Below are 224,007 nucleotides of genomic sequence, written 5' to 3' on the forward strand. Positions count from 1 at the left end.
ACGCCGAGCACCGGGGCGAGTGGACCTACGACCTCACCTGGAAGCCGGTCGACGGTTTCCCGATCCGGGTCGGCTGGCTCGCCGCGATCCGGCGGGCGCAGCGGCAACTGCGGGCCGGGCTGGAGATCCCGGTACCGGTCCTGGTGAGCATCTCGGACCGCAGTTTCCGGGGGCGGACCTGGCACGAGTCCGCCGCGCTGTCGGACGCCGTACTCGACGTCGAGCACATCGCCCGCTGGGCGCCGAAGCTGGGTCGGCACGTGACGCTCATCCGCTTCGACGGCGCTCTGCACGACCTCACCCTGTCCGGGCCGGCCGTACGTCAGCAGGTGTTCACCGAGTTGGCCCGCTGGGCCTCGGCTTACGTCGCTTCGAGCCCCGCACCGGCGGCCGCTCCGGCCAGTCCGTCGTCCCTCCGTCACCCGATCGCTGCCGAGGCAGACGGTACGGGCCGGGCTCCGAGCCCGACGCGCCCCGCCACCGGCCCGGTTCGGGTTCCGAGTCCAGCTCCGGCTCCGGACGAGGGCCGCCATGCCACCGGGCCCGGCCGGCCCCTGATCCCGGCCGGGGATCGTCCCGCCGGCGGTCCGGCTCGGGTGCGGACTCCGGTTCCGGCCGAGAGTCACCTCGCCACCGCCCGGGAATCTGGCCCGGCTCCTCCGCTCGGCGAGCGCTCCGCCACCGGTCCGGCTCAGGTTCCGGTCCCGGGGCCGCGCCCCGCCAGCTCCCCGGCTCCCGGAACGGCTCCGGCTCCCGGAACCGCTCCGGACCCTCGCGCGCAGTCTCCCGGAACCGCTCCGGACCCGCCCGGAGGCCACGGTCCCGCTCCGGACTCTCCCGGCGATCCGGCTCCTCCCACTGATCCGGCTGTGGCTCGGCCTCCGGCGTCGTCCGGTATGCCGACCAGCCGCCCTGCCGCCACACCAGCAGCTCGCGACTGAGCAGATTCTGGTCGCCCGCGAAGAAGATCCGGTCCACCGCCCGCCGCACCTTCTCCATGCCGGGCCGGGACGCCGTACCAGTGACGATCACCACGTCCCGGGCCGGTACGCCGACGACCAGCTCGCCCGGCACGGACCGCTCCAAGTCCTCCCAGACCTCGGCGGCGAGCAGCACGGTGGATTCCAGCCCGCCGAACGAGAGCATCGGCGCGGGCGGCTGTCCGTCGATCCGCAACCGCGGCAACAGCCGGTAGAGATTGTCGACGGCCACCTGCCGCAGCTCAGCCTGGCTGACCTCAAGCTCGTCCAGGTCATCCCAGGTGACAAGGCGATTACCGTACGGTGGTCCGAACGAGTAGCCGACGTCGAGGTCCTCGGTGAAGTCTTCGAGCAGGTGGTTCTCGCCGTACCTGGTGTCTTCGGTCGACACCAGCAGCGGCAGAAACATTGTGCTCGTCAACTGCACGCTTTGAAACCTAGTATGTGCAGGCCAGATCGTCACGTCCTCGCCGACCGTTGTCCCGGCAGCGGTAGCCTGCTGGGGCACACGACCACGCCCGCGCCCGTAGCTCAGCGGATAGAGCAGCTGCCTTCTAAGCAGTTGGTCGCAGGTTCGAATCCTGCCGGGCGCACCAGCGCGAGGCCCTGACCAGCGACGCGAGGCCCTGACCAGCGAAACGCCGGCCAGGACCTCAAGGTCTGCCCATGCGAACTTGGATCGTCCCCCGAAACCCCTCGGTAACGCCTGTCGGCGATCAGGTCGTGGCGCGCCCGCGTTGCGGGGTGCAACTGTCCGAATGCCCTGCGGCCCTGCCTCGGTTGGGTCAGCCGTGTTGGGTGATCAGTTCGCGGGGTTTGGCGGCGGTCAGGGTCGCGATCCGGGCGGTCACCGTGCGGGTGAGCAGCCCACGCGTTCCAGCTTGCGCAAAATCTGGGTGAGCATCTGCTGGCTGACACCGGCGATGCGACGGGTGAGTTCGCTATGCCGCTGAGGGCCGTCGGTAGCGTTGTCCCCATGTCGAAGATTCTGGTAACCGGCATGTCGGGAACGGGCAAGTCGTCGGCGCTCGCCGAACTTGGCCGACGCGGTTATCGCGCCGTAGACACCGATGATCCGGGCTGGCGCGAGTATCGCGAGTATGTTGAGTTCTCTGACGAGGTGCACCGCGGGGAGTGGCTCTGGGTCGAGGAGAGGATCACCGCGCTGCTGGACTCCGATGATGGTCGCTCACTCTTCGTTCAAGGGTGCGTGAGGAACCAGTCGAAGTTCTACGACCGTTTCAACGCGGTCGTCCTGCTCAGCGCCCCTGCTGACGTGATCCTCGACCGGGTCGCGCGCAGAACGACGAACGAGTACGGGAAGACTCCGGTGGAACGAGCGATGATCTTGGATGACCTCGCCAGGGTCGAGCCGGTGCTCAGAGCGAGCTGCACGCATGAGCTGGATGCCAGCCGACCGCTCGATGAAGTCGTCGCCGACTTGATCGCGATCGCATCGCATCCGACGATGGCCTCGCGATCACTCCAGCCGGGGTTCGTCATGTAGGTGCTGGTCGATCAGCGGGTTGTCGCGGCGTCGATAGTGGCTGGTTTTGGCGCGGGCTTGGTGAGGCGGCGCCAGCGGTACCAGGCCAGCCAGTGGGTGATGGTGCGTGGTGGCGGCGGCGAGTTGGGCGGACATGCGGCGGCTGCGCTGCTGCTTCGTGTCGAACCGGACCGCCCTGATCCGAAGTGCCTGATCTATGCGAGCAGAGGCTCCAGGGTGCGGGCGTCCGTCGCCTCGGTATTGCTGAGGACCACGATGCGGCGACCCAGTTCCGGAATGTTGCCGGCGAACGCCTTGTAGCCCGCGTTGTGGCCGCTGTGCTGCCACCACCGCCGGCCTTTGAGCTCACCAACGAAGACGCCGTAGCCGTAGCCGCTCTCATCCGGGCCCTTGCCGGTCCGCGCCCGCTCGGTCAACATCAGCGTGCGGTACGGTTCGCTCAGCAGCCGGCCGCCCTGGAGGGAATCGAGCCAGGTCAACACATCCTTGGCCGTCGACCACACGTCTCCGGCCCCCATGCCCACCACGTCCAGTTCCCAGGTCGGCAACGGCTGGCCCTCAGCGTCGTGGCCGAGCGCCAGGTTCGGCCGCGCGCCGGGCGCTCCCACGAACGTCCTGGTCAAACCAAGGTGATCAAAGATGCGGTCTGCCAGAAAGACTCGGTAGGGCGTATCGGCGGCCCGTTCGACGACGTGCGCCACCAGCACGTACGCGGGACTGCTGTAGCTCCAGCCCTCGCCCGGCGGGTATTGGAGTGGTACGCGATGGAAGATCTTCAGTAGTTCGCCGGGCTCAACCCGCTGAGCTAGGTCGATCATGGGATAGTCGTCCCAGTGACCGAGGCCGGAGGTGTGGGTGAGCAGGTGGTGCACCGTGATGTCTCGCCACTCCTCCGGGCAGCCGTCGATCCAACGGTCCACGGGATCGTCGAGGGCCAACTTGCCGTCCTCGACGAGCAGGAGCGCAGCAGCCGCGGTGAACTGCTTGCTCACCGAGGCCAGCTGATACCGCGTCTCCGTGGTGTCGTCCACGACGAAGTCCTCACCCTGCCGCACCAGGAACTCCGCTCGCATCACGGCGCCAACCCTAGACGCTCTCGCGCCCGTCGGGCGTGGACGCTGGAGTCGTCACCGGTCCCGTGCAACCAAGGTCAGGTGCACGTTCGCCGCGATGAGCGGTCGCCGTGTGAGGTCGTGATGGGCTCGTATGGTGTTATCGCCTCGTGGGGTGGAACGAGGCGGCGTATGAAATTCTTGGCGGTTCCGACGAGCCAGCGGAAGCACGTGACGAGCTTGCCCTACTTGACGGATGGATCGGAGGAGTACTCCCGGGGTCCGTCCGCGAGTGGTACCTGCTCGACGCCACGCCGGGAGCCTGACCTTGAGCTTCGGATGCCTTCGACCCGTCAGTCTGGCGGTCGACGCGCCGGAATAGGCGCGCGACAAGTTCGAGCCGCTCGCCCTCCGGCGTGAAGAACGTGCGGATGGGGATGAACTCAGTGGGTGTGTACGACCGGCCCGGCGGGTAGGGCGGCCCGGCGAGCGCGTAGTTCTTCGGGATCGCCGCGAGTCGATGCCGAAGTTGCAACTTCTACCGAAATTTCGTCGCTGTACGCGAGCCGGCCGCTACGGGATACTGGGATCCCGCCGTTGTTCGGAGGCGCTCGTGTTGATCTCTGCCAGGTCGGAGCTGAACGGGTTGAGGCGGGACGAGGTCAGTCTCGGCGTACTACTGGCGCAGGAGTACGACCGACTCAAGGAGGAGCAGAACCACCGGATCGGCACCCGCGACAATCTCATGTACGCGACTCTTGTCTCGATCGCGGGCGTGGTCGTCGGGACGTACCAGGCCGAAAGTGTGGACCTCCTCCTGCTACTGCCTCCGGTCTGCGTGGTGCTGGGTTGGACGTACCTGGTCAATGACGAGAAGGTCTCGGCGATCGGGCGGTACATCCGCACCGATCTCGGGCCACGCCTGGGAGCCCTGGTCGGTGCCGGCCAACCGATCTTCCAGTGGGAGGGCAGCCACCGCTCCGATCGGCGTCGTCGCAGTCGGAAGATATTCCAACTAGCCACCGACCTGACGACGTTCTGTCTACCCGGAATGATCGCCATCATCATTCGCTGCATTGCCGGCGACCTTTCGATCTTATCCGCGGCCGTAGCGACCGTGGAGATTATCATGGTGCTTTTTCTGGCCCAGCAGATCATGGTTTACGCCGACCTGACCCGCGACAGATCACGGAACACCGCCGATGCCCGATCAGCATCTTGACAAATCGGCGACGGCTGCGGCTCTCATGCGCAATGTCCGCCGCCGGGCTGGACCAGGAGAGAGTGGACCGAGCAGAGTGGCGCCCGCCCGGCCACCTCGACACGGGACGGCAGCGAATTCCGCCGACGGCTGAAGCCGTGCGCTGACAGCGTAAGCCGTCGACTCTTCCTGGTGGCCGTCACTAGGTTGCTGGCATGACTGACCTGCACACCCCTCAGGCTCGCGGCGGAGAACAGCCACACGGCACCCTCGACGACTCGGTCTACAGCCGACTGTTGAAGGAGCGCATCATCTTCCTCGGCAGTGAGGTCACCGACGAGGTGGCCAACCGGATCTGCGCGCAACTGCTGCTGCTCGCGGCCGAGGACGCAGAGCGGGACATCAACCTCTGGATCAACTCGCCGGGTGGCTCGGTCTACGCCGGAATGGCGATATACGACACCATGCAGTTCATCGACAACGACGTCTCGACCGTGGCGATGGGCATGGCCGGGTCGATGGGGCAGTTCCTGCTCTGCGCGGGTACGCCCGGCAAGCGGTACGCGCTGCCGCACGCGCGGATCATCATGCACCAGCCGTCCGGCGGCATGGGCGGTACGGCGGCCGACATCGCGATCCAGGCCGAGCAGATGCTGCACACCAAGCGGATGCTGCTGGAGATGATCGCCCAGCACACCGGGCAGACGTACGACCAGATCGTCCGGGACGCCGACCGGGACCGCTGGTTCACCGCGACCGAGGCCAGGGAGTACGGCTTCATCGACCGGGTGGTCAGCGGCACCGGCCGGGTCTCCGAGTCCGCCGGTACGCCCGGTTGACCCAGGCGGGCCGGCGGGATCCCGGCCAGCCGGGCCGCACCGACCAGGTTCGTATCTCGGTTGTCCGCCCCGGACCGCCCGGTTAGCGTCGCGGCGTGCAGATCCGCGAGTTCACCGATTCCGACTGGCCCCGGGTGTGGCCGATCGTCCGAGAGGTCGTACGGGCCGAGGAGACGTTCACCTACGACCCCCGGATGACCGCGGAGCAGGCGTACCACATCTGGGTCGAGTCGGCGCCCGGGCTGACCGTGGTGGCCGTCGAGGACGACCGGCTGCTCGGTACGGCGAAGATGGGCCCGAACCGGCCCGGTCCGGGCGGCCACGTCTCGACCGCCAGCTTCATGGTCGACGCCGACGCCCGGGGCCGGGGCGTGGGTACGGCGCTGTGCCGGTACGCCCTGGACTGGGCGAAGCGGCGCGGGTACGCCGGCATGCAGTTCAACGCCGTCGCCGAGTCCAACGAGCGGGCCGTCGCGCTGTACCGGCGGCACGGGTTCGCCGTGGTGGGTACGGTGCCGGGCGCCTTCGCCCATCCGACCCTGGGCCGGGTCGGCCTGCACGTCATGTACCACGAGTTCTCCAGACCCGCCGCGGTGCGGATGGTCAGGCTGTCGGGGCCGTCCGGAGCGGCCTCCGGCTAGTGGGAAGGATGCGGGTCGGTCCCGCTGTCCGCGCCCTCGGCGTACCGGGCGGGTGGTGTTCCGACGGCGGCCGTGAACTCCCGGATCAGGTGGGCCTGGTCGTAGTAGCCGAGATCGGCGGCGAGACCCGCCCAGTCGACCGGGCCGCCGTCGGTGGCCCGCAGCGCCGCCTCCTGGAGGCGGCAGCGCCGGATGACCCAGCCGGGGCTGACTCCGACCTGGTCGGCGAAGAGGCGCTGCAAAGTGCGGACCCGCAGGCCGAGGCGCTCGGCCAGGTCGGTCACCCGGAGGATGGACCGGTCCTCCCCGGCGAGCCGGACCGCCTGTTCCACGGTCAACACCGCCGGGTCCGGCCGGTCCGGCATGATCGCCGTCAGCGCCCGGTCCAGCAGCGGGCCGGCCGCGTCGAGGTCTACGGCGGCGGTGACGGCGGCGGCCAGACGTGCGGCGTCGAGACCCGGAAGCAGCGAAGCCGGAACCGGCCCCTCGGCAGCCGGGCGGCCCAGGAACGCGGCGAGACCACCGGCGGTGAAGCGGACGCCGACCACCCGCCCCTGCCCGGCGAGGACCCGATCGAACCGGCGGCGGGGCGGCCCGTACAGCCAGGCCCGGCCCTCCTCGACGGTCAGGTGTGCCGAGGGGTGCGGCAGGGTCGACTGCCGGTGGGCGGGCCGGCCGCGCAGATCCCAGCAGACCGACCAGTACCAGGCGACGTACGGGAGCAGTTCCGGGGCGGGCGCACGCCGTCGCAGCGGCTCGACACCGGCCGGCGCGGTACGCAGCACTCCCCGCCGGTCGTCGAGATCGCGCTCCACCCGACCCAGGGTACGACCGCCCGGGCGCCGGCACGGTCGCCGAGGTCGGCCCGGAGTCGCCGCGGGCCCGGAAGCCGTGACGCGAATATCCAATCCGCTGTCCGGGGCCCCGACCTACGATTCCGGCATGATGCGACAGACGGACACCGCCCTCGCCCCCGGCACCGAGTTCACCGCCGAGTTCGAGGTGACCGGATGGGACGAGCAGCCCTACGACGAGCCCGCCGAGGGCGGCACCCTGGCCCGGGTGACCGTGCGGAAGACCTTCCGGGGCGTGATCGAGGGGACCAGCGTCGCCGAGTTGCTGACCGCCGCGAACCGGGGATACGTGGCGTCGGAGCGCTTCACCGGCAGCATCGGCGGGCGGAACGGGACGGTGGTCTTCCAGCACGGCGGGCTGGACGCCGAGACTCCGCGTACCTTCGGACACATCGTGCCGGGGACCGGGACCGGCGAGCTGACCGGCCTGCTCGGGACGATCACCTACCGGCGCGACGAGTCCGGACACAGCGTCCGGCTGGTGCTCGGCTGACAGCGGGTGCCGTCCGCGCCCCACGCCACGACCATCCTGTCCGGCTCGCGCGCGGCGCCCGGCCCGGCGGAGTTGACCGTACGGCGGCACCCCGGGAGAGTGGTTCGATGACGGGCAGAGCCGACGAGGTACGGGACGGGGTCTCCCTGACCAACCTCGACCAGCCCCTGTTCGACGGGGCGGACGCGACCAAGCGGGACCTGGTGGACTACCTCGACGAGGTCCGCGACCCGCTGATCCGCCAGTTGCGGGACCGGCCGCTCTCGGTGATCCGGGTGCTCCGGGGCCAGCCGCCGTTCATGCAGAAGAACGTGCCGCGCTACACCCCGTCGTGGATCTCGACGGTGACGCTGTGGGCGGAGGCGTCCCGCCGCGAGGTGTCGTACGCCCTCTGCAACGACCGGCGCACCCTGCTGTGGTTCGGCAACCAGCGGGCCGTCGAATACCACCCCACCCTGGTCACGGCGCAGCGGCGGGACCGCCCCACCCATCTGGTGCTGGACCTCGATCCACCGGCCCCGGACACCTTTCCGCTGGTCGTGGGCGCCGCCCAGCTGGTCCGGCAGGTACTGGCCGAGGCGGGGTTGTCCGGGGTGGTGAAGACCAGCGGGGCGAAGGGGGTGCACATCTTCGTACCGGTCGACCCGGAAGCGCCGATCGAGGACGTGGCCGCCGCGACCCGGGCACTGGCGGCCCGGGCGGAACGGCTGGATCCCGCGCTGGCGACCACCGCCTTCATTCGGGAGGACCGGGGCGGCCGGGTCTTCGTCGACTCGACCCGGTCCGGCGGCGCGACGGTGGTCTCGGCGTACAGTCCTCGGCTCCGGCCGGGGGTGCCGGTGTCGTTTCCGGTGCCGTGGGAGGAACTGGACCGGGTCACCCCGGCCGACTTCACCCTGCGTACGGTGCCGCGCCTGCTCGATGGGCACGACCCGTGGACCGAGCGGATGCCGGAACCGCAGCGGCTCCCCGCCGACCTGGTCGCCGAGGGGCACACCATCCCGATCGCCCGGGTGCAGGCGATGCACGAGGGCAAGCGCCGGGCCCGCGCCCGCCGCGCCGCCGAGGGCGACTGAGCAGGGCCCGCGCCCCCGAGGCCGGCCGAGCAGGGCCCGCGCCCCCGAGGCCGGCCGAGCAGGGCCCGCGCCCCCGAGGCGGGCCGAGCAGGGCCCGCGCCGTCGAGGCGGGCCGAGCACGCCCCGCGCCGATCGATCAGGCCGGCGCGTAGTAGGAGACGACGGCGGGCTGGCCGGTGTAGTTGGGGCCGGCACGGTCGTCGGCACCGAGATAGCGGTACGGCAACGAGAGCGCCACCGGCCCGGTCCGACTGATCCGCCGCCGTCTCGGGTCGACGGTGAACCCGGCCGACCGCAGCAGGCTGCTCAGCCGGCGACCGGCGGCCCTCCCGTCGGCCAGCCGCACGCTGCTCAGGTCGAGGTCGGCGACGAACCGGCCGTCGTCGACGAGCCAGCCGGCGATCCGGGTCAGCATGCCAAGCTTGTCGCCGACGTAGTGCAGCCCGTGCACGCAGGTGATCAGGTCGTAGCGGCGCGGCGGCGTCCAGGTGCCGATCGGGGCGCAGACCAGGTGGGGTGCGCCGACGCCGACTGGACTCCGGTCGTCCCGCCCGGGACCGGGGTCCGGGGCGGCGGCGTCGAAGAAGTCGACCAGGTCGACCCCGGTGATCGCCACCCGGTCGGCCAGGCCGGCCCGGTGCAGCCGCCGCGCGGCCTGGCCGAGTGCCCGGCCGCTGCCGCAGCACAGGTCGAGCCAGCCCACCGGCGGGCCGCCCGGCTCGGCCGGGTCACCGGGGTGGACCCGGGCGACGAGCCAGTCCAGCGGGTGGAATCCGAGTTCCCGGGTGTAGCTGTTGACGCCGTCGAGTTGGCGCTCCCGGTTCATCGCCGAGTTCGCCACCACGGCCGACGATGCCAGCGTCTCGTCGTCGAGTAGTCCGCCCATGGCGCGACACTCTGGCAGAGCGTGTCACCGGGCGACATCCGGGGCGGGACGGTGAACCCGGCGATCGACGCTCGCCGTCCACGCGGCGCGTCGATCGCCGTCCGGGTGGCGGTGCGGCGGGCTCCGGTGCGGCGCCAGGCTGGCTGCCGGCGCCCGGCGCCCCGACGACACCGGCCTGACCGGACCGGAGAAGACGGGCCGGCGGGTTGCCGGCGGGGGATCCTCCGCCGGCAACCCGCCTCTCCCTCGCGCGGCCCGTCGCGCTTCGATAACGACCAGGGGTCGATCGGGTACGGAACCGGGTCAGCTCAGTGTGCAGGCCGTCCCGTTGAGACTGACCGACGCCGGCCTACCGGTGTTGCCGGTGTGGCTGGCCTGGAAGCCGATTCCGACCGACGCGTTCGGCGCGATGGTGCCGTTGTAGCTGGCGTTGCGGGCGGTCACCGCACCGCTGGCCGGACTGTAGGACGCGTTCCACCCCGAGGTGATGGTCTGCCCGGCCGGCAGGGTGAAGGAGAGCGTCCAGCCGTTGATGGCCGAGGTGCCCCGGTTGGTGATGCTGATCGCGGCGGTCAGCCCGGCGTTCCAGGCGTTCACCGTGTAGCTGACCGCGCAGCCACCGGCCGGCGGCTCGGTAGGCGGTTGGGTCGGCGGCGGCGTGGTGGTCGGTACGGCCGTCGGGGTCCCGGTGGGCGGAGTGGTGGTGCTGTCCAGCCCGAAGAACCGGATCGCCTCGGCCGCGTTCACCGGCAGGTTGTGCGGTACCCCCTGCATGCTGATCGCCTCGACCGGCGCCATCGGGCCGCTGCCGCCGTAGCGGGTGCGGGTGTGGCCGGACTGCGGCGTGTCGGTGAAGGTCGGCGTCTGGCTCAGCCCGTGCACGTTGGTCCACTGCTTGATCTCTTCACCGAAGTTCGGATAGCGCAGCGTCTCGTCGTTGGTGCCGTGCCACAACTGCATCCGGGGCCGGGCGCCGGTGTAGCCGGGGTACGCGGCCCGGACCAGGTCGCCCCACTGCTGGGCGGTGCGGATGACCTGACCGTTGGCGCACTCGCTGTTCCAGGTGGAGCCGCCGGTGGTGGCGAAGCAGCTGTGCGGCACACCGGCGAACGCGGCCCCGGCGGTGAAGACGTCCGGATAGTTGCCGAGCAGCACGTTGGTCATCATGGCGCCGGAGGAGACCCCGGTGGCGAAAACCTGTCCGGTGCTGTAGCGCTGTTGGACGTATCGCACCATCGACATGATCGAGACGGGATCGCTGCCGCCGTCGCGACGCAGCGCCTGCGGGGAGTAGACGTCGAAGCACTGGCCGCTGCGGGTCGCCGAGGGGTAGATGACGATGTAGCCGTACCGGTCCGCCAGCGAGGCGAACTGGGTGCCGGAGTAGAACGCGGGGCCGGTACCGGTGCAGTAGTGCACCGCGACCAGGATCGCGGGACGCGTCGCCAACCGGTCCGGAACGTAGAGGTGCATCCGCAGGTTGCTGGGGTTGGTGCCGAAGTTGGTCACCTCGGTCAGCGACGCCGCCGAGGCCGGCGTGGCCACCGTCAGGCTCACCAGGCCGGCGGCCAGCACCACCGCACTGCCCGCGACGGCGAGTGCGCGTACGAGTCGTCCCATCCTGATCCTCTCTCGACCCGGCGAGGCGCGATCACGGACGGCGATCCGGGGCGTCCTGCCAGTTGAAACATCCCAAAGTATCGATGGGAATGTTTCACCGCACAAGACATAGACTGACATGAGTTCATGACGACGGTGTGGGGCCGGCGAAACCGAACCCCGGAGTGGAGCCGCGGGTTCAGCCGCGTGCCGGCGGGGCGGTGCTCTCCCGTACGACGAGTTCGGTGGCCAGCTCGACCCGGTGCTGGTCCAGGGACTGACCCGCCGCGAGGTCGATGATCATGCGGGCGGCGGTCACCCCCATCTGCTCCAGCGGCTGGCGGATCGTCGTCATCGGCGGCCCGGACCAGCGGGTGAACGAGAGGTCGTCGAAGCCGACCACACTCAGCTCGTCCGGGATGCGTACCCCGGCCCGGCGGGCCGCCTCGTAGACCCCGAGTGCCTGGAGGTCGTTGGCGGTAAAGATCGCGGTGGGCGGATCGGGCAGCGCCAGCAACTCCCGGCCGTCGGCCAGGCCGCCCTCGACGTACAGGGTGCTGATCCGCACCAGGTCGGGATCGACCGGTACGCCCGCCGCGTCCATCGCCGCCCGGTAACCGTCGAGCCGGGCCCGGCAGCACGGCCACTCCGGCGGCCCGCTCAACATGGCGATCCGCCGGTGCCCGAGATCCAGCAGGTGCCGGGTGGCGGCCAGCCCGCCGTTCCAGTTCGTCGCACCGACCGACGGGGTCTGGTGCAGCGGCTCCCCCGTCGGATCCAGCACGACGAGCGGGATCGACCGGGTGGCGAGCTGTGACTGCTGCGCGACGGTCAGCTCGGAGAAGACCGCGATCACCCCGATCGGCCGCCGGGTCAGCACCTGCTCGGTCCAGGCCCGCCCCGGGGTCAGCCGGCCCTGCATCTCGGTGAGTACGACGGCCAGGTCGTGCTCCCGGGCCACCTTCTCGACCCCCCGGATGATCTCCAGCGCCCAGAGGCTCTCCAGTGCGTGGAAGACCAGCTCCACGATGGCCACCGAGGTCGACCCACCCGGCCGGCGGTAGCCGTGCTCCCGCAGGATCGCCTCGACCCGCTTCCTGGTCTCCAGCGCCACCCCGGTCTGCCCGTTGATGACCCGGGACACCGTCGGCGCGGAGACCCCGGCCAACCGGGCGATCTTGGCAACGGTGAGCACCCTGCCACGCCCGCTCCGGGCCGCCTGCGGATTGGTGCCGGTCATCGCCGCAGCCTACGCGAACATCGACCGGTGGCACCGTCCCGGCATCGGGCCGGTTCGGCCTCGTCGTCCGGCCAGAGTGGAGTGACCCGGGCGGCCGCCGGTTCACCCACCGGGCGGCGGGACCAGCCGGTCGAACCAGTCCCGCGCCGCCGCCACCCCACCGCCGTCGCCGAGGGCCACCATCAGCGCGACCCGCGCCTTGCCGGCGGGCAGGCCCCGGGCCCCGATCGCGCCGACCCGGGCGGCCAACCCGACGGGTGGCGGCAACTCCGCCAGGCCGACCGTCCGGGTACGGCACCGGGAGGCGACCACCACCGGGACGTCCCACTCGGTCAACTCGGCGATCGCGGCGAACAGGCCGGCCGGGACGTTGCCCAGCCCGGTCCCCTCCAGTACGACACCCCGGGCGCCCGCGTCCACCACCGCGGTGAGCAGCCCAGAGTCCATTCCCGGGTACGTCTTCAGCAGCGCCACGTCCGACTCCGGCTCACCGTACGCCTCAGCGGGCCGGGGCGGTGCCGGGCCGATCGCCTCGACCCGCTCCCCGACGACCCGGCCGAGCGGCGCGAACGGGGTCGAGGAGAACGCCCGGACCGTGGTGGCGTCGACCATGCTCACCCAGCGGGCCGCGTGCAGTTCGTCGTCCACGCAGACCACCGCGCCCGCCCCGCGCAGCAGCGGATCGGCCGCGGCGGCGATGGACGACGCCAGGTTGCGCGGGCCGTCGGCGGAGAGCTCGTCGAGCTGCCGCTGCGCGCCGGTGAACACGATCGCGCCACGCTGGGCGGCCGCGCCGGCCAGTAGGTCGGCGAGGTAGGCGGTCTCCTCCAGGGTGTCCGTGCCGTGGCTGACCACCACACCGTCGAATCCGTCCGCCAGGATGGCGGACCGGGCCCGGCGGGCCAGCCCGAGCATGGTGCCCGGGCTGGTGTCCCAGCTCGGCTCGGCGAGCATGTCCTCGACCACCACGTCAGCGGCGAGCCGGTCCGGCGGGATCGCGTCGAGCAGTTCCGCCCCGGACGCGACACGCTCCTGTCCCGGGCTGGTCGAGTAGGCGATGGTGTCCTTGGTCGCGAGCAGCAGCACCCGCCTGGTCATCTCCGATCCCTCCGGTCCGGGCCCGCGCTAGGGCAGGTCAGTCAGCAACGGCAACGCGAGCACCAGCAGGAACGTCAGCATCGCGACGACCGCCGGCACGATCCTGCGCATCTCGGCGGCCGGTCAGTCGGCGTCGGTCCCGCCGGCCCGCTCCTCCAGCCGTTCGAGCCGGGCGACGATCGGCTGGAGTTCCCGGCGTACCGCGGCGGCCAGCAGCGCGGCGACCTCGGGTGACGGTCCGGCGGCGCCGGCCGGGTCCGCCTGCGGCGGGGTCTGGGCCCGCAGGTGGACGTAGCCGGCCAGGGCCGCCACCACGGCCCGGCGGGTCAGCCGCAGCTCGGCGCCGAGCGACCGGAGCAGTTGCCCGCCGACGCCGTCGGGCTCGGCGATCAGCCCGAGCAGCAGGTGCTCGCAGCCGACGTAGTTGTGGCCGAACGCGGTCGCCTCGGTCACGGCCAGCTCCAGGGCGTTCGCCGCCGGCCCGCTGAAGTGCAGCGCGTCGTCGGGGTCACCGCCCGGCTCGGCGACGGGCCGGCCGGTGAGCTCCTGGAGTAGCCGGTCCGGCTCGATCTCCTCGGCCCGCAGCACGTGCAGGGCCAGGTTGGTCCCCTCGGCCAGCATCCCGCCGAGCAGATGCGCGGTGCCGACCGCCGCCGACCCGTCCCCCCGGGACCGGTCGACCGCGAGCAGCACCGCCGCGCGGGCCCGGGGGGTGAAGTTCGGCAGCCGGGCGGCCAGGTCGGCGTCGTCGAGATCGCCGAGGGCGGTCTCCCGGATCGCGGTCACCCGGCGTACGGCCTGTTCGAGGGCGCGCTGGCAGACCGCCGAGACGGGAATCCCGGCGACCCGCACCGCCTCGGCCAGCTCGTCGGGGAGATAGACGTTGATCTTCGGCATCGCCGGGCTCCTCTTCGTCGGCACCGTGGGCTGACCCCACTATAACCCCTATGGGGTTATGAGGTGCCCCCGCCGGTACCCCGCAGATCTGCCTCGTCGTCGGCGACCGGCCCGCCAAGCTCGCCGGTCCCGTACGGGTCCAGGACCTCCAGTACCCGCCGCCCCCAGCGCTCGTGCGCCGCCTGCCGGGTGACCCCCGCCGCCCGGGCGATCAATTCCCAGGTCACTCCCCACCGACGCAGGCCGACGACGCTGGCGAACGGGTCGACGCCCGAGGCCAGGACGATCCGGAAATGCAGCAGTTGGGACGCAACCTCGCGCTGCCGCCCGGCCGGCCCCTCCTGCTCCGCCGCCCACTCCGGACTGCCGGGTGCCGGACGGCCACCGATCAACAGGTCGGCCTGCCGGCTCGCCTCGTTGACGGCGGCGTTGGCGGCCGCAACGGCGGCGGGGGCGACATCGACGGCGAGCGCGGTCTCCACGAATCTGTCCATGCTGTCAAGCTATCCTTGACAGAGTCATATCGTCAAGCCAGCCTTGACGAGGGACAGATCCATCGGGGCGTGCTGGTGCTACCGGCGGGCGTGCCGGAGGGCGCCGACCAGGAAGGCGAGGCCGAGCAGCGCGAGCGCGCAGCCGCCCACCAGCAGCGGGCTCGGGCCGGCCGGACGACCGTCGACCCGTACCGCGCCCATGACGTCGAGCGCGGCGACGCCGTTCAGCGCCGCGTACCAGAGGGCGAGGTAGCCGGCCTGGAAGAGGCGATGCGTCCGGCTCAGTACCCCGGCCGCGAGCGCGAACGACGGGACGAAGAGGGCACCGGCGGTCCAGGCGGCCAGCCCCGGCGTGTCCTGGGCCAGCAGCATCCGGAGCATCGGCACCAGTCCGGTCAGCCCGGCCAGGGCCACCCCGGCGAGCCACTCGGCCAGCATCCGGCGACGGAGCCCCGGATAGGCGCCGAGCAGCCCCGTCAGGCCGTACTCGTGGCTCTGCGTGCCCAGCCGGGCCCAGAGCAGCACCGGCCAGATCCAGGCCAGCGGCAGGACCGCCGACGGTACGGCCGACAGCGGCGCCACCGCACCGGCCACCGCAAGCAGCCCCACCCCGAGCCACCACCAGCGCGATGCGGAACGAGCCAGTACCCGCAGCTCGCCACCGAGCAGCCGGCCGAGGCCGTCGACCGCGCGGAGCCCGGCGGGACGTACCGGCAGGCTTCCGGACCGGTCGGCGGACCGCAACCAGGAGGGCGCGGCGTCGACGAACCTCGGCCGGGCCGGCGTCGACGGGCCCGCCCCCACCACCGACGGAACCGGCATGCCCGCGACCGGCGGCCACGACCCGACCGGAAGCGGCGCCGGGCCGGCGGGAAACGGCGCCGGGCCGGGCGGAACGGGTTGCCGGCGGCGCCCGGCGCGGGCCGGATCGAACCGGCCGAACCAGAGCGCCGGCAGCACCGCGATCCCGACCGCGAGCAGGGTCAGCAGCAGCCGCTGGCCGACGAACCCGGCGGCCGGGGCGAGCCCGGACCACTCGAACGTCCGAAGTGGAGCGTCAAGGTACATCAGGCCCAGGCTGAACTCGCCGTCCGGTCGCAGTCCCGCGTCGCCCAGCCCGGCCCGCACCGACCGGGCCACCTGGGACACCCCGAGCCCACCCAGCGGAGCGTCCGGCCCCTGCCCGACGATCGTCCCGACCATCGCCAGGAAGAACCAGACGATGTTGCCGAACCCGGCCCGCAGCGGCCGGACGGTCTCGAAGAGCACCGCCACCGCGGCGGTCACCGCCAGCACCGGCAGGGCGAGCAGACCGAACGGCAGCAGCAGCGCCAGCGGGTCCACCGCCCGGTCCTCGCCCCGGGCGAGCTGCATCAGCACGGCGGTACCGGCCAGGACGCCGAGCATCGAACCCAACACCAGCAGGTTGCTCAGGAACTTTCCGGTCAGATAGCCCGACCGGGACAGCGGGGTGGCGGCGAGCAACTCCCCGACCCCGGTGCGCTCGTCCCGGACGACGGCGCCACGGATCACGTAGAAGCCGGCGACGGACAACCAGAGCGCTCCGGCGAGCGCGGTCACGGTGCCGACGTAGGCACTGTTGTAGACGCCCCGGTACATCCCGGCGTTGACGACCACCCAGCGGTCATCCAGGTCCGGCAGCGCCAGGTAGCCCAGGCCGACCGCGGCGGCCAGCACCACCGCGTACGCCGGGCGGCGTACCCGTTCCCGGAAGTCGGCGACGGCGATCGCGGTGGGGACGCGAAGCGCGGTCGCGCCGGGAGCGGTCATCGGGACACCGGCCAGGATCCGGGCCGGTTCGGCCGGGGTGACTGGGGTGACCGGGACGACTCGGTCGGCTGGTGGATCGCGTCCAGGTAGGCGTCCTCCAGGTCCGGTGGGACCGGGCTGGCGGCCGGGCCGGGCTGCCGCGCCGACAGCAGCCGGACCCGTACCCCGGCCGGGGTGCGGACGAGCCGGCTGACCAGGTATCCGGCCTGGAACCCGGGTACCTCGGCCGGATCGGCCAGCAGCTCCCACACCCGGCCGTCGGCCGCCCGGAGCAACTCCTCCGGGGTACCTCGGCGGCGGATCCGCCCCTGCGCGACCACGGCGATCTCCCCGGCCACCGACTCGACGTCCGAGACGATGTGGGTGGAGAGCACCACCACCCGGTCGGTGGCCAGTTCGCCGAGCAGGTTGCGGAACCGGACCCGCTCCTCCGGGTCCAGCCCGGCGGTCGGCTCGTCCACCACCAGTACCCGGGGATCCGCCAGCAGGGTCTGCGCGATGCCGACCCGGCGCAGCATTCCGCCGGAGAACCCGCCGAGCGGGCGCTTGCCGGCTCCGGTCAGGTTGACCAGTTCCAGCAGTTCGTCGATCCGGGCCCGGGCCGTCCGGGCCGGCAGCCCCTTGGCCGCGGCGAGGCAGCCCAGGAACTCCCGGGCGGTCAGGTGCGGATAGACCCCGAAGTCCTGCGGAAGATAGCCGAGCACCCGGCGCAGCAGGTCCGGCCGGGCCAGCACGTCGGCACCGTCGAAGCGGACCTGCCCGCTGGTCGGCCGGGTGACCGTGGCGGCGATCCGGATCAGCGAGGACTTGCCGGCCCCGTTCGGCCCGAGCAGGCCCAGCACCCCGGCGCCGAGTCGCAGCGTCACGCCGTCGACCGCCCGGTGCCCGCCCCGGTAGACCTTCACGATGTCGCGCAGTTCAAACACGTCCGGCCCCTACTTCCCGGTCCGGACCCGGGCCCGGCCGTTGTCGGCGACGGCTTCCACGACGCGCTCGCTGGCCGGGTCGCTGGTCAGTTCGGAGCCGGCCACCCGGTCCCGGCCCTCGGCTCTGATCCGGTAGGTTTCCGGCCCCGCCGGCAACGCCACGTCCACCGACCCGCCTTCGGCGGTGGCGCTCACCCGGCGGGGTGCGACCGCGAAGGAGAGCCGTACGTCCCGGCCGGAGGAGCTGGCCGTGACGTCGGTGGAACGCGCCTCGCTGACCTCCACGGCGAGTTCCGCCGTCAGCCGGAGTACCCCGGCCGGCCGTTCGACCCGCAGCCAGCCGTGCCGGACCCGGGCCGTCAGGTCGCCGGTCAGCCCGACGGCCCGGACCGCACCGTCCTGGCTCTCCACCCGGACGCTCGTGCCGGCCGGTACCCCGACGACGTGGCTGCCGCCGCAGTCCGGCACGAATCCGCTGCACGTGACGGCCAGCCGCAGGGTGTCGCCGGTCAGTTCCCAGTCGGCGTTTCCCGGCAGGGTCGCCTTGCCGGTCAGCGACCGCCGCACCTCGACCCCGGGACCGGTGCCGACCACCAGCCGCAGGTCGGTGCCGCGACCGTCGATGCTGAGGGCCGAGCCGTCGAGCGGAAAGGTCCGCTGGTCGGTCCGGGCCGAGTCGACCGCCCGCAGGTCGGCGCAGCCGGCGACGCCGGCCAGGACGGCGGCACCGAGCAGCGCGGCGAGGCCCGGACTGTGCCGGGCCGGCCGCCGGATGCCGGGTGGTGAGGTCGGATGGGCGTGCACAGGGGGCCTCCGAAGGGTCGGGTTCGGGCGCCGGCGGGTACGCGGCGCCGACCCGTCGAGCAGATCACCGGGGCGGGGTCGCCGGCACGGGCAGCAGGCACCGGATCCGAGGTAGGGCTGGGTATACCCGGGGACTATCGCCAGCGGCATCGGCGGACCCCGGCCGGCGCACTAGCGTGGTGACGTGTCCCCGCCGAGCCCTCGTACGCTGCTGGAATCGGTGACCCGGCGCCGGTTTCCGCTGACCGGCTGGCCGTGGCGGGCGCTGGCGTACCTGGTCAGCACCCCGCCGGTGGCGCTCGCCGCCGGGGTGGCGCTCGGGCTGCTCGGCCTGCCCTGGTTCTATCTGCTGGCCCGGGGCACCCGGCTCACCGAACTGCCACTCGGCACGCTGGCGTTGCTGCTGCCGCTCGGGGCGGTGCTGATCGCCGGGCTCGGGCCGCTGGCCGCGCTGCCGCTGGCCGAGGTCGAGCGATTCCGGCTGCGCCTGGTCGACCCCCGGCCGGTCCGCTCCGGGCACCGCCCTCCCCCGGCGCCCGACCCGTGGTCCTGGCTGCGGACCCGGTACGCCGAGCCGGCCACCTGGCTGGCGCTGCTGCACGCCGGCCTGCTCGGCACGGTCGGGCTGCTGCTCTCCGCCGCCGCCCTGGCGCTGCTGCTCCTGGTCGTGGTGCTGATCGCCAGCCCACTGCTGGTGCAGACCGGCGACGGCCCGATCTCGATCGGCTGGGCCAAGGTCGAGACCGTCCCGCAGGCGGTACCGCACGCGCTGCTCGGGCTGGTGCTGCTGGCCGTCTCGCCGTACCCGCTGGCGTTGCTGGCCGCCGGGCAGGGCGCGCTGACCCGGACACTGCTCGGCGCGGGCACGCAGGAGCGGCTGCGTACCGAACTGGTCGAGGTGGCCCGGTCCCGCGCCCGGCTGGTGGATGCCTTCGAGGCCGAGCGGCGCCGGATCGAACGCGACCTGCACGACGGGGCCCAGCAGCGGCTGGTCAGCCTGACCCTGCAACTCGGGCTGGCCCGGCTGGAGATCCCGCCCGGCACTCCGGGGGCGGAGGCGGTGGCGGACGCGCACGAGCAGGCCAAGCTCTTCATGACCGAGCTGCGGGAACTGATCCGCAACATCCACCCCAAGGTGCTCACCGATCGTGGCCTGCCGGCCGCGGTACGCGACCTGGCCGACCAGTCGGCGGTCCCGGTGACCGTCGAGGTGGCGCTGCCGGGTCGGCTGCCGAATCCGGTGGAGGGGACGGCGTACTTCGTCGTCGCCGAGGCGCTGACCAACGTCGCCAAGCACAGCGGGGCGACGGCGGCGACCGTCTCGCTGCGGATGCGGGACGACTCTCCGGCGACGGCCCGGGCGGCCACCAGCCGGCGGTTGACGATCGAGGTCCGGGACGACGGCCGGGGTGGCGCCGATCCGGAACTGGGCAGCGGGCTGACCGGGTTGGCCGACCGGGTGGCGGGAGTCGACGGAAGAATGCTGCTGTCCAGCCCGCCCGGCGGGCCGACCCTGTTACGTGTGGAGTTGCCGTGCGACCCGAACCAGACCTGATCCGGGTGGTCCTCGCCGAGGACGGCGTACTGCTCCGGGAGGGGCTGGCCGGACTGCTCGACCGGTTCGGCTTCGAGGTGGTCGCCGCCGTCGGTGACGCGGAGGCGCTCGGCGCGGCGGTCGAGACGTACGCCCCGGGGCTGGTGCTGACCGACATCCGGATGCCGCCGGACTTCACCGACGAGGGGCTGCGGGCGGCGGTACGGCTGCGCCGCGCCCGCCCGGGACTGGCCGTGGTGGCGCTGAGTCAGTACGTCGAGCAGAGCTACGCCGCCGACCTGCTCGACTCCGACGGCGGCCGTGGGGTCGGCTACCTGCTCAAGGACCGGGTGGTCGACGTGGCGGAGTTCGTCGGCGCGCTCCGCCAGGTGGTGGCCGGCGGCACGGTCGTCGACCCCGAGGTGGTACGCCAACTCCTGCGCCGGCGGCGCGACCCGCTGGCCCGGCTCTCCGCCCGGGAGCGGGAGGTGCTGGCGCTGGTCGCCGAGGGGCGTTCCAACGCCGCGATCGCCCGGGTACTGGTGGTTTCCGAGGCGGCCGTCGGCAAGCACGTCGGCAACATCCTGGCCAAGCTCGACCTGCCGCCGACCGAGGACACCAACCGCCGGGTGCTCGCGGTGCTGGCCTATCTCACCGGCCGGAGCTGACCGCCGGACGCCTGGTCGGCCCTGGCCAGGCGGCTCACACCTGGCCCGGATAGAAGCCGTGCCGGGCGAGCGGGCCGATCAACTGCGACTCCTCGTACGCGAAGTGCGACAGCAGGGTGTCGGTGAGCAGGTCGATCGCCTCGGTGATCGGGCCGTAGTCGGTGGGGTTGCGGGCCAGGTGCACCAGCGCCGCGTCGACCCCCTCCAGCACCTCGTGGATCGCCAGGTGCTCCTCGTGCAACCGGTCGAGTACGGCCGCCAGGTCCGGCTGGCTGCGCCGCAGGTGCGGGAAGATGCCCTGGCTCTCCATGGTGTGGTGGGTCGCCACCGCACGGCACTGCGCCTGGCAGACCCCGCCCAGGGTCCAGTCGTTGGCCCGGATCGTCATCACGTTGAGCTGGTCCCGGGCGTCGCCGATCTGGGAGGTGCCCTCCCTGACCTGCCGGAGGATGTCGCGTACCTGGCGCAGTTCCGCCCGGTAGTGGTCGTGCACGTCGACCAGGTGCCGGCCGGCGTACCGGCCCTGATGGGTGAAGGTGACCTCGGGTGGCGGCTCGGGTGCGGTCGGCCGGGTCGTCTCGTCCAGCACGCTTTTCGGGCTGAGCCGCTCGGTCGGCGGGGCGGTCGGCAGCACACCGGTCCGCCGGGTCAGCCAGTCGTTCTCGGTGGTCATGATCTGCCTTTACGATCTTCCGGGAGTTCCGATTATCCGCCACGCCGATCCGGGTGATCATCCCCAGGGTCCTCGCCGTGATCGACACGACCGCCCGCGAGACGGTCGGCGGCGGGCCGGGCCGTGAACGGTCGGCGGCGGATCGGCCGGTCGGCGGTAGGTTGGAGGCCGTGGCCGAGGCGTACCTCGGTCGGACCTCCGGCCCGGGCGGAGAACGGGCCGGCCCGGACCCCGGAGGATCACGTGGCGCGCTGGCGGGAGATCGAACAGGACGCACCGGACTTCGCGGCACGGGTCCGGGAACGCTTCTCGGCCGGCACCAACAAGACCATTGCCACGCTTCGCCGGGACGGCTCGCCCCGGATCAGCGCCTCCGAACTCGAGTTCGGCGACGGCGAGGCCACGCTCGGCATGATGGGCGGCTCGATGAAGCTGCTCGACGTGCGGCGGGATCCGCGGATCGCCGTACACAGCCCGACCATCGAGCCGCCCGCGGACGCTCCGGAGAGCTGGCCGGGCGACGCCAAGCTGGCCGGCCGGGTCGTCGCGATCCCGCCACCGGTCAACACCCCGCACGCCGGCGCCGGATTCTTCCGGATCGACATCACCGAACTGGTGCTGACGTACGTCGGCACGCCCGCCGACCATCTCGTGATCGAGTCGTGGCACCCCGGCACCGGCTGGCGGCGACGGACCCGGGACTGAGCCGCCGGGTCCGCGCCGCGCCAGGTCCGGATCGGGTACCGCCGGCCGTGCCCGCTCCGCCGGCCGTGCTCAGTCCGGTTGGCGGGACGCCACCGCCCGGACCGCCTCGACCAGGCTGGCCGTCCGGGGGTCCGGGGTCATCGTGACGCGCAGGCCGTTCGTCACGTACCCGAAGGCGATGCCACTGGCCGGGTCGGCGTAGCCGAGCGAGCCACCGTGACCGGGAAAGCCGAAGGCGGTGGGCGACCACCAGGACTGGTCCGGCAGGGGCAGGCCGAAGCCGAGCGCGGGTCGGGTCGGCACCATCAGCACCCGGTCGACGCCGCTGGCCTGCTCGGCGGTGGCGGCGGCCAGGGTGGCCGCGTCGAGGATCCGGATCCCGTCGACCTCGCCGATCAGACCGGCGTAGAACCGGGCCAGTGACGACGCGGTGCAGATGCCGTTGACGGCCGGTATCTCGGCCGCCCAGGTCGCCGGGTCGGCGAGGTCGAGCGGCGGGTCGGTCACCGACACCGACCGGACCAGCAGCGAGGCCGGATCGGTGTACGTGGCGAGGACCTCGCGCATCTGCTCGGGCACCGTCTCGGGGGCCGGAGCGGTGGCCGGCTGCTCGACCAGCCGGCTGACCCGGTGTGTCTCCGAGGTGGGCAGACCGATCCAGAAGTCCAGGCCGAGCGGCTTGCCGATCTCGTCGGCGAAGTACGTGCCCAGGCTCCGGCCGGAGACCCGGCGCACCACCTCACCGACCAGCCAGCCGTAGGTCAGCGAGTGGTAGCCGTGCGCCGTGCCCGGCTCCCAGGCCGGCGCCTGGGCGGCCAGCGCCTCGACGACCGGTTGCCAGGCCAGCGCCTCCGCCCGGGGGACCGGACGGTCGAGCACGGGCAGCCCTGCCTGGTGGGAGAGCAGCCAGCGGACCGGGATGCCGCCCTTGCCGGCCGCCGCGAACTCCGGCCAGTATTCGGCGACCGGGGCGGCGAGGTCGAGCTGTCCCCGTTGGACCAGCAGGTGCGCGCAGGCCGCCGGCACGCTCTTGGTGGTGGAGTAGACCACCTGGAGAGTCTCCGCCCGCCAGGGTCGGCCGGTGGTCGGATCGGCGGTCCCACCCCAGAGCCGGACCACCTCCCGGCCGTGCCGGTAGACGCTGACGGCCGCGCCGATCTCCGACCGGGTCTCGAAGTTCGCCAGGAACGCCTCCCGGACCGGCTCGTAACCCGCTGCCACGGTGCCGCTGACCACGGACATCGCACTCTTCCCTTCAGGGGTCGAGCCCGGACGGCGACCCGCCCGGGCAATTGTGTCAGGGTATCCTGACATCCTCAGTCAGGGAACCCTGACAGACATATGCTTACGGGATGGCGGAGGAAATGGTCCCGGGGCACGCGAACCTGGTCGGGTTCCGGTTGCCGGACGGGACGGTGAGTACCGCCGCCACCGAGCCCGCCGGCACGGTCGGTTACCGGGCCCGCTGCTCCTGCGGCTGGGTCGGCACCGGCGACTATCCGGCCGCCGACGAGGGACGCTGGATGGCGACCTCCGAGTGGAGCGGACACGTCAGGCCGATCCTGGCCGCCACCCCGCCCGACTGGCTGCTGAACCGCTCCGACACCCTCCGGGACAACGTCGCCGAGTTGGCCACCACCTGGCCGTTGCAGGCGCTGGGCATCCTCGCCGAGGTGGAACGCTGGCAACGGCCGCTGATCGAACGGGCCGTGGCGGCGGCCCGGGAGGCCGGGCTCTCCTGGGCCGAGATCGGCAACGCGCTCGGCATCAGCCGGCAGTCGGCGCACGAACGGTTCCGCAACGTCGCGCCGACCAAGCCGTCCACCTGACGGCCGACTCCCCGTGGCCACCTGTGGGGGGCCTCGTGGCCCGTGACGGAGTCTCAGGTCCGATGTCGGATCGGTGTCCGGTCCGACATCGACCAGAGATCAGTTCGCCGAGCGTCCCGGCAAGCTGAAGACACCCGGCGCTCTGGGGTTCAGGGCACGATCGCGTACAGCCTGTCGGTCGGGTCGACCACGGCGTTGAGTCGCGCCCCGACCTTCAGGTCCGGGTGGTCCTTGCACGACGAGACGGATTCGAACGGTACGAACCCGAACCCACTGATCAGCAGGCTCAGCTCGATCCCGCTCTCCTCGCCCAGCGAGGTGGGCCGCACCGCTGTGATCTCGGCGGTCGCGGGGACGCCGACCGCCTCCAGCCGGCGCTGATCCCGGCGGGCCCGGTCATCCAGCCGCGCCCCATGCAGGGCCAGCTTGACACACGACACGGTGACCGCGACTCCGGCGACGGCCATGATCCACCGGTTGCCGGTGGGCTCGCCAGTGGCAAGGAACGCAGCGGCGTACACCAGGAACGGGCCGATCAGCAGTAGCGGCGCCGCCAGAACGCGCAGTACCAGCCGGCCGAATCTGTTGGAGGACAGGTTCGGCTGGCGCCACCCGTGATCGGTGCCTGCCCAGATGAGCGCGCTCCGGCCGGGCACATATCCCCGCGGCACCAACGGCATACCGTCACCCTAACCGGGGTGATCAAAGCCCGGCCATGACGACGGCCGATGGTTTCTACGGGCAACCTTGCAGCCGGCGAGTGCGGCGGCCGGTGCGGTGGAACGATGCCGTACCCGACCGCCCCGAAGCACGGCGGGCGACCGTCCGATCCCGACGGCGACGGGCTCCAATGTGGTCATCGGGGGCTCCTTCGACGTCAGTCCGGGCCTGATCCCGGGCCGACCCTCCGGCCGCCCACCGGAGGTCAGCCGGCCCGGGCCGCGCGCCACCGCCGGGCCGTACCCTGCTGCCGGGCCTGCTCGCTCGCCGACCCGCGCGGCTGCCCGGCCGGCGACGGCAACCAGCGCCGGAGCTGAGCCGCACGGCTGGCGGCGGCGAACGCCTCCTCGCGGAGGCTGCGGGCCGCCGCGGCGGCGACCTCGGCGTCCCGCCAGGCGGCCCGTTCCCGTTCCTCCGCCGCCCGGTGCGCGGCGAGCAGGCTGTCCCGGGCCGCCCGCCGGAGCACGATCTCCTGCTCAACCGGATGCCGGCGCGGGTCCCAGCCGTTCCGGTTGGCCAGCGCGTCGCTCAGCTGCAGTACCGTCAGCTCCTGCCGGGTGCAGGCCGCCATCGCGGCACGGTGCAGGAAGCGCTCCCGGTCGGCGTACTCGGCCGGGGTGCGCGGGGTGCGCGGCTCGGGCAGTACGGCGGCGGCCGTGACCCGGCGGGCTGCGGCGTCCGCCGCCTCGTACGCCTGCCAGGCCGCCTCGACCGCCTCCTGCGCCGCCAGCCACTCGTCCCGGCGCCGCTGGGCGGTCACGGCCGACCGCTCGGCGGCGACCGCCACCTCCTCGGCGTACCGGTGCAGCTCCGTCGCCCGGGCCACCAACCGTTGCCGGCGTCCCTCGGCGTCCCGGACCGCCACGTCGTAGCCGGATTCGTCCCGACGGTCGGTCGTGGCCGCCTGCGGACGCACGACCAGCCAGATGCCAGCGGCGAGCGCGAGCCCGAGCAGGACGAGCCAGAGGGTGGTGGACCGGGTCACCTCGATCAGGAAGTCGAACAGCAAATTTTCCATTACGGCACCTCACGGGGTGGACGATGCGGACGAGGAGTCGACGGGACCGGACCGGAAGCGGTCGGGCGCGACCGGTCCTCAGTCGAGCGGCGGTGCGCGCGGCCCGACCACCCGGGCGTACGCGTTGCCGGCCGGCCACACCCCGGCCGCCGGACCGACCACCGGCCGGTCGGGCTGCCCACCGAGCACGTCGGCCCGGACCAGTACCGTCGACACCACCGAGCCGGTCGCGACGGACCGCTCGTCGGCCGCCACGGCACCCTTGAGCGTCTCCGAGGGCTGCTCGGCCACCACGACGGGCGGCTCGTCGGCGGCACCGGACGCCCCGTCGGCCTCGGCACGTTGCCCGCCGTCGGCCTCGGCACGTTGCCCGCCGTCGGCCTCGGCACGTTGCCCGCCGTCGGCCTCGGCACGTTGCCCGCCGTCGGCCTCGGCACGTTGCCCGCCGTCGGCCTCGGCACGTTGCCCGATCCACACGGCCGGGGCGGTCACCGGTGCCTCGGCCCCGGCGGCCCGGACATCCTCCACAGTCGACTCTGCGGCGGGTCGTGCCCCGCCCGCCGAGAAGGCGGGGTCGGAAAGCCCGGTCCGGGTGCCACCGGCACCCAGCAACAGGCCCATCAACACCAGGGCGGTCACGAACCGCACCGACCGGCACGCAATCCACCACACGGGGCGGACCAGCGCGACGGATAGCACGAACCCCAAACTACCTCGGGTCGCCCGGAACCGCTCGCCGAGCCGGAGCGGCCCTGGTCACGCCGGCTTCCCGCTGTCCAGGCCGGTGGCGGCCGGGGACTGGGGGCCGACGGCGTTACGCCGTCAGCGGAGTCGGCATCTTCGGCTGGCCCGACCGGGGCGTCGGCGACCATGCTTGGCCGATGACGGAGCGGGGCGTCGTGTTGTGGCTGCCGGGCGGCGGCTGGCGCGGCTGGTCGGACGAGGACGGCGCGGCGCTGGCCGGGCACGGGCTGACGGTGGTGCAGGGCCGCTACCGGTTGAGTTCCGAGGCCAGGTGGCCGGCCCAGCTCGCCGACGTACGGGCGGCGGCGCGGGAGCCGCTGGCCCGGGCCCGGGCGGCCGGGCTGCCGTTCCTGGTGGCCGGCGACTCGGCCGGTGGCCACCTCGCACTGCACCTCGGGTTGCGGGGCGTGGCCGAGCCGGAGGACGTCGACGGCGTACTCGCCTTCTGGGCACCGATCGATCCGCTGGACGAGGAGTTCCTCCAGGCACGTCGCGGGGACAACCCGTGGGAGGCGCTGCTGGGCCACCAGCCCACGGCCGGCGACCCGGCGACCGTGGACGCGATTCCGCGCAGCCACGTCGGCAACCGGGTACCGGTGCTGCTGGCGCACGGTGTCGCGGACGCCTCCGTACCGGTCGGCCAGGCGGTCGCGCTGACCTCGGCACTGCTCCAGGCCGGCCACCCGGTGCACTCGCTGGTCACGCACGGCGGACACGCGCTGCCGCTCGACCGGCCCGACATCCGCGCCGTGATCGCGGCCTTCCTCGACGCCAACCTGCCCGGCTGACCGTCCGACCGGGCAACGGGCGCGGCGCTGCCGGGCCGGGCCGGGCCGGCGCTCAGCCGAGCAGGGCTTCGAGCCGGGGTACCAGTTCCGCCGGTGCCGGCATCGCGGCCATCTCCCGGCGTACCTCGTCGGCGGCCGAGCCGAGCCGCGGGTCGCCGACCAGTCGGGCCAGCTCGGCTCCGGTGATCGCCCGTTCGGGTACGGCCAGTCCGGCACCCCGGGCCGCCACCAGCTCGGCGTTGTGCCGGCGGTCGCCCGGACCGGGCACCACGAGCTGCGGTACGCCCGCGGCGAACGCGCCGAGCACCGAACCCGCCCCGCCGTGGTGCACCGCCCCGGCACAGTGCGGCAGCGCCGCGTTGATCGGGATCCAGTCGACGGTACGGACGTTGTCCGGCAGTGGCCCGTGCCGCAGCACCCGCCGGTCCGGGCGGACCAGCACGAACTCCGCGTCCACCCCGGCAGCGGCCCGGACCACGGCGGTCATCAGCGCTCCCCCACCCGGGCCGGCCACCGTGCTGCGGCTGACCAGGATCCTCGGCCGCCCGCCCGGCTCCCGGAGCCACTCCGGCAGCTCGCCGACCCCGGTGGCGGGTACGCCGCGCAGCGCCCAGCCGGCCCGTTCGCCGACCACGCTGGGCGGGGCGATGGTCAGGGTGGCGGCGCTCGGACGCAGGCTGCCGATGCCGCTGCGCTGCTGTGCCCGGACCAGCCGGGCGGCGGTCACCCGGACCAGCTCGGCGCCGTCGAAGAGCGAGTTCTCGTGCAGTACCGCCGGCACCGCCCGGCGGGCGGCGGCGAGCGCCCCGGCCACGGCCAGCGGTTCGTGCACGACGAGATCCGGCTGCCAGCAATCGGCCAGGGTGACCAGGCCGTCGACCATCTGCTCGTTGGCCGCGCCGAAGAGCAGCCCCACACCCCGGGTGCCGGCCCGGCCGGCCAGCTCGGCCCGGGCGACCAACGGGTGGCGCAGCATGGTGCTTCGGGCGATCCGGTCGAACCGAAACCTGGGGGCGATGTCCTCGACCGGCAGCCCGGTCCGGCGTACGGCGAGCCCGTCACCACCGGTGGCGAGCAGCACCTCGTGCCCGGCGTCCCGGAACGCCTCGGCGAGCGGGACCATCGGGAACACATGTCCGAGCAACGGCGCCGACGCGAAGAGCACCCGCATGCGGTCAGCCTAGTGAACCGTCCTCACCCTCCCCACCCGGTCCGCCGTCACCAGGTGGAACCGGAGCGCCGCCGCGCCGTCCAGGTGGAGAGTTGACAATCGTCAGCGAGCGCCGCGCCGTCCAGGTGAAGAGTTGACAATCGTCAGCGAGCGCCGCGCCGCCGTTCCGCACCGGCCACCGTGACGAAGCCGGCGACGCCGAGCAGCGAGGCGAGCGCCTGCGCCGGCAGAGCACTGGCCGGATCGCCGGTGCCGAGGGCCAGCAGCACGGGCAGGGTGCACAGCAGCCCGAGGTCGACCCCGGTGACCAGCCGGTGCAGCGGGCCGGTCGGCACCATGCCCATCGGGGTGACCAGTGGCGGCAGGTCGTGCCGGACCGCGCCACGGCGGGCGGCCCGGAGCGCGCCGACGGCGAGCCCGGGACCGGCCACCGCACCGAGCAGCAGCCAGGCCGGACCGGCACCGGGCAGGTCCCCGGCGAGCAGCGCCAGCGACCCGGCGGCCCAGCCCGCGCCGACGGCGACCGGCAGCACCAGCCGGCCGGTCAGCAGCGCCCGGCCGGAGAGGCCGAGCAGCCGGCCCAGGGCGGGCAGGTCCCGGTCGCGGCGGGCGTTGCCGGTCACCGCGCCGAGCGCGACGAACCCGCAGAGCAGCCAGGTGCCGGCGAGTACCGGACCGGGGCCGGCGATCCCGGCGAGCAGCGCCGGCGGCAGCAGCGCGGCGGCGGCCACCGCCAGCCGCCCCGGCGACCGGCGCAGTGCCGTGACGTCGTGCGCGAGTACGGCGAACCGGCCCGGCAACCGGGGCAGGCCGGTACGCCGGGGCGACCGGCCCGCCCATCGGCGCTCCTCGACGGCCCGGGCGGCGGTGCCGAGGTCGAGCGTGACGACACCGGTGGAGACGGTCTGCGCGAGGGTGCCACCGGCGGCGAGACTGGCCAGGCGTACCCGATCGAGGCGGAGCAGCGCGAGGGCGGCGACGCCGACGGCCGCGACGCCGACGGCGGCCAGCGCGCCGGGTGACATGCCGTCGGCCGCCGCCTGCGGCCAGGCCCACGGGCCGAGGGCCGCGGCGGCGGTGAACCGCCCCGACGGGGCGAGCACGGTCAGCGCGGCCGCGACGGCGCCGAGCACCAGTGCGGAGCGTTCCAGCAGCACGGACGCCCCGTCGGTGAAGGTCTGGGCGAGGATGGCGAGCCCGCCGAGGGCCAGGCCGGCGATCCCGCCGGCCAGCAGCACCGGCAACTCCGTCGGGGTCACCGACGCCCAGGCCACGAACCCGCCGTGCAGCAGCCCGGCGACGGTGGCCAGGGCGAGCACCGCGAACGCGGTCGGCCGGAGCAGGCCGCGCCGGCTGGTCGGGCTGGGCAGCAGCCAGCCGAGTCGGGCCGGTGCGGCGGCCAGCGGTCCGAGCCGGGCCGCCCCGAGCAGGACGGCGGCGTACCAGAGCAGGCCGACGGCGAGCAGGATGCCCGGCGCCGGGGTGACCGGCCGGCCCTGGGTGAGCAGGGTGACGAGCCGGGGTGCGTTGCCGGCCAGTACGGCGCCGCCGATCAGCACGGCGAGCAGCCAGAGGTACGCCCGCTCGGCGTACCCGCCGGGACGCGTCCCGGCCCGGGCCCGGGCGCGCAGCCAGGCCCGGACCGGGGCGGCGGGGAGCGCGGTCACCGGGTCAGGCATGCCGGGCCGGTACGGTCAGCGGCTCGGCTCCGGCCGCCGCGATCAGCACCGGGTCGTGGCTGGCCAGCACGACGGCTCCGGCCCGGCGGGCGTACTCCCGCAGCAGGCCGCCGAGGGCCGTCCGGCCCGCCTCGTCGAGGTGCCGTTCGGGCTCGTCGAGCAGGAGCAGTCGGCTGGGTCGGGCCAGCACCAGGGCGAGGGCCAGCCGTTGGCGCTGGCCGGTGGAGAGCCGTCCCGGCAGCACCGAGGCGAAGCGGGTGACGCCGAGCCGGGCGGCGAGTTCGTCGGCCGGAAACCAGCCGGGCGGTACCGGCCGGTTGGCGAGCCGGACCAGTTCGAGGTGCTCGCCGGCGGTCAGGTTCGGATACCAGGCGGCGTTCTCCAGCAGGCTCGCCACGGTACGCCGGAACGCCGGGGAACGTTCATCGGCCGGTGCGCCCTCGACCAGCACCCGACCGGCGAGCGGGCGGAGCAGCCCGGCGAGGCAGCGCAGCAGGGTGGACTTGCCGGCGCCGTTCGGTCCGGTGACCGCGAGCACGTCTCCGGCGTCGACGCCGAGCCGCAGTCCCCGGAGCAGCACCCGGTCGCGGTACCCGACGTCCAGTTCCTCGGTCCGCAGGATCATCTTTTCCCCCCGTTTCCCGCACCCGTGAACCTCGGGCAGCGTACCGTCGGGCACTAGGTTGCTGTGCCAGCTAGCTGACTGTGCTACCTTCTTCGCCGTGGATCAGGAGCGCCGTGGCCAGTGGCTGCGCGGGGTGCTCGACCTGTGTGTTCTCGCCCTGCTGCACCGTCGGGAGTCCTACGGATACGAGTTGGCCCAGTCGCTGGACGCGAGCGGCATCGGCCCGATCCAGGGCGGCACCCTCTATCCGGTGCTGCTCCGGCTGCAACGGACCGGCCTGGTGAGCGCGCAGTGGCGGGAGGGCGCCGCCGGCCCGGCCCGCAAGTACTACCGGATCACTCCGGCCGGCGCCGACACGCTACGCCGGACCGCCGTCGACTGGGACGCCTTCGCCCGCGGGGTGGGGACGGTCCTGCGGGAGGTGCAGACACGGTGAACTCCGACGGATGGCTTCAGGCGCTCGCCGGTGAGCTGCATCGGCACGGCCTCGACCCGGACCTCGCCCGGCACGTCGTCGCCGAGGCCGCCACGCACCTGCGGGACAGCGGCGAGCCGCCGTTGCAGGTCTTCGGCCCGCCCGCGACGTACGCGACGGCCGTCGCGGAGAGCGTCGGCGCACCGCGGCCCACCGGCGGCGTCGGGGTGGCCCGGGTGGGCATGCCGGGCCGGCCGCCGCAGGCTCCCGGACCGGTCCGGTTGGAGGTACGCGGCATCACCAAGCGCTACCGCCGGCGCCCGGTGCTGACCGGCGTGGACCTGACCGTACGGGCCGGCGAGATCGCCGCCGTGGTGGGGGCGAACGGCGCCGGCAAGAGCACCTTCCTGCGGATCTGCGCCGGCCTGCTCAGCCCCGACTCCGGCCAGGTCCGGGTGCACGGCACCCTCGGCTTCTGCCCGCAGTCCGGCGGTACCGCCGACTTCCTCCATCCGGAGGAGCACTTCGTGCTGGTCGGTGCCGGGCGCGGGCTGCGCCGGGCCGAGGCGCGGGCGGCCGGTCGGGCGCACGCCGCCGCGCTGGACTGGGAGCCGGCCGGCCGGACCCAGGCCCGGCACCTCTCCGGCGGTACCCGGCAGAAGCTCAACCTGGTGATGGCCGCGCTCGGCGAGCCGGACGTGCTGCTGCTCGACGAGCCCTACCAGGGCTTCGACCGGGGCACCTATCTGGACTTCTGGCAGCAGCTCTGGCGCTGGCGCGCGGACGGCCGGGCCATCGTCGTGGTGACCCACCTGCTCAACCAACTCGACCGGGTCGACACCGTGCTCGACCTGACCCCGGCGCGGGAGATGTCGAAATGACCAAGATCTGGACGGTGGCGGAGCTGGCCCTGCGCGAGGTGGTCCGCCGCCGGGGCGTACTGCTGATCCTGCTGGTGTTTCCGCTGGCCTTCTACGCCAGCCGCCGGGACGACCACGCCGGCCAGTCGATCCGGTTCGTCTGCCTCGGGCTGAGCTGGGCGCTGAGCACCGCCGCGCTCTTCGCCGGCAGCGCGGCCCGGGGCATCGAGCCCCGGCTGCGACTCTCCGGCTATCGGGCGCACCACCTGCATCTGGGCCGGCTGCTGGCGCTCTGGACGGTCGGCGCCGTGCTGTCGGTGCCGTACTTCCTGCTGGTCCGCTTCGACCAGGACGACGTCCGGTACGGCGCCATCGCGCTGATCATGGCGTTGACGGTGGCCACCGCCGTCCCCTTCGGGCTGGCGCTGAGCGCGGTCCTCCCCCGCGAGCTGGAGGGCACCCTGGTACTGCTGATCGTGGTCGGGCTCCAGATGGTGATGGACCCGGCCGACACCGCCGCCCGGGCGCTGCCGTTCTGGTTCAGCCGCGAGATCGGCACGTACGCGATCGACCACACCGACAGCGGCTACCTGGCCCGCGGCCTGGTGCACGGCGTGGCCCTGACCCTGGCGCTCACCGCCGTGGTGGCGACCGCCTCCGGAATCCGGCTGCGCCAGCGCCGGCACCTGAGGTTCGAATGAGCCCGCTGGCGCCGTAGAGTTGTCCGGGTGATCCCGCTGGAGGCGGCCGCTGCCGCGTACGCGACCTGGATCACTCCTGACCTGCCGCTCTACGGCAACGACCACGAGCGCGCCGACTTCGCTCCCTGACCGGCCGGTTCCGCCCCGTCCACCGGCCCGTCACCTCCACCCCCTCCGGGAGCGATCCATCGTGTCCTCGACCGTCGACACCTCCGCACTCACCGTCCTGAGAACCCCGCAGACCGCCCGGGTACTCGCGGCCAGCCTGCTCGGCCGGATCCCGCTCGGCGCGGCACCGCTGGCCCTGCTGGTCTTCGCCCGGGAGACGATGACGCTGACCCTGGCCGGGTTGCTGGTCGGGGCGTACACCGCCGGGATGGCGGTCGGGCAGCCGATGCTGGCCCGGCTCGCCGACCGCTGGCGGCAGCCGCCGGTGCTATGGCTGGCGGTCGCCGTCTCCACCGCCGGCTTCGCGCTGGTCGTGGCGCCGCTGGCCGGTCCGCTCACGGTCGGCGCCGCCGTGCTGGCCGGGCTCGGGGCGCCGCCGTTCGAGGCGTGCCTGCGGGTGCTGTGGCGGGATCTGCTGCCGCAGGAGCGGATCCACACCGCGTACACCCTGGACACCGCGACCCAGGAGCTGATCTTCGTGGTCGGGCCGGTGCTCACCCTCGGCGCGGTCGCCGCGTTCGGCCCGGCCGGCGGGTTGGCCACCGCCGCGCTCTGCCAGGCCGCCGGCACCGTCTGGTTCGGCACCGCCCCGGCGGTCCGCCGCTGGCGGGGGGTACCGGCGGTACGGCACTGGGCCGGCCCGCTCCGCTCCGGCCCGCTGCGGGTGATCCTCGGCGCGCTGGTGCTGATCGGTGCCGGCGTCGGCAGTGTGGCGGTGGCGGCGACCGGTTACGCCGAGGCGTCCGGGGGACGGTCCTGGGCCGGCTGGCTGCTCGCCGCCCAGGCGCTCGGGGCGCTGACCGGCGGTCTGCTCTACGTCCGGTCCGGCACCGCCCGCCGGTACGGCACGCTGCCCCGCGCGGCGGCGGCGCTGGCGCTCGGCTACCTGCCGCTACTGCTCACCCCCGACCCGCCGGTCATGCTGGCGCTGATGGCGGTCAGCGGGCTGGCCCTGCCGCCGCTGCTCACCATCACCTTCGTCGGGATCGACGGCATCGCGCCGGCCGGCACCGCCGCCGAGGCGTTCGCCTGGGCCGCCACCGCCTTCTCGGTGGGCAGCGCGCTCGGCGCGGCGGTGACCGGTCCGCTGCTGGACGGCACCGGCAGTGCCACCGCCGGATTCGCCATCGCCCCGCTGACGATCGGACTCGCCTGGCTGGTCCTCGCCCTGACCGCCCGACGACCGGCGGCCACTCCGGCCGGGGCGTGAGCCGGGCCGCCCGGCGCTGGAACGTGAGCGGGGCGCCGTTCCGAACCCCTGAGGCGCGGCGCCGACCGCTCAGTCCTCGGAGCGCGGGGCGGGCGGGTCGAGGAACAGGGCCAGCCGGTCGACGCTGATCGCGCTGATCAGCAGCCGCTCCTTGTGGTTGCCGAGCAACCGGCGGGTCCAGTCGACGAAACCGCCGTCGCCGAGTTCGACCCGCTCACCGTCGAGCACCGCTCCGATCTTGAAGCACCAACCGCTGTAGTAGCGCCGGCCGCTGGAGCGGTCCGGGTCGTCGCGTACCAGGATCGTGGGGTGGTCGGCCAGGGCGGCCCGGGCCGCCTCCACGATCGGCGCCGCCGCCGGGTCGAGCACGGTGAGGGCGATCTCGATCGTCTCCACCCCGGCCGCCTCCAGCGCCGCGCAGAGGATCCGCAACTGCTCACCGCAGCTACGCCGCTCGAACGCCAGGCTGCCGGTGTCCCGACCGGCGGTGACCAGGGCGAGGAGGCTGAAGTGGGCAAACCGGCCGGCCCCGGCGAAACGCTGGGCCCGGATCACCCGTTGCAGGGTCGCCAGCCGCACCGCCGGGGCCGACCGGCCGTCCCGGGCGAGCAGTTCCCGGCGCCGGACCGCCGCCTCCAGCGCCAGCCCGTTGGTCGGGTCGGCCGCCACCTCACTGCCCCGGACCGTGGCGAGCACGTTGTTCTGGTTGACCCCGGCGACCACGGAATGGGTGCCCAGCGGTGCCACCGGGGCGAGGGTGAGCAGCTCGTACCGGTCCGGGACGGCGGAGAGCAGCAGGTCCTCGGCTTGGCGCAGCCTGCGGAACCCGGCCTGCGCCGGTGCGACGAAGCGGTCCTCGGTGTACCGGCGCAGTACGTCGGCCGGGGTCAGGAAGCCTGCCCGGGTCCGGAACGCGGCCAGCAGCAGGGTGACCAGATCCGAGCCGGACAGCCGTACGCCCAGGGTGTTCAGGATCTCGGCGCCGCCGGCCTGGCGCAGCACCCGGGCCAGCGCGGCCCCCTCCACCGTGTCAGGATCCGCCATCGCATATCGCTATCACGGCGGATCGCCTTCCACCACCCGCATGCCCATTCCGCCGGTCGCCAGCCACTGAACCTTTTTCAACCTGGACCGCGCGGCGCTTACGCACCGCGTCCGACCTTGCGGTCCGTCGGACCGCAAGGGGAGGTTGAAAATGTTCACTCGGGTGCCAACCGCACCCGGCCCCGGCCGAACGCGTCGGTCCGGCCCCACCGCCCCGGAATGCCGATCAGCTCGATCCGGCCGAGCCGCTCCGGAATCGCCGGGTCGATCGTCAGGTGGTCCTGGTGCGGCCGCAGGCCGAGCAGGGTACGCAACAGCACAAGTATCGTGCCCGCCGACGAACTGTGCGGGCTGCACGCCCGGGGGTACTGCACCGGATACCTGGTGAGCCGGCGGTCGTAACCGGCGAACGCCTCCGGCATCCGGCCGCCGAAATACCGGGACGCCTCGACCATCGTCACCGCCAGCCGGGCCGCCTGGTTGGTGAAGCCGTACCGGCGCAGCCCCAGTGCGATCAGCGAGTTGTCCGACGGCCAGACCGCGCCGGTGTGGTAGCCGACCGGGTTGTACCCGGCCTGGTCGTAGGCGAGCGTCCGGACCCCCCAGCCGGAGAAGAGCGGCCGGCTGAGCAGTTGCTCGGCCACCTGCTCGGCCCGGGAGTCGTCCACGATGCCGCTCCAGAGCAGGTGGCCCATGTTCGAGGCGAGGGCGTCGACCTGGCCGCCCTCGGCGTCGAGGGCGAGCGCGTAGTAGCCCCGGTCGGCGATCCAGAAGTCCCGGTTGAACCGGCTGCGCAGGTCGGCCGCCTCCCGCTCCAGCCGGTCCGCGTACGCCGGGTCGTTCCAGAAGGTGCGGGCCAGCCGGGCGCCCCGGACCTTGGCGTCGTACGCGTAGCCCTGTAGCTCGCAGGTCGCCCGGGGGCTGCCGGGCAGCCGGCCGTCGGCGTACATGATGGAGTTCCGGGAGTCCTTCCAGCTCTGGTTCTCCAGCCCGCCGGGACTGCGGCACTCGTACCAGACGTAGCCGTCCTCCATCAGGTCGCCGTACGTGTCGATCCAGGCGAGCGCCGAGCGGGCCTCGTACTCCAGCAGCCGCACCGTCTCGGCATCCCCGGTCCACCGCTCGTACTCGTCCAGCAGGACCACGAACAGCGGCGTGCAGTCCGCCGAGCCGTAGTAGGTGGTGTACGGGCTGTCCTCGAAGCCGCCCGGCTCGCCGTACCGGATCTCGTGCATGATCTTGCCCGGTTCCTCGTCCCGGAAGTCGTCCACCCGGCCGCCCTGGAGCAGGCCGAGCACCCACAGCGCGCTGCGGGCGATCTGCGGTTTGAACGGCAGCGTCTGGAAGCCGGTGATCAGGCTGTGCCGGCCGAACAGCGACATGTACCAGGGCAGCCCGGTCGCCATCAGTTTCATCTGGCCGGTGAGCCCGGTGTACTGCAACGCGGCAAGGTCGATCAGGCTCCGCTGGTACGCGTCCTCCAGCGTCTCGGAGTCACAGGTGAGCTTCGGCGCCTGGTCCAGCCACTCCCGCAGCTCGCGCCGCTTCTCCGGCCGGACCTGCTGGTAACCGCGCAGGTTCTCCCGGACGTCCCGGCCGCCCGCACCCCGGATGGTGCCGATCGCCCGAATGGTCGTGGACCACTGCCCGTGCGCGTCGAGTTCGATCCGGAAGGTCAGGCCCTCGGTGTCGATCTCGGCCGGCTCGCTGCTGGTGACGATCGTCTCGGCGACGTGCCGGTCCCGCTGGTGGTGCAGCCGTAACCGGTCCTGCTCGACCACCTTCGCCGACCGGCCCAGCAGGGACCGGGCCTCCCGGGCGTCGAAGACGTCGGCGAAGTCGGAGTCGATCTCCATTCGCAGCGTCAGCACCACCGCCTCGTCCCGGTGGTTGAGCACGGTCAACTGTTCCTCGAACGCCCCGCCGAGCGACCGCTGCCGGATCACCGAGGTCTTCGCGTCCACGTAGTGGGTCGGCTCGCCCGGCACCAGAAAGAACCGGCACTCGAAGTACTGGAGGTCGTCGATGGAGAGTTCGTGCAGCCGCTCGCCGTCGAGGGTGAGCACCCACTTGGAGAGGAAGCGGGTGTCCCAGGCGAAGAGCCCGGACGGAACATCCGGGGACGGGTCGACGTCGCCCCGGGAGTCGCTGAGCATGAACGTGTTGCCGTCCAGGATGCTGACCAGGTCCTTCACGGTCGGCGCTCCCGGTGGCCGGCGCCGGCGCGGCCGGCGAACCGCTCCCGGATCCGCTCCCGGGGGTCCCGGGTGCCCGGCGGCGAGGGAAAGGCACGGCGGAAGACCAGCAGCAGCGGCAGGCTACCCCGCACGGTCAGGTCGTTCCGGTTGTACGCGGCGAGCACCTGCACCTCACCGGTGGCGAGCTTGTCGAACAACGCCTTGTCGGTGGCGACCACACAGTCCGCCTCCCGCTCCTCGTGCGACACCAGCACGTTGCCCCGGTTGATCGCGACGAACCAGTGACCGACCTGGCCGTCCCGGTCGAGGTCGAACCGGAGCGTTCCCCTGGCCTTGGCCGGCAGCAGGTCCGGCCCGCGCTCCTCGATCCGGCTGAAGAACTCGGCGGTCGGATCCGCCATCGGATGACGCCTCCCTCCCGGACTCGTCCGGCATCCCACACTGCCGTGGGCATCCCGGTCACTCCATCAGCCCCGGTGGTGTCCGGCTGTGCTCCGCCCGGCCCCGGCCGAAAGCGTCGATCAGGCCCCATCGGCCCGGAATGTCCAGCAGCTCCATCCGGCCCATCCCCGCCGGCAGGGCCGGGTCGACGACCAGGTGCTCGCCGTGCGGATCCAGGCCCAGCAGGGTCCGGATCAGCAGCATCGGCGTACCGGTCGACCAGGCCTGCGGGCTACACGCCGTCGGGTACTGCACCGGATACTTCGTCAGTGCCCGGTCGTAGCCGGCGAACGCCTCCGGGAGGCGGCCGTCGAAGTACCGCCCCGCGTCGATCATCGCCTCGGCGATCTGGCCCGCCTCGTGCCGAAAGCCGTACCTGCGCAGACCCCAGGCGATCAGCGAGTTGTCGAACGGCCAGACCGTGCCGACGTGGTAGCCGATCGGGTTGTACCGGCCCTCCCCCTCGGCCAGGGTCCGCACCCCCCACCCGGAGAAGAGCCGGGGCCCGAGCAGATGCTCGGCCACCTTTGCGGCCCGGTCGTCGTCGACGATCCCGCTCCACAGCAGATGCCCCATGTTCGACGAGAGCGCGTCCACCTGGCCGCCCTCGGTGTCCAGGGCCAACGCGTAGTACTCGCCGTCGGAGACCCAGAAGTCCCGGTTGAACCGCTGCTTCAGCTCCGCCGCCTCCCGCTCCAACTGGTCGGCGTAGACCGGGTCGCGCCAGCAGAGCCGGGCGAGCCGGGCGCCGCGCATCTTGGCGTCGTACGCGTAGCCCTGTAGCTCGCAGGTGGCCCGCGGATACGCCGGCAGCCGCCCGTCGGAGTACGAGATGGCGTCCCAGGAGTCCTTCCAGCACTGGTTCTCCAGCCCGTTGCGCAGGTTGCGCCGCTCGAACCAGATGTAGCCGTTGCCCATCAGGTCGCCGTACCGGTCGATCCAGTTCAGCGCCGCCCGGGCCTCGTGCTCCAGCGTCTCGACCAGCTCGGTGTCCCCGGTCCACCGCTCGTACTCGTCCAGCAGGATCACGAAGAGCGGGGTCGAGTCGGCCGAGCCGTAGTAGGGCGAGTGCGGCTGCTCCTCGAACGCCGTCGACTCGCCGTACCGGATCTCGTGCAGCATCTTCCCGGGCTCGCGCTCCCGGAAGTCGTCCAGGCTGACCCCCTGGGACAGTGCGAGGTAGCGCAGCGTCGGTGCGGTGAGTTCCGGGGTGAACGGCAGGGACTGGAGGCAGGTGATCAGACTGTCCCGGCCGAACATGGTCATGAACCAGGGCAGGCCGGCGGCCGGCAACGGCGGCCCGGCGACCAGTGGCGTGTACCGCAGCGCGGCCAGGTCGACCAGGCTGCGCCGGTACGTCTCGGTCAGCGCCTCGCTGTCGCTGGTGAGCTTCGGCGCCCGGTCCAACCAGGCGTCCAGGTCCTGGCGCAGCTCCTGCGGGGAGCGGCTGTGGTGCCGCTGGATGCTGAGCCGGATGTCCCGGCCGCCGGCCCCCTCCACCAGGGTCTCCACCCGCAACCGGGTCTGCCACTGCTGGTGCGCCCCGATCCGCAGCGCGAAGGTCAGCCCGTCGTGGTCGAACTCGGCCGGCGCGGTCGAGGTGATGACCGCCTCGCGCCGGAAGGTCTCCCGCTGGTAGCAGAGTCGCAGCCGGTCCTGCTCCACCAGCACGGTGGTGCCGCCGACCTTCTCCCTGACGTCCTTGATCTCGAACAGGTCGGCGAAGTCGCTCGCCACGTTGATCCGGACCGTCAGTTCGACCGCCTGGTCCTCGTGGTTGAGCACGGTCAGCTCCTCGACGAAGCTGCCGCCGATCGTCCGGTGCCGAATGATCGACAAATTGGCGTCCACGTAGTGCGTCGGCTCGCCCGGGACCAGGAAGAACTGCGACTCGAAGTACTGGAGGTCGTCGACGGAGAGCACGTTGAGCCGGTTTCCGTCGACGGTCAACTCCCACTTCGACAGGAACCGGGTGTCGAACGAGAACAGTCCGGTGGGGAAGCTCGGCGACGGGTCGATGTCACCCCGGTTGTCGCTGACCACGAAGGTGTTCCCGTCGAGGATGCTGACCAGTGGTTTCATCGCCGCTGCCCCCGCTGCCGTACCCATTCCTGAGGTTCGTGCGCGCCCGGCGGCCCGGGCACCAGGTGGTTCAGGTAGCCGTACAGGGCCAGCTTCCCTTCCACGGTGACCCGGTTACGCAGCAGCGCGGCGAGCGGGTTCGCCTCGCCGGCGGCGATCCGGTTGAAGAACTCCCGGTCGGTCCGGACCGTGCAGTCCGCCGTACGGTCCGTCTGGGTGGCACTCACGCTGCCGGCGCTGAGCACCAGCAGCCAGGTGTCGACCTCCGCGCTCGACTCGAGCTCGAAGCGGACGGTTCCCCGGATCCGGCCCAACAACGGGTCCGGGGGCCGGTGGTTGAGCCCTTCGAAGAACTCCGTGGTCGGATCCATCGCCCTGCCCTTCCTCGCCTGCCCGTCCGACGCCTTCCGGTGGCCCGATCGGCTGCCGTAGCCGGCGCCGTCACCCGGGCCCGGCGCCGTCCGGGTACGGTTCGACAGCGCGGCGTAGCCCGACGAGCCCGGGGACGCCGTTGTCGCCCGGGCCCGTCGGGCCAGTCTCAGTTGTTCGGTTCATCGGCGCTGATGTCGGCGAGCACGGACTGCGGCTCCCGCTCGACCGCGAGGTCGCCGAGGGAGACCAAGCCGATCAGTCGGCCGTCCTCGACCACCGGCAATCGCCGTACGCCGTACGTCCGCATCAGGTCGGCGGCGGCGACCGCGTCGTCGTACTGCGTCACGGTCACCACGTCCTGGGTAAGGATCTGGCTCAGCGTGGCGCTCGACGGGTTCAACTGTTCGGCCACCCCACGCACCGTGATGTCGCGGTCGGTGACGATACCTATCACGTTGTCCCCGTTGGTCACGATCACGTCGCCGATGGCGCTGTCCCGCATCTCCTGAGCGGCAGCGGTGAGCGTGTCGCCGCCGTCCATGGTCACCAAGCGGGTCGTCATGAACTCTCCGACGGTCGTCATCCTGCTCCCCTCTCAATGTCGGCCGCCCCGGTCTACCCGGGCAGACCTCGACGTAACACCGCAGAGGGAGACCTGGCAGGTATCTCCGACACCGATCGGTACGGCGGATGACCCTGATACGCGTCTAGGCGATTTGTCCGTACCGAGGCAATGCCGGTCAGGCTCGGTCGGCTCCGGTGACGTGGTCGCGCCACGAGTACCGCGGTGCGAAGCCGAGCAGGTCCCGGGCCCCGTCGATGGCGAGCAGGGTTTCGAACTCGCCGACCTCCCGGCTCAGCCGCACCTCCGGGAAGACTTCGGCGAGCAGCTCGACCGAGGGCCGGTCCATGATGGTGTCGGCCGCTGCGATGATCACGTTCCGGGCCCCGGCGACCGGCGCTTCGAGGCCGAGCCGGCACGCCTCGGCTACGTCGCGTACGTCGATGTAGCCCCAGAGGTTCCACTTCCGGCTGTGCGGGTCGGCCCAGAACGACGGCACCCGCCGGTAGTCCTCCGGCAGGAAGATGTTGGAGAGCCGCAGCCCGACGAACGGGATGCCGGACCAGGCGGCGATGTGCTCGGCCAGGCTCTCGCTGACCACTTTGGAGAGCGCGTACGTCGTGGTCGGCACCGGGAAGTGCGCCTCGTCCACCGGCGCGTACCGGGGCGGGGTGTCGAACGGCAGCCCGAGCGTGGTCTCGCTGGACGCCCAGACCACCCGGGTGAGGCCGAGCTGGGCCGCGCCGAGAAAGACGTTTGAGTTCATCGTGGTGTTGGCGCTCAGCGTCAGCGCCGGAGTCCGCAGCCCCGGGGCGGGGATGTTCGCCAGGTGCACCACCGCCTCGGTGCCGTGCAGCACCTCGACCGCCTGCCCGTAGTCGGTCAGGTCGGCCCGAAGCAGCGGCACCCCGAGGTCGGCCGGCGCCGGCTCGACGTCGGTGGCGACCACCTGGTGGCCGTACGCCAGCAGGTGTGCCACGGTGGCCCGACCGGCCTTGCCACTGGCTCCGGTGACGCAGACTCTCATCGAACTTCCCCTCGACGTGCCGGGCCCGGACCTCAGCGTGCGATCGACGACAGCGCCGACCCCGGGCGCCGGTGCCGTGCCGGGGCCGGTGCCGGACAGGCTCGGCTAGCCGCGCGGCGGTGCGCCGTACACGCGCTCGACCGGGAGTCGCAACACCAGTCGGCGGTCCGCGACCATCGCCCGGCGGTAGTCGTCCCAGTCCGGGTGCTCGCCCTGGACCGCCCGGTAGACGTCGACGAGTTCCTCTACCGTCGGGTCGGTTGGCTCGGCCGCCACCGGGGTCAGCTCGGCGGTGCCCTCGGCGACCGCGTACGCCCAGCCGTCCGGGGTGCTGACCTGGAAGCTCGCCCGGGGATCACGCCGCAGGTTGGCGGTCTTGGCCCGGTCGTCGGTGACGGAGACCCGGATCAGCCGGCGTTCCGGGTCGAAGGTGTAGTTGACGTTGGACAGTTGCGGCCGGCCGTCCCGCTTGAGCGTCGCCAGCACGCCGAGCGACCCGTCCCGGATGATGCCGAGCAGCGCCTGTTCCGTCCGGCCGTCCATCACGCCCACCTCCCGAGCAAGATCGCTCCAACCCTACTCGGCCGGCGGAGCCGGACGTCACCGTGACTCGCCGGCCACCAGTTCGGCGATCTGTACGGCGTTCAGCGCCGCGCCCTTGCGCAGGTTGTCGTTGGAGCAGAAGAACGACAGCCCGTGCTCGACAGTCTCGTCGACCCGGAACCGGCCGACGTACGTCGGGTCCTGCCCGGCCGCCAGCAGCGGAGTGGGTACGTCCGCCAGCGCCACCCCGGGCGCCCCGGCCAGCAGCTCGCGGGCCCGCTCCGGGCGGAGCGGCCGGGCGAACCTGGCGTTGACCTGCAACGAGTGCCCGGTGAAGACCGGCACCCGGACGCAGGTGCCGGAGACCTTCAGCTCGGGGATTTCCAGGATCTTGCGGCTCTCGTTGCGGAGCTTCTGCTCCTCGTCGGTCTCCGCCGACCCGTCGTCGACGATCGAGCCGGCCAGCGGCAGCACGTTGAAGGCGATCGGCTGGGCGTACTGCCGGGGGGCCGGGAACTCGACGGCCCGGCCGTCGAAGGCGAGCGCGGCGGCGCCGTCGGCGACCTTGCGGACCTGCTCGTCCAGCTCGGCGACCCCGGCCAGCCCGGAGCCGGAGACCGCCTGGTAGGTCGCCACCACCAGGCTGAGCAGTCCGGCCTCGGCGTGCAGGGGGCGCAGCACCGGCATCGCCGCCATGGTGGTGCAGTTGGGGTTGGCGATGATGCCCCGGGGGCGTACGGCGACGGCGTGCGGGTTGACCTCGGCGACCACCAGCGGCACCTCGGGATCCATCCGCCAGGCCGACGAGTTGTCGATCACCACCGCGCCGGCCTCGGCGACCCGGGGGGCGAGCGCCTTGCTCGTACCCTTTCCGGCCGAAAAGAGCGCGATGTCCAGCCCCGCATAGTCAGCGGTCTCCGCGTCCTCGACGGTGACCTCACCGTCCCGCCAGGGCAGGCTGCGCCCCGCCGACCGGGCCGAGGCGAACAGCCGCAGCTCGTCCACCGGAAACTGGCGGTCGGCGAGTATCCGCCGCATCACGCCACCGACCTGCCCGGTGGCCCCCACAATGCCGATCCTCATACCGCGAGGCTACCCAGCAGCTCGGGTGGCCCGGCAAGCCGATTACCGCACCGCCCAGCATCCGGGCGGCCGGTCGCCGAGCCGGCCGGCGTCCCGCCGCCCGGGTGGTGCCCGGGGGGCGGCCCGGTCAGCCGGCGGCGTCGACCACCTCGCCGAGCCCGCTGGCGACCAGCTCGTCCCGGATCAGCGCCGCGTCACCCTCGATCACCAGGGTCAGCCCCTGCGGGTGCAGGTGCGTCGCGGCCGCCGCCGACACCGCCGGCTCGGCGGTCGACAGCAACTGCTCGCGCAGCGTCGCGTGGTAGTCGTCCGGCAGGCCGTGCACGACCAGGGTGGCGAGCGCGCTGGCGATGGCCCGGGGAGTCTGCAACTCCACCGAGAGCTGTCCGGCCCGCCAGGCCCGGGCGACCGCCAGCTCCGGCTCGGTCACCCCGGAGTCCCGGGTACGGGTGATCTCGCCCACCGCGTCCACCAGGGCCGGACCGGTCACCGCGGTCTGCACCCCGGAGCTGACCACGAACCGCCCGAACCGCCGCGAGTGGCCGAACTCGGCCCGGATCCCGTACGTGTAGCCGCGTACCTCCCGGATCAGGTGGTTCAGCCGGGAGGTGAACGCACCGCCGAGCACCGTGGCGGCCAGCGTCATCGGCACGTAGTCCGGGTGTGCCCGGTGCGGTGCGGGGTGCCCGAGCCGCAGCGTGGACTGGACCGAGCCGGGCCGGTCGACCAGGATGATCCGCCGCTCGTCGCGTACCGGCACCTCCAGCGGCGGGCCGGCCGGCTGCACCGCACCGTCCGCACCGGCGAACGCGGTGGTGCCGAGCACGTCGAGGTCGATCCGGTCGAGGTCGCCGACGACCAGCAGGGTGCCGAACCGGGTCAGCCAGGCGGCGTGGAACGACGTGACGTCGTCGACGGTGACCGCGGCGACCGAGTCGGGGTCACCGTCCATCGGGCGGCCGGGCCGCTGGTCGGCCCCGAACAGGTCGGCGCGGAGCGCGGCGTCGGCCCGTGGCCCCGGGTTCGCCCAGTACATCCGCAGCGCGGTGACCTCGTCGTCGCGTACCCGGGTGATGTCCGCCGGGTCGAGCCGCGGCGTCCGGACGGCCTCGGCCAGCAGCTCCACCGCGGCCGGCAGCCGCTCGACCGGGACCTGCACGCTGACCTGGAACGCGTCCCAGTCGGTGCTGATCGTCAGCTCGGTGCCGAGCCCCTCCAGCGCGAGCGCGTACGCCGTGGAGTCGCGCCGGGTGGTCCCCTCCTCCAGCGCCTTCGCGAGTACTCCGGAGAGCCCCTCCCGGCCGAGCGGCTCGCGCCCGGCGCCGCCGTCGAGCAGCAGCACCGCGACGGCGAGGTGGTGCCCCGGCAGGTGGGCGGCGACGACCTTGCCGCCAGCCACCGCCTTGCGGACCACCCGGGGAAAGGCGTACGGCCGGGCGGCGCCGGTCGGCGGCCGTTCGGTGATCAGGATCGGTCCCGGCTCGGTCATCACGCCTCTTCCTGGGTCTCCGGCAGGTAGGTCAGGGTCGCCCGGTCCTCGGGCCGGAGCAGCTCGGCGGCGAGCCCGCTCACCTGCTCCGCGGTGACCGAGAGCCAGCCCGGCAGCCGGTCGGCCGCCCGGGCCGGGTCGCCGAGCTGGGTGGCATGCCGGCCGAGGATGTCGGCCCGGCCGTCCACGCTGGCGAGCTGCCGCCACCAGCCGGTGGTGAGCAGCGCCTTGGCCCGGTCGAGTTCGGCCCCGGTCACCCCGTCGGCCAGCCCGTCCAGCACCTCGACGAGCCCGGCCTCCAACTCCTCGGCGGTCACCCCGTCCCGGGCGGTGGCGGTGACGAGCAGCGGAGCCGGTGCGTACGCCAGGTCGACGCCGAACGCGCCGACGCTGTCCGGCTGGGCGAGCCGGGCCCCGTCGGCGAGCCGCTGGTAGAGCCGGCTGCCCCGGCCGCTGCCGAGCAGCGTGGCCAGCACGGTCACCGTGTCGTAGCCGGGGCCGCCGAACGGGTGGGTCCGGTGCGCCAGATAGACCCGCGGCGCGGGCACGTCCGCGGTGACGGTCTCCCGGGCCGGGACTCCGGTGGTCGGCACCACGCTGCCGTCCGGGGCCGGCGGGATGTCCGACTGCGGCACCAGCTTGCCGAAGTAGCGCTCGGCCAGCGCGAAGACCTCCGCGGCCGAGGCGTCCCCGGCCACCGTGAGCACCGCGTTGTTCGGCGTGTAGTAGGTGGTGTGGAACGCCTGGAAGGTGGCCAGGTCGGCGGCGTTCAGGTCGGCCATCGAGCCGATGGTGGCGTGGTGGTACGGGTGGCCGGGCGGATAGAGCAGCGGCAGCAGGCGCAGCCAGGCGTCGCCGTACGGGACGTTCTCGTAGCGCTGCCGCCGCTCGTTCTTCACCACCTCACGCTGGTTGTCCAGGGTCTCCTGGGTCAACGCCGGCACCAGGCCGCCCATCCGGTCCGCCTCCAGCCAGAGCGCGAGTTCCAGGTGCTCGGAGGGGAGCGTCTCGAAATAGTTGGTCCGGTCCGGGTTGGTGGTCGCGTTCAGCGAGCCGCCGGAGCCCTGCACCAACTGCATGTGCTCGGTCTTGGCCACGTTGACCGAGCCCTCGAACATCAGGTGTTCGAACAGGTGAGCGAAGCCGGTCTGGCCGTCGGGCTCGTGCCGTGAGCCGACGTCGTACCAGAGGTTGACCGCGACGACGGGCGCGCTGCGATCCTCGCTGACCACCACGCGCAGGCCGTTGTCCAGCCGGGTGGTCTCGATCGGCCAGGGATAACCGGTCTCGGGCATGGCACGACGCTATCCGATCGACCCGCCCCGGCGCGGACAACCCCGCCGGAGGCTGTTCACCGCCGGTCCGGGCGCCTATCGTGCGATCACCCCCACAACTGGTCGATGGACCTGGCCGGGTGGCAGGAACGCCCGCGCGACCGACCGGCGCCCGGAGTAGTCCCAAGGAGACAGAGTTGACGACCTCCTCGTTACCCACCGCCACCCGCGGCCAGGCGGCACCCCGTCGACGCCTGGCCACCCTCACGGTGGCCGCCCTCGCCGCCGGGGTACTGCCGATGCTGGCCACCCCCTCCCCGGCCAGCTCCGCGCCGGACCAGCCGGCCAACCCGTGGACCCGGCTCGCCGACGGCTCCAGCACCGCCCGGGCCGCCGGGCCCACCGACATCCGGGCCAGCCGGTTCACCGGGTACGCCCTGGACCGGGCGAGCCTCGCGGCCACACTGGACCGGGCGCCCGAGGAGCGCGGCGGCACCGCCCCGGCCCAGTCCCTGGTGGTGACGCTGCCCGCGCCGGACGGCACGTTCCAGCGGTTCGCGCTGGTCGACTCACCGGTGATGGCGCCCGGCCTGGCCGCCCGGCACCCGGAGATCCGCACGTACGCCGGCAGAGGGCTGGACGATCCGACCGCGACCGTCCGGGCCGACCTCACCCCGCTGGGCTTCCACGCCTCCGTCCGGTCCGAGCGCGGCGTCTGGTACGTCGACCCGTACAGCCGGCAGGACCAGGGCCGGTACGCCAGCTACTACGTGCAGGACGCCACGAACCCCGACGGGCCGTTCGTCGAGCGGGAGGACGTGGCGCACGCCGCCGAGGCGCTCGCCGACGACGTCGGGGCGGCCCCGGGCGCGGCCGGCGGCGACGTGACACTGCGGACGTACCGGCTGGCCCTGGTCACCGACCCGTCCTACGCCAGCTATTTCGGGGCGCCGAACGTCACCGCCGCCAAGGTGACGCTGGTGAACCGGGTGACCCAGATCTACTCCGACGAGACCGCGATCCGGCTGGTGCTGGTCGACGAGACCGACAAGACCAACCTGAACACACCGGCCGAGGCCACCGGGCCGAACGGGCCGTGCGGGGCGGCGCCCTGTTACACGGCGGCACAGCTCTCCTCCTGCGGCAGTGGCACGCTGAGCCGCAACACCGTCGTGCTCGGCCAGCTCGTCGGTGCGTCCAACTACGACGTGGGGCACATCGGGCTGGGCGTGAACGGCGGCGGCGTCGCCGGGCTGGGCGTGGTCGGCGGGGCGAACAAGGCGCGCGGCTGCACCGGCCTGCCGACCCCGGTCGGCGACTACTTCGCGGTCGACTACGTCGCGCACGAGATCGGCCACCAGTTCGCCGGCAACCACACCTTCAACGGCACCCAGTGGAACTGCTCCGGCGGCAACCGCAGCGCCGCCAACTCGTACGAGCCGGGCAGCGGTTCGTCGATCATGGCGTACGCCGGCATCTGCCAGCAGGACAACCTGCAACCGCACAGCGACCCGTACTGGTCGCAGCGCAGCTACACCGAGATCACCACGTACGTCAGCTCGGCCCGCCCGGCCGTCAACGAGGTGCAGAACGTCTCGCTGCGCGAGTTCGACACCGACGGCGACTCGTTCACGCTGCGCTACGGCGGTGCCGAGTCGGCGCCGATCGTCCGGGGCGGCAACTACAGCGCGGCCGGGATCAAGGCGGCGATCGAGGCGATCCCCGGCTGGCCGGCCGGCGCGATCGTCGCCGTCGCCCCGTTCGGCGGCACCGGCCTGCTGGACGACAGCGGGTTCCAGGTCACCTTCGCCGGTGGCCCGGTGGCGGCCGTCAACGTCGGTGCGCTCGCCGTCACCAACGCCACCGGCACGGACGGGTTCGTCGGCGAGACGGTCAAGGGTGGCCCGATCGACAACGGCGGCTGGCAGGTGGAGCAGACCGGCAACTCCGCCCCGGTGGTCACCGCGCCGGCCCCGTACACGATTCCGGTCCGTACCCCGTTCGCGCTGACCGGCAGCGCCACCGACGCGGACGGCGACACGGTGACGTACCTCTGGGAGCAGAACGACCGGGGCGGCGTCAGCGGCGGCAGCACCGCCGGGACCGCGCTGGTCAGCAACACCAAGACCAACGGTCCGCTGTTCCGGCAGTTCGGCACGGCGGCGATCGTCAGCCCGACCGACACCCTGGAATACCACTCCCCCGGGCTGAACGCCGTCACCACCGACCCGACCCGGGTCTTCCCGGACCTGGCGCAGATCGCCGCGAACAACACCAACGCCAGGACCGGCACCTGCCCGGCCGCGCCGCCGCCACCGGTCAGCGGCGGGGCGAGCAACGTGCCGCCGGAGATCGTCGACTGCTACTCGGAGTTCCTGCCCACCGCCGACTGGGTCGGCTTCACCGGTGACCGCACCCTGCACTTCCGGCTCACCGCCCGGGACGGGCACCCGGGGGCGGGCGGGATCGGCAGCGCCGACACCGCGCTGACCCTGGCGCCGGCCGCCGGGCCGTTCCTGGTCACCTCGCAGGCCACCGCCGACACCCTGGCCGGCGGCACGGCCCTGCCGGTGAGTTGGGACGTGGCCGGCACCGACGCCGCGCCGATCGGGGTCAGCGAGGTGAAGATCTCGCTCTCCGTCGACGGCGGCAGGACCTTCGGGTACGTCCTCGCGGAGCGGACCGCCAACGATGGTGCCGAGACGGTGACCCTGCCGAACGTCGGCGCCAAGGCGGCCCGGATCAGGATCGAGGCGGTCGGCAACGTCTTCTTCGACCTGAACGACGCCGACTTCGCGCTCCGGGCCACCCCGAAGGTGACCCTCAGCGGGCCGGGTGAGGTGGTGACGGTCCAGTACAGCGACCCGATCCTGCCGGAGGTGCGGGTCACCGCCACCGACCCGGACGGCGGTCCGGGGCAGCTCACCGCGACCGCCACCGGGCTCCCCGCCGGCCTGCTGCTCGGCGCCAAGACGCCGGAGGAACCGGACGGCAACGGCGAGCCCGCCGTCTGGGGCGTCGTCGGCAACAACCGGGCGGCCCCGGGCGACTACCCGGTGACGGTGACCGTCACCGACCAGCACGGGCTGACCGGGACCGTCTCGTTCCTGATCCGGGTACTGCCGGAGTCGGCGGAGCTGGCGTACACCGGGGACACCCTGGTCTCGGTGTCCGGCTCGGGTCCGAACGCGGAGGTGCTGCTCCAGGCCACCCTGCGGGAGATCTCGCCGTACCCCGGGGCCGAGCCGTGGCCGGGTGACGTCTCGACCGCCACGGTGACCTTCGCCGCCGGTGGCCGGACGCTCTGCGCGGACGTACCGGCACCGCTCGGCACCGACGGCTTCGGCTCGGTGGCGAGTTGCCGGGCGAGCCTGCCGACCGGCGGTCACGAGGTGACCGTCACGCTCGGCGGCAACTACGCGGGCAGCACGAAGGCGCGGGTCGAGGTGGCCCGCTCCGACACCCGGGTGGTGCTCGGCGGCGGCTCGGTGACCCCGTCCAGGTCGGCCGGGGCGTACCCGGTGGATCCGAAGTCCCGGGTCGACCTCACCGTCCTGGTCGCGCAGACCCGGCTCGGCGGCACCGTTACGACCATCGTCTCCTTCCACTCCGAGGGTCGGAAGTACGAGATCCGGGGCGTCGGGCTCGACTCGTTCGGCGTACGGTCCAGCGGCGGTACCGACCGCCTCGACCTGCGCACCCAAGCCGGCCTGTACGACGTCACCGACTCCCGCCGCCCGGTCACGGTGGCCACCGGACTCACCCTCCGGCTCACCGGCACCGACCGTGGCCCGCTCGGCGGTAGGGACAGCGTCGCGGTCACCCTGACCGAGGGCGACCGGCTGCTCCTCTCCTCCGACTGGACCGGCCTGGCCACCCAGGAGATCAACCTGACCAGCGGGGCGCTGCTGGTCCTCTGACGAGGTGTGCGGGGCCCTTCCTATCGGATCTTCTGGATAGGAAGGGCCCCGCACACACCCGTGCCTCGTCCGCGGCGCGGCAAACCCTGTCCGTCGATGACAGCGTCGGTTCAGACGTACGATCGAGGTCAGGAGGTGGAGGAATGGCCCGAGGTGATGGTGCGCCGCCGGGGTCGCGGTACGTGGACCAGCGGCACTTCGTCGTCGCCACGAACCTCACCGACCTGCGCGGTCCCGTCGGCTCGGTGGTGACCCTCGACCGGTCGCTCGACTGGTCTGGCGACCGCACGTACGACCTGGACGACCCCGGCGACCTCCAACTGATGTACCAGACGGTGCTGAACCAGGCCAATTCCGTCACGGACCTGTGCCGGTGGCTGGACGGTCCGACGTTGCGGCGGCTGTGGCCGAGCCTCTGGCTCCCCGCTCGACTGCGAGCGCTGTGGCAGGCACGCTTTCCCGAACTGACCACGCCGCCCCAGTCGATGGCCGGGTAGGGGTGGACCCGGCACAACTCCGACTGGCGGAGATCGGGCTGCGGGTCGCTGCCCGTTACGGATTTGCGTTGGCCGGCGGATTCGCCGTACAAGCCCACGGCATCCTGGACCGCCCCAGCGAAGACATCGACCTGTTCACGGCGTGGGAGCGACGGGATGAATTCGCCGCTGCCGTGGACGCCGTCATCGACGGTTATCGCGACGGCGGGTATTCAGTCGAGGTGACGCAGCGGTTCGACACGTTCGCCCGGCTCGCAGTAACGCATCCCGCTCACCCGGAGCAGCCGTACAAGGTCGAACTGGCGGCCAACTGGCGTGCGTTGCCGCCGGTGATGATGGACGTGGGTCCGGTCCTGCACGCCGACGATGTCGTCGCGGGCAAGATGTCCGCCCTGTACACACGGGCCGAACCTCGGGACTTTCTGGACATCGACGCGGCCGTCACCACCGGTCGCTACAGCCGGATGCGGCTGTGCGAGTTGGCCGAACAGTCCGACGCAGGGTTCGACCGACGCGTCCTGGCCGACCTGTTCGCCAGGTTGCAGCGCTACCCGGACCGGCGGTTCGCCGCCTACGGCGCCGACTCCGCTCACATCCGAGAAATGCGCGAACGCTTTGCGCAGTGGCGTGAGGAACTCATCGCCCACCTGCCGTAGCCCGCTGTGGCCGAGCGACGTTCACACGACCACCGGGGCGACACGGGGTTCGTCGTGATACCACTGTGGCATCAATATGACTTGGTGGTATATCGCCCAACGGAGATATGCCAGCGGTCGGGGGGCAAGAGGAACCTGCCCCGAGCTGCCATGACATGGAAGTCGGCAGTTCGGGGCGGGCTGGCCCGGTCATGGGGTACATCGGTCAGCGGCGGCGCGGCACCCAGTGGAGGAACCGGCTCGCGAGCAGCGCGGGGTGTACGTCGGGCAGGTCCTGCAAGGCGCGGGCAAGGTGGCTACCGAGGTACACCATCAGACTCAACCGGTTGCCCCGGAAGCCGGTCAGCAACGCCAGCCGCGCGTCCCGGCACGGCCAGTCGAGGCCGCAGGCCCGGCACCGGTACGAGGGGTGCACCGGCACGTGCCGCCGCCAACGCTCCTCGCGGCCGATCATGGCCGCGCCGGTCGCACTTCCTCGGCTCGGCGTGCCCGCCCGGCCTGGCCGGGCGTCACCGCACCAACCCGGCCGATCTGGTGTCGCCCGGACGGCGAGCTCCAGTGTGAATCGCGGACATTCCGGGCCCGAGGCCGAGCGGACGTCGGCCGGCTGTCCGCCGCGACGGCCATGGGTGCCGCCGCCCGGACGGCCGCCCGGTACGGGGCCGGAGTGAGCGGCGGCACCGTCGGCGCGTACGGCATCGGAACCAGTTCGACCGAGTCCGGGCACCGCCACCGGAAGCCACACCGGCAGTAGCGCCAGAGGCGACGCCAGTCCCGCCGATGCCGCAACCGAGGGCCGACCAGGACGTCGGTCAGCAACCGGTGGAGTCTCCTCATCACGTACCTCCTCGGGGAGTTGGCGGGAGCCGATCTCAGTGGGGGGAGCTGAGACCGGCTCCCGGTGCGAGTTCCACCCGGGCGCTTTGCGGTCACCGAGCGGTCCTGCTGCTGCCACTCTCGGTGCCCCCACAAGGGACATGCAACGGTCTAAGCTGACGCATCGCTCGCTAGTCGTTCCTTCTTCACAATCCACCGGAAACAGTCCCAGAATCGATCGACTGATTGCTCCAATCTGAGACAGGGGGTCCGGCGATGACGGACGTGGGATCGTCCATACCGCGCAGGCAACTGGGCCGGTTCCTGAGGCAGGCTCGTGAACAGGCCGGGCTGTCCCTGGAGGCCGCCGGCGCCGACCTCGAATGGTCGCGCTCCACGATGTACCGGATCGAGGGCGGCCAGGCCGCCGTCAAGGCTCGCGATGTCGAAGCGATGTGCCGGCTCTACGGCATCTCCGGCGAGATGACCGAGGCGCTGAAGAAGCTCGCCGCCCAGACCAAGGCGAAGGGATGGTGGCACGCCTATGGCGACACCCTGCCGGCCTGGTTCGAACTGTACGTCGGCCTGGAAGCCGCAGCCTCCCGCCTCCGGCACTGGGAACCCGCCGTACTGCCCGGCCTGCTCCAGACCCGTGAGTACGCCGAACACCTGCTGCGGTCGCATCCGGACCTTCCACCGCGCGATGTCGGGCGGCTGGTCGAGGTGAGGATGGAGCGCCAGAAGATCCTGACCCGGAAGAAGCCGGAGCCACCACGCCTGGAGGTCATCGTGGACGAGGGGGTGCTACGCCGAGAGGCTCCAGGCATGGGTCGGCAGCTCGCTCACCTCCACCACCAGGTGACGAACGGAGTGGCGAGCATTCAGGTCGTGCCGCGAACCGCAGCACCGACCTTTGCCCTGACCGGCGGGCAGTTCATCATCCTGGAATTTCCCCCGCTCGGGATCAGGACTCCCGAGCCCACCACGGTCTACAGCGAGCTACTGACCGGCGCCCTCTACCTCGACAAGCCGACAGAGGTTGCGGCGTACGCTAAGGTATGGAGGTCGCTCGAAGAGGTGGCACTCGATCTGTCCCGGTCGACCGACCTGATAGCGATGATCGCCAAGGAGATGCGCGATGAGTGACCAGACCGCTGCCGAATGGCGCAAGTCCAGCCGCAGCAACGGGTCGGGTGGCGCGTGCGTGGAGGTCGCCGACAACCTGTCCGGCGTAGTCCTCGTCCGTGACACCAAGGACCGCGAAGGCGGCACGCTGACGTTCGCTCCCGCCCCCTGGCGAGCCTTCGTCGACTTCGCGAAGCAGGCACCGACCGCCTGACTCCGGCAGGCCCTCACTGACCGTCTTGCCCCTGCCTGTCCGCTTCAGCACGCCACCCGGTAATTCCGCGCGTACCAGGAGTTGGACACCCGGTCCGGCGCGGACCGTCGTCGGGTATGGTTCTCTCCGTGGCGCGTTCCTATCGATGGTTTAGTCAGCCGGCTCCGGAGCCGGTGACTCAGCCATGACCTGACGTCACCATCCAGCAAGAGCCGGCTGAAGCAGGGACATCGTCCCTGCTTTTTTCGTGGAAACAGCCGGCTCGGCTCCCGGGCGCCGGCCCCGGGGTGGCGGTCGGCAGAGAGGGAGCCTCGACGATGACCACCACTGGGATGGGTCGGGTCAGCGACCAGCGCATCGACCGGATCGTGCCGCTGACCACCCCGGCGCTGCTGCACCACGAACTGCCCCTGGACGAGCCGTTGGCCAGCGCCGTACTCGACGGCCGACGATCGGTCGCCCGGGTGCTCGACCGGGAGGACGATCGGCTACTGGTCGTCGTCGGCCCGTGCTCGGTGCACGATCCCGCGGCGGCCCTGGACTACGCGCAACGGCTACGGGTGGCGGCGGCCGAGCACGCCGACGACCTGCTGGTGGTGATGCGGGTCTACTTCGAGAAACCCCGCTCCACCGTCGGCTGGAAGGGCCTGATCAACGACCCCGGGCTGGACGGTTCCGGCGACGTGAACGCCGGGCTGCGGGCCGCCCGCGCGCTGCTGCTGGACGTACTCCGGCTGGGGCTGCCGGTCGGCTGCGAGTTCCTGGACCCGATCACTCCGCAGTACATCGCCGACACGGTGGCCTGGGGCGCCATCGGAGCCCGTACGGTCGAGAGCCAGGTGCACCGCCAGCTCTCGTCCGGCCTCTCCATGCCGATCGGGATGAAGAACCGCCCGGACGGCAGCGTCGGTACGGCGGTCGACGCGATCCGGGCCGCCGGGGTGCCGCACGTCTTCCCCGGCATCGACGTCTCCGGGGCCCCGGCGATCATGCACACCCGGGGGAACGCGGACTGCCACCTGGTGCTGCGCGGCGGCCGGGGCGAGCCCAACTACGACGCCGAGTCGGTGGCGGCGTCGCTCTCGCTGCTCCGGGCGGCCGGGCTGCCCGAGCGGCTGGTGATCGACGCGAGCCACGACAACAGCGGCAAGGACCACCGCCGGCAGCCGGTGGTCGCCGCCGACGTGGCCCGGCAGATGGCCGACGGCGAGCGCGGCATCGTCGGGGTGATGCTGGAGTCGTTCCTGGTACCCGGCCGGCAGGACCTGGACCCGACCCGGCCACTGGAGTACGGGCAGTCGATCACCGACGCCTGCCTCGGCTGGCCGGAGACCGAGGAGGTGCTGGCGGAGCTGGCGGCGGCGGTCCGGGCCCGGCGGGTGGCGGCACCGGCGGGTACCACGCTGGGCTGACCTGTCCGGATCGGCGGCGGCCGGTCGGGGCCGCCGCCGAGACTGGCGGGTGTGACGTAGCAGTCAGTTGGGAGATCCACCGCGACGCAACCGTGCGGTTCGGTGCGGCGTCTGGATCAATAGGGCGAAAAGCGCGCGTACGGTTGTGCTCGCGCCGGCCGCCCGCCCGCGACCTGCCCGCCAGACCCAGAGGTTCACGCGATCATGCCGAAACTCCGCCGACGTAGCCTGACGAAGGCTGCCACGCTGCTCATCTGTGCCCTGCTCGCCGGGGTGGTGGTCGCCGGTGCGGCGTTCCCGGCGGTGGCCATGTCCGGGCTCGCGGCGAAGGCCGGCGCCGACTCGTTCCAGGACCTGCCCACCGAGCTGACCGTGCCGCAGGTGCCGGAGGCGAGCCAGGTCTTCGCCGCCGACAACAAGACGCTGATGGCGACCTTCTACGACGAGAACCGCCAGGACGTCCCGTTGGCCGAGATCTCCCCGGCGATGCGGGACGCGATGATCGCCGCCGAGGACCACGCGTTCTACCGGCACAACGGGGTCGACGTGAAGGGCTTCATGCGGGCCCTGATCTCGAACTTCACCGGCAACTCCCGGCAGGGCGCCTCGACGCTGACCATGCAGCTCGTCCGGATGTCGATCACCTACGGTGCGACCGACCCGAACGACGTGGTGGCGGCCAGCGAGGACACCAACGTCCGGAAGGTACGCGAGATGCGCCAGGCGGCGGCGCTGGAGAACAAGCTGACCAAGGACCAGATCCTGGAGCGCTACCTGAACATGGCGCCGTTCGGCCACGGGACGTACGGGGTGGCGGCGGCGAGCCGGTTCTACTTCGGCAAGGAGCCGAAGAACCTGACCGTGCCGGAGGCGGCGATGATCGCCGGCCTGGTCAAGTCGCCGAGCTACTACGACGCGCTGGACAGCGCGGGGCCCGGCCACGACCGGACGGTGGACCGCCGCGACTGGGTGATCGGGCAGATGAAGGAGATCGGCGCGATCACCGAGCAGGAGAAGGCGGCGGCGCTGGCCACCCCGCTCAAGGTCAAGGGGCAGCGGCCGGCCAACGGCTGCACCAGCTCGGTACACAACGACTGGGGCTTCTTCTGCGACTCTTTCTACCGGTGGTGGATGGATCAGGAGGCGTTCGGCCGCACCTCGTACGACCGGGAGCGGCGGCTCAAGGGCGGCGGTTACCGGATCGTCACCACCCTCGACCCGGCCGTGCAGAAGGCCGCCTACGCCAACGTGCAGCAGTACCTGCCCACGGGACGGAAGGACGCCCTGATGGTGGCGGCCGTCGAGCCGGGCACCGGCCGGGTGCGCGCGCTGGCCACCAACCGGACGTTCGGGCTGGACGACCCGGCGAAGCCGAAGAACCCGGTCTCCAGCAACCCGAAGCAGGCGGACGCCGGGATGCGGGCCACCTATCCGCGTACCACCAACCCGCTGCTGACCGGTGGCGGTGACGTCGCCGGGTACCAGGCCGGATCGACGTTCAAGATGTTCACCATGGTGGCCGCGCTGGAGCAGGGCTACCCGCTCAGCCACACCTACAACGCGCCGCAGCGCTACCCGTCGAAGTACTCCGCGGAGCGCGGCACCGACTCGGCCTGCGCCGGCACCGAGCGGTGGTGCCCGGGCAACGACAACGAGAGCATGGCCGGCATGCACGACATGTGGAGCGCGTTCGGCCGCTCCGTCAACACCTACTTCGTACCGCTGGAGGAGCGGGTCGGGGCGGCCAAGGTCGTCGACGCGGCGCAGCGGATGGGGATCCGGTTCCGGCAGCCGGGCGAGGCGGCGGTGGCCAACGACCCGGCCCAGGCCGACGGCTGGGGATCGTTCACCCTCGGTGTCTCGGCGACCACCCCGCTGGACCTGGCCAACTCGTACGCCACGCTGGCCGCCGACGGCAAGCACTGTGAGCCGATCCCGGTGCAGGAGGTCAAGGACCGCGCCGGCAAGGCGCTCGACATCGCCTCGCCGCGCTGTGACCAGGCGGTGGACCCCGGGGTGGCCCGGGCGGCCATCGACGCGGCGCGGTGCCCGGTCGGCGACCAGTCCGCGTACGGCAGGTGCCGTGGCGCGACGGAGGCGGACGCGTACCGGGTGGTGGACCACCCGGTGGCGGGCAAGACCGGTACCACGGACAGCGAGCGGACCGCGTCGCTGGTGACCATGACCACGACGCTCTCGGTAGCCGGCATCATGGCCAACCCGGACTGGCCGGAGACCACCACCAACATGGACCACGACATCGTGAACCCGGCCGTCTACGAGACGCTGGCCGACGCGATGAAGGGGAAGCCGAAGAAGGACTTCCCCAAGCCGGACGAGAAGCTGGTGTACGGAGACCAGAAGTCGGTGCCGTCGGTCACCTGCCGCTCGGTCGACGACGCCACCGCCGCGCTGCGCGACGCCGGCTTCACGGTGGAGGTCGACCCGAACCGGGTGGCCTCGAACTGCCCGGACGGTACGGTCGCCGGCACCGATCCGGACGGCCGGACCGTCTCCGGCGGTGTGGTGGTGCTCCGGGTCAGCAACGGCCAGTCCTCGGCGAACGGTCCCGGCCGGGGCGGTCCCGGCGGTGGTCAGACCTCGACCGAGAGCGGTCCCTCCGGGGGCGTCCCGGGCGGCCGGCGCGGCTGACATCGGCGGCGGGCGAAATGGATACGCCGCCCATGGCGAGGCCATGGGCGGCGCGGGTGTCGGTGTGCAGGTCGCCTCTCGGCGAGTGGCACGACGCGGCTCCAGCCGGACGGTATTCCGCGAAGGCAATTAGGTGAGGCCCGGGGACACTGGACACACCGACAGTCGTAGTCAACCTCGGATCCGGGTCCGGTGTTCCGTCCTTTGCCGTGACGCACATCACCCGGCTGTCCCGAGCACGGGTCACCGCCCCGCAGCGGTCGGGGGCGTGCGGCGAATCGGACGGCCGGCCGCCATCCGGGCGGGTTTGGCCGATTCGGCACCGGGTAGCTGATCTCCGTGACCGACCAACCGACCCGGGACGACTCGGCCAGTCCGGAACTCGACGCACTGCTCGACGACCTGTACGCCGGTCAGGAGCGGCTCACCCAGTCGGAGATCCAGCGACGGGCGGTCGCCGCCGAGGTGTCTGCCGAACTGCTGACCAGAATCACCGCGCTCCCCCAGGGCGAGTACGCGGTCGACGAGGTCGCCGACCTGCTCGGCGGTACGGCCGGCTGATCCCCGGACGGCTGATCCCCGGACGGCGAGGAGAGAAAATCATGACCGAAGATGACCGGCCGCGGCGGGCCCGCCTGGCTCCGCTCGGCCAGGCACCCGGCGACACCGAGCCGCGGGACGACCCCGACTTCACCGCCGAGCATGACAAGACGGCGGTGGACGAGGAGATCATCACCGGTACCGACACCGAACGGGAGCCGGAGTCGCCCCGGGGCTGGTCCGGCATGCAGCGCTGAGCCTGGGTGGAGGCGCACGCAGCTTACGGCCGGGAGGCAACGCGCTGCGCGACGGCGTAGCCCATCTGGAGGAAGTCGGAGGCGGCGACGGCGGTGAGGGCCGTCGCCACCAGTCGGGTCAGCCGGGGTGCGAGCACCAGGCCGCCGGTCAGCCCGGTGGCGACCCAGACAGCCAGGCAGAACGGGCAACTGAGCAGTTCGCCGACGGCGTGCTTGGTCGAACTGCCCTGGTCGCGTACCTGCTCCATCACTTCGCCGCTGCCGATCGGCCGGTCGTACCGGGTGAACGGCGCGCGCAGCGGGCTGGTCACGGCGTCCTTGGAGAGCAGCCGGCTGAGCTTGTGGGTGGCCACCGACAGCAGTACGACGTCGAAGGTGCTCGGCCGGTCCGGAGCCCGCCGCCCGGTCGTCTTCGCCGCGGCGGCCAGCGCCAGCGCCGCCCCGGCGTAGGTACCCATCGCCGCCAGGTAGCCGCCGAGCGGCCGGTGCTCGTCGGGCGCGTACGCCTGCCGGAGTCGGGCCACCCTGTTCCGTACGTTCATCCCGCCTCGTTCCGCATTCCGCATGCCGTCCGCTGCCGCCGCCGCATGCCGTCCGCTGCCGCCGCCGCATGCCGTCCGTCCCGGGGCACCGGCACGCTCACCCCGGGGTGAGGTTGTCGTCGACCTCCCGGGCCAGGCTGGCCAGTGACTGGTCTGCGATCTCGTGCAGCCGCCGCTCCGGCGGATCGGCCTCCAGTTCGAGTCGTACGGTGGCTCCACCGGCGTCGACCGGTGACACCTGCAACTGGGCCGACCAGTCGGGGGGCCCGGCGCTGCGCCACCGGGCCCGCAGGTCGGCGGCGGTCAGTTCCGCTCCCGGCACGCCGCCGGCGCGCAGCGGGGCGGGCAGCCAGGCCGCGACCCGGTCCGGGTCGGTGGCGGTGCTGAACACCACCTCCGGTGGGGCGGAGATGCCCCGCTCGGCACGGGCCGTCACCACGCGCCGTCCCGTAGGCGGCTCGGGTCGACCTCCCGGCCCGGATGCCGGGTCAGGTACTCGGTCTCCAGTTCGGCGGTCCGCCGCAGGTGGTTGCCGAGCGCGGTGTCGGCGGCGTGCCGGAGCGTGTCCAGCCTGGTCCGGTGCAGGCTGTGCATCTCCCGGAACAGGTCCTCGTCGCTCAGCTCGACCGGGTCGATGCCGAGGACCTCCTCCTCGGCGGCCACGAAGTCGCTGGCCGTGCCGCCGCGCCGGACCGGGTCACCGTCCCACTGGCCGACCCGCTGTTCGGGGCTGGCGTCGATCGGCGACCCGACGTCGGCCGGGGAGAACTCGTCGTGGCGTACTGATTCGGACATCGTCGCCCCCGATAACTCGTTTGGGTGGACGACTAGACGGTTGCCCAAACCGGGTAGTGCCAAACCCCGACCGGGCGGACGACACTACGACGCCGCGTCGGAGACGGGACCGACCCGCCCGGTACGCTCGTGGGCATGAAACGGCTGTGCACACCGGCGTGGATCGTGCGTCACGTGCTCACCGTCGCGCTGGTCGTCGGCTTCCTGGCCCTCGGCTGGTGGCAGATCAGCCGGGCCCTGGGGGGCAACACCCTGAGCTGGGCGTACGCCTTCGAGTGGCCGATCTTCGCCGGGTTCGTCGTCTTCCTCTGGGTGCGTGAGGCGCGCTACACGCTGCGCGGTGGCCGGCCACCGGCCGCCGAGCCAGCCGCTCCGCCGGCCCGGGCGACCACTTCGGGGGTACGCCGACCGGTGCGCACGACCCGGCCACGGCTGGCCGCCGAGGGCCCGGAGGACCCGGCTCTGACCGAATACAACCACTACCTCGGGTGGCTGAACGCCAATCCGGGCGCTCGCCCCGCCGACTATCCCGGCCTGGGCCGGCAGCAGGAAGGATGAACCGTGGGCGCAGCCCTGACCCGCTACCGTGTGGTCGCTTACGTGGTCGGCGTCGTGTTGATCGCGCTCGTCGTGGTGGGCATGCCGCTCAAGTACATCTGGGGCGACCCCGTGGTCGTCGAGACGGTCGGCCCGGCGCACGGCTTCCTCTACATGGTGTACCTGCTGGCCACCTTCGACCTGGGGCGCCGGGCGCGCTGGCCACTGACCCGGATGGTGCTGGTCATGCTCGCCGGGACGATCCCGTTCGTCTCGTTCTTCGCCGAGCGGGCGGTCACCCGGCAGGTGCGCCAGCCGGAGCCGGTGGCCGGCTGAACCGCCGCGCCGGGGCGGCCGCCGACCGCGAGCCGCCCCGTTCCACCAAAGAGGTCATTCATTTGAATGTCTCGCGATACGCGAGGTCACGCACCATGCTCAGTGGCGCCCGATAGGCCGGAACGTGAATGAATCACGCCGCCGGGGTCGGATTTCACGCGTTGCGGAGCCCGTCCACGAATGCCCGCCAGGCACCCGCACCGAACAGCAGCGACTGCTCCGGATCGACCGAGTCGCGGACGGCGGCACCGCCCCCGACCTGAGCCACCTCGACACAATGCTGCGATTCGCATCGGGTGCTCTTCCGCCAGTCGAGCTCGGCGGAACCAGTCTGTGACATGCGCCCTCCCCGGCACCTAATAGCGTTGCGGCAGGTGCCGCGACAGGGAGAGAGGCTACCCTCACGACCGCATTCCGCACAGCCCGCAATATCCCGATTATGATGTACCCGTAGACAATGGACACAACCGGTGATGGCGTCGTCGCGGCAAGCAGGGATGCTGGTGGAACGCAGCGGGCCCGTGTAGCCTGCACAAAAGTCTGGCGATCTGGCAGGTAGCCGGTAGCCAGGTGGCAGGTTGCCGGGATCAGAATGAGCCGAATTGACCCTCGCTCGGCCGCCGGGGCGCCGTTTGAAGGGAGCGTTCCCGATGACTACGGCGTACGGCCCGACCGTGGGTCGCCGCAAGCTCCGCTCGGCGATCCGGCGGGCCCGCGAGGCCGCCGGGTTCACCCAGGAGCAGGCGGCCGTCGCGATGGACTGGTCGCTCTCCAAGCTGATCCGAATAGAGGCGGGATACGTCTCGATTTCCACCAACGACGTCAAGGCGTTACTCAATTACTATCAGGTGCGCGATCCGGAACAGGTCGCCGAACTGGTGCAACTGGCCCGGGTGTCCCGGCAGCGCACCTGGTGGTCGCAATATCGTGACGCACTGCGTCCGGCCTATTATTCGTATATCGGGCTGGAGGCGGAGTCCTCGGAACTCTATTTCTACCAGTCCGTCGGCATGCCCGGACTACTCCAGACAGAGGCGTACGCGCAGGCGGTTCTGAAGACGGCAATTCCCAAACTGGACGATCCCGAGGAGGCACAGGCTTCCATCACGTTGCGGTTGCGCCGCCAGCAGGAAATGCTCGGCCGGGCCGATCCGCCGAACATTGTCGTGGTATTCGACGAGGCGGCACTGCACCGGCAGACCGGCGGTCCGGCCGTCATCCGGGAGCAGCTCCTGCATCTGGTCGGCCTCGCCGACTCCGGCCGGATCACCGTCCAGGTGCTGCCGTTCACCTCCACCGTCTACACCCCGCTCGGGCAGTTCGTGATCATACGCTTCGCCGCCGGGGAGGACGCCGACGTCGTCTATCTGGAGAGCACCGGCCTGGAGGACGTACTCGACGACCCCGAGGCGGTGACCGCGCACCTGCGGACCTTCACCGGACTCCGCGAAGCGGCCCTGACCCCGGCCGACTCGCTGCGCCGGATCTCGGAGATCGCCGCCGGCCTGACCGGCTGACGTGTGGCCCTCCGCCGTGCGCACCGGTCCGGATCGGCCGGTCGTCGCCCAGCCCCGGGCGGCACCGCCGGACCGGCGAAGGTCCGGCGGGCACGCCACGGACGCACTCCCTAGGGCATCGGCTCGTACGGGGTGTCCGAGGCTGGCGGGAATGCCAGCCCGCCCAGCCGGGCGGCTTCCCGGGCCCGGATCAGCGCCCGGGTCACCTGACCGAACTGCCGCTCGTGGTCGGAGCTGAACAGCAGCACCGTCTCCCCCTTGTACCGCCCCCACAGCTCGTACGCCGGCGGCCGCCACCGGTGGCCCACCAGGGCGAGCCCGACCGGCACGAAGGCCGCGAGCCCGAGCCCGGCGTACGTGGTGGCGGGGAGGCGGTAGAGGTCACCGGTGTAGCCCAGCGCGACTCCGATGCCGACGAGTACCGCGGCAGTGACCATCACCGCTCGCAGCGTCAGCCGGTCGTGCGGCCCACGGGCGGTCTGCAGGTGGGTGAGTTCGGAGATCGAGAACTTGCGGCCGGCGACGATGAATGCCTCGTTGGTGATCCGCACGCCGGGTGCCCGGTAGAGGTCGACCGGACGGGGGCGGGCCAGTCCAGATACCTCGAATGACGCGTCTGGCAGGTGGACGGGAGGGCGAGTAGGCTCCATTCTTGCCTCCAACGGCTCCTGAGGCGGGCTGGTGTGGACGGTTCGTAGAGATCGGCATCTGGTGGCAGCCGGATGCCGATCGTCTTGCAAGCGATCTGGGGCGCACGCGAGGCCCGGGAACTATGGCTGGTTCATTGCACGCGACCTCGCCCCCCTGCTGGCGACTACGCCGGGTACTGCTGCGCCGGGCCCCCGGGGAGCCTGTCGGCTCCCTGCATTCATTGTGCGAAGGGCACACCAGCAAGTGGAAGGGACGCAGACAGCCACCTGGCTGATTTCCAGGCGGCAGCCGGGCCACTCGTCGCGCTCTGCCCGATTGCATGGTGGTTTGCCCATACTCAGCCAGAGCCGCTATCCGCCAAGACCGACCTATCGGGCGAAGGATCAGGGAGTGGCTGGGCAACACCTCCGCGGCCAGCCAATATCACTACCGGAACGCAGGCCAGTACGATTCGTGATCACGACATTCGGGTTATCGCTCGCCACTGCCGCATCTCACCCGCCGGCCACTGTCGGTAATCCCGGGCCCGGGCTACGTTGAACCGGCTGGCCCGGTCGTCAGTCATCCTCCGGGTGGCGCCGGTCCGGTGCCGCCGCAGGCAGCACTCGCGGTGGCGCAAGGAAGAAGGGTTCTGCACACGTTGTCTTCGGTGCGGATCCTGCTGCGTACCCTCGTCGCGGCCGGCCTCTCGGCGGCGCTTCTCGCCCCGATGTCGGCGGCCCGGGCCGAACCCTCGGCCAGCGAGCTCACGCAGCGGATCAACAAGGCCTCCGCCGAACTGGAGAAGGTCGTCGAGTCGTACAACAAGCTCAACGAGGAGATCAAGGAGAGCAAGGCCGCCGCGGCCACGCTCAGCGCCCGGATCGGACCGCTGCAACAGCAGGCGGACCAGAGCCGGGCCGAGGTGGCCGAGCTCGCCACCCGGGCGTACAAGCTCGGCGGCTTGAGCACGGCGAGCGCGCTGCTGAACCGGGGCGACGCCAGCACCCTGGTGGGCCGGCTCGGTGCGCTGGAGCAGTTGGCCCGGGACCGGGACCGGCAGATCGCCGGGTTCGACGCGACCCAGCGCCAGTACGCCGAGGAGAAGGCCCGGCTCGACGCCACGCTGGCCCGGCAGACCGCGCAGGCGAAGCAGCTGGCCGCCGGCAAGAAGCGGATCGAGGGCGAGCTGGCCAAGCTCTACGAGATGCGCCGCGAGGCGTACGGGTCGGCGACCTCGTCCGGCAGCAAGTACACCGGCAGCGTCCCGGCGGTCTCCGGCAAGGCGGGTGTCGCCGTCCGGTACGCCTACGACGCGATCGGCACGCCGTACGTCTGGGCGGCCGAGGGCCCGAACGGCTACGACTGCTCCGGGCTGACCCTGGCCGCCTGGCGGGCCGCCGGCAAGTCACTGCCGCACAACGCCGCGATGCAGTGGGACAAGGTGGCACACATCAGCCGTGGTGAGCTGAAACCCGGTGATCTCGTCTTCTACAGTGGACTCGGCCATGTGGCGCTCTTCGTGGGCAGCGGCAAGGTGATCCACGCACCGCAGGCGGGCGAGACCGTCAAGCTCGCCAGCGTCGACATGATGAGCCCGTACGGCTACGGACGCGTCCGCTAGTCAGACCGGGTCGCTCGCGCGCCGGACCGGTCGGTCCGGCGCGCGAGCGCGTTCTGGACCAGCACGTCCAGCAGCTCCGGATAGTCCAGCCCGGCAACCTGCCAGATCCGGGGATACTGCGAGACCGGGGTGAAGCCGGGGAACGTGTTGACCTCGTTCAGCACCGGTGCCACCCCGGCGCGGAGGAAGAAGTCGATCCGGGCCAGCCCGGCGCAGCCGAGCGCCCGGAACGCGCGTACCGCGAGGTCGGAGAGTTCGGCCGTGACCGCGGCGTCCAGCCGGGCCGGAATCTCGAAGACCGTCCCCGGGTCGTCGTACTTGGCGTCGTAGTCGAAGAACGACCGGTCGCCGGCGACCCGGATCTCCAGCGGCGGACCGACCTCGAGCCGGCCGTCGGGACGTTCGAGTACCGCCAGGTCGATCTCGCGCCCGGGGACCGCCGCCTCGATCAGCACCTTCGGGTCGCTGGACCGGGCCCACTCCAGGGCCGCCGGCAGCTCCGCCCAGTCGGTCACCCGGGTCACGCCGAGGCTGGAGCCGGCCCGGGCGGGCTTGACGAAGACCGGCAGGCCGAGCCGGCGCAGTTCCGCCGCCGGCGGCACCCCGTCCGGGTCGGTCGGCCGGGACACCACCGCGTCGGCGACCGGGATCCCCTCGGCGGCGAGCAGCTTCTTGGTGAACTCCTTGTCCATCCCGGCGGCGCTGGCCAGTACGCCGTTGCCGACGTACGGCACGCCGGTCAGCTCCAGCACCGACTGGAGGGTGCCGTCCTCGCCGTACGGGCCGTGCAGGGCCGGGAAGATCACGTCGACCGTACGCAGCCGGTCGACCGCCTCGAAGACGCTGACCGGCGCTCCGGTGCCGAAGACCCACTGCCCGGTCCGGGTGATCAACACCGGTTCCGGCCGGTAGCGCGCCGGGTCCAGGTTCTCCAGTACGCTCGCCGCCGACTGGCGGGAGACCCGGTGTTCCCCGCTGCGCCCGCCGTAGAGCACCGCGATCCTGATCGTCGACTCAGACATTGACCCGCTCCCGTCCGCTGTGCCGCTCGGCCCGCACCGGCAGGTAGCGCCGGCCGACCCGGGACCCGATGCCGGTGAAGATCTCGTGCGGGTTGGTACCGGCCCAACCGGCCCACTCGACGACGGTCGGCTCGCCCTGCTCACCGGGCCCGAAGATCAGCACCTCGTCGCCGGTACGCACCGGCAGGTCCCCGACGTCGACGACGATCTGGTCCATGGTCACCCGACCGGCGACCCGACACCGCCGGCCCGCTATCCAGACCTGGGCCGCTCCGGCGGCGGCCCGGGGAATCCCGTCCGCGTAGCCGACCGGCACCAGCGCCAGGGTCGTCGGGGCGGCCGTGACGTAGTCGTGCCCGTAGGAGATGCCGGTGCCCGCCGCGACCCGCCTGGTCAGGATGACCCGGGACCGCAGGGTCATCGCCGGGCGCAGTCCGACGGGCAGCCCCGGCAGCGGCTCCACGCCGTAGACCGCGATGCCGGCCCGGACCAGGTCGAAGTGCGTCTCCGGCTGGCCGACCAGGGCGGCCGAGTTCGCCAGGTGCACCAGCTCGGGTGCGAGCCCGGCGCCCCGGGCCAGTGCCAGGGCGCGGCCGAACCGCCGTAGCTGCGCGGTGTCCCTGGGGTCGGCCGGAAACTCCCCGCCGGCCAGATGGGACCAGAGCCCACGAACCCGGATCCGCCCGACGCTCTCGAAGCCGCGCGCCAGGCGTACCAGCTCGGGCCATTCCTCGTCGCTCGCACCGTTGCGGGAGAGCCCGGTGTCGACCTTGAGGTGCACCTCGGCCCGTACGCCGGTCTGGCCCGCCCCGGCGGCGATCCCGCGCAGGTGTGCCACCGAGGGCACCGACAGGTCGATCCGGGCCGCGACGACCGGGGCGAAGTCCTCGTCCTCGGCGTGCAGCCAGCACAGCACCGGCGCGTCGACGCGGCCGGCCCGCAGGGTCAGCGCCTCGGCCCGGGAGGTCACGCCCAGCCACCGCGCGCCGGCCGCCAGCACCGTCCGGGCCACCGGCAGGGCGCCATGCCCGAACCCGTCCGCCTTGACCACCGCGAGCAGCTCCGCGCCGGTCCGTCCGGCCAGGGTACGGACGTTGTGCGCGATCGCGTCGAGGTCGACCACCGCCTCCGCGAGTGGGGCCAGGCCACCCGCTCCGCCGAGTTTGATCACGTTGTGTGAGACTAGAAGGAGGCTGTGCGGTTCTTGTGAAGGCGGAGTGCGGGAACGGTTCGGCCTCCCGGGAGCGGTGCCCGAACCGGCACCGCACCCGGTCAGGCGCTAACCTGCCGGGATGACCCCGTCGGAGGCCAGCACACTCGCCGCTGCGGTGCTCGACCGCCTCGCCCCGCACCTGCCCGAGGTCGCCGCGGCCGGTGACCCGGGCCCGGCGGGACCGGGCCGTCGACTCTACGACCTGGTGGCGGAGCGGCTGCGTACCCTCGACGAGGTGGAGGCGCTGGCCGACCTGGTCCGGGAACCCCGGAACAACTCACTGGTCAAGCGCCTGCTGAGCACCGCCGCCGCCGAGGATCCCGGGTACGCCGCCGAGCTGGCCGCCGCCGTCGAGGCCCTGCCGGCCGAGGCCGGTACGCCGGTCCCGGCGAATCGGACGGCCGCCGGCGCGGCGACGCGGCCGGAGACCGGGGCGCCGGTCGGGGCGGCGGCTGACGCCGTACCCGGATCGGCCGGTGGTCGACGGCCGCGCCGCTACGGTCCGTGGATCGCCCTCGGCGCGGTCGTGCTGTTGCTGGTGGTCGGCGGCCTGGTCGTCCGCGCGGTGCTCGACGGGCTCACCGACGCCGGTGGGCTGACCGCCGACTCGACCTGCCGGGAATACCAGCAGGCGCCACCCGAGGAGCGGGTCGCCGCGATCCGCCAGATCGGGCTGGCCAAGGGCATTTCCGGAGTGGACAGTCCGCTGGTGATGACGGCGGTGGACCAGCTCTGCGACGCCTCACCGTCGGCACGGATCGGCGACCTGGTCGCCCGCTTCGACGGCTGAGTCCCTCGCCGGCCGTTGGCCCGGCTCAGGTGACGTCCCGCCGCAGGGGTACGGCGACGGCGAGCACCGCGGCCACCGCCGCGTAGCCGGCGAGCAGCAGCCCGCCGCCCAGCGGTGACATGAGCTGGACCGGTGCGAGGCCGAGCCCTTCGGCCGCTGCGTCGACGACGTGGCTGAACCCGGTGAGCGAGGCGGTCGCCCCGGCCGGCAGGTACGGGTACAGTCGGCTCACCCCGGGGACGATCACGAGCAGGGGTTCGAGCAGGTAGAAGTAGCCGACGACCACGGCGAGGGCCGCTACCTGGTTGCCCACCAGCGCGCCGATCCCGACTCCCAGCAGCGTGTACACCGCCATCGAGACGGCCAGCCGGGCGAACAGCTCCAGGATCGACCCGGTGGAGAGTCCTGGTGTGACGCCCTGGGCCGCCGCAGCGGCGAAGAACACCGCCGCGCCGGAGCCGGTGAGCACCAGCCCGTACGCCAGCCCGGCGACGCCGTACGCGACCAGCTTCGCCATCAGCACCTGCCAGCGCCGGGGCGCGAACAGAAAGGTGAAGTCAACGGTCCGGTGCCGGTACTCCGCGCTGACCGCCCACGTGCCCAGTACCGCCGGAACGAACATGGTGTAGCCGACCATGCCGAGGACGGTCCGTACCCCGGTGTCGGTGTCGAGCCCCGGCATCGGCGGGTCGAAGTTCTCCGGCCCGAGCAGGGTCAGCAGGCCGATCAGACCGGCGCCGCAGAGCAGGGCGATCAGCAGCGCCACCAGCCAGAGCCGGGTGGCCAGCAGGCGGCGGAACTCGGCCCGGACCAGGCGGTTCATCGGACCCCCTCCACATCCTCGGCACGGTCACCGGTCCTGGCGCCGTCGGCGTCCGGCGCGGTCGAGGTGAGCCGGAGGAAGAGTTGTTCGAGGCTTCCCGACGCGCCGACGAGGTCGACGAGCGGGCCGGCCGCCACCTGCCGTCCGCCACGGATCACCACGACCTCGTCCACCATCTGCTGGACCTCGCTCAGTACGTGGCTGGAGATCAGCACGGTCCGGCCCTGCCGGGCCAGCTCGCGCAGGAAGTCCCGCAGCCAGGCGATGCCCTCCGGGTCGAGCCCGTTGCCCGGCTCGTCGAGCAGCAGCACCGGCGGATCGCCGAGCAGTGCGGTGGCGAGGTTCAGCCGCTGCCGCATGCCGGTCGAGAAGGTCCGGGTCCGCCGGTGGGCCGCCTCGGCCAGCCCGAGCAGCCGCAATAGTTCCTCGACCCGACCGTCCGGGTACCCGCCCATCGCGGCGTACGTCCGCAGGTGGTCCCGGGCGGTGTGTCCGGGGTGGAAGGCCGAGGCGTCGAAGACCGCGCCGACCGTACCGGAGGGCCGCTCCAACTCCCGGTAGCGCCGGCCGCCGATCGTCGCCGTACCGGAGGTCGGCCTGACCAGGCCGAGGATCATCCGCATCGTCGTCGTCTTGCCCGCGCCGTTCGGCCCGAGAAAGCCGGTGATCGCCCCGGGCCGGATGCTGAAACTCAGCTCGCGTACGGCGGTGACCCGGCCGAACCGCTTGGTCAGCCGGGACACCTCGACCGGGACGGCCGCCCGGCTCATGCCCGGTCCAGGGTGCGGGTGATGTGCCGCTGCACGGCGGCGGCGAGCCGGGCCGCGTCCGGGGTGGCGAAGACCACCTCGTCGAGGGCTCCGTCCACCGTGCTCCGATCGAGCCGCAGGTGCAGGCCGGGCATGCCACGGCGGGCGTACACCAACTGGCGCGGGCCGCCGAACAGGCCCCAGACCCCGATCTTGGCAATGCCGGTGACCACCAGCCCTCGGCGGGCGCCGGCGGCCAGCCGGAGCGACCGCTCGACGTACGCCACCCGCCGTACGGACCGCAGTGGCACGGTCCGGGCCCGTCGACCGAGCCAGAGTCGGTCCAGGCCGGTGAACTCGAAGGCCACCGCGTCACCGGAGATCCTCATCGTCGCCATCTGCTCCACCCGCGTTTCCTCGTCGTGGTCGGTCACTTCCGACCGGAGCCCGTCTCCCTCCGCCAGCCGCTGCCGCCGTCGGCGCCGCTTCTGGCCAGGACGACTATCTGTTCTATATGTTGTATAGCAGATCCTCGGGCCGAGGGCGAGTGGCAGCCGAGCGCGACGGCGGGGAGGCCGGGGGGCGGGGGCGGGCGCCGCCGAAGCGCGGCGAGCTTGTCAGGGGGACTTGACTGTTCTATAACTTGTGGAACAGAAGGGCGGCGGCGTGATAATCGAGGTGGACCCGAACAGCGAGGTCCCGATCTACCAGCAGTTGCGTGACCGGGTGGTCGAGGCGATCGCCAGCGGCGCGCTCCGGGAGGGCAGTCCGCTGCCCTCCACCCGGGCCCTGGCCACCGACTTCGGCATCAACTTCCACACCGTCAACAAGGGCTACGACCTGCTGCGCCAGCAGCGCCTGCTGCGGATCAACCGGAAGTCCGGCGCGGTGGTGCTCCGGGACGGCAACTCGGGACCGCCGGCACCGGAGTTCGTCGCCGACTGGACCGCCCGGGCCACCACCCTGTTGGCCGAGGCGACCGCGCACGGCCTGAGCCGGGAAGAGGTGCTCGACATCTGCCGCACCATCCTGACGGCGTTCGGCGAGAGCCAGGAGGAGTCGCGATGATGACGGTCGCCTGGGTCAACATCGCGCTGCTCACCGTCGCCGGTTCCGCCTGGATGATGCCCTCGGTCCAGCGACCGACCCTACCGTTCGGGGTACGGGTGCCCGCCCAGCGGGCCGGCGACGCGGCGATCGCCGGTCAGATCCGCACCTTCCGGAGCAGGGTCGCCGCGAGTGGACTGGTCGGACTGCTGGCCGGCGTCGCCCTCACGCTGACCGTGGCCGGCGACGGCGACGACGACACCGTGGCGCTGGTCGGCCTGGCCCCGATGGTGGCACTGATGCTGCTGGTCGCGCTCTTCTATCTGCTGGCCCGCCGGGCGATCCAGCGGGTCAAGGCCGAGGACGGCTGGTACACCGGCGTCACTCAGCGGATCACGGTGGACACGTCGCTGCGTACCGGGCCGGAGCGGCTGCCCTGGCCGTGGATGCTGCCCGCGCTGCTGGTCCCGCTGGTCACGCTCGCCGCCGGGATCGCCGGCTACCCGGAGATGCCGGAACGGGTGCCGACCCGCACCAACGGTTCCACCGTGGTGGCCTGGCAGGCGAAGTCGCCGTGGGTGGTCGGCGTACCGGTGGCGATCGAACTGGCCAGCACGGTCCTGCTGATCGCCCTGCTCGCCTGGTCGTACCGGAGCCGGGCCGATCTGGAGCCCTCCGCTCCGAAGCGCTCGGCCAGCCAGCACCGGCTCTTCCTCCGGCGCATCTCCCGGGCCCTGCTGGTGCTCGCCACCTGCGGAAACCTCACCATCCTCTGCGCCGTCCTGCCGATGTGGCAGGGACGGGCACCCGGGCCGCTGGCCACCGTCGCGATGCTGCTCTCCGCCCTGCTCGGCACCGTCTACGTGATCGTCGTGGCGGTACGCGCCGGCCAGGGCGGCAGCCGGATCGCCACCGTCCCGGCCCCGCCGGCCGAACGCCCCGACGTCGCGCACCCCGACGACGACCGGCACTGGCGGCTGGCCGGCCTCTGCTACGTCAACCGCGACGATCCGGCGCTCCTGGTGCAGAAGCGGATCGGCGTGGGCTGGACCCTCAACTTCGGCAACCCCCGGAGCGTGCTGCTGCTGGCCGCCGTCGTGGCGGCGCTGCTGGCCGGCATCCTGGTGCCCGGGCTGGTATGAGGAATGGGCCGCCGGGTGATCCGCGGCCAGGGATCACCGGGTCAGCCGGGGACCCGGCCGTCGGAGCCGAGGACGGTGAGGAAGGCCACCCAGGCGGTCGGCACGAACCGGAGTACCGGGCCGGCCGTGTCCTTGGAGTCACGTACGGCGACGCCGGCGGCGAGCCGGGCCACCTCGACACAGTTGCCGCCCTCACCGCCAGATCGGCTGCTCTTTTGCCAGGTCAGCATGCTTTCGTCCGGCCGCATCCCGTCCGGTCCTCCCTCACGTCCAGAAGGCCGCCGTCTCCCTGAGCAGCCGCGCCGATTCTTTCCGCGACAACGCTGCCGCAACCAGGTGGTCGAAGGCAAGCGCGAAGGAGGCGATCTGGGCCGGCTCGTCGATGTAGAGCGCGCCGGTCCGATGTTCGGTGTAGACCAGGCCCGGATCGGTGGGCTCGGGAAAGCCGAGGATCGCGAACGGCCGGCCGAAGGCGGTGTACGCCGGGCTGCTGAACCGGACCACCCGCAGCTCGACGTGGGACCGTTCGGCCAGCACCGCCAGGTGGCCGAGCTGGTCGCGCATGACCGCTTCGTCGCCGACCCGGCAGCGCAGTACCGCCTCGCCGAGCACCACCCGCAGCCGCATCGGGTCGTGCTCGTGCAGCCGCCGTTGCCGGGCCAGCCGGAGCTCCACCTGCCGGGTCAGCTCCTCGGCCGGCGCGAGCGGCTGGGTGGACCGGATCAGCGCGGCGGCGTACGCCTCGGTCTGCAACAGCCCGGGCACCAGGTGGGTCTCCACGGTACGGATCTCGGTCGCCTCGGACTCCAGTCCGACGTACACCTCGAACCAGTCCGGGATCGCGCCGCCGTAGGTGACCCACCAGCCGCGTTGGGTCGACTGCTTGGCCAGGGTCGCCAGCACCTCGCGGGTACGCTCGTCGGCCACCCGGTAGATGTCGAGCAGGGCGAGGACGTCGCGGGTCCGGGTGGAGTGCTTTCCCGCCTCGATCCGGGAGATCTTGGCATCGGAGCACTTCATCCGCTGTGCGACCTGGAGAAGGGTGAGCTGCTCCCGTTCGCGCAGGCGACGCAGCTCGATGCCGAGCCGGCGACGCCGGGCGGTCGGACTGATCGGCACGGAGTCCTCCCCGGATTCCTCCGTCGGTGGTGGGCACGCCACCGTCCGGCCGGCGGCGCACCTCCCGACGCGAGCGGAACTCACTGTCGTGGTGCCGGTCACCCTAATGGTTGATGTTGGTACGGCGCTCCGCAGGCACCCGGCGTCCGGTCCCGGGTACGACGACGAGCGGCCGGCGTCCGATGTCGGACGCCGGCCGCTCGCCGGTTCGTCGAAGTTGCCGACCGCCGGCCTGCCGCCGGGAGTCAGCCCTGCCCGCTCAGGCCGCCTGTAGTCCCTCGGCCCGGGCCAGCTCACGCAGCCGGCCCAGTGCCTGGATCTCCAGCTGCCGGATCCGCTCCCGGGAGAGCGAGAACCGGGAGGCGACCTCGGTCAGCGAGTGCTCGCGGCCGTCCTCCAGGCCGTACCGGGCCCGCATGATCCCGGCCGACCGGTCGTCGAGGTGGTTCAACAGGCCCTCGATGCGCTGCCGCTCCAGGCCGGTGAGCACGATCTCCTCCGGCGACGGGGCGTCGCTGTCCGCGACCAGGTCACCGAGGTTGGTGTCCCCGTCGTCACCGACCGGAGTGTCCAGCGAGACGGTGTCCTGCGACCAGCGGACCAGCTCGTGCACCCGCTCCACCGGCACGCCCAGCGCCGCCGCGATCTGCTCCGGCTCCGGGTCGCTGCCCAGCTCACGGGTGAGCTGGCGGGCCACGTTGCGCATCCGGTTGACGTCCTCGACCAGGTGCACGGGCAGCCGTACGGTGCGCTCCTGCTGAGCGATCGCTCGGCTGATCGCCTGCCGGATCCACCACGTCGCGTACGTCGAGAACTTGTAGCCCCGCTCGTAGTCGAACTTCTCGACCGCTCGGACCAGACCGGTGTTGCCCTCCTGGATCAGGTCCAGCATCGGCATCCCGGAGCGGACGTACCGGCGGGCGATGGAGACGACCAGCCGGAGGTTGGCCCGGATGAAGAGGTCCTTCGCCCGCTCCCCCTCGACCACCAGCCGCTCCAGCTCCGCGCGGCTGACGCCGACCGGGAGCTTCTCGGAGTCGATCAGGTGCTCAGCGTAGAGGCCAGCCTCGATGGCCTTGGAGAGGTCGACCTCGGCGGCGGCGTCGAGCAGCGGTGTGCGGGAGATCTCGTGCAGGTACACGCCGACCAGGTCGCGCTCCTCGGCGACCTCGTCGGTCCGCATCACGATCTTCTTCTCCACGTTCCCCACGGTCCCCTCGTCGTTACTCCCGGTGGCCCGGGTTCCTGCTCCTGCCATCCCCACGTTCATCAGCCCTCCCCGTAACTTCCGCTGTGCCCCGCGGTGCTGACACCTACACAACAGTTGAGACGCGTTAGGGATTCCATCTGGTGAGTCGAAAGTGTCACGAATGCCTGAGTAGTTGCTGAAAGCACGATCGACGTTTGCTGTCAGTCGTCTCGATCGGGGCATGTCGGAGCCGGCGATACCGCAGCTACGGGGCCTGCGACGGCTCTACACCGGCTATCGCATCATCGCCACACAACGACACACAGCGATCCACGTCACCAGGTTGCTGCGATACTCGTCACGCTTCGATATACGCACGGCGCGGCCAGTCGGTTCATCCCGCCGCCCCAGGGTTACCCCTCCGCCTGCCCAACAATCCGGAGCCCGGAGATAGTCCCGGGCCGGTACGTCGGGTCCCCGACACTCCCGGCGCCGCCCTCCGCAGGTCGGGCTGGGCCGGCCGGAAACCGGACTCCGGGGGCGTCGGCCGACGCCCCGGGAGTCAGCCGGCGAGCAGGGCGATCGCGCCGCGTACCTGGTTCGCCGAGCGATCCAGCGCGGCCCGGGCGTCGGCGGGGGCGGCACCGGACAGCAGCGACACCAGAGCGGCCTTCAGGTCACCGTCGGCCTCGGTCAGCGCGTGCTGTGCGACCTCCTCGGCACAGCCGGTCGCCTCCACGAGGATCGAGATCATCCGTCCCCGCAGTTTCGCGTTGGTGGCGACCATGTCGATCATCAGGTTTGAGTAGACCCGCCCCAGCCGCACCATCACGGCGGTGGAAAACCCGTTCAGCACCAGTTTCTGTGCGGTCGCGGCCTTCATCCGCGTCGAACCGGTAACCACCTCCGGGCCGGTCTCGACCCCGATGAACACGGTCACCGACCGGGCCGCCGCAGCGCCCGGATCGGCACAGATGAGCGCGGTGTCCGCGCCCAGGTCGGTCGCCGCGCGCAGCGCCCCGAGCACGTACGGGGTACGCCCGCTGGCGGCCAGGCCGACCACGAGGTCACCGGGGCGTACGCAGGACCGCGCCTCCTCGGCACCGCCGGCCTCGTCGTCCTCGGCATCCTCGACGGCCCGCCACATCGCGTCCGGCCCACCCGCCAGGTGGGCGCAGAACCAGCGGTCCGGAGCGTTGAAGGTGGGCGCCAGCTCGGCGGCGTCGAGCACACCGAGCCGTCCCGAGGTGCCCGCGCCGAAGTAGTGCACCCGGCGCCCGGACCGGAGCGCCGTCACGGCCAACTCGACCGCCACGGCGATCTCGTCCAGCACCTTCGCCACCGCGGCCGGTACCCGCCGGTCGTCCTCGTTGATCACCTTCAGGACGTCCCGGACGGACATCACGTCCAGGTCGAGACTGCGCGGGTTGCGCAGCTCGGTCGGGGAACTGACCCGGACCACCGCCCGCGGCTCCCGCCCCTCGGCCACGCCCGCCGTCGGGCCGGGGTCTCCGGGCCGCCCGCCGCCGTCCTCCGGCCGGTGGCCGGGCCCGGTCGGCGGGTAAGAGGACCCCGCGTCGGAATCCGGACGCGGGGTGGCGGCGGGTAGCGCACCGGGCTCGACCCGTCCGGCCGTCATGTCCGCCCCCCAGCGCCTCGGCCACCCCAGAGTCCGTGACTCACACCGCCGCCTCGCCTCGGCCAGAGCCCGTGCCTCATACCGTCGCCTCGCCGCGCACGGCGCCGCATCGCGACACCGTCACGCCGGACCGGCCGGTCCGCCCGCTTCTCATGCCCGCCTCCCCTTGACCCGGTGCGGGAGCACCGCTTCGGCGGTGACCTCAAGTGCCCTCTTGGCTCTGGCCCGGTTACGCGCCGCGACCCCGACGAAGAGGCAGTCGACCACCGTCAACTGGGCGAGCCGGCTGGCCATCGCGCCGGACCGGTACGTCGTCTCCCGGGCCGCCGTGGTGAGCACGTAGTCCGCGACATCGGTGATCGGCGACCGTGGGAAGTTGGTCAGCGCGACCGTGGTCGCCCCCCGGGCCCGCGCCTGCTCCAGCACCTCGATCGCGTCCAGCGTGGTGCCGGTGTGCGAGATGCCCATCGCCACGTCGCCCTTGCCGAGCAGAGCCGCCGAGGTCAGCGCGGTGTGCACGTCCGGAAAGTAGAACGCGGTCCGGCCGATCCGGTGCAGTTTCTGCTGGAAGTCGGAGGCGACGAAACCGCTCGCCGCAGCGCCGTAGATGTCGACCCGGCCGGCACCGCTGATCGCCTCGACCACCTGCTCGCAGACCGCCGCGTCGAGCTGCTCCGCGGTCTCCTCGACCGCCCGGGCGTCACTGAAGGCGATGGTCGCGATGATCTGTGCCAGGTCGGCGCCGGGCGGGATGTCGCCGCCGACGACCCGGGCGTCCGGCGGCTCCACCCGGCGGGCCGCCTCGGCGGCGAGCCGGATCCGCAGTTGCGGGTAGCCGTCCATGCCGACCGACCGGCAGAACCGGATGACGGTGGCCTCGGAGGTCTCGGCGGCGGTCGCGAGGTCTGTGATGGTCCGGCGAGCGGCGTCGGCGGGATCCGCCACGACGAGTCTGGCGACCCGTTGCTCGGCGGGCGACAGCGACGGGAGCAGGCCGCTGATATGGACAATCAGCCCACCTGTCTCGTGACTCGCAGAAACCTTCGCAGTCTTCACCACGGATGAAACTTACTTTCACGGAGGCGGGAGCGTCAACCGTGACGCGCTACACCTGCGAAAGTACGCCCAACGGGTGGGAAATTGCGGCCGGTCCGGCCAGCCGAGCGTGCCATTCCCACCACACCTTCGTCTCGGCAGGGTCACCGAGCCCGCAACGCTGGACGGCATCCGGGTGAATAGTCATCCATCGATAGGCTACCGGAGTGGCCCCGGCGGCGGGCTGGAAACCCGGGCGGAAACCGGTGCCCGACGGGCACGGGACCCGCTGCCCACCGTACGACGGGGCGGCGCGTCCGGGCCGGACGGGCGGCTCGGGCCTGGGTGCCACCGGGTGGTGGAGCCGATCCGGGTTGTCCAGATCGGACCGTCCGTCCCGCGGGTGGTCACCGGGCGTGGCTTGGGGTGGTGTGCCGGCGACCCGCCCGGCGCTGCCGATAGCGTGGCAGGCATGGCGGATCGCACTGTGTTCATCAGCGGCGGGGCGGGCGGGCTCGGCGGGGCGGTCACCGCCGCATTCGTCTCGTCCGGGTGGCGGGTGGTCGTACCCGTACGGCCGGCCGGCCGGGCGGAACCGGCGCCCCTCCCCGGCGAGGCGGGTGACGGGGTGCTGCGGGTAGCGGCGGACCTCAGCGATCCGGAACAGGTCGCGGCAGCGGTCGAGGTGGCCGGCGGTACCGCCGGGGCGCCGTTGCGGGCGGTGGTGAACCTGGCCGGCGGGTACGCGGCCGGCGGCCTGGTGCACGAGACCCCGGTCGCCGACTTCGAACAGATGATCGTCCGCAACCTGCGCCCGACCTACCTGGTCACCCGGACCGCGCTGCCGTACCTGCTGGAGGCCGGCGGCGGATCGGTGGTCTGCGTCTCCTCCCGGGCGGCGCTCGCCCCGTTCCCCGGTGCCGCCGGCTACGTCACCGCGAAGGCGGCGGTACTCGCCTTCGCCTCGGCGGTAGCCGTGGAATACCGGCAGTCGGGCGTGCGGTGCAACACCGTGCTGCCGAGTGTCATCGACACGCCGGCCAACCGGGCGGCGCAGCCCAGCGCGGACCACTCCCGTTGGGTGGCCCCGGCGGAGATCGCCGGGGTGATCCGCTTCCTGGCCAGTGACGAGTCGGCGCCGACGAGCGGTGCGACGATACCGGTGTACGGCCGGGCCTGACCGACCCGGCCCCGGCCGGCTCGCCCCCGTCCGGTCCGGACGACCGGGTGGCCGGATCCGGCGTACCCAGCGGATCCGGGGCACCCCGCGAGCCGGTCGGGTCGAGTGCGCCCGCCGGGTCCGGTGAGCCGGTCGGGTCGGGTGGACCGGTGCCGGCCGAGCCGGTCGGGGCGGTCTCGGCGAGGTCCGGGACACCGACGGTCGATGCCGCTTCCGGGGCCGGCCCGGGACCGGAGTCCGCGACGCCCGGCACGGGGCCGGATCCGCCGGACGGTACCGGCGGCGGGCTGCCGAACCCGGGCGGTCGGCGGTCGGCCGGCAGCCAGTCCCGCACACCGGCCTGGATCGCCCGGGTCACCTCGTCCGGGGAGCGGTTGGCGTCCACCACCACGAACCCGGCGAACTCCGGCAGCGAGCGGTACGCCGCCGCTCCGGCGGCCAGGTAGGTGATGTCCTCGTGGTCGGTGCCCCGGGCCTCGATCCGCCGGTACGCCTCACCCGGGTCCACCGCGAGCAGGATGGTGATGTCGGGCGGGGGGAAGATCCGGTACAGCAGCCGGGCGAGGGTCTCCCAGCGACGCCCGCCGCCGTGCGCCCGGATGCTGGCGTACTGGCAGACCGAGTAGCGGTCCATCACGGCGACCTGGGAGCGGAGCCGGGAGCGGAGCAGCGCCCGCGCGATGGCCAGCCAACGCAGCCCCGACTCGGCCAGCAGCATCCCGTCCCGGCCCAGCAGGCGCTGGGCGTCCCGCCGGCCCAGTTTGCGAGCCAGCCGGCCGAACCACCGCCGCCCGCCGGCGTTCTGCCAGTACGTCGCCGGTATGCCGGCCTCGGTCAACGCGTCCGCCAGCCGGTGCGCCTGGGTGGTCTTGCCCGAGCCGTCGATTCCGACCAGGGCCACGGCCCGCAGCCGTCCCCCGTTCCGCCGCTCCTGGAGAGTTCGGGCCACGCTCAGCAACGGTACCCGGCCCGCGCAGCCCCCCGGCCCGACAAAGCCGCCGCCGTCCGGGCTGTGCGGGATGAGCCGTTCCGGCCGGCCCGTCCCGCGGGCCTGGCCACGCTCTCCGTGCCGGTACGTCCGGTTCCCGCTCAGGCCGTGCCGGTTCCCGCTCGGGGCCACCGCCACCGGATCCCGGCCCAGGTGTGAAGGAACGAAGTGCCGGGTACCGGTAAATCTCCACCCCATTGACCAGATGCCCAATGATCACCGACACGGGAGACCCGATGGATCACCGCGGCGACGAGACCCTTCTTGCCACCCTCAAGCGGGTCGCCGCCGTCCTGAAGCAGTCCGAGATCCCCTTCGCGCTGGGTGGCAGCTTCGCGGTGTACGCGCACGGCGGCCACTCCAGCGACCACGACGTCGACTTCCTCATCCGCGAGCAGGACACCGAGCGCGCCCTGGAGGCGCTCGTCGAGGCCGGCTTCACCGCCGAGCGCCCCCCGGAGGACTGGCTGGTCAAGGTCTGGGACAACGACCGGATGGTGGATCTGATACATCGGCCGATCGAGACCCCGGTCACCGACGAGACCTTCCGGGACACCGTGGTACGCCCGGTCGACGCCATCCACATGCCGGTGCTGTCGGCCACCCATCTGATGGTGCACAAGCTGCTCAGCTTCTCGCAGCACTACTGCGACTTCGCCCGTGGACTGCCGCTGGCCCGCTCGCTGCGGGAACAGATCGACTGGGACCGGGTACGCAAGGAGACGGCGCACTCCCCGTACGCCGAGGCCTTCCTGGTGCTGCTGGACCGGCTGGACGTGGTGCCCTACTCGCCGGCCGGCGAGGAGAAGCGCTACCCGGCCGGCGAGCAGAAGCGCTACTCCTCCTCGGCCGGGGAGGAGGAGGGAATGACCGGCATGGACGAGCGGAGCGAGGTGGCGACATGAACCAGCGCGGCACGGCGGGCACCGAGCCGCCCGACGACTATCTGGAGGCGGCTATCCAGCGCCTGCTCACCGAACGCACCGAGATCGCCGAACAGGGCATCACGGTGACCCGCCGGGACCACTCGGTGGTGCTCTGCGGCGAGGTGGAGAGCGCGCAGCGCCGCGAGGAGATCCTCCGCCTGGTGCTGGAGCAATTCCCCGAGGTGCCGGTGACGGTCGACATCGGACTGATCCGTACCCAGGCGCCGACCGAGGTGGAGGAGCTGCGGTGAGGGAGGCGACGACATGGTGATCCGGATCGCGGCGGTCGGCGACGTGCACCTGGACCAGGACGTGGTCGGGCGGTTCCGGCCGGCTCTGGAACAGTTGCCGGACAGTGCCGACGTCCTGCTGCTGGCCGGTGACCTGACCAGGCATGGCACCGAGTCCGAGGCCCGCTGCGTGGCGACCGAGTTCGGCAACCTCGGCGTACCGGTGGTCGCGGTGCTCGGCAACCACGACCACCACTGCGACGAGGTGCCGGCGGTGATCCGGGTGCTGGAGGACGCCGGCATCCTGGTGCTGGAGGGCACCAACGTGGTGCTGGAGTGCTCCGGGGTGCGGCTCGGCATCGCCGGCGCGAAGGGCTTCGGCGGCGGCTTCGCCGGCAGGTGCGCCAGCGAGTTCGGCGAACCGGAGATGAAGGCCTTCGTCCGGACCACCAGCGCCATCGCCGACCAGCTCGGCGAGGCGTTGCGCGAGATGGACTGCGACGTACGGGTGGCGCTGACCCACTACGCCCCGGTGCCCGACACCCTGGCCGGAGAGCCGCCGGAGATCTATCCGTTCCTCGGCTCGTACCTGCTCGGTCAGGCCATCGACTCGGCGCCGACCGAACTGGCCCTGCACGGGCACGCGCACGCCGGCAGCGAGCGGGGCACCACCCCGGGCGGGGTACGGGTCCGCAACGTCGCGCACCCGGTGATCAAGCAGGCGTACAGCGTGTTCCACCTGCACCCGCCCTTCGCCGGAGCCACCGCCGGCAAGGTTTCCGCGATCAGCGCCGGGGGTAGTTCCTGAGCCATGGAATTTTTGCTCTGGATCCTCGCGGTTGTACTGGTGGTCGCCGGTGTGCTGGCACTGTTCCGGCGGCAGATCCTCTGGGGCGTCGTGCTCATCATCGTCGGTCTGCTCGTCGGCCCCGGCGGCGTCAGCCTCTTCAGCTGACGCGAGGCCGACGTTGGCGCAGCGCCGGCCCTGCATCGCTGAAGAATCCCTGTCCGTACCGAAGAACCCCCGACAGGCAAGCCGGGGCGCCGCGCCCGGGTCTCCCTCTCTCCCCTGGACGACCCGGGCCCGGCGTCCCGGCGATCTGTCTTCTCCGGCCTACCGGCGACCGCCGCTCAACACCGTGGTACGCCGGGGATGAAGCCGTCGTAGCCGGTCAGGACGTAGGCGTCGGAGATGAACCGGCCGGTCCCGATCCGGTCCCAGATGTTGCTGGTGCCGTAGGTGCCGGTCACCGTCGTACCGGTGGTCTGACAGTAGATGGTGACTCCCGCCCCGTCGGCGACCGTACCGACCGAGGAGTAGCCGGTGCCGGGGCCGGACCGGACGGTCAGCGGACTGCCCGCGGTGTTCACCGTGCCGGATCCGGTGCTCCCGCCCGAGCAGGCGTTGTCGCTGGTGTAGGTGCGGGTGCCCCAGTAGAGCGCCAGCGTGCCGTTGAACCGCACCTGGATGTCTGAACCGTTGAGCCGCTGTTCGTAGTGCAGGTGCGGGCCGGTGGAGCCGCCGGTGGTGCCGACGTACCCGATCACGGTGCCGTAGCCGACGGTCCGCCCGACGGCCGTGTTGAAGCTGTTCAGGTGGGCGTAGTAGGTCGTGTACCCGCTGCCGTGGTTGATCCGGACGTACTTCCCGTAGCTGGTGTTGCCGAGGTCGGCGACGACGTCGACGGTGCCGGGGGCGCTGGCCACCACCGGGTCGCCCTGGTCGTCGGTGCGGTTGAAGTCGACGGCGTACGCCGGGCTGTGGTTGGTCCGGGTCTGCCCGGACCAGGACTGGCCGCACGGGAACGGCACCTTGAAGGTGGGTGCGGCGGCGGCCGGCGAGGCCGGCACCAGCACCGCGGCGGCCAGCAGCAGGCCGGCACCGACGGAAGCGGACAGGCGGAAGCGCACGATGACCTCCCATGGCGAAAGTTTTCCATGTGTGAATCGATCGTGGCAGAAAACTTCAGCAAGTGGAAGAGCGGAACCGGGCCCGGGAGGACCCGCCGGTGGGGCCGATCCGGTATACCTGGACGACATGGCCTCGCCGACGTACCTGAAGAGCATGCCGCTGCACGCCGTGACCGAGGTCTACGGCGAAGCCGGCCTGCGGGACCGGTTCCGGCTGGAGGCCGAGCGCTTCACCCCGGCGGAGCAGACCCGGCTGGCAGCGGCGCTGGACCTCGCCGGCACGCTGCACCGCGACGACCGCCGGGTCCGCGAGCCCTACCTCAACCACCTGCTCCGGGTGGCCATCCGGATCATCTGCTACTACTCGGTGACCGACGTCGACGTGATCGTGGCGGCGCTGCTGCACGACGCGGTGGAGGACCACCCGGCGGAACTCGCCGGCCTGCCCGCCGGGACGACCGGGCCGGCGGCCACCGAGGCGGCGCTGGCCGAGGCGGCCCGGCGGTTCAACCCCCGGGTCGCCCGGCTGATCGCGGCGGTCACCAACCCGGAGTACGACCCCGACCGCGACCGGGACGAGCAGTACCGCGCGCACCTGGCGGTGAGCCTGGACCGGGAGCCCTGGGCCCGGGTGATCAAGGTGTCCGACTTCACCGACAACGGCGTGGGGGTCATCCACACCACCGGCGACAAGGTGCACCGCTCGGCCCGGAAATACCGGCCCCTGGTGCCGCTCTTCCGTGACCTGGTCACCCGGCCGGACACCCCGCTGGCCGCCGAGGCCCGGGCACACATCCTCGGCCAGCTCGACCTGGCCGAGCAGCGCTTCGCCGCGATCCTCGACGAGCCCGAGGCCGTACCGGCGGCCCCCGCGTCCGAGTAGCCGGGCGGCGTCCGGCCGGCCCGGCGGTTGAGGTCGGGTTTCCGAATCGTTACGGCCTCGTGGCTCGCCGGGGCTGGACGACTATGGCTGCAAGCGCTTACATGTGGTGACGCCCATAGGCCGGCTCGGTAGCCAACAGGCAATCGGCACGCCGGCACGAAAGGAGGACGGCATGGCGGTCCAGTCCAGACCACGCCAGGCCTTCGCGATCGCCAGTGTGTTGGCCTTGGCACTTGGCGCCACCGCCTGTTCCGGCGACAGTGAGAGCGGGCTCGACCCCGACTCGGCGGAGTGCGCACCGTACTCGGCCTACCAGGGTCACGACGGCGAGAGCGTTTCCATCTACGCGTCGATCCGGGACGCCGAGGCCGACCTGCTGCGGCAGTCGTGGAAGCAGTTCGAGGACTGCACCGGCATCGAGATCGACTACGACGGCAGCGGCGAGTTCGAGGCCCAGCTCCAGGTGCAGGTCGACGGCGGTAACCCGCCCGACCTGGCCTTCATCCCGCAGCCCGGGCTGCTCGCCCGGTTCGCCCAGGCCAACAAGCTCAAGCCGATGACGGCGGAGCAGAAGACGTTGGCCGAGGCCAACTACCCGGCCGACTGGCTGAAGTACGCCACCGTCGGCGGGCAGCTCTACGGCACCCCGCTCGGCGCGAACGTGAAGTCCTTCGTCTGGTACTCGCCGAAGGCGTTCGCCGAGAAGGGCTACCAGGTGCCGACCACCTGGCAGCAGTTGATGGAGCTGAGCGACAAGATCGCGGCGACGAACCAGAAGCCCTGGTGCGTCGGGCTGGAGTCGGGCGACGCCACCGGATGGCCGGCGACCGACTGGATCGAGGACCTGATGCTGCGTACGCAGACGCCGGAGGTCTACGACCAGTGGACCACCCACGGCATCCCGTTCAACGACCCCCGGGTGCTCCAGGCCGTCGACCAGGCGGGTCAGGTCCTGAAGAACCCGAAGTACGTCAACGGCGGCTACGGTGACGTGAAGAGCCTGACCACCACCCCGTTCCAGGAGGGTGGCCTGCCGATCCTCCAGGGCCAGTGCTCGATGCACCGGCAGGCGAACTTCTACGCCAACTACCTGCCGAAGGGCACCAAGATCGGCCCGGACGGCGACATCTACGCCTTCTACTTCCCGGCGGTCGACCCGGCCAAGGGCAAGCCGGTACTCGGCGGCGGCGAGTTCACCGTCGCCTTCACCGACGGCCCGGCGGTGCAGGCCGTCCGGCAGTACCTGATGACCGGCGAGTACGCCAACTCCCGGGCCGGACTGGGCAACTGGATCACGCCGAACAACAAGCTCGACGTCAGCAAGGTCCAGCAGGCGGTCGACAAGCTCTCGATGGAGGTCCTGCTCGACAAGAGCGCGGTCTTCCGGTTCGACGGCTCCGACCTGATGCCCGCCGCCGTCGGCTCCGGCACCCTCTGGAAGGGCATGATCGACTGGGTCAACGGCAAGGACACCAAGAGCACCCTCGACTTCGTCGAAGGCTCCTGGCCGAAGTGACACCCCGACGGTCCGGCCCGCGCCACTGCGGGCCGGACCGTTCGGCTTCCCGAACGTCTTGGCGTTGGAGGCGCTGATGGATTTCGCCGACGAGGCACCAAAGCTGCTGATGCTGCTCTACGGCCTGATCGCCTTCGCGGTCGTGGTCGGCGGACTGCTCGTGCTGCTCGACGTCGTACCCAACTGGTTCGCCCGGCGCCGCGAGGCGGCCCTGATCGCGGCCTCGGCGCAGGGCTCGGCGGTCGCCGCCGGTCCCCGGCCGCGCCGCCGGTCGGTGGCGAACCGCCCGGAGGGCGCGCTCGCGCTCTTCTTCCTGCTGCCCACCCTGGCACTGCTCACGATCGGCCTGGTCGTACCGGCCGTCCGGACCACCATCCTGTCCTTCATGGACGGTGGCAGCAACAACTGGGTCGGGCTGGCCAACTACCGGTGGATGTTCGCCCAGGACGAGATCTTCGGCATCCTCACCAACACCCTGATCTGGGTGGTCCTGGTGCCGCTGGTGGCCACCACCATCGGGCTGCTCTACGCCGTCCTGGTCGACCGGGCCCGGTTCGAGGCGGCGGCCAAGGCGCTGATCTTCATGCCGATGGCGATCTCGTTCGTCGGCGCCAGCATCATCTGGAAGTTCGTCTACGCCTACCGCTCCGGCGAGTACGACCAGATCGGCCTGCTCAACCAGGTCTGGGTGATGCTCGGCGGCGAGCCGCAGCAGTGGCTCAACAACCCCCCGCTGAACACCCTGCTGCTGATCGTGATCATGATCTGGATCCAGGCCGGCTTCGCGATGGTGGTGCTCTCGGCCGCGATCAAGGCGATCCCGGCCGACGTCGTCGAGGCGGCCCGGCTGGACGGGGTGAACCCCTGGCAGATGTTCTGGCAGATCACCCTGCCGAGCATCCGGCCGGCCCTGATCGTCGTGGTGGTCACGGTCTCGATCGCCACGCTCAAGGTCTTCGACATCGTCCGGACCACCACCAACGGCAACTTCGACACCGGCGTGATCGCCAACGAGATGTACAACCAGGCGTTCCGGTTCGGCCAGACCGGCCAAGGGTCGGCGCTGGCCGTCTTCCTCTTCGTCCTGGTGATCCCGATCGTGATCTACCAGGTCCGCAACCTGCGCAAGCAGCGGGAGGCATGAGATGACCACCACGACCCCTCCCGCGCTGGCCGGTACGCAGTCCGTCGCCACCCCGCCGGTCACCCGGGCCGCCCGGGTACGCCGCCGGCTCAACAACCCGTTCGCCACCGCCGCGTCGATCCTGATCGCGGTGCTCTGGACGGTGCCCACCTTCGGGCTGTTCGTCTCGTCGTTCCGGCCCGAGGACGAGATCAAGACCACCGGCTGGTGGACGGCGTTCACCAACCCGCAGTTCACCCTGGAGAACTACCAGGAGGTGCTCTTCGGCCGCTCGGCCTCCTCCGGGCAGCTCGCCGGCTACTTCATCAACTCGCTGGTGATCACGATCCCGTCGGTGCTCTTCCCGCTGGCCTTCGCCGCGCTGGCCGCGTACGCGCTGGCCTGGATCAACTTCAAGGGGCGGGACTGGATCTACATCGCCGTCTTCGCGTTGCAGATCGTGCCGTTGCAGATGGCGCTGGTACCGCTGCTCAGCTTCTTCTCCGAGGGGGTCAGCCTGGGCGGCGTCGAGCTGATGCCGGCGTGGAACCTCGACGACGAGGAGAAGTTCGTCCAGGTCTGGTTCGCACACACCTGCTTCGCGCTGCCGGTCGCCGTCTTCCTGCTGCACAACTTCATCTCGCAGCTTCCGAAGGACCTGATGGAGGCGGCCCGGGTGGACGGCGCCACCCATCCGAAGATCTTCCGCTCCATCGTGCTGCCGCTGATCGTGCCGGCGCTGGCCGCGTTCGGCATCTTCCAGTTCCTCTGGGTCTGGAACGACCTGCTGGTGGCGCTGATCTTCGCCGGTGGTGGCAGCGAGACGGCACCGCTGACCGTACGCCTGGCCGAGCTGGCCGGTACCCGGGCCAACGAGTGGCAACGGCTCACCTCGGGCGCGTTCATCTCGATCGTCGTACCGCTGATCGTGTTCCTGTCCCTCCAGCGCTTCTTCGTGCGTGGCCTGCTCGCCGGCGGCGTCAAGGGCTGACCGGCCGTCGCGGGTCGACGGCCGCCGGGCGGGCGGACCGCCCGGCGGCCGGGACCCGGACCCGGCAGCCGTGGCCGGCGGTACGGCCGGATCAGGATGGCACCGTGACCACCATCGACGACGTGGCCCGGCTGGCGGGGGTCTCCACCGCCACCGTCTCCCGGGCGCTGCGCGGGTTGCCGACGGTCTCCGAGTCGACCCGGATCCGGGTCCTGCTCGCCGCCGAGCAACTCGACTACACCGTGTCGCCCAGCGCCTCCCGGCTGGCCGGCGGCAAGACCGGCACCGTCGCCGTGATCGTCCCCCGGATCACCCCCTGGTTCGTCGGTGCCGTGGTGGAGGCCGCCGAGGAGGTCCTGCACGCCGCCGGGTACGACCTGCTGCTCTACAACATCGGCGGCCGGGAGCACGCCCGGACGCGCCTGCTGAAGTCCAACCTGCCCAAGCGGGTCGACGCGGTGATGCTGGTGGCGACGCCGATGCGCGCCGACGACCTGGCCACGATCGCCAGCCTGGCGCTGCCGGGCGTCACGGTCAGCTCCGGCGTGGTGGTGCCGGGCTGGCCGAGCATCCGGATCGACGACCAGGCGGCCGGCCGGACCGCCACCGAGCACCTGCTGAGCCTCGGTCACCGGCGGATCGCCTGCGTCTGGGGCGACCCGGACGACGAGTTCGCGCATCCCGCCCACCTGGAGCGGCACCGCGGCTACCGGGAGGCGCTCGGGGCCGCCGGCATCAGCCCCGATCCCCGGCTCGAGATCGAGGTCCGGGCGGACGCCGAGGGGGGCCGGGCGGCCACCGAACGGCTGATCGCGCAGGGCGAGCTGCCCACGGCGATCTTCGCGAGCTGTAACGAGCTGGCGATGGGTGTGCTGATCGCGCTGCGGATGGCCGGAGTCCGGGTGCCGCAGCAGGTCAGCGTGATCGGCATCGACGACCACGACCTGGCCGGCGCGTTCGGCCTGACCACCGTGGCCCAGCCCGCGGCCGAACAGGGCCGGCTCGCCGCCGCTACGCTGCTGGGCCCGCTGGCCGGCCGGGCCCGGACCGGGGAGGAGCCGGCCCCGGTGATCCTGCCCGCCCGGCTCGTCGTACGCGATTCGACCGGTCCGGCTCGGGAGGACTGAACCTCGATCCCCGGGAAGACCGGGGAAGACCGTACCTCGAACCCCGGGAAGGGAAGAGGGTCTCGATCCTCGGCAGGACGGGGCCTCGATCGTCCGGAAGACTGGACCTCGACCGACCGGATCCGTACGCCGGGCCCGCCCGCGCGTCGTGACCGATGGGAGAGCACCCTGAACAGCACCGAGACGATGTCCTCCGCCACCGCCGCCGAGCCGGCCCCGGGCGACGGGCCGACCCAGGCCGGGCCGTGGTGGCGGGACGCGGTCATCTACCAGATCTATCCGCGCTCCTTCGCCGACTCCGACGGCGACGGTGTCGGCGACCTGCCCGGGATAACAGCCCGGCTGGACCACCTGGTCGAGTTGGACGTGGACGCGGTGTGGCTGTCGCCGTTCTATCCGTCGCCCCAGGCGGACGCCGGCTACGACGTGGCCGACTACCGTGACGTGGATCCGCTCTTCGGCACGCTGGCGGACCTCGACCGGCTGATCGCCGAGGCCCACGGCCGTGGCCTGCGGTTCATCGTCGACCTCGTGCCCAACCACACCTCCTCGGCGCATCCGTGGTTCACCGCCGCGCTGGCGGCCGGGCCGGGCAGCCCGCAGCGGCAGCGTTACATCTTCCGGGACGGTCGCGGCCCCGGCGGCACCGAACCGCCGAACGACTGGCAGAGCGTCTTCGGCGGCCCGGCCTGGACCCGGGTCACCGAACCGGACGGCAGCCCCGGGCAGTGGTATCTGCACCTCTTCGACCGTGGCCAGCCGGACCTCAACTGGGACCTTCCGGAGGTCCGCGCCGAGTTCCGGGACATCCTGCGGTACTGGCTGGACCGGGGGGTGGACGGGTTCCGGGTCGACGTGGCGAACGGGTTGGTCAAGCAGGCCGACCTGGCCGACTGGCATCCGCCGGTGGAGCCGGTCACCGGCGAGGGCACCGAGGGTCCCCGGCCGCCGATGTGGGACCAGGACGGGGTACACGAGATCTACCAGGACTGGCGGCGGGTGCTGGACGAATATCCGGGCGAGCGGATCCTGGTCGCCGAGGCGTGGGTGCAGTCCGCGGAGCGGCTGGCCGCGTACGTCCGGCCGGACGAGATGCACCAGGCGTTCAACTTCGAATACCTGGAGGCGGCCTGGACCGCTCCGATCCAGTACGCGGTGATCACCCGCTCGCTGGCCGCCAACGAGGCGGTCGGCGCCCCCACCACCTGGGTGCTCTCCAACCACGACGTGCTGCGGCACGCCAGCCGGCTCGGGCTGCCGGTCGGCACGCCCCGGCCCCGGGGCATCGGCGTCGGCGACCCGCAGCCGGACTCCGTCGTCGGGCTGCGCCGGGCCCGGGCGGCCACCCTGCTGATGCTCGCGCTGCCCGGCTCGGCCTACCTCTATCAGGGAGAGGAACTGGGGCTGCCGGAGCACACCACGCTGCCGGACGAGGCCCGGCAGGACCCGACCTGGGAACGGAGCGGGCACGCCGAGCGGGGCCGGGACGGCTGCCGGGTGCCCGTCCCGTGGGAGGCGGACGCCCCGTCGTACGGCTTCGGGCCGGGGGACGCGAGCTGGCTGCCGCAGCCTCCACTCTGGGCCGAGTACGCCCTGGACCGGCAGCGCGGGGTGGTCGGCTCGACGTACGAGCTGTACCGGACCAGCCTGCGGCTGCGCCGGGAGCTGCGGCTCGGCTCCGGCACGGTGTACTGGCTGACCAGTCCGGACGACGTGCTCTACTTCCGCAACGGGGAGCTGCGGGTGCTGACCAACTTCGGCGCCGACCCGGTCGAGCTGCCGGCCGGTGCCGAGCTGGTGCACGCCAGCGGTCCGCTCGACGCCGACGGCCGGGTGCCGACCGACGTCACGGTCTGGATCCGGGTCGCCGAGGAGGCCGGTACCCGATAGAGGTCGGCGGCGGCGACCGGGCGGTGAAAGCGGTCTGACAGCCGGTGCAGGTCTACTGGAGCGGTCGACATACCCGTGGGACCTGGGGGGGAACACATGATCACCCGACTGCGCCGGCTCGTCCTGACCACCGCCCTGACCGGCGGCCTCGTCCTGGGCGGCCTCGCGGCCAGCTCGCCGGCACCGACGGCCGGGGAACCGCCTCGGTCAGCCCGATGATGTACGTCGAGTACGGGCCGTTCTCCAGTCTGGACGCGTGCTACATCCACCGCGGGCTGAACGACTGGCCGTACAAGACCGACTGCATGCTCGAGTGGGATTCCCGGCATCCGCTCGGCTTCTACTACGGCGAGTACAACCGGTAGTCGGCGGACCGGGCCGGCCGGGCGGGGATCCCCTGGCCGGCCGGGCGCCGTGCGGGGGCCCTCGGTCCGGCCGGCTCATGCCGACCGGCCCGAGGGCGGCGGTGCCGAGCCGACCGGCCGGTCGTCCGGGGCGACCTCCCCGGCCCGTACGGTGAGCAGCTCGTGCACCCGGCGGATGTCCTCGGGGGCGCTGCGTGAGGCGAGCCAGTACATGATCCCGGTGGGCAGGAAGAAGAGCTGGAAGGCGGCGAGCCCGACGGCGAAGTTCAGCGGTGGCGGGAACGCCGCGCGCAGCGCCGAGGCGGCCACCCCGATCAGCCCGTTGCCGGCCGCCCGGCCCACCCCGTTGACCAGGTTGCCGAGGCTGTAGACCGTACCCCGGTGTTCCGGCGGGTTGACGTCGGCGATCAGCGCGAACCAGTTCGGCGAGTTGGCCGAGGTGAGGCCGAGCGCGAACAGGGCGGTGAGCAGGCTGAGCCCGACCGTCGGCTCGGTGAGGACGCTGCCGAGCACGGCCGCGGCCACCGCACCGGCACCAGCGCCGTCCGGCACGTCGATCCGGATCGGCACGAAGAAGAGCACCGCGTAGAACGGCACCGCGGCCAGCACCCCGATCGCCGCGACCATCGCCCGGCCCCGAGGGGTACGCCGTTGCGCGGCGTCGCCGACCAGCCCGCCGACGATGGAGAGCACCCCGCCGAGCTGGAAGAGTACGGCGAAGATGCTGCCCACGACGGTCGCGGTGGCCGACGAGTAGCCCTGGGCCTCGGCCCGCTCCCGGAACAGCGCCGGCAGCCAGACCAGCGAGCCGAAGGCCACCTGCGCGGTGAGCCCCTGCAACACCAGCCACCGGTTCGTCCGGCGGCGCAGGATTCCGGGCAGGTCGGCCCGGCTGATCCGGTAGTCGTAGTCCGCGCCGACCGCCAGCGCACCGGTCAGCTCCGGCTCGCTCTGGCCGCGCCGGATGTCGTAGGTGAGCAGGTAGGCCACGGTCGCCACCAGGCCGGCGACGCTGAGCAGCAGGAACGGGCGCCGCCAGTCCTGCGCGCCGAGCACGCCGCCGACCAGGGTGCCGGCCAGGGTGCCGATGCCCTGGGAGAGTCCCCAGAAGCTCAGCACCACGCCCCGGCGGCGCGGGCTGACCAGGTCGGTGACCACGGAGAAGCCGACCGAACCCACCGCGCCGAGCCCGATCGCGGCCAGCAGTTGTGCGCCGAAGAACGCCAGGTAGGTCGGGGCGACGGCGCTGCCGGCCGTCCCGGCGGCCCAGAGCAGCGTGCCGACCATGAGCAGCGGCTTGCGGTTGGCCCGGTCCCCGACGTACGCCCAGCCGACCGCGGCCACCGCGCTGACCAGGAAACTCGTCGCGGTGACCGCGCCGATCGCGCCGGCAGGGACGTCGAGCGCCGGGGCGATGGAGCCGTAGAGCGGTGGCACCAGCCCGATCGCGACGTTGTCCAGCGAGGCGAGCACCACGAAGACCGCCACGCTGTAGAACCGGTGGACCGGGCCCCCACCTCGGGCGACTCTCCGGCCACCGATCGTCATGTCCGGCACTCAACCAGGATCAGGTAACGGCGGGGTGACGGTAGCGCCGGGTGGGCGTACCCGCGCAAAGACTAGGTTGAACTCTAGCTAGGGCTTGGTAGAGTACGAGCATGCCCAACCCCCGGATGACGCTGCCCACCCGGGCGGTGCTGCGTACCCTGCTGGAGCACCCGTCGCGCGAGTTCTACGGCTTGGAACTCTGCGCCGCCGCCGGGCTGGCCAGCGGCACCATCCATCCCATCCTGGCCCGGCTGGAGAGTCTCGGCTGGCTGCGATCCCGCTGGGAGGATCTGGACCCGCACGAGGCCGGTCGCCCGCGCCGCCGGTACTACTCCCTCACCTCGGACGGGGCCGTCCAGGCTCACCGGGCACTGGCCCGGGCGGACGCACGGGTGGCCAAGCTCGGCACCCTCCGGCCCGGACTCGCCGGAGGGCAGTCGTGACCGGGCAGGAGCAGCCGGCGGAGGCGTACGAGATCACGGTTGGCAACGCCCTGCGGCACGCCGACACCGCCGACGAGGTGGTGCTGCGGGTCCTGGCCGGCCTGCGCGCGGCCGGCGGGCCCCGGTCCGGCCCGCAGCCGCACCGCGCGACGTCGGACTGGCCGCTGCCGCGCCGGGTGCCGGGCCTCGACCCCGGCCCCTACGCGCCATGGGCGGACCAGCCCCTCGTCCCGGCCGTCCGGGAAGCCTCGGCCATCGCCCGGAACACCAGCAACTACCTGCGGGGATGGCGCCTCGGCAACGAGGCCGTCCGGGCCGCGAGGCCAGCGGCGGCCGCGGCCGTGGCCGCCCGGATTCCGCCTCCCCCGGCGCTACCCGGCGGGGTCCGCCACCGGATCGCCGCCCGGACCGGCGCCGCCGCGACCCGCCTGATCGGCCTCGTCGTGCAGGCCCTGCCAGCCCCGGAACGCCCCCGCTACCAGGAGGAGTTCCGGGCCGAACTGAGCAGGCTCAGCGGCCTGCACCAGCTCGGTTACGCCACCCGCCTGCTGCTGTCGATGGTCGCGCTCCGGCGCGCGCTGCGGCAGCCGCGGGTCGAGGCGGAGTAGCCGTGCCGCTACGCCGGGCGGGCGCGGTCGCGGCGGGCGGCGGGCTCGTCACCGGCCTGTCGATAGTGGACTGGCCGGTGCTGCTGGCGCTCTTCGCGGTCAGCGCGATGGCGATGGGCGCCATCTGTTGGGTGGTGAGCGACCAGGACCGCCCGAAGCGGCTCGCGCTGCTGATCCATAGCTGGCGCGGTCAGCCGCCCACGGCGCGATCAGGTGCCCGGCCGGTGGCCCGGCGGTCATCGGCCCCGGGATCGCGCGCCGGGAAGGCTGCCGGGGCCGCCGACGGTCGGTGACCCGGGTCAGCCGGACGGGGCTACGCCCGGCGCTGTGACACGTACCGGGCCGGCGGCGCTATCCGAGTAGCCGGCTGGGGTGTGGCGTGCGCCCGGTGCCCCCAGCCACCGAACCGCACCCCAGCCGGCCCGTCGCCTTTCGCATCACCGTGACGGAACCGGACGGCCGGTCACCGGGGCGGCAGCACGTCGCGCCGCTCCTCGACCCGGCGGTACTCGGTCGGCTCGGTGGCGCTGACCTGGCGGTATTCGGTCGGCTCGGTGGTGGTCACCACCGAGCGGCGCCGGTTGTTCCAGATCACCGTGGTCATGATCAGACCCAGTACGCCGGCCGCCATCAGGATCCAGCCGACCACGTCCAGGTCCAGGCCGCCGATGCTGACGTTCAGCGCGAAGGTGAGGATCGCACCGAGCGCGATCAGGAAGATGCTGGTGCCGATACCCATGACACGCCTCCTCGTGGGGGGATGCTTGGCTGTCCTGGTCCTGCTACCCAGTCGCCGAGCCGACGAATCGTCACACCGGGCTGGCCTGCCGAAACATCGCGACTGGCCCGGTCGAAGCCGCCGCTGCCGGTCGAACCGCCGTCGGCTCCGACAGCGACCAACCCCGTCACCCTGTCTGGGTCGCACCCCGAGGCCGCTCCGAAGGGATAACGGCGGCCCCGGGGTGCTTCCGTCGGTGCCGGCCCCGGGTGATGCGCGGAAGCGGAGGCCGGTACCGACGTTTCGGCGGGTGCCGACGTTTCGGCGGGTGCCGAGCCGGCGCTAACGGCGTCGGGGCACCCAGTAGATGATCTGCCCGACAATCAGCGCGGGATGCCGGTCGGGCAGCGCCTCCAGGGCGCGGGCGAGGTGCGCGGCGAGGTACATCATCAACCCCACTCGGTCACCGTCGAACCCGATCAGCAGTGACAGGCGGGCTGGCGCGCAGGGCCAGTCGTGTTCGCATTCTCGGCAGGCGTAGGTGTCCGTGGGGACGTGCTGCCCGGCCGCCTGGCGCGCACGCACCCGCCGTCGAGCGATGTGCCGTTCCCATCGCACCCACGGCCCGATCACGGGCTACACCCGCTCGGCGTGCCGGGCTCGGTGCTGCTGTGCCGGAGTCAGGCCGCCCGCCCGGCCGTTGGCCAGGTGTGCCCGGGTCGGCCCGTTCCACCCGTCGTACCGGCCCGCGTTGCGGGAGTCGGGGAAATCGACCCACGGGCGCTGTGGCTGTTCCGGCGGTAGAGGGGGTGGCGACGCTTCCCCGTGCCCGGCCCGTTCTTCCCTGGCGATCCTGGCGTCCACCGTGGCAGCCCGGACCGCCCGGCGAACTCGGCACCCGCCAGGGACGCACTCTCGGCGGGTGCGGTGTCGGCACCCGCCGATCGTGTGCTCCTACTACCCCGCCGGGGGTAGTAGGAGCACACGCAGGGATCCGAGTCGGGGCAGATCCATCGGTGTCCGCACCAGCAGTACCGCCAGAGGCGCCACCAGACCCGACGATGGCGAATTCTGGTCCCTCGTACCAGTCTCATTCTTCTGCCCTCCCGTTCCGGTAAACAACAGGGCAGGGGCGGCGCTCGTGTCCGCTACGAGCAACCGCCCGTTGACGGAAAGACGACCCACCATCGGGGCGGATCTTGCGGCCCACGCCCTCCGGCATGTTGAAGCGGGGCGCTGTAATGGCTTTTCCGTCTGCTCTCCACCCTGGACTGTGACGATGCGGTATCGGAAGATGAACACGGTGGCCGCCTGGTGGTGGCGGCGTACCTGCCGACCACCCGGGGTGATAACCATGAATGACCATCCGCCATCGCTTCCGGCCCGCATCCGGGAGCTGCGCACGCAGCGGAAGCTGTCTCAAGACAGGCTGGCCGCCGCAATCGGCGTGGCAAAGTCGACTGTTCAGTCCTTCGAGTCGGGGAAGCTGATACCGCAGGAAGGCACGGCGCAGCGCCTTGACGAAGTGTTCGGCACCGGCAGCGAAATTCAAGGGCTGGCAAAGACGGCACAGGAAGACCTACGCCCGTGGGTTGAGCATGAGCGCCGCGGTTCTGTTGCGCGCGTGGGAACCGACGCTGATTCCCGGCGTCCTCCAGACCGGGGAATATATGCGGCTGGTGTTCGCCGCCGTGCCATCCAACATCGGCCGGCTTGATGAGGTCGTTGCAACCCGTCGCAATCGTCAGGCGACCGTACTCGATCGCAGGTCGCCGGTTGAGTTGGTGGTGATGGTTGAGGAATCCGCGTTGCACCGTGGGCCGGCCGAGATCCTCAAGGCTCAACTGGGGCATCTGGTGGACGTCAGTCACCGGCCCACCGTTCGCATCCGGGTTGTACCCGACGCGGCTGGCATCCATGCCGGGCTGGGAGGACCGCTCGCGCTCGCCACGATGCCCGACGGGCGGCGGGTCGGCTACCTCGATGACCTGCTACAAGGGAGGGTGGCAACCACTCCTGGTGACGTGCTTGAGCTGGAACTAGTCTGGGAGGCAGTGAACGAGCTGGCGCTGACCGCCGACCAGACCCGAGACATGATGTTGAGAATTATCAATGAGCGATGAACCAGTTTGGCGGAAAAGTACCCGATCCAACGGGTCATCTGGCAACTGCGTCGAGGTGGCCGACAACCTTCCCGTCCGGGTGCTGGTCCGGGACACCAAGGACCGGGACGGCGGAACGCTGACCTTCGGTCCGGCCGCCTGGCGGGCGTTCGTCAGCCTGGCGAAGACGCACGCCTGACCGCCGCCGGGAGTACCGACGAACTCCACCGAGGGTACCGACGAACCGGCCAACCGATGCCGGCCGCAGCCGGCCCAGAACGACGAACAGCCCCCGGCCCGGGGAACATCCGGGCCGGGGGCTTCGTCATCTCTGGTCAGATCCGCGCTTGGCACCAGCCCACACGCCCTGCCCATTCAACCGGAGAGGCCGTCAAGGCGCGCAGCTCGGGTCGCGGTCGGCGAAGTCGGCGCAGCGGAACAGCGACGGGTTGACCTGCGAGGGCGGGCGCCACGTCAGCGACGCCTGCTCGTAGTCGTACGCCAGGGCCAGCAGTCGGGCCTCGGTGTAGGCGGTACCCAGGAAGGACATCCCGACTGGGCGACCGTTCGCCGGGTCGTACCCGATCGGGACCGCGACCGACGGGTACTGGGCCCGGGCGCCGATCCCGGCCGACCCGCTGCCGACGAAGACGATCGCGTCCAGGTTCTCGGCGGCGAGCACCGAGTCGATCCGCTCCCGCGCCCCTGCGATGCCGGTGTCCCGGTTTGTCTCGTACGCCGCCTTCGCCGCTGGATCGGTCAGGTCGATCTCGTTCGAGGTGACGAGCTGGGTCTGGCCGAACTTGATCGTGCCCTCGTCGACGTGCGCCAGGTTCCACTTCACCACGTCGTCGAGGGTGTCCATCGGCGCGCTGCGGGGCAGCCGGGCCAGGTAGGCGTTCAGGTCCCGCTTGAACTCGTAGCTCAGGATGCTCGGCGGCAGGCCGCCGGTGTTGACCGTGACCGGCACGACCCTGGCGCCCCGGGCCCGCAGCACGTCCAGCGCCTCGGTGAACAGCACCCCCTGGTTGCCGGTCGGGCTGCTGGCGACCCCGATCCGCTTGCCCTGCAACGCGGTTGTCGAGAGCGTCCGGGTGTAGTCGGTGCCGACCACGCCCGAGCTGGTCCCGGTGACCGGGTCCTCCGGGTCGATCCCGGTCAGCGCGCTGAGCAGCGCGGCGGCGTCGTAGACGGTCCGGGTCATCGGCCCGGCGGTGTCCTGGCTGGCGGCGATCGGCACCACCCCGGTCCGGCTGACCAGACCCACCGTCGGCTTCACCCCGACCAGCGAGTTCGCCGCCGACGGGCTGAGGATCGAGCCGGAGGTCTCGGTGCCGATGGTGACGGTGGCCAGCGCCGCCGCCGCGGCCGAGCCGGAACCCGAACTGGACCCGCTCGGGGTCTGGCTGACGTCGTACGGGTTGAGCACCTGGCCGCCGAGTCCGCTGTAGCCGGACGGCATCCCGTTGGTGGTGAAGTTGGCGAACTCGGTCAGGTTGGTCTTACCCAGGATGATCGCCCCGGCCGCCTTCAGCCGGGTGACCAGGAAGGCGTCCTTCGCCGGGTACGACGTCGCCAGGGCCATCGCACCGGCGGTGGTGGGCAGCCCCGACAGGTCGATGTTGTCCTTGATCAGCACCGGGATGCCGTGCATCGGTCCCTTCGCCCGGCCCTTGCGGCGCTCCTGGTCGGCCCGCTTCGCCTGCGCGACCGCGTCCCGGGCGACCACCCGGACGGCGTTCAGGCCCGGGCCGTTGGTGTTCAGCGTCCGGATCCGCTCCAGGTATGCCTGGACGAGTTCCTCGGAGGTGATCCGCCGGGCGGCCAGCGCCTCGCGGAGCTGCGGGATACCGGCCCGCTCCAGGTCGAGCGGGAACGGCCGGTGCCGCCCGGTCGCCTCGGACGGTACGCCGAGCGCGGTGGCGACCAGTGCGGCGATGCTGACCAGGACGGTGGCGAGTACGACGAGCCGGAACGCGGATCGCGGCCGGATCGGCACAGCGGGTTGATGCACATCGGATTGATGCACCTGCACGCCCTTCCATGAGGCCACGCCCGGCGGCCCACGGACACCCGGGCGTGAGGGGGATCTCGGAAGCACACGGTTCTGATGTTGACGCTACGGTACGGATCGATTTCCGCCCGGTAAAACGATCTTCGCCCCCATCGGCCGCACCGGCTCAGCGGTTGAGCGTACGGGTCAGCCCGGCGACGACCGCCGTGCTGAGCACCCAGCCGGCCAGGACCAGCAGCGCGGCGACGTACTCGGTGCCGCCGGCCGGTTTCCAGGCGTTGTCGTGCCCCAGGTTGACGATCGGCAGCAGCAGGTCAAGTGCCTGGAGCGTGGCGTTCCGCTCCGGCGCCTCGGCCGGGTTGCGGGGCACCGACGGGTCCAGGGCGAAGCTGAGCGTCCCCAGTGCCCAGAAGGCGACGAGCCAGATGCCGGCCAGCCAGGTGCGGTAGCCGTACCCGACCAGGCCGTCGACCAGATAGCCGAAGAGTCGCCCCGGCGCCCGCAGGGTGGCCCGGCGTTGCCGCTGCCGCTCCAGCAGCACCCGACGGGCCTCCGCCTCCTGCCCGCCCCGCCGGTACTGCTCGGCGAGTTGCTCGTACGGCTGCGGGGTGTAGCCCTCGGGACTGCGCCGCAGCCAGTCCAGCCGCTGCCGGACGCTGACCGGCACCGGCGGCGACGGCAGGTGCGGCGGGGACGGTGCGCGGGCGATCAGCAGCCGGTAGGTGCAGCCGATCAGGTCGAGTTCCGCCGGCCAGGTCCGCGGATCGTCGAAGATCGAGTCGGCCTGTAGACCGGAGAGCCGGACCCGTCCGGTCGGCCGCTCGGCAAAGGTCAGCCAGACGCTGCCGGCCCGGGCGCCACCGAGATGCAGGGCGAACATCCCCGCCCCACGGAGCGCTCCGTTGTGGAAGTTGAGCTGGTTGCCGATCTGGGCGTGGATCAGCAGTACGTCGCCCTCGGCGGTGAAGCCGTACCGGGCGGTGAGGCTGCCGGCCACGGTCAGCCGGTCCGCACTCAGCGCCGCCCCGGCCGGATGCCGCAGGGTGGCGCCGTCGAGATCGAGGTTGCCGCCAACCTTGGCTCCACCGAGCCAGACCTGACCCTCGGCGACGAACCCCTGCCGGGCGTGCAGGTTGCCGGTCACGCTCAGCCGGCCGGCCGCGAGCGCCGTGCCGGGGTCGATCGGCGGGAAGACCGGATCGCCGGTCGGCTCGGCCCGATCGGCCAACCGCGAGCCGTTCAGGGTGACGGTGCCACCGACCTGGGCGTCCCGCAGGTCGACCGGGCCGGTGACGACACAGTGCAGCAACGCCAGGTCGCCGCGCAGGTCGAGCAGGCGGGCCCGGAGTCCCGGCAGGGTGCAGTCGGTGAGGACCAGGTTGACCGCCCGGGCCTCGGTCAGCTCCGGTACGTGGGTGAAGGTGCACCCGCCGATCGAGACCGGAACGGTGATCTCGGCGTGCCGCAGGTCGACCCGGCCGACGATCCGGGCCGACCGCAACCGCAGCCCGGCCCGGTCACCGCCGCCGGTGAGCAGCTCCACCAGCAGCTCCGCCCGGACCGGGTGCGTCGTGCCGCGCAGGTCGACCTCGACTCCCCGGTGGAACGCCGACCACACCCGCCGTTCGGCCGGGTTCCACCGCCACGATGCCCTCCGCACGACAGCGAGAATTCCAGATCGCCGCCCCCGCGGGTACCCCGTCGACCGGGGCCCGGTCAGTCCCGGTCGTGCACGGTCGCCCAGTCGGTCGGGATGAAGTGGTCGGGCGCGTGCAGCACGTTGAGCAGGCGCTGCCGGATGCTCTCGTGCATCACCGGCCCCCACGGAAACCTGGTGGGGTACTGCACCATGTTGCGGAACGTGTTCGCCGGCCCGTTGTTCCGCTCAAGGTACTGGATGGCGGCCTGGGTGCAGACGTAGTCGGCGTACGCGAGCGCCTGGTGCGCCGCGGTGTAGAGCGCCTCGGTGCCGGGCTGGTGCCGCAGGTACGGCTCGAACCACGGCAGGTCGACGCCGGCCATCGGGGTGGGCTGAAACTGGAGGTCGTTTGCGAGCGCGACCGGCAGCGGGTCGTGTTCGATGCCGTTGGCCTGGGCGAGCATCTGGGCACCGGCCAGCACCCCGGCCGGCTCGGCGAGGTCGAGCAGCTTCTGCCGGCCGATCACCACGTGCTGGTTCCGCTGCATGTACCGGTCCAGCCCCAGTGGATCGTCCGGAAAGTCGAACGCGATCTCGGCCAGCGCCTCCACCCGGTCGTGCCGGCCCCGGTTGTTGTAGTAGGTGATCATCCAGCTCATCGCCTTCGGGGCGTACTGCGGATCGCTGGTGGATCGCGCCTTGGCCATGGCGTCCCGGGCCCGGTCGGGCTCGCCGGCCCGTTCGTGGTTGAGGGCGATGTGGAACCACGCCACCGCGCTGTACCCCAGCCGGTACGGCCCGGCGAGCTGGTTCCAGAACCGGTTCGCCAACTCGTAGTCCTCGATCCGGGTGGCATGCCCGGCGAGCAGCAGCTTCGCCGCCGGGCTGTAGATCGGGTGGTCCCCTTCGGCGGCGATCCGCAGCGCGTCCACGCCGTCGGCCAACTGCCGGTGCGTGTACGGCACCGCCTTCGCCAACGCGAGGAGAAACGCCGCCTCGGTCCGGTACGGCGCGCCGGGTGCCGCCTCCGTGAGTCCCTTGAGCTGCGCGGCGGCCGACTCCGGCTCCCCGGTCAGCAACAACTCGAATGCGTCCCGGCACACCGCCGCGCGCCGGACGCGTTCGGTCTCCTCCATGAGCGGCCTCCTCGGACAGTTTCACCAGCCCGTAAGGAAGCTACACACCTCGCCGCGATCCGACTACCCACCGTGTCTGTTGTTAGCGCTCCCGCACCGACCGACCCGCTCCGCCCGAGCACCGGCGGCCCGCCGCCGGACCGGACGGCGCACCCTGCGGAGCCGCCCGGGCTACCAGCGCCAGTCGCGCGGCGACCACACCCGCCGGTCGCTCCGGATCGCCGCAGCCGCCTGCCGGGCGAGCCGGCCGAGCACCGGCGCGACCAGCCAGAGCAGCACCACGGCGTAACCGGCGAGCGCGACCCGCTGCATCCCGGTCAGGGCCGGGCGCTCCACCAGCGGGTACCACAGCGGACTGAACTCCGGCGTGAAGTGGCAGAGCGACTCCAGGTAGTAGTTGTTGTCGTAACAGGTCCACGGCCAGAGCTGGGCGTACAGCAAGCTGTTGGCGGCACCCCAGACCGAGAGCAGTACGGCGGCCAGGGTGGCGAGGTTGGCCCAGGGCCCCGCCTCCGCCGCTCCCAGCCGTACGGCGAGCACCAGGCTGGCCGGCAGGATGGCGAGCAGGAAGAACCTCGGCCCCCAGTACAGGCCGCCGTACCAGGCCCACCAGGAGGCGTACACCAGCACCAGGCCGGCCACGAAGACCAGCCACAACAGCCAGACTCCGGCCACACCCCGGCCGGCCCGCTCCGCCAACCACCGCCGGGCCGGCAGGAACAGCCCCGGCGTGAACCAGAGCAAACCCTTGCCGAACGAGAAGAGGATCGCCACCACCCCGAGCAGCAGCGGATAGGAGAAGCCCGGCTCGCCCGAGTACGGCATCACGGTCTGCCCGCCGCCGTTGTTCGCGTACGCCCGGTGCAGCGGGTCACCGAGGCGCAGCCATGCCTCACCGGCGACCAGCGTCCCGGCCGCCAGCAGCACCAGCAGGTAGCGCAACCGCCGCTCCCGGAAGCAGAGCACCCCGACGACGAGACCGAGCGCCACCACCGACGCGGGCGTATTGGCGACCCCGAGCACCACGGCGGCCCAGCCGGCGAGCCGGGTCGGCCGGCCCGTCCCGGGCAGTGTCGCGGCGAGCAGCCCGACCCCGACCGTCGTCGCCGTGAACATCTCGCCGTAGAAGTCCTGGACGTGCGCGGCGGCCATGCTCCCGGCGACCAGCACCAGCAGGAACCGCCGGAGCAGCCGGCGGTCCATCCGGTCGCGCAGCAGCAGATGGAGCGCCACCAGCCCGAACCCGAAGAGCAGCAGATTGTATTGCGCCAGCACGGGCTCCGGGTCGCCGTACCACCGGCCGACCATCCACAGCGGAGCCGCGAACAGCGGGCCGATCAACGAGTACGCCGTCTCCGGCAGCTGCCGCTGCTCCAACAACTGGAGCAACGCCTGGTACCGGACCAGCCCGTCCCCCATCATCGGCGGCCGGGGATGGACCGCCAACAGCAGCATGCCGGCACCGATCAGCGCCCACTCCAGCACCGCCGTGACCCGACCACCGGACCGTCCCGGCACCGCAGCCGGCTCCGCCCGCCCCGGGCGCACCCGAGGTTCGTCGGCCGGCTCCCCGGGCTCCGCCCGCTCCCCCGACTCCTCCCGCAGTTCGCCGGCCGCCGGCGCCTCCATCGACAGTCCTCTCGCGCTCGCACACAGATCCGGCCGGAACTCCGGCCACAGGCAGTGTGTCAAACGTCGATACACGGCTCCATAGGCAACTTTGGATGCCTATGCAGCCGTGTATCGACGAAACGAAGAGCTGCCGCGCGGAGATCCCTAGTCCACCGGCCGATCCAGGACCGAATCACGGGCGCGGGCGTACTGCTCACGGATGCGCGGGACGGCGTTGCCCACGTACTCCTGGGACTCGCCGGCCGACCAGGCGGGCGGCTCCGCCCCACCCTGGACGACCCAGGCGGCCTGCCGGGCCGCCCCGTCGGCGACGTACTCCCCCGGCTCCGGCACCAGCACCGGGCACCCGAAGACCTCCGGCGCGATCCGGCGTACCGCCTCGGAGCGGGCCCCGCCACCGACCAGGATGATCCGGTTCGCCGTCGCGCCCTCGGCGAGCAGCGCGTCCAGCCCGTCCGCCAGTGCGCAGAGCATGCCCTCCACGGCGGCCCGGGCCAGATGCCCCGGCGTCGACGTCCGCAGGGTCAGCCCGTGCACCGCACCCGTCGCCAGCGGCCGGTTCGGCGTCCGCTCGCCCTCCAGGTAGGGCACCATCACCAGCCCGTCGGCACCGGCCGGCGTGCTCAACGCCAGTTTGGCCAGCTCGTCCAGGCCGACCCCGAGCATCGCCGCCGCCGCGTCCAGCACCCGGGCCGCGTTCAGGGTGCAGACCAGCGGCAGGAACCGCCCGGTCGCGTCCGCGAACCCGGCCACCGCACCCGACGAGTCCGCCGCCGGAGTGTCCGCGACGCTGAACACCGTCCCCGAGGTACCGATCGAGACGACCACGTCCCCGGCGACCGCGCCGACCCCCAGCGCGGCGGCCGCGTTGTCGCCGGTCCCCGGCCCCAGGGGCGCGCCACCCGGCAACCGCCCGGCCACCTCCGCCGGCCCCAACACCGTCGGCACCGCCACCGCCCGCCCGAACGCCCGCTCCAGCAGGTCCGGCCGGTATCCACCGGTCGCCGGTGACCAGTATCCGGTCCCGCTCGCGTCCCCCCGGTCGGTACGCAGCGCTCCCAGCCCGGCCGCGCCACCCAGCCGCCAGGTCAACCAGTCGTGCGGCAGGCAGACCGCGGCCACCCGCGCCGCGTTCTCCGGCTCGTGCCGGGCCAGCCAGCGCAGCTTGGTGACGGTGAAGCTCGCCACCGGTACGCTGCCGACCGCCTCTGCCCAGGCCCGCCGCCCGGTCTCGCCGCCGCCCAACTCCTCGACCAGTTCGTCCGCCGCCCCCGCCGACCGGGTGTCGTTCCAGAGCAGCGCGGGCCGGACGACCTCGCCCGCCTCGTCGAGGCAGACCATCCCGTGCTGCTGCCCGGCGACGGCCACCGCCGCCACGTCGTCGAGCCCTCCGGCCTCGGCGATCGCCGACTGCAACGCGTCCCACCAGGCCCGGGGATCGACCTCGGTCCCGTCCGGATGCGCCGCCCGGCCACTGCGGACCAGGGCGCCGGTCTCGCCGTCCCGGATCACCACCTTGCACGACTGGGTCGACGAGTCGACCCCGGCAACGAGCGCCATCTCACGCCCTCCTTCTGGGCTTCACGGACGGTTGTCGCAAGTCAGCACCAATGGTTGGTCGTACCCACATCGGAGCGCGAGCGTGGTCGCGCACCCGGACCAGGTCAGGGGTTGGGGGCTGGATCGCCGCGCCGGGATCAAGCCTGACCGCCCAGAGCGGGCGATCCGGCCCCCAACCCCCCACCCCGCGAACAGGGACAGGCAGACTCAGCGCGCCCCGAGCAGATGCTCCACCGCAAGCTGGTTCAACCGCACGAACCCGAACCCCCGCGCCGCCACCGCATCGACGTCGAAGTCCTCGAACGCGCTCCGGTCCGCCAACAGATCCGAGTACGTCTCACCCGGGTTCAACGTCGGCGTCGACAGCTCCGCCACCTTGCTGGCGGCCAGTGCCTCCTGCACCTCCGGGTCGGCCCGGAACGCCGCCGCCCGCTCCTTGAGCAGCAGGTACGTCCGCATGTTCGCCGCCGCCGACGCCCACACCCCGGCGTAGTCCTCGGTACGCGACGGCTTGTAGTCGAAGTGCCGGGGCCCGGTGTAGGCCGGCCCGCCCTGCGGCCCGCCGTTCTCCAGCAGGTCCACCAGCGCGAACGCGTTCAGCAGGTCACCGTGGCCGAAGACCAGGTCCTGGTCGTACTTGATCCCCCGCTGCCCGTTCAGGTCCAGGTGGAACAGCTTGCCGGCCCAGAGTGCCTGCGCGATCCCGTGCATGTAGTTGAGCCCGGCCATCTGCTCGTGCCCGACCTCGGGGTTCAACCCGACCAGCTCCGGGTGCTCCAGCTCGTTGATGAAGGCGAGCGCGTGCCCGACCGTCGGCAGCAGGATGTCGCCGCGCGGCTCGTTCGGCTTCGGCTCGATCGCGAACTTCAGCCCGTAGCCCCGGTCGATGACGTACTGGGCGAGCAGGTTGACCGCCTCGCGGTAGCGGTCCAGCGCCGCCCGGATGTCCTTGGCGGCGTCGTACTCCGAGCCTTCCCGGCCGCCCCACATCACGAAGGTGTGCGCACCCAGCTCGGCGGCGAGGTCGATGTTGCGCAGCACCTTGCGCAGCGCGAACCGGCGTACGTCCCGGTCGTTGCTGGTGAAGCCGCCGTCCTTGAAGACCGGGTGGGCGAAGAGGTTGGTGGTGACCATCGGCACCACCAGACCGGTCTCCGCCAGCGCCTTGCGGAACCGGGAGATGTGCTGCTCCCGGGTGGCGTCGTCGGAGCCGAACGGGATCAGGTCGTCGTCGTGGAAGGTGATCCCGTACGCGCCCAGCTCGGCGAGCCGGTTGACCGCCTCGACCGGGTCCAGGGCCTCCCGGGTGGCCTCCCCGAACGGATCCCGGGCGGTCCAGCCCACCGTCCAGAGGCCGAAGGAGAACTTGTCGGCAGGGGTTGGTTGGGCTGCCATGGCTGACCTCCAGGGGAACCGACTCGACGTTGAGGAGAGAGACTGGGCCGAAATCCCCGGTTGACGCCCCGGCAACCCGGCCGATTTGTTTATCGGTTGAATTATTTGACCGCGGTATGGCATTGTCAATACCGTGGCGCAACCCGCGGCGGTGCCGGTCGGCGCGGCGGTAACCGCCGTCCGCCAGGCGAGCCTGCGCGAGCACAACCTGGCCCTGGTGCTGCGGCACATCGCCACCGCCGAGCGCCCGCCGTCCCGGGCCGACCTGGCCACCGCCACCGGCCTGACCCGGGCCACCGTCTCCGCACTGGTCGACGACCTGATCACCGGACGGCTGCTCACCGAGGTCGCCCCGATGCCCCGGTCCGGCGCCGGCCGGCCCGCCGTCGGCCTCACGCTCGCCGGCCACGGTCCGGCCGGCCTCGGCCTGGAGATCAACGTCGACTACCTGGCCGCCGTCCTGGTCGACCTCGCCGGGACGGTACGGCACCGCGCGGTACGCCAGGTCGACCTCCGGCTGGTGCCCCCCGCCGAGGCCCTGGCACTGGTCGGCGAGCTGATCACCGAGGCGGGAGCCGAGGCGGACCGGCAGGACCTGGCCCTGGCCGGTACGGCGCTCGCGGTGCCCGGCCTGGTCACCGCCACCGGGCTGGTGCGGCTCGCGCCGAACCTCGGCTGGCGGGACGTGGACGTGCCGGCGCTGCTCGGCGGGCACCCGGTGCTCGGCGGGCGCGGGTTGGGGGTGGACAACGAGGCCAACCTCGCCGCGCTCGGCGAACTGCACGCCGGCCCGCCCGACTGCGGCAACTTCATCTACATCTCCGGCGAGGTCGGCATCGGCGCCGGGATCGTGCTGCACGGCACCCTGTTCCGGGGTGCCCGGGGCTGGAGCGGCGAACTCGGCCACGTGCCCGTACACCCGGAGGGCCGGCCCTGCCGGTGCGGCGGTCGCGGCTGCCTGGAGCAGTACGCCGGCCAGGAAGCCATCCTGACCGCCGCCCGCCTGGCCGACCCACCCGCCGTCGACACCGGCCCGGCCACCGCCGGTACCGATCCGAATCGGGGTCGACCGGCGATCCCGACTCCGGGCGCGGCAGTCGCCCGGCTGGTCGAGGCGGCCACCCGGGAGGATCCGACCGCCAACCGGGCACTGGTCGAGGCGGCGACCGCACTCGGGGTCGCCGTCGCCGGGGTGATCAACCTGCTGGACGTGGACACGGTGGTGCTCGGCGGCGTCTACGCGCCGCTGGCCCGCTGGCTGGCCCCGACGGTGGAGGCCGAGATCCGCCAGCGGGTACTGACCGCCGCCTGGTCACCGGTGACCGTCCGGGCCGCCCTGCTCGGCGGGGACGCGGCCGCGCTCGGCGCCGCCGGCTCGGTCGTCCGCACCGTGCTGGAGCAGCCCGCCCGGTGGCTCGGCAGGGCCGGCCGGTAGCCGCGCGGGAACCGCCCGGACACCCGCCCGACCGGGGCACTCGTTACCGGTTCCGCCCCGCCGAGCCGGCTCCCGACGGGCACCATGGGATCGGCCACGGCAACCGGGGCGACCGCGGCGACGCGGCCGAGGGCCCGGTCGCTATTGTTGCCCCCAGACAACTATTCCGATCATCAACCATTGGACCCTCGCCAACCCGAACAGCGCGGCGCATGCGCCCGAGTTCCGGCTGCGGCCGGCACGGCCCGCAGCAGCGGTTGAACAGGTCCCCTCTGTGCCGACAGGAGTGCCAGCGCCGATGCGCACACCTCGACGACCCGGCGGACGGGCTGCGGGCTCTGCCGCCGCCCGGCGCCCGGACCGCGCCGACGGGCGGCCGACAGCCGGCTCAGGCCGACCGTTCGGTCGGCTCGACGTTGGCCCGGAACGCCCGGTCGAATTCGATGAGCCCCCGCAGCAGCGCCTGCCGGCCCGCGGGACTCATCCCGGCGAGCGTCTCGGCCAGCCGCTCCCGGCGGTCGGCGCGGATCTCCACGAGCAGCTTCTGACCGACCGTGGTGAGATGCAGCGAGATCTCCCGGCGATCCGCCCGACCCGGCTCGCGTTCGAGCAGCCCGGCCGCGACGAGCCGGTCGCAGAGCCGGCTCGCCGAGGAGAGCAGCATGCCGAGGATCCCGGCCAGTCCCCGAAGGTTGATCCCGTCGAACTGCTCGACCACCATCAGGGCCCGCAACTGAGAGCTGGACAGCCGCCCGCTCGTCCGTTCCCGGGCGGCGTCCCAGACCGACAGCAGCGCCGCCGCGGCGGTGTCCACCGCGGTGGCGAGGGTCGGATCCGGTCCGCCAGGACCGCCGGATTCAGCCATGGTGATCCTGACCCTACCGCCGTCACACCGCTGACCGCACCGGTGCGTGCCCGCACAGCCCATCCGGACCGCCGGGAACGGTACGCCGGTACGGCCTCCCGAGCGGCGGGCCGGGGATGACAGTCCGCCTGGTCGACATCCGCCGCACCCTGGCCGAGGCTCCGGCGGATCTCGTCGTCGAGCGGCTCGGCACGGAGCTGACCAGGGTGTACGGGACGGCGGAGACCGAACTGCTCCAGGTCGACTACCGGCTGGCCGCCCTGGTGCCGCTGCACGGCGGCGATCCGGTGGTCGGGGCCGGCACCCCGGCGTGGCGGTGCTTCGACCACCAGACCGAGGTGCTCCAGGACGGGATGCTGTATCTCCCGGTCACGATGCGCGGCGAGCGGCTCGGCGTACTCCGGCTCATCCCGGCGCCGGAGGACCCGGCGGACCCGGAGGACCCGGACCGGCACGACGAGTTGGCACAGGCGGCCACGGCGCTGGCGCACGAGCTGGTCACGGTACGGCCCGGCACCGACAAGTACGCGATCGGCGCCCGGACCCGCCGGCTGACCCTGGCCGCCGAGATGCAGTGGGAGCTGCTCCCCGGCCGGAGCCGGATCCGTCCCTCGTTCAGCCTGGCCGGCCAGCTCGAACCGGCGTACGCGGTGCGCGGCGACAGCTTCGACTGGGCCGACGACGGCCAGCGGCTCTGGCTCTCCACGATGAACGGGATGGGCGAGGGGGTCACCGCCGCCATGCTCACCTGCCTCGGCACCAACGCACTGCGCAACGCCCGGCGGGCCGGTCTCGAACTCGCCGACCAGGCGGCCCTGGCCGACCAGGCGATCTACGCCTACCACCAGGGCATCCAGCACCTCTCCGCGCTGCTGCTGGAGCTGGACCTGCGCACCGGGGTGGTGACGGCGGTGGACGCCGGCTCGCCCCGGCTGCTCGTGCTGCGCGAGGGCGAGGTGCTGGAGCAGCCGCTGGACGACCAGTTTCCGCTCGGCATGTTCGACGGCACCATCTACCAGTCGCAGAGTTTCCGGTTGGCGCCCGGCGACCGGCTCTTCGTGGTCAGCGACGGCGTCCTCGACGCCAGCTCCCGCACCGCCCGGTACGGCGACACCGCGCTCTACCGGTCCGTCCGGCGGACCAGGTCGATGGCGCCGCTGGAGGCGGTACGGTCGCTCCTCGGCGACCTGCGGGCGTTCGTCGGCAGCGACCTGGCGGACGACGCCGTGGTGGTCTGCCTGGACTGGCACGGGAGCTGACCCGGGCCACCGGCGGGGCGGGGAGGTCCCGGACCCGGGGTCAGTACGCGCCCCGGGTCCGGACCACCGCCCCGAAGGTCTTCCACAGGATGGTCAGATCGGCGGCGAGCGACCAGTTCTCCACGTAGTAGAGGTCGAGCCGGATGCCGTCCTCCCAGCTCAGGTCGGATCGGCCGCTGATCTGCCAGAGACCGGTCATGCCCGGCTTCACCAGTAGCCGGCGGGCGACGTCGCCGTCGTAGCGAGCCACCTCGGACGGCAGCGGCGGGCGCGGCCCGACCAGGCTCATCTGCCCGAACAGCACGTTGGCGAGCTGCGGCAGCTCGTCGAGGGACCACTTGCGCAGGATCCGGCCGACCCGGGTGACCCGGGGATCCACCCGCATCTTGAACATCAGGCCGTCGGTCTCGTTCTTGGTGGCCAGCTCGGCCAGGAGCGCGTCCGCGTTCACCACCATGGTCCGGAACTTGTACACCCCGAACTCCCGGCCACCCTGGCCGACCCGGATCTGCCGGAAGATCACCGGCCCCCGGCTGTCCAGCTTGATGGCGAGCGCGATGACGGCGAGCAGCGGCAGCGCGACCGCGAGCGCCGTGGCCGCCAGTGCCCGGTCCACGAAAGCCTTGACGACCTTCCGGGCGCCCCGGAACTCGGGCGCCTCGACGTGGATGAGCGGCAGTCCGGCGACCGGCTGGGTGTGGATCCGCGGCCCGGCGACGTCGGTCAGCGCCGGGGCGAGCACCAGGTCGATCCCGGTGCCCTCCAGCTGCCAGCCGAGCCGGCGCAGCCGGGTGGCGGTCAGCTCGTTGGAGGCGGTCACCGCGACCGTGTCGGCGTTGATCGCCGCCGCGGCGTCGACGATCGCCCGGAACGAGCCGAGCACCGGTACGTCACCGAGGCGCTGCGGTACCGGCGCGAGCAGCGCGTCCGGGATGCAGGCGCCGACCACCTGGTAGCCGGCGTACGGCTCGCGGCGCAGCGTGTGCACCAGCTCCAGTACGTGTGCGGTGTCGCCGACCGCCAGGACCCGCCGGGACCAGCCGGCCCCCCGGGACCGGGACCAGTGCAGTCGTTTCCGGGCGGCGAACCGGGCGATCACCAGCCCGACCGTGCCGACCGCGAACGAGATGCCGAGGAATCCCCGGGAGACCCCGACGTCGGCGAGATAGCCCGCGATCGCGACTCCACCGGCGAGCCGCAGGCTGGCGGAGGTGACCCGGCGGTACTCGTCGGCGCCGTAGCCGAGCACCCGGTGGTCGTAGCAGCGCAGCCCCTTCAGCGAGACCAGCCAGGCGACCACCAGGGCGGGGCCGACGATCACGTACGGGATGTCGGAGCCGCGCGGCTCGTCGCCGCCGAACCGGGCGAAGTAGCCGCCGATCACCGCCAGCACCAGGATGGTGGTGTCGAGCACGAGCAGTTCGCGGATGTAGCCGCGCTGCCGCGTCCGGTACGACGGCGCCGGTGCCCCCGAGGTCGGCTCCGGAGGCATGGTGGTAGGGCTCAGCAATGTCGCCGACGTCACCGGCCCTCCCTCGCTCCAGGGGGCACCCGATCAGCCGCTCACTGCCCTGACGGAGCGGCCCGGAGGCACCTCGACATCTTCACCTACCGGGGGCATCACCGAGAGCTTCCGACGGATTACCGTCATTTGTTTGCGTCGCCGGTGCTCCGGCTGCTCACGTACCCGAGGCCCGCCCCGGGACGGGACGCGGTCGACCAGGTCTCGACGGCACCGCCCCGGAGCGGTGCCGGAGAACACCGACGCCGGCCGGACAGCGCGACGCCCGCCGTACCGGCATGGGTGGCCGGTACGGCGGGCGCGGTCGAGCGGGGTCGCGGCTGGCCGGCGGGCGCGACCGGGGCCGGTGTCAGCGCGGAGCGGTCGGCCGGCGGGCGATCGCCTGCAGGAAGATGTCGCCGATCTTCGCCGGATCCTCGGTGACGAAGGCGGCCCCGCCGGTCACCTTGGGGATCGAGTCCAGTTCGGCCTTGCTGACCTCGGCACTGATCCCGATGATGATCACCTGGACCGGACGGTCGGGGTCGTTGATCCGCTTCAGCTCGGCGAGCAACTGCGCCTGGCTGATCCCGTTGTCGTCCTCGTTCTTGCCGTCGGTGAGCATCACCACCGAGTTGACCCGGCCGGGCTGCCAGTCGTCCTGCACGGCCTTGTAACCGGCGAGGATCGAGTCGAAGAGGCCGGTGTCGCCGCCCCGCTTGGGGGTGATGCCGGCGAGCTCGCTCTCCAGCCGCTCACGCTGGGCGGACATCGGGCCGATCGGCACCAGCGAACGGTAGTCGCGGGAGCCGTTCAGCTCGGTGGAGAAGACCCAGAGGCCGAGTGCCCAGGAGTCGTCGAAGAGCGCGAGGCCGCGCTTGGCCGCCTCCAGGGTCACCTGCATCCGGGTGGCGTTGTTGGCGGTCGGCACCTTCTCGAACATGGAGCCGGAGATGTCGATGATCGCCAGCATCCGGCCGGACTGGGTGGCGACGGCCCAGCTGGAGAGCACCCGCTCGATCGTCGCACCGTCACCGCCACCGGCGGTGCCGCCGGGGTTGGGTGCCGCGCTGGTCGGCGTCGGCTGGGTGCCCGCCGGGCTCGGCGCGCCCCGGGGCGGCGCGAAGCCGTCCGCCCAGGTGCCGTCCGGGGCCCGGAGCCCCTGCGCGGCCAACTGGCGGCGGAACGTCCCGGAGTCGAGCGCGGCGAAGAGCTTCTCCGCCGCCGCAGTCTTGGCCGGCTCGATGCCGGGCATCACCGCGTACGGGTAGTCGAGCGAGATCGGCGCGGGTTCCAGGTAGAGGGCGGCGAGCGGCACCGGTGGCTTCGTCGCGTTGAACTCGATGACGTCCTCTTCGGAGAGTGCCGCGGCACCCAGCCCGCGGGCGATGGACGTCTGGTCGGTCGCCCGGGGGAAGCGGGCGATCAGCTCCTCACGGACCGCCGAGGCGCCGGTGGCCAGCGCCCGCAGGGCGGCCGTGGTCGCCTGCTGGGCCCGGACCCCGCCGCCGGACTGGGCCGCGATGGCCAGCGAGAGCAGCCCGGACAGCCCGGCCGCGTCCCGGCTCGGCTCGACGAGGCCGGTCTTGAGCTGGGTACCGGTGGTGATCCTGCCGAGCAGGTCCTTCCAGCCGAGCTTCTTCTGCGGCCAGCCGACCGTGGTGGCGAGCGGCTCCGGCATGGCCACCACCACGGGGCTGCGCGCCACCGAGGTGTTGTTCTGCGGTGCGAACGCGGGAGCCTGCTGGCGCAGCCGCAGCAGCCAGGTGGAGGAGTCGGGCAGCCAGACGTTGGGCAGTACGGCGCTGCCGCTGGCCTGTCCGACCCCGGACAGCGACACACCGTGCTGCCCGGCGACGGCCGCGGCCACATCCACGGACTCGCTGGCGGTGACCTCGACGGCGACGCAGAGGCCGTCGACCGACGTCTCCTCGGCGCTCAGGTCGGCCGCGGTCTTCTCGACGGCCGGAGCGATCTCGGGGGCCGCGGCGACGGTGAGCTTCAGCTCGCCCGAGCAGTCGGGGCCTACCCACTGCTGATAGCCATACCACCCTCCAACCGCGACAAGGACGAGCGCCATCGCGCTGGCGATGGCGCCCGCCCCTCGGATACTTCTACGCATGCGATGGCGGCCAGGCACCTGACCATCTTGCGGGCTTCTGAGAAGTCGTGCCAGGGGCGAACGGCGGAATGTTACCGAGGCAGCAAAGACTTTCTGAAAATCGTTCACTTCAGGTAGTTGCTCGGCCTCAGAACGTCGATAATACCGGCCAACGGGGCGTCATCGGCCCACCACGCGCCAAAAAGATCTTATAGATATTTATCCCAGAATTAAGGATTGGTCGCCGAGTACACAGGTCGGACTCGGCACCGCGACCCGGCCGGGCGACGCCGCCGGTAGCCCGGAGTCGGGGTCGACCGGAAAGACCGCCACCGCGTCGGCCCGCTCCTCCGCGACGTAGAGGTGCCCGCCGAGCAGGGCCAGGTGCCGGGGCCAGTCGCCGATGCCGGAGACCTCCGCCAGATAGCGGGGCGCCTCGCCGTCCAGCGCGAACACCGTGACCGTGCCGACGCCCCGGTTGGCCAGGTAGAGGAACCGGCCGTCCGGGCCGACCGCGATCTCCGAAGGCTGGACGTGGCCCGGCCGCCGGCTGGCCTCGACCCGAGCCCGCTCGACCAGCTGGCCGTGGTCGTCGAAGGCGTACGCGGTGACGGAGGCGTCCAGCTCGCCGGCGAGGAAGCAGCGCCGCCCGTCCGGGTGCCGGGCCAGGTGCCGGGGGCCGGTGCCGGGCCGGGTCGGGATCCGGCCGGTGGCGTGCAGCCGCCCCTGCGGGTCGCGGTCGTACCGGTAGAGCGAGTCGGTGCCGAGGTCGACCGCGAGCAGCCCGGTGCCGGCCGGGTCGGGTGAGACCATGTGCGCGTGCGGCCCGGCCTGGCGGTCCGGTACGGGCCCGCGTCCGTCGTGCCTGACCAGGTCGGTCCGGTCACCCGGCGCCCCGGTCGGGTCCAACGGGTGTACGGCGACACTGCCGCTGCCGTAGTTCGCCACGAAGAGGAACTCCCCGCCCGGGTCGACGGCGAGGTGACACGGCTCGGCGCCACCGGTGGACCGGACCGCGAGCGGGGTCAGCGCACCGCCGGAGTGGATCGTCCAGGCGCTGACCGTGCCCTCCGGCAGCTCGTTGACCGCGTAGAGCACGGGTAGCCGGGGATGCCGGGCCAGGAAGGACGGCGACGGCGTGCTCGCCACCACGCCGAGTACGTCGAGCCCGCCGGTGGCGGCGTCCCGGCGGGCGGCCACGATGCCCGTACCGCGCCCGCCGCTCTGCCCGGTGTAGCAGCCGACATAGACGATCCCGGCACCGTCGGACATGCCCGCTCCGTTCCCGGCCGACCGCCCCGGTCGCGCCGCTCCGGCACGATCAAACCAGAACCCGCCCCCACCGGAGCGGCGATCACGTCCGCCGGGCTCGACGATCTTCCGGCTGCCAACGGTTTCCTATAGGATCTTCGATCGTGAACGGTCTGCTCCGGCCGGCTCGCCGGACCACCCTCGCCGACGACGTGTACGAGTCGGTGCGGACCCTCGTGATGGACCACGCCGTCGCCCCCGGCGAGCGGATCAACATCGACGCGCTGGCCCGCCGGCTGGAGGTGTCGCCGACCCCGGTCCGCGAGGCCCTGGCCCGGCTGGAGTCCGACGGGCTGGTCCGGAAACGGCCGCTGGCCGGTTACACCGCCGCACCGCTGCTCACCCGGACCGAGTTCGACGAGCTGGTGGAGATGCGGCTGATCCTGGAGACCGCCTCGGCGCGGCGGGTGGCCGAACGGTTCGCCCGGCGACCTACCGGCGGCGCCGACGGCGGGGACGGCGACGGCGGGTCCGCCGGGCCGGACGGCGAGCTGGTCGAGTTGCGCCGCGAGGCCGAGCTGCCCGACCAGGTACCCGGGACCGAGGGCTTCGCCGCGATCGCCGCCTTCACCGCGCAGGACGCGCGCTTCCACCACCTGCTCGCCGAACGCTCCGGCAACCGGATGCTGCACTCGGCCGTGGTCCGGCTCCGCGCCCACCTGCACCTGTTCCGGCTGCACTTCCCCGCCGCGCACCACGGGACCAGCGCCCGGGAGCACCTGCTGATCGTCGACGCCATCGGCACCGGCGACCCGGACGCCGCCGGCGCCGCCATGCGCGACCACCTGCTCGCCGCCGCCGACCGGCACCTGCCGTTCTTCGAAGGAACCCGATGCGGATAGCCCTCTTCGTGACCTGCGTCAACGACCTGGTCTACCCGGCCACCGGCCGGGCCGTGGTACGCGTACTGGAGCGGCTCGGGCACACCGTCGAGTTCCCGGTGGAGCAGTCCTGCTGCGGGCAGATGCACGCCAACAGCGGCTACCGGGCCGAGGCGTTGCCGCTGGTGCGGGGCTTCGTCGACACCTTCGGCCGGTACGACGCCGTGGTGGCCCCGTCCGGCTCGTGCGTGGCGATGGTGCGGGAGTCGTACCCCCGGCTCGCCGGTCCGGACCCGGGCCTGGCGGCGGCGGTCGCCGACCTCGCGCCCCGGGTCTACGAACTCTCCGAGCTGCTGGTCGACGTGCTCGGGGTGACCGATGTCGGTGCCGCCTTCCCGCACCGGGTGACCTACCACCCGACCTGCCACGGCCTGCGGATGCTGCGGCTGGGCGACCGCCCGCTGCGGCTGCTGCGCGCGGTACGCGGACTCGACCTGGTGGCGCTGGCCGGCGCCGAGGAGTGCTGCGGCTTCGGCGGCACCTTCGCGGTGAAGAACGCCGACGTCTCCGCCGCGATGCTGGCCGACAAGTGCGCGGCGGTCTGCGACACCGGGGCGGCATACGTGGCGGCGGCGGACAACTCCTGCCTGGCGCACATCGGCGGCGGCCTGTCCCGGCGCGACGGCACCGGGCCGGGCGGCCCGCGCGCCATCCACTACGCGGAGATCCTGGCCAGCACCGGGGAGCGGCCGTGACCGGGCGGCCCGGGTCGGCGCACGGGCGCGGTCGGCGGGGTACCGGGCCGCAGCGGCCGCCGTCGACACCCGACGGCGACGGACCGAACGAGGAGCGGGGATGACCGCGGGTACCGGGAACATCGTCGCGCCGCTGCCGTTTCCGACGGCGGCCCGGCGCGAACTGGCCGACGGGCAGCTTCGGGCCAACCTGCGCCGGGCCACCCACACCATCCGGGACAAGCGACTCCGGGTGGTCGGCGAGGTGCCGGACTGGGAGGCGCTGCGCCGCTCCGGCGCGGCGATCAAGGACGACGTGCTGGCCCGCCTGCCGGAGCTGCTGGAACAGTTCGAGGCGGCCGCCACCGCCGCCGGGGCCACCGTGCACTGGGCCCGGGACTCGACCGAGGCGTGCGCGGTGGTCACCGAACTGGTCCGGCGGACCGGCAGCACCGAGGTGGTCAAGGTCAAGTCGATGGCCACCCAGGAGATCGGCCTCAACGAGGCGCTCGCCTCCGCCGGCATCGCGGCGGTCGAGACCGACCTGGCCGAGCTGATCGTGCAGCTCGCCGACGACACCCCGTCGCACATCCTGGTACCGGCGATCCACTACAACCGGCGGCAGATCCGGGACATCTTCGCCCGCCGGATGCCCGGGGTGGACCTCGACGCGCTCACCGACGACCCGCCGGCGCTCGCCGAGGCGGCCCGCCGGCACCTGCGGGCGAAGTTCCTCAGCGCCAGGGTGGCGATCTCCGGCGCCAACTTCGCGGTCGCCGAGACCGGCACCCTGGTGGTGGTGGAGTCCGAGGGCAACGGCCGGATGTGCCTGACCCTGCCCGAGACGCTGATCTCCGTGGTGGGCGTGGAGAAGCTGCTGCCGACCTTCCGCGACCTGGAGGTCTTCCTGCAACTGCTGCCCCGCTCCTCGACCGGGGAGCGGATGAACCCGTACACCTCGCTCTGGACCGGGGTCACCCCGGGGGACGGGCCGGGCGACCTGCACATCGTGCTGGTCGACAACGGGCGTACCGAGACGCTGGCCGATCCGGTGGGCCGGCAGGCGCTGCGCTGCATCCGCTGCTCCGCCTGCCTGAACGTCTGCCCGGTCTACGAGCGGGTCGGCGGGCACGCGTACGGGTCGGTCTATCCGGGCCCGATCGGCGCGATCCTCTCCCCGCAGATGACCGGGCCGGAGGCGGGCGCGAACCGCACCCTGCCGTACGCCTCGACGCTCTGCGGCGCCTGCTTCGACGCCTGCCCGGTCCGGATCGACATCCCCGAGGTACTGGTGCACCTGCGGCAGCGGGGCGTGGACGCGCGCCGGGGCCGGCCGTCGGCGGAACGCACCGCGATGCGGGCGCTGTCCTGGGTGATGCGGGACCGCCGCCGGTACGCTGCCGCGCTCCGGGCCGCCCGGCGTGGTGCCGCCCCGCTGCGCCTGGTCGCCGGCAGGCGCGGGCAGGTACGCCGGCTGCCGTGGCCGCTGTCGGCCTGGACCGCCAGCCGGGACGCCCCGCTGCCGGCCGGCCAGACGTTCCGGGACTGGTGGGCCGGGCGGGACCGCACGAGCGAGGAGGAGGACCGGTGGTGACCGTGCCCAGTTCGGCCCGGGAGGAGATCCTGGCCCGGATCCGGGCGGTCCGGCCCGGCGAAGCGGTGCCGGTGCCCCGGGACTACCGCACCGCACCGCCGCCCGGCACTTCGGCCCGGACACCGGTGGACGGGGAGCTGATCGAGCTGCTGGTCGACCGGCTGGTCGACTACCGGGCCACGGTCCGCCGCTGCGGGCCGCGGGAGCTGCCCGGGGCGCTCGCCGAGCTGCTGGGCGAGGTGCCGACCGTGGTCGTACCGCCGCAGGCGCCGGCGGAGTGGCTGTCGGCGTACCTCGGCCGGACCCGCCGGGACGGCGACCCGGACCCGCTGACGGTGGCCGACCTCGACGCGCCGGGCGTGGCCGTGGTCACCGGCTGCGCGGTGGCGATCGCGCAGACCGGCACGCTGCTGCTGGACGGCGGACCGGACCAGGGGCGCCGGCTGCTCAGCCTGGTACCCGACCACCACCTCTGCGTCGTCCACGCCGCGCAGGTGGTCGGCGGGGTGCCGGAGGCGCTCGCCCGGCTCGCCGACCCGACCCGGCCGATCACCATGGTCTCCGGGCCGTCGGCCACCAGCGACATCGAACTCGACCGGGTGGAGGGCGTGCACGGGCCGCGCCGGCTGGACGTGCTGGTGGTCACCGGCTGAACCCCGGCCGGCGGTCCGGGCCGGCACGGCGCGCGGCTCCGCGGCCCCGGACCGGCCGCCGGCCGACCTGGACCAGGCCGCCGGCCGACCGACCTGGACCGGTAAGCCGGCGACCGGCGGACCGGGTGGTCAGTTCGCCGAGACCCGCTCGGCGCGGCGGGCGGCGACGTGCTCCACCAGGGCGACCAGCACGACCTTGCCGGACTGCCGGCTGCGCGCGTCGCAGAGCACGACCGGCACGTCCGGGTCCAGGTCGAGCGCGCTGCGCACCGCCTCCACGCTGAACCGCTTGGCCCCGTCGAAGCAGTTGACCCCGACCACGAACGGGATGCCCCGGCGTTCGAAGTAGTCGACCGACGGGAAGCAGTCGGCGAGCCGCCGGGTGTCGGCGAGCACCACCGCGCCGAGCGCGCCGAACGCCAGCTCGTCCCAGAGGAACCAGAACCGGTCCTGCCCCGGGGTACCGAAGAGATAGACCTGGAGATCGGAGTTGATGGTGATCCGCCCGAAGTCCATCGCGACGGTGGTGGTCTGCTTGCCCTCCACGCCGTAGAGGTCGTCGGTGCCGGCCCCGGCGTCGGTGAGCACCTCCTCGGTCTGCAACGGACGGATCTCGCTCACCGCGCCCACCAGGGTCGTCTTGCCGACCCCGAAGCCACCGGCGATCAGGATCTTCAGGGCGAGCGGGATCCGCCGCTTCGCCGTCCCCTGGTCAGAGAGCCCGGAGTCCATTGACCACCGCCTTGAGGATGTCGTCGTCGGGGAACTGGCGCGAGCTGGGTGGGTCGTACATCGAGATCCGGCCGCTGGTGAGCAGGTCGCCGAGGAGCACCCGGACCACCCCCACCGGCAGGTTGAGGTCGGCGGCGAGGTCGGCGACGGTGATCGGCTGCTGCGCCCGCGCGATGATCGCCCGCTGTTCGGGTTGCGGCTGCGGGCCGTCGTCGCCGTCCTCCTCCGGCGGCCCGGCCACCACGAACGCCATCAGGTCGAACCGGCCCGCCGACGGCTGGACCCGACCACCGGTCACCGTGTACGGCCGGACCACCGGCCCGGCGTCGTCGTCCAGCCAGTCGTGGTGCGGTCCGGGCGCGTCACTCCGCATCTGCCGGCGCCCGGGATGTTCGGCTCGGCGCGGACAGGTTCTGCCCCACCCGGGTCACCAGCATCGCCATCTCGTACGCGATGACGCCGATGTCCGACGCGGCACTGGCCAGTACGGCGAGACAGGCGCCCTGGCCGGCGGCGGTGACGAAGAGGAAGGCGGACTCCATCTCGATCACTGTCTGCCGGACCGGTCCCGCCTGGAAGTGCCGGCTGGCCCCCTTCGCCAGAGACTGGAAGCCGGCCGCCATCGCCGCCATGTGTTCGGCTGCCTCCTGGCCCAGGTCCCGCGACGCGGCCATCAGCAGGCCGTCCGCGGAGAGCAGTACGGCCTGCTGCGCGGACGGTACGCGCTCCACGAGGTCGTCGAGCAGCCAACTGAGGTCCGCACCCGGCTTCGTCGTGTGCACCACTCACCCGTCCCCTTCAGAATTCGTGACACCCGGATCGGTGACCCGGGAGGTGGCCTCGGAGGTGTCGCCGGGCCGCGTCAGGTCCTCGGCGTCCCGCCGCCCCCGCGCCGTGCCGGACTGCAACGCGGCCATCACCGCCCGGACCTGCTCCGCCGTACGCGGCTGCGGCTCGTCCGGCTCCCCGTCGGCGGTTGCGCCGGCAGTGCCGGGGGAGCCCGCGGACCGGTCCGGGCCGGCCACGGGTCCGTTGCGCAGTTGCGGCGCGAGGTTCTTCTGCCGGATCCGCCGGGGCAGGCCGTCCGCCCCGACCGGGCCGAGGGCCGGGCGTACCGGGCCGCCGCTGGCCGGTATCGCCGGGAGGACGACGGTGTCGTCGTCCATCGCCGGGCGCGGTGCCGGCCCGGCCGGCGTCGTCGTGCTGGCCGGAGCGGCGACCGGCGTCGTCGTGGCCGCTCCGTCCGGGACGGCGGTCGCCGGAGCCGTGCTGGTCGCGGTCGGGTTCGCGGCGGTCGGATCGACGCCGCGCCGCCGCAGCGCACCGGCCTTCGGCACCCGGACTCCGGACCGCCGGGCAGCCTCCGGCCCGTCGTCCGTGGCGGCGCCGCCGGCGCCGCCGGCGCCGGCGGCGGAGTCGGCCTGGTCGGAGGCCGGCGCGTCCGGTGCGGTCCGGGCAGCCGTGGGCTCCGCTGCGCCGTCGGCCGCCGGAGCCGGTTGCGGTGTCTCCGGGCGGCTGGCGGCGACCAGCGCCGCCAGGGCCGCACCCGCCTTGCGCCGCGGCCCGAGCCCGGTGGTCGAGCCGGGTTCCGCGGGCGGCTCGTCGCCGTCGGCGGGGACCCGGGCGGCCGGCCCGGACCGCGCCGGCAGTTCGATCGTCTCCGAGCCGTCCGCGCCACCGGCGATCCGGCCGCCGGAGCCGGTGCGCCGGGTCGTACCGCCCGGCTCCGCGCCGGACCCGTCGCCCCGGTCACCCGTCGCGGTGGAGGTGTCGGGTACCACGAGGTCACCGGGAATGAGCGCGACCGCCGTCACTCCGCCGAACGGGGAGGACCGCAGCTGGACCTGTACGCCGTGCCGGGCGCCGAGCAGGGCGACCACGAACAGCCCGAGCCGGGCGCTGTTCGCCGGGTCGAAGTCCGGCGGGTCGGCCAGCCGGCGGTTGGCCTGCTCGATCGCCTCGGTGGCCATGCCCAGGCCCCGGTCCTCGATCTCGATCGCGTACCCGTTCGAGACCACCTGCCCGGTGACCTGTACCCGGGTGTGCGGCGGCGAGAACGACGTCGCGTTCTCGATCAGCTCGGCGAGCAGGTGGATGACGTCGCCGACCGCCCGGCCGGCGGTGGCCGCCGGTGCCACGTTGACCAGGTCGACCCGGGCGTAGTCCTCGACCTCGGAGATCGCGCCCCGGATCACGTCCACCATGGAGACCGGGTTGCGCCAGCCCCGGCCCGGCGCCGCTCCGGCGAGCACGACCAGGTCCTCGGCGTGCCGCCGCATCCGGGTGGCCATGTGGTCGAGCCGGAAGAGGTCCTCCAGCTCGTCCGGCTGGGCCGCCCGCCGCTCCATCCGGTCCAGCAGCGCGAGCTGGCGGTGCAGCAGGGTCTGGCTGCGCCGGGCGATGTTGAGGAAGACGTCCCGGAGACCACTGCGCAGCGCGGCCTCGTCGATCGCCGACGCGATGGCGGTGCGCTGCACCTCGCTGAACGCCTGGCCGAGCTGGCCGATCTCGTCTTGCCCGTAGTCGAGCGGTGGCGCCTCGGTCTCGACGTCCACCTCCTCGCCCTTGCGCAGCCGCCCGACGACGTCGGGCAGCCGTTCGTCGGCCATGCTCAGCGCGGCGGCGCGCAGGCTGGTCAGCCGCCGGACCAGAGACCGGCCGATCCGCAGCGCGATGATCGCCGAGAGGAGTACGGCGACGAAGCCGAGCAGGCCGGCGAGCCCCAACCGGAGCAGGATACCGGCGGCCACCGGCCGGCTGCGCTCGGTGAGCGCCTCGGCACCGCTCAGCTCGAAGTCGCGCAGTTGCCGCTGGACGGAGTCGTAGCTGCTCTGCCACGCCCGGGCGTCGACCGGCAGCGTACTGCCGCCACCCCGGACGATCAGGTCGTCCTCCAACCGGCGCAGCCGGGAGTACGCCTCCCCTTCGGTGAGCTGCTGGTATGCCACCCGGTCGGCGTCCGGCAGCTCCGCCGCCGCGGCGGAGTAGAGGAACCGTTGGGTGCCGACGATCTGGACGAACTGGGCGTGCTCGCCCGGCGCGAAGCGCCCCGCGCTGAACGCCCCGGCGAGTAGCGCGTCGGCCTGGGCCATGACCTCGCGGGCCCGGCCGAGTTCGGTCAGGCTCCGCGCCTCCCGGGAGAGCGTGTCGTCCGGCAGCGTGTTCAGCGCGGAGAACGTCCGGAACGCGGCGTCGATGACCCCGCTGTAGAGGCCGAGCGCTCCGCTGGCGTCGACGGTGCGCCGGTCGATGAAGACGCGCCCGGACCGCAGCGCGTCGACCGCGGTGAGCAACTGGTCGATCCGGGCGTCGAGCAGCGCACCGGTGGTGTCCCGCAGGTCGGCGTCGGAGGTCCGGCGACGGAACTCGGCTATCGCCCGGTCGGTACGGGTCCGCTGGTCGGCGAGGGCCGTGGTGGCGGTCGGGTCGACCAGTTGCCGCACCGATAGCCGGCGCTCCTGCTGCAGCTCCACCACCAGCGCCTCGCCGGGCCGCCCGACCTCGTCCAGCAGGGTCTGTGCGGCGAGCAGCTTCGACGCGGGCCCGACGGTGAGCGTGGTCGCGAAGATCCAGAGCGCCGACAACGCGAGGATCGGCACGGCGACCAGCGCGACGATCTTCGAGCGGATCGGCCAGTTCTGGGTTTCCATCAGACCTCGCCGGAAGGGGATATGTCAGGGTCGACACCCGCACCGGCGGCCCGCGGCTCCGGCCAGAGTCCGAGGGTCACGGGCGCGCGTGCCTTCGGCAGGATACGTAATCAACGCCGTATGCACTACCGGACGAGGGGCTTCTAGTTGATCCAATCTGGCAAATAAATTGATAACTGTCTTCATCAATTGATCTCGACCCCCGTCGATGGGGTCGGCCGGAGACGCCGCCGATCCCATCCGGACATGCCGATCAGATCCGCCGGGTGACCGCCGGAAACGCGCCCGTGCGGCCCGCCGTCACGGCGGCGGCCGGGCCGGCGCCGGGACGGGTCGGCCGCCCCGACAACCGGGATGGCCATTGCGGTGACCGGGGATGGGCCGATCGGACCGACCCACCCCCACCAGCAATTCCTGCCGGATATCTCACTCCGGGACGGCGATCCCGGGTGGCACCGGCGCCGACGCGGCCCACCCGGCCACCGGCCGAGCGGCCACCGGCCGAGCGTCTACCGGCGGTCCGGCTACCGGCGGTCCCGCCCCGCTCCGGCCCGGCGCAGCCCGACCGCCAGCGCCAGGTACGGCAGGGCGAGCAGTCCGAAGACCACACCGTGCCCGGCGACCGTCGAGGCGAGGGCGTACCCGCCGTACACCCCGATGGTGACCAGTTCGGTGCCGAGCCCGGCCAGCGAGGTCACCGTGGCCCGCGCCGGTCCACCGATGCTCTCCTGGAGGCGTACGTCGGCCACCAGGCTGGCCAGTTGCAGGGCGCAGAACGCCGCCGCCACCAGTACGAAGCCCGCCGGGCGGCCGGTCAGCGCACCCACGGCCAGAGCGATCGAGGCCGCCCCGACCGTACTGGCGAACTGTCGCGCCGTCAGCCGCTGCCCGAGCGGGGTGAGCAGGCCGCCCAGCATCACCCCGGCCCAGACCAGCAACACCAGCAGCGGCACGCCGGCCGCCGGGGCGGACTCGCCGGCCAGCAGCGGCAGGTACTCCTCCAGTCCGCCCCAGATGCCGACCATCGCCGGCAGGAGCAGCAGGGCCCGGCGTACCGCCGGGCTGTTCCGGGCCTCGGCCAGCGCCACCCGCAGGATCGCGAGCTGGCCGGGCGCCCCGGCCTCGGCGACCGGTGCCGGGGTGAGCTGGACGAGGTCGCCCGACGCCCCGGCGCTGCCGCCGAGCCCGCCACCGGACCCGGGGTCCACCGTCTCCGGCCCGGCGGACGCGACAGCGGTCGGTGCCGGTGCCCGGTGTTCCGGCAGCGCCAGCCCCACGGCCGCGCAGAGCAGGCTGGCCAGCACGCTGGCGACCCCGACCGCCGGGTAGCCGCCGACCGCGAAGACCGGGGTGGCGACCGCGATGGCCAGCAGCGCGCCGAGCAGGCTCACGGTACTGGCCCGGCCGATCACCCGCCCGTACCGGTCGGCCAGGCCGAGCCGGTCGAGTTCGTCGTAGAGCAGGGCCTCGGAGGCGCCGGACTGGAGCGCACCCCGCGCGCCCCAGAGCACGAAACCGAGCGCGAAGACCCAGTAGGAGGGTGCCGCGACCCAGAGCCCGAAGCCGACCGCGCCGAGCAACGGGGCGGCGGCGAGCAGCAGCCGCCGGGACACGGCGTCGGCCCAGACCCCGGACGGGACCTCGAGGACGATCCCGGTCAGCGACCAGATGACGAAGAGCGAGGAGATCTGCGCGACGGAGAGCCCGGTGTCGGTGAAGAGCAGCGCGTACACCGGGTAGAGCAGGACGAAGTCGTCCAGGAACGCGTAGAGGTAGAAAGTGGTGGTCAACCGCCGCGCGCGAGCTGTCGGCGCGGGTGACGAGATGACGGGCATGAGGCCTTCCCACGGGGACGATTCGGACTCGGAAACGGGTCACGAACGTCCCGGGCGGGCCCCGGCAGCGCGGGCCGGGCCGGCCTCCGGCGGGAAATTAATGTCGGTGCGTCATGCGGGCAGTCTAGGCGGTCGGCGGGCTCGGTGGCGATCGGGAAAGGCGCCCCGGGCGAGTACCGGCAGCCGACCGCCGGGCCGCAGTGTCCGGTGGCGCGGCGGACAGGCGTCCCCGCTCGGCCGTTCCGGACAGTTTTTCCCGCCCAGACCCCCTACGGGCGGTTCCTGCCGCTCCGCGCCGGTTCCCGCCGCCGGGCACGAAAGTGTGCCCGATCTGGATTGGTGATCAGGGCACAGCGGGAATACCAGGAGACGAAGGAGGAGCCATGTCGCCCATAGAAGTCGTCCTCATCGTCCTAGTGGTCCTCGCCGTCGCCGCAGCCGTACCGGCCATCTGGGTGGCCAGCCGCCGCCGCGCCCTGCGCAGCAAGTTCGGCCCGGAGTACGACCGGGTGGTGGCCGAGCAGCAGAGCCGGTCCGCCGCCGAGCACGAACTGCGGGAGCGCGAACGCCGGCACGCGGAGTTGACGCTCACTCCGCTCTCCGCCGAGTCGCGCCAGCGCTACGCGGCCGACTGGGAGGAGATCCAGGCCCGGTTCGTCGACTCCCCGGCCGAGGCGGTGAGGGCGGCGGACGAACTGGTCACCCGGTTGATCGCCGAGTGCGGGTATCCGATCGGCGAGTACGACGACCAGCTCGCCCACCTCTCCGTCGAGCACGCCCGCACCCTGACCCACTACCGGGACGCGCACGAGATCCAGCTCCGCAACGAGCGCGGCGAGGCCAGCACCGAGCAGCTCCGCCAGGCCGTCGTGCACTACCGGGAACTCTTCGCCGACCTGCTCGGCGAGGACCCCGTACGCCAGCCCTCGGACGGGACCCGTCCGGACACCCCGCAGGACGTACCGAGCCGGTGAGGAGGCACTCTGCCATGCGTCAACAGCAGACCGACAACGGCGACCCCGACGTGATCCGCTCCGAGCCGGTAACGGCGGCCGGCCCGGGGCAGGCCGGGGCTGGCGAGGCCGAGGACCGGCGGAACCGGTATCCGGAGGGCACCGGCGACCAGGGCCCCGACGCGCTCGACGAGCGAGGGTCGTACGACAACGACCTCGCCACCAGCGGATCGGGACCGGCCTTCTCGTCCGACCCGGCCGCCGCCGCGCGCGCCCGGGACGACCGGCGCGGCGAGAGCCGGTCGGCGGACGACCGGGCCGAGGACGCGGCGCTGGACGACGACGCGCTCCCCCAGCGCTCACCGACGGGCCGCACCGGAGGCCCCGACACCGACACCGGAAGCACCGGTGACCGGGGTGACCTGGCCGACGCCAGCCGAGCGGACGCCGCCGGCGACGCCGACGAGCCGGCCGCCGAGCGCACCGGGACGGTCTACGCCACCGCCGGAGCGGACGCCGCCGGCAAGGACGCGGCCGTCGACCCGGACGGCACCGCCCGGATCGACACCCCGGAACGGGCGGACGACGCCGGCGAGGACCGCAGCGACGCCCGGGACGGCTCCGGCACACCGGAGTTCCACGAGCCCGCGCCGCTGCCCACCAGCTTCGGTGCCCCCACCGTCGGTGGCGCGGCGGCGGCCGCCGCGCTCGCCGGCAGTCACCGCGACCCCCGCAACGAAGACACCGTCCGCTCCGGGGACGGGCCGGCCGACGACCGGATCGACGGGGTCGGCGACGAGCGGGGTGAGGGGGTCGCCCGGCAGGGGGTACCGGACCGGAGCCTCGGTGCGGCCGACGCCGCCACGGCCACCCGGACCGGCACGCCGCCGGCCGGTGGTGTCGAGCCCGATCCGCCGGTCGACCCGCTGGGCCGGCCCGTGCCGGAGGGCTCGGCGGTCGGAGTGGCACACCCGGTGAACCCGGACGTGCTCAGCGCGGGCAACCCCGACGCGCTGACCGGCGGTACCCGCGCTCCGGCGGAGGCCGGTGGTCGGGACGAGACGGCCACGACGGCCGAGACCGGCACGACGGATTCCGGCGGGACGGCGGACGGCGGGCTGCCGCCCGGTGCCGCACCGGCCGAGCCGATCGCCGCGATCCTCGACCAGGAGGCGGTGCAGGGCTTCCGGGACCGCTGGCGGGAGGTGCAGCTCCGGTTCGTCGACGACCCGCCGGGGGCCACCGAGGAGGCCCACCGGCTGGTACGGGAGTCCGTGGAGGCGGTCACCGCCGCCCTCTCCCGACAGCGTGACGACCTCGCCGGCTGGCAGGACGACGGCGGGACCGACACCGAACGGTTGCGGATGGTGGTACGCCGGCACCGGGACTTCCTGGACCGGCTGCTCGGCCGGTAGATAGCCCGGCCGGCCCCCTGACGGCTCCCCGATGCCCGCCGACGGTGGGCGCCGGGGAGCCGTCGGCGATCCGGCGCCGGTCGCCACCGGGCAGAGGCGTGAAAACTCTTCACCTCGGGTAGTAGGCCCCTCGCCCCCGGCGGAAGGTGTGCACCGGGTAACGGACGGACCGAGCGTACGGACGAGGTGACGGTGTGGACGGCGGCCTGCGGCTGGACATGAACGCGCTGGACTATCTGATCCTGGCGCTGTATTTCGGCACCGTGCTCGGTGTCGGCATCGCGGCCCGCCGGGCGATCCGGACCAGCGTGGACTTCTTCCTCTCCGGCCGGTCGCTGCCGGCCTGGGTGACCGGGCTCGCCTTCGTCTCGGCCAACCTCGGGGCGCTGGAGATCATCGGCATGGCCGCCAACGGCGCCCAGTACGGCCTGATGACGCTGCACTACTACTGGATCGGCGCCGTACCGGCGATGGTCTTCCTCGGCATCGTGATGATGCCCTTCTACTACGGCTCCAAGGTACGCAGCGTGCCGGAGTATCTCCGGTTGCGCTTCAACCGGCCCGCCCACCTGCTCAACGCGCTCAGCTTCGCGGTCGCCCAAGTGCTGATCGCCGGGGTCAACCTCTACGCGCTCGCCCTGATCATGCAGGCCCTGCTCGGCTGGCCGCTCTGGCTCTCCATCGTGGTCGGCGCGCTGATCGTGCTGGCCTACATCACCATCGGCGGGCTCTCCTCGGCGATCTACAACGAGGTGCTCCAGTTCTTCGTGATCCTCGCCGGCCTGGTCCCGATCACCGTCATCGGGCTGGCCAAGGTCGGCGGGATCGACGGGCTGTGGGACGCCGTGCGCGGCTCGGACCTGGGCGAGGCCGGACTGCATACCTGGGCGGACACCGGCAGCACCGCCAACCCGCTGGGCGCGAGCTGGATCGGCATCGTCTTCGGGCTCGGCTTCGTGCTCTCGTTCGGCTACTGGACCACCAACTTCGCCGAGGTACAGCGGGCGATCTCGGCCAAGGACATGAGCGCGGCCCGGCGTACGCCGATCATCGCGGCGTACCCGAAGATGGTGATCCCGCTGGTCACGGTGATCCCCGGCCTGGTCGCGGTGGTCACCGTCAACGGGCTCGGCGCCGAGACCGGCGACCTGACCTACAACAACGCGATCCCGCTGCTGATGCGCGACCTGCTGCCGACCGGCGTACTCGGGGTGGCGGTGACCGGCCTGCTGGCCTCGTTCATGGCCGGCATGGCGGCCAACGTCAGTGGCTTCAACACCGTCTTCACCTACGACATCTGGCAGGCGTACGTCCGGAAGGACCGGCCGGACGGGTACTACCTGCGGGTCGGCCGGATCGCCACCGTCGCCGGGGTGCTGGTCGGGATCGGCACCGCGTTCATCGCGGCCGGCTTCAACAACATCATGAACTACATCCAGGTGCTCTTCTCGCTGTTCAACGCGCCGCTCTTCGCGACATTCATCATCGGCATGTTCTGGAAGCGGATGACCGCCTGGGCCGGGTTCTGGTCGCTGCTGACCGGCACTCTCGGCGCGCTCGCCACCTATCTGCTCTACGAGGCCGGGGTGCTGCCGTTCGACTCCGACCTGGAGGAGAGCTTCTGGGGTGCCGGCGTCGCGTTCGTGCTGGTCGCGATCGTCGCGGCGATCCTCACCCCGCTGACCTCGCGCAAGCCCGACGACGAGCTTCGCGGCCTGGTGTACGGGCTCGCCGGCCCGGACGGCCGGCAGGCCCTGCTCGCCGGCGACGCCCGCTGGTACCGCTCGCCGCTGCTGCTCGGCGGCATCGCATTGGCCCTCTCCGCACTGCTCTACCTGCCGGTGCTCTGAGGGGCCGCACCGCAGGCGTCCAACCGGGACGGTCGACGCCGACAGCGAGAAGGGACGAGGCGATGGAAGACCAGAACCGGCCGCCGGCCGGGGCGCCGCTGGACGAGGCCGAGCAGGAGCGCCACTCGGCCGCCGCCCGGCTGTTCGACATCCGCCGGGTGATCGGCGGGCTCTTCGTCGCGTACGGCGTGATCGTCGGACTGGTCGGCGTCTTCGACGGCGCGCCGGCGGTGGAGAAGGCCCAGGGCATCCGGATCAATCTCTGGGCCGGGCTGGCCATGCTGGCACTCGGGCTGGGCTTCCTGCTCTGGCAGTGGCTGCGCCCGATCGACCGGGAGTGACGCCCTGCCGCCGGGCCCGGACCGGACCGGACCGGGGTGGGTGGTGACGGGTGGGGAAAGGCATGGCGCGGGTCGTCCGGGGTAGTCGAACCGGAGGAGCGGTCAGCCGCACGTCGCATCCGGACAGGAGGGCAGCAAACATGACGGAGCGCGATCCGACCCGCAACCGGCCGCTGGAGGAGAGCCCGGAGGTGGCCGCCGCGATCGAGGACGACACCGCCGTACCGCAGCTCGCCTCCGACGGCGGGCCGAGGGCCGAGAACCCGGACTTCGTGGACCCGGAGGACGTCCCCGGCGACTTTCCGCCCACCGACGACCTGCTCGGCGATCCGCACGGGCAGGGCGCGGGCAGCGCGGGCGACACGCGTACCGGGGCCGAACAGCCGTGGGACCCGGAGGACCTGGCGATGGCGCAGGGCCGCGACCCGACCCCGGAGAACGTGCGGCGGGCCAGCGAGGAACTGGACCGGGAGGGTACGGCGGCCGCGGTGGAGAAGACGGTGCCCTGACCGGCGCAGCCCGGCCGGAGCAGCACCGGCGGTCCCCGCCCGGCGTGTGACCGCGCCGGACGGGGACCGCCCTGTGGTGTGGCTGTGTTGCTACCTCAGTTGTTGCAGCCGGTCAGAGCGCCGGGTAGGCGTTCTGCATGAGCTCGGTGAGCTGCGCCGGGAACCAGGCACCCGAGATCGGGGCGCCCGAGAGCGCGCCGCTCATGTTGTTCTGGTTACGCGGGTTACCGGTGTACGTCGGATCGCACATCCGGTCGAAGCCCTTGCCCTCGTCGTTGTCGATCTCGGTGCTGGAGCCGTCCGACTCGCCCGGAGGCTTGATCCAGACGTACGCGTCGATCCCGCTGGCGGGCGCGGCCCGCGGCCGCTCGCCCAGGCCGGCACCGCTCTGGTTGCACCAGTTGCCGAGGTGGATCCGCCGGTCGATCCGGGAGCCGTCGACCTGCTCGTCGACCGTGCCCGAGGTGACCGCGCCGGTGGGCCGTTCCGAGCCGCCCCAACCGTTACGCGAGGTGTCGATCAGCATGCCGATGCCGCTGGAGAAGCCCTGCGAGATCAGCTCGGTACGGAGTGCCTGGGCGAACCGCTGCTCGTCCACGTACCGGTTGTAGTCGATCCACTTCGAGAGCCGGTTCTGCTCGGTCACGTTGAGGTAGGGCTCCACCGTGGCCGAGTAGTTGGCGGTGTTGGCGATGAAGCCGTGCACGTTGGCCTGGGTGCTGCCCTCGGCGCGGGCGGCCTCGGCGAAGATCTGCGCGGAGGCCCGGAAGTTGTCGTCCCACCCGATCCAGCCGTGGTGGCCGGCGTCGATGTAGTTGTAGACGTTCGGGATCGCACCGAGCTTGGCCAGGGCGTAGCCGACACCCTTGACGTAGTTGCCGTTGGCCTTCATGGTGTCGCACTGCGCCGTCGCGGTCTCCCGCGGCGCCACGTTGGTGACCAGGTTCGGCAGCGAGTCGATCTCGATGATCGTGATGATCCGGAGGCTGCTGTACTTCGAGTCCGCCATGATCGCCGCGATCGGATCGATGTACTCCGCCTTGTACTTGGGCAGTTCATCGGCCTTGAGCTCGCCATTGGAGGCCAGCGCGGCGCAGTCCCGGCCGGGCAGGTTGTAGATGACGAACTGGATGTAGCCGGCACCCTGCGCCAGCGCCTCGTCCAGGTGGTCCCGGACGCCCATCGGGCCGTTCGAGCTGCTGTCCGGGGTGCCCTCGATCGCGGCGATCCGGTCGATCCAGACGCCGGTCGGGGTGTTGGAGATCCGGTTGCCGCCGGAGACGCTCTCCGCCTTGGCCTTCCACTCCGGGTTCACGTAGCCGCGAGCGCCCGAGTACGGGTTGTCGACCCGCGCCGCGGGGTTGCTGGTCGGGTTGCCGGTCGGCGGGGTGGTCGGGTTGCCGGTCGGCGGGGTGGTCGGCGTCGTGCCGTTGCAGGCCGTCCCGTTGATGCTGAAGGACGTCGGCGCCGGGTTGCTGCCGCTCCAGGAACCGTTGAACCCGATACCGGTGGAGGCGCCGGTGGCCAGGTTGCCGTTCCACGACACGTTCGTCGCGGTCACCTGGGTGCCGGACTGGGTCCAGTTGGCCGACCAGCCCTGGGTCACCCGCTGGCTCGCGTCCGCGAAGCTGAAGCGGAGGGTCCAGCCGTTGATCGCGTCACCGACGTTCCGGATGGTGATGTTGGCGCTGAAACCACCCTGCCACTGGTTGGTGCTGTAGGTGACGCTGCACCCGGGGGCCGCCTGGGCCACCGAAGCCGGGATGGTGACCAGACCGGCGGCGACCAAAGCGCTCGCACCGGCCACCGCGACGGCTTTCTGCCGGACGGACAATCTACTCCGTAAATTCATGCCACTGATCTCCTTGGGCCAGCCGGTCACGTCAGGCGGAACCGGCGCGGCGGTAACACGGACTTCGCGTCAGGTGGGTACGTCCGTGGACGCCATGGGGGATTGCGGTATGCCCGACCCGGACGGGCGCAACTGGTGGTGGTGCCGGCCGCGGTCAGCGGCCGTGGTGACGCCGTCCGGTGAACCGGCTGCCCTCGGCGTCTGCTGCGCGGTGTGGCTCCCCCAGCACAGTGGATGAATTCTTGCATGGGAGCGCTTCCACCACAACACCCCGACACTGATGGATGACGATTCCCTACTCGCACCCACCATTGCCGGTGGCCCCCGCGACCTGCGGCGGCACGGCCGGCAGGACACAGTGGACCGGCCCTGGAGCGGAGCCTACCCCGCACATCCACCCCCGGTCGCGGTACGGGAAGCCGGCGTACCCGGCGCGGTGACCGGCGCCGGGACGACGCCGCCCCGGCGACCGGCGGAAGCCCCTCCACGATGGAACGCCCGCCCGGCCGGGAGGCGCCGCGGCGCGGTGGCGGGCGGGCACGAACCGGACGGAGTACGCCCGATCCCCCGGGTCGGCCCGATCACGGCGCAACCGGCCGGTCGGCGCCATTACCACCGAGCGGGGACCCGGGAGCGGAATCGGCGCCGGGCCGCCGAGCGGGCGCGACCCGTCCGGTACCTGCCAGAGCTCCCCAGGTAGCGCCTCCGAGTGCCTTCTCCACCTGTTCGGGGAAATGCTGAAAAAATCCGATGAAAGCTCACAAATTCGCTAATCTCGGTCATGGCTCGCCTGCCGGCGAGCTGAGGCAAGAGGGAAGGATGACGAAAGTCATGTCCAAGAAGTTCCTCGGCAAGATGATCGCGGGAGCCGCCCTCGGCGGCGCTTCTCTACTCGTTTTCTCCCCCTCGGCCGCCCTCGCGGACGGCGGCTATCACCCTGAGGGGTACCAGCAGGACAGCTCCGGCCGAGTCTTCGCGAAGCCGCACGCGGTGAAGGCAGGAGACAAGGTCGAATTCGTCGAGATCTGCCCCGAGGCGCAGAAACACGCGTGGCTGTGGTCGAAGATCACCGGAAAGGTGGACCTCGCCCCCAAAGACCACAAGGACGACTACAAGGACGACTACAAGCCCGCCCCGAAGCCTGAACCGGAGAAAAAGCCGGAAGCGCGCAAGGATGGCTGGGAAGACGGCAAGAAGGCCGAGGACGGCGGCGGGTACGCCGAGAAGTCCGAGGACTCAAGCAAAAACCATCAGGGCTGGGAAGACAGCAAGAAGGCCGAGGACGGCGGCGGGTACGCCGAGAAGTCCGAGGACTCAAGCAAAAACCATCAGGGCTGGGAAGACAGCAAGAAGGCCGAGGACGGCGGCGGGTACGCCGAGAAGTCCGAGGACTCAGGCAAAAACCACCAGGGCTGGGAAGACAGCAAGAAGGCCGAGGACGGCGGCGGGTACGCCGAGAAGTCCGAGGACTCAGGCAGCCACCAGAGCGGGGAGGACTACAAGAAGGAGAGCGAGTACCAGGAGTTCCTGAGGTACAAGGAGTACCGGGAGTACCAGGAGTACCGCCGCTACAAGGAGCAGAAGGACAAGTCGGCCCCGGCGGAGAACGGGGCTCCCCATGCCGAATCCGCTCCGTCGACCGCGGAGAAGGCACCGGCGGCACCTGGCTCGTCGGCCGACTCGGTACCGGCACCGTCCCCCTCGACGGGCGGCCAGCCTCACCAGCCCGCCGAGGGTTACCAGTCGCCGAACGGGCAATCTGCACCGGCGGCGCCGGGCGGTACCGGCGGGACGGCACGGGACGACGGTGGGCACGGCTGGGAAGACAGCAAGAAGGCCGAAGACAGCAAGCACGGCTGGGAGAAGACCGAGCCGAGCAAGCACGGCTGGGAAGACAGCAAGAAGGCCGAAGACAGCAGGGACGGCCGGACGCACGAGAAGGACGGCTGGACCGACCGGAAGGCCGGCCACGAGTACTGGAGCAGCGTCACCATCCCCTGGGACGCCAAGCCGGGATCGTACGAACTCAAGGGCTCCTGCGGCGAGGGTGAGCTGATCATCCTGCCGAAGGGCTGGGTCGACGGCGGTGACGGCGGGGCGACCTCGGGCAGCGACGACAACCTCGCGGTCGCGGGTGTCGGGATGCTCGGGCTGGCCGGGCTCGGCGGACTCGTGCTGATGCGGCAGCGCCGTACCGATGAGTCGGCGGCCTGACGCGACGGCGAGCGGTGCCGGCGAGCGCCACGGGAGACCGTGGCGCGTCGCCGGCACCGTCCTCGTCGCCCTGCTGGCCCTGGTCGGCGCCGGCCTGATCGGGGCCGCCCTCAACGCGCCGGAACCGGCCTCGGCGCCGCAGCCGAGCGCCGGTGCCGCGCCGAACTACCTGGACCGGGCGGCGACCGGGTCGGACCTGGGTGCCTCACCGTCGCCCACGCCAGCACCGGAAGGCGGTACCAGCGGCACGCCAGCGCCCACACCGGTACTGGCCAGGTCGGAACCGATCAAGATCATGATTCCGAAGATCGGCGTGGACGCGACCATCATGCCGGTGGGGCTCACCCCGGACGGCATGGTGCAGGTACCACCGCTGGCCAAGGCGGAGCTGGCCGGCTGGTACCAACCGGGTCCGACGCCGGGTGAGGCCGGCAACTCCGTGATCGTCGGCCACGTCGACTCGAAGGAGATCGGACCGGCGGTCTTCTTCCAGCTCGGCGCCCTGCTGCCGGGGGACGCCATCGAGGTGATCCGGAAGGACGGCAGCCTGGTCACCTTCGTGGTGGACGGCGTGAAGTCGTACCCGAAGGCGGCCTTTCCCACCGAACTCGTCTACGGCCCGACCGACGAGCCGGGGTTGCGCCTGGTGACCTGTGGTGGGGACTTCGACGAGCGGGTGGGCTCCTATCCGGACAACGTAATCGCGTTCGCCCGGCTCGCCGGGTAGCCGCGACAGCGCTCGCCCGGCAGGTCCGGGCCTCGGGGGACAGCGGTACGCCGCTGTCCCCCGTACGTCTGGGCAGGGTGTCACCGGGCGATACAGACATCTTCGACGTGAAGAGCTCTCTACCACCCAGAAGCGGGCTTTCGGAAAGAACACTCATAATCACGACAACACCTCACAAACTAGCTAGCGTCGGTCCTGGCTCGGCTGGCTGCCGAGCAAACCAACGGGGAAGGAGTGACTACGAGTCATGAGTAGGAAGTTGCTGGGGAAGGTGATGGCCGGCGCCGGTATCGGTGCCGCGTCCCTGCTGGTCTGCGCGCCCGGAACCGCTCTGGCGGACGACGCCCAACCCGAGCGGAAAAACAGTGGCCACATCTACACAGTGCCGAAGGGGGTGAAGCCGGGACACAAGTTCAAGATCATCTTGAAGTGCGAGCACTCGGTGGAGAGGGCCTGGGTTTCGTCGAAGATCACCGGCAAGCTCTGGCTCAAGCCCGTCGTGGAGGACGGCCTCCGGGTACCGGAGTCGCCGCGGCCGCCCGCGGACGGCGATCAGCCGGACGACGACGGCCAGCCGCCGGTCCCGCCAACCGACGGGCAGCCCCCGCTCCCGCCGACCGACGGCCAGCCCCCGCTCCCGCCGACCGACGGACAGCCCCCGCTGCCCGAGGGTGGCGGCCAGCCGGAGGCGGGCGACGAGCAACCCGGCGGCGAGGGCGGCCAGGCCACGAACGACGGTGAGGCCAAGTACTGGGCCTGGGCCAAGGTCCCGCACAAGACCAAGCCCGGGCACTACCGGGCCTGGGGGGCGTGCAACGGGACGGGCAAGATCGTGGTGCTGCCCCGGGGCGCCGTGCCCGGTGGTGACGGCGGTGCCGCCAGCACCGACTCGGGCCGGGCGGCTGCCGGAGCCGGCCTGCTGGGAGCGGCCGCGATCGGTGGCTTCCTGATGATCCGCCGGCGTCGTACCGATGGCTCACTCGCCTGATGTGCCGACCAGGTGCGCCGGCGGCCGGCACGGGAAACCGTGGCGTGCCGCCGGCGTCACCCTGGTCGTCCTGCTCGCGCTCAGCGGGACCGCCCTGCTCACCGCCGGTCTGAACCCGGCGCCGGCGCAGCCGCCGCAGCCCGCCGAGACCGAGGCCGGCGAAGCGACGCCGCAGCCCGAGTGGACCGCGCCGTCGTCACCGGTCCCGGGCACGCCGTCGGGCCAGCCGGTCACTCCGACCCCCCAGCCGGTCACCCCGACCGGCGAGCCGCCCCAGCCGGCGGAACTGCCGCGTTCGGAACCGGTCAGGATCACGATTCCGAAGATCAAGGTGAACGCGAAGATCATGTCGGTCGGGGTGAACGACGACGGGACCGTGCAGGTGCCGCCGCTCAAGCAGGCCCAGCTCGCCGGCTGGTACAACGCGGGGGTCAGCCCTGGCGAGCTCGGCAACGCGGTCGTGGTCGGGCACGTCGACTCGGCGGCGACGGGCCCGGCGGTCTTCTTCCGGCTCGGCGCGCTCAAGCGGGGCGACCGGGTCGAGGTCACCCGGGAGGACGGCAAGGTCGTCCGGTTCGCGGTGGACGCGGTGAAGTCGTACCCGAAGACGTCGTTCCCGTCCGAACTGGTCTACGGCGCGGCGGACACCGCCCGGCTCCAGCTTGTGACCTGCGGCGGCACCTTCGACCGTAAGAAACGCAGCTACCGCAACAACGTGATCGTCTCCGCCACCCGGATCCCCTGACCGGGACTCCGGCCGAGCCGGCGACCAGCCGGGCCGGTGGCGTACCGGACCGGCAGCCCCCGGCTCGGCCCCGTACACCGCCGACGCGGCTGTCCGGTCAGCCGGCCGCCGAGGTCCGGACCAGGGTACGGATCTGCCGCAGCAGTACGGAGAGCGCGGCGAGGTCGGCCTGGGACTCGTCGAACTCCCCCATCGCCTTGCGGGTACGGCCGATCGAGATCGAGTTCGACCGCTCCCACTCCTGCACCCGCTCGTCCGGCGACAGGTCGGCGGAGGTCCCGCCGAGCACCTCGGCGGTGAGCGCGGCCAGCGCGGCGTAGAGGTCGTAGCGCAGCGCCATCCGGGCCAGCGTCTGCCAGCGGTCCTCCCGGGGCAGCAGCGAGATCTTCGACAGCAGAGAGTCGACCCGGAACCGGTCGGAGAGCACGAAGTAGACCGCCGCCACCTCGCCGACGTCCCGCCCGGTCGCCCGCGCCGTCTCCACCACATCGAGCAGGCCGAAGCTGTACATCAGCCGGGTGGAGCGCTCGGCCAGGTCCTGGGGCAGTCCGCGCCGCACGCACATCTCGACGTGCGCCTCCAGCGCCTCGCGCTCGCTGCCGTAGAACAGATTGCCGAGTTCGGGCAGGAGCCGGGAGACCCCGTCGCGCAGCCGGGCCGTCTCGGCCGGCACGTCGATCGGTGAACGTCGGTTGGTGACCAGCCACCGGACGGCCCGGTCGAGCAGCCGTCGGGTGTCCAGGTAGACCGTGGTCTGCACCTCGGTCGGCACCTTGTTGTCCAGTGCCTCGATGTCGGCCCAGATCTCCCGCAGCCCGAACACCTCGCGGACCACCACGTACGCCCGGATCACGTCGGCGGGGGTGGCACCGGTCTCCTCCACCACCCGGTAGATGAACGAGATGCCGCCCCGGTTCACCGCCTCGTTGACCAGTACGGTGGTGACGATGTCCCGGTGCAGCCGGTGCTCCGGCATCCGGTCGGCGTACCGCTCGCGCAGCGGGGTCGGGAAGTAGTTGGAGAGCACCTCGAAGGTCCACTCCTCGTCCGGCAGCCGGTCGGCCAGGATCTCCCGCTCCAGCACGATCTTGACGTACGCCAGCAGCACCGCGAACTCCGGCGCGGTCAGCCCGGTGTCGGTACGGGTCGCCAGCTCCTCGTCCGGCGGCAGCGCCTCCAGCTCCCGGTTGAGGTGACCGGCCCGCTCGAAGTCGGAGATCATCCGGCGGTGCACCGGCAGCAGCGAGGCCGCCTGGGCCAGCGCGTTGCCGATCGCCCGGGCCTGGTCGTAGTTGTCCCGGAGCACGAGCTGGGCGACCTCGTCGGTCATCTCGGCCAGCAGCGCGTCCCGGTCCGGCACGCTCAGCTCGCCGTCGGCCACCGCCGCACCGAGCAGGATCTTGATGTTCACCTCGTGGTCCGAGGTGTCCACCCCGGCCGCGTTGTCGATGAAGTCGGTGAAGATCCGGCCGCCGGCCAGGGCGTACTCGATCCGGCCGACCTGGGTGAAGCCCAGGTTGCCGCCCTCGCCGACGACCCGGCAGCGCAGGTCCTTGCCGTCCACCCGGATGGCGTCATTGGACTTGTCCCCGACCTCGGAGTTCGACTCCGACGACGCCTTGACGTAGGTGCCGATCCCGCCGTTCCAGAACAGGTCGACCGGGGCGGAGAGGATCGCCTTCATCAGCTCCTGCGGTGACATCGACTCGACGCCGTCGCCGAGGTCGAGCACCGCGCGGACCTGCGGGCTGATCGGGATCGACTTCGCGGTACGCGGATAGATCCCGCCGCCATCGGACAGCAGCTCGGCGTTGTAGTCCGCCCAGGAGGAACGCGGCTGGTCGAAGAGCCGGCGGCGCTCCGCGTAGGAGGTGGCCGGATCGGGGTCCGGGTCCAGCACGATGTGCCGGTGGTCGAAGGCGGCCACCAGCTTGATGTGCTCGGAGAGCAGCATGCCGTTGCCGAAGACGTCCCCGGACATGTCGCCGACGCCGGCCACCGTGAAGTCCTGGGTCTGGGTGTCGATCCCCATGTCCCGGAAGTGCCGCTTCACCGACTCCCAGGCACCCCGGGCGGTGATCCCCATCTTCTTGTGGTCGTAGCCGGCGGAGCCGCCGGAGGCGAACGCGTCGGCCAGCCAGAAGCCCTGCCGCACCGAGATCTCGTTGGCGATGTCGGAGAAACTGGCCGTGCCCTTGTCCGCCGCCACCACCAGGTAGGGGTCGTCGGCGTCGTGTCGGACCACGTCGGACGGCGGCACGACCTGCCCGCTGACCAGGTTGTCGGTCACGTCCAGCATGGCCGAGATGAAGCCCTGGTAACAGGCGACCGCCTCGTCCCGGTCGCCCGGCTTCTGCTTGAGCACGAAGCCGCCCTTCGCGCCCACCGGCACGATCACGGCGTTCTTCACCATCTGCGCCTTGACCAGGCCGAGCACCTCGGTCCGGAAGTCCTCCCGCCGGTCCGACCAGCGGATACCGCCCCGGGCCACCGGCCCGAACCGCAGGTGTACGCCCTCGAAGCGCGGCGAGTAGACGAAGATCTCGTACTTCGGCCGGGGCGCCGGCAGGTCCGGCACCATCTGCGGGTCGAGCTTGAACGCCACGTACGGCTTGGGTCGCCCGTCGGTGCGCCGCTGGTAGAAGCTGGTCCGCAGGGTCGCCTGGATCAGCGTCAGGTACGACCGGAGGATCCGGTCCTGGTCCAGGCTGCTCACGTCGTCGAGCTGCTGGTTGATCGAGGTGACCAGTTCCTTGCCGCGCAGGTTGCGCTCCTCGGCGGAGTAGCCCAGCGTCGGGGAGAACCGGGTCTCGAAGAGTTCCACCAGCGAGGCGGCGATCTGCGGGTACGCGATGAAGGTGGACTCCATGTAGTCCTGCGAGAAGACGGTGCCGGCCTGCCGCAGGTACTTCGCGTACGCCCGCAGCACCACCACCTGCCGCCAGGTGAGCCCGCCGCGCAGCACCAGCTCGTTGAAGCCGTCGACCTCGGCCTCACCGCGCCAGGTGGCGGAGAAGGCGTTCTCCACGTGCGGGCGTACCTCGGCCAGGTCCCGGGCGCCGTCCGGCAGCTCCAGGCCGAAGTCGTAGAGGTAGATCCGGCCGTCGATCCGGTCCACCTCGTACGGGTGCTCGTCGACCACCCGTACGCCGAGCGAGTGCAGCACCGGGAGCACCGCGGAGAGCACCATCGGCTCGCCGTACCGGTAGACCTTGAACCGGACGTCCTCGACCGTGGTGGCCGGGGCGGGGCCGCCCGGCCGGACCGGCTGCTGCTTGCGGAACATGTGCATCTCGAGCTGGCCCGGCTCTTCCAGCAGTTCCAGTTTGGCGAGGTCCTTCATCGCCTCGTACGGGGTGTGCCCGTCCTTGTAGCCCTCCGGGAACGCGTCGGCGTACCGGGTGAAGAGCCGTTTGGCCTGCTCGTCGCCGAGCTTGCGCTCCAGCACCAGCCGGTAGTCGTCGTCCCAGAGCCGGGTCGCGTCGGCGAGCTCCTCGGCGAGCAGGTCCGCGTCCACTTCGCCGGGCGGGCTGGCCGGATCGGTCCGGACGATGAAGTGCACCCGGGCCAGCATCGACTCGGTGACCCGGGTGGTGTAGTCCACCCCGATCCCGTTCAGCTCGCGGAGCAGGATCTCCTGCATGCGCAGCCGGTTCTGGGTGGTGAACCGGTCCCGGGGCAGGTAGATCAGGCAGGAGATGAACCGGCCGTACCCGTCGCGGCGCAGGAAGACCCGGAGCTGGCGGCGGCCGGCCATCCTGAGCACCCCGACGACGGCGTGGTAGAGGTCGTCGGTCTTGATCTGGAAGAGTTCGTCCCGGGGATAGGTCTCCAGGATCTGCAACAGGTCCTTGCCGGAGTGGCTGCGCGGGCTGAGCCCGGACCGGTCCAGCACCTCGGCGACCTTGCGCCGGACCACCGGCAGTTCGCGGACGCTGGTCCGGTACGCCGCCGTGGCGAGCAGGCCGAGGAAACGGCGCTCACCCACCACCTCGCCGCGCTCGTCGAACACCTTGAACCCGATGTAGTCCAGATAGGCCGACCGGTGCACGGTGGCCCGGGAGTTGGCCTTGGTGATGATGAGCAGGCGCTTCTCGGTCACCTTCTGGTGCGCCTCGGGGGTCATCGAGGAGAGCGCCCGGGGCGTGGTGGAGTCCTGGCGCAGGATGCCCAACCCGGTGCCGAGGATCGCCTCCAGCGCCGGCCCCTGCTCGGTCTGGATCAGCCGGTACTCCCGGTAGCCGAGGAAGGTGAAGTGCTCGTGCGCCAGCCAGCGGAGCAGCTCCACCGAGTCGGTGATGTCCTTTTCGGGTACGGGTGGACGGTTCTCCGAGGTGCGTGCGGCGGCCAGTTCGTCGGCGAGGGAGAGGGCGCGCTGCCGCATCTTGGGCCAGTCCTCGACCGCCTCTCGTACGTCGGTGAGCACCCGCTGCAACTCGGCGCGCAATCGGTCCCGGTCCGCCGCGCCGCGTACCGGATCGATCTCGATCCGCATCCAACTCTCGACGATGTCACCGTCGATCGCGTCGTCCGGTTCGACGTCGGCGGCGACCTCGGTCAACCTGCCGAGTGGCTCGCGGCGGACCACCACCAGCGGGTGGACCAGCATGTGCACGTCGAGGTGGTGCCCGGTCAGCAGCGCCGTGATGGAGTCCACCAAAAACGGCATATCGTCCGTAACTATCTCAATTACGGTGTGCTGCTGTTCCTCGTCCGGTTCGTGGATCCGCAGCTTGAGTTCGCCCGGCACCCGCTGCTGGGCGAGCTCCCGGTGCGCCTTCGCGGCGGCGAGCATCTCCGCCGGGGTGAAGCCGATCAGCTCCTCGTCCGGGGCGAACCGCCAGAACCGGTCGACGAGGGTGGCCGCGTCGTGGTCGTCGCCGGCCAGTGCCACCGCCTGGGCGACCAGCCGCTCGGCGTTCGGTACCGGCTCGTCCAGATCCGCGTCCTCGACGTCGTCGACGAGGGCCTCCGGGGGCAGTCCGAGATCGTAGAGGGTGTCGATGCTGGCCCCCGGCACGCCGGTCGCGCCGGAGGCGAGTCGAGAGCCCGCCCCGTCGTCGTCGATCGCCGCGTCGTAGCTGTCGTCTCGGCTGGCATTCGCCGGCCGGAGAACGGGTTCCGGTGTGATCGCCGGACGCCGGTCCATCGTGCCACTCCCCTCGACCCACCACGCCGTGGGTCACTCTCCGCCCCAGACTAGGCCCTACCGATAAGCCCCTCTGCCGGTGGACCGGCGGCCGGATGTCGGATCTGGGATCTGTCCTTTCATCCGTTGCGGACGCCCGACACGCCCGCGTCGGAGTACCCACGCACGCTCGGCCATCACCCGATCCGCCCCACCGGACCCGCGAGCCCGACCGGCGCGGACGGCCACACCTGCTCTGACCAGCACCGGAGCGCCCAAAGTGGGCCTGGCGCAAACCTCCCGGACAGCACCGGGGCAGCCGGGATCCGGCACCGCGTACTACCGTCGGTCTGCTGCCGGAGCGACTTCCGGCGGTGCGCCGACCTGGAAGGTAACCGCGGCATGCGCTTTCCGAATCCGTCCCAACGCCCGCTGGCCCGACAAACCACCCGTCGGGGGACGGCCACCCTCCTTACCGGCGTGCTGCTCGCCGCCGGGGCCCTGGCCGGCTGCTCGGACTCGGACGGCCCGGACCGCGCGGTCGACACGTTCCTGGCCGGTTGGCTCGGTGGCGATCTCAACAAGGTCGGATTCCGCAACCCGGCGGGCGATCGGGTACCGGCCGACGAGGTGGCCGAGGAGATCAAACAGCTCTCCGGCGAGCTGGCCAAGACGCCACCGAAGCTCCACCGCGAGGGCGAGGCGAAGATCACAGAAGACACCGCGACCGCGACGGTACGGGTCGACTGGACACTGCCTGGTGACACGCACTGGACGTACCCGTCGGAGATCCACCTCAAGCGTGGTGAGGACGACGAGTGGCAGGTGATCTGGGAACCGAAGGTCGTCGAGCCGCGCCTCACCCGCGGAGACGAGCTGGCCGTACGCCGGCTCCCCGCCAAGCGGGCGGCGGTGACCGACGGGGCCGGCAAGCCCATCGTGACGCCCCGGCCGGTGGTACTGGTCGGTGTGCAGCCCAGCGAGGTGACCGACGTACCCGGCCTGGTGCGGCAGCTCGACACGGCGTTCAAGGCGATCCGGCCGCCGATCACCCCGCCGGTCGACCTGACCGACCTGCCGACCCGGATGCGGGAGGCGAAACCGGACGCTTTCGTCGACGTGGTGACCCTGCGCCGGGAGGCGTACCTCCAGATCAAACCGCGCATCTACGACCTGCCGGGCACGAAGTTCCGCGACGAGCAGCGGGAACTCGCGCCGACCCGGGACTTCGCCCGGGCGCTACTCGGCTCGGTCGACCCGGTGCTGGCCGACGACATGGCCGCCAACCCCGGGCTCTTCGAGTCCGGTGACCTGGTCGGCCACGGCGGCCTACAGGGCCGGTACGACAAGCAGTTGCGTGGCGGGGTCGGGCTGAGCGTGATCATCGCCAGCAAGCGCCCGGACGGTACGGTCACGCCGACCGGTACCGAGGTGTTCCGGCGCGAGCCGCAGGCCGGCGTACCCCTGAAGACCACCCTCGACGTGCCGACGCAGAACGCCGCCGACGACGCCGTGCGCGGGTCCCGGCAGCGGGCCGCCCTGGTCGCGGTACGGATCAGCGACGGCGCGGTACTGGCCGCGGCGAACGGCGGCAGCGCCGAGAACCTGGCCTTCACCGCCCAGGTCCCGCCGGGCTCGACCTTCAAGATGGTCAGCGCGCTCGGCCTGCTCGACGTCGGGGCGGTCAGCCTGGACGGGCCGGTCGCCTGCCCGAAGACGTTCACCGTGGACGGGCGCTCGTTCAAGAACTCCGACAACTTCGCCCTCGGCACGGTCCCGTTCCGGACCGACTTCGCCCGTTCCTGCAACACCGCGTTCGCCGCGCTGGCCCCGAAGCTGGGGCCGGACGGGCTGGCGAACGCCGGCCGGAGCCTGGGGCTGGAAGCCGACTGGAAGCTCGGGATCGACGCGTTCAGCGGGAAGGTGTCGGCGGGCGGGTCGGCGGCCGAGCGGGCGGCGGCCGCCTTCGGCCAGGGCACCACCGTGGTCAGTCCGCTGGCGATGGCGGCGGCGACCGCCGGGGTCGCCCGTGGCCAGTGGCAGCAGCCGAAGCTGCTGCTGGAGCCGGCACCGGGTGAGCCCGCGCCGCCCGGCCCGCAGCTTAAGGCCGGCTCGGTCGAGCCGCTCCGCACGATGATGCGCGAGGTGGTCACCAAGGGGACCGGCAGCGCCCTGGCCGACGTACCGGGCGGGCCGGTGTACGGCAAGACCGGCACCGCCGAGTACGACGACAACCCGGCGCACACTCACGCCTGGTTCGTGGGCTGGCAGGGGGACGTCGCGTTCGCGGTCTTCGTCGAGAAGGGCGGATCGAGTACGGCGACCGCCGTGCCGATCGCCGAGAAGTTCCTCCGCGGCCTCGACTGAACGCAGCTGCGCGGCCTGCGGAAACGCTCCGGCCGGGGCGGTCGACGGGGTCTGTCCCGGACCGCCCCGGCCGTCGGTGCGAGTCGCCTCAGCGGGCGAGCGCCAGGCCCTGCTTGTCGTTGAACTTGCCGACCAGGATCATGATCAGGTCGATCAGCGTCCAGATCCCGAACCCGCCGAACGTCAGGATCATCAGGATGCCGGTGCCGATCTTGCCGACGTAGAACCGGTGCACGCCGATGGTGCCGAGGAAGAGGCAGAGCAGCACCGCGACGAGCCAGGACTTCTGCCCGACGGCCGGACCGGCGGCGGTTGTGGACATGGTCTATTCCTCTCAGGACTTTCTCAGGAAAGATGAACGTTCGCGCACATTACCGGAACCTGATCGGCTCCGCAGCCCCGGTCACCCGGCAGGATCAGCCAAAAGTCATCGGCGCGGCAGACTGGCGACGTACATCGCGATCAGTTGCTCGTACGTCTCGTCCAGATCTTCCGACAGCCCGAAGCCGCCGCTGGCCTCCAGCGAGGCGAATCCGTGCGCGATGGCCCGGCCGCACCGGGTGGCGTGGATCGCCGCCGAGTCGGTGAGCCCGTACTCGCGCAGCGTGGCGAGGAAGACCTGCAACATCCGGGTACCGGCCTCGACCATGGCCGGATCGTGCAGTGGATCGGGCGGCAGCGCGGCGTACCGGGCCGGGTACTCGCGGACGTAGTCGCGGTAGGTGCGCAGCAGCACCGCCACCGCCTCGTCGCCGCTGCGGCCCAGCACGGCGGTGACTGACCGGTCGGTCATCTCGGTGATCACCCGGATCCCGACCAGGGTGCGCAGCTCGGCGAGGCCGGCGACGTGCTTGTAGAGCGAGGGCGGGGCGACTCCGGTGCGCGCGGCGACAGCCGCCAGGGTCAGGGCATCGACGCCCTGCTCGTCGATCACCTCGATCGCCGCGCCGACCACGGCGCTCGTGGAGAGTCCGACCCTAGGCACCGCGCGACCCGTGCCAAGCTTTCCCTGGACAGGATGCCTTGCTATATCTCATAGCCTAGAAGCTAGTTAGCATAGCCAGCCATGTCAACCGGAGTCGCCCACTGCCGGCGGGCGGTCCGCTGGCCGGCGGCCGATACGGTCGCGTCGAGACTGTCGAGCTGCCCCGCTTGGGCTCCCACGCTCACCGCCGGGCGACCCCGTGCACGGTCGTGGCGCGGGCCGGCCGGGGCTTTCACCCGATTGCCAGTGCTCGCGGCTCGTCAGGGTCTCGAAGAGGCTGGTGATCTGGAACCGGCAGTGCCAGCCGACACCGCTGTTGACCACCACCACAGCGGCGGCGGCGGTTCCGGTGCCCCGGCTGTGCACCCAGCTCGACAGTCGCCCGGCCAGGTAAGCCGGCGCTCGCCGCCCGTCGACGATGGCCGGCCATCATGGACTGCCGATCTTCAGGCGATCTCCGCCGCCGACCCCGGCTCGGGGTCACGGATCGGCGCCTCACCCGGCGCTGCGGGCTCGTCGTCGGCCAGGCCAGGGCTGGGTGGAGCTGCGGCCGCCGGTTCTTCGGCCAGCGGTGGCGGGTTGCGGCGGAGCCGTCCCGGACCGGCCGAGGCGGGTGGGCCGACCGGCTCCGACCAGCGGGCGGACAGATCGGGTACCTCGGACCGGGGTCGGTCAGCCCCGTTCGACCCGGCGCCCTCCGACACCGCAACCTGCGCGCCCGCAACCTCCGACCCGGCAGGCTCGGCCGCCGAGTCTGGCGAGCCCTGTGCGGTCCAGGTCCCGGACGTGTCCGGCAGTTCGGCGGTGGACGTACCAGGGCTGACCGGGTCGGGGGCGAGTGGGCGGTCCGGTACCGGCACCGCTCCGAGGGCTGTCGCCGCCGGGGAAGGTCGGGAAAAGGCGGGAAACTCCACGGCCGGTACGCCCCGCCGGGCGGTGGCCGGCGCCGCCCCGATCGACGGCACCGCCGACTGCCGGGCCGGCGTCGTGGGCACGGCGGGGGGAACCGCACGGGGACCCGGCACGCCCGGGCCCCTCCCGGCGACGGTGGGCCCGCTCGGGGTCAGCCGGGGCGGCACCGCCTCGGGCGCGGCGACCGGGGCCAGGCCGGCGACCAGCGTGTCGACGATCTCGGCGGCGTAGGCCCCCTCCGGGTCGTAGTCGGGATCGAAGACGGTGATCTCCACTCCCAGGCAGTGCGGGGTGTCGACCAGCCCGGCCAGCAGCAGTTCCAGCTCGGCGAAGGCGATCCCGCCCGGATCCGGCGCGTCCACCGCCGGCATCACCGCCGGATCGAGCACGTCGACGTCGACGTGGACCCAGTAGCCGGCGCAGTCGGTCAACTGGTCGCGCGCCCACTGGGCGGTCCGGGCCGCCCCCTCGACCCGCAGCGCCGGCACCGGCCGGGTGACGATGCCGGCCGCCTGGAGGTCGAGCCGGTACTCGTCGTGGGCGCGGATGCCGAGCACCACCACGTCGATGTCCCGGAAGTACGGCCGGCGCCCCTCGATCGCGGCCAGGTCGGCCTGGCCCCGCCCGGTGACCAGGGCCAGGTCCTCACCGGCCGCCGCGCCCACGTAGGAGGCGTTGCCCGGGTGCCGGAAGTCGGAGTGGCCGTCCACGAAGACCAGCCCGATCCGGCCGCCGACCGCCTCGCCGAGCCGGTGCATGGCGAGCGCCGAGCCGAGCAGGATCGAGCAGTCCCCGCCGAGCACCAGCGGGAACTCGCCCTGGTCGATGATGCCGCCGATCCGCTCGGCCAGCTCCATCGAGTAGTGCGCGATCGAGCCGGCGTGGCACACCCCGTCCCCGGGACGCCAGTCGCCCGGGTCGTACCGGGGCGGGGTGAGGCAGCCGGCGTCCCGGGCCGCGAGCCGGGCGATCAAATCGTGGTCACGCAGCGCGCCCGGTGCCTTGGCGCAGCCCGGCACCGACGTGGGAGTCGGCGGACGCAGGCCCAGGTTGGACGGGGCATCCAGGACGGCGATCCGGCGCATACTGTGCTCCCGTCCGGTATCGCGGCTGCCAGGCCGGCACGCGCGCTCGTACTGCCTATTGTCTAGAAGAGCGCACGTGAGAGCGCCCTCCGGGCGCTGGCCACCGCAGGATCGTCCGGACCGGCGATGGTGAACAGGGACACCAGGTGCTGCCGGGCCGCCTCCCGGTCATCGCCGGCCGTCCGACGGACCAGGTCGACCAGCCGGGCGTACGCCTGCTCGGCCTGGCCGCTGAGCACCTCGATGTCGGCGGCGAGCAACTGTGCCGGTACGTCGTCGGGGCTCGCCTCGGCCGCGGCCAGCGCCGCCGCCGGGTCCGCACCGCTCACCCGGCGGGCCAGCGCGACGTGTGCCACGCCGGCCTCGGCCGCCGCGTCCGAGGGTGCGTCCGAGAGGATCTTCTTGTACGCCCGCTCGGCCGCGTCCAGGTCGCCGCTGATCAGCGCCTCGTCGGCCTCGCTGAGCCGGGGGTCCTCCGGTGCCTCCACCGAGACCCCGCCGGCCTTGAGCACGGCGCCGATCCACTGCCGCAACTGCGCCTCGGGCACCACTCCGGCGAAGGCGTCGACCGGCTGGCCGCCCACCACCGCGTAGACCATCGGGATGCTCTGCACCCGGAACATCTGCGCGAGCCGCTGGTTGGCGTCGACGTCGACCTTGGCCAGCACCCACGCACCGGCACCCTCGACGGCCAGCCGTTCCAGCACCGGGGAGAGCTGCTTGCAGGGCTCGCACCACTCGGCCCAGAAGTCGATCACCACTGGGGTGGTGAGGGAGCGTTCCAGCACCTCGGACTGGAACGTGGCTTCGGTGACGTCGATCACCGCGACTCCACCCCCGCCCCCGGGAGGTGTGCTCGGCGGCGTCCCGCCGGGGACGCCGGGACCGGCCGGCGGGGTGGCTGCCGCCGGCTTCGCGGGTGTCTGTGCGGCGCGCAGCGCGCCGAGGTCGACCGCGCCGCGGGTGAAGATCGACGAGGTGATCCGTGGGTCGCTCATGGTTCCCTAGTCTCGCACGCGGCGTCGCGAACCCCGCCCAACCGCCGCTGCCCGACAGATGCCAACCCGGCGAATCAGAACCGGGCCGGTTCGCGGTAGACACCCCACTCGGCGCGGAGCGCGTCGCAGATCTCCCCGAGGGTCGCCTCGGCGCGTACGGCGGCCAACATCGGCGGGATCAGGTTCCCGCCGGTCCGGGCGACCTCGACCATCCGGGTCAGCGCCTCGGTGACCGCGCGCGCGTCCCGGCCGGCCTTGCGGTCGGCGAGCATCCGTCGCTGCTCCAGCTCCACCTCGTGGGATACCCGCAGGATCTCCAGCTCCTTGGCGACCGTGCCGGTGTGGCAGTTGACGCCGACGATCTTCTTGTCGCCCTTCTCCAGCGCCTGCTGGTAGACGAAGGCCGACTCGGCGATCTGGCCGGTGAACCAGCCGTCCTCGATGCCGCGCAGGATGCCGGAGGTCATCGGGCCGATCGGGTGCGGGCCGTCGCCGCCGAGCTGCCGGATCCGGGCGAAGATCTCCTCCGCCTCCGCCTCGATCTTGTCCGTCAGCGCCTCCACGTACCAGGAGCCACCGAGCGGGTCGGCGACGTTGGTGACCCCGGTCTCCTCCATCAGCACCTGCTGGGTACGCAACGCGATCTCCGCCGACGAGTCGGTGGGCAGCGCGAGGGTCTCGTCCAGCGCGTTGGTGTGCAGCGAGTTGGTGCCGCCGAGCACCGCGGCCAGCGCCTCGACGGCGGTCCGCACCACGTTGTTGACCGGCTGCTGCGCGGTCAGCGACACCCCGGCGGTCTGGGTGTGGAAGCGCAGCCAGAGTGCCCGCTCGTCGGTGGCGCCGTACACCTCGCGCAGCCAGCGGGCCCAGATCCGGCGGGCGGCCCGGAACTTGGCGATCTCCTCGAAGAAGTCGACGTGTGAGTCGAAGAAGAAGCTCAGCCCCGGCGCGAAGACGTTGACGTCCAGCCCCCGGCTCAGCCCCAGCTCGACGTAGCCGAACCCGTCCGCCAGGGTGTACGCCAACTCCTGCGCGGCGGTCGACCCGGCCTCCCGGATGTGGTAGCCGGAGACCGACAGCGGCTTGTAGCGCGGGATCTCCCGGGCGCAGTACTCCATCAGGTCGCCGATCAGCCGCAGGTGCGGCTCGGGGTCGAAGAGCCACTCCTTCTGCGCGATGTACTCCTTGAAGATGTCCGTCTGGAGGGTGCCGTCCAGTGTGGAGATGTCCGCGCCCTGCCGCTCGGCGGCGACCAGGTACATGCAGAAGACCGGCACCGCCGGCCCGGAGATGGTCATCGAGGTGGTGACGGCGGCCAGGTCGATGCCGTCGAAGAGCACCTCCATGTCGGCGGCGGAGTCGACGGCGACGCCGCAGTGCCCGACCTCGCCGAGCGCCTGCGGGTCGTCGGAGTCCCGGCCCATCAGGGTCGGCATGTCGAAGGCGACGGAGAGCCCGCCGCCGCCCGCGCCGAGGATCATCCGGTAGCGCTCGTTGGTCTGCCGGGCGTTGCCGAAGCCGGCGAACTGCCGGATCGTCCAGGTCCGCCCCCGGTAGCCGGTCGGATACAACCCCCGGGTGTACGGATATTCGCCCGGCCAGCCGATCCGGGCGAACCGGGGGTCGGCGCTCCCCTCGGGTGGGCCGTAGACCGGGTCGACGGGCATCCCGGAGAGGGTGGTGAAGTCCGCCTCCCGCTTGCGTGCCGCGTCGTACCGGGCCTGCCAGCGGGCTCGACCGGCGGCGATCTCCTCGGCGTCCATTGCAGGGGGCCCTCCTCGCGCTCCTCGACTGAGCCCGAGTGTAGAGGGGACCCTGAACGATCGCTAAGGTAGCCCGCGATCAAGGCTGGAGTGGCCCGCGATCGAGGGATCTTCCGACACCGAGGCGGGTGCGATTCCGGGCGGAAGATCCCTGATCACGGCAATCGCGGCCGGGCCACCACCGGGGTCAGGCCCCGGCGGCCGGCGGGTTGTTCAGCTCGATGTCGTCCACCTTGACGTTCACCTCGGCGACCGTCAGGCCGTACTTCTCCACCGCCTCGATGACCTTCGCCCGGACCGCCTCGGTCACCTCCTGCACGACGTGACCGGCCTCGATCACCAGCACGATCTTGATAGTCGCGCTGGTCCCCTTCACCTCGGCCGAGACGCCCCGCCCGGCGTCACCCACCTCGTCCAGGCCGACCTTGTCCAGCACACTGTTGAAGAACCGGGCGACGTCGCCACCGAGATCGGCGACGCCGGGCACCGAGCGGGCCGCCGTACCGGCGATCTTCTCGATGACCTCTTCGGACACTTCGGTGCCGCCCCTCGGCGCCGCCGCGGGCGCCGCCGCCGGTGCGGTCTCCGGGGCCTGGCCGGAATCGTTCTGAACCTCGGTCATTCTCGTCTCTCTCCCCTGGTCTCGACGGCCTGCACGGCGCCGTCGGCGTTGACGGAGCCTATCCGCCGTGGGCGAACCAGCGGCGGAACTGACACATTCTCGGCTCTGTCGGGTCCGGCCCGCGAGCCGGCGGCCGGGACGGACGGCGCAAGGAACGTACAAGACCTGCGGCCGGGACCGGGAGAGGATCCATCCGACGACCGACCAAGGAGGATCCTCGATGACCGCAGCCGCCCCGACGGCCGGGCCGGAGCCGGCCCGGGTCCGCTTCGACACCAAGATCGCCATACTGCTCCGGGACGACCTCGCGACCTGGCAACGGCTCAACGTCACGGCGTTCCTGACCAGCGGTGTCGCCGGGGCGGAGCCGGAGCTGCTCGGCGCCGACTACCTGGACGCCGACGGCACCCGCTACCTGCCGATGTTCCGCCAGCCGGTGCTGGTCTTCACCGGCGGCCGGGACGTCCTCGTCGGCGCGCACCGGCGGGCCGTCGACCGGGGGATGCGGGTCGCCGTCTTCACCGAGCAGCTCTTCGGCACCGGCAACGACCGGGACAACCGGGCCGCCGTCCGGGCGGTCGGGCGGGACCATCTCGACCTGGTGGGGCTGGCCGTACACGGGCCGAAGAACGCCGTCGACAAGGTATTGAAGGGTGCCGTCCTGCACCCCTGACCGCCAGCGCCGTCAGCCGGTGGCCCGGCCGAGCTGGTCCAGCAGCTCACCGGCTGCCGCGTACGGGTCGAGCGAGCCGTCGGCCACCCGGGCGGCGAGCGCCGCGAGCGACGTACCCGCGCGGAGCGAGCCGATCCGGTCCCGGAGCGTGCCCAGCGCGATCGCCTCGACCTCGGCGGCGGCCCGGGCCTCCCGGCGGCGGCGCAGCTCGCCGTGCTCGACCAGCCAGCCGTGGTGCTTCTCCACCGCCGTGACCAGGTCGTCGATCCCCTCGCCCCGGGCCGCCACCGCGCGCACCACGCGCGGGCGCCACTGCCCGGGACCGCGCTCGCCCAGTGCGATCATGCCGTTGATGTCCCGCACGGTGGCGTCGGCGCCGTCCCGGTCGGCCTTGTTGACCACGAACACGTCGGCGATCTCCAGGATGCCGGCCTTGACCGCCTGGATCGCGTCGCCCATCCCCGGCGCCAGCAGTACCAGGGTGGTGTCGGCCAGCGAGGCGACCTCCACCTCGGCCTGGCCGACCCCGACGGTCTCCACCAGTACGACGTCGCAGCCGGCCCCCTCCAGCACCCGGACCGCCTGCGGGGTGGCCGCCGCCAGCCCGCCCAGGTGTCCGCGGCTGGACATGGACCGGATGTAGACGCCGGGGTCGGTGGCGTGGTCCTGCATCCGGACCCGGTCGCCGAGGATCGCCCCGCCGGTGAACGGGCTGGACGGATCGACCGCGAGCACCCCGACCCGGTGGTCCCGGGCCCGCAGCGCCCGGACCAGTTCGTTGGTGGTGGTCGACTTCCCCACCCCGGGTGAACCGGTCAGCCCGATCACCTGGGCGCGCCCGGTGTACGGCGCGAGCGCCGCCGCGACCTGCGGCAGCAGCTCGTCACCGGACTCGACCAGGGTGATCAGCCGGGCCACCGCCCGGGGGTCTCCCTGCCGGGCCCGGTCCACCAGCATCGGCACGTCCCGGCTGCGCCGCACCGACCCGGCCGGTTGCGGCGCGGGCCGGTCCGCGGCCGACGCCGCCGTCACTCCCGCCCGCCGGCCTGCCCCGGCACGTGCACGATCAGCGCGTCGCCCTGGCCACCGCCGCCGCAGAGCGCCGCCGCGCCCGTACCGCCGCCCCGGCGGCGCAGCTCCATCGCCAGGGTGAGCACCAGGCGGGCCCCGGACATCCCGATCGGGTGGCCCAGCGCGATCGCACCGCCGTTGACGTTGACGATCTCGCCGGAGACACCGAGGTCCCGGATCGACTTGACGCCCACCTGCGCGAACGCCTCGTTGATCTCGATCAGGTCGAGGTCGCCGACGCCGAGCCCGGCCTTGCGCAGCGCGTGCTGGATCGCGTTCGCCGGCTGCGAGTGCAGCGAGTTGTCCGGACCGGCCACGTTGCCGTGCGCACCGATCTCGGCCAGCCAGGTCAGCCCCAGCTCCGTCGCCTTCGCCTTGCTCATCACCAGCACCGCGCAGGCACCGTCGGAGATCGGCGAGGAGCTGCCGGCCGTGATGGTCCCGTCCGGGGTGAACGCCGGGCGCAGCCGGGCCAGCGACTCGGCGGTGGTGTCCGGGCGTACGCCCTCGTCCTCGCTTATCACCAAGGGGTCGCCCTTGCGCTGCGGCACCGTCACCGGGACGATCTCCTCGGCGAACGCGCCGTTCTTCTGCGCGGCGGCGGCCCGCTGGTGGCTGGCGGCGGCGAAGGCGTCCTGCTCGGCCCGGCTGATCGCGTGCCGGGCGTTGTGCCGCTCGGTGGACTCGCCCATCGCGCAGCAGTCCCACGGGTCGGTGAGGCCGTCCAGCGCCATGTGGTCCTTCACGGTCACGTCGCCGTACTTGTAGCCGGCCCGCTGACCGAGCAGCAGGTGCGGGGCGTTGGTCATCGACTCCATGCCGCCGGCCACCACGATGTCGAACTCGCCGGCCCGGATGAGCTGGTCGGCCAGCGCGATCGCGTCCAGGCCGGAGAGGCAGACCTTGTTGATCGTGAGCGCCGGTACGGACATCGGAATGCCCGCCTCCACCGCCGCCTGCCGGGCCGGGATCTGTCCGGCGCCGGCCTGGAGCACCTGCCCCATGATCACGTACTGCACCTGGTCGGCGGAGACCCCGGAGCGCTCCAGGGCGGCCCGGATGGCGATGCCGCCGAGCGTGGTCGCCGGAAAGTCCTTGAGGTTGCCGAGCAGCCGACCCATCGGGGTACGGGCGCCGTTGACGATCACGGATGCCATGGGAACTGTCGCCTCCGGGGGGACCTGGCGGAGCACCTTAACGTCGGTTAGGTCAGACTATCCTGGTGGACGACGACAGCCCGGGTACCCCCACTGCCGACTATCTCACAGGCATCGGCCTGCTCGGCATCGATCACGTCGGGGTGGCCGTGCCTGACCTCGACGCGGCGATCGAGTTCTACCAACGGGTCTTCGGGATGCGCTGCGTGCACACCGAGACCAACCCCGAGCAGGGGGTCCGGGAGGCGATGCTCCGGGTCGGGCCGACACCGGCCGGCGGCTGCGTGCAACTGCTGGCGCCGCTGGGCCCGGACTCCACCATCGCGAAGTTCCTGAACCGCAGCGGCCCGGGGGTGCAGCAGGTCGCGTACACGGTGGCGGACATCGACGCCGCCTGCGCGGCTCTGCGCGACCGGGGCGTAGGGGTGCTCTACGAGACGCCGAGACGGGGTACCGCCGGCTCCCGGGTCAACTTCGTGCATCCCCGGGACGCCGGCGGCGTACTGGTGGAACTGGTCGAACCCGCCGCCTCCTGACCCGGGTCGGGCGGGCGGCGCCGGCTCAGGCCGGCACGGTGTCGTACGACTCGACCAGCTCGGCCGGCAGCGGTGCCAGGTCGGTGGCCCGGCGGAAGTCGCCCAGGGTGGTGCCGGTGCACTCCGAGTCGACGTTGCGGGCACCGGCCCGGGCCCGCACGTCGTGCAGGTTGACCGCGCGGAAGTCGATGGAGAACCGGGTCCGGCCGGAGGTGTTCGGCACGGTGGTGTGTAGCTGGGCGCCGGAGAAGACCAGCACCCCGCCGGGCGGCGTGATGACCCGCAGGTCCGGCTCCCGCTCCAGCTCCTGCTCCAGCCCGGGCTGCTTGCGGGTCTCGGCGTGCACCTGCGCGGCGGCGGTGGTCCGGCCGTGCGCCACCCACTGCGCGTAGTTGTAGTCCCGGGAGCTGTTCCGCACCCCGGTGTCGAAGTATCCCGGGTGGAAGGCCATCACGTTGGCCTCGGTCACCTCGTACACCGGGATCCAGAAGTTGAGCTGGGACATCGGCGCGGAGAACCAGGTGTCCCGGTGCGGCTCGAACTGCAGCGTCAGCCCCGCGTTGAGGTATTCGCTGGTCATCGAGCGCAGCCGGGGCACGTCGAAGTAGGTCTGCACCGGGTCGGCGCCAAGGTCTGCGAGGAGCCCCCGGACGAGTTCGGCGCTGCGCGGGTGGTTGATGAAGCTGGGCTTCAGCTCGGCCAGCACCGAGACGTAGTCCGGGCCGGCCAGGTGGTGCTGGGCCTCCGGCGGGAAGTGCGGCGCGAACGCGGTCTCGGTCATCTGCCGGGCGAAGGCGACCAGCGCCATCGAGTGCGGCGTCGGCGAGTAGACGAACAGGTCCCCGGCGAAGAGCCGTGCTCGACGCTCGTCGTCGGACATCGGCGAGTCGAAGTGCAGCACCGTCACTGCGGCCTCCTGCGGTAGCTCCCGGTAGGTCTGGTGCCCAGCGGATCACGCTGGGTCTGCGCAGCGGTCACGGTAGGCCGCGAGCCGGCGGCCCGGAATGCGCCGTCCGGTCGGGCCGGGGCCCGTGTCGACAATCCGACTTCGCCCCGGTACCCGGCTGGAAAGGCCGGGTGCGGCGCCCGGCGGCACATAGAGTCGGGCGATGCCGCCCGCGCAGCCCTTCGCGCCCGCCGCCACCCCGGCGACGCCGGCCCCGCGTACCGGGTCGTCCGCCGTCCCGGCCGGAGCCGCTCCCGCCGGGGTACGCCCGTTCCGGTTCACCGCCGCGATGCCCGGGCTGGACCGGCCGGCGGCGCGGTGGCGCGACGAGATCCGCCGGATCGAGGCCCTCGGTTTCGACTCCGTCTCGGTCTCCGACCACTTCACCGGCGGCTGGGCGATGGACCCGCTGGTGGCGATGACGGTGGCCGCCGAGGCCACCACCCGGCTCCGGGTGCTGGGCATGGTCTTCTGCAACGACTTCCGGCATCCGGTACTCCTGCACAAGGCACTGGCCAACCTCGACGTCTTCTCCGGCGGCCGGGTGGAGATCGGCCTCGGCGCCGGCTGGCTGCGCGACGACCACGACGCTGCCGGGCTGCCGTTCGACCCCCCGGCGGTCCGCGTCGGGCGGCTCGCCGAGTCGATCGAGATCCTGCTCCGGCTCTTCGGCGACAAGCCGGTCGACTTCACCGGCCGGCACTACCGGATCAGCGGACTGCTCGGGCTGCCCGAGCCGGTGCAGCGCCCCCATCCCCCGCTACTGGTCGGCGGCGGCAGCCGGCGGATCCTCGAACTCGCCGGCCGGTGCGCCGACATCGTCGGGATCAACCCGCGGCTCGCCCCGGACGTCGACCCGCTGGCCGCGGTCGCCGAGCTGAGTCCGGAGCGCTTCGCCCGGAAGGTGGCCTGGGCCCGGGACGCCGCGACGGCCGCCGGGCGGGACCCGGCCGACCTGGAGTTCCAGTCCCGGATGTTCGACGTACGGGTGGTGCACCGGGGGGTCGCGCACCACACCTCGTCCAGTCATGCCCGAGGAGTCGACCCGGCCGCGCTGGCCGGCTCGCCGGCGGTGCTGCACGGCAGCGTGGACGAGTGCATCGACAAGCTCCTCGCGCTCCGCGACCGGTACGGGGTCAGCTATCTGCATCTCGGCGGCAACCTGGACGCCGCCGCCCCGATCGTGGCCCGGCTGGCGGGACGATGACCGCACCGGATCCCGTCCGCGGCACCGGGGTGCGGAACCGGCCCCGACACCACTGTCCGGAGGTCCTTCGGGGACGGTAGAACCGGCAAACAGAATCGTCGTCCGGCGGGTTGAGTTGACCTTGTGAACTGGGCGCGATAGTACGGCTCGGGCCTTGCGAAGCACCCCGGTAAGTCTGCAAGTATGTCCCAATGCCCCAGCAGCAGTCCTCCCCTCTCGCGTTCTTCGACAACGCGAACTCGCAGCCAGACTTCACGGTTGCCCTGCGCGGCTACGACCGTGAGCAGGTCAACAGCCACCTGGGCCGGTTGAACGCCGCTCTGAACCAGTCCGAGCAGGCCCGTGCCGAGGCCGAGCAGCGGATGAACGACGCACAGCGTCGGCTCCGCCAGGCCGAGCAGCGGCTCGCGTCGGTCGAGCAGAAGCTCACCGACACCAACAAGCAGCTCGAGGAGAACAACCGCCCCACCCTCTCCGGCCTGGGCACCCGGGTCGAGCAGATCCTGCGCCTCGCCGAGGAGCAGGCGAACGACCACCGCGGCGAGGCCAAGCGCGAGTCGGAGGGCATCCTCTCGGCCGCCCGGCTGGAGGCGCGGGAGATCACCGACAAGGCCCGTGCCGAGGCCGCCGCGATGAAGGCCTCCGCCGAGCGGGAGGCGGGCAGCGTACGCACCGCCGCCGAGCGGGAGGCCGCCGAGGTCCGGGTGCAGGCCCGCCGGGAGGCGGACACCCTGCGCGCCGACGCCGAGCGGGAGACCAAGCAGCTCCGTACGGTGACCGCGCACGAGGTCGCCGAGTTGAAGTCCACCGTCGAGCGGGAGGTCGCCACCCTCCGGGCCACCGCCGAGCGGGAGATCACCCAGCAGCGCGCCAAGGCGGCCCGGGAGGCCGAGGAGAAGCGCGCCGAGGCGACCAAGCTGCTCACCGACGCCCGGGACAAGCGCGACAAGGACCTCCAGGCGCTGGAGCTCCAGCTCGCCGAGCGCCGGGAGAAGGCCGAGCGCGAGGAGTCGGAGCGGCACGCCGCCCAGGTCGCCCAGACCCAGAAGCTGGTCGCCGAGGCCGAGCAGCGGGCCCGGGCCGCACAGGACCGCGCCAAGGAGATCGAGCAGCGCGCCGAGGCCCGCCGGGTGGAGTCGGAGCGGAACGCCAACGAGACCATCGACAAGGCGAAGGCGCTCGCCGACAAGACCCTCAACGAGGCCCGCGCCGAGGCGCACCGCCTGCTCACCGAGGCGCGTACCGAAGCCGACCTGACCACGCAGGCGGCCCGCCGCGAGGTCGAGGACCTCACCCGGCAGAAGGACGCCGTCACCTCGCAGCTCGGCCAGATGCTCTCCGGCCTGGCCGGCATCGTGCCGGGCGTGGGTGGGGCAGCCGCCAAGCCGGAGGCGCCGAAGGCGGCCACCGACGAGAAGACCGAGGCGGAGGAGCGGGTTCCCGCCGACGCGACGAGCTGACCCGACGACGCTCGCGGGTCGGACTGCGGGGCAGCAGCACGGCCGGGGCCGTACCGGAACTTCCGGTACGGCCCCAAGTGCTGCCCGGCGTACGGTCCGATAGGTCGGGCAATGTCACCACCAGTGAGCTTCGTCCCATCAGCCCCGCCGGGTATCGCCGCAGAACCAGCCACCGCGTGTGAGGATGGGAGTATGTCGCACGGCGAGGAACTGTTTGCCCTGAACGGGGACGTGGCTACGGAGCCGAGCTTCGAGCCGGCCTTTCGGGGCTACGACAAGGGGCAGGTGGACCGATACGTCGCTCGCGCCGAAAACGAGATCGCCACTCTGGCGGCGCAGCGTGAGCACGCGTACACCCAGATCCACAATCTGGCCGGGCAGGTCGAGGTGCTGCAACGCGACCTTACGGCGGTACGCCGGCAGGTCGGCGTGGTCGACCGGGCGTCGTTCCGGCACCTCGGTCCGGTGGTCGAACAGATCCTGACGCTCGCCGAGGAACAGGCCGAGATCATCCACCGGGACACGCTCCAGGAGATCGAGGCCCGCCGGGCCGAGGCGGAGCAGGTGCTCGAGGACGCCCGGGCGCAGGCCGCCGACGCGCTGCGCGACTTCGAACTCGCGCTCGCCGCCCGCCGCGCCGAGGAGGAGAAGGTCAACACGGCCCGCCGGGCCGAGGCGGACGCCGCCGTCACCGCCGCCGCCGAGGAGGCCACCCGGCTCCGCGAGGCCGCGCAGGCCGCGTTCGAGAAGGCCAAGCAGGAGGGTTCCGAGCTGCGCAACCGGGCCGCCGAGGAGGCGAACCGGCTGCGCGAGGCCAGCCAGGCGGCGCACGCCAAGGCCCTACAGGAGGCGAAGCAGCTCCGGGACACCGCCGAGCAGGAGGCGAACCGGCTCACCGAGCTGACCAACCAGCAGGCCCGGGAGCTGACCGAGCGGACCGAGCGGGAGAGCCAGCAGGTCGTCGAGCGGGCCCGCCAGGAGTCCGCGCGGCTGCGGCACGCGGCCCAGCACGAGGCCAACCGGCTGCGCGACGCCGCGCAGCAGGAGGCGACCCGGCTGCGCGAGGCCGGACAGGCGGCGCACGTCAAGGCCCAGCAGGAGGCGCAGCGGCTCACCGACGCGGCGAGCCAGGAGGCCGACCGCATGATCGAGATCGCCAAGCAGGAGGCCACCCGGCTGCGCGAGGCCGGCCAGGGACTGCACGCCAAGGCCAAGCACGAGGCCACCCAGCTCCGCGAGGCCGGGCAGGCGGCGCACGCCAAGGCCCAGCAGGAGGCGACCCGGATCAACGAGGAGACGGCGGAGTACGTCCGCAAGTCCCGGGCCGAGGTCGAGGACTACGCCCAGAAGGTACGGGCGGAGACGCAGCAGGAACTGGGCGCCTGGCGGGCCGGTGTCGAGCAGGAGGTGAACCGGCGCCGTACCGCCGCGGAGGCGGAGATCGCCGCCCTGCGGAGCGCGGCCGAGCAGGAACTCGCCGCCGGCCGGGCCGCGCTGGAGGAGGAACTCGCCGCCTACCGGGCCGGGGCCGACCGCGAGTTCAACCAGCGCAAGTCCGAGCTGGAGCAGCAGTTCCAGGAGCGGCAGGCCGAGCTGGAGCAGCAGTTCGAGCAGCGCCGGGCAGAGCTGGAGGAGTCGTACCAGACCCGCCGGGCGGAGATCGAGGGCGGCGCCGACCGGGTTCGCCAGGAGGCCGACGAGTACGCCGAGCGGGTACGCCGGGAGGCCGACGAGCACGCCGTGGCGATCCGGCGGGAGGCCGAGGAGCGCCTCACCGAGTTGCAGCGGCAGGCCGACGAGCAGGCCGCGACGTCCCGCCGCCAGTTCGAGGAGTACATGGCGACCGCGCAGCAGCACCTGGCCACCACGCAGCAGCACCTGGCGAGTACCCAGCAGGAGGCGGCGGCCGGCCGGCAGCAGTTGGCCGAGGTGATGCAGGAGATCGCCGAGGCGCAGCAGGCGCTCGCCGACATCCGCCAGGAGACGGTCGCCTCCCGCCAGGAGTCCGACCGGATCCAGCGGCAGTTGGCCGCCGCGCGGGACCAGCTCGCCGGTGAGCGGGACCGGTTGACCGGTACGGAGCAGTCGGCCCAGCAGGCCGAGCAGCAGTTGGCACAGGCCGAGGCGGACATGCAGCAGATCGTCGAGGCCGCCGCCGAGCAGGTTGCCGCCGACCAGCACGCCGGATCGACAGGCGGTGGGAAGTCCGGGGCGACCCGGGTGACCGAGCCGGTGACCGGCGGAGCCGACGGCGGCAGCATCGACGGCGAGCCGACCGTGGCCGCGGTGCCCGGCACCGGTGGCCGGGAACCGATGCCGACCCGGATCACCAGCACCGGCGACTCCGGGAAGCGCAGCGGCAAGCCGACGGTCGAGGACCAGGGCACCAAGTCGAACAAGGTCACCGTCGACTCCGACTAGCCGGACCGGGACCGGCCCGTCCCGTCGCGGCCGTTGCTCCGGCCCGTTAACCTTCGCCGAGACGATCAGTCGGGGGAGGTCAGGGTGGGCAGCGAGCAGCCATCGGTGCAGGACGAGCGGCGCGACGGCGACGCCCCGGAGAACGTGCCCCGGCCGGCCGGCCCGGTCGACGGGGATCTGGCCGATGCCGGTCCGGTCGCCACCGAGCCAGCCGGTAGCGACCCGGATCCCGGTGCCGGCGCGACCGGGTCCGCCGGCAGTGGACGGTTCGGCCGGCCCGGCCAGCCGTTGCGGCTCAGCCCGTTCCTGGTCGGGCTCACCGGTGGGCTGGGCGTGCTGCTGGCGTACGCGATCTTCCTCGCGGTCCGCAACGCGGGCTCGGTGCTGGTGCTGGTCTTCATCGCACTCTTCCTGGCGATCGGCCTGCACCCGGCGGTGGTCCGGCTGCGGTCCTGGGGGCTGCCCCGTGGCCTCGCCGTGGCGGCGGTGACCCTGACCCTGCTCGCGGTCATCACCGGCGCGGTGTACGCGCTGGTCCCGCCGATCGTCAGCCAGACCGGTGAGTTGATCGGGCAGGTACCCGACTACGTGACCCAACTGCGCCGCAACGACACCGTCAACGACCTGATCATCCAGTACGACCTGGCGGGCAAGATCGAGTCGGCGGCCACCACGGAGAACATCACCCGGGCCCTGGGCGGGGTCTTCGGCGCCGCCGGGTTCATCTTCGGCGCGGTCTTCAACATCGTCACCGTGATCGTGCTGACCATCTATTTCATGGCCACCTTCGACCGGCTCCGCGACCTCGGCTACGGCCTGGTCCCGGCCACCCGGCGGGACCGGGTCCGGCTGATCGGCGACGAGATCCTCGCCAAGGTCGGCGCCTACATGGTGGGGGCGCTGGCCATCGCGCTGCTGGCCGGGGTGAGTACCTTCGTCTTCGCCATCGTCGTCGACCTGGCGTACCCGTTCGCGCTCGCCGTGGTGGTGGCGATCTGTGATCTCATCCCGCAGATCGGCGCGACCATCGGAGCGGTGGTGATCAGCCTGGTCGGCTTCGCCACCGACGTGCCGACCGGGATCGCCTGCGTGGTCTTCTTCCTGATCTACCAGCAGGTGGAGAACTACCTCGTCTATCCCCGGGTGATGCGCCGGTCCGTGCAGGTCAACGACGTGGCGGCGATCGTCGCGGCGCTGCTCGGGGTGGCCCTGTTCGGGGTGATCGGCGCGCTGGTGGCCATCCCGGCGGTGGCCGCGATCCAACTGGTGCTCCGCGAGGTGGTGCTGCCCCGGCAGCAACACCGGTGAGCCGCAACTTCTGTCCGCAATCCGTCTGAATCGAGAATAGTAACCCCTTCAACACGGCTTGTAGTATTCATTCATGGCCAGTAGATCGAGACGATCGGAATCGCACCCCTCCTGAGCTGGGAAGGTGGCTCGATCGCGCGATCGTGTCGGCTCGGGGGGAGTCGGCGCGGACCGGCCGAATCGGCGGTGGGCGCCTCGTCGCGCACGAGCGGCGGCCCCTGCCCGTGTGCGACGCGCCCGTGGGGGGTAGCCGTGACTGACACCAACGCCGAACCTCCGATCGAGCCAGCGAATCCCGTCCGCCAGCCACACCGCGACCGGCGCCGCGCGACCGTCATCGGGATCTTCGGCGTCACGGCCGCCCTCCTCGCCGCCAGCGGCTATCTCGTGCTCAACGTCGCGGGGCAGCCGGTCCGGGCCGCGCCGATGGTGCTCGACCAGCCCGGCACCGTCCTCTGGGGACAGACGGTCGACCGCCCGATCGAGGTGGCGGCCGACAACGTGACCATCCGGCGGGTGAAGGTACGCACCGGCGGCGCCGCCGCCATCGTGATCCGGTCCGGGGTGGTCGGCACGCTGATCGAGGACACCGAGATCCGATGCACCTCGGCCGGGACCGACGGCGTGGTGCCGGGTGGCTACTCGGCGTTACGGGTGCGGATCAACGGGTGCCGCCAGGCGTTCCGGCAGACCGGCGGCAACCCGGCCACCATCGTCGAGTCCTCCCAGGACGGAAAGCCGTACCGGATCGAGGGGCCGAGCGGTCCGACCGGAGGGCCGATGCCGCCACCCGACCCCGATCCCGACTCCCGGGCGATGGCGCAGCGGCCGCCGTACGCCCCGGCCAGCGCGCCGCCCACCCCGATCACGTACTGGCCCGGGCCGGGCAACACCGGCGTACCGGCCGGTACGGCGCTGCGCAACTCCGGATCGCTCAGCCTGCGTACCGCCGGGCAGGTGGTGAGCGGGCTGAACATCGTCGGCTGCGTCACCGTCGCCGCCGCCAACGTACAGATCCTGCGGTCCCGGATCACCTGCAACAGCACCACGTACTCGATCCGGACCCTGGCCGGGGCGACCAACCTGTTGATCCAGGACGTCGAGATCAACGGCATGGCGAAGAACTCGGCCTCGATCTGCTGCGGCAACTACACGCTGCGCCGGGGCAACGTCTACAACATGATCGACGGCCCGCGGCTGGCCGACAACACCAGGATCTTCGACTCGTACCTGCACAGCCTGGCCCGGGTCGCCGGCTCGCACAACGACGTGTTGCAGAGCACCGGCGGCAACAACATCATCGTCCGGCACAACACCCTGCTGTCGTACAACCCGGTGACCCGGGACCCGTTCAACTCCTGCCTCACCATCGGCTCGGAGACCAGCCCGTCGCTGACCAACCTGACCTTCGAGGACAACTACTGCAACGGCGGCAACTACTCGATCGGGATCAGTCCCCGGCTGATCGGCTCCAACATCCTGTTCCGGAACAACAAGTACGGCCGCGACTACCGGTACGGGGTGGTCTCCGGCTGGAACCGACCCGGGGTGATCTGGGAACGGGCCACCAACGTCTACTTCGACAACGGTCAGCCGGTGGTCTGAGCGGAGTCGGCCGACGGGGCCGGCCCGGGTGCCGGAACAGCCGGCGCCCCGTCCCGGGTCGGCGGCCGGTACGCCTCCAGCACGGCCGGTTCACGTAGCCGCTTGCGGCCGATCCGGCGCAGGGTGCCGAGGGTGGAGCGGAGCTTCTCGACCGTGGACAGGTTCCGCCACCAGATCCCGGCCATCGGCAGGTTGCGCAGCCGGGGCGTCATCAGCCCGGCGGCCCGCAGCGTGCGCAGTCGCCCCCACACCGCACCCCGGGCCCGGAGCAGGTTCGGCTGCGAGGCGGGCAGGATGCCGGCGCTGACCGGGGTCAGTACCAGCGCCCCGGCCGCGATGGCGGCTTCGACCAGCCGCACGCCCCGCTCGGTACGGGCCAGCACCAGGGACCGGCCCGGGTCGTCGCCGGTCGGCCTGTACCACGGATCGCCGACCGCCACGTCGGCGAACTCGCCGGTGTGGTCGGCGCAGAGGTAGCAGCGCCACTGCCGGTGCTTCTGCAGGATGTCGCCCCAGGACTCGGCGTAGCTCAGTTCCCGGCGCAGCTGGGGCGGGTCGTCGGCGAGCCGGGCCCGGGCCGATCCGGGCCAGCCGGCGCCCCGGTAGTGCACCGACTCCAGCCGGGTCGGGTCGGCCACCCCGAGCCGGTCCAGCATCTCCAGGGTGCCCCGGGTGGTGGGGGTGCCGGCACAGAAGATCGCGATGGTCAGCCCGAGCTTCCGGTCCAGCTCCGGCCGGACCTGCCGGGCCATCCGGGCCGCCGCCACGTCGCAGGGCTTGCCGACGAAGACGCACGGCGCCTCGGCCGACTCGACCAGGTCCAGCCGGTCGCAGGGGCTCGCCGGGGCGTACCGGGAGCCGGCGTTGGCGAGCAGCTCGGCGGGGGTGCGGGACAGCCGGGTCTCGTTCAGGTACGGCACGTCGGCCCGGGCGCCGATGTGCAGCACCCCGGCCATCCCCTCGCCGGTCAGGCAGTGTCCGGCCAGTGCGGTCGCCACGCCGCCGCTGGAGCCGGCGTACCGGATCGCCGGGTCGGCGGCGTACCCCTCCCAGATCGCCCGGACCGGTCCCCAGGCCGGGCGCAGCTCGGGGATCTCGCCCGGCGCCGGCCGGCCGCTGCCGTGCCCCAGCCGCACCCCCGGGCAGCAGTCCAGCGCCGCCGTCGCGCCGCTGCCCGCCGCCCCGACCGGGGTGATCGGCAGCGGCCGCCGGCCGTGGTCGAGCACGTCGACCATCCGCACCTCGTCCGGCGCCAGGTACGCGCAGACCCCGCACCCGGTGCAGAGCTTGCCGGACGCCACGTCGTGCACCGTGCGGGGCCGCACCATCAGCGCACCCCGGCCGGCGCGCGGCGGTCCCGCTCGGCCCGGGCCAGCGCCACGAACTCGTCCATCTGGGCGGCGGCCCGCCCGACGGCGGCCGGAGTCCGGACGGCCAGTTCGGCTGCGGTCTCGGCCCGGCCGGTCCAGGAGGTCCAGAGCGCGTCGAGCAGTGCGTCGTCGGCGAGCCGGCGGGCATCGGCGACGTGCCGGCGCTGCCCCACACTGGCGAAGACGCCCCGCGCCTTGTCGCTGTACGCCACCACCGCCGCCGGGACCCCGGAGGAGAGTGCGGCGATCGTGGAGTGCATCCGCATCCCGCAGAACCAGCTCGTGTGCCCGATCACCCACTTGCTCTGGTGCGGGTCCAGCCCGGACGGGGCGAGCGCGACCCGGTCGCCGTACCGGGGGGCGAGCGCGGCGTATAGCCGCTCGCTGGCCACCCGGTCGTCGTCCGTCCCGCCGGGAGTGAGCACGTGCGGGACGATGATCACCCGGGTGTCCGGCTGCTCCAGCAGGCGTTCGCAGAGCCGGTTGGCGACCCGGGAGGTGTCCCCGGCGAGTCCGAACTGGACCCGGCCCTCCGGCCGGGACATCAGCCCGCTGACGTTGATCCCGGCCACCGGCCCCGGATCCGCCTCGAACCACCCGGCCAACCGCTGGTACGCCGGTTCGTCCGGCACCCTCGGCTCCAGCGCGAAGGCCACGTCCACGCCCTCCCGGTGGCGCGTCGGGTCGAGGTCGGGGCCGAGCAGGTCGGCCAGGGCGCCGTAGCTCTCCGGGTCCCGGGCCCAGGCCATCCGCGCGCCCCGGACCAGCGCCGCCGCCTCGGCCCGCAGCCGCGCCGAGCGGAACGGCCCGTACGTCTGCGGCAGCAGCACCAGCGGGCGGCGCCGGAGCAGCGCCAGCCGCTTCGGCCAGGCCACGGTGCGGAACCGGTGTTCGCCGTAGATGTCGCTGAAGCTGTCCCCGCCGCTGACGTCCAACACCACGTCGGCGGCGTCGATCCGGGCCAGCCCGGCGTTGCCGAGCCCGCCCAGCGCCGCGCTGATCCGCATGTTGAGGTAGGACTCCGGCCGGTGGTAGCGGCGCGAGTGCCGGGCACCGGCCAGCGAGATCGGCACCGGCCGGCCGGCCACGAAGGTGTGCCCGGCGCGCTGCCCCCAGCCGTCGTCGAAGACGGTCACGTCCGCGCCCGGCTCCCGGGCCAGCAGTCCGCCCAGGGTGGCCGCCCGCAGCGCGCCGACCCCCAGGTTCAGGTGTGCGCCCGGCACCCCGAACAGGCAGGCCGACAAGGCCCTGGTTCGGGCGCTCGACCCGGTCGTCCCGCTCGCCTCGGGCGCTTCGCTCGCCTCGGTCGTCTCGCTCGCCTCGGTCACTGCTCGATCACCGCTTTCTCGCACCGGAACGCCTCGGCGTACCGGGACCGGCACTCCATCCCCCGCAGCCGGGCCAGCCCGAGGAAGACTTCGTCGTCCCACCAGTCCCGGGCCTTCTGGGACGGATAGCTCGCGTGCAGCAGCTCGACCTTGCGGCGTACCCGCTCCTCGGTCAGGGGCAGATAGACGTTGCGCCGGCCCAGGTCCCCGTCCCACTTGGGGATCTCGTAGTACAACACCGTGGCGTCCCGAAACGACGTGGGCACCAGCGCGGCGAGTGTGTGGTGGTCCTGGTGCGCGTCGTCCGGGCTGGGCGCCAGCACCAGATCGGCGTTCAGGGTCGCGGCGGCGGCGTTCACGATCTCCTTCGCCTCGCCCCACCGGGCCGGCACCCGGCCGTCCGGCAGGTCGTGCAGGGCGAAGCTCCGCCGAGCGCCGGGCAGGAAGGCCGCGGCCGCCGCCCGCGCCTCGGCCTGCCGGGCGGGACTGCCGGTCAGCAGCACGTAGTGCACCCGGAGCCCGGGTACGTCGCCGAGGGCGAGCAGCAGCCCGCCGGCGCCGATCTCGATGTCGTCCGGATGTGCCCCGAGCAACACCACCGAGCGGGCCGCGGAGAGGCGCAGCGGCATCATCAACCCGTCAGCCCCAGCTCGCGGGCTCCCCCGGCGCTGCCCGCGGCGGCGAGCACCGGCTCCAGGGTCGCCGGCCGGCGGCCCCGGTTGCGGTTGGCGTCCCAGAGCATCCACGGGCAGCGGGCCGAGTGGTAGAGCTGCTCCAGCTCGGCCCGGTCCTTGAAGGTGTCCGCGGCCCGCCAGAACCCGGTGTAGCGCTGGGCGATCAGCCGCTGCTCCGGCAGCAGCCGGTCGAACGCCTGCGGCACCAGGTCCTCCCCCTCGCGCAGCACGTCGAAGATCCCCGGGCGCAGGATGAAGTAGCCGCCGTTCTCCCACTGCATCAGCTCGCGGATCGGGCGTACCCGGGTGACCTGGTCGCCGGGGGCGATGTCGATGACGTGGTGGGTCGACTGCACCGGTACGGCCAGCAGGCTGGCCACCGCGTCGGTGTAGCGGAACCGGTCGACCATCTCCGGCAGCGGCGCGTCGGTCAGGGTGTCCGCGTAGTTGGCCAGGAACATCGGCTCGTCCTCGACGTACTTGCGGACCCGGATCAGCCGCTCGCCGATGCTCGCCCCGAGGCCGGTGTCGATGAAGGTGATGTTCCAGTCGGTGATGTCGGCGGAGTGCAGCCGCACGTCCCGGCCGTCCATCGAGAGGCTGAAGTCGTTGGAGAGCGTCTCGTCGTACCGGAGGAAGTAATCCTTGACCGCGACGGCGCCGTAGCCGAGGCAGAGGATGAAGTCGGTGTGCCCGAAGTGGGCGTAGTAGCGCATCACGTGCCAGAGCAGCGGGCGGTCCCCGATCATCGCCATCGGCTTCGGCGCGGAGGCCGCGTCCTCGCGCATCCGCATCCCCAGGCCGCCGCAGAAGAGGACGACCTTCATCAAGACCCGCCCGAAAAACCCCTGGCGTTAGCCATGGGGAGGACAGGGCGGTCGGACGTGGTGGTGGTTTTCGACACGGCGTCGACTCCTCTGCGGGGCAAAACCTGTCGGATGCGGCTGGGATGCTTGCCGGCGTGGACGAGACAGTGCGGTACACCTACCGGTTGCGTCCCGGCGCGACCGCGCGGGCCACGCTGCTGGCCGAGTGGGGGCGGTGCCGCTGGCTGTGGAACGAGGCCGTCCACCAGCACAAGACCGGGCGTAGGCCGACCTTCGGCAAGTTGTCGAAGTTGCTGACCGGGGCGCGGGCCCGCTCGTCGTGGTTGCGGGAAGGGTCCCAGGTCGCCCAGCAGCAGACGCTGCGTACCTACGCCCTCGCCCTCCAGCACTCCTTCAGAGTGAAGGGACGGGGCGGGCCGAGACCGAAACGGCGCGAAGACACGCTGCCCAGCCTGGAATACACCACCCGCGGCTTCTCGATCCGCGAGCGTCGGCTGCGGCTGCCCGGCGGCGTCATCATTCCCGTCGTCTGGTCCCGCGAACTGCCGTCTGACCCGACCAGCGTCCGCGTCTACCAGGACACGCTCGGGCACTGGTACGCCTCCTTCGTCGTCCGCCGCGACACCACGCCCGCGCCAGACGCCGACGGCGCAATCGGTGTCGACTGGGGCGTCACGACGACCGCGACGACTACCGACCCCGCCTACGACCTGCCGTACCTCGACCACCGGAAACGGTGCGCCGCCGAGCTGGCCAGACTCCAGCGCCGGATGGCCCGCCGCCGCAGGGCGAAGGGTGTCAAGCCGTCGAATGGGTACCTTCGGGCCAGGCGGCAGGCGGCGAGGGTCGCAAGGAGGGCGGCCCGGCAGAACGCCCACGACGCCCGGGTCTGGGCAAAGAAGGTCGTCGACAACCACGCGACCATCGCCATCGAGGACTTCAAGCCGACATTCCTGGTCAGGTCCCGGATGGCCCGCAAGGCCGCCGACGCGGCGATCGGCGCCGCGAAGCGGGAACTGGTCGACCGTGGCACGCGGGCGGGCCGGAAGGTGGTGCTGGTACCGCCCGCCTACACCACGATGACCTGCTCGCAGTGCGGTGCGAGAGCCAAGCACCGCCTCGGGCTGGGGGTCAGAGTCTTCCGGTGCGACACCTGCGGACACACCGCCTGCCGCGACCGGAACGCCGCGAGGGTAATCCTCACCATGGCAGAACGCGACCGTGCTGGTGCCGACGACGTAAGACATGCGATCACCTCCTTCCGGGACGGTGCTCGGGTGCGGTCCGAGCCAGAAATCCCCCGGCTCCCAGCCATGGGGAGGCGTTATCACACCACCTCCAGGGCGGGGATCGGGAAGACGAGTCGCCCGCCCCAGTGCCGCACGTAGGCGAGCTGCGCGGAGATCTCGGTGCGCAGGTTCCAGGGGAGCACGAGTACGTAGTCGGGGCGGTCCTCGGCGATCCGCTCCGGCGGGTGGATCGGGATGTGCGTGCCGGGCAGGAACTTCCCCTGCTTGTGCGGGCTGCGGTCCACGGTGTATTCCAGCAGGTCGGCTCGGATGCCGCAGTGGTTGAGCAGCGTGTTGCCCTTGCCCGGTGCCCCGTAGCCGACCACCCGCAGGCCCTGGGCCCGGGCGGTGAGCAGGAAGTCGAGCAGTTCCCGCTTGATGTCGAAGACCGCGTCGGCGAAGCCGAGGTGCCCGGCGACGGTGTGCAGCCCGGCCTCGGTCTCGGCGTCCAGCACCGACTTGACGTTGCCGGACGGCTCCCCGGCCGCCGCGGCCGGCCGGGCGTGCACCCGCAGCGAACCGCCGTGCGACGACAACTCGTCCACGTCGGTCACGATCAGGCCGGCGGTGGCCAGCGCGCGCATCGCGGTACGCAGCGTCAGGTATTGATAGTGCTCGTGGTAGATGGTGTCGTACTGCCGGCGCTCGATCAGCCGGAGCAGGTGCGGCACCTCGCAGGTGACCAGCCCGGTCGGCTTGACCAGCGCGGCCAGCCCGGCGGTGAACCCGATCAGGTCGGGCACGTGCGCGTAGACGTTGTTGGCGGCCACCAGGTCGGCCCGGCCGTACCGCTCCGCCAGCTCGACACCGGTCTCGGCGCCCAGGAACCGCACCTCGGTCCGGATGCCCCGGCGCCGGGCCACCTCGGCGACGTTGCCGGCCGGCTCCACCCCGAGCACCGGTACGCCGCTGGCGACGAAGTGCTGGAGCAGATATCCGTCGTTGCTCGCCACCTCGGTCACCAGGCTGTCCGGCCCGAGACCGAGCGCCTCGGTCATCGTGTCCGCGTACCGCCTGGCGTGCGTCACCCAGGAGTCGGAATACGACGAGAAATAGGCATAGTCGGAAAAGATTTCCTCTCCGGACACGTACGCCGGAAGTTGTACGAGCAGACAGTTCGAACAGATTCGGACGTGCAGGGGATAGAAGGTCTCGGCCGAATCGAGTCGGTCGGCGTCCAGATAGCTCTCGCAGAGCGGCGACATGCCGAGGTCGACAAACGTTTCGGTCAATACCGCCGCACACAGCCGACATTTGGCATCGGTCATGCCCCACCCACCCCGATATGATCGGAATACCGGCGCGGCGCCCGCCCGCCTGCGCGCCACGCTAACCAGCACTCCGGCGCGGCGGGAGCGGTTGAGTAAAAAGTCCGACAATAGCCCGGCCGGTCAGGGGGCCACCCATAAACTCGCCTTCTCACCCGGTCGACGACGGGAGCTTTGCCGTGCGTGTTCTCGTGACCGGCCACCATGGTTACCTCGGCGGCGTACTCACCCCGATGCTGGGGGCCGCCGGGCACGACGTGACCGGCCTGGACACCGATTACTACTCCGACTGCCTGCTCGGCCCGGCACCGGCGGCCGTGCCCTCCCTCGCGATGGACCTGCGGGACGTCCGGCCGGAGCACCTCGCCGGGTTCGACGCGGTCTGCCACCTCGCCGCGCTCTGCAACGACCCGATCGGCAACCTCAACCCGGAGCTGACCTACGAGATCAACCACCGGTCGACGGTGCGGCTGGCCGAGGCCGCCAAGGCCGCCGGGGTGACCCGGTTCCTCTTCTCCTCCTCGTGCAGCCTCTACGGTGCGGGCACCGACGACCGTCCGCTGGACGAGACCGCCGGCTTCGCGCCGGTCACCCCGTACGGCGAGTCGAAGATCCGGGCCGAGCAGGACCTCGCCGCGCTCGCCGACGACGACTTCTCCCCGGTCTTCCTGCGCAACGCCACCGCGTACGGCTTCTCGCCCCGGCTCCGCGGTGACCTGGTGGTCAACGACCTCACCGCGCACGCCCTGCTCACCGGCGAGGTACGGCTGCTCTCCGACGGCTCGGCCTGGCGGCCCCTGGTGCACGCCGAGGACATCTGTGCGGCCTTCCTGGCCCTGCTGGAGGCGGACCGGGCCACGGTGCACGGCCGGGCGTACAACATCGGGGTCACCGGCGAGAACTACCTGATCCGGGACGTCGCCGAACTCGTCGCCGAGGTGGTACCGGGCTCCCGGGTGACATTCGCCGGTGGCGCCTCGGCGGACACCCGCAACTACCGGGTGAGCTGTGACCTGGTCGCGGCCGAGGTACCCGGGTTCCGTCCCCGCTGGACGGTGCGCAAGGGGATCGAGGAGCTGGTCGAGGCGTACCAGCGGTACGGGCTGACCATCGACGCGTTCCAGGGCGAGCGGCACCAGCGGCTGCGCCGGATCCGGGCGCTCACCGAGGCCGGCCGGCTCGACGCCGAGCTGCGCTGGAGGGCCCGGTGACCGGTGCCGGCGGCTCCGGCGGACGGCAGCCGGTGCACCGGTGCACGGCCTGCGGGCGGCACGACCTGGTGCCCTTCGCCGACCTGGGCGAGATCCCGGTCTACTGCGGCGTGCACTGGGCCAGCCGGGCCGAGGCGCTGGCCAGCCCGCTGGGCCGGATGTGGCTGGCGTACTGCCCGGAATGCGGGTACGTGCGCAACCTCGCCTTCGACCCGGCCGTTCTGGTCTACGACACCACCATGGACACCAACCTGCACCACTCGCCCGCCTTCGGCGTCTTCTCGGCGGAACTGGTCAAGCACCTCGCCGGGCGGTTCCCGCTGCGCGGCGGCACGGTGCTGGACGTCGGCTGCGGCCAGGGCGAGTTCCTCCGCGAGCTGTGCCACGTCGCCGGTTGCCAGGGCATCGGCTACGACGCGATGTACGCCGGGACCCCCGGCCCGGACCCGTCCGGCGCGACCTTCCACCGCGGGCACGCGCCGCTGGACGCCGACACCGGCGAGTTCGACCTGGTCACCTCCCGGCACTGGTTCGAACACCTGGACGACCCGTACGCCTTCCTGGTCCGGCTCCGCGAGCTGGCCGGCGACCGGCCAATCTACGGCTACCTGGAGGTGCCGGACGCCGGCTACGACCTGGCCACCGCCGGCTGGGAGGTGATCTACCCGCACGTCTCCTACTTCGACGGGTACTCGCTGTGCCGGATCGTCGAGCGGGCCGGCTGGCGGGTGCTCGCCACCGGGCGGCTCTTCGCCGGCATGTTCCGGTACGTCGAGATCTCGGTCAACGCGGCACCGCCGGTGACCGGCACCGAGCTGCCCGGAGCGGAGTTGCCGGGCCCGGCCGACCGGGACCGCCAGCTCGGCTCGATCGCCGGCTTCGCCGACCGGCACGCCGCCGAACGGGAGCGCTGGCGCGGCACCATCGACCGGCTGCTGGCCGCCGGCGACCGGCCGGTGCTCTGGGGGGCCGGTTCGCGCGGGGTGCAGTTCCTGCACCTGGCCGACCCGGACCGCCGGCTCGCCGCGGTGGTGGACGTCAACCCGCGCAAGTGGGGCCGCTACCTGCCGGTGACCGGGCACGAGGTGCGGGATCCGGCCACCCTCGCCGGCTCCGGCACCCGATCGGTGATCATCACCAACCCGGCCTACCGGGACGAGATCGACGCCGCGCTGCGCCAGCTCGGCGTGCGGGCCGAGCTGCTGGTCGCCTGAGCGGAGGAGATGATGGAGCCAGCGCCACGGGTGAGTCTGGGCGTGCCCCTCTACAACGCCGAGCGCTACCTCGAAGGCTGCCTCGACGCCCTGCTCGCCCAGGACTACCCCAACTTCGAGATCATCATCAGCGACAACGCCTCCACCGACCGGACCTGGGAGATCTGCCAGCGGTACGCGGCGAAGGACCCGCGGATCCGGCTCTACCGCAACCCGCGCAACTTCGGCGGGCACGTCAACTACGCCCGGGTGGTGGAGCTGGCCCGGGGCGAGCTGTTCAAGTGGGTGGCGTACGACGACGTCTGCCTGCCGGCGTACCTGCGCACCTGCGTGGCGGCGCTGGACGCGGCCGGGCCGCACGCCGTACTCGCCTATCCGCGTACGGTGCTGATCGACGAGGCGGGCGAGGTGATCGGCCCGTACGCCGACCGGCTGGACCTGCGCGACCGGCGGCCGTGGCGCCGGGTGGCCGGAGTGGCGAAGAACATCAACCTCTGCCACGCGCACTTCGGGGTGTTCCGGATGTCGGCGCTGCGCCGGACCGGGATGATCCGCCCGTTCCTCTCCTCCGACTACACGCTGATCGCCGAGGTGGCCCGGCTCGGCGAGATCCACGAGGTGGCCGAGCCGCTCTTCCTGCGCCGGATGCACGGCGCCTCCACCCGGCAGGCCAAGGACGCCACCCCGGCCTCGGCACTCGCCTGGTTCGCCCAGAGCGGCAAGCGGGTCCGGGCGCCCCGGCTGCGGATGCTCGCCGAGACGCTGCGGACCCTCTCCACCGGCTCCGAGCCGCTCGGCACCCGGCTCAGTTCGGCGGTGGCGTTCCTGGCCACCTGGTGGGCCCGCCGGGTCCGGGTCCGGCTCGGCCGGCTGCGCCGCCGGTTGGTCCGTCGGCGTACCAGCGCGGCGAAGGGCAGCGCCTAGGTGGCCGCGCTCCAGCCCGCCCGGACGGCTCCGGAACAGCCAGCCAGCACCCCGGCAGATGCCCCGGAGTCGCTCCCGTCGGACGGCGCCGGTCGGGTGCGCTCGGCGATCGGCTGGTCGTACCTGCTCACCGCCGGCCGGATCGGTTCGTCGATCCTGGTCACCTTCCTGCTCGCCCGGCTGCTCGGGCCGAGCGAGTTCGGCCTGGTGGCGATGGCTACCGTCTTCATCACGGTCGCGCAGACGCTGATCCAGCAGGGGCTGGTCTCCGCGATCGTGCAGCGGGACGGGCTCACCCGAGAGCACCTGGACGGCGCGTTCGTGGTGCTGGTGCTGGCCGGGGTGGTGATCGGCGGGCTGACCGCGGCCGCCAGTCCACTGTGGGCGATGGCCAACCGGGCCCCGGAGCTGACCGCGATCTGCGTCGCGCTCTCCCCGCTGGTGCTGTTGCAGGGCCTCTCCATCGTGCCCGAGGCGGTGTTGCGCCGGGAGCTGCGGTTCCGCGCGGTCGCCATCCGTACCCTGCTCGCCTCGCTGCTCAGTGGCGTCGTCGGGGTGGTGCTGGCGCTGGCCGGAGCGGGCATCTGGGCCCTGGTGGCGCAGCAGCTGGTGAATGCGGCGGTCGGGCTGGTGGTGCTCTGGTGGGTCTGCCCGTGGCGGCCCAGCCGCCGGCCCCGGCTGGCCGGCATCAAGGACCTGCTGGTCTTCTCCGCCCACTCGGCCAACGCCGGGCTGGGCCTGATGCTCAGCTCCAAGGCGGACGTCCTCTTCACCGGCCTCTTCTTCGGGCCGGTGGCGACCGGGATCTACCGGCTGGCGGCCCGGCTGCCGGACATGCTGGTGGACGTGACGGTCCGCTCGCTCCAGCAGGTGGCGCTGCCGTCGCTGTCCCGGTTGCAGCGGGACCGGGCCGCGCTGGCCGCACACCTGGGCCAGCTCCAGCACCTCGGCGCGCTGGCCGGGCTGCCGGTGCTCGGCGTACTGGCGGCGGCGGCGCATCCGCTGGTCACGCTGCTGGGTCCGCAGTGGGCCGGCACCGAGGTGCCGCTCCGGCTGCTCTGCCTCTTCGGCGCCGTCAACGTGTACGGGGTGCTGCTCGGTCCGGCGCTCCAGGCGATCGGCCAGCCGGGCAAGCTCGCCGCGATCCTCTGGACCCGGGGGGTACTCGGGGTGGCGACGCTGGCCGCCGTCGGCACCCTCTTCACCGGGTACGGCGACGTGGCCGAGGCGACCGCGGTGGCGCTGGCCGGGGTCGGGATGCAGGTCGTGGTGACCGCCCTCGCGGTCTGGGTCACCGTGAGCCGGGCCGTGAGGGCGTCGATCGCGGCCTTCCTCGCTCCGACGGTGCCGGCGATCCTGGCCGCGGTGGTCGCCGCACTGGTTCCGCTGGTGGTGGCCCGGACCGGCCTGGACGCCGGACCGGTGGTCGAACTGCTGGTGCTGGGCGGGACGGCCGGGCTGGCCGCCGGAGTGCTGCTCTGGGTCACCGACGCCCGGCTGCGCCGGCTGGTGCTGGCCCGGCTCCCCCGCCGCCGTACCGCCGGGAGCGGTGCCACCGGCAGATGAGCACCAGATCCTCGTGCCTCAGAGCACGCGACGCACCGCGCCGTTGGTGTTCACCAGCACACGCCGGTCGTTGAGCGCCAGCGCGTACGCCAGATTCCCGGGCTCGAACGGGTGGAACGACGATTCCCGGTAGCTGAAGACGAGGTCGTTGATCCACGGATCGTTGCCGCACGCGGCGTGCTGGTTGCCCGCGAACCGGGCCGTCACCTCGCCGGTGAACGCCACCACGCCGGCGTCGAAGGCGGCTTGCTGGATCACATTGTTCAACCGCACGCCGAGCCGCACGATCATCCGCCGTTCGTCGTCGTCGAGCGCCGCGTTGATGGCGAGCGGGCAGGGCAGACCTGGCGCGACAAGCTGCGGATAGCCGGCCACGAAGATGTCGGCGCCCGGCGCCCGCAGCCGGAGGTCCCGGTAGAGCAGGCGCAGCGGGTTGTAGAGAGCGTCGACCGTCGCGTTGAGCGCCGGCTCCCGGTGGGTGCACTGCACCGGAAGCAGGATGCAGTTGGTCAGCTCCGGCGCGAACCCGGCGTCGTTGCCGCCGATCGTCATGGTGATCAGCGTGGGGCCGGGGGCGTGCCACGGAATGAGGCCCTTCTGGTACAGGTCCACGTCAACGGTCGTGGCACCGGAGCAGGCGAGCAGTTCGGGCTGCGGGTCCCACGGTGCCTTGGCCAGGTAAGCCCAGGTGTTGGGCGAGACTCCGCATTGCGCGTCGGCCTTCGAGTCCTGGTTGCCGATCCCGGCCGAGTAGGAGTCGCCCAGCGCGAAGAACCTGGTGTACTGCGGCACGCCGGTGGTGCGTATCTCGATGGGCACGGAGGCCGGCCCCTCCAACAACCCGTTGACCGGCACGATGCGCCAGCGGTACCAGTTTCCGGGGTACAGCAGCCCGGGGTTGAACGACGTCGCGGAAACCGCCCAGGGCAGCCGGGTCCAGCTGGCGGGGTTGCGCGCGAGGTCGATCACCTCGATGTAGTAACCGGTGGCCTCCGCGGTAGAGGACCACCACAACTGAGAATCGTTGTCGGTGGGGCCGGGCGAGCCGTTCAGCGTTACATGACCCGGCGCGACACCGCCGAACACCGCGCGCGAATGGTTGCCCGGCTGGCCGGTCATCAGCCCCTTGGTCGGCACGAGACGGTAGTCGACCTGCGCACCGGCCAGGCCCTCCGTGGTCCATGTGGTGTCCGCGACGGGGTACGGCAGCCGGGTGAAGGTCGACTCGTTCGACGGTTTGACGACCCGCTGCTCGATCAGGTAGCCGGTGGCACCCGGCGTGGCCGACCAGTTGAGCCGGGCCGCCCGGTTCAGCGACGTGGTGCTCACCGCCGGACCGGCCGACGGCCACGTCACATTCGTCGGTCCGGTGAAGCTGCGGCCGATGCCGACGCGGTTCAGCGCGTTGGCGAACGCCGCCGCGATCCGCGCCTCACCGGTTGAGTTGGGGTGCGTGCCGTCCCAGGTGTGTACCGCCGGATCCCAGCCGGCCGGGTCGGTGGTGGTCACCACCCTGGAGGCGGAGGTCGACATCGACGCCGCAAGGGCGTCGTACCGGGCGTTGAGGTCAGCCGTGTCGGCCTGGTTGAGGTACACCTTCTGGAAGATGTCGTAGCGCGACAGGGTGTGCCCGATGACGATGGTGACCGAGGGGTTGGCCGCGCGCGCGTTGCTGACGAAGGTGCGCATGTCGTCGGCGACCCTCGCCGGGCTGTGCGAGAACCAGATCAGGTCGTTGATGCCGAGCAGGACCAGGACGACCTGCGCTCCGGTGCTCGACACAGCGGCCTGGATGGTGTCCTTCTCCGACGTCACCGGCCGTCCCCACTGCGCGTGATGGTGCCGGTCGAACGGATACGCGTAGGTCTGGTCGCCGTGCTGGTTGGTGATGTTGTTGTAGAGGTCCGTACGGTCACCGACGAGGTCGAACGAGACCCCGGCGTTCAGCAGATGCTGGTACAGGTGGTAGCGCCAGGTGATGTCGCCCGACGATCCCTGGGTGATCGAGTCGCCGACGACCATGATGGGTAGCGGAGCGGCGGCGAGCGCCACTCCACCGGTAGGCAACACCATCGCGAGCACCAATGCCGCGATGAGCCCGGTGCGACGCCAGATCCCGCCGTTCATCCCCGACCCCTCCAACCATCGACGAGTGAGAGCATCCAAACACACCGGTGTGGAGGCAACGTGGAAGATCAACAGCGGCCGGAGACGTAGCTGCCTAAGCGTGGTCAGTCGAGCAACGGATTGCAGTCCTAGTCGGTTGGCGCCGCGACGGTCGCGGCCGGCGGGGTGAAGGCGATCGCCTTGCCGTTGGCCAGCACCAACTGGTTGACCGAGTACTGCACCGCGTCGGTGCCGGCCGGGTTCTCGATGCCGATCGTCGCCGAGTTGCCCAACTCGCGTCCGGCGTTCAGCGCGGTGTAGTTGAAGACGATCTGGCCCCACTCGGAGAGCACCGCCTGGAAGGTGATCCGCGCGGTCGGGGCGCCGGAGAACCCCACATCCTTCCACTCGACCACGAACTGCCGGTCCGGCGCGGCGCCCAGCACGGCGGTCCGGACCCGCGACTCCGGGTGCATCACCAGGTCGTCCCAGAACGGATAGAGCGCCGCGTTTGGTGTGCCGGCGTACGGCAGCGCCCGGTTCGCCGGCCAGGAGCCACGTGGATCCACGAAGGACAGTACGCCGTTCACGTCCACCCACGCCCTGGAGTGGGTCTGCCCGTAGTACGGGAACGGGAACGGGAGCATCACCGATGCGGTGTCGTTGTCCCCGGTCAGTGGCAGCTCGGTCGGACCGGCCGGCAGGTACGCCCGGAAGGAGTGTGTCGTACACGCGTAGCCGAAGCCGTCCGCGCAGCTACCCGGCGCGCCGTCGTAGTTGGCCGTGTAGGTCGCGGTGGTGGTGGCCGGCGCGGTGATCACATGGGTCGCGGCACCCCCGTCCGACCAGTTCTGGAAGGTGTACGCACCCGGACCGAGCCGCTGCGGCCCGGGCGCGCTGAGGGTGTTGGTCGAACCGACGATCACCTGCCCGGCGTTCGGGGTGATGAGACTCCGGCCGTTGAGGTTGACCCGCAGCCCGGCGGGCTTGGTCGCGAGCTTGAGCTGCACGGTCTTCGGGTCCAGCCGGAGCGTGGTGCTGCCGGTCAGCCCGCCGCTGTCCCTGGCGGTCAGGGTCAGCTCCAGATAGGACGGGTACTCGTGGTCCGGAGCCAGGAACGTCCCCGAGGCCACCCCGACCACCTCGCGCACCGGGTGGCTGTGGCAGTTCTCCGGTGTGCTGCAGTGCATGTTGACCAGTGTCCAGCGCAGCGCCGAGGCCGGCAGCGCACCCTGCTGCGGGTCGGTGGCCCCACCGCTGAACGTGACCGTCTGGCCGGTCGCCCAGCGCAGCGCGGCGGTCGGCTGTTCGATCACCGGCACCGGCGCACTCGTGCCGACCCTGATCTGCACCGTCGCGGTGTCGCTGAGCCCGGCGAAGTCGACCACCCGCAACCGCGCGGTGTAGGTGCCGACCGACGGATACCGGTGGGTCACGTTCAGCCCGGTCGCGTCCACGGTGCCGTCGTTGGTGAAGTCCCACTGGTATTCGAGGATGTCGCCCGGGTCCGGGTCGGTCGAGCCGACGGCGTCGAAGGAGACGTCCAGCGGCGCCTGCCCGCTGGTCGGGGTCGCCTCGGCGACGGCGTTCGGCGGCTGGTTGCCGGAACTGTAGTGGAACCGGCGTACGGTGCCGCCGAGCAGGTCGACGTAGTACAGGTCGTTCTCCGGCCCGATCCGCAGGTCCACCACGCCGGGGGCGATCGCGAACGGCACGATCCGGGCCGGGTCGGGCAGCCCGTTGGTGCCGGTCCGCATCGCCCAGATGCAGCCCCGGGAGTAGTCGGCGAAGAACAGCGCCCCGGCGTACGCCGTCGGGTAGTTTCCGCCAGCGCCCGGATAGAACGCCACCCCGGCCGGGGATGACCCGCCGGTCGGGCAGCCGTCACCGGCCGCCACCTGCTGGCTGTGCTGGTAGGTGTAGTACGGCGAGGTGACCGTGCCGGCGGGCTGCGGGTAGAGGGTCTCGCAGAGCGACAGGTTGGCCGCGTTGTAGCCGCCCTGCGGCGCGTTCCCCTCGTAACACGGCCAGCCGTAGTTGCGGACCGGCCCGACCGCCGGGTCGACCACCCGGTTGATCTCCTCCCAGGTACGCCAGCCGACGTCACCGATCCAGACCTCGCTGCTGCCCGGCCGGAACGTCCACCGGTACGGGTTGCGCAGCCCGTACGCGAGGATCCGCCGGTTGTTCGGGTCGGGGCTCGCCGCCAGCGGGTTGTCCGGCAGCGCGGCCCCGGTCGACGGCGAGATCCGGATCAGCGTGCCGGAGAGCCCGGTCGGGTCGGCCGGGGTACGGATGTCCTGGGAGCGCAGCGCACCGCCCTCGGCGCTCGGCGGCGTCATCGCGGCACCGGCCGGTGCGGGCGGGTCCGCGCACGGGTTCGACGGGTTGCCCGCCTGCCCGTAGTCGGTGAAGGTCGCCGACGCCCCGTCGCCACCGGCGACGTAGAGCGCCCCGTCCGGGCCGAACGCGAGGTCACCGATCGAGTGGCTCTCGATCTGGTGGCACCAGTCGTGCAGCAGCACCTGCTCGCTGCCGATCATCACGTCACCGTCGGCCCGCAGCCGGGAGACCCGGGCGCTGGCCCGGCAGTTCCCGATCAACGCGCAGCTGTCGTGGTAGGTCGGCGCGCCGCCGCCGACCACGCCGTCGTAGGTGTAGCTGAGGTAGACGTACGGGTCGGCGGGGAAGTTCGGCGGCAGAGCCAGGCCGATCAGGCCGAGGTCCTCGTAGTCGTACACCTTCGGGCGCAGGTCGGCGAAGACCGTCGCGGTGTTGTCCGCCAGGCTGTCGAAGACCTTGACGAGGCCGCTCTTCTCCGCGACGAAGACCCGGCCGTCCGGTGCGAAGACCAGCTTGGTGGGGCGGGTCAGCCCGGTGAAGACCACCTGCTGGGTGAAGCCGGGCGGGATCGCCGCCGCGGGTTCGGGCTCCAGCGGGGGCAGCCCGACCACGACCGGTACGCCCAGCACGGGTGCCAGGGTCAGTGCCCAGATTCGCCGCACCGCTCGGGACATGGTGACCTCCCTCCACGGCACCGCCGAACGGTCGGCGGCCGCTGCGCTCCAGGATCACCCTCCGTAGCGGAGCGGGCTGTCGCGAGGTTGACCAGGGCGGTTAACTGACCGGCCGCTACTTAACGACCGATCATCTTCCCTGGTCAACCGTTCGCACATCCCTACCCGGGTTGTCGGTCAGGAATCGGCGGGCGGCTGCGCCGACCACCGGCGGCTACCAAGGGTTGCGAACCGTCCGGACGGAAGACGACCGACGTACCGCTCACCAGGGCCGGCTGGTTGACCGAGTACGGCAGCGCGACCGCACCTGTCGGATTCTCGATGCCGACCGTCGCCGAGTCGCCCCGCTCCCGCCCGCTGGTGTTCAGGTCCTGGTAGTTGAAGACGATCTCACCGTTCTCCGCGATCACCACCTCGAAGCTGATCCGCGCGGAGGTGGAACCGTACATTCCGCTGTTGCGCCACTCCACCACGAACCGGCGGTTCGGTGCGGTACCCGTCACCGCGGTACGGACGCTGGAGTCCGCCCGCTGGTAGAGGTCGTCCCAGAACGGATAGAGCGCCGCGTTCGGCGCGCCGGTCGCCGGCAGCACCGTGTTGACCGGCTGCGGCCCGCCCGGGTCGGTGAAGGAGACGAACCCGTTTCCGGAGATCCAGGCGGTGCGGTGGTACTGCCCGAAGAACGGCACCGGGAACGGCAGCGCCACCGAGGTCACCGCGTCGTCACCGGCCAGCGGCAGCACCGTGGCCTCCGCCGGCATCCAGGCCCGGCCGGTCTGGGTGCCACAGGTGTAGCCCGGTGCGGTGCCGCAGCCGGCCGCGCCGGCGTACGTCGCCGTGTAGCTGGCCGCCGTCGCGGGCGCGGTGACGACGTGCGTCGCCGCGCCGCCGTCCGACCAGCCGGTGAAGGAGTACGGCAGCCCGCCGACCGTCTGCGGGCTCGGCGCGCTGACCGTGTTGGTCGAGCCGACGATGACCGTACGGGTGAACGGGGCCGTCCCGGTGGTCGCCCCGACGGTCAGCCGCAGCCCGGGCGGGTTGCTGGCGAAGGTGAGGTCGACGGTCCGGGGGTCGAGCCGGCGTACCACGGTGTTCGACAGGCCCTGCCCGTCGGTGGCGGTCAACTCCAGCTCCAGGTACGACGGGTACTCGTGGTCCGGCGCGACGAAGGATCCGGAGGCCACCCCGGTCCACTCCTGGAGCTGGTGGGTGTGGCAGTTGCCGACCGACTCGCAGTGCTGCATCCGCAGCCGCCAGCGCAGTGCCGACGCCGGCAGGTTGCCCTGCTGCGGGTCGGTGGCCCGGCCGGCGAAGCTCAGAGTGTCCCCGACCCGCCAGGTGGTGCCGACCACCGGACTGTCCAGCAGGGCGGTCGGGGCGGCGTTGCCGGGCTGGATCTGCACGGTGCTGCTCGCCGAGACGCCCAGGGTGTCGGTGACGGTCAGCCTCGCGGTGTGGTTGCCGGCGGTCGGATAGCGGAACGTGGCGGTCGGTGTGCTGGCGTCGACCGTACCGTCGTTGGTGAAGTCCCACTGGTAGCTGAGCCGGCCGGCGTCGGCCGGGTCCGGGTCGGTCGACGCGGTGCCGTCGAAGGTCACGTCGAGCGGGGCGGGGCCGCTGGTCGGGGTCGCCTGGATCACCGCGGTCGGCGGCTGGTTGCCCGGGAAGTACCGGATCCGTCGTACGGTGCCGCCGCCCAGGTCGGCGTAGTAGAGCTCGGCACCCGGCCCGACCGCCAGGTCGACCGGGCTGGCGGCGGCCTGCCCGAAGGCCTGCAGGTTGGCCGGGTCCGGCAGCCCGCCCGGGGTACTCGGGCGCATCGCCCAGATGCAGCCGCGCGAGTAGTCGGCGAAGAAGAGCGCCCCCGCGTACGCCGCCGGATAGCTGCCGCCGCTGCCCGGATAGAACGCGAGCCCGGAGATCCCGTCTCCGCCCGACCCGCAGTTCTCCCCCGGCACCACCGCCGCACCGTGGTGGTAGGCGTAGTACGGCGCGGTCTGCCCGGCCCCGGCGTAGAGCGTCTCGCAGAGGTTCAGGTTGGCGTTGTCGTAGCTGGCCATCCGGCCGGCACCCTCGTAGCAGGGCCAGCCGAAGTTGCTGACCCCCGCGGTGGGGTCGACGATCCGGTCGACCTCCTCCCAGGTGTTCCAGCCGACGTCGCCGAGCCAGATCTCGTTGGTACCCGGCCGGATGGTGAACCGGAACGGGTTGCGGGTGCCGTGCCCGACGATCCGCCGGGTGTTCGGGTCGGCCGCCCCGATCGCCGGGTTGCCCGGTGCCGCCGCCCCGGTCGCCGGATCGAGCCGCAGCACCGCGCCGTCCAGCCCGGTCGGGTCGGCGCCGCTGCGGACGTCCTGGGAGCGCAGCGCCCCACCCTCGGCGGTCGGCGGCCTCATCGTTCCGCCGGGCGGGTCGGCGCACGGGTTGGCCGGGCTGCCCAACTGGCCGTAGTCGACGGCGCTGAAACTGGCCCCGTCGCCGGCCGTGGCGTAGAGCATGCCGTCGGCACCGAACCGCAGGTCGCCGACGGAGTGGCTGGGGTACTGCTGGCACCAGTCGGAGATCAGCACCTGCTCGGCGCCGGTCATCACGTCGCCGCCGGCCGGCAGCCGGGAGAGCCGGCCTGTGACCAGGCAGCGGCCGTTGTTGGCGTCGCCGCAGGTGTCGTTCCACACCGGAGCGTTCTGCCCGGGGGGCGCGTCGTAGGTGTAGAGCACGTAGACCCACGGGTTCGCCGGGAAGTCGGGCGGCAGCGCCAGGCCGAGCAAGCCCCGGTCCCACTGGTTGTGCACATTGGTGGAGAGGTCGGCGAAGACGGTCGGGGTGGGGTCGGCCAGGTCCGCGTAGACCTTGATCCGGCCACCCTTCTCGGCGACGAAGACCCGCCCGTCCGGGGCGAACTCGACGTTCGTCGGCTGGTTCAGCCCACTGAACACCACCTGCTCCTGGAACCCGGTCGGCAGCGTCACCGCCGACGCCGGGGTTCCGCGCAGCGGCGCCAGGACGCTCGCCAGCAACGCCAGTACCAGACCCGTTCGCAAGCCGCGCCGCAGCCGCATGGCCCACTCCTCTCCGCGTGGCGAGCGGCAGTTCCGAACCCGACCGCGAACGGCGGCTCACCTTTGTCGGCACAGAGTAGTTTTCGGCGCAAGACCCGCCACCCGGCCGCGACAAATCGCGAATCCGGACGAAGATCACGGAATCCGCGCTCTCCCGACGGTTCGTCCCTGATGCCGCCGAATTAGTGTTGATCTGGTCAGTGAACCCTTTTCACCCTGAACCGCGCGGCGCGTGCGCCCCGACCTCCCCTTGCGGTCACGACGGACCGCAAGGGGAGGTTGAAAAAGGTTCAGCGATGTGCCCTTGCACCGCAGTACGCGGATGAGCGAGTGAAGGAACAATCGTACGATCGGTCGCGACCTTGTAAGTAACTCGACACAACCACCAATCCGCGGTCCTTGCCCGGGCCGGGTTGGTAGAGCAATGTCTTGGTAGGCACCGGGCCGGTAACGGGATCGCCCGGCGCGAGAGCGTGTTCATTCGGATCGCGGCGTAATTGCGTACGCCGCGACCTTCCATCGAAAACGTCGTCCGAGCTGCGCGGATGGGAGTTAGAGATGGCCGATCAACGCCCCCACGTGGTCATCGTGGTGGTAAATCTGCCAGCCGAGCGGGACCGCCGGGTAATCCGGGAGTGCCAGGCCCTGGAAGCGGCCGGCTACCGGGCGTCGGTGATCTGCCCGCGGGGGCCACGACGCCTCACGGTGCTGCCCGGCACCGCCGCCACCGGGATCTATTCGTTCCCCCAACCGCTGGCGGGCAAGGGGGTGCTCTCCTTCGCGGCCGAGTTCGCCTGGGCACTGATCGCCGTCACCACCCGGCTGCTCGGACTGATGCTGCGGACCCGGGTGGACGCCGTCCAGGCGTGCAACCCGCCGGACGTCTTCTGGGTGGTCGGGCTGCTGATGCGGGCTCTGGGCCGGCCCTTCGTCTTCGACCACCACGACCTGAGCCCGGAACTCTACGAGTGCAAGGCGGGTCAACCCCGACCGAGTGTGCTGTGGATGCTCCGGCTCTTCGAGCGGCTCTCCTGGCGTACCGCGACCGCTGTGGTCGCCACCAACGAGTCGTTCCGGGAGTTGGCGCTGCGCCGGGGCGGCTGCCCACCCGAGAAGGTGGTGGTGGTGCGCAACGGTCCGGCCCTGGCGGAGGTGCGGCGCGGCGACGGCCGGGGCGCGGACGGTCCCCGGCAGAAGGTGGTCTACGTCGGCGTGATCAATCCGCAGGACAACGTCGAGGCCACCGTACTGGCCGCCGAGCGGCTGGCCGGGCTGCGCGGCACCGACGACTGGGAGCTGGTGGTCGCCGGGGACGGCGAGAGCATGCCGGAGCTGCGCCGGCTGGCCGCCGAGCGGGGCGTGGACGACGTCGTACGGTTCACCGGCTGGCTGGAGGCCGAGGAGGTCGACGCGCTGCTCTGTTCCGCCTCGATCGCCATCCAGCCGGACCGGCCGAGCCGGATGGCCGAGATGTACACGATGGCCAAGACGGTGGAGTACGTCGCCCGGGGCGTACCGGTGGTCGCGGTGGACCTGCTGGAGACCCGGCGTACCGCCGAGGCGGCGGCGAGCTATGTGGAGACCGGCAGCCCGGATGAGTTCGCCAAGGCCATCGACCAGCTTCTCAGCGACGAGCACACCCGGGCGGCGATGAGTGCGACCGGGAGACAGCGGTTCGTCGATGAACTCGCCTGGGACCACCAGGTGAAGTCGTACATCCGACTGTGGGATCGATTGCTCCGCCCGTCGCTCAGCGACTACAACGAAGTTCCACACGGTAACGGGGCCGATGCCGCGCGTCTGCCGACCTGACCATCCGTACAGCACTTCCGCGCCTTTCGAAAGGGCCGCCCGATGGACCTTCTCGACCTGCTGAAGCTCATGTTTCGGCGGTGGTACGTCTCGGCTCCGATCGTCGTCGTGACGCTCGGCGCGGCTCTCGGGTTCGGACTGGCGATCCAGCCCGAATACAAGACCGAGGTCGCGATCCTGCTCGTCCCGCCGACCACCTCGGCGGCCCCGGCGCCGAACGCGACACCCCGGCCGGGCAACCCGTGGCTGCGGATCGGCGAGAACGCGATGGCCCAGGCCGTGCAGATCTCCACCTCCGCGCACGACGCCCGGACCAGGATCGCGGCGGCCGGCGGCGACCCCGACTACGAGGTCGGGCTGGTGACCCGCAGCTCGATCCTGACCGTCGCGGTGACGGCGACGAGCGAGGAGAGCGCCCGGAAGACCGTTGAGGCGGTGACCCGGCTGATCCACGACGAGGTCGCCGGGCAGCAGGCGCCGTACAAGCCCAACCCGGGGGAACAGATCACCACCGAGGTGCTGGACCCCGGGCTGAACATCGTGCAGTCCCGGTCCAACGTGCTGCGGGCACAGGTCGTGATCACGGCGATCGGCATCCTGCTGGCCGCGGTCGGCGCCGTGGTCTACGACGCGGTGGCCCGCCGCCGGGCGAGCGCCCTGCTCGGCCAGCGCCGGGACGCGCGTACCCCGATGGCCTGGAACGCCGGCCCGGCGGTGAATGCCGGCCAGGCGGTGGTCGGCACGCCGCGACCGGGAGCGGTCTCGCCGGCCCCGGTGGCCCGGGCCGCGCCGGTCTCCCCGGGTCCCGGCCGCGAGGCTACCCAACCCCTCTCCCGGCGCGGCCCATACGCCCCGGACGGCGGGGTCGCCGCGCAGCCCGTCGACGACCGCCGCCCCGGCTCCCCGGCCGACGACCGGCACGCCGGACTGCCCGCCGACGAGCGCTACCCGGGTTCGGCGGTCAACGAGCGGGCCGGTGGGCACCTGCCGCACGACCGGGGGGCCGGGCAGGGCGGCAACGGACGGGCTGCCGCGGCCACGGGCGAGGAGACGATCCTGCTCACCACCACCGCCCGGAACGTCGTGGACGATCCGGGCCGATGAACCCCGGGAAGCCCACGAGCGCCGGCTGACGGCGCACGGACGAGACGAGCGACGTGCCGACCTACCTATCCGCGCGGCGGTCCGACACGGTGTACGACGGCATCACCCCCGCCGTACGCCACTTCCCGGATGCCACCGCCGCGGTCATCGCGTCGATCATGCTTGCCTACCTGCTCCCCTTCCGGCTGGTCTTCCCGCCACTGAGCGACCTGGGCAAGCCGGGCCTGATGGTCGGGTTCGGCCTGCTGGTCTGGTGGGCGCTGAGCCGGCTGCACCCCACCCTGGTCACCCGGGGCCAGCAGCCGATGCGCTGGGCGATGGCGATCTACCTGGTCACCCTCTTCCTGTCGTACGTCGCCGGGCAGGGCCGCGGGATGCCGGTGCTGGAGGCGAACGGTGCCGAGCGGACCCTGCTGATGGCGCTCGCCGGGGCCGGCATCCTGCTCGCCGCCGCCGACGGCGTGCTGACCCGGGAACGCATCGACAAGGTGCTGTGCTGGTTCTGCTGGGGCGCCAGCTTCATGGCCTTCGTCGCGCTGGTCCAGTTCGTGACCCGGATCGACCTGACCACGTACATGAAGCTGCCGCCGCTGCTGACCTTCCACAAGGAGGTGGTCGGGTTCCGGGACCGGGGCGGCGACGGGCTGGTCCGGGTCGCCGGCACCGCCGGGCACTACATCGAGTTCAGCGTGCTGATGGTGATCGGCCTGGTGGTGGCGATCCACTTCGCCCGGTTCTCGTCGACCCGGCGGGACCGGCAGATCTACGGCGCGCTGGCGATGTTCCAGGCCGCGGTCATCCCGATCTCACTGTCCCGCACCGGGGTACTCGCGCTCGGCGCCGCGATCCTGCTCTTCGTCCTGGTCTGGCCGCTGCGGACCACCTTCAACGTGCTGGTGGTGGGCTGTTTCCTGACGGCGCTGATCCAGGTCGCCCGGCCCGGCCTGCTGGCCGCGATCAAGTCGTTGCTGCTGGCCGGGGAGAACGATCCCAGCGTGCAGGCCCGGGTCGAGGACTACGACTACGTGACCCCGTTCATCCGGGAGCGTCCCTGGCTGGGGCGCGGGGTCGGCACCTTCCTGCCGGAGCTCTACCAACTGCTGGACAACCAGTGGCTGACCACCCTGGTCCAGGGCGGCATCATCGGGGTGGCCGGGCTCGCCGTCTTCTTCCTCTCCGGAGTGGTGGTCGCCGGCCGGGTACGCCGGTTCGCCCGTACGGACCGGGACCGCGACCTGGCGGCGGTGCTGGCGGTGGCGATCGGGGTGGCCGGCGTCTCCGGGTTCACCTTCGACTCGATGTACTTCACGACGTTCTTCATCACGGTGCACGTGCTGCTCGGCCTGACCGGGGCACTGTGGCGGCTGACCAGGGCGGAACGCACCAACCGGATCGAGTCGGGCCGGCCGGTCCGGCAACCCGACGAGGCCGGGCCGGTGCCGGCGGCGGCGCAGGCATGACGGAGCGGGCGCGGGCAGCGGCCACCTCCGTGAACCCGAGCGGAGGTGAGCGGTCTGATGACCGGTGACGGTGGCATCGACATCCTCATGATCACGTACGACCGGCCGGAGTACGTCCGGCTGTCGCTGCCGCACCTGCTCGACACCTGCCCGGCGGACGCCCGGGTGTGGCTCTGGCACAACGGCACCGACCAGCCGACGCTGGAGGCGGTCGAGGAACTCCGGCACCACCCGCGGGTGCACCGGTTCCGGCAGAGCCCGGTCAACGCCGGGCTGACCGAGCCCACCAACTGGCTGTGGACCGAGGCGACCGGCTCGTACCTGAGCAAGGTGGACGACGACTGCCTGCCCGATCCGGACTGGCTGACCATCCTGCGCAAGGCGCACCAGGACGTGCCGGGGTTCGGGGTGATCGGCACCTGGCGGTTCCCCGCCGAGGACGTCGACCAGGCGCTGGTGGCGGCGAAGCTGGCGGACTACCCGAACGGGCACCAACTGTTCCGCAACCACTGGGTGCAGGGCAGCGGCTATCTGATGAAACGCGAGACGCTGGCCCAGGTCGGCCCGCTGGCCGGCGACGAGACGTTCACCGCCTGGTGCCTGCGGGCCGCCCGGCTCGGCTGGCTGAACGGCTGGTACCACCCGTTCCTGCCCGAGGACCACCTGGACGACCCGCGCAGCCCGCACACCATCTATCGCACCGACGCCGATTTCATGGCCCGCCGGCCGCTGTCGGCCCGGCGTACCGGGGTGACGACGGTGGCGGAGTGGACGCAGCAGATGCGGCACTCGGCCCGGGTGGTCCAGGCCGCCCCGCTCGACCTGCGGGAATACCAGGGCTGGCGGCTGCGCCGCCGCAACGCCACCCGGCGGATCCGGCTCGCCCTGACCGGGCGGGCGCCATGGTGACGAGCGTGGTCGTGGCCGCGCACGACGAGGCGGCGGTGCTCGGCCGGACCCTGCGGACCCTGCTCGCCGACGCGGAGCCGGGCGAGTTCGAGGTGGTCGTGGTGGCGAACGGCTGCACCGACGCCACGGCGGCGGTGGCCCGGTCGGTGCCCGGGGTCACCGTGCGGGAACTGCCCGAGCCGGGCAAGCCGGCCGCGCTGAACACGGGCGACGAGGCGGTACGCGGCTTTCCCCGGATCTACCTGGACGCCGACATCACCCTGGACACCGCCGGGGCCCGTGCGCTGGCCGCCGCGGTCGCCGCGCCGGGGATACTGGCCGCCGCGCCGCGCCGCCGGCTGGACACCACCGGACGGCCCCTGCTGGTACGCGCCTACTACGCGATCAACGGGCGGCATCCGGCGTACCGGAACGCGCTCTTCGGCCGGGGCGCGATCGCGCTGTCGGCGGCCGGCCGGGCCCGGTTCGGCCGGTTTCCCGACGTGGTCGCCGACGACCTCTTCCTGGACGGGCAGTTCACCGAGGCGGAGAAGCGGGAGGTGGCCGAGGTGGCGACCGTGGTGGCCACGCCCCGGCGCACCGCCGACCTGCTGCGCCGGCTCGGCCGGGTCCGGGCCGGCAACGCCAGCCTGCGCGCCGCCGACGACCGGGTACGCCGGGCCCGCCGGACCTCCTGGCTGGTCGACGTGGTGCTGCCCCGGCCGTGGCTGCTGCCGGCCGGGGTCTGCTACGTCGGGCTGACCCTGCTGGCCGCCAGGGCGGCGCGGCGACCGGCGGTCCGTGACCGGTGGGGACGCGACGAATCCAGCCGGGCTCCGGGACCGGCCGAGGCCGACGGCGTGACCGGGGCGGCGCCGTGACGCCGGTGGTGAGCGTGGTCGTGGTCTCCTACCAGACCCGTGAGCTGATCCTGACCGCGCTGGCCACGCTGCGCACCGCCTGCCCGGCCGAGCCGTACGAGGTGATCGTGGTCGACAACGCCTCGACCGACGGGTCGGCGGCGGCGGTCGCGGCGGCCTTCCCGGAGGCCCGGGTGGTCCGGCTGGCCCGCAACGTCGGCTTCGGCCGGGCGGTCAACGTCGGCGCGTCCCGGGCCCGGGGCGACTGGTTGCTGCTGTTGAACCCGGACACCGAACCGGTCGGCAACGTCATCGGCGAACTGCTGGCCTTCACCCGGGACCGGCCCGGGCACGGCATCTACGCCGGGCGGACCCTCGGAGCGGACGGCAGCGACGACGGGCACTCGGTCTTCGGTCCACCCTCGCTCTGGACACTCACCTGCTTCGCCACCGGACTGTCCAAGTTGTTTCCCCGGTCCCGGCTCTTCAACCGGGAGGCGCTGCCCTGGCTGGACCGGTCCTCGCCGGTCCGGGTGCCGGCCGCCTCCGGGTGCCTGCTGCTGGTCCGGCGGTCCCTCTTCAGCCAGCTCGGCGGCTTCACCCCGGACTACTTCATGTACAGCGAGGATCTCGACCTCTGCCTCCGGGCGACCGCCCTCGGGGCCCGCCCGGTGCTGGTGCCGGCGGCCCGGGTACTGCACGTCGGCGGGGCCGCCTCGACCAGCGCGGGCAAGCGGGTGATGCTGCTGCGCGGTCAGGTCACCTTCCAGCGGCTGCGCTGGGCACCCGGCCGGGCGGCGCTGGGCCGGACACTGCTGCGGATCGGCATCGCCGCCCGGGCGACCGCGGCCCGGCTGACCGGCCGGGCCGGCTACTGGCGGGAGGTCTGGCGGCAGCGCCGCACCTGGCTGGCCGGTTGGCCACCGGCGGCCGGACTGCCCCCGGTGGAGGTCACCGAGCCGGTGCCGCCCGGCCCGCGCGGCAGCACCGACACCGACGGCTGAGCCTTCGGTTCAGGCCCGCTTCTCGCCCGGCACCGGCAGGTCGGCGAAGGCCGCCACCGTGCGGTCGGCGTACGCGCTGGCGTCGCCGGTCTCCATCGGCCCGTCCCACTCCGACGGCAGCGGTACCGGCACCGCCGGGTTGACCCGCCGGACCACCTCGTCGAGTACGGTCTCGGCGTCGCCGACCCAGAGGTGCTTGGCCCCCGGTACGCCGATCACCTCGGCCTGCGGCACCGCCGCGAACCGCCGCCGGGCCTCGTCCGGCCGCAGGTAGTCGTCGAACTCGGGAACCAGCGCGGTCAGCGGCTTGCCGGATTCGGCCCAGGTGGCCAGGTCGGCCTCGGTGCTGCTGCGCAGTGGCGGAGAGAGCAGGATCGCCCCGACGATTCCCGGGTCGCAGCCGTGCCGCAGGGTCAGGTCGGTGCCGAACGACCAGCCCAGCAACCAGATGTTCGGCAGCTCGGCGAACTCGGCGTACTCGATCGCGGCCGCGACGTCGTACCGCTCGGCGTCGCCGCCGTCGAAGGTCCCCTCGCTGGTGCCGCGCACGCTGCTGGTGCCCCGGGTGTTGAAGCGGAGCACCGCGAGGTCGGCCAGCGCGGGCAGCCGCCAGGCGGCCTTGCGGAACACGTGGCTGTCCATCATCCCGCCGTGGGTGGGCAGCGGGTGCAGGCAGACCAGGGTGGCGACCGGGTCCCGGTCGGCGGGGAGCGCCAGCTCGCCGACCAGCCGCAGGCCGTCGGCGGTGTGCAGCTCGATCTCCTCCCGGCGGGCGGGCAGGATGCTGGCGGCGCGGATCGCTGTACTCACAGGGATCAGTCTTACCCGGTCCGCCCGGGGAGGGCAGCGAACCCGGGTCGGCGTGACGAAGATCCCTCGGATCGGGCGCCCGGTCAGCCGTAGCGGGGGGCGCTGCGCGAGCGTTCCACCCCCGGGCCGCGCCGGTCCCGGGCCCGCCAGCAGCCGGTGTGCCAGTGCCGGCGGTCGGTCAGGTCGCCCTGCCCGTCGGCCGGCCAGGCGACCAGGTGGGCCACCCCGGGGCGGATCTCCTGGACGCAGCCGGGGCAGCGGTACGTCTTGGTCGCGGCGCTGCCCGGGATGTTGCGTACCTGCCACTCGCCGTCCCGCCAGGTCTGCACCGAGCCCACCCCGCGCTCCAGCCGGGTGCGGTCCAGCGGCGGGGCGTCGTCGGGACGCGGACGGTTGCGACGCGGACTCACGTTCCCCAGCCTACGGCGCGGGCCGGCGCGCGCCCCGGGACCGCCGCACCCACCCGGTCGGCCATGACCGCCGGGGCACGACATCGCGACAAACCGCTCAAAGTGTGCGAGTTAGTGACCAATCAACACGCCTGCTCCACGCTGCCACCGGACGGCCCGAGGACCGTCACGGCGGGCCATCGAAACGGCTCTGAGCTGCGAATACTTTCGTGCCGGTCGGGCTGTCGGATCACGGTCAGCACCGCCACCGAGCCCATGAACGGGGTTAACGTTCGCAAATAGGACCGGTCGGATAGCTGATCGATCCGGTGCAGGAGGAGTTATGTGGACCGAACGCATCGTCACCACCGCCGGGGTGGCTCTGCTGGCCGTCACGGTCACGGCATCACCCGCGCGGGCCGCCGGCCCGGGTGATCCCATCCCCGGCGACTTCAACGCCGACGGGCTCCAGGACGTCGTGGTACTCGGCTCGGTCGAGCCGGACCTCTGCTCGGTCATCGTGCGTTACGGCAGCAGCCCAGGCGTCTACCTGCCGCCGGTGGCCACCGTCTACGCCAGGCCCGGGGACAGTCGCGGCACCTCCTGCCCGGACATCGGCGTGGGCTTCGACGCCGACGGAGACGCCGGTGACGAGCTCTGGCTCGGCTGGAGCGCCGGCCCGCCGCCCTCGCTCACCTACAACCGGTTGGTGATCGACAACAACCTCCGGACCATCCTCACGTTCAGCTCGCCGATCACCCCGAGCTATCTCGGTACCGCCGACTTCGTGGGCGACGGCCGGCAGACGGCGTACTCGGTGGGTGCCGGCGGGTTCGCCACCTACGTGATCGTGAACGGCGTGGGTCAGCTCGGTCCGGAGCGGTGGTGTTCGGCGGGCGCCCCGGCCTACCAGCTCCGGAACCTGGACGGGGACCGGGCGGCCGACGCGGTGCTCGCGTACACCGACGGGTGCGCCGACGGGGCCAACGGGGTGGTCGTGGTGCTCGACGACGGCACGACCCGGCACCTGGAACTCGATCCGGCGGGCCTGACCACCTGGCGGCCGCGGGTGCTGGACGCCAACGGCGACCGGTTCCCGGATGTACGCACGGAGAACCTGGCCACCGGAGAGATCAGCTACTTCATCGGGCGCGGCGACGGCAGTTTCGTCGAAGGGCCGGACGCCAACACCGACACCGTCTTCCTGACCAGCGTCAAGCCGCTGGCGATCGACGTACTCGGCAACGATTACGTGGCCGCCGACACCGACGTGGTGGTCACCGTGCCACCCCGGTACGGCACCGTGCAGGTGCTGTCGGACCGGCGCATCCTCTACCGGCCGGACCCGGAGCACGGGCGGACCGACCGGTTCAGCTACCAACTGCGGCGGGAGGAGAAGCGGAGCAGCGCGGCGGTGAACATCCGGTTCCCTAGCTGATCACGACATACCCCCTGAGCTGCGGTTCCGTCATGCCAGTCCGGTGTCGGATCGTGGTCAGCACCGGCCAATGCCCGCAAACTCGGTCTAGCGTCCCAAATACGGGTTGGTCCGCCATAGCACTACATAGGGGGAGCACTATGTGGAGCAAGTGTTTTGCCCTGACCACCATCCTGGTCACCAGCGCGGCACTGACCCTGCCGGGTCCGGAGTCCTGGGCCGGGACGCGCGACGAGACACTGCTCGGTGACTTCAACGGCGACGGCCTCCAGGACTCGGCCACCCTCGGCCGGATCGCCCCGAACCTCTGTTCGACCATCGTCGAGTACGGCACCGCGGCCGGCGTCTACCTGCCCCCGGTCGCCTACACCTACCTCACTCCCAACGGCGGCGGCACGCCGAACTGCCCGGACATCGGCGTCGCGCTCAACGTCGACGACGACCCGGTCGACGAGCTCTACATCGGCTGGACGGGCGGCCCGCCGGCCACCGTCGACTTCAGCCGGATGGTGCTCCAGCCGCCGGCCTTCGTCCCCAGCGCCTTCTACACCTCGCCGATCACCCGCCCGACGTTCATCGGTGCCGGCCGGTTCGGTGAGGGCGGCCGGGAGAGCCCGTACGGGGTGGGGCCGGGCGGAGTGATCAACGTGGTCGTCGACGGCTCCGCGGTCGCACCCGGCCCGATCAGCTACTGCTCGGAGACCGCTCCGACCGTCCAGCTCACCGACTGGAACCGGGACGGCGTGCACGGCATGCTGGTCAGTTACACGGACGGCTGCGAGCCCGGCGCGACCGGCAGCAGCGGTGTGGTCCGGATCCATCACAGCGGCGCCGTCCAGCAGCTCGAACTCGATCCGGCCGGGCGGGCCTCCTGGACCGCGCAGGTGGTCAACGCCAACGACGACCGCTGGCCGGATGCCCGGACCATCGACCGGGCCACCGGCGAGGTCGACTACTTCATCAACGACCGGGCCCCGGTGGACTTCACCCTGGTCCCCTCGCCGGACGCGAACACCGACCGGATCGATCTCACCGAGATCCGGCCGCTCGCCATCGACGTACTCCACAACGACCACGCCAGCCGGTACGCCGACGTCACCGTCACCACCCCACCCCGATACGGGACCACCCAGATCCGGTCCGACCGCCGCATCGTCTACCGCCCCCGGGCAGACCACGGCCGCACCGACCGCTTCAGCTACCAGCTCAGCGAGGCGGGAAAGCGGAGCACCGCCACCGTGACCATCCGGTTCCCGGGCTGATCCGGTCGAACGTCGAGGCATCAGGGAGGGACCATGTGGCGCAAACGCACCGCGATGGTGGTGGTGATGGTGGTCGTGGCCGCCGTGGGCGCTGTCGTGGGCGCCGCGCCGAATCCGGCCTGGGCCGCCGGCCGGGGCGAGCAGGTCCTCGGCGACGTCAACGGCGACGGCCTCACCGACCTGGTCACCCTCGGTCTGGTTCAGCCCGACTACTGCTCGGTGATCGTCGAGTACGGCACCGCGTCCGGCGCCTACCGCCCGCCCGTGGCGTACGTCTATCTTCGCCCCGGCGGCTCCGGGATGGGCACCCGCTGCCCCGAACTCGGCGTCGCCGTGGACCTCGACGCGGACCGGACCGAGGAGCTGGTGGTGGCCTGGTATCCGGGCCCACCGCCGACCGTGCCGTACAACCTGATGGTGTTGAACACCGCGTTCCAGCCGTCGTTCGGCCTGGTCCAGGCGATCTTCGCGCCCTACTATCTGGGCACCGCCGACTTCAACGGCGACGGGCGGGAGGACGTCTACTCGATCACCGACCAGGGCCAGGGAATCGAGACGTACCTCAACCTCGGCAACGGCACGCTGACGCACGGCCCTGAGGAATGGTGCGCTCGGCCGCTGGAGTACGACCTACGGGACTTCGACCTGGACGGCCGGACCGACCTGCTGAACAGCTACGTCGAGCGCTGCCTCTCGGCGACCTTCGCCAGCGGGGTGGCGGTGGTGCTCGACGACGGCACGCCGCAGGAGTTGCAGCGCGATCCGGTCGGCATCGACACCTGGACGACCCGGGTGGTCAACGTGAACGGGGACCGGTTCCCGGACATCCGGACCATCTCCCGGCTGACCGCGGCGGTCGACTACTTCATCGGCACCGGCGGCGGCCGCTTCGTCCGGTCGCCGAAGGCGAACAGCGACGTCGTACGGCTCACCGGCAACCGGGCGGTGACGATCACCGTACGGGACAACGACTTCGCCACCAGCCAGGCCGAGGTCAGCATCACCGTCCAGCCGAGATACGGGACCGCCCGGGTCATCAGCCGTGGGCGGATCATCTACACACCCCGGCCGAACCATGGCGCGACCGACCGGTTCACGTACCAACTCACCGAGGGCACCCGCCGCAGCAGCGCGGTCGTGTACATCCGGTGGAGCGGATAGCCCGATCCGGGTGGGTTGGCGAGCCTTTAGGAGCGTGCCATGAGGGGTAGAGGGATCGCCGCGATAACGGTGGCAATCATGGCGACGGCCGGTGGCGTTGGCGTACGGGCGCCGCACGTCTGGGCGGGCGGCCCGGGTGAGCCCGTCGTCGCCGACGTGAACGGTGACGGCCGACCGGACCGGGTGGTACTCGATCTCACCGTGGGAGCCGCGACCACCTGCCGGGTCGTGGTCAGCCTGGGACAGGCCGGCGGCGGGTTCGCGGCGCCGCAGGCGTACGACTACCTGACCCTGCCGGCGGAGGAGCCCAACTGCGCGGACATGGGCGTGGGGCTCAACCTGGACGCGGACGTCGCCGCCGAACTCGCGGTGACCTGGTTCGCCGGGCCGCCGACGACCGTCCCCCACACCCTGCTGGTGCTGGACAACTTCCGGGTGACCCGCGGCTTCAACACCATCTTCCAGCCCAGCTTCATCGGCACCTCGGACTTCGACGGCGACCGGCGGCAGGACATCTACGAGTGGACCGACCAGGGTGAGGGGTTCGTCAGCTACCTCGCCACCGGGGCCGGCACCCTGGTGCCCGGCCCGGTCCGGCACTGTTCCGGCCCGCTGCACCACCAGCTTGCCGACTTCAACCGGAACGCGGCGATGGACGTGGTGATCGCGTACATCGAGGGCTGCGGCGCGTATTTCAGCGGCGTGGTGGTGGTCCGCGACGACGGCAGCCTGTTCCACCTGCACTCCGACGTGCTGGGCTTCGCGAGTTGGACGCTGGAGACCGGCGACGCCAACCACGACGGCCTGGTCGACGTGACCACCTACAACCAGTTGACCGGGGAGATCGGCACCTTCATCAGCCTCGGCGACGGCTCCCTCGTCCGGTCGCCGGTGGCGATCCGCGACTATCCCACGGTCAGCGGCAGCAAGGCGACCGGCATCCAGGTGCTGGCCAACGACTACGCCACCGACCGGACCAGGGTGACCATCTGGACCCCGCCGCAGCACGGCACGGTCAAGGTCACCACGAATCGCACGATCATCTACACCCCGGACCCGACGCACGGCACGAGCGACACGTTCGTCTACCGCCTCACCCAGGACGGCCGGACCAGCAACGCCGCGGTCAGTCTGCGGATCACCGACTGACCGGGCCGCGCAAGCCCTGGCCGTGCGGCCCCTCGACCCACACGGAGGAGCGCCATGTGGAGAAGACCGATCGTGGCGGGAACCGCCACGGCGACGATCCTCGCGATGGCCACGGCGGTGCCGCCCGCCGGGGCCGCCGGCCCGAACGATCCGCTGTACGGCGACCTGAACGGCGACGGCCTGCTCGACCGCGCCCGGCTCGGCACCGCGACCCGCACCTGCGCCGTACTGGTCGAGTCGGGCCGGCCGGAGGGCGGTTACCTGCCGGTGCGCAGCCACCAGTACCGGGTCCCCGGCGCCGGCGCCCCGACCAGTTGTCCTGACCTGGGGGTGGCGGTCGACCTGGATGCCGCCCCCGGGCCGGCGGAGTTGGTGGTGGGGTGGTACGAGGGCAACCCCGGTCGGTCCGGCCACGACCTGCTGGTGTTGCGGGACTACCGGGTGGTGGCCGCCCTGCCGGCGCTGCGGCAGCTCAACTTCGTCGGGCTGGCCGACTTCGACGGCGATCGGCGGTGGGACGTCTATCTCTGGACCGACCAGGGCGAGGGCTTCGTCAGCTTCCTGAACACCGGCACCGGGACCCTCACGCCCGGCCCGGTGCGATACTGCGCCGGCCCGCTGACCCCTCGGCTCGCCGACTTCGACTCCGACGGCGCCGCCGACGTCGCCATCGCGTACGTCGACGGCTGCGCGGACGACTCGCACGGGGTGGTGGTGGTGTACGGCGACGGCAGGGTGGTCGACCTCCAGCGCGGCGTCGGCGACCGGTCGAGTTGGACGATGCACGTCCTGGACGCCGATCGCAGCGGCGTGCCCGACGTGCTGACGTACCACCGGCCCAGCGGGGAGCGGCGTACCTTCCTGGCCGTCGGCGACGGCACCTTCGTCCGGTCGCCGCTGGCGACCCGGGACGTCGTCACGGTCGTTGCCGGCGGCTCGGTCCGGATTCCGGTGCTGCACAACGACTGGGCCAGCCGGCGGGCCAGGCTGAGCCTGCTCGTCGCGCCCGCGAACGGGACCGTCGAGATCGGTGCCGGCCGGGTGATCGTGTACCGCCCGGACCCGGATCCCGGCCCGGTCGACCGGTTCGTCTACCGGATCAGCCAGGACGGCCGCACCAGCGACGCGGCGGTGTCGATCAGGATCACTCCGTGAGCTTCGGGGCCGGTCGCCAGGACCGCCGGGCCGGCTTTCCTACCCCACGGCAGGCCCGCCAAACACGATGTCAGATTACGGTCAGCGCACGCGACATGACGATGCGTGCATCCTAATCTCCTGCTGAGAACATCCAGGCACGGCGGGGGAACTAGGTCCGAGGAGGCACCATGTGGGGCCGACGCATCAGCACCTTCGCCGTTGCGATGGTGGCCGCCACCGGATTGGCCGTACCGGCCGCCCGGGCCGGTTGGCAGGGCGAACCGATCATCGCGGACGTGAACGGGGACGGCCGCGCCGACCGGAACGCCCTCGGCACCCTGCCGGGCACCTCCGACTGCGCCGTCCAGGTCGAGCTCGGCTTGGTCGGCGGCGGCTACGGCCCGGCCCGGTCCTACCGCTACCTGACGTCGGCGCTCTACTGCCCCGACATGGGCGTCGGCCTCGACCTGGACAGCGACGCCGCGAACGAGCTGGCGGTGACCTGGTTCTCCGGGCCGCCGCCGTCCATCGACGACACCCTGCTGGTGCTGGACGACTTCGCGATCTCGGCCGGCTTCGACACCATCACCCAGCCCAGCTACATCGGCACGGCCGACTTCAACGGCGACGGCCGGCAGGACGTCTACGAGTGGACCGACCAGGGCGACGGTTTCACCACCTACCTCAACACCGGCACCGGTACCCTGACGCCCGGCCCGGTGCGGTACTGCTCCGGCCGGCCGCAGTACCAGCTCGCCGACTTCGACGCCGATGGCGCGATGGACGTGACCCTCGCGTACGCGGAGGGGTGCGGCACGTACTTCACCGGGGTGGTCGTGGTGCTGGACAACGGCACGGTGGTGGACATCCAGGGGGACGCCTACGGCGACGACTTCTGGATGGTGGCGGCGGCGGACGTGAACGGCGACGGCATCCTCGACGTGCGCACCACCAGCAACGTGACCGGGGTGCGGAGCGTCTTCATCGGCACCGGCACCGGCACCTTCGTGCGGGCACCGACGGCTGTCCGGGACAACCCACGGGTCAGCGCGGTCCGGGCGACCGGGATCCCGGTGCTCGCCAACGACTTCGCCACCAGCGGCACCCGGGTCAGCATCGTCACCAGTCCGGCACACGGCACGGTGCAGGTCACCACCGGCCGTACGGTCATCTACCGGCCGTACCCGCACCACAAGGCCAGCACCGACCGGTTCGTCTACCGGCTCACCGACTCGGGCCGGACCAGCAACGCGGCGGTCAGCCTGCGGATCGCCCGCTGACGCCTCGGCCGGTGGCACACGCCAGCGGTCAGCCCGCCACTCCGTCGCGGAACCGCCGGCCGGCGGTGACCACCTGCTCCAGCAGCGGCGCCGGGGCGAGCCCCGGTTCCCGGGACTCCCGATAGAGCGACCGCTGTACCCGCAGCGCCACCTCCGGACCGAGCCTGTCCAGCATCTCGAACGGGCCCGCCGGATAGCCGCAGCCGAGCGTCATCGCATGGTCGATGTCGTCCACTGTGGCGTACGACGCCTCCAGCATCCGCACCGCGTCGTTCAGGTACGGGAAGAGCAGCGCCCGCACCACGAACCCGGCCCGGTCCCCACAGACCACCCCGGTCCGGCCCAACCCGGCGCAGACCGCCCGGGCGGTGGCGACCGCCTCCGCCGACGCCCGGACGGTACGCACGATCTCCACCACCGCCCCGGCCCGGGTCGGGTCGAGCAGGTGCAACCCGACCACCTCGGCCGGCCGACGGGCGGCCATCGCGATGTCGATCACCGGTAGCGTGCCGGTGGTGGTGGCCAGCAGCGTCTCCGGCTTGCAGACCTGCGCCAGCTCGGCGAAAAGGGCCCGCTTGACCGCCAGGTCGTCGGCCACCGCCTCCACTACCAGGTCGGCGTCGGCCAACCCGGCCAGCCCGCCGTTCCGCCCGGCGTCCCGGGACACCACCACCACGTCGTAGCCGGCCTGGCCGAAGAGCTCGCCGAGCCCGGTGACGGCGTCACCCACACCGACCACGCCAACCCTGCGCACCGGTCGGGCGCCGTCGAGCGGTGCCGCCGCCGGGGTCTGCCCGTCGGGTACGACGGTGGCCGAACCGGGCCGCTCGTACCGGTAGAAGCCCTGGCCGGACTTGCGGCCGAGCAGTCCCGCCGTGACCATCTGGCGCAGCAGCGGCACCGGTGCGTGCCGCCGGTCCCGGCCACCCCGCCGGTACATGGTGTCCAGGATCTCGTACGCCGTGTCCAGGCCGATCAGGTCGAGCAGCGCCAGCGGCCCCATCGGCAGCCCGCAGCCCAGCCGCATCGCGGCGTCGATCTCCTCGCGGCTGGCGTACCGCGACTCGACCATCGCGACGGCCTGGTTGAGGTAGCCGAAGAGCAGGGCGTTGGCGATGAAGCCGGCCCGGTCGCCGATGGTCACCCCGACCTTGCCCAGCCTGGCGCAGAGCGCCTGCACCGCGCCGACCACCTCGGTCGAGGTGGTCACGGTCCGGACCACCTCGACCAGCTTCATCACCGGCGCGGGATTGAAGAAGTGCATTCCGACCACCCGGTCCGGCCGGCCGGTCGCGACGGCGATCTCGGTGACGCTCAGCGAGGAGGTGTTGCTGGCCAGGATCGCGGTCGGCCGGCAGATCCGGCCCAGGTCGGCGAAGAGCCGCCGCTTGAGGTCGAGCCGCTCGGGTACCGCCTCGACCACCAGGTCGACCTCGGCCAGCGCGGGCAGCCCGACGGCGAAGGTGATCCGGCCGAACAGCGCGTCCCGGTCGGCGGTGCTCAGCCGGCCCCGCTGCACCGCCCGGTCGGTCGAGCGGGCGAGGGTGGCCCGGCCATGTTCGAGCGCCTCGGCGGTGATCTCGACGGCGACCACCCGGAGACCGCCGCGGGCGAAGACCTCCGCGATTCCGGCGCCCATCGTGCCCAGTCCGACAACGCCGACGGTGGAGATGGTGCCGCCGGCACCGGTCGTCTCGCCTGCCACCCCTTGGCCTCCCGCTCCGTCCCGGGCAGCCGACTGAACGGCCGCTAGGTCACCTGCGGCGAGTCTGCCACGGGCCGCCCGGACGCCTCGGCCCGGTGCCGGTAGGTGCCTTACCGCAGCTCCAGCAGGGCGGCGGCGAACTCGACGGGGCGCTCGATGTTGGGCGAATGGCCGCAGTTCGCGAAGACGATCTCGCGGTAACTGCCACCCGCCGCCGCGTACCGGTCCAGTACCGCGCGGGTCTGCCCGATCATCGGCTGCGGCGGGCACGCCTGCGCACCCGGCCAGTCCGGCAGCACGCCGAGCGCGCCGAGCTGGGCCAGGTCGAACAGGGAGGTATCCGAGACGATCACGTCGGAGTCGCCGCGTACCCAGGTGATCGGTGGCTTGTCCGCTACCGCGACCAGTTCGTCGGCGATCCGGAAGTGCTTCGGCGCCAGGGCGTTCAGCACGCCCCGGTCCCCCGGCGCCATCCCCGGCCAGTTGTCGCTGCGCTCCATGGTGCCCGGGTAGTTGTCAGCGCCGGTCGCGGTGGAGAGCACCGAGTCGAGCAGCAGTTCCTCGTCCGCGCCGAGGCTGGCCGGGTCGGCGACGTACGCGCTGCGCAGGACCGTACGCGGGCTGGTCCGCTCGTCGGCGCTCCGGTCACCGGCGGCCAGCCGGGCGACGAAGTCCTGATTTCCCGTGCCGCCCCCGGTGCCGGCGAAGTCCGGCGTGGTCGGCGTGCCGACCAGGTCCCGGGTGCCGCCGAAGCCGTACGGCGAGACCGGCGCCGCCAGCAGCAGCCCGGCCACCCGGTGGGGGTGGTCGACCAGCAGCCGCATCGCCACTCCCCCGCCCAGCGAGTGCCCGACCAGCACCGGCCGGGCGCCCGCCGTGCCGAACAGGGCCGGCTCGTCGAGCAGCGCGGCGACGTCGTCGGCGAAGACCCCGAGGCCACGGGTCGCGTCGACCGGTGCGACCTCGGTACCGCCGTAGCCGCGCAGGTCGGGGGCGACCAGCCGCAGGTCGGTCGGCAGGTGCCGGATCAGCGGCTGCCAGAAGTCGGCGGAGGAGCAGTTGCCGTGGATCAGCAGTACCGGGCGGCCGTCCTCCGGGCCCGCCACCAGCACCCGCTGCCGGATGCCGTTCGCCGAAATCTCGTGTCGCCGGATCTCCATCGCAGCGATGATGCCAGCCGGTGCCGGCCGGAAACATGTGGCCGCCCGCCATATCCTCGGGCCGGAAACCGTCTCGGCACCCACTCCGCGCCGGCCCGGCCCGGACCCGGGCTGGCCCGGCCCCAGGCTGGACCAGAGCCAGGCCGGATCAGACCCAGGCTGGACCGGACCAGACCAGACCGGACCCGACCCGCAGACTGTCGAGCTGCCCCGCCTGTGCGCCCATGGAAGGGCTGCTGGTAGGCCCATTCGTCTCGGGGCTTCGCGGCGCCCCGTTCGTGCACCCAGCTCGACAGTGCGCACGGCGAGGTGTCCCGGCCCGGCCGGCGACGGTCACTGGTGGGGAGGTGTCCCGGCCCGGCCGGCGACGGTCACTGGAGGGCTAGGTATGCCCAGGTCATCCCGCCGAGGAGGGCAACACAGCCGCCGATCACCAGCAGCATCCGCCGGGAGCGCCGCGCGGGCGTACCCATCAGCTCGGTCGGGGCGGTGAGCGCACCGGACGCCGGAGCCGGGCCGGTCGCCGGAGTGGGGATCGAGGCCGGCACGGGTGGCGCCAGCGAGCGGCGGAAGGTGCCCAACTGGTCGGTGGCGGCGGCGCCGGGATCGAAGAACCGCAGCTCCAGGTTGCCGAGCCGGATCCGGTCCCCGTCCCGCAGCTCGGTGTGCCCGGAGAGTCGCTCGTCGTTGAGCCAGGTGCCGTTCGTCGACCCGGTGTCGGTCAACAGCACCCGGCCGGCGGCGAGTTCGACGGTGGCGTGCCAGCGGCTGACCTTGGGATCGTCCAGCAGCACGTCAACGCCGTCCTCCCGGCCGATCCGGCGTACCCCGGGACGCAGCCGGAAGCTGGCACCCCTCAGTGGCCCACTGGTCACGGTCAGTATCGGCAATAGATCAAGTTGGTCGGACATGGATTTCTCCATCCGGCTTCGCCCCCCACCGACGCGGCAACGTCGGCCCCCGGGTCAGCTTCCCATCCGATCCCGCCCGGTTCCACGTCCTGCCGGTTCGAGTCGCGCTGGCCGGGGAGTGGATCCGGGCTCGCCGGTTCGGCCGATGGGACATCGGGACCCGGCGATCCGCATACCTACCCGTGGGTAATCTTCGGGTCTAGACTTCCGCCATGACGACCGTGAACGCTCCCGGCGTACCCGGAATCTCCGACGGCGAGCTGGTCTCCACCAATCCGGCCACCGGGGAGCTGGCCGGGCGGTTCCCGGTTGCCGACGCCGACGCCGTCGGTCGGGCCGTCGGTCGGGCCCGGGAAGCGGCGCAGTGGTGGGCCGGGCTCGGCAACGCCGGCCGGCGGAGCCGGTTGCTGCGCTGGCGGGCGCTGCTGGCCAACCGGATCACCGAACTCGCCGAGCTGTCGCACCTGGAGACCGGCAAGCCGGTCGCCGACGCCGTGGTCGAGGCGTTCAGCGCCATCGACCACCTCGACTGGGCGGCCCGGAACGCCAAGCGGGTGCTCGGCCCCCGCCGGATGCGGTCCCGGCTGGTGGTGGCCGAGTTCTCCGCCCGACTCGAATACCGGCCGTACGGCGTGGTCGGGATGATCGCGCCGTGGAACTATCCGGTACTGACCCCGCTGGGCGCCTTCGGCTACGCGCTCGCCGCCGGCAACGCGGTGCTGCTCAAGCCCAGCGAGTACACCCCGGCGGTCGGGCAGTGGCTGGTCGACACCTTCGCCGAGATCGTCCCGGAGCAGCCGGTGCTACAGGCCGTGCACGGCCTCGGTGACGTCGGTGCGGCACTGTGCCGGTCCGGCGTCGACAAGATCGCCTTCACCGGCTCCACCCGCACCGCCAAGAAGGTGATGGCGGCCTGCGCCGAGACCCTCACCCCGCTCGTCGTCGAGGCCGGCGGCAAGGACGCGGTGATCGTCGACGACGACGCCGACCTGGACGCCGCCGCCGAAGCCTGCGTCTGGGGCGCCCTCACCAACGCCGGCCAGACCTGCATCGGCATCGAACGCGCCTACGTCACCGCCTCGGTCTACGACGCCTTCGTCGACAAGGTGGTGGCGAAGGCCGGCCGGCTCACCGTCGGCCCCGACGGCACCGACCTCGGCCCGATCACCATGCCGGACCAGATCGCCACGATCCGCCGGCACATCGAGGACGCCATCGACCGGGGCGGACGGGCCGTGCTCGGTGGACCGGAGGCGGTCCAGCCGCCGTACGTGCACCCGACGGTCCTGGTCGACGTACCCGAGGAGGCCGACGCGGTCCGCGAGGAGACCTTCGGACCGACCCTCACCATCAGCAGGGTGACCGACGCCGAGGAGGCGCTGCGCCGCGCCAACGCGGTCCGGTACGGCCTCGGCGGCGCCGTCTTCGGCCGGCGCCGCGCCGCCGAGATCGCCGGCCGGATGCGCTCCGGGATGACGGCGATCAACTCCACCCTGACGTTCGTCGGGATGCCGACACTCCCGTTCGGCGGGATCGGCGACTCCGGCTTCGGCCGGATCCACGGCGCCGACGGACTGCGCGAGTTCGCCCGCAGCAAGGCGGTGACCAGACGGCGCGGACCGTCACTCCTGCCGGCGATGACCTTCGAGCGCACTCCGGCCCAGGTGGAACGCATCGTCAAGGCGGCCAAAATTCTGTACGGGCGGTGACCATGGACTGACCGATCGTAGGGACAAAAGGACGACTAAGACATCCCTGGCCGTCTCCCGCATCGGTACCGTTCGCCCAATGGGGCTGCACGCGTTGCGATTCCGCCTGGTCGACAGCGAGAACTCCTGGGGTGCCCGGCGGCGCGCACGCCGGGCCGGATGGCTCGCGGAGACGTTCCCGGACCTGGCCCAGATGTCCGTCATCGACCTGGGCGGCCGGGTGAGCACCTGGGCACAGGCCGGAGTACGCCCGAAGCACGTACACGTGGTGAACCTGGAGGAGGCCCCGGCCGACGTACCGGACTGGGCGGAGGTGGACCGGGGCGACGCCTGCGCGCTGCCCCGGCACATCGCCAACCGCCGCTACGACCTGGTCTTCTCCAACTCGGTGCTGGAGCACGTCGGCGGGCACGAGCGCCGGCTGCGGTTCGCCGAGACGGTGCACGCACTCGCCGACGCGCACTGGGTGCAGACCCCCTACCGGTACTTCCCGATCGAGCCGCACTGGATCGCCCCGGGCATGCAGTTCACCCCGGTCCGGCTGCGGATCGCGCTGGCCCGCCGCTGGCCACTGGCGCACACCCGGCCGGACTGCCGGGAGACCGCGATCCAGCAGGTGCTCTGGACCGAACTGGTGGACCGGTCCCAGATGCGGCACTACTTCCCGCACTCGCAGATCCGGGCCGAGCGGCTGGCCGGGCTGATCAAGTCGCTGATCGCGGTCCGTACCGGCGGCTGAGGCGGGGGCAGCTCACGCCGGATCGACCAGGCTGACCAGGGTGGCCCCGGTCGAGTCGTCCACCAGGGCGACCCGGACCCGGTCCGGCGCCACCTCCCCGGCCGGCACGGCGAAGACCGCCGTCGCCGGCCGGCCCTGGTAGCGGGCCGAGTAGCAGACCATCCGCCAGGACTCCTCCAGCCAGTGTTCCCGCACGTCCGAGGTGAGCAGCGCGGCCACCTGCCGGTATGCGGCACTGAGCTGGAGTTGCTGCACACTGGCCAGCAGCGGCACCCCGGAACCGCCCCGCAGCGGATGGGTGAGCCGGGCGCGGAGCCGGCGCAGCGGCAGCAGCCAGTACGCGTCGCACTCCGGCGACAGCGCGACGATCAGCGCCGCCTCGGCCAGCAGCAGTCCGGCCGACGCGGCCGGGGCTCCGGTCAGCGCCGGCAGCCAGTACGTGCCACCGGCCGCGACACCGAAGAGCCCGGCCAGCACCAGCAGGCCGGCCCGGGCGATGCCGCGCCCGGTGACCGGGGTGGCCTTGGCGCTCAAGCAGCCGCACGAGGCGCCGGGTGCGACGCGGCGGGCGTACCCGAGATAACCGACGAACCCGGCGGCCAGCGCGGCGGCCGCCACCGGCTCGGCGACCGGGGCCGGTGGCAGGACCAGCAGGACGCCGAGCAGCAGTTCGGCCCCGCCGAGCACCCGGTACGCCGGCACCGCCCGCTCGACGCCGAGCAGCGTGCCGAGCGCCGAGGTACGCGCCTGCTCGGCCGCCCGCCGGTCGACGAGCTTGATCCGGGCCGACCAGATCAGCACGACGCCGACCAGCAGGGACTGGAGCGCCGCCAGGGACTGGAGCATGGATGCCCTCCTCTCGTTCCAGGCGTCGGGAAGGGCCCCTCCGCGAACGGACGGGCCCTTTCCGGCGTCAGTTGGCGGCGTAGACCGTGGCGATGCTGATCTCGTTGGTATCGGGGTGCCAGGCGCCGATCACCTGGACGTGCCCGCCGACCTTGAGCAGCGAGACGTCGGAGATGGCCGGGGTGCCGTTGTAGACGGCGGCGGTGGTGCCGGGCACGACGTGCCCGATCAGCCGCTTGCCGTGGTGGTCGAGGTGCAGCACGTTGCGGCCCACCGAGACGATGTGCGCGGTCAGGTTGACGATGTTGGCCCAGAGCGAGTCGGCGGCGAGGGTGCCGTCGGGCAGCCGTACGCCCCGGACGTACATGCCGTCGCCCTTTTCCAGCCGGTCGAAGGTGGTCGGCTGGAACTTCCAGATGCTGGTGCCGTTGGTGACCTGGATCCGGTGCAGCGCACCGTCGGAGCCGGCCAGCAGCACCACACTGCCGGTGATCGAGGTGACCCGGCCCTCGGCGAAGTTCGGGTCCGGTGCCCCGGGTGAGACCTTCACCGGTTCGGCGGCCAGGGCGGCCTCCGGGGCGAGCGAGCCGAGTGCGGTGGCTCCGGCGATGCCGGCGCCGCCGAGTACGGCCGTGCTGAGCAGACGTCGACGGTCCATCGTGGTCGCCATCGTGGGGTCCTCCTCCCCTACACCGAGTCGACAGAGCAGGGCCGCAGCCCGGTGGAGAGGCTGGCGATCGCGCTGTACGCCGCCGGCGTCAGGTCGATGATCCGGTTGGTGCCACAGGACGAGCCGCAGCAGGCGCGCTCACCGCAGAACAGGTCGGTCTGCGGCCCGCAGTCGGCGATCGAGGTGCCGACCCGGGCTCCGTTGCAGAGGTTGGTGGTGTAGTGCACGAACCCGCAGGTCCGGCGCGCGAGGCTGGTGCCGCAGACGTCGGGCCGGGTGATCGCGAGGCAGGCGGCCGAGGCGTTCGGCCAGGCGTGCTGGAAGTTGCCGGAGGTGCAGGTGCCACAGGCGCCCCGGCCGGTCGACGCGCACGGGCCCCAGGCGCTACCGCAACAGAACCAGGACACCTCTCCGGTCACAGCTGCCATGATCGGTCCTCCCTTCGGGGGTTTAAGGGAAACGACGTTGATCAATATTGATGACAATTATTACGGCGGAAATCCACACAGTCAATCGATGTTCCTGAAAGTTTTCTTCAACTTCGCGACCGGGTTCTCCGCACCCTCCCGCCTCGACGCCTCGGCGGACAGGTGCCAGGAACTGGCCTCAATAGCCGCTAGCGTTCCCGGCATGACGACGTGCCAGACCCACCCGTCGCACACCGGTCCCGCGAGGCTCCGCTGATGCGGCGGCTCACGTACGAGCAGGTCCGCCGCCGACGCCTGGACCGGCAGGGCTTGACGGCGCCGCTGCCCGCAGCCGGCCCGGCCGAGGTCGCGGCCCGGCTCGGCGGGGTACACGCCCAGGTGCTCTCCGCCGCCGAACTCGCGATCGGGCTGCGCACCACCGGGACCACCCGGCTGGACGTACGGACGGCACTCTGGGACGAGCGCAGCCTGGTCAAGACCCGCGGCCCCCGGTTCACCGTGCACCTGCTGGCCACCGCCGACCTGCCGATCTGGACCGGTGCCCTGTCGGCGCTGCCGGCACGCCCGCTCGACCTGCTCACCGAGGAGCAGGCCGAGCAGGTCGTCGCGGCGATCGCCGAGGCGCTGCGGGACGCGGAGCTGACCACCGACGAGCTGACCGAGGCGGTGGTCGCGGGTACCGGGCCGTGGGCGGGAGAACCGGCGATGGCGGCGTTCCAGGGCTGGTGGCCGCGCTGGGTCGAGGCGATGTCGCTGGCCACCCGGCGCGGGGCGATGTGCTTCGGCCCGAACCGGGGCCGGCTGGTGACGTACACCAACCCGGCCCGCTGGCTGCCCGGGTTCCGGCCCGCCGACGGGCGTACCGCCCTCGCCGAGGTGCTCCGGCGCTACCTGTACGCGTACGGGCCGGCCACCCCGGCACACGTCGCGCAGTGGCTGGCGGTGCCGAAGCGATGGGCGGTGGAGCTGTTCGACTCGCTCGGCGGAGAGCTGGAAGAGGTCTCCATGGCGGGCTCTCCGGCCTGGGTGCTGGCCGGCGACACCGACGTGCCGGAGGAGCCGCCGCGCGGGGTGCGGCTGCTGCCGTACTTCGACGCGTACCCGGTGAACTGCTTTCCCCGCGCGGAGGTCTTCCCCGGCCCGGCCGCCGCACGTGCGCTCGCCGGTGGCCAGGCCGGCAACTACCCGGCGCTGCTGGTCGACGGCCTGGTGGCCGGGGTCTGGCACCAGCGCCGCTCCGGCCGGCGGATCGACGTCACCGTGGAGTCGCTGGTGGAACTGCGCCCCCGGCAGCTCCGCGAACTCGACGAACAGGTGCAGCGGGTCGGCGAGATCCTGGCGGGCGCTCCCCGGCTCACCCTCGGCGAGGTGGCCGTCGGCCCGCACGCCTGACCGGTCAGAAGAGCGTCAACTCGTCCTTCTCGATGCCGCGCAGCCGGTCGTAGTTCACCGCCACGCACCGGATGCCCCGGTCGGTGGCGAGCACCCGGGCCTGCGGCTTGATCTCCTGGGCGGCGAACACCCCGCTGACCGGTGCGAGCAGCGGATCGCGGTTGAGCAGTTCCAGGTAGCGGGTGAGCTGTTCCACCCCGTCGATCTCGCCGCGCCGCTTCACCTCGACCGCCACGGTGGCTCCGGCACCGTCCCGGCAGAGCAGGTCGACCGGACCGATCGCGGTCATGTACTCCCGCCGGATCAGCGTGAACCCGTCACCCAGCTCGGTGGGGGTGGCGGCCAGCAGTTCCTGGAGGTGCGCCTCCACGCCGTCCTTGCGCAGCCCCGGGTCGACGCCCAGCTCGTACGAGGTGTCCTGGAAGATCTCCTCCAGGGTGATCCGCAGCTCCTCACCGGCCTTGTTGACGACCCGCCACACCCCGGGGGCCTCCTCCAGCCGGCACGGCGGGCTCATCCAGTTCAGTGGCTTGTACGCCCGGTCGTCGGCGTGGATCGAGACCGACCCGTCCGCCTTCAGCATCAGCAACCGGGTCGCCAGCGGCAGGTGTGCCGAGAGCCGCCCGACGTAGTCCACAGAGCACCGCGCTATCACCAACCGCACCCGACGAGGGTAGCGGAGCGGTCCGGTACCGCTGGGCGCGCCGTCCTGGCGCGTCGGTGCCATCCTGGTACCCGTGCTGGAAGCCCTCACCGGAACCGGCCTCGCGGCATCGGCCGGTCTCAACGCGTACATCCCGCTGCTCACCATGGGGCTGCTCGCCCGGTACACCGACGTGGTGAACCTGCCCAGCGGCTGGCAGTGGATCTCCAACGGCTGGGTGCTGGCGATCCTGGTGGTACTGCTCGCCATCGAGGTGGTCGCCGACAAGGTGCCGGTGGTCGACCACGTCAACGACGTGGTGCAGACCGTGGTCCGGCCGACCGCCGGCGGGCTCGCCTTCGGGGCGGGTTCCGGGGCGGAGACGGTCACGGTCAGCGACCCGGGCCAGTTCTTCGGCTCCCACCAGTGGGTGCCGGTGGTGATCGGGGTGCTGATCGCGCTCGGCGTGCACGGGGTCAAGGCGGCGGCCCGGCCGGTGATCAACGCCGGTACGGCCGGCTTCGGCGCCCCGGTGGCGAGCACCGCCGAGGACGCGACCAGCGTGGTCTTCTCGCTGTCGGCGATCCTGCTGCCGGTGCTGGTCCTGCTCTTCCTGCTGGCCGTGCCGCTCTTCGCGATCTGGGTGGTACGCCGACGCCGGCGTCGCCGGGCGGAGCGGCGGGCCGCCCGACCCGGTGACCGGTACGACCGGTCCGTCACGCATAGTTGACCCATGGCAGAGCAGCTCGCGATCTCCGTGCGGGGGTTGCGCAAGGCGTACGGCGGGACGGTCGCCGTGGACGGCGTCGACCTGGCGGTGTCCCGGGGCGAGGTCTTCGCCCTGCTCGGGCCGAACGGTGCCGGCAAGACCACCACGGTCGAGATCCTGGAGGGCTACCGGCGCCGGGACGCGGGCGAGGTCAGCGTGCTCGGCGTCGATCCGGACCGCGCGGACGGGCAGTGGCGGTCCCGGGTCGGCATCGTGCTCCAGGGCACCGGCGAGTTCGACGACCTGACGGTGGCCGAGGTGGTGCAGCACTTCGCCGGCTTCTACCCCGCCCCGGACGACCCGGACAAGGTAGTCGAACGGGTCGGGCTGGCTGGCAAGGCGAAGGCGCGCACCCACACCCTCTCCGGTGGGCAGAAGCGCCGGCTGGACGTGGCGCTCGGCATCGTCGGCCGACCCGAGCTGCTCTTCCTGGACGAGCCGACCACCGGCTTCGACCCGGAGGCCCGCCGCGAATTCTGGGAGCTGATCCGGGACCTGGCCGCCGCCGGCACCACCATCGTGCTGACCACGCACTACCTGGACGAGGCCGAGGCGCTCGCCGACCGGGTCGCGGTGATCACCGGCGGGCGGCTGGTCGAGGTGGCCGCTCCGGCCCGGCTCGGCAACCGGGCGGAGGCGCTGGCCACGGTCTCCTGGCGTACCCCGGAGGGCGCGGTGGAGCGGGTCGAGAGCGCGACGCCGACGGCGCTGGTCGCGGAGCTGGCCGCGCGGTTCGGCGGCGAGGTGCCGGGGCTGACCGTGACCCGGCCCACCCTGGAGGACGTCTACCTACGGATGATCGGGCACCGATGAGCACCTCGACCACCGCACCGGAGACCGCCGGCAGGCCGCCGCAGTCCGCGCCGGCCCGCCGGGTCGGGCCGGTCGCGCTCGGCCTCCGGCAGGGCCGGCTGGAGGTACGCCAGTTCCTGCGCAGCCGCGAGTCCGTGGTCTTCACCATGCTCTTCCCGGTGGTGATGATCCTGATCTTCGCGTCGATCTTCAAGGGCGAGATCGGGGGCGGAGTCCGGTTTACGCAGTACTTCGTGACCGGCATGATCGCCACCGGCCTACTGACGGTCGGCTTCCAGAGCCTGGCCATCCAGATCCCGATCGAGCGGGACCGCGGCGTGCTGAAGCGGCTGCGCGGCACCCCGATGCCGAAGTGGGTGTACTTCGTCGGCAAGATCATCATGGTCGCCGTGATCGGCCTCGCCGAGACCGTACTGCTGCTCGCCGTCGCCGCGCTGCTCTTCGACCTCACCCTGCCGCAGACCGCCGGCAAGTGGTTCGACCTGTTCTGGATCTCCACCCTCGGCATCACCGCCTGCACCCTCTGCGGCATCGCCTTCTCCTCGCTGCCCCGCACCGGGCGTGGCGCGTCCGCCACGGTGACCCCGGTGGCCCTGGTGCTCCAGTTCATCTCCGGGGTCTTCTTCGTCTTCACCGACCTGCCGAGCTGGATGCAGCAGGTCGCGGCGATCTTCCCGCTGAAGTGGATGTGCCAGGGTCTGCGCTCGGTATTCCTGCCCGAGTCGTTCGGCGCCCTGGAGCCGGCCGGCTCCTTCGAACTGGGCCGGGTCGCCCTGGTACTCGGCCTCTGGTGCGTCGCCGGTCTGGTGCTCTGCCTGACCACCTTCCGCTGGACCAGCCGCCGCGACGGCTGATCCAGCACGCGGTCGGTCGGGCACCAGCCCGGTCAGTACGAGTAGAAGCCCTTTCCGGTCTTCCGCCCCAGGTCACCGGCGGTGACCATCCGCTGCAACAGCTCCGGCGGGAAGAACTTCTCGTCGGCGGTGTCGGCGTAGATGTTCTTCGTCGCGTGCAGCAGCACGTCGGCGCCGGTCAGGTCGGTGGTGGCCAGCGGCCCCATGGCATGCCCGAAGCCGAGCTTGCAGGCGGTGTCCAGGTCCTCCGGCGAGATCACCCCGGACTCGACGAGCTTGACCGCCTCCATCACCAGGGCGGTGATCAGTCGGGTGGTGACGAAGCCGGCGATGTCCCGGTTGACCACCACGCAGGTCTTGCCGATCTCCTCGGCGAACTCCCGGGCGGTGGCCAGCGTCTCGTCGCTGGTCTTGTAGCCCCGGACCAGCTCGCAGAGCTTCATCATCGGGACCGGTGAGAAGAAGTGGGTGCCGACGACCGACTCCGGCCGGCCGGTGGCCGCCGCGATCTGGGTGACCGGGATGGCCGAGGTGTTGGTGGCCAGGACCGCACCGGGGGCACAGATCTTGTCGAGCGCCCGGAACACCTCCTGCTTGATCTCCAGCCGCTCGAAGACCGCCTCGACCACGATGTCGGCGTCGGCCGCCGCCTCCAGCTCGGTGGTCGGGGTGATCCGCCGCAGCGTCGCCTCTACCTCGTCGGCCTCGATCGTGCCCTTGGCCGCGAACTTCTCCAGTGACGTACGGATGCCGGACAGGCCGCGGCGGGTGGCGGCGTCGTCCAGGTCGCGCAGGGTGACCTGCCAGCCCGCCCGCGCCGCGACCTGGGCGATGCCCGAACCCATCAAACCGGCCCCGATGACCGCGAGTCGACCCGCCATGTGCGCACTCCTTCGGCTGGATTGTGTCCTCGCAGGCCACCTTAGCGGTCGCTCCGGCCGCCGCTACCCGCCGGTAACCGGTACGGCCGGCGGCACCCCGGGGGCATGTCCGGGGTGCCGCCGGCCCGACGGTGGTCGTCGCGGGGCGCGACGGGGTCAGCTAGCGCGCAGCGGCGCGAGCGCGGTGCTCCAGGTGACGGTCTGGTCCAGTACGACGCCGAGGGCGTCCGCCTGGTGCGGACCGGGCTTGAAGACGCTGTAGTTCTCGAAGTCGGTGTGCAGCGAGAGCGCCACCTGGGCCCGTACGTCGGCCATCATCAGCTCACCGGCGATCAGGCGCAGGTGCTCGACCGCCCGGGCCCCGCCGACCGTGCCGTAGCTGACGAACCCGACCGCCTTGTTGTTCCACTCGGCGAAGAGGAAGTCGATGGCGTTCTTCAGCGCGCCCGAGGTGGAGTGGTTGTACTCCGGGGTCACCATGACGAACCCGTCGAACGAGGCGATCTTGGCGGCCCACTCCAGGGTGTGCGGGTTCGCGTACTGCCCCATGCTCGGCGGGATCGCCTCGTCGAGGTGCGGCAGCTTGTAGTCGAGCAGGTCGACCAGCTCGTACTCGGCGTCACTGCGCTGACGGGCGATGTCGTACACCCAGCGGGCCACGGCCTCGCCGTTGCGGCCGGGGCGAGTGCTGCCAAGGATGATGCCAATTCTGGTCATTGTTCGTTTTTCCCTCTCGAAATGAGCGACAACCAAGTGCTTGTCGCGTCAAGCAAATGTCGCGATAGTTGCTTTGTCAAGCAATCGCCGTGCTAGTGTGTTCTCCATGACAACCCCGTTGCCCCCGTTGAGCAGCGAGGAGGAGGCCGTCGTCCGGGCACTGGGCCGGGCGATCATCGTCGTGCCGCGGGCGCTGGACGCCGACCTGACCCGCGAGCAGCGCCTGTCGATCAACGAGTACGCCGCGCTGATGCACCTCTCCGAGGCGCCCGACCGCCGGATGCGGATGAACGAGCTGGCCACCGCCTGCGACCTCTCGCTCAGCGGGATGACCCGGATCGTCACCCGGCTGGAGCAGCAGGGCTTCGTCGAGCGGATCCGCTGCGCCGAGGACGCCCGGGGCTGGAACGCCGTGCTCACCGACGCCGGGCTGGCCCGGCTGGAGGCGGCCTACCCGACCCACCTGGCCAGCGTCCGGCGGCACATCGTCGACCACCTCGACGGGCTGGACCTCGGGCAGCTCGCGAACGCGCTGCGCCGGTTCGCGACGACCGGCACCTGCGCGGAACACTCGGACCCGGAGTCCCGGTCCGCCTCCTGAGCTGGCCGCCCGCCGCCCGGTCACAACGTGAACGCCGGCTCTTCGGGAGCGGTCGCCCGCTCCACCTCGACCCCCAGGCTCCGCAGGTCGGCGATGAAGTCCGGATAGCCCCGGTCGACGTGGTGCACGTGCGAGACCTCGGTGACCCCGTCGGCGCAGAGTCCGGCGATCACCAGGCCCGCCCCGGCCCGGATGTCGGTGGCCCGCACCGGAGCACTGGAGAGCCGCTCCCGGCCCCGGACCACCGCGTGGTGCCCGTCGGTCTTGATGTCCGCACCCAGCCGGGCCATCTCGTTCACGAACATGAACCGGCCGTCGAAGATGTTCTCGGTGACCAGCGAGGCCCCCTCGCTCACCGAGGCCAGCCCGATCGCCATCGGCAGCAGGTCGGTGGCGAAGCCCGGGAACGGCAGGGTCACCACGTCCACCGCCGACGGCCGCCGGTCCAACTGCACCCGGAACGCGTCGGCCCGGGTCTCGACCAGGCACCCGGCCGAGACCAGCTTGTCGAGCGCGATCTCCAGGAAGGCCGGGCTCGCGCCGGTCACCGTGACGTCGCCCCGGGTCATCGCCGCCGCGAAGGCCCAGGTGCCGGCGACGATCCGGTCGCCGACCGTGGCGTGCCGGACCGGGCGCAGCTCCGAGACGCCCTCGATGCGCAGCATGGACGTGCCGGCCCCATCGATCTTGGCACCCATCTGGCTGAGCATGGTGCAGATGTCCACGATCTCCGGCTCGCGGGCGGCGTTGTCGATCTCGGTGACGCCCCTGGCCAGTACCGCCGCCATCACCAGGTTCTCGGTGGCGCCGACGCTGGGGAAGTCGAGCCAGATCGTCGCGCCGTGCAGCCCCCGGGGTGCCGAGGCGATGACGAAGCCGTGCTCACCGGAGATCTCCGCGCCCATCCGGGCCAGCCCGGCCACGTGCATGTCCAGCCCGCGTGAGCCGATGGCGTCGCCGCCGGGGTGCGCCACCCGGACGTACCCGCGCCGGGCCAGCAGCGGGCCGAGCACGCAGATCGAGGCGCGGAGCCGGCGTACCAGGTCGTAGTCGGCCTCGGTGCCGGGATCCGTCGGCACGTCGATCGTCACCGAACAGGACCGGGGCGGGTCGCCGTCCCCGCCCGCCGCACCATCGCCCTCGTCGTCGGCGAATGAGACGGCACAGCCGAGCCGGCGCAGCACCTCGGCCATGATCGCGATATCGGTGATCCGGGGTACGTTCGTGATCACACTCCGCCCCGGGGCGAGCAGCGCCGCCGCCATCAGTTTCAGCGCGGAATTCTTGGCACCCACGACGTGCACCTGGCCCTCCAGCCGGGCGCCGCCGCTGACTCTGATCACGTCCACGTCGCAAATCGTAGAGTCGTCCGCCCCACCCGGCCCGGTGCCGTCCGGCCAGCCCTGCCCGGTTCCCGGCCCGGGCCGGGCCGCCGTCGCCGGACTTGACGTCCGTACGCTGTTCGTCATGGCCGTCCACCTCACCCGCATCTACACCAGGACCGGCGACGCCGGCACGACCAGGCTGAGCAACAACGAAGAGGTCGCCAAGACGGACCCGCGGATCGGCGCGTACGCCGACGTCGACGAGTGCAACGCGGCGATCGGGGTGGCGCTGGCCCTCGGGCAGCTCGACGAGGACCTCCGCACCGTGCTCGGCACGGTCCAGAACGACCTCTTCGACGTCGGCGCCGACCTCGCCACCCCGGTCGAGCCGGAGCCGGCGTACCCGCCGCTGCGGGTCACCGAGGAGTACGTACGGCGGCTGGAGGGCTGGTGCGACCGGTACAACGCCCGACTGGCCAAACTCGACTCCTTCGTCCTGCCCGGCGGCACCCCGGGAGCGGCCCTGCTGCACGTGGCACGCACGATCGCCCGGCGGGCCGAGCGCTCGGCATGGGCCCTGATCAGCTCCGAACCAGATCGAACCAGCACTCTCCCGGCAAAGTATCTCAACCGCCTCTCGGATTTGCTGTTCATCCTGGCAAGAACCGCGAATCCGGCCGGAGATGTGCTATGGGTGCCGGGTGGCCAGCGCTGACCCGGCCGCTCCCGGTAACGCCCCGAGCGGGGTGACCCCCGACCAGCCGCCCGTCCCGCCTGGCGGGTTGCACCACGTCGAGATCTGGGTACCGGACCTCGCCCAGGCCAGCACGAGCTGGGGCTGGCTCCTCGGCGAACTGGGCTGGACGCCGTACCAGAGCTGGCCGGCCGGCCGCTCCTGGCGGCACGGCCCGACCTACCTGGTACTGGAGGAGTCCCCCGCGCTGTCGTCCCGGCGGCACGACCGGCTCGCGCCGGGCCTCAACCACCTGGCCTTCCACGCCGGCCCGCCCGCCGCCGTGGACCGGCTGGTCGCGCTGGCCTCCGGGTACGGCTGGTCGCTGCTCTTCGCCGACCGCCACCCGTACGCGGGCGGGCCGGAGAACTACGCCGGCTACCTGACTGACAGGTCCGGGTTCGAGGTGGAACTCTGTGCCTCCTCAGTCCCCGTCCCCGGCGGCTGACCGGCCCGGCGCCTCCCGGCCCGCCGGGACAGGCCGCCGAGTTGGTCCCCGGCGAACGCGACCAGGGCGCAGACGGCCAGCGCGGTGGCCAGCGGCGGGATCCACCCCTGCACCGTGCCCGGCGCGCCCGCCGGCCGGCGTCGTGCCGCGGGCCGCACCGGCTCCGCCGACTGGCCGGTGCGCGGCGGCCGTCCCCTGGGGCACACCCCGTCGGGATCACCGGGACGCTGGCGGGACGGTGCCCGGAGTGTTCTCGTCGCGGGTACTGCTGTCCCGGCCCGGTCCGTCCAGGCCGATCGGCCGGAAGTCGTCGTCGACCAGACCGAGCCGGTGCGCCACCACCGCGGCCTGGACCCGGTTGCGCAGCCCGAGCTTCTCCATCGCCGCCGAGACGTGCGTCTTGACGGTGGTGACCCCCAGGTGCATCCGGGAGGCGATCTCGGCGTTGGAGAGCCCGGCGCCGACCAGGGCCAGCACCTCGCGCTCCCGGCCGCTGAGCAGCCGGCGACCCGACGGCCGTACGGCGTCGGAGCCGCGTTCGGTGTCCTCGGTGTGTGCCTGCAACGCCCGGTGCACGATCCGGGCCAGTACGGCCGGTGCCAGCAGCGGCTCACCCCGGGCGGCCCGGCCGACCGCGTCCACCAGGTCCTCGGGGGCGCCGTCCTTGACCAGGTAGCCGATCGCCCCGGCGCCGAGCGCCCCGTAGATGTTGGCGTCGTCGGCGAAGGTGGTCAGCACCAGTACCCGGGTCGCCGGGTGCTGGTCGAGGATCCGCCGGGTGGCCTCGATGCCGTCCATCCGGGGCATCCGCAGGTCCATCAGCACCACGTCCGGGCGGAGCCGCTCGGCCAGCCGGACCGCCTCCCGCCCGTCGCCGGCCTCGCCGACGATGTCGAACCCGCCGGCGGTGCGGAGCAGCAGGGTCACCCCGGCCCGGACCAGGGCTTGGTCGTCGACGACCAGGACACGTACGGTCACCGGGACCGCCCGGTCGGCTCCGCGTCGACCGCTCGGGGCGCCGGCTTCGCGCAGATCGCCGCCGTCTTCTCCCGGATCGGCAGGTGCGCGGCGAGCCGCCAGCCACCGCCGCCGGTGGGGCCGGCGAGCAGCGTGCCGCCGAGCAGCCGGACCCGTTCCCGCATCCCGGCCAGCCCGTGCCCGGAGGGCGGCAGCAGGGACGGCCGGGGCTGCTCCGGGCCGGTGTCGAGCACCTCGACCAGCAGGCCGGTACCGTCCGGCCGGATGTCCACCGAGGCGGTCGCGCCCGGTCCGGCGTGCTTGAGGGTGTTGGTCAGCCCCTCCTGCACCACCCGCGCGGCGGTGGTACGCACCACCAGCGGCGCCTCGCCGACGTCGCTGGCCAGGTTCATCCGGACCGCCACCCCGGCCGCCCGGACCCGCTGCTCGGCATCCATGATCAACTGCTCGGGTTCGATCGGCGGCCCACCCGCCACGATCGCGTCCGGGTCGCGCAGCACTTCCAGCAGCGCCCGCAGTTCGTCGAGCACCTGGCCGGCGGTGACCCGCAACTCCCCCAGCGCCTGCACCGCGTCGTCCACCCGGCCGGTACGCCGGGCCGCGTACTGCGCCGCGCCGGCCTGCAACGCGATCGCGCCCACGTGGTGCGCGACGATGTCGTGCAGGTCCCGGGCGATGGCCGCCCGCTCGGCCAGCCGGGCCGCCCGGGTCTGCACCTCCTGCTGCGCCTCGACCTCCCGGGCGCGCTCCTCGGCCGACTGGGCCACCCGGCGCACCCGACCGAGGTAGCGGGCCAGGGCGACCGGGGCGACGGAGATCCCGAAGAAGCCGGCGAGTTGGATGAACCCCTGCTGCCCGGGAAGCAGCCCCTCGCTGTCGGGGCCGATCAGGTGCACCAGCGACGCCGCGTACGACAGCCCCAGCGCCACGGCGGTGGCCGGCCAGTTCGCGGCGTACGCGATGATCCCGAGCGCGGTCAGGGCGGCGAAGTGGGCGACGTCGGCGCCCAGCGGGGCGGTCCAGTTGGCGACGCTGAGCAGCAGGCACTCGGCCAGCAGCACCGGCCAGGGCCACCGGCGGACCGCCACCAGGATCAGCCCGGCGGCCACCGTCACCAGCAGGGGCAGCGGCTCGCTCTGCACCACGGGCCAGCCCAGCTTGGCCAGCCCGAAGGCGCCTCCGACCAGGCCCATCAGCACATCTGGCCACCATCTCCGCCGCACCCGCACGCCGCAACGATACGGAGCCGCAACTCCGGCTGCGACTCCTGCCACCGGTCTCGGCGCCTCCTCCGAGTGGCCGGGTACACCGGCCGGCCGGATGACATCCGAGATTGATCAGTTCGCCTAGCTTCGGTCCGTGCCCACCGAGATGATCTCGTTTCTGGCCCAGTTGGCCCGCGACCCCCGGGCGGTCGGTGCCATCGCGCCCAGCGGAACGCCGCTCGCCGAGCGGATCACCGCGACGATCCCCCGGAGCGGGCAGCCGCTGGTGGTCGAACTCGGCCCCGGCACCGGGGCGTTTACCCGGGTGATCCAGCGCCGGCTGGCCGGTCAGGGCCGACACCTCGCGGTGGAGGTCAACTCGACCTTCGCGGACCGGCTGGCCCGGGAGCATCCGGCGGTCGACGTGCTCCAGGCCGACGCCGGAGCGCTGGCCGGGCTGCTCTCCGAGCGGAACCTGCCGCCGGCCCAGGTGATCGTCAGCGGCCTGCCCTGGGCCGTGTTCAGCGCGCAGAAGCAGCGGGAAATCCTCACCGCGGTCGTCGCGGCGCTCGCCGACGACGGGGTCTTCACCACCTTCGCCTACCAGCACGCCCGCTGGTCGCCGCCGGCCCGGCGGCTGCACCGGAACCTCCGGGAACTGTTCGAGGAGGTCGTGGTCGGCGGGACGGTCTGGGCCAACCTGCCGCCCGCGGTGGTCTACCACTGCCGGCGGCCGATCCGGCAACCGGCCGGCGAGGAGCGCGGCGGACCCGGCCGGCACCCCGGACCGGTCCGCCCGGGGACCCGCTCCGCCTCGCGCGGCCCGGAGCCGAGCCGCCCCTGATCCCCCATCCGCCTCCCGCCCCGGCCGCACGCTCGATCATGCGAACCGGGGTGCAGTCGTGTCGGGCGGGGGTTACCGGCCGCCGGAAGGGTTGGTCACCGCGAACCGGTGCAGCGTCGTGTCGGACCGACCGGTGACCGGCCGCCGGCCGACGGGTGGCCTCGCCGCGAACCCGGGCTCAGTCGCGGAGCACCAAATGAGAAACCGCCCCCGGAGGGGCGGACTCAAGCCAGGAGAGAAAACCGGTGACCGTGGACTTCGCCATCGCGATCTCCACGGGTGCCTGGTGACTGACACATCGCAGGATCACCCAGTCGGCGGGCATGATGAGCCGTTCCTGGCCCTCGGGTAGCCGGCGGCGCTCCACCGCGAGGCCACGCCGGGAGAGTACCCGCTTCGGCCGGAGCGCGAAGCTGAACATCCGGTACCAGCGGAGCTCGGTCTCGGCGAACCGCGCGAAGCCCGGCGACCAGCCGCGGCCGTCGAGGATCGTCGTGACCCGCACGCTGAGCCGGATGATGCCGCCGGAACGGGTCATCAGGGCTCGCCGGACGAAGAGTGCCGCAACCGCGAGGAGCAGCACCAGGACGCCGATTCCGATCCAACGCAAGACCAGCATCGACGTGTCGGGTCAGCGGCTCGAGGACTCGGTCACCGGGCTGGCGCTCTCGGCCAGCACCGTTACCCCGGAGCTGGTCACCGAGAGGAAGCCGCCGTTCACGTCGTAGGTCAACTGCTCGCCGCCGGCCAGCTTGATGCGTACCTGGCCGGGCTCGGCGAGCTGCCCGAGCAGCGGCGCGTGTCCCGGCAGCACTCCGAGCTCACCCTCGGTCGTCCGTGCGACGACCATCTCGGCCTCGCCCGTCCAGATCTTTTCCTCGACGGCGACGAGTTCGACCTGAAGCTGTGCCACGCTGTCTCCTTGCTGCGGCGGCGGGATTGTGGAAAGTCTAGTCCGGCTCCCGCCGCCGCTCCCAGCCGGGTGGCTCCGACCGGTACCGCTCACTTGACCTTGTTCAACAACTCCGGATTGTTGATCACAAAGCTGTCGACCGTGCCGGCCTTGAGCGCGGCGAAGAACTCCTGCGCGATCGGCTGGAACTTCTCGCCCTGGTAGTCGCCGCCGACGATGACACCGCCGCCGGGCAGCTTGATCATCTGGATCGAGTCCGAGCGCAGGTTGCGCAGCGCGAAACCGAAGTCGAGCAGCTTGTGGCCACGGCCGCTGAAGATCAGCGACTTACCCGCCGCCCGGATCACCCGGTCCAGCTTGACCGGGTTGGTCACCACGTCCTTGCTCAGCGCCTGGTCGGCCATGGCCCGCACGAACTGCTGCTGGTGCCGCTGCCGGCCGTAGTCCCCGTCGGTCACCCCGTTCTGCGGGTACCGCTGGCGGACGTAGTCCAGCGCCTGCCAGCCCTCCAGGTGCCGGGTGCCCTTCTTGTACTGCGCCTGCGGGCCGACGTAGCCCTCTCCAACGGGTTTGTGCGCCCGGTGCGTACCGTCCGGGCGGCGGTGCTCCGACTTGACGTTCTGGTCGATGTACATCGTGACGCCGCCCATGGCGTCGACGATCTTCAGGAAGCCGCCGAAGTTGATGATCGCGCCCGCGTCGAACCGCTTGATCCCGGTCACCTTGGAGACCGTCAGGGAGAGCAACTCGAAGCCCTGGGCCGCGCTCGGCAGCTTCTCGCCGGGCACCCTGCTGCCGTACGACATCGCGGCGTTCAGCTTCGTCCGGTCACCCGAGAAGTCGGCCTTGGCGAAGCGGGGGATGTCGACCAGCAGGTCCCGGGGCAGCGAGAAGAGGTACGCCGAGTCCAGCGTCTCGTTCACGTGCAGCACCATGATCGAGTCGGCCAGCGGCGGGGTCTCCGGCTTCCGCGGGTCGATGCCGACCAGCAGGATGTTCAGCGGGCCCTTGATGTCCGACTTCCTCTCCGCCGCCGGCGCCCCGGCGGCGGAGTCGCCGAAGAGGTCCTCCTCGGTCACCGCCCCCTCGACCCGGGAGAACACCGCCTCCAGGCCGACCAGCACGCCGCCGCTGAGCAGCACCAGCACGGCGCCGAAGATCGTGCAGAGCCGGGCCCACATCGGTACGACCGACTTCTTGCGCCGCCCCTGGATAATCGGCCGTCCGCCGCCCGACAGGTCGCCCACCGAGCCGTCGCCGATCAGCCCGACGCTGCCGTCCCGACCGCGCTCCGGCCGGCCCGTCCGTCTGGTGGACCGGCCAGCGCCCTTGCCGCCCTCGCTCACTGCATCTCCATCCGTAGCGCCCTGGAATTCTCGCGCCCGTCAATAAGGACGGGTCGACGGGGCGGAAATGTTGCAGAGACTAGCCATGGATCCTGGTGCGTGTGGCACCGGTACCCGAGGGACCCGGCCGGACCGGCCCGGACGCCCCGGGTGGCTCCGGCCCCGAGCGGGTTACTTGGCCTTGTTCAGTAGTTCGGGGTTGTTGATGACGAAGCTGTCGACGGTGCCGGCCTTGATCGCGGCGAAGAACTCGTCCGCGATCGGCTGGAACCTCTCGCCCTGATAGTCGCCGCCCTGGGTCACCCCACCACCCGGCAACTTGATCATCTGGATCGAGTCCGACCGGAGCCCGCGCAGCGCGAAGGCGAAGTCGACCAGGTCGTGACCGCGACCGTTGAAGATCAGCGACTCGCCGGCCGCCCGGAGCACCGAATCCAGCTTGATCGGGTTGGTCACCACGTCCTTGCTCAGCGCCTGGTCGGCCATTGCCCGGACGAACTGCTGCTGGTGCCGCTGCCGGTCGTAGTCACCGTTCGGCAGGCCGTACCGCTGCCGGACGTAGTCCAGCGCCTGCCAGCCCGACAGGTGGGCATTGCCCTTCGTGTACTGCGCCTGCGGCCCGGTGTACCCGCCACCACCCGGCTTCAGCGTGCGCATCTTGCCGTTCGGCTGCCGGTGCTCCGACTTGACGTTCGTGTCGATGTACATGTCGACGCCGCCCATCGCGTCGACGATCTTCTGGAAGCCGTTGAAGTTGATGATCGCCCCGGCGTCGAACCGCTCGATGCCGGTCACCTGGGAGACGGTCCTGGAGAGCAACTCGAAGCCCTGGGCCGCGCTCGGCAGCTTCCCGCCGGGCACCTTGCTGCCGTGCGCCATCGCGGCGTTCAGCTTCTCCGTACCGCCGTTGTAGTCGGCCTTGGCGAAGGCCGGGATCTCGACCAGCAGGTCCCGGGGCAGCGAGAAGAGGTACGCCGAATCCAGCGTCTCGTTCACGTGCAGCACCATGATCGAGTCGGCCAGTGGTGCCCACTCCGGCGTCCGCGGGTCGATCCCGACCAGCAGGACGTTCAGCGGGCCCTTGATGTCCGACTTCTTCTCCGGCACCGCGCCGGCCGCCTCGTCGCCGAAGAGGTCGGCCTCCTGCACCGCTCCCTCGTAGCGGGCGAGCACCGCCTCGAAGCCGACCAGCCCGGCGCCGCTGACGAGCACCAGCAGGGCACCGAGCATGGTGCAGACCCGGGCCCAGCGCGGCGCCCGAGACCTGTCCCGGTGCCGCCGACCCGAGCCCGTCCGCTCGGGACCCATCCGCTCCGGGCCAGGCTCGTCGGCGGCCGGGGAGCCCGGCGTGGCGCCCCGCCGCTGCCGGGCCAGCCGGTGGATCCTGCCGCCCGCTCGACCGTCGCCGCTGCCGCCTTCACCCACCAGACACTCCGTTCGTAGCACCCCGCGACCAGGACGGGCCCACTGGACAGAGACGTGCCGGTCAGCCGGGGTTGCGGGCCGCCCACGACGGTACCCGGCAAAGTCGGGTTACCAAAGCAGCGGAACCAGATGAAGACCGAACAAATCGACCAGAGCGTGCAGGTGAACAGCGGGTGAAGACGCCGAAGCCGCACCGGCGACTGCCGGTGCGGCTGGCGTACGCGTACTCGCCGGTGAACTAGTCCTTCATCAGCTCACGGGCGTTGCGCTCCAGGTCGTCGAGCCCACCGCACATGAAGAAGGCCTGCTCGGGGAAGTGGTCGTACTCGCCCTCGCTGATCTTCTTGAACGCCTCGACGGTGTCCTTGACCGGCACGTACGAGCCCTTGATGCCGGTGAAGACCTCGGCCGCGTACGTGTTCTGGGAGAGGAACCGCTCGATCCGGCGGGCCCGGCCGACGGTGAGCTTGTCCTCCTCGGAGAGCTCCTCGATGCCGAGGATGGCGATGATGTCCTGCAGGTCCTTGTAGCGCTGCAGGATCCGCTTCACCTCGGAGGCGACCGCGAAGTGCTCGGCACCGACGAACTCCGGCGCGAGGATCCGGGACGAGGACGCCAGCGGGTCCACCGCCGGGTAGATGCCCTTGTCGGAGATCGACCGCTCCAGGTTGGTGGTGGCGTCCAGGTGGGCGAAGGTGGTGGCCGGCGCCGGGTCGGTGTAGTCGTCCGCCGGCACGTAGATCGCCTGCATCGAGGTGATCGCCTGGCCCCGGACCGAGGTGATCCGCTCCTGGAGCTCGCCCATCTCGTCGGCCAGGGTCGGCTGGTAGCCCACCGCGCTCGGCATCCGGCCGAGCAGGGTGGAGACCTCCGAACCGGCCTGGGTGAACCGGAAGATGTTGTCGATGAAGAGCAGCACTTCCTGCTTGTTCACGTCCCGGAAGTACTCCGCCATGGTCAGCGCGGAGAGCGCCACCCGGAGCCGGGTGCCCGGCGGCTCGTCCATCTGGCCGTAGACCAGCGCGGTCTTGTCGATGACGCCGGACTCGGTCATCTCGTGGATGAGGTCGTTGCCCTCACGGGTCCGCTCACCCACCCCGGCGAAGACCGAGGTACCACCGAAGTTGTTGGCGACCCGGGTGATCATCTCCTGGATCAGCACCGTCTTGCCCACACCGGCACCGCCGAACAGACCGATCTTGCCACCCTTGACGTACGGGGCGAGCAGGTCGATGACCTTGATGCCGGTCTCCAGCATCTCGGTCTTCGGCTCCAGGTCGGCGAAGGCCGGCGCCTTGCGGTGGATCTGCCACCGGTCGGCCGCCTCGAAGGTCTCGCCCTCCTTGAGGTTGAGCACCTCGCCGATGGTGTTGAAGACCCGGCCCTTGACCGCGTCACCGACCGGCACGGTGATCGGCGAACCGGTGTCCCGGACCTCGGTGCCCCGGACCAGACCGTCGGTCGGCTGCATCGAGATCGTCCGGACCATGTTGTCGCCCAGGTGCTGGGCGACCTCCAGGGTCAGCGTCTTCTGGCCACCGGAGAGGGTCACCTCCACCTTGAGAGCGTTGAAGATCTCCGGCATGGCGTCGCGCGGGAACTCGGCGTCGACGACCGGGCCGATGACCCGGACCACGCGGCCCGTCGCGGTCTTGGTCTCTGAAGGAGCAGTCATCACACTTCACTTCCCGACGCGGCCAGCGCGTTCGCGCCGCCGACGATCTCACTGATCTCCTGGGTGATCCCGGCCTGACGGGCCGAGTTCATCTCACGCGTGTAGGTCTCGATCATCTCTTCGGCGTTGTCCGTCGCGCTCTTCATCGCCCGACGACGCGAGGCCGACTCGCTGGCCGCCGACTCGAGCAACGCCGCGTAGATCCGCGTGTTGATGTATTTCGGCAGCAGCGCGTCCAGCAGCGCGTCCGCCTCCGGCTCGAACTCGTACGCCGGCAGCAGCCCCTCGGAGCGCGGCCGGTCCTCGACCTCCATCGGCCCGATGATCCGGGCCACCGGGGTCTGCGACATCAGCGACTTGAACTGCGTGTAGACGATGTGCAGCTCGTCGACGCCGAGCACGCCGTCGATCCCCGGGTCACCGCCCTCCACGTCGTCCGCGCCGGAGACGAACGCCTTGATCAGCGTCTCGCCCACCTGCTTGGCGTCGGCGAAGGTCGGCTGCTCGGAGAAGCCCGTCCAGCTCGCCTCCACCTTCCGCTGCCGGAACCGGTAGAAGCCGACACCCTTGCGGCCGATGACGTAGAGCACCGGCTCCTTGCCGTCGGCCTTCAACCGGGCGATCAGCGACTCCGCCGCCTTGATCGCATTGGAGGTGTAACCGCCGGCCAGGCCGCGGTCGCTGGTGACCACGACCACCCCGGCCCGGCGGACCTTCGGCCGGGCGGTGAGCAGCGGGTGGTCGATGGCCGCGTTGGACGCCAGCGCGGTGAGCACGCCGGTGATGGCCTGGGCGTACGGCAGCGACGCCGCGACCCGGGACTGGGCCTTGGCGAGTCGGCTCGTCGCGACGAGCTCCATCGCCTTGGTGATCTTCTTCATCGACTTCGCCGAGCGGATCCGTTGACGAAGAACGCGTACCTGGGCAGCCACCGGTCAGCCCTACTGCTTCTCGGCCGGGGCCGACTCGTCGCCGCGGTACCGGGTGACCGTCTCGCGGTCCTGCTCGCCCTCCATCGGCTCGGCCGGCGCCTCGTTGACCCGCACCTCGTCCTCCTTGCCGAGGAACATCTGCTTAAACCGGGTGACGGCCTCGTTCAGCGCGTTGATGATGTCGTCGTCCCAGTTGTTGTCCGCGATCGACTGCATCGTCGGCTTGTACTGGTGGCGGAGGAACTCCAGAAACTCGGACTCGAAGCGCCGGACCTCGCCGATCGGCACGTCGTCCAGCTTGCCCTCGGTGCCGATCCAGACCGAGACCACCTGCTCCTGCACCGGGAACGGCGAGTAGTTGGTCTGCTTCAGCAGCTCCACCAGCCGGGCACCCCGGCTGAGCTGGTCCTGGGACGCCTTGTCCAGGTCTGAGGCGAGCGCGGCGAACGCCTCCAACTCGCGGTACTGCGCCAGGTCCAGCCGGAGCCGGCCGGCCACCTTCTTCATCGGCTTCACCTGGGCGGCACCGCCGACCCGGGAGACCGAGGTACCGACGTTGATCGCCGGCCGGACACCCTGGTTGAACAGGTCGGTTTCCAGGAAGATCTGGCCGTCGGTGATCGAGATGACGTTGGTCGGGATGAACGCGGAGATGTCGTTGCCCTTGGTCTCGATGATCGGCAGACCGGTCATCGAGCCGCCGCCCATCTCGTCCGAGAGCTTCGCGCAGCGCTCCAGCAGCCGGGAGTGCAGGTAGAAGACGTCACCCGGGTACGCCTCGCGGCCCGGCGGGCGGCGCAGCAGCAGCGACACCGCCCGGTACGCCTCGGCCTGCTTGGTCAGGTCGTCGAAGACGATCAGGACGTGCTTGCCGGCGTACATCCAGTGCTGGCCGATGGCCGAGCCGGCGTACGGGGCGATGTACTTGTAGCCGGCCGGGTCGGAGGCGGGCGAGGCGACGATGGTGGTGTATTCCATCGCGCCTTGCTCCTCCAGCAGGCCCTTGACCGAGGCGATGGTCGAGCCCTTCTGGCCGATCGCCACGTAGATGCAGCGGACCTGCTTGGCCGGGTCGCCGGAGCGCCAGTTGTCCCGCTGGTTGAGGATCGTGTCCAGCGCGACGGTGGTCTTGCCGGTCCGCCGGTCACCGATGATCAGCTGCCGCTGGCCCCGGCCGATCGCGGTCATCGCGTCGATCGCCTTGATGCCGGTCTGCAACGCCTCGTTGACGCTCTGCCGGGCCATCACGTTCGGCGCCTGCAGCTCCAGCTCGCGGTAGCCCTCGTTGGCGATGTCGCCGAGGCCGTCGATCGGCTGGCCGAGCGGGTTGACCACCCGGCCGAGGAACGCGTCGCCGACCGGCACCGAGAGGACCCGGCCGGTCCGCTTGACCCGCTGCCCCTCCTCGATCCCGCCGTAGTCACCGAGCACCACGACGCCGATCTCGCGGACGTCGAGGTTGAGCGCCAGGCCGAGGGTGCCGTCCTCGAACTCCAGCAACTCGTTGGTCATGGTCGAGGGCAGGCCCTCGACGTGGGCGATGCCGTCACCGGCGTCGGCGACGGTGCCGACCTCCTCACGGGAGACGTCGGGCGAATAGGAGGAGACGTAGCGCTCCAGCGCGCCGCGGATCTCCTCCGACGAG

The 224,007-nt window shown here is 72.1% G+C and carries 203 protein-coding genes, 1 tRNA gene and 5 pseudogenes (2 of these 209 cut by a window edge); 102 read left to right on the forward strand and 107 right to left on the reverse strand.

Annotated features, from left to right (window positions below; all coding sequences use genetic code 11):
* The 3 genes and pseudogenes from ACSMXO_RS35925 to ACSMXO_RS35935 form a co-directional block, all read left to right on the forward strand.
* Positions 1-461 (forward strand): annotated as a pseudogene (locus ACSMXO_RS35925) (alpha/beta hydrolase); its annotated part reaches 571 nt to the left of the window's first position; the annotation flags it as partial.
* Positions 462-1,021: 560 nt separating this feature from the next.
* The gene (locus tag ACSMXO_RS35930; RefSeq protein WP_346263689.1) at positions 1,022-1,195 is read left to right on the forward strand and encodes a hypothetical protein; all 174 of its coding nucleotides are present in this window, start codon (positions 1,022-1,024) and stop codon (positions 1,193-1,195) included.
* Between the two features lie 305 nt (positions 1,196-1,500).
* Positions 1,501-1,576: transfer RNA gene (locus ACSMXO_RS35935), tRNA-Arg, on the forward strand.
* Between the two features lie 251 nt (positions 1,577-1,827).
* On the opposite strand, the gene ACSMXO_RS35940 is transcribed toward ACSMXO_RS35935, so the two are convergent.
* Positions 1,828-2,073 (reverse strand): winged helix-turn-helix transcriptional regulator, encoded by a 246-nt coding sequence (locus tag ACSMXO_RS35940; protein ID WP_455419391.1) that lies wholly within the window; start codon positions 2,071-2,073, stop codon positions 1,828-1,830.
* Between ACSMXO_RS35940 and ACSMXO_RS35945 the strand changes: the two genes are divergently transcribed.
* Positions 1,957-2,487 (forward strand): AAA family ATPase, encoded by a 531-nt coding sequence (locus ACSMXO_RS35945; protein WP_455415434.1) that lies wholly within the window; start codon positions 1,957-1,959, stop codon positions 2,485-2,487. The two genes, ACSMXO_RS35940 and ACSMXO_RS35945, sit on opposite strands and share 117 nt — an antisense overlap.
* Before the next feature lie 194 nt (positions 2,488-2,681).
* Here ACSMXO_RS35945 and ACSMXO_RS35950 read toward each other — a convergent pair whose 3' ends face one another.
* Positions 2,682-3,560, reverse strand: a complete 879-nt coding sequence (locus tag ACSMXO_RS35950; protein ID WP_455419392.1) for a serine hydrolase domain-containing protein — start codon at positions 3,558-3,560, stop codon at positions 2,682-2,684.
* A 592-nt stretch (positions 3,561-4,152) separates the two neighbouring features.
* Here ACSMXO_RS35950 and ACSMXO_RS35955 point away from each other — a divergent pair.
* From ACSMXO_RS35955 to ACSMXO_RS35965, 3 genes are all read left to right on the forward strand, one after another.
* A complete protein-coding gene (locus ACSMXO_RS35955) occupies positions 4,153-4,761 on the forward strand; it encodes a hypothetical protein (RefSeq protein WP_455415435.1) in 609 nt (202 codons plus the stop codon).
* 194 nt (positions 4,762-4,955) lie between these two features.
* On the forward strand, positions 4,956-5,579 hold the full coding sequence (locus ACSMXO_RS35960; protein WP_455415436.1) for a ClpP family protease: 624 nt from the start codon (positions 4,956-4,958) through the stop codon (positions 5,577-5,579).
* 95 nt (positions 5,580-5,674) lie between these two features.
* Entirely contained in the window at positions 5,675-6,220 is a 546-nt protein-coding gene (locus ACSMXO_RS35965) for an N-acetyltransferase family protein (protein WP_455415437.1), read from the forward strand.
* Here the strand turns inward: ACSMXO_RS35965 and ACSMXO_RS35970 are convergent.
* Positions 6,217-7,035: a DUF6597 domain-containing transcriptional factor gene (locus ACSMXO_RS35970; RefSeq protein ID WP_455415438.1), complete on the reverse strand. Its 819-nt coding sequence runs from the start codon at positions 7,033-7,035 to the stop codon at positions 6,217-6,219. The two genes, ACSMXO_RS35965 and ACSMXO_RS35970, sit on opposite strands and share 4 nt — an antisense overlap.
* Before the next feature lie 127 nt (positions 7,036-7,162).
* Between ACSMXO_RS35970 and ACSMXO_RS35975 the strand changes: the two genes are divergently transcribed.
* Complete coding sequence (locus tag ACSMXO_RS35975; protein WP_346260435.1) at positions 7,163-7,567, forward strand: DUF3224 domain-containing protein; 405 nt, start codon at positions 7,163-7,165, stop codon at positions 7,565-7,567.
* 107 nt (positions 7,568-7,674) lie between these two features.
* Positions 7,675-8,643 (forward strand): DNA polymerase domain-containing protein, encoded by a 969-nt coding sequence (locus ACSMXO_RS35980; RefSeq protein ID WP_346260436.1) that lies wholly within the window; start codon positions 7,675-7,677, stop codon positions 8,641-8,643.
* Positions 8,644-8,779: 136 nt separating this feature from the next.
* Here the strand turns inward: ACSMXO_RS35980 and ACSMXO_RS35985 are convergent, their stop codons facing one another.
* From ACSMXO_RS35985 to ACSMXO_RS36025, 9 genes are all read right to left on the reverse strand, one after another.
* Complete coding sequence (locus ACSMXO_RS35985) at positions 8,780-9,529, reverse strand: class I SAM-dependent methyltransferase (protein WP_346260437.1); 750 nt, start codon at positions 9,527-9,529, stop codon at positions 8,780-8,782.
* Positions 9,530-9,832: 303 nt separating this feature from the next.
* On the reverse strand, positions 9,833-11,149 hold the full coding sequence (locus ACSMXO_RS35990) for an extracellular catalytic domain type 1 short-chain-length polyhydroxyalkanoate depolymerase (protein WP_455415439.1): 1,317 nt from the start codon (positions 11,147-11,149) through the stop codon (positions 9,833-9,835).
* A 178-nt stretch (positions 11,150-11,327) separates the two neighbouring features.
* Positions 11,328-12,368: a LacI family DNA-binding transcriptional regulator gene (locus ACSMXO_RS35995; RefSeq protein WP_455415440.1), complete on the reverse strand. Its 1,041-nt coding sequence runs from the start codon at positions 12,366-12,368 to the stop codon at positions 11,328-11,330.
* A 102-nt stretch (positions 12,369-12,470) separates the two neighbouring features.
* Positions 12,471-13,466, reverse strand: coding sequence for an asparaginase (locus tag ACSMXO_RS36000; RefSeq protein ID WP_455415441.1), 996 nt, complete (start codon positions 13,464-13,466; stop codon positions 12,471-12,473).
* A 123-nt stretch (positions 13,467-13,589) separates the two neighbouring features.
* Positions 13,590-14,363, reverse strand: a complete 774-nt coding sequence (locus ACSMXO_RS36005) for a Clp protease N-terminal domain-containing protein (RefSeq protein WP_455415442.1) — start codon at positions 14,361-14,363, stop codon at positions 13,590-13,592.
* Positions 14,364-14,419: 56 nt separating this feature from the next.
* Positions 14,420-14,857: a hypothetical protein gene (locus ACSMXO_RS36010; RefSeq protein ID WP_346260442.1), complete on the reverse strand. Its 438-nt coding sequence runs from the start codon at positions 14,855-14,857 to the stop codon at positions 14,420-14,422.
* Positions 14,858-14,935: 78 nt separating this feature from the next.
* On the reverse strand, positions 14,936-16,648 hold the full coding sequence (locus ACSMXO_RS36015) for a hypothetical protein (RefSeq protein WP_455415443.1): 1,713 nt from the start codon (positions 16,646-16,648) through the stop codon (positions 14,936-14,938).
* Positions 16,645-17,574 carry an ABC transporter ATP-binding protein gene (locus ACSMXO_RS36020; protein ID WP_455415444.1) on the reverse strand — a complete coding sequence of 310 codons (930 nt, stop codon included), beginning with the start codon at positions 17,572-17,574 and terminating at the stop codon, positions 16,645-16,647. Before ACSMXO_RS36020 ends, ACSMXO_RS36015 begins: the two co-directional genes overlap by 4 nt.
* A gap of 9 nt (positions 17,575-17,583) precedes the next feature.
* Positions 17,584-18,378, reverse strand: a complete 795-nt coding sequence (locus tag ACSMXO_RS36025; protein ID WP_455415445.1) for a hypothetical protein — start codon at positions 18,376-18,378, stop codon at positions 17,584-17,586.
* Between the two features lie 184 nt (positions 18,379-18,562).
* On the opposite strand from ACSMXO_RS36025, the gene ACSMXO_RS36030 reads away from it, so the two are divergent.
* Entirely contained in the window at positions 18,563-19,933 is a 1,371-nt protein-coding gene (locus ACSMXO_RS36030) for a sensor domain-containing protein (RefSeq protein WP_455415446.1), read from the forward strand.
* Positions 19,912-20,580: a response regulator transcription factor gene (locus ACSMXO_RS36035; RefSeq protein WP_455415447.1), complete on the forward strand. Its 669-nt coding sequence runs from the start codon at positions 19,912-19,914 to the stop codon at positions 20,578-20,580. Before ACSMXO_RS36030 ends, ACSMXO_RS36035 begins: the two co-directional genes overlap by 22 nt.
* A 34-nt stretch (positions 20,581-20,614) precedes the next feature.
* On the opposite strand, the gene ACSMXO_RS36040 is transcribed toward ACSMXO_RS36035, so the two are convergent.
* On the reverse strand, positions 20,615-21,253 hold the full coding sequence (locus ACSMXO_RS36040; RefSeq protein ID WP_346260447.1) for a hemerythrin domain-containing protein: 639 nt from the start codon (positions 21,251-21,253) through the stop codon (positions 20,615-20,617).
* Positions 21,254-21,496: 243 nt separating this feature from the next.
* On the opposite strand from ACSMXO_RS36040, the gene ACSMXO_RS36045 reads away from it, so the two are divergent.
* Positions 21,497-21,958, forward strand: coding sequence for a pyridoxamine 5'-phosphate oxidase family protein (locus ACSMXO_RS36045; RefSeq protein WP_455415448.1), 462 nt, complete (start codon positions 21,497-21,499; stop codon positions 21,956-21,958).
* A gap of 69 nt (positions 21,959-22,027) precedes the next feature.
* On the opposite strand, the gene ACSMXO_RS36050 is transcribed toward ACSMXO_RS36045, so the two are convergent.
* Entirely contained in the window at positions 22,028-23,200 is a 1,173-nt protein-coding gene (locus tag ACSMXO_RS36050; protein WP_455415449.1) for a serine hydrolase domain-containing protein, read from the reverse strand.
* 110 nt (positions 23,201-23,310) lie between these two features.
* Between ACSMXO_RS36050 and ACSMXO_RS36055 the strand changes: the two genes are divergently transcribed.
* The gene (locus ACSMXO_RS36055; protein WP_455415450.1) at positions 23,311-23,787 is read left to right on the forward strand and encodes a hypothetical protein; all 477 of its coding nucleotides are present in this window, start codon (positions 23,311-23,313) and stop codon (positions 23,785-23,787) included.
* 149 nt (positions 23,788-23,936) lie between these two features.
* On the opposite strand, the gene ACSMXO_RS36060 is transcribed toward ACSMXO_RS36055, so the two are convergent.
* The 3 genes from ACSMXO_RS36060 to ACSMXO_RS36070 form a co-directional block, all read right to left on the reverse strand.
* On the reverse strand, positions 23,937-24,467 hold the full coding sequence (locus ACSMXO_RS36060; protein WP_455415451.1) for a hypothetical protein: 531 nt from the start codon (positions 24,465-24,467) through the stop codon (positions 23,937-23,939).
* Between the two features lie 245 nt (positions 24,468-24,712).
* The gene (locus ACSMXO_RS36065) at positions 24,713-25,525 is read right to left on the reverse strand and encodes a hypothetical protein (protein WP_455415452.1); all 813 of its coding nucleotides are present in this window, start codon (positions 25,523-25,525) and stop codon (positions 24,713-24,715) included.
* Between the two features lie 78 nt (positions 25,526-25,603).
* Positions 25,604-26,173, reverse strand: coding sequence for a hypothetical protein (locus ACSMXO_RS36070; protein ID WP_455415453.1), 570 nt, complete (start codon positions 26,171-26,173; stop codon positions 25,604-25,606).
* Positions 26,174-26,406: 233 nt separating this feature from the next.
* On the opposite strand from ACSMXO_RS36070, the gene ACSMXO_RS36075 reads away from it, so the two are divergent.
* Positions 26,407-27,057 carry an alpha/beta hydrolase fold domain-containing protein gene (locus tag ACSMXO_RS36075; RefSeq protein WP_455415454.1) on the forward strand — a complete coding sequence of 217 codons (651 nt, stop codon included), beginning with the start codon at positions 26,407-26,409 and terminating at the stop codon, positions 27,055-27,057.
* Between the two features lie 52 nt (positions 27,058-27,109).
* Here ACSMXO_RS36075 and ACSMXO_RS36080 read toward each other — a convergent pair whose 3' ends face one another.
* From ACSMXO_RS36080 to ACSMXO_RS36090, 3 genes and pseudogenes are all read right to left on the reverse strand, one after another.
* Positions 27,110-28,228, reverse strand: coding sequence for a nucleotide disphospho-sugar-binding domain-containing protein (locus ACSMXO_RS36080; protein ID WP_455415455.1), 1,119 nt, complete (start codon positions 28,226-28,228; stop codon positions 27,110-27,112).
* A 143-nt stretch (positions 28,229-28,371) separates the two neighbouring features.
* Positions 28,372-29,907 (reverse strand): DUF6297 family protein, encoded by a 1,536-nt coding sequence (locus ACSMXO_RS36085; RefSeq protein WP_455415456.1) that lies wholly within the window; start codon positions 29,905-29,907, stop codon positions 28,372-28,374.
* A pseudogene (locus tag ACSMXO_RS36090) lies at positions 29,900-30,469 on the reverse strand (ABC transporter ATP-binding protein); the annotation flags it as partial. The pseudogene ACSMXO_RS36090 and the gene ACSMXO_RS36085, both read right to left, overlap by 8 nt.
* Positions 30,470-30,629: 160 nt before the next feature.
* On the opposite strand from ACSMXO_RS36090, the gene ACSMXO_RS36095 reads away from it, so the two are divergent.
* The 4 genes from ACSMXO_RS36095 (at position 30,630) to ACSMXO_RS36110 (ending at position 33,886) form a co-directional block, all read left to right on the forward strand.
* Positions 30,630-30,968, forward strand: coding sequence for a PadR family transcriptional regulator (locus tag ACSMXO_RS36095; protein ID WP_346260457.1), 339 nt, complete (start codon positions 30,630-30,632; stop codon positions 30,966-30,968).
* Positions 30,965-31,828 (forward strand): ATP-binding cassette domain-containing protein, encoded by an 864-nt coding sequence (locus tag ACSMXO_RS36100; protein ID WP_455415457.1) that lies wholly within the window; start codon positions 30,965-30,967, stop codon positions 31,826-31,828. The genes ACSMXO_RS36095 and ACSMXO_RS36100 overlap by 4 nt, the downstream gene beginning before the upstream one ends.
* Positions 31,825-32,508 carry an ABC transporter permease gene (locus ACSMXO_RS36105; protein WP_455415458.1) on the forward strand — a complete coding sequence of 228 codons (684 nt, stop codon included), beginning with the start codon at positions 31,825-31,827 and terminating at the stop codon, positions 32,506-32,508. Before ACSMXO_RS36100 ends, ACSMXO_RS36105 begins: the two co-directional genes overlap by 4 nt.
* A 190-nt stretch (positions 32,509-32,698) precedes the next feature.
* A complete protein-coding gene (locus ACSMXO_RS36110; protein WP_455415459.1) occupies positions 32,699-33,886 on the forward strand; it encodes an MFS transporter in 1,188 nt (395 codons plus the stop codon).
* A 69-nt stretch (positions 33,887-33,955) separates the two neighbouring features.
* On the opposite strand, the gene ACSMXO_RS36115 is transcribed toward ACSMXO_RS36110, so the two are convergent.
* From ACSMXO_RS36115 to ACSMXO_RS36165, 11 genes are all read right to left on the reverse strand, one after another.
* Positions 33,956-34,930, reverse strand: coding sequence for a hypothetical protein (locus ACSMXO_RS36115; RefSeq protein ID WP_455415460.1), 975 nt, complete (start codon positions 34,928-34,930; stop codon positions 33,956-33,958).
* A gap of 155 nt (positions 34,931-35,085) precedes the next feature.
* Positions 35,086-37,125: an amylo-alpha-1,6-glucosidase gene (locus ACSMXO_RS36120; RefSeq protein ID WP_455415461.1), complete on the reverse strand. Its 2,040-nt coding sequence runs from the start codon at positions 37,123-37,125 to the stop codon at positions 35,086-35,088.
* Positions 37,122-37,529, reverse strand: a complete 408-nt coding sequence (locus ACSMXO_RS36125) for an SCP2 sterol-binding domain-containing protein (protein ID WP_455415462.1) — start codon at positions 37,527-37,529, stop codon at positions 37,122-37,124. Before ACSMXO_RS36125 ends, ACSMXO_RS36120 begins: the two co-directional genes overlap by 4 nt.
* 58 nt (positions 37,530-37,587) lie before the next feature.
* A complete protein-coding gene (locus tag ACSMXO_RS36130) occupies positions 37,588-39,651 on the reverse strand; it encodes an amylo-alpha-1,6-glucosidase (RefSeq protein WP_455415463.1) in 2,064 nt (687 codons plus the stop codon).
* Positions 39,648-40,022 carry an SCP2 sterol-binding domain-containing protein gene (locus tag ACSMXO_RS36135; RefSeq protein WP_455415464.1) on the reverse strand — a complete coding sequence of 125 codons (375 nt, stop codon included), beginning with the start codon at positions 40,020-40,022 and terminating at the stop codon, positions 39,648-39,650. Before ACSMXO_RS36135 ends, ACSMXO_RS36130 begins: the two co-directional genes overlap by 4 nt.
* A gap of 167 nt (positions 40,023-40,189) precedes the next feature.
* Entirely contained in the window at positions 40,190-40,606 is a 417-nt protein-coding gene (locus ACSMXO_RS36140) for a CBS domain-containing protein (RefSeq protein ID WP_346260466.1), read from the reverse strand.
* Positions 40,607-40,763: 157 nt separating this feature from the next.
* Positions 40,764-41,612 (reverse strand): NAD-dependent epimerase/dehydratase family protein, encoded by an 849-nt coding sequence (locus ACSMXO_RS36145; RefSeq protein WP_455415465.1) that lies wholly within the window; start codon positions 41,610-41,612, stop codon positions 40,764-40,766.
* Between the two features lie 105 nt (positions 41,613-41,717).
* A complete protein-coding gene (locus ACSMXO_RS36150) occupies positions 41,718-42,155 on the reverse strand; it encodes a PPOX class F420-dependent oxidoreductase (protein ID WP_455415466.1) in 438 nt (145 codons plus the stop codon).
* A 57-nt stretch (positions 42,156-42,212) separates the two neighbouring features.
* A complete protein-coding gene (locus tag ACSMXO_RS36155) occupies positions 42,213-43,238 on the reverse strand; it encodes an aspartate-semialdehyde dehydrogenase (protein ID WP_346260469.1) in 1,026 nt (341 codons plus the stop codon).
* A gap of 127 nt (positions 43,239-43,365) precedes the next feature.
* Complete coding sequence (locus ACSMXO_RS36160; RefSeq protein WP_346260470.1) at positions 43,366-44,727, reverse strand: M16 family metallopeptidase; 1,362 nt, start codon at positions 44,725-44,727, stop codon at positions 43,366-43,368.
* The gene (locus ACSMXO_RS36165; protein WP_455415467.1) at positions 44,727-46,022 is read right to left on the reverse strand and encodes a M16 family metallopeptidase; all 1,296 of its coding nucleotides are present in this window, start codon (positions 46,020-46,022) and stop codon (positions 44,727-44,729) included. The genes ACSMXO_RS36160 and ACSMXO_RS36165 overlap by 1 nt, the downstream gene beginning before the upstream one ends.
* 176 nt (positions 46,023-46,198) lie before the next feature.
* On the opposite strand from ACSMXO_RS36165, the gene ACSMXO_RS36170 reads away from it, so the two are divergent.
* The 3 genes from ACSMXO_RS36170 (at position 46,199) to ACSMXO_RS36180 (ending at position 51,074) form a co-directional block, all read left to right on the forward strand.
* Positions 46,199-49,921 carry a M12 family metallo-peptidase gene (locus ACSMXO_RS36170; RefSeq protein ID WP_455415468.1) on the forward strand — a complete coding sequence of 1,241 codons (3,723 nt, stop codon included), beginning with the start codon at positions 46,199-46,201 and terminating at the stop codon, positions 49,919-49,921.
* Between the two features lie 143 nt (positions 49,922-50,064).
* Complete coding sequence (locus tag ACSMXO_RS36175) at positions 50,065-50,418, forward strand: hypothetical protein (protein ID WP_346260473.1); 354 nt, start codon at positions 50,065-50,067, stop codon at positions 50,416-50,418.
* Between the two features lie 2 nt (positions 50,419-50,420).
* Positions 50,421-51,074: a nucleotidyl transferase AbiEii/AbiGii toxin family protein gene (locus tag ACSMXO_RS36180; protein ID WP_455415469.1), complete on the forward strand. Its 654-nt coding sequence runs from the start codon at positions 50,421-50,423 to the stop codon at positions 51,072-51,074.
* A 205-nt stretch (positions 51,075-51,279) separates the two neighbouring features.
* Here the strand turns inward: ACSMXO_RS36180 and ACSMXO_RS36185 are convergent, their stop codons facing one another.
* On the reverse strand, positions 51,280-51,528 hold the full coding sequence (locus ACSMXO_RS36185; RefSeq protein ID WP_455415470.1) for a flavin reductase: 249 nt from the start codon (positions 51,526-51,528) through the stop codon (positions 51,280-51,282).
* A gap of 638 nt (positions 51,529-52,166) precedes the next feature.
* Here ACSMXO_RS36185 and ACSMXO_RS36190 point away from each other — a divergent pair.
* The 6 genes from ACSMXO_RS36190 (at position 52,167) to ACSMXO_RS36215 (ending at position 58,090) form a co-directional block, all read left to right on the forward strand.
* Positions 52,167-53,036, forward strand: a complete 870-nt coding sequence (locus ACSMXO_RS36190; RefSeq protein ID WP_455415471.1) for a helix-turn-helix domain-containing protein — start codon at positions 52,167-52,169, stop codon at positions 53,034-53,036.
* On the forward strand, positions 53,029-53,229 hold the full coding sequence (locus ACSMXO_RS36195; protein ID WP_346260477.1) for a DUF397 domain-containing protein: 201 nt from the start codon (positions 53,029-53,031) through the stop codon (positions 53,227-53,229). Before ACSMXO_RS36190 ends, ACSMXO_RS36195 begins: the two co-directional genes overlap by 8 nt.
* 317 nt (positions 53,230-53,546) lie before the next feature.
* Positions 53,547-54,641: a 3-deoxy-7-phosphoheptulonate synthase gene (locus ACSMXO_RS36200; RefSeq protein WP_455415472.1), complete on the forward strand. Its 1,095-nt coding sequence runs from the start codon at positions 53,547-53,549 to the stop codon at positions 54,639-54,641.
* A gap of 204 nt (positions 54,642-54,845) precedes the next feature.
* A complete protein-coding gene (locus tag ACSMXO_RS36205) occupies positions 54,846-57,293 on the forward strand; it encodes a penicillin-binding protein (protein ID WP_455415473.1) in 2,448 nt (815 codons plus the stop codon).
* A gap of 330 nt (positions 57,294-57,623) precedes the next feature.
* Positions 57,624-57,854: a hypothetical protein gene (locus ACSMXO_RS36210; protein WP_455419393.1), complete on the forward strand. Its 231-nt coding sequence runs from the start codon at positions 57,624-57,626 to the stop codon at positions 57,852-57,854.
* Between the two features lie 41 nt (positions 57,855-57,895).
* Positions 57,896-58,090, forward strand: coding sequence for a hypothetical protein (locus ACSMXO_RS36215; protein ID WP_455415474.1), 195 nt, complete (start codon positions 57,896-57,898; stop codon positions 58,088-58,090).
* A gap of 23 nt (positions 58,091-58,113) precedes the next feature.
* Here the strand turns inward: ACSMXO_RS36215 and ACSMXO_RS36220 are convergent, their stop codons facing one another.
* The 3 genes from ACSMXO_RS36220 to ACSMXO_RS36230 all read right to left on the reverse strand — a co-directional run bounded on the left by ACSMXO_RS36220 (position 58,114) and on the right by ACSMXO_RS36230 (position 59,427).
* Entirely contained in the window at positions 58,114-58,632 is a 519-nt protein-coding gene (locus ACSMXO_RS36220; protein ID WP_455415475.1) for a DUF1360 domain-containing protein, read from the reverse strand.
* 97 nt (positions 58,633-58,729) lie between these two features.
* Positions 58,730-59,068, reverse strand: a complete 339-nt coding sequence (locus ACSMXO_RS36225) for a hypothetical protein (RefSeq protein WP_346260558.1) — start codon at positions 59,066-59,068, stop codon at positions 58,730-58,732.
* Complete coding sequence (locus tag ACSMXO_RS36230) at positions 59,065-59,427, reverse strand: DUF6158 family protein (protein WP_318394900.1); 363 nt, start codon at positions 59,425-59,427, stop codon at positions 59,065-59,067. The genes ACSMXO_RS36225 and ACSMXO_RS36230 overlap by 4 nt, the downstream gene beginning before the upstream one ends.
* A gap of 135 nt (positions 59,428-59,562) precedes the next feature.
* On the opposite strand from ACSMXO_RS36230, the gene ACSMXO_RS36235 reads away from it, so the two are divergent.
* Both ACSMXO_RS36235 and ACSMXO_RS36240 read left to right on the forward strand, forming a co-directional pair.
* On the forward strand, positions 59,563-59,985 hold the full coding sequence (locus ACSMXO_RS36235; RefSeq protein ID WP_346260483.1) for a hypothetical protein: 423 nt from the start codon (positions 59,563-59,565) through the stop codon (positions 59,983-59,985).
* 3 nt (positions 59,986-59,988) lie between these two features.
* The gene (locus ACSMXO_RS36240) at positions 59,989-60,300 is read left to right on the forward strand and encodes a DUF3817 domain-containing protein (protein WP_455415476.1); all 312 of its coding nucleotides are present in this window, start codon (positions 59,989-59,991) and stop codon (positions 60,298-60,300) included.
* A gap of 154 nt (positions 60,301-60,454) precedes the next feature.
* Here the strand turns inward: ACSMXO_RS36240 and ACSMXO_RS36245 are convergent, their stop codons facing one another.
* The gene (locus ACSMXO_RS36245) at positions 60,455-60,640 is read right to left on the reverse strand and encodes a DUF397 domain-containing protein (RefSeq protein WP_346260485.1); all 186 of its coding nucleotides are present in this window, start codon (positions 60,638-60,640) and stop codon (positions 60,455-60,457) included.
* A gap of 310 nt (positions 60,641-60,950) precedes the next feature.
* Here ACSMXO_RS36245 and ACSMXO_RS36250 point away from each other — a divergent pair, with 310 nt between their 5' ends.
* Positions 60,951-61,817 carry a helix-turn-helix domain-containing protein gene (locus ACSMXO_RS36250; RefSeq protein ID WP_346260486.1) on the forward strand — a complete coding sequence of 289 codons (867 nt, stop codon included), beginning with the start codon at positions 60,951-60,953 and terminating at the stop codon, positions 61,815-61,817.
* A gap of 110 nt (positions 61,818-61,927) precedes the next feature.
* Here ACSMXO_RS36250 and ACSMXO_RS36255 read toward each other — a convergent pair whose 3' ends face one another.
* Positions 61,928-62,368 (reverse strand): DUF6232 family protein, encoded by a 441-nt coding sequence (locus ACSMXO_RS36255; protein WP_455415477.1) that lies wholly within the window; start codon positions 62,366-62,368, stop codon positions 61,928-61,930.
* Between the two features lie 740 nt (positions 62,369-63,108).
* Between ACSMXO_RS36255 and ACSMXO_RS36260 the strand changes: the two genes are divergently transcribed.
* Complete coding sequence (locus ACSMXO_RS36260; protein ID WP_455415478.1) at positions 63,109-64,071, forward strand: NlpC/P60 family protein; 963 nt, start codon at positions 63,109-63,111, stop codon at positions 64,069-64,071.
* Here ACSMXO_RS36260 and ACSMXO_RS36265 read toward each other — a convergent pair.
* Positions 64,068-65,093 (reverse strand): D-alanine--D-alanine ligase family protein, encoded by a 1,026-nt coding sequence (locus ACSMXO_RS36265; protein ID WP_455415479.1) that lies wholly within the window; start codon positions 65,091-65,093, stop codon positions 64,068-64,070. The two genes, ACSMXO_RS36260 and ACSMXO_RS36265, sit on opposite strands and share 4 nt — an antisense overlap.
* Positions 65,086-66,264 (reverse strand): alanine racemase, encoded by a 1,179-nt coding sequence (gene alr / locus ACSMXO_RS36270; protein WP_455415480.1) that lies wholly within the window; start codon positions 66,262-66,264, stop codon positions 65,086-65,088. Before alr ends, ACSMXO_RS36265 begins: the two co-directional genes overlap by 8 nt.
* A gap of 121 nt (positions 66,265-66,385) precedes the next feature.
* On the opposite strand from alr, the gene ACSMXO_RS36275 reads away from it, so the two are divergent.
* Positions 66,386-67,096 carry a hypothetical protein gene (locus tag ACSMXO_RS36275; protein WP_455415481.1) on the forward strand — a complete coding sequence of 237 codons (711 nt, stop codon included), beginning with the start codon at positions 66,386-66,388 and terminating at the stop codon, positions 67,094-67,096.
* A gap of 25 nt (positions 67,097-67,121) precedes the next feature.
* Here the strand turns inward: ACSMXO_RS36275 and ACSMXO_RS36280 are convergent, their stop codons facing one another.
* The 3 genes from ACSMXO_RS36280 to ACSMXO_RS36290 are packed head-to-tail and all read right to left on the reverse strand — an operon-like array spanning position 67,122 to position 69,066.
* On the reverse strand, positions 67,122-67,919 hold the full coding sequence (locus ACSMXO_RS36280; protein WP_455415482.1) for an ABC transporter permease: 798 nt from the start codon (positions 67,917-67,919) through the stop codon (positions 67,122-67,124).
* A complete protein-coding gene (locus ACSMXO_RS36285) occupies positions 67,916-68,689 on the reverse strand; it encodes an ABC transporter ATP-binding protein (protein ID WP_455415483.1) in 774 nt (257 codons plus the stop codon). The genes ACSMXO_RS36280 and ACSMXO_RS36285 overlap by 4 nt, the downstream gene beginning before the upstream one ends.
* Positions 68,686-69,066: a hypothetical protein gene (locus tag ACSMXO_RS36290; protein ID WP_455415484.1), complete on the reverse strand. Its 381-nt coding sequence runs from the start codon at positions 69,064-69,066 to the stop codon at positions 68,686-68,688. The genes ACSMXO_RS36285 and ACSMXO_RS36290 overlap by 4 nt, the downstream gene beginning before the upstream one ends.
* Before the next feature lie 247 nt (positions 69,067-69,313).
* On the opposite strand from ACSMXO_RS36290, the gene ACSMXO_RS36295 reads away from it, so the two are divergent.
* On the forward strand, positions 69,314-69,736 hold the full coding sequence (locus ACSMXO_RS36295; protein WP_455415485.1) for a GntR family transcriptional regulator: 423 nt from the start codon (positions 69,314-69,316) through the stop codon (positions 69,734-69,736).
* Positions 69,733-70,857, forward strand: a complete 1,125-nt coding sequence (locus ACSMXO_RS36300) for a DUF1648 domain-containing protein (RefSeq protein WP_455415486.1) — start codon at positions 69,733-69,735, stop codon at positions 70,855-70,857. The genes ACSMXO_RS36295 and ACSMXO_RS36300 overlap by 4 nt, the downstream gene beginning before the upstream one ends.
* Positions 70,858-70,898: 41 nt before the next feature.
* Here ACSMXO_RS36300 and ACSMXO_RS36305 read toward each other — a convergent pair whose 3' ends face one another.
* From ACSMXO_RS36305 to ACSMXO_RS36325, 5 genes are all read right to left on the reverse strand, one after another.
* Positions 70,899-71,105 carry a DUF397 domain-containing protein gene (locus ACSMXO_RS36305; protein ID WP_318394888.1) on the reverse strand — a complete coding sequence of 69 codons (207 nt, stop codon included), beginning with the start codon at positions 71,103-71,105 and terminating at the stop codon, positions 70,899-70,901.
* A 16-nt stretch (positions 71,106-71,121) separates the two neighbouring features.
* On the reverse strand, positions 71,122-71,976 hold the full coding sequence (locus ACSMXO_RS36310; RefSeq protein ID WP_346260497.1) for a helix-turn-helix domain-containing protein: 855 nt from the start codon (positions 71,974-71,976) through the stop codon (positions 71,122-71,124).
* Between the two features lie 259 nt (positions 71,977-72,235).
* A complete protein-coding gene (locus tag ACSMXO_RS36315) occupies positions 72,236-73,234 on the reverse strand; it encodes a sigma-70 family RNA polymerase sigma factor (protein WP_455419394.1) in 999 nt (332 codons plus the stop codon).
* 493 nt (positions 73,235-73,727) lie between these two features.
* On the reverse strand, positions 73,728-74,804 hold the full coding sequence (locus tag ACSMXO_RS36320; protein ID WP_455415487.1) for an N-acetylmuramic acid 6-phosphate etherase: 1,077 nt from the start codon (positions 74,802-74,804) through the stop codon (positions 73,728-73,730).
* Positions 74,805-74,954: 150 nt separating this feature from the next.
* Positions 74,955-75,863: a MurR/RpiR family transcriptional regulator gene (locus ACSMXO_RS36325; RefSeq protein WP_346260500.1), complete on the reverse strand. Its 909-nt coding sequence runs from the start codon at positions 75,861-75,863 to the stop codon at positions 74,955-74,957.
* Positions 75,864-76,311: 448 nt separating this feature from the next.
* Here ACSMXO_RS36325 and ACSMXO_RS36330 point away from each other — a divergent pair, with 448 nt between their 5' ends.
* Complete coding sequence (locus ACSMXO_RS36330) at positions 76,312-77,019, forward strand: SDR family NAD(P)-dependent oxidoreductase (RefSeq protein ID WP_455415488.1); 708 nt, start codon at positions 76,312-76,314, stop codon at positions 77,017-77,019.
* Positions 77,020-77,341: 322 nt separating this feature from the next.
* Here the strand turns inward: ACSMXO_RS36330 and ACSMXO_RS36335 are convergent.
* Positions 77,342-77,968 (reverse strand): annotated as a pseudogene (locus ACSMXO_RS36335) (dTMP kinase); the annotation flags it as partial.
* A 275-nt stretch (positions 77,969-78,243) separates the two neighbouring features.
* Here ACSMXO_RS36335 and ACSMXO_RS36340 point away from each other — a divergent pair.
* The 4 genes and pseudogenes from ACSMXO_RS36340 to ACSMXO_RS36355 form a co-directional block, all read left to right on the forward strand.
* Positions 78,244-78,825 (forward strand): annotated as a pseudogene (locus ACSMXO_RS36340) (nucleotidyltransferase); the annotation flags it as partial.
* Positions 78,826-78,908: 83 nt separating this feature from the next.
* Positions 78,909-79,184 carry a hypothetical protein gene (locus tag ACSMXO_RS36345; protein ID WP_455415489.1) on the forward strand — a complete coding sequence of 92 codons (276 nt, stop codon included), beginning with the start codon at positions 78,909-78,911 and terminating at the stop codon, positions 79,182-79,184.
* 13 nt (positions 79,185-79,197) lie between these two features.
* Positions 79,198-79,971 (forward strand): metallophosphoesterase family protein, encoded by a 774-nt coding sequence (locus tag ACSMXO_RS36350; protein ID WP_346260503.1) that lies wholly within the window; start codon positions 79,198-79,200, stop codon positions 79,969-79,971.
* Between the two features lie 3 nt (positions 79,972-79,974).
* Entirely contained in the window at positions 79,975-80,118 is a 144-nt protein-coding gene (locus tag ACSMXO_RS36355; RefSeq protein ID WP_346260504.1) for a GPGG-motif small membrane protein, read from the forward strand.
* 176 nt (positions 80,119-80,294) lie between these two features.
* On the opposite strand, the gene ACSMXO_RS36360 is transcribed toward ACSMXO_RS36355, so the two are convergent.
* Positions 80,295-81,074, reverse strand: coding sequence for a peptidoglycan DD-metalloendopeptidase family protein (locus tag ACSMXO_RS36360; RefSeq protein ID WP_346260505.1), 780 nt, complete (start codon positions 81,072-81,074; stop codon positions 80,295-80,297).
* Positions 81,075-81,201: 127 nt separating this feature from the next.
* Here ACSMXO_RS36360 and ACSMXO_RS36365 point away from each other — a divergent pair, with 127 nt between their 5' ends.
* The 7 genes from ACSMXO_RS36365 (at position 81,202) to ACSMXO_RS36395 (ending at position 88,969) form a co-directional block, all read left to right on the forward strand.
* The gene (locus tag ACSMXO_RS36365; RefSeq protein ID WP_346260506.1) at positions 81,202-81,957 is read left to right on the forward strand and encodes an HD domain-containing protein; all 756 of its coding nucleotides are present in this window, start codon (positions 81,202-81,204) and stop codon (positions 81,955-81,957) included.
* 172 nt (positions 81,958-82,129) lie between these two features.
* Positions 82,130-83,473, forward strand: a complete 1,344-nt coding sequence (locus ACSMXO_RS36370) for an ABC transporter substrate-binding protein (RefSeq protein WP_455415490.1) — start codon at positions 82,130-82,132, stop codon at positions 83,471-83,473.
* Positions 83,474-83,549: 76 nt separating this feature from the next.
* A complete protein-coding gene (locus tag ACSMXO_RS36375) occupies positions 83,550-84,617 on the forward strand; it encodes a carbohydrate ABC transporter permease (protein ID WP_346260508.1) in 1,068 nt (355 codons plus the stop codon).
* 1 nt (position 84,618) lies between these two features.
* Positions 84,619-85,587: a carbohydrate ABC transporter permease gene (locus tag ACSMXO_RS36380; RefSeq protein ID WP_346260509.1), complete on the forward strand. Its 969-nt coding sequence runs from the start codon at positions 84,619-84,621 to the stop codon at positions 85,585-85,587.
* Between the two features lie 104 nt (positions 85,588-85,691).
* A complete protein-coding gene (locus tag ACSMXO_RS36385) occupies positions 85,692-86,714 on the forward strand; it encodes a LacI family DNA-binding transcriptional regulator (RefSeq protein ID WP_455415491.1) in 1,023 nt (340 codons plus the stop codon).
* Between the two features lie 186 nt (positions 86,715-86,900).
* Entirely contained in the window at positions 86,901-88,604 is a 1,704-nt protein-coding gene (locus ACSMXO_RS36390) for a glycoside hydrolase family 13 protein (protein WP_455415492.1), read from the forward strand.
* A gap of 215 nt (positions 88,605-88,819) precedes the next feature.
* The gene (locus tag ACSMXO_RS36395; protein ID WP_455415493.1) at positions 88,820-88,969 is read left to right on the forward strand and encodes a hypothetical protein; all 150 of its coding nucleotides are present in this window, start codon (positions 88,820-88,822) and stop codon (positions 88,967-88,969) included.
* A 75-nt stretch (positions 88,970-89,044) separates the two neighbouring features.
* Here ACSMXO_RS36395 and ACSMXO_RS36400 read toward each other — a convergent pair whose 3' ends face one another.
* Positions 89,045-90,517, reverse strand: coding sequence for an MFS transporter (locus ACSMXO_RS36400; RefSeq protein WP_346260513.1), 1,473 nt, complete (start codon positions 90,515-90,517; stop codon positions 89,045-89,047).
* 110 nt (positions 90,518-90,627) lie between these two features.
* Here ACSMXO_RS36400 and ACSMXO_RS36405 point away from each other — a divergent pair, with 110 nt between their 5' ends.
* The 3 genes from ACSMXO_RS36405 to ACSMXO_RS36415 are packed head-to-tail and all read left to right on the forward strand — an operon-like array spanning position 90,628 to position 91,861.
* Positions 90,628-90,960: a PadR family transcriptional regulator gene (locus ACSMXO_RS36405; RefSeq protein WP_455415494.1), complete on the forward strand. Its 333-nt coding sequence runs from the start codon at positions 90,628-90,630 to the stop codon at positions 90,958-90,960.
* Positions 90,957-91,568, forward strand: a complete 612-nt coding sequence (locus tag ACSMXO_RS36410; RefSeq protein WP_455415495.1) for a hypothetical protein — start codon at positions 90,957-90,959, stop codon at positions 91,566-91,568. Before ACSMXO_RS36405 ends, ACSMXO_RS36410 begins: the two co-directional genes overlap by 4 nt.
* A gap of 2 nt (positions 91,569-91,570) precedes the next feature.
* Positions 91,571-91,861 carry a hypothetical protein gene (locus ACSMXO_RS36415; protein ID WP_455415496.1) on the forward strand — a complete coding sequence of 97 codons (291 nt, stop codon included), beginning with the start codon at positions 91,571-91,573 and terminating at the stop codon, positions 91,859-91,861.
* A gap of 170 nt (positions 91,862-92,031) precedes the next feature.
* On the opposite strand, the gene ACSMXO_RS36420 is transcribed toward ACSMXO_RS36415, so the two are convergent.
* Entirely contained in the window at positions 92,032-92,307 is a 276-nt protein-coding gene (locus ACSMXO_RS36420; RefSeq protein WP_455415497.1) for a DUF6458 family protein, read from the reverse strand.
* 615 nt (positions 92,308-92,922) lie between these two features.
* A complete protein-coding gene (locus ACSMXO_RS36425) occupies positions 92,923-93,150 on the reverse strand; it encodes a hypothetical protein (RefSeq protein ID WP_455415498.1) in 228 nt (75 codons plus the stop codon).
* A gap of 490 nt (positions 93,151-93,640) precedes the next feature.
* On the opposite strand from ACSMXO_RS36425, the gene ACSMXO_RS36430 reads away from it, so the two are divergent.
* The 3 genes from ACSMXO_RS36430 to ACSMXO_RS36440 are packed head-to-tail and all read left to right on the forward strand — an operon-like array spanning position 93,641 to position 94,587.
* Positions 93,641-94,003 (forward strand): helix-turn-helix transcriptional regulator, encoded by a 363-nt coding sequence (locus ACSMXO_RS36430; RefSeq protein ID WP_455415499.1) that lies wholly within the window; start codon positions 93,641-93,643, stop codon positions 94,001-94,003.
* Positions 93,885-94,409 carry a DUF5753 domain-containing protein gene (locus ACSMXO_RS36435; RefSeq protein ID WP_455415500.1) on the forward strand — a complete coding sequence of 175 codons (525 nt, stop codon included), beginning with the start codon at positions 93,885-93,887 and terminating at the stop codon, positions 94,407-94,409. Before ACSMXO_RS36430 ends, ACSMXO_RS36435 begins: the two co-directional genes overlap by 119 nt.
* The gene (locus ACSMXO_RS36440) at positions 94,399-94,587 is read left to right on the forward strand and encodes a DUF397 domain-containing protein (RefSeq protein ID WP_455415501.1); all 189 of its coding nucleotides are present in this window, start codon (positions 94,399-94,401) and stop codon (positions 94,585-94,587) included. The genes ACSMXO_RS36435 and ACSMXO_RS36440 overlap by 11 nt, the downstream gene beginning before the upstream one ends.
* Positions 94,588-94,779: 192 nt before the next feature.
* Here ACSMXO_RS36440 and ACSMXO_RS36445 read toward each other — a convergent pair whose 3' ends face one another.
* From ACSMXO_RS36445 to xylA, 6 genes are all read right to left on the reverse strand, one after another.
* Positions 94,780-96,387 (reverse strand): amidase family protein, encoded by a 1,608-nt coding sequence (locus ACSMXO_RS36445; protein ID WP_455415502.1) that lies wholly within the window; start codon positions 96,385-96,387, stop codon positions 94,780-94,782.
* 181 nt (positions 96,388-96,568) lie between these two features.
* Complete coding sequence (locus tag ACSMXO_RS36450) at positions 96,569-98,062, reverse strand: hypothetical protein (protein WP_455415503.1); 1,494 nt, start codon at positions 98,060-98,062, stop codon at positions 96,569-96,571.
* A gap of 56 nt (positions 98,063-98,118) precedes the next feature.
* Complete coding sequence (locus ACSMXO_RS36455; protein WP_455415504.1) at positions 98,119-99,177, reverse strand: hypothetical protein; 1,059 nt, start codon at positions 99,175-99,177, stop codon at positions 98,119-98,121.
* Positions 99,178-99,348: 171 nt separating this feature from the next.
* Complete coding sequence (locus tag ACSMXO_RS36460) at positions 99,349-100,806, reverse strand: hypothetical protein (RefSeq protein WP_455415505.1); 1,458 nt, start codon at positions 100,804-100,806, stop codon at positions 99,349-99,351.
* A 147-nt stretch (positions 100,807-100,953) separates the two neighbouring features.
* Positions 100,954-102,369: a xylulokinase gene (gene xylB / locus ACSMXO_RS36465; RefSeq protein ID WP_455415506.1), complete on the reverse strand. Its 1,416-nt coding sequence runs from the start codon at positions 102,367-102,369 to the stop codon at positions 100,954-100,956.
* A 207-nt stretch (positions 102,370-102,576) separates the two neighbouring features.
* A complete protein-coding gene (gene xylA, locus ACSMXO_RS36470) occupies positions 102,577-103,764 on the reverse strand; it encodes a xylose isomerase (RefSeq protein ID WP_346260526.1) in 1,188 nt (395 codons plus the stop codon).
* 133 nt (positions 103,765-103,897) lie between these two features.
* On the opposite strand from xylA, the gene ACSMXO_RS36475 reads away from it, so the two are divergent.
* A complete protein-coding gene (locus ACSMXO_RS36475; protein ID WP_455415507.1) occupies positions 103,898-105,199 on the forward strand; it encodes an ROK family protein in 1,302 nt (433 codons plus the stop codon).
* A gap of 388 nt (positions 105,200-105,587) precedes the next feature.
* Here the strand turns inward: ACSMXO_RS36475 and ACSMXO_RS36480 are convergent, their stop codons facing one another.
* On the reverse strand, positions 105,588-106,064 hold the full coding sequence (locus ACSMXO_RS36480) for a MarR family winged helix-turn-helix transcriptional regulator (RefSeq protein WP_346260528.1): 477 nt from the start codon (positions 106,062-106,064) through the stop codon (positions 105,588-105,590).
* 116 nt (positions 106,065-106,180) lie between these two features.
* Between ACSMXO_RS36480 and ACSMXO_RS36485 the strand changes: the two genes are divergently transcribed.
* Positions 106,181-107,323 carry a PP2C family protein-serine/threonine phosphatase gene (locus ACSMXO_RS36485; protein WP_455415508.1) on the forward strand — a complete coding sequence of 381 codons (1,143 nt, stop codon included), beginning with the start codon at positions 106,181-106,183 and terminating at the stop codon, positions 107,321-107,323.
* A gap of 40 nt (positions 107,324-107,363) precedes the next feature.
* Here the strand turns inward: ACSMXO_RS36485 and ACSMXO_RS36490 are convergent, their stop codons facing one another.
* The 3 genes from ACSMXO_RS36490 to ACSMXO_RS36500 form a co-directional block, all read right to left on the reverse strand.
* Positions 107,364-108,848 (reverse strand): sugar transferase, encoded by a 1,485-nt coding sequence (locus ACSMXO_RS36490; RefSeq protein WP_455415509.1) that lies wholly within the window; start codon positions 108,846-108,848, stop codon positions 107,364-107,366.
* 346 nt (positions 108,849-109,194) lie between these two features.
* Entirely contained in the window at positions 109,195-110,904 is a 1,710-nt protein-coding gene (locus ACSMXO_RS36495; protein ID WP_346260530.1) for a substrate-binding domain-containing protein, read from the reverse strand.
* Between the two features lie 240 nt (positions 110,905-111,144).
* A complete protein-coding gene (locus tag ACSMXO_RS36500) occupies positions 111,145-112,197 on the reverse strand; it encodes a lactonase family protein (RefSeq protein WP_455415510.1) in 1,053 nt (350 codons plus the stop codon).
* A 143-nt stretch (positions 112,198-112,340) separates the two neighbouring features.
* Here ACSMXO_RS36500 and ACSMXO_RS36505 point away from each other — a divergent pair, with 143 nt between their 5' ends.
* The 4 genes from ACSMXO_RS36505 to ACSMXO_RS36520 all read left to right on the forward strand — a co-directional run bounded on the left by ACSMXO_RS36505 (position 112,341) and on the right by ACSMXO_RS36520 (position 116,038).
* On the forward strand, positions 112,341-113,078 hold the full coding sequence (locus ACSMXO_RS36505; protein ID WP_455415511.1) for a GntR family transcriptional regulator: 738 nt from the start codon (positions 112,341-112,343) through the stop codon (positions 113,076-113,078).
* Positions 113,069-113,812: a heterodisulfide reductase-related iron-sulfur binding cluster gene (locus ACSMXO_RS36510; RefSeq protein ID WP_432877923.1), complete on the forward strand. Its 744-nt coding sequence runs from the start codon at positions 113,069-113,071 to the stop codon at positions 113,810-113,812. Before ACSMXO_RS36505 ends, ACSMXO_RS36510 begins: the two co-directional genes overlap by 10 nt.
* 100 nt (positions 113,813-113,912) lie before the next feature.
* Positions 113,913-115,385: a lactate utilization protein B gene (locus tag ACSMXO_RS36515; RefSeq protein ID WP_455415512.1), complete on the forward strand. Its 1,473-nt coding sequence runs from the start codon at positions 113,913-113,915 to the stop codon at positions 115,383-115,385.
* Complete coding sequence (locus ACSMXO_RS36520; protein ID WP_455415513.1) at positions 115,382-116,038, forward strand: LutC/YkgG family protein; 657 nt, start codon at positions 115,382-115,384, stop codon at positions 116,036-116,038. The genes ACSMXO_RS36515 and ACSMXO_RS36520 overlap by 4 nt, the downstream gene beginning before the upstream one ends.
* 129 nt (positions 116,039-116,167) lie before the next feature.
* Here the strand turns inward: ACSMXO_RS36520 and ACSMXO_RS36525 are convergent, their stop codons facing one another.
* The 5 genes from ACSMXO_RS36525 to ACSMXO_RS36545 form a co-directional block, all read right to left on the reverse strand.
* Positions 116,168-116,770, reverse strand: a complete 603-nt coding sequence (locus tag ACSMXO_RS36525) for a GTP-binding protein (RefSeq protein ID WP_346260536.1) — start codon at positions 116,768-116,770, stop codon at positions 116,168-116,170.
* Positions 116,751-117,143 (reverse strand): DUF742 domain-containing protein, encoded by a 393-nt coding sequence (locus ACSMXO_RS36530; protein WP_455415514.1) that lies wholly within the window; start codon positions 117,141-117,143, stop codon positions 116,751-116,753. Before ACSMXO_RS36530 ends, ACSMXO_RS36525 begins: the two co-directional genes overlap by 20 nt.
* Positions 117,133-117,555, reverse strand: coding sequence for a roadblock/LC7 domain-containing protein (locus ACSMXO_RS36535; RefSeq protein ID WP_346260538.1), 423 nt, complete (start codon positions 117,553-117,555; stop codon positions 117,133-117,135). Before ACSMXO_RS36535 ends, ACSMXO_RS36530 begins: the two co-directional genes overlap by 11 nt.
* The gene (locus ACSMXO_RS36540) at positions 117,556-120,420 is read right to left on the reverse strand and encodes a nitrate- and nitrite sensing domain-containing protein (RefSeq protein ID WP_455415515.1); all 2,865 of its coding nucleotides are present in this window, start codon (positions 120,418-120,420) and stop codon (positions 117,556-117,558) included.
* Between the two features lie 524 nt (positions 120,421-120,944).
* Positions 120,945-122,255 (reverse strand): MFS transporter, encoded by a 1,311-nt coding sequence (locus tag ACSMXO_RS36545; RefSeq protein WP_346260540.1) that lies wholly within the window; start codon positions 122,253-122,255, stop codon positions 120,945-120,947.
* Between the two features lie 383 nt (positions 122,256-122,638).
* Between ACSMXO_RS36545 and ACSMXO_RS36550 the strand changes: the two genes are divergently transcribed.
* The 5 genes from ACSMXO_RS36550 to ACSMXO_RS36570 all read left to right on the forward strand — a co-directional run bounded on the left by ACSMXO_RS36550 (position 122,639) and on the right by ACSMXO_RS36570 (position 127,323).
* Positions 122,639-123,229, forward strand: a complete 591-nt coding sequence (locus tag ACSMXO_RS36550) for a hypothetical protein (RefSeq protein ID WP_346260541.1) — start codon at positions 122,639-122,641, stop codon at positions 123,227-123,229.
* 14 nt (positions 123,230-123,243) lie between these two features.
* Complete coding sequence (locus ACSMXO_RS36555) at positions 123,244-124,623, forward strand: hypothetical protein (RefSeq protein ID WP_455415516.1); 1,380 nt, start codon at positions 123,244-123,246, stop codon at positions 124,621-124,623.
* 218 nt (positions 124,624-124,841) lie between these two features.
* Positions 124,842-126,473, forward strand: a complete 1,632-nt coding sequence (locus tag ACSMXO_RS36560) for a sodium:solute symporter family protein (protein ID WP_346260560.1) — start codon at positions 124,842-124,844, stop codon at positions 126,471-126,473.
* A gap of 62 nt (positions 126,474-126,535) precedes the next feature.
* Positions 126,536-126,814 carry a hypothetical protein gene (locus ACSMXO_RS36565; protein ID WP_346260543.1) on the forward strand — a complete coding sequence of 93 codons (279 nt, stop codon included), beginning with the start codon at positions 126,536-126,538 and terminating at the stop codon, positions 126,812-126,814.
* A gap of 140 nt (positions 126,815-126,954) precedes the next feature.
* Positions 126,955-127,323 (forward strand): hypothetical protein, encoded by a 369-nt coding sequence (locus tag ACSMXO_RS36570; protein WP_346260544.1) that lies wholly within the window; start codon positions 126,955-126,957, stop codon positions 127,321-127,323.
* 112 nt (positions 127,324-127,435) lie between these two features.
* Here the strand turns inward: ACSMXO_RS36570 and ACSMXO_RS36575 are convergent, their stop codons facing one another.
* Positions 127,436-129,175 (reverse strand): glycoside hydrolase family 6 protein, encoded by a 1,740-nt coding sequence (locus tag ACSMXO_RS36575; protein WP_455415517.1) that lies wholly within the window; start codon positions 129,173-129,175, stop codon positions 127,436-127,438.
* Between the two features lie 831 nt (positions 129,176-130,006).
* Here ACSMXO_RS36575 and ACSMXO_RS36580 point away from each other — a divergent pair.
* The 4 genes from ACSMXO_RS36580 (at position 130,007) to ACSMXO_RS36595 (ending at position 133,849) form a co-directional block, all read left to right on the forward strand.
* Positions 130,007-131,389, forward strand: coding sequence for a hypothetical protein (locus ACSMXO_RS36580; protein WP_455415518.1), 1,383 nt, complete (start codon positions 130,007-130,009; stop codon positions 131,387-131,389).
* On the forward strand, positions 131,373-132,116 hold the full coding sequence (locus ACSMXO_RS36585; protein ID WP_455415519.1) for a class F sortase: 744 nt from the start codon (positions 131,373-131,375) through the stop codon (positions 132,114-132,116). Before ACSMXO_RS36580 ends, ACSMXO_RS36585 begins: the two co-directional genes overlap by 17 nt.
* A gap of 247 nt (positions 132,117-132,363) precedes the next feature.
* Positions 132,364-133,104 carry a hypothetical protein gene (locus ACSMXO_RS36590; RefSeq protein WP_455415520.1) on the forward strand — a complete coding sequence of 247 codons (741 nt, stop codon included), beginning with the start codon at positions 132,364-132,366 and terminating at the stop codon, positions 133,102-133,104.
* A 1-nt stretch (position 133,105) separates the two neighbouring features.
* Positions 133,106-133,849 carry a class F sortase gene (locus ACSMXO_RS36595; protein ID WP_455419395.1) on the forward strand — a complete coding sequence of 248 codons (744 nt, stop codon included), beginning with the start codon at positions 133,106-133,108 and terminating at the stop codon, positions 133,847-133,849.
* Positions 133,850-133,946: 97 nt separating this feature from the next.
* Here ACSMXO_RS36595 and ACSMXO_RS36600 read toward each other — a convergent pair whose 3' ends face one another.
* A complete protein-coding gene (locus ACSMXO_RS36600) occupies positions 133,947-138,998 on the reverse strand; it encodes an NAD-glutamate dehydrogenase (RefSeq protein WP_346260550.1) in 5,052 nt (1,683 codons plus the stop codon).
* Positions 138,999-139,379: 381 nt separating this feature from the next.
* Between ACSMXO_RS36600 and ACSMXO_RS36605 the strand changes: the two genes are divergently transcribed.
* Positions 139,380-141,344: a penicillin-binding transpeptidase domain-containing protein gene (locus ACSMXO_RS36605; protein WP_455415521.1), complete on the forward strand. Its 1,965-nt coding sequence runs from the start codon at positions 139,380-139,382 to the stop codon at positions 141,342-141,344.
* Positions 141,345-141,432: 88 nt separating this feature from the next.
* On the opposite strand, the gene ACSMXO_RS36610 is transcribed toward ACSMXO_RS36605, so the two are convergent.
* From ACSMXO_RS36610 to ACSMXO_RS36635, 6 genes and pseudogenes are all read right to left on the reverse strand, one after another.
* A complete protein-coding gene (locus tag ACSMXO_RS36610) occupies positions 141,433-141,666 on the reverse strand; it encodes a TM2 domain-containing protein (protein ID WP_318394832.1) in 234 nt (77 codons plus the stop codon).
* Between the two features lie 105 nt (positions 141,667-141,771).
* Positions 141,772-142,329, reverse strand: coding sequence for a TetR/AcrR family transcriptional regulator (locus ACSMXO_RS36615; RefSeq protein WP_455415522.1), 558 nt, complete (start codon positions 142,327-142,329; stop codon positions 141,772-141,774).
* Between the two features lie 1,034 nt (positions 142,330-143,363).
* A pseudogene (locus ACSMXO_RS36620) lies at positions 143,364-144,326 on the reverse strand (arginase family protein); the annotation flags it as partial.
* Between the two features lie 62 nt (positions 144,327-144,388).
* Positions 144,389-145,324 (reverse strand): tetratricopeptide repeat protein, encoded by a 936-nt coding sequence (locus ACSMXO_RS36625; protein WP_455415523.1) that lies wholly within the window; start codon positions 145,322-145,324, stop codon positions 144,389-144,391.
* A gap of 74 nt (positions 145,325-145,398) precedes the next feature.
* Positions 145,399-147,087, reverse strand: coding sequence for an acyl-CoA mutase large subunit family protein (locus ACSMXO_RS36630; RefSeq protein ID WP_455415524.1), 1,689 nt, complete (start codon positions 147,085-147,087; stop codon positions 145,399-145,401).
* 187 nt (positions 147,088-147,274) lie between these two features.
* Entirely contained in the window at positions 147,275-147,709 is a 435-nt protein-coding gene (locus ACSMXO_RS36635; protein ID WP_455415525.1) for an Asp23/Gls24 family envelope stress response protein, read from the reverse strand.
* 220 nt (positions 147,710-147,929) lie between these two features.
* On the opposite strand from ACSMXO_RS36635, the gene ACSMXO_RS36640 reads away from it, so the two are divergent.
* On the forward strand, positions 147,930-148,382 hold the full coding sequence (locus ACSMXO_RS36640; RefSeq protein WP_346260796.1) for a DUF2000 domain-containing protein: 453 nt from the start codon (positions 147,930-147,932) through the stop codon (positions 148,380-148,382).
* A 12-nt stretch (positions 148,383-148,394) separates the two neighbouring features.
* Here the strand turns inward: ACSMXO_RS36640 and meaB are convergent, their stop codons facing one another.
* A complete protein-coding gene (meaB, locus tag ACSMXO_RS36645) occupies positions 148,395-149,339 on the reverse strand; it encodes a methylmalonyl Co-A mutase-associated GTPase MeaB (RefSeq protein WP_455419396.1) in 945 nt (314 codons plus the stop codon).
* 71 nt (positions 149,340-149,410) lie between these two features.
* On the reverse strand, positions 149,411-150,610 hold the full coding sequence (locus tag ACSMXO_RS36650) for an acetyl-CoA C-acetyltransferase (RefSeq protein WP_455415526.1): 1,200 nt from the start codon (positions 150,608-150,610) through the stop codon (positions 149,411-149,413).
* 65 nt (positions 150,611-150,675) lie between these two features.
* Here ACSMXO_RS36650 and mce point away from each other — a divergent pair, with 65 nt between their 5' ends.
* Positions 150,676-151,146, forward strand: a complete 471-nt coding sequence (mce, locus tag ACSMXO_RS36655) for a methylmalonyl-CoA epimerase (RefSeq protein ID WP_346260798.1) — start codon at positions 150,676-150,678, stop codon at positions 151,144-151,146.
* 25 nt (positions 151,147-151,171) lie between these two features.
* Here the strand turns inward: mce and ACSMXO_RS36660 are convergent, their stop codons facing one another.
* Positions 151,172-152,053, reverse strand: coding sequence for a phytanoyl-CoA dioxygenase family protein (locus ACSMXO_RS36660; RefSeq protein ID WP_346260799.1), 882 nt, complete (start codon positions 152,051-152,053; stop codon positions 151,172-151,174).
* 202 nt (positions 152,054-152,255) lie between these two features.
* On the opposite strand from ACSMXO_RS36660, the gene ACSMXO_RS36665 reads away from it, so the two are divergent.
* The 5 genes from ACSMXO_RS36665 to ACSMXO_RS36685 all read left to right on the forward strand — a co-directional run bounded on the left by ACSMXO_RS36665 (position 152,256) and on the right by ACSMXO_RS36685 (position 160,093).
* Positions 152,256-153,299, forward strand: coding sequence for a TIGR03621 family F420-dependent LLM class oxidoreductase (locus tag ACSMXO_RS36665; protein ID WP_455415527.1), 1,044 nt, complete (start codon positions 152,256-152,258; stop codon positions 153,297-153,299).
* 191 nt (positions 153,300-153,490) lie between these two features.
* Positions 153,491-154,759, forward strand: coding sequence for a coiled-coil domain-containing protein (locus ACSMXO_RS36670; protein ID WP_346260801.1), 1,269 nt, complete (start codon positions 153,491-153,493; stop codon positions 154,757-154,759).
* A 192-nt stretch (positions 154,760-154,951) separates the two neighbouring features.
* Complete coding sequence (locus ACSMXO_RS36675) at positions 154,952-157,180, forward strand: coiled-coil domain-containing protein (RefSeq protein WP_346260802.1); 2,229 nt, start codon at positions 154,952-154,954, stop codon at positions 157,178-157,180.
* An 84-nt stretch (positions 157,181-157,264) separates the two neighbouring features.
* On the forward strand, positions 157,265-158,488 hold the full coding sequence (locus ACSMXO_RS36680) for an AI-2E family transporter (RefSeq protein WP_455415528.1): 1,224 nt from the start codon (positions 157,265-157,267) through the stop codon (positions 158,486-158,488).
* Between the two features lie 252 nt (positions 158,489-158,740).
* Positions 158,741-160,093 (forward strand): hypothetical protein, encoded by a 1,353-nt coding sequence (locus ACSMXO_RS36685; protein WP_455415529.1) that lies wholly within the window; start codon positions 158,741-158,743, stop codon positions 160,091-160,093.
* Here the strand turns inward: ACSMXO_RS36685 and ACSMXO_RS36690 are convergent.
* The 4 genes from ACSMXO_RS36690 to ACSMXO_RS36705 are packed head-to-tail and all read right to left on the reverse strand — an operon-like array spanning position 160,078 to position 164,292.
* The gene (locus ACSMXO_RS36690) at positions 160,078-161,421 is read right to left on the reverse strand and encodes a Coenzyme F420 hydrogenase/dehydrogenase, beta subunit C-terminal domain (protein ID WP_455415530.1); all 1,344 of its coding nucleotides are present in this window, start codon (positions 161,419-161,421) and stop codon (positions 160,078-160,080) included. The genes ACSMXO_RS36685 and ACSMXO_RS36690 overlap by 16 nt on opposite strands.
* Positions 161,421-162,791, reverse strand: coding sequence for a polysaccharide pyruvyl transferase family protein (locus ACSMXO_RS36695; protein WP_455415531.1), 1,371 nt, complete (start codon positions 162,789-162,791; stop codon positions 161,421-161,423). Before ACSMXO_RS36695 ends, ACSMXO_RS36690 begins: the two co-directional genes overlap by 1 nt.
* Entirely contained in the window at positions 162,788-163,423 is a 636-nt protein-coding gene (locus ACSMXO_RS36700; RefSeq protein WP_346260807.1) for a PIG-L deacetylase family protein, read from the reverse strand. Before ACSMXO_RS36700 ends, ACSMXO_RS36695 begins: the two co-directional genes overlap by 4 nt.
* A complete protein-coding gene (locus tag ACSMXO_RS36705; protein WP_455415532.1) occupies positions 163,423-164,292 on the reverse strand; it encodes a glucose-1-phosphate cytidylyltransferase in 870 nt (289 codons plus the stop codon). Before ACSMXO_RS36705 ends, ACSMXO_RS36700 begins: the two co-directional genes overlap by 1 nt.
* Before the next feature lie 134 nt (positions 164,293-164,426).
* Between ACSMXO_RS36705 and ACSMXO_RS36710 the strand changes: the two genes are divergently transcribed.
* Positions 164,427-165,680: an RNA-guided endonuclease InsQ/TnpB family protein gene (locus ACSMXO_RS36710; RefSeq protein WP_455415533.1), complete on the forward strand. Its 1,254-nt coding sequence runs from the start codon at positions 164,427-164,429 to the stop codon at positions 165,678-165,680.
* On the opposite strand, the gene ACSMXO_RS36715 is transcribed toward ACSMXO_RS36710, so the two are convergent.
* Positions 165,620-166,849, reverse strand: coding sequence for a methyltransferase domain-containing protein (locus tag ACSMXO_RS36715; protein ID WP_455415534.1), 1,230 nt, complete (start codon positions 166,847-166,849; stop codon positions 165,620-165,622). The two genes, ACSMXO_RS36710 and ACSMXO_RS36715, sit on opposite strands and share 61 nt — an antisense overlap.
* Before the next feature lie 179 nt (positions 166,850-167,028).
* Between ACSMXO_RS36715 and ACSMXO_RS36720 the strand changes: the two genes are divergently transcribed.
* The 4 genes from ACSMXO_RS36720 to ACSMXO_RS36735 are packed head-to-tail and all read left to right on the forward strand — an operon-like array spanning position 167,029 to position 171,764.
* The gene (locus ACSMXO_RS36720; RefSeq protein WP_346260811.1) at positions 167,029-168,060 is read left to right on the forward strand and encodes an NAD-dependent epimerase/dehydratase family protein; all 1,032 of its coding nucleotides are present in this window, start codon (positions 167,029-167,031) and stop codon (positions 168,058-168,060) included.
* On the forward strand, positions 168,057-169,274 hold the full coding sequence (locus ACSMXO_RS36725; protein WP_455415535.1) for a methyltransferase domain-containing protein: 1,218 nt from the start codon (positions 168,057-168,059) through the stop codon (positions 169,272-169,274). Before ACSMXO_RS36720 ends, ACSMXO_RS36725 begins: the two co-directional genes overlap by 4 nt.
* A gap of 30 nt (positions 169,275-169,304) precedes the next feature.
* Positions 169,305-170,198: a glycosyltransferase family 2 protein gene (locus ACSMXO_RS36730; RefSeq protein ID WP_346260813.1), complete on the forward strand. Its 894-nt coding sequence runs from the start codon at positions 169,305-169,307 to the stop codon at positions 170,196-170,198.
* A complete protein-coding gene (locus ACSMXO_RS36735; protein WP_455415536.1) occupies positions 170,199-171,764 on the forward strand; it encodes a lipopolysaccharide biosynthesis protein in 1,566 nt (521 codons plus the stop codon).
* An 18-nt stretch (positions 171,765-171,782) separates the two neighbouring features.
* Here the strand turns inward: ACSMXO_RS36735 and ACSMXO_RS36740 are convergent, their stop codons facing one another.
* The 3 genes from ACSMXO_RS36740 to ACSMXO_RS36750 all read right to left on the reverse strand — a co-directional run bounded on the left by ACSMXO_RS36740 (position 171,783) and on the right by ACSMXO_RS36750 (position 179,946).
* Entirely contained in the window at positions 171,783-173,891 is a 2,109-nt protein-coding gene (locus ACSMXO_RS36740; RefSeq protein ID WP_455415537.1) for a GDSL-type esterase/lipase family protein, read from the reverse strand.
* Between the two features lie 128 nt (positions 173,892-174,019).
* Complete coding sequence (locus ACSMXO_RS36745; protein WP_455415538.1) at positions 174,020-176,887, reverse strand: PQQ-dependent sugar dehydrogenase; 2,868 nt, start codon at positions 176,885-176,887, stop codon at positions 174,020-174,022.
* Positions 176,888-177,048: 161 nt separating this feature from the next.
* Positions 177,049-179,946, reverse strand: coding sequence for a PQQ-dependent sugar dehydrogenase (locus ACSMXO_RS36750; protein ID WP_455415539.1), 2,898 nt, complete (start codon positions 179,944-179,946; stop codon positions 177,049-177,051).
* 558 nt (positions 179,947-180,504) lie between these two features.
* Here ACSMXO_RS36750 and ACSMXO_RS36755 point away from each other — a divergent pair.
* The 6 genes from ACSMXO_RS36755 to ACSMXO_RS36780 are packed head-to-tail and all read left to right on the forward strand — an operon-like array spanning position 180,505 to position 187,074.
* Entirely contained in the window at positions 180,505-181,758 is a 1,254-nt protein-coding gene (locus ACSMXO_RS36755) for a glycosyltransferase family 4 protein (protein WP_346260818.1), read from the forward strand.
* 42 nt (positions 181,759-181,800) lie between these two features.
* Entirely contained in the window at positions 181,801-182,862 is a 1,062-nt protein-coding gene (locus ACSMXO_RS36760; protein WP_455415540.1) for a hypothetical protein, read from the forward strand.
* A gap of 53 nt (positions 182,863-182,915) precedes the next feature.
* Entirely contained in the window at positions 182,916-184,322 is a 1,407-nt protein-coding gene (locus ACSMXO_RS36765; protein WP_346260820.1) for an O-antigen ligase family protein, read from the forward strand.
* A 57-nt stretch (positions 184,323-184,379) separates the two neighbouring features.
* A complete protein-coding gene (locus ACSMXO_RS36770) occupies positions 184,380-185,231 on the forward strand; it encodes a glycosyltransferase family 2 protein (protein WP_346260821.1) in 852 nt (283 codons plus the stop codon).
* Positions 185,225-186,091 (forward strand): glycosyltransferase, encoded by an 867-nt coding sequence (locus ACSMXO_RS36775; RefSeq protein ID WP_455415541.1) that lies wholly within the window; start codon positions 185,225-185,227, stop codon positions 186,089-186,091. Before ACSMXO_RS36770 ends, ACSMXO_RS36775 begins: the two co-directional genes overlap by 7 nt.
* The gene (locus ACSMXO_RS36780) at positions 186,088-187,074 is read left to right on the forward strand and encodes a glycosyltransferase family 2 protein (protein ID WP_455415542.1); all 987 of its coding nucleotides are present in this window, start codon (positions 186,088-186,090) and stop codon (positions 187,072-187,074) included. The genes ACSMXO_RS36775 and ACSMXO_RS36780 overlap by 4 nt, the downstream gene beginning before the upstream one ends.
* 9 nt (positions 187,075-187,083) lie before the next feature.
* Here ACSMXO_RS36780 and ACSMXO_RS36785 read toward each other — a convergent pair whose 3' ends face one another.
* A complete protein-coding gene (locus ACSMXO_RS36785) occupies positions 187,084-187,884 on the reverse strand; it encodes an alpha/beta hydrolase (RefSeq protein ID WP_455415543.1) in 801 nt (266 codons plus the stop codon).
* A gap of 83 nt (positions 187,885-187,967) precedes the next feature.
* A complete protein-coding gene (locus ACSMXO_RS36790) occupies positions 187,968-188,249 on the reverse strand; it encodes a hypothetical protein (protein WP_455419397.1) in 282 nt (93 codons plus the stop codon).
* 367 nt (positions 188,250-188,616) lie between these two features.
* Here ACSMXO_RS36790 and ACSMXO_RS36795 point away from each other — a divergent pair, with 367 nt between their 5' ends.
* The 6 genes from ACSMXO_RS36795 (at position 188,617) to ACSMXO_RS36820 (ending at position 195,700) form a co-directional block, all read left to right on the forward strand.
* Positions 188,617-189,711, forward strand: a complete 1,095-nt coding sequence (locus tag ACSMXO_RS36795) for an Ig-like domain-containing protein (RefSeq protein WP_455415544.1) — start codon at positions 188,617-188,619, stop codon at positions 189,709-189,711.
* A 140-nt stretch (positions 189,712-189,851) separates the two neighbouring features.
* The gene (locus tag ACSMXO_RS36800; RefSeq protein WP_455415545.1) at positions 189,852-190,973 is read left to right on the forward strand and encodes an Ig-like domain-containing protein; all 1,122 of its coding nucleotides are present in this window, start codon (positions 189,852-189,854) and stop codon (positions 190,971-190,973) included.
* Positions 190,974-191,006: 33 nt separating this feature from the next.
* Positions 191,007-192,134: an FG-GAP-like repeat-containing protein gene (locus tag ACSMXO_RS36805; protein WP_455415546.1), complete on the forward strand. Its 1,128-nt coding sequence runs from the start codon at positions 191,007-191,009 to the stop codon at positions 192,132-192,134.
* Positions 192,135-192,173: 39 nt separating this feature from the next.
* Positions 192,174-193,283, forward strand: a complete 1,110-nt coding sequence (locus ACSMXO_RS36810; protein WP_455415547.1) for an Ig-like domain-containing protein — start codon at positions 192,174-192,176, stop codon at positions 193,281-193,283.
* Between the two features lie 54 nt (positions 193,284-193,337).
* On the forward strand, positions 193,338-194,438 hold the full coding sequence (locus ACSMXO_RS36815) for an Ig-like domain-containing protein (RefSeq protein ID WP_455415548.1): 1,101 nt from the start codon (positions 193,338-193,340) through the stop codon (positions 194,436-194,438).
* 170 nt (positions 194,439-194,608) lie between these two features.
* Entirely contained in the window at positions 194,609-195,700 is a 1,092-nt protein-coding gene (locus tag ACSMXO_RS36820) for an FG-GAP-like repeat-containing protein (RefSeq protein WP_455415549.1), read from the forward strand.
* 28 nt (positions 195,701-195,728) lie between these two features.
* Here the strand turns inward: ACSMXO_RS36820 and ACSMXO_RS36825 are convergent, their stop codons facing one another.
* The 3 genes from ACSMXO_RS36825 to ACSMXO_RS36835 all read right to left on the reverse strand — a co-directional run bounded on the left by ACSMXO_RS36825 (position 195,729) and on the right by ACSMXO_RS36835 (position 199,476).
* Positions 195,729-197,405: a 3-hydroxyacyl-CoA dehydrogenase family protein gene (locus ACSMXO_RS36825; protein ID WP_455415550.1), complete on the reverse strand. Its 1,677-nt coding sequence runs from the start codon at positions 197,403-197,405 to the stop codon at positions 195,729-195,731.
* A gap of 110 nt (positions 197,406-197,515) precedes the next feature.
* Positions 197,516-198,565, reverse strand: a complete 1,050-nt coding sequence (locus ACSMXO_RS36830) for an alpha/beta fold hydrolase (protein WP_346260833.1) — start codon at positions 198,563-198,565, stop codon at positions 197,516-197,518.
* Between the two features lie 371 nt (positions 198,566-198,936).
* Positions 198,937-199,476, reverse strand: a complete 540-nt coding sequence (locus ACSMXO_RS36835; protein ID WP_455415551.1) for an FHA domain-containing protein — start codon at positions 199,474-199,476, stop codon at positions 198,937-198,939.
* A 212-nt stretch (positions 199,477-199,688) separates the two neighbouring features.
* On the opposite strand from ACSMXO_RS36835, the gene ACSMXO_RS36840 reads away from it, so the two are divergent.
* On the forward strand, positions 199,689-201,185 hold the full coding sequence (locus tag ACSMXO_RS36840) for an aldehyde dehydrogenase family protein (protein WP_455415552.1): 1,497 nt from the start codon (positions 199,689-199,691) through the stop codon (positions 201,183-201,185).
* Positions 201,186-201,264: 79 nt separating this feature from the next.
* The gene (locus ACSMXO_RS36845; RefSeq protein WP_346260836.1) at positions 201,265-201,924 is read left to right on the forward strand and encodes a class I SAM-dependent methyltransferase; all 660 of its coding nucleotides are present in this window, start codon (positions 201,265-201,267) and stop codon (positions 201,922-201,924) included.
* A gap of 12 nt (positions 201,925-201,936) precedes the next feature.
* Here ACSMXO_RS36845 and ACSMXO_RS36850 read toward each other — a convergent pair whose 3' ends face one another.
* From ACSMXO_RS36850 to ACSMXO_RS36860, 3 genes are all read right to left on the reverse strand, one after another.
* Positions 201,937-202,770, reverse strand: a complete 834-nt coding sequence (locus ACSMXO_RS36850; RefSeq protein WP_455415553.1) for a MauE/DoxX family redox-associated membrane protein — start codon at positions 202,768-202,770, stop codon at positions 201,937-201,939.
* Positions 202,771-202,837: 67 nt separating this feature from the next.
* The gene (locus ACSMXO_RS36855) at positions 202,838-203,440 is read right to left on the reverse strand and encodes a cell wall protein (RefSeq protein ID WP_346260838.1); all 603 of its coding nucleotides are present in this window, start codon (positions 203,438-203,440) and stop codon (positions 202,838-202,840) included.
* A gap of 17 nt (positions 203,441-203,457) precedes the next feature.
* A complete protein-coding gene (locus ACSMXO_RS36860; RefSeq protein WP_346260839.1) occupies positions 203,458-203,868 on the reverse strand; it encodes an RlpA-like double-psi beta-barrel domain-containing protein in 411 nt (136 codons plus the stop codon).
* Between the two features lie 255 nt (positions 203,869-204,123).
* On the opposite strand from ACSMXO_RS36860, the gene ACSMXO_RS36865 reads away from it, so the two are divergent.
* The gene (locus ACSMXO_RS36865) at positions 204,124-205,260 is read left to right on the forward strand and encodes a winged helix DNA-binding domain-containing protein (protein WP_455415554.1); all 1,137 of its coding nucleotides are present in this window, start codon (positions 204,124-204,126) and stop codon (positions 205,258-205,260) included.
* A 4-nt stretch (positions 205,261-205,264) separates the two neighbouring features.
* Here the strand turns inward: ACSMXO_RS36865 and nucS are convergent, their stop codons facing one another.
* Positions 205,265-205,924: an endonuclease NucS gene (nucS, locus tag ACSMXO_RS36870; protein ID WP_346260841.1), complete on the reverse strand. Its 660-nt coding sequence runs from the start codon at positions 205,922-205,924 to the stop codon at positions 205,265-205,267.
* Between the two features lie 73 nt (positions 205,925-205,997).
* Between nucS and ACSMXO_RS36875 the strand changes: the two genes are divergently transcribed.
* The 3 genes from ACSMXO_RS36875 to ACSMXO_RS36885 are packed head-to-tail and all read left to right on the forward strand — an operon-like array spanning position 205,998 to position 208,339.
* Entirely contained in the window at positions 205,998-206,633 is a 636-nt protein-coding gene (locus tag ACSMXO_RS36875; protein WP_455415555.1) for a DUF4126 domain-containing protein, read from the forward strand.
* Between the two features lie 3 nt (positions 206,634-206,636).
* The gene (locus ACSMXO_RS36880; RefSeq protein WP_346260843.1) at positions 206,637-207,485 is read left to right on the forward strand and encodes an ABC transporter ATP-binding protein; all 849 of its coding nucleotides are present in this window, start codon (positions 206,637-206,639) and stop codon (positions 207,483-207,485) included.
* Entirely contained in the window at positions 207,482-208,339 is an 858-nt protein-coding gene (locus ACSMXO_RS36885; protein WP_455415556.1) for an ABC transporter permease, read from the forward strand. The genes ACSMXO_RS36880 and ACSMXO_RS36885 overlap by 4 nt, the downstream gene beginning before the upstream one ends.
* Positions 208,340-208,371: 32 nt before the next feature.
* Here the strand turns inward: ACSMXO_RS36885 and ACSMXO_RS36890 are convergent, their stop codons facing one another.
* Positions 208,372-209,220, reverse strand: coding sequence for a 3-hydroxyacyl-CoA dehydrogenase family protein (locus tag ACSMXO_RS36890; protein ID WP_455415557.1), 849 nt, complete (start codon positions 209,218-209,220; stop codon positions 208,372-208,374).
* Between the two features lie 156 nt (positions 209,221-209,376).
* Positions 209,377-209,937: an NADPH-dependent FMN reductase gene (locus ACSMXO_RS36895; RefSeq protein WP_455415558.1), complete on the reverse strand. Its 561-nt coding sequence runs from the start codon at positions 209,935-209,937 to the stop codon at positions 209,377-209,379.
* A gap of 106 nt (positions 209,938-210,043) precedes the next feature.
* On the opposite strand from ACSMXO_RS36895, the gene ACSMXO_RS36900 reads away from it, so the two are divergent.
* On the forward strand, positions 210,044-210,538 hold the full coding sequence (locus ACSMXO_RS36900; protein WP_455415559.1) for a MarR family winged helix-turn-helix transcriptional regulator: 495 nt from the start codon (positions 210,044-210,046) through the stop codon (positions 210,536-210,538).
* A gap of 20 nt (positions 210,539-210,558) precedes the next feature.
* Here the strand turns inward: ACSMXO_RS36900 and murA are convergent, their stop codons facing one another.
* Entirely contained in the window at positions 210,559-212,007 is a 1,449-nt protein-coding gene (murA, locus tag ACSMXO_RS36905; protein WP_455415560.1) for a UDP-N-acetylglucosamine 1-carboxyvinyltransferase, read from the reverse strand.
* Here murA and ACSMXO_RS36910 point away from each other — a divergent pair.
* Together ACSMXO_RS36910 and ACSMXO_RS36915 are read left to right on the forward strand one after the other, a co-directional pair.
* Positions 212,006-212,578 carry a cob(I)yrinic acid a,c-diamide adenosyltransferase gene (locus ACSMXO_RS36910; RefSeq protein WP_346260849.1) on the forward strand — a complete coding sequence of 191 codons (573 nt, stop codon included), beginning with the start codon at positions 212,006-212,008 and terminating at the stop codon, positions 212,576-212,578. The genes murA and ACSMXO_RS36910 overlap by 2 nt on opposite strands.
* A 31-nt stretch (positions 212,579-212,609) precedes the next feature.
* Positions 212,610-213,044, forward strand: coding sequence for a VOC family protein (locus tag ACSMXO_RS36915; RefSeq protein WP_455419398.1), 435 nt, complete (start codon positions 212,610-212,612; stop codon positions 213,042-213,044).
* Between the two features lie 216 nt (positions 213,045-213,260).
* Here the strand turns inward: ACSMXO_RS36915 and ACSMXO_RS36920 are convergent, their stop codons facing one another.
* Complete coding sequence (locus tag ACSMXO_RS36920; protein ID WP_455415561.1) at positions 213,261-214,022, reverse strand: response regulator; 762 nt, start codon at positions 214,020-214,022, stop codon at positions 213,261-213,263.
* On the reverse strand, positions 214,019-215,215 hold the full coding sequence (locus tag ACSMXO_RS36925) for a sensor histidine kinase (RefSeq protein ID WP_455415562.1): 1,197 nt from the start codon (positions 215,213-215,215) through the stop codon (positions 214,019-214,021). Before ACSMXO_RS36925 ends, ACSMXO_RS36920 begins: the two co-directional genes overlap by 4 nt.
* Before the next feature lie 166 nt (positions 215,216-215,381).
* On the opposite strand from ACSMXO_RS36925, the gene ACSMXO_RS36930 reads away from it, so the two are divergent.
* The gene (locus tag ACSMXO_RS36930; protein ID WP_455415563.1) at positions 215,382-216,071 is read left to right on the forward strand and encodes a class I SAM-dependent methyltransferase; all 690 of its coding nucleotides are present in this window, start codon (positions 215,382-215,384) and stop codon (positions 216,069-216,071) included.
* 178 nt (positions 216,072-216,249) lie between these two features.
* On the opposite strand, the gene ACSMXO_RS36935 is transcribed toward ACSMXO_RS36930, so the two are convergent.
* The 7 genes from ACSMXO_RS36935 to atpA form a co-directional block, all read right to left on the reverse strand.
* Positions 216,250-216,690, reverse strand: coding sequence for a DUF2550 domain-containing protein (locus ACSMXO_RS36935; RefSeq protein ID WP_346260853.1), 441 nt, complete (start codon positions 216,688-216,690; stop codon positions 216,250-216,252).
* A gap of 12 nt (positions 216,691-216,702) precedes the next feature.
* On the reverse strand, positions 216,703-216,984 hold the full coding sequence (locus ACSMXO_RS36940; RefSeq protein WP_346260854.1) for a F0F1 ATP synthase subunit epsilon: 282 nt from the start codon (positions 216,982-216,984) through the stop codon (positions 216,703-216,705).
* A gap of 89 nt (positions 216,985-217,073) precedes the next feature.
* Entirely contained in the window at positions 217,074-218,165 is a 1,092-nt protein-coding gene (locus ACSMXO_RS36945) for an LCP family protein (RefSeq protein WP_455419399.1), read from the reverse strand.
* Between the two features lie 336 nt (positions 218,166-218,501).
* A complete protein-coding gene (locus ACSMXO_RS36950; protein WP_455419400.1) occupies positions 218,502-219,638 on the reverse strand; it encodes an LCP family protein in 1,137 nt (378 codons plus the stop codon).
* Positions 219,639-219,993: 355 nt separating this feature from the next.
* Positions 219,994-221,430, reverse strand: a complete 1,437-nt coding sequence (gene atpD, locus ACSMXO_RS36955) for a F0F1 ATP synthase subunit beta (RefSeq protein ID WP_346260855.1) — start codon at positions 221,428-221,430, stop codon at positions 219,994-219,996.
* The gene (locus ACSMXO_RS36960; protein WP_346260856.1) at positions 221,430-222,362 is read right to left on the reverse strand and encodes a F0F1 ATP synthase subunit gamma; all 933 of its coding nucleotides are present in this window, start codon (positions 222,360-222,362) and stop codon (positions 221,430-221,432) included. The genes atpD and ACSMXO_RS36960 overlap by 1 nt, the downstream gene beginning before the upstream one ends.
* A gap of 9 nt (positions 222,363-222,371) precedes the next feature.
* Positions 222,372-224,007 carry the 3' portion of a F0F1 ATP synthase subunit alpha gene (gene atpA, locus ACSMXO_RS36965; protein ID WP_346260857.1) on the reverse strand. Its footprint extends 17 nt past the window's final position, so the window shows 1,636 of its 1,653 coding nt (coding positions 18-1,653); the start codon falls outside the window, past its right edge; the stop codon is at positions 222,372-222,374.

Source organism: Plantactinospora sp. DSM 117369, from assembly GCF_053764795.1.

What these genes read in the sequence shown, in the direction of transcription:
- ACSMXO_RS35945 (WP_455415434.1), top strand. Translation starts at nt 1,957, where the DNA reads ATGTCGAAGATTCTGGTAACCGGCATGTCGGGAACGGGCAAGTCGTCG.
- ACSMXO_RS35950 (WP_455419392.1), bottom strand. Translation starts at nt 3,560, where the DNA reads ATGCGAGCGGAGTTCCTGGTGCGGCAGGGTGAGGACTTCGTCGTGGAC.
- ACSMXO_RS35960 (WP_455415436.1), top strand. Translation starts at nt 4,956, where the DNA reads ATGACTGACCTGCACACCCCTCAGGCTCGCGGCGGAGAACAGCCACAC.
- ACSMXO_RS35975 (WP_346260435.1), top strand. Translation starts at nt 7,163, where the DNA reads ATGATGCGACAGACGGACACCGCCCTCGCCCCCGGCACCGAGTTCACC.
- ACSMXO_RS35980 (WP_346260436.1), top strand. Translation starts at nt 7,675, where the DNA reads ATGACGGGCAGAGCCGACGAGGTACGGGACGGGGTCTCCCTGACCAAC.
- ACSMXO_RS35985 (WP_346260437.1), bottom strand. Translation starts at nt 9,529, where the DNA reads ATGGGCGGACTACTCGACGACGAGACGCTGGCATCGTCGGCCGTGGTG.
- ACSMXO_RS35990 (WP_455415439.1), bottom strand. Translation starts at nt 11,149, where the DNA reads ATGGGACGACTCGTACGCGCACTCGCCGTCGCGGGCAGTGCGGTGGTG.
- ACSMXO_RS35995 (WP_455415440.1), bottom strand. Translation starts at nt 12,368, where the DNA reads ATGACCGGCACCAATCCGCAGGCGGCCCGGAGCGGGCGTGGCAGGGTG.
- ACSMXO_RS36000 (WP_455415441.1), bottom strand. Translation starts at nt 13,466, where the DNA reads ATGACCAGGCGGGTGCTGCTGCTCGCGACCAAGGACACCATCGCCTAC.
- ACSMXO_RS36005 (WP_455415442.1), bottom strand. Translation starts at nt 14,363, where the DNA reads ATGCCGAAGATCAACGTCTATCTCCCCGACGAGCTGGCCGAGGCGGTG.
- ACSMXO_RS36010 (WP_346260442.1), bottom strand. Translation starts at nt 14,857, where the DNA reads ATGGACAGATTCGTGGAGACCGCGCTCGCCGTCGATGTCGCCCCCGCC.
- ACSMXO_RS36015 (WP_455415443.1), bottom strand. Translation starts at nt 16,648, where the DNA reads ATGACCGCTCCCGGCGCGACCGCGCTTCGCGTCCCCACCGCGATCGCC.
- ACSMXO_RS36040 (WP_346260447.1), bottom strand. Translation starts at nt 21,253, where the DNA reads ATGACCACCGAGAACGACTGGCTGACCCGGCGGACCGGTGTGCTGCCG.
- ACSMXO_RS36050 (WP_455415449.1), bottom strand. Translation starts at nt 23,200, where the DNA reads ATGTCCGTGGTCAGCGGCACCGTGGCAGCGGGTTACGAGCCGGTCCGG.
- ACSMXO_RS36055 (WP_455415450.1), top strand. Translation starts at nt 23,311, where the DNA reads ATGGCGGAGGAAATGGTCCCGGGGCACGCGAACCTGGTCGGGTTCCGG.
- ACSMXO_RS36060 (WP_455415451.1), bottom strand. Translation starts at nt 24,467, where the DNA reads ATGCCGTTGGTGCCGCGGGGATATGTGCCCGGCCGGAGCGCGCTCATC.
- ACSMXO_RS36065 (WP_455415452.1), bottom strand. Translation starts at nt 25,525, where the DNA reads ATGGAAAATTTGCTGTTCGACTTCCTGATCGAGGTGACCCGGTCCACC.
- ACSMXO_RS36075 (WP_455415454.1), top strand. Translation starts at nt 26,407, where the DNA reads ATGACGGAGCGGGGCGTCGTGTTGTGGCTGCCGGGCGGCGGCTGGCGC.
- ACSMXO_RS36080 (WP_455415455.1), bottom strand. Translation starts at nt 28,228, where the DNA reads ATGCGGGTGCTCTTCGCGTCGGCGCCGTTGCTCGGACATGTGTTCCCG.
- ACSMXO_RS36085 (WP_455415456.1), bottom strand. Translation starts at nt 29,907, where the DNA reads ATGCCTGACCCGGTGACCGCGCTCCCCGCCGCCCCGGTCCGGGCCTGG.
- ACSMXO_RS36105 (WP_455415458.1), top strand. Translation starts at nt 31,825, where the DNA reads ATGACCAAGATCTGGACGGTGGCGGAGCTGGCCCTGCGCGAGGTGGTC.
- ACSMXO_RS36115 (WP_455415460.1), bottom strand. Translation starts at nt 34,930, where the DNA reads ATGGCGGATCCTGACACGGTGGAGGGGGCCGCGCTGGCCCGGGTGCTG.
- ACSMXO_RS36125 (WP_455415462.1), bottom strand. Translation starts at nt 37,529, where the DNA reads ATGGCGGATCCGACCGCCGAGTTCTTCAGCCGGATCGAGGAGCGCGGG.
- ACSMXO_RS36130 (WP_455415463.1), bottom strand. Translation starts at nt 39,651, where the DNA reads ATGAAACCACTGGTCAGCATCCTCGACGGGAACACCTTCGTGGTCAGC.
- ACSMXO_RS36135 (WP_455415464.1), bottom strand. Translation starts at nt 40,022, where the DNA reads ATGGATCCGACCACGGAGTTCTTCGAAGGGCTCAACCACCGGCCCCCG.
- ACSMXO_RS36140 (WP_346260466.1), bottom strand. Translation starts at nt 40,606, where the DNA reads ATGACGACCGTCGGAGAGTTCATGACGACCCGCTTGGTGACCATGGAC.
- ACSMXO_RS36145 (WP_455415465.1), bottom strand. Translation starts at nt 41,612, where the DNA reads ATGAGAGTCTGCGTCACCGGAGCCAGTGGCAAGGCCGGTCGGGCCACC.
- ACSMXO_RS36150 (WP_455415466.1), bottom strand. Translation starts at nt 42,155, where the DNA reads ATGGACGGCCGGACGGAACAGGCGCTGCTCGGCATCATCCGGGACGGG.
- ACSMXO_RS36155 (WP_346260469.1), bottom strand. Translation starts at nt 43,238, where the DNA reads ATGAGGATCGGCATTGTGGGGGCCACCGGGCAGGTCGGTGGCGTGATG.
- ACSMXO_RS36160 (WP_346260470.1), bottom strand. Translation starts at nt 44,727, where the DNA reads ATGACCGAGCCGGGACCGATCCTGATCACCGAACGGCCGCCGACCGGC.
- ACSMXO_RS36165 (WP_455415467.1), bottom strand. Translation starts at nt 46,022, where the DNA reads ATGCCCGAGACCGGTTATCCCTGGCCGATCGAGACCACCCGGCTGGAC.
- ACSMXO_RS36175 (WP_346260473.1), top strand. Translation starts at nt 50,065, where the DNA reads ATGGCCCGAGGTGATGGTGCGCCGCCGGGGTCGCGGTACGTGGACCAG.
- ACSMXO_RS36185 (WP_455415470.1), bottom strand. Translation starts at nt 51,528, where the DNA reads ATGATCGGCCGCGAGGAGCGTTGGCGGCGGCACGTGCCGGTGCACCCC.
- ACSMXO_RS36190 (WP_455415471.1), top strand. Translation starts at nt 52,167, where the DNA reads ATGACGGACGTGGGATCGTCCATACCGCGCAGGCAACTGGGCCGGTTC.
- ACSMXO_RS36195 (WP_346260477.1), top strand. Translation starts at nt 53,029, where the DNA reads ATGAGTGACCAGACCGCTGCCGAATGGCGCAAGTCCAGCCGCAGCAAC.
- ACSMXO_RS36200 (WP_455415472.1), top strand. Translation starts at nt 53,547, where the DNA reads ATGACCACCACTGGGATGGGTCGGGTCAGCGACCAGCGCATCGACCGG.
- ACSMXO_RS36205 (WP_455415473.1), top strand. Translation starts at nt 54,846, where the DNA reads ATGCCGAAACTCCGCCGACGTAGCCTGACGAAGGCTGCCACGCTGCTC.
- ACSMXO_RS36215 (WP_455415474.1), top strand. Translation starts at nt 57,896, where the DNA reads ATGACCGAAGATGACCGGCCGCGGCGGGCCCGCCTGGCTCCGCTCGGC.
- ACSMXO_RS36220 (WP_455415475.1), bottom strand. Translation starts at nt 58,632, where the DNA reads ATGAACGTACGGAACAGGGTGGCCCGACTCCGGCAGGCGTACGCGCCC.
- ACSMXO_RS36230 (WP_318394900.1), bottom strand. Translation starts at nt 59,427, where the DNA reads ATGTCCGAATCAGTACGCCACGACGAGTTCTCCCCGGCCGACGTCGGG.
- ACSMXO_RS36235 (WP_346260483.1), top strand. Translation starts at nt 59,563, where the DNA reads ATGAAACGGCTGTGCACACCGGCGTGGATCGTGCGTCACGTGCTCACC.
- ACSMXO_RS36245 (WP_346260485.1), bottom strand. Translation starts at nt 60,640, where the DNA reads ATGTCACAGACTGGTTCCGCCGAGCTCGACTGGCGGAAGAGCACCCGA.
- ACSMXO_RS36250 (WP_346260486.1), top strand. Translation starts at nt 60,951, where the DNA reads ATGACTACGGCGTACGGCCCGACCGTGGGTCGCCGCAAGCTCCGCTCG.
- ACSMXO_RS36265 (WP_455415479.1), bottom strand. Translation starts at nt 65,093, where the DNA reads ATGTCTGAGTCGACGATCAGGATCGCGGTGCTCTACGGCGGGCGCAGC.
- ACSMXO_RS36275 (WP_455415481.1), top strand. Translation starts at nt 66,386, where the DNA reads ATGACCCCGTCGGAGGCCAGCACACTCGCCGCTGCGGTGCTCGACCGC.
- ACSMXO_RS36280 (WP_455415482.1), bottom strand. Translation starts at nt 67,919, where the DNA reads ATGAACCGCCTGGTCCGGGCCGAGTTCCGCCGCCTGCTGGCCACCCGG.
- ACSMXO_RS36285 (WP_455415483.1), bottom strand. Translation starts at nt 68,689, where the DNA reads ATGAGCCGGGCGGCCGTCCCGGTCGAGGTGTCCCGGCTGACCAAGCGG.
- ACSMXO_RS36290 (WP_455415484.1), bottom strand. Translation starts at nt 69,066, where the DNA reads ATGGCGACGATGAGGATCTCCGGTGACGCGGTGGCCTTCGAGTTCACC.
- ACSMXO_RS36300 (WP_455415486.1), top strand. Translation starts at nt 69,733, where the DNA reads ATGATGACGGTCGCCTGGGTCAACATCGCGCTGCTCACCGTCGCCGGT.
- ACSMXO_RS36305 (WP_318394888.1), bottom strand. Translation starts at nt 71,105, where the DNA reads ATGCGGCCGGACGAAAGCATGCTGACCTGGCAAAAGAGCAGCCGATCT.
- ACSMXO_RS36315 (WP_455419394.1), bottom strand. Translation starts at nt 73,234, where the DNA reads ATGGCAGGAGCAGGAACCCGGGCCACCGGGAGTAACGACGAGGGGACC.
- ACSMXO_RS36320 (WP_455415487.1), bottom strand. Translation starts at nt 74,804, where the DNA reads ATGACGGCCGGACGGGTCGAGCCCGGTGCGCTACCCGCCGCCACCCCG.
- ACSMXO_RS36330 (WP_455415488.1), top strand. Translation starts at nt 76,312, where the DNA reads ATGGCGGATCGCACTGTGTTCATCAGCGGCGGGGCGGGCGGGCTCGGC.
- ACSMXO_RS36345 (WP_455415489.1), top strand. Translation starts at nt 78,909, where the DNA reads ATGAACCAGCGCGGCACGGCGGGCACCGAGCCGCCCGACGACTATCTG.
- ACSMXO_RS36350 (WP_346260503.1), top strand. Translation starts at nt 79,198, where the DNA reads ATGGTGATCCGGATCGCGGCGGTCGGCGACGTGCACCTGGACCAGGAC.
- ACSMXO_RS36355 (WP_346260504.1), top strand. Translation starts at nt 79,975, where the DNA reads ATGGAATTTTTGCTCTGGATCCTCGCGGTTGTACTGGTGGTCGCCGGT.
- ACSMXO_RS36365 (WP_346260506.1), top strand. Translation starts at nt 81,202, where the DNA reads ATGGCCTCGCCGACGTACCTGAAGAGCATGCCGCTGCACGCCGTGACC.
- ACSMXO_RS36370 (WP_455415490.1), top strand. Translation starts at nt 82,130, where the DNA reads ATGGCGGTCCAGTCCAGACCACGCCAGGCCTTCGCGATCGCCAGTGTG.
- ACSMXO_RS36375 (WP_346260508.1), top strand. Translation starts at nt 83,550, where the DNA reads ATGGATTTCGCCGACGAGGCACCAAAGCTGCTGATGCTGCTCTACGGC.
- ACSMXO_RS36380 (WP_346260509.1), top strand. Translation starts at nt 84,619, where the DNA reads ATGACCACCACGACCCCTCCCGCGCTGGCCGGTACGCAGTCCGTCGCC.
- ACSMXO_RS36390 (WP_455415492.1), top strand. Translation starts at nt 86,901, where the DNA reads ATGTCCTCCGCCACCGCCGCCGAGCCGGCCCCGGGCGACGGGCCGACC.
- ACSMXO_RS36395 (WP_455415493.1), top strand. Translation starts at nt 88,820, where the DNA reads ATGATGTACGTCGAGTACGGGCCGTTCTCCAGTCTGGACGCGTGCTAC.
- ACSMXO_RS36400 (WP_346260513.1), bottom strand. Translation starts at nt 90,517, where the DNA reads ATGACGATCGGTGGCCGGAGAGTCGCCCGAGGTGGGGGCCCGGTCCAC.
- ACSMXO_RS36405 (WP_455415494.1), top strand. Translation starts at nt 90,628, where the DNA reads ATGCCCAACCCCCGGATGACGCTGCCCACCCGGGCGGTGCTGCGTACC.
- ACSMXO_RS36420 (WP_455415497.1), bottom strand. Translation starts at nt 92,307, where the DNA reads ATGGGTATCGGCACCAGCATCTTCCTGATCGCGCTCGGTGCGATCCTC.
- ACSMXO_RS36430 (WP_455415499.1), top strand. Translation starts at nt 93,641, where the DNA reads ATGAATGACCATCCGCCATCGCTTCCGGCCCGCATCCGGGAGCTGCGC.
- ACSMXO_RS36435 (WP_455415500.1), top strand. Translation starts at nt 93,885, where the DNA reads ATGAGCGCCGCGGTTCTGTTGCGCGCGTGGGAACCGACGCTGATTCCC.
- ACSMXO_RS36440 (WP_455415501.1), top strand. Translation starts at nt 94,399, where the DNA reads ATGAGCGATGAACCAGTTTGGCGGAAAAGTACCCGATCCAACGGGTCA.
- ACSMXO_RS36455 (WP_455415504.1), bottom strand. Translation starts at nt 99,177, where the DNA reads ATGGAGGAGACCGAACGCGTCCGGCGCGCGGCGGTGTGCCGGGACGCA.
- ACSMXO_RS36460 (WP_455415505.1), bottom strand. Translation starts at nt 100,806, where the DNA reads ATGGAGGCGCCGGCGGCCGGCGAACTGCGGGAGGAGTCGGGGGAGCGG.
- xylB (WP_455415506.1), bottom strand. Translation starts at nt 102,369, where the DNA reads ATGGCGCTCGTTGCCGGGGTCGACTCGTCGACCCAGTCGTGCAAGGTG.
- xylA (WP_346260526.1), bottom strand. Translation starts at nt 103,764, where the DNA reads ATGGCAGCCCAACCAACCCCTGCCGACAAGTTCTCCTTCGGCCTCTGG.
- ACSMXO_RS36480 (WP_346260528.1), bottom strand. Translation starts at nt 106,064, where the DNA reads ATGGCTGAATCCGGCGGTCCTGGCGGACCGGATCCGACCCTCGCCACC.
- ACSMXO_RS36485 (WP_455415508.1), top strand. Translation starts at nt 106,181, where the DNA reads ATGACAGTCCGCCTGGTCGACATCCGCCGCACCCTGGCCGAGGCTCCG.
- ACSMXO_RS36495 (WP_346260530.1), bottom strand. Translation starts at nt 110,904, where the DNA reads ATGGCGCTCGTCCTTGTCGCGGTTGGAGGGTGGTATGGCTATCAGCAG.
- ACSMXO_RS36500 (WP_455415510.1), bottom strand. Translation starts at nt 112,197, where the DNA reads ATGTCCGACGGTGCCGGGATCGTCTATGTCGGCTGCTACACCGGGCAG.
- ACSMXO_RS36510 (WP_432877923.1), top strand. Translation starts at nt 113,069, where the DNA reads ATGCGGATAGCCCTCTTCGTGACCTGCGTCAACGACCTGGTCTACCCG.
- ACSMXO_RS36515 (WP_455415512.1), top strand. Translation starts at nt 113,913, where the DNA reads ATGACCGCGGGTACCGGGAACATCGTCGCGCCGCTGCCGTTTCCGACG.
- ACSMXO_RS36525 (WP_346260536.1), bottom strand. Translation starts at nt 116,770, where the DNA reads ATGGACTCCGGGCTCTCTGACCAGGGGACGGCGAAGCGGCGGATCCCG.
- ACSMXO_RS36530 (WP_455415514.1), bottom strand. Translation starts at nt 117,143, where the DNA reads ATGCGGAGTGACGCGCCCGGACCGCACCACGACTGGCTGGACGACGAC.
- ACSMXO_RS36540 (WP_455415515.1), bottom strand. Translation starts at nt 120,420, where the DNA reads ATGGAAACCCAGAACTGGCCGATCCGCTCGAAGATCGTCGCGCTGGTC.
- ACSMXO_RS36545 (WP_346260540.1), bottom strand. Translation starts at nt 122,255, where the DNA reads ATGCCCGTCATCTCGTCACCCGCGCCGACAGCTCGCGCGCGGCGGTTG.
- ACSMXO_RS36550 (WP_346260541.1), top strand. Translation starts at nt 122,639, where the DNA reads ATGTCGCCCATAGAAGTCGTCCTCATCGTCCTAGTGGTCCTCGCCGTC.
- ACSMXO_RS36555 (WP_455415516.1), top strand. Translation starts at nt 123,244, where the DNA reads ATGCGTCAACAGCAGACCGACAACGGCGACCCCGACGTGATCCGCTCC.
- ACSMXO_RS36560 (WP_346260560.1), top strand. Translation starts at nt 124,842, where the DNA reads ATGAACGCGCTGGACTATCTGATCCTGGCGCTGTATTTCGGCACCGTG.
- ACSMXO_RS36565 (WP_346260543.1), top strand. Translation starts at nt 126,536, where the DNA reads ATGGAAGACCAGAACCGGCCGCCGGCCGGGGCGCCGCTGGACGAGGCC.
- ACSMXO_RS36570 (WP_346260544.1), top strand. Translation starts at nt 126,955, where the DNA reads ATGACGGAGCGCGATCCGACCCGCAACCGGCCGCTGGAGGAGAGCCCG.
- ACSMXO_RS36575 (WP_455415517.1), bottom strand. Translation starts at nt 129,175, where the DNA reads ATGAATTTACGGAGTAGATTGTCCGTCCGGCAGAAAGCCGTCGCGGTG.
- ACSMXO_RS36580 (WP_455415518.1), top strand. Translation starts at nt 130,007, where the DNA reads ATGTCCAAGAAGTTCCTCGGCAAGATGATCGCGGGAGCCGCCCTCGGC.
- ACSMXO_RS36585 (WP_455415519.1), top strand. Translation starts at nt 131,373, where the DNA reads ATGAGTCGGCGGCCTGACGCGACGGCGAGCGGTGCCGGCGAGCGCCAC.
- ACSMXO_RS36590 (WP_455415520.1), top strand. Translation starts at nt 132,364, where the DNA reads ATGAGTAGGAAGTTGCTGGGGAAGGTGATGGCCGGCGCCGGTATCGGT.
- ACSMXO_RS36600 (WP_346260550.1), bottom strand. Translation starts at nt 138,998, where the DNA reads ATGGACCGGCGTCCGGCGATCACACCGGAACCCGTTCTCCGGCCGGCG.
- ACSMXO_RS36605 (WP_455415521.1), top strand. Translation starts at nt 139,380, where the DNA reads ATGCGCTTTCCGAATCCGTCCCAACGCCCGCTGGCCCGACAAACCACC.
- ACSMXO_RS36610 (WP_318394832.1), bottom strand. Translation starts at nt 141,666, where the DNA reads ATGTCCACAACCGCCGCCGGTCCGGCCGTCGGGCAGAAGTCCTGGCTC.
- ACSMXO_RS36625 (WP_455415523.1), bottom strand. Translation starts at nt 145,324, where the DNA reads ATGAGCGACCCACGGATCACCTCGTCGATCTTCACCCGCGGCGCGGTC.
- ACSMXO_RS36630 (WP_455415524.1), bottom strand. Translation starts at nt 147,087, where the DNA reads ATGGACGCCGAGGAGATCGCCGCCGGTCGAGCCCGCTGGCAGGCCCGG.
- ACSMXO_RS36635 (WP_455415525.1), bottom strand. Translation starts at nt 147,709, where the DNA reads ATGACCGAGGTTCAGAACGATTCCGGCCAGGCCCCGGAGACCGCACCG.
- ACSMXO_RS36640 (WP_346260796.1), top strand. Translation starts at nt 147,930, where the DNA reads ATGACCGCAGCCGCCCCGACGGCCGGGCCGGAGCCGGCCCGGGTCCGC.
- meaB (WP_455419396.1), bottom strand. Translation starts at nt 149,339, where the DNA reads ATGCTGGTGGACCGGGCCCGGCAGGGAGACCCCCGGGCGGTGGCCCGG.
- ACSMXO_RS36650 (WP_455415526.1), bottom strand. Translation starts at nt 150,610, where the DNA reads ATGGCATCCGTGATCGTCAACGGCGCCCGTACCCCGATGGGTCGGCTG.
- ACSMXO_RS36665 (WP_455415527.1), top strand. Translation starts at nt 152,256, where the DNA reads ATGCCGCCCGCGCAGCCCTTCGCGCCCGCCGCCACCCCGGCGACGCCG.
- ACSMXO_RS36670 (WP_346260801.1), top strand. Translation starts at nt 153,491, where the DNA reads ATGCCCCAGCAGCAGTCCTCCCCTCTCGCGTTCTTCGACAACGCGAAC.
- ACSMXO_RS36675 (WP_346260802.1), top strand. Translation starts at nt 154,952, where the DNA reads ATGTCGCACGGCGAGGAACTGTTTGCCCTGAACGGGGACGTGGCTACG.
- ACSMXO_RS36690 (WP_455415530.1), bottom strand. Translation starts at nt 161,421, where the DNA reads ATGGTGCGGCCCCGCACGGTGCACGACGTGGCGTCCGGCAAGCTCTGC.
- ACSMXO_RS36700 (WP_346260807.1), bottom strand. Translation starts at nt 163,423, where the DNA reads ATGATGCCGCTGCGCCTCTCCGCGGCCCGCTCGGTGGTGTTGCTCGGG.
- ACSMXO_RS36705 (WP_455415532.1), bottom strand. Translation starts at nt 164,292, where the DNA reads ATGAAGGTCGTCCTCTTCTGCGGCGGCCTGGGGATGCGGATGCGCGAG.
- ACSMXO_RS36715 (WP_455415534.1), bottom strand. Translation starts at nt 166,849, where the DNA reads ATGACCGATGCCAAATGTCGGCTGTGTGCGGCGGTATTGACCGAAACG.
- ACSMXO_RS36740 (WP_455415537.1), bottom strand. Translation starts at nt 173,891, where the DNA reads ATGAACGGCGGGATCTGGCGTCGCACCGGGCTCATCGCGGCATTGGTG.
- ACSMXO_RS36745 (WP_455415538.1), bottom strand. Translation starts at nt 176,887, where the DNA reads ATGTCCCGAGCGGTGCGGCGAATCTGGGCACTGACCCTGGCACCCGTG.
- ACSMXO_RS36750 (WP_455415539.1), bottom strand. Translation starts at nt 179,946, where the DNA reads ATGCGGCTGCGGCGCGGCTTGCGAACGGGTCTGGTACTGGCGTTGCTG.
- ACSMXO_RS36755 (WP_346260818.1), top strand. Translation starts at nt 180,505, where the DNA reads ATGGCCGATCAACGCCCCCACGTGGTCATCGTGGTGGTAAATCTGCCA.
- ACSMXO_RS36760 (WP_455415540.1), top strand. Translation starts at nt 181,801, where the DNA reads ATGGACCTTCTCGACCTGCTGAAGCTCATGTTTCGGCGGTGGTACGTC.
- ACSMXO_RS36770 (WP_346260821.1), top strand. Translation starts at nt 184,380, where the DNA reads ATGACCGGTGACGGTGGCATCGACATCCTCATGATCACGTACGACCGG.
- ACSMXO_RS36775 (WP_455415541.1), top strand. Translation starts at nt 185,225, where the DNA reads ATGGTGACGAGCGTGGTCGTGGCCGCGCACGACGAGGCGGCGGTGCTC.
- ACSMXO_RS36795 (WP_455415544.1), top strand. Translation starts at nt 188,617, where the DNA reads ATGTGGACCGAACGCATCGTCACCACCGCCGGGGTGGCTCTGCTGGCC.
- ACSMXO_RS36800 (WP_455415545.1), top strand. Translation starts at nt 189,852, where the DNA reads ATGTGGAGCAAGTGTTTTGCCCTGACCACCATCCTGGTCACCAGCGCG.
- ACSMXO_RS36805 (WP_455415546.1), top strand. Translation starts at nt 191,007, where the DNA reads ATGTGGCGCAAACGCACCGCGATGGTGGTGGTGATGGTGGTCGTGGCC.
- ACSMXO_RS36810 (WP_455415547.1), top strand. Translation starts at nt 192,174, where the DNA reads ATGAGGGGTAGAGGGATCGCCGCGATAACGGTGGCAATCATGGCGACG.
- ACSMXO_RS36815 (WP_455415548.1), top strand. Translation starts at nt 193,338, where the DNA reads ATGTGGAGAAGACCGATCGTGGCGGGAACCGCCACGGCGACGATCCTC.
- ACSMXO_RS36820 (WP_455415549.1), top strand. Translation starts at nt 194,609, where the DNA reads ATGTGGGGCCGACGCATCAGCACCTTCGCCGTTGCGATGGTGGCCGCC.
- ACSMXO_RS36830 (WP_346260833.1), bottom strand. Translation starts at nt 198,565, where the DNA reads ATGGAGATCCGGCGACACGAGATTTCGGCGAACGGCATCCGGCAGCGG.
- ACSMXO_RS36835 (WP_455415551.1), bottom strand. Translation starts at nt 199,476, where the DNA reads ATGTCCGACCAACTTGATCTATTGCCGATACTGACCGTGACCAGTGGG.
- ACSMXO_RS36840 (WP_455415552.1), top strand. Translation starts at nt 199,689, where the DNA reads ATGACGACCGTGAACGCTCCCGGCGTACCCGGAATCTCCGACGGCGAG.
- ACSMXO_RS36845 (WP_346260836.1), top strand. Translation starts at nt 201,265, where the DNA reads ATGGGGCTGCACGCGTTGCGATTCCGCCTGGTCGACAGCGAGAACTCC.
- ACSMXO_RS36850 (WP_455415553.1), bottom strand. Translation starts at nt 202,770, where the DNA reads ATGCTCCAGTCCCTGGCGGCGCTCCAGTCCCTGCTGGTCGGCGTCGTG.
- ACSMXO_RS36855 (WP_346260838.1), bottom strand. Translation starts at nt 203,440, where the DNA reads ATGGCGACCACGATGGACCGTCGACGTCTGCTCAGCACGGCCGTACTC.
- ACSMXO_RS36860 (WP_346260839.1), bottom strand. Translation starts at nt 203,868, where the DNA reads ATGGCAGCTGTGACCGGAGAGGTGTCCTGGTTCTGTTGCGGTAGCGCC.
- ACSMXO_RS36865 (WP_455415554.1), top strand. Translation starts at nt 204,124, where the DNA reads ATGCGGCGGCTCACGTACGAGCAGGTCCGCCGCCGACGCCTGGACCGG.
- ACSMXO_RS36880 (WP_346260843.1), top strand. Translation starts at nt 206,637, where the DNA reads ATGGCAGAGCAGCTCGCGATCTCCGTGCGGGGGTTGCGCAAGGCGTAC.
- ACSMXO_RS36885 (WP_455415556.1), top strand. Translation starts at nt 207,482, where the DNA reads ATGAGCACCTCGACCACCGCACCGGAGACCGCCGGCAGGCCGCCGCAG.
- ACSMXO_RS36890 (WP_455415557.1), bottom strand. Translation starts at nt 209,220, where the DNA reads ATGGCGGGTCGACTCGCGGTCATCGGGGCCGGTTTGATGGGTTCGGGC.
- ACSMXO_RS36895 (WP_455415558.1), bottom strand. Translation starts at nt 209,937, where the DNA reads ATGACCAGAATTGGCATCATCCTTGGCAGCACTCGCCCCGGCCGCAAC.
- ACSMXO_RS36900 (WP_455415559.1), top strand. Translation starts at nt 210,044, where the DNA reads ATGACAACCCCGTTGCCCCCGTTGAGCAGCGAGGAGGAGGCCGTCGTC.
- ACSMXO_RS36910 (WP_346260849.1), top strand. Translation starts at nt 212,006, where the DNA reads ATGGCCGTCCACCTCACCCGCATCTACACCAGGACCGGCGACGCCGGC.
- murA (WP_455415560.1), bottom strand. Translation starts at nt 212,007, where the DNA reads ATGACGAACAGCGTACGGACGTCAAGTCCGGCGACGGCGGCCCGGCCC.
- ACSMXO_RS36925 (WP_455415562.1), bottom strand. Translation starts at nt 215,215, where the DNA reads ATGGGCCTGGTCGGAGGCGCCTTCGGGCTGGCCAAGCTGGGCTGGCCC.
- ACSMXO_RS36935 (WP_346260853.1), bottom strand. Translation starts at nt 216,690, where the DNA reads ATGCTGGTCTTGCGTTGGATCGGAATCGGCGTCCTGGTGCTGCTCCTC.
- ACSMXO_RS36945 (WP_455419399.1), bottom strand. Translation starts at nt 218,165, where the DNA reads ATGTGGGCCCGGCTCTGCACGATCTTCGGCGCCGTGCTGGTGCTGCTC.
- ACSMXO_RS36950 (WP_455419400.1), bottom strand. Translation starts at nt 219,638, where the DNA reads ATGGGTCCCGAGCGGACGGGCTCGGGTCGGCGGCACCGGGACAGGTCT.
- atpD (WP_346260855.1), bottom strand. Translation starts at nt 221,430, where the DNA reads ATGACTGCTCCTTCAGAGACCAAGACCGCGACGGGCCGCGTGGTCCGG.